Source organism: Sphingomonas oligophenolica (genome assembly GCF_039522915.1).
GTDB lineage: Bacteria > Pseudomonadota > Alphaproteobacteria > Sphingomonadales > Sphingomonadaceae > Sphingomonas > Sphingomonas oligophenolica.
In genome coordinates this window covers 1-230,686 of sequence record NZ_BAAAEH010000005.1, presented here as the reverse complement: position 1 = coordinate 230,686, position 230,686 = coordinate 1, and the positions used below count along the sequence as shown (strand labels likewise).

The following is a 230,686-nucleotide window of genomic DNA, read 5'->3' as shown; positions in this document are numbered from 1 at the left end:
GCCTCGGCGCGTATCAGCGGCAGCTCGAGCCTGAAGACAGCGCCCTCCCCCGCCTCGCTGCGGACGGTGACGTCGCCGTCCATCGCGCGCGCCAGATTGCGGCAGATCGCAAGGCCAAGCCCGGTGCCGCCAAACTTGCGCGTCGTTCCCGCATCGACCTGGCGGAAGGATTCGAAGATGATCTCATGCTTGTCGGCCGGGATGCCGATGCCCGTATCGCTGATCTCGATCGCCAGTTTCGGCTGCTCCGCACCGCCGATCGTCTTCGCACTAACGCGGATTGATCCGCTTTCAGTGAATTTGAGCGCGTTGGAGAGCAGGTTGAAGCTGATCTGGCGCAGCCGGGCGGCATCGCCCACAATATGCGTCGGGCACTCTTCGAGATCGAGCGTGAAAGTGATGCCGCGCGCGCGCGCCTGCTCCTCCCACATGCGCGAAACCTCTCGCAAGGTGGCCTTGAGATCGAACGGGAGATGCTCGATCGTCATGTTGCCGGTTTCCATCTTCGCGACATCGAGAATGTCGTCGACCAGCGCCCGCATGCTGACGCCGGCGCCGTGAACGATCTCGATCCGGTCGCGCATCGACGGGGCGAGCTTCCCGTCTGCGAGCATCACCTGGGTCATGCCGAGGATGCCGTTCAGCGGCGTACGGATCTCATGACTTGTCGTCGCGAGAAATTCGGTCTTCGCCGCCAGTGCCTTGCCCAGCGCGCTGTTGGTCGCGGCCAGGTCGATATTCGCTGCGCGAACCTCGTTGCGGCTGCGACGGATCGTGATGAGTCCGAAGGCAAGCATCGAAACGATCACGATCGTCACCACGCCGAGCCCGATGAAGATCATGCGCTGGGTCTGCGCCTTCGATCGCTCGAAATCGATATTGCGCTGCAATTCGTCGGCTCTGAGCTTTTCGATCTGAGCCTTCTGGTTGACTGAATCGAATCGCGCCGCCGCAAGCGCCGTGTTGGTCGAGGCGGCGAGCGTCGAGGTATCGTCGTCGAGCCGTTTCAGCGCTTCGAGATGAAGGAGCGCCTGTTTTGCGTTGCCGAGCTTCTTGTACAGTTCATAGGCGGTCTTGTGGGCTTCGCGGAACGAGAGCGTCGTCTCCTTGAGGTTGACGCCGCGGAAGCTGCGATCGATCAGCGCCTCGGCCTTCGCCAACTCGCCTCGCTGGAGTGCGGCCTGCGCGGCAACGCTCCAATCCTGCTCGACCGACGCTGAAACGCCGGCACGGCTCGATATCCGAGCCCCTTCGGCAATCGCGCGATCGGCCGCGTCCAGTTTTCCCATGGCAAGATCGGCACGCGCGATGTTGCGCAGCACGAGAACCTCGAGCGCCGGGCTCTGCATTGATCGACTCAGGGCCAGTGCCTGGCGGAATTGCTGCTCGGCTTCGGCGAAACGGCCGAGTTCCTTCAGGTCGGCCCCGCGATTGTTCGCGTTGGTGAAGGCGAGCGACGGGTCGCCGCGATAGACCTCTCCAGCCTGTTTGTAATAGGCCAGCGCGGTCTCGTAATCTTCGGCTTCCTGATACAGCACCGCGATGCTCTGCAGCGCCACCGCGCGGCTGCGCGTTGCACCGATATCCCGGAAGATATTGTGGGCCTGCTGATAATCGCTGAGCGCGGCCGCTACATTGGCGGTCAGGGTGTGATAGCCGCCGCGGGACAGCAGCAAGTCGCCGTTGAGCTTGGTCGGTGGCCCCCCGGTCGATACCGCGGCAAGCGCCTCGTCGATCGGGAGCTTGGCATGCTTCGTATCGTTCAAGCGGAGATAGGCTTCCCCTTGGAGCCATTTCGCGGTCGCAATGCCGATCGTGCGCTGACGGCCGGCAAGCCCCTGCGCCGCGGCCTCCGCTGCCTTCGCCTTGGCGATCGTCCTGGCAGGATCGATCAGCATCGTCGCCTTGGCATCGGCGACGATCACATCAAAGCGCGTGCCGGGGTCGACCGCGCCCGCTTGTGCTGACGCCGCCACGCCGCAGAGCGCCGCCATCGCGATCAGCATAGCCGCGAACGTCGCGCGAAAGGTGAAACTCGTCATCGCGCGCAACTGTGGCAAGAATATCTTAAGCCCTTGCTAAGGAGCAGCCCCGAGCAGATCGTCAGGCGCTCTTCCAGAAGCTTGCCGGGCGACGAAACATGGCGTGGCTCTGTTCTTCCGGCGCGCGCGCCTTGTCGTCGCGGAGGAATTGGCGAAAGGCCTCGATCGATACCGGGCGACTGATCAGATAGCCCTGCACCATGTCGCAGCCCATCACGCTGAGCAACGCCATGGCAGCCTGGGTTTCGACACCCTCCGCCGTCACCTCCATCTCGAGGGCATGCGCGAGATCGATCGTCGAGCGCACGATCAGCGGATCGCGGTTGCTGCTGGTGAGCTGGAGCACGAACATCTTGTCGATCTTCAGCTCGCGGGCCGGGAGCTGCTTCAGATAAGCGAGCGAGGAAAGGCCCGCGCCGTAATCGTCGATCGCGATGGCAATCCCGACATCAGCAAAGGCCTGAAGATTGGCGATCGCGCTTTCCGGATCACGGATCACCGATGTCTCGGTGATCTCGAGGCCGATCCGTGCGCCACTTTCGACGACCCTGGTGCACATCTGCTTCACGAAGCGCACATCAGCCAGCAACTGACCCGAGATGTTGATGAAGATGGTGAGATCATTGCCGTCGGCCGCGATCAGCTTCTGGTCGGCAATCACCTTCTCGAGTGTCCACAAGGTGAGCGCCGAGATTTCGCGCGCCTCTTCGGCAACGGTGATGAAATCGCCCGGCAGGATCAGCCCCCGCGTGGGGTGTTGCCAGCGCACCAGTGCCTCGGCGCTGGCGATCTGCTGGCGGCGAACATGGACCTTTGGCTGATATTGCAGGAACATCTCACCGTTCACGATCGCATCCGGCAGTTCGCGGGTGAGGGTGAGGCGATCGAAGGCCGGTGTGCCCGCCGAGAGATCGCGGATGACGGCGTGGGCCTCGGTACGTGCCTGATCGAGAGCGCTTTCGGCCTCCTCGGCCAGCCGCACATCCTCCGCATCGCCGGCGGGCGCGGCGGCGGCGCCGAAATGCATCTCGAGCCGATGCTGCTCGCCGTCGAGATTGAGCGGAAGATCGAAGTCAGCGGTCAGGCAACCAAGTGCAGCGGCAAGATCCGTCAGGGTGTCGCCCTCGAAAGCGATTTCGATGGTGGTGCGCCCCACCGCGGCAATCCGCGCGCCGGAAAGACTCGCATTGATTCGGGCACTGACATCGACCGGCAACCGGTTGGCGCGCGCCCGGCCGAGGCTACGCCGCAACGCCGCAAAATTGGCGATCTCGGCAAGACACAGGAAATGCCATGCTTTGGGCAAAGGCGAGGTCGTCCGGTCGTCATAGTCGGATAGCAGGTTATCACGAGCCGGTGTTTCATTTTGAAACACATCCATGCCGGTCGCAGGAGCCTCCGCGTTGGCGCAGCCGGCGCCACGGTCAGCATGCTCCGGCGAATTTGCGAGCGCCGCCGAACCCCACAACGGCACGCCGCGTGGCCTTTGCCCCTTGTCGGAGCGATATTTTCGCACGGCGCGCACCATCGGAGGCAGCGGTAGCAGGCGCGACTGAACGAACTCTTAAGCGGCCACCCCCGGACCTTACGTAGTAACCGCAAGCCCCGGGAAACGGATTGATTTATAGCTAATTTTCTCTTAACTATTTGATGCGCTCGGCTGAGCGCCACGAGGGAGAAAACAAGTGCTTCAGTTCATCATCGCGTTGATTTACGGCGAAACCGTTCGCCCCTGGTAACCCAGTCGATCGATCCGATTTCCGGCTAAAACGCTCTGTCTCAGAATGGTTTGCCCGGAGTCGGATCGATACCACCAGCCCGGATACGAGGTGACGGCGGGCCATTGCCGAAACGGCAGGTTGCGAGCCCAGCAGGCGCTCTGTGCGTGGATTTGAGATTAACGAAAAATACACAGGCGAGCCCTGCATCGGACTCGTCGGCTTACAATAAATAATAAAACCGAAACCGTCCCGGTTGATGCGGACCTTATCGTACCGCGTCGTGCAGTCGCGCCATGAAAGCGGCACCGCGCTCCAGTTGCGCGACCTCCAGAAATTCGTCCGGCTGATGGGCCTGCTCGATCGAGCCTGGGCCGCAGATGATCGTCGAGAAACCCGCACCCTGAAACTGCCCTGCCTCAGCCGCATAGGAAACCGCGCGGGTCGGCCCATTGTCGCCGGCGAGGCGCCGGGCCAGCCTCTCGGCATCGCCGCCCGGCTCCGACGCGAAAGACGGCGTTGCCGATCGCCTGACTACAATCACACCGGCGTCGGGGAAAATGCGCTTCAGCGCGGTGTCGGTCGTGCCGCACGCCTCGAGGAAGGGAGCGATGATCGCCTCGGGATCCTGGCCGGGCGGCGCACGGAGATCGAACACGAACATGCATTCGCGCGCTAGGATGTTGACCGCGGTACCGCCGTTGATCTGCCCGATCGTCACTGTCGCATGTGGCGGGTGGAAATGGGATGCCGGATCAGCGTGCCGCTCAAGGCGTTGCGCAAGCTCGAGGAGCTGATTCATCAGTCCGACCGCGACCATGTTCGCCGAGATGCCGAGGTGAGTCAGGCTTGAATGCGCCTCATGCCCGGTCACGGTGACCCGCCATGTCGAGATGCCCTTGTGCCCGCTGACTACCTCCATATTGGTCGGTTCACCGACGATCACGGCTTCGGGCGCCGGCAATTCGACGACGAGCTCGCGAATCATGGAGGGCGCGCCGAGGCAGCCCACCTCCTCGTCATAGGAAAGAGCCAGATGAATCGGCCTCGTCGTTCCACGCCGGACAAGGGCGGGCACGCTGGCCAGCGCAAGCGCGATGAAGCCCTTCATGTCGCACGTACCGCGTCCATAAAGCCGTTCGCCGCGCCGGGTCAGGGCGAAGGGATCGCTTGCCCAGTGCTGCCCGTCGACCGGCACGACATCGGTATGGCCCGACAGTATGACGCCGCCCGGCACTGAAGGCCCGACCGTCGCGTAGAGATTGGCCTTGGTCCCTTCGGGATTCGACACGCGCCGTGACGCGACACCATGCTCGCCGAGAAATGCCTCCACATAGCGGATCAAGGCCAGGTTCGAATCACGCGAGGTGGTGTCGAACGCGATCAACCGCTCGAGATGGCTGGTCGCCGCGGCAGCGAGGTCAGCGGAAGAATCGGCGCTCATCGACCGACCCTAGCCCCAAGCCCGCCCGGGCGCCAATCAGCGCGCGGGCGGCGCCTCTTCGTGCCAACCACCGCCGATCGCCTTGAACAGCGCGATGCTGTCCTGCCGCAACTGCGCGTCGCTTGCCGCAACCTGCTCGCGCGCGGTCAATATCTGGCTCTCTGCATTCAGCAGCGAATCCTGCGCGACGAAGCCGGTGCGATACTGCGACTCGACTGCATGCGCCGTCGTCTCCGCGTCCGCCACGGCGCGCTTCAGCGTGGCGTTTCGCCGCCGTTCGGCATCGATCCGGGCAAGCGGATCCTCGACGTCGCGCAATGCCCCGAGAACGGTCGCGCGATACTGGGCATAGGCCTGTTCGCGTTGCTCCTTGCGGACGCCGACCGTCGCCTTGCGCTTGCCCCAATCGAACAGCGGGAAGCTGACCGCGCCCGAGCCGCTGAGCTGCAGGCTGTCGCCGGTGAACAGATTGGCGAGCGAGGTCGACAGCAATTCAGCGACCCCGGTCAGCGAGAATTTCGGATAGAGATCGGCAACCGCCACGCCGACATCGGCGGTCGACGCGGCAAGCTGCCGCTCGGCGGCGCGAATATCAGGCCGCCGCCGCAGCAGATCGGACGGCAGGCCGGCCGGCACGACAGGCAGGACGACGGGCGTCACGCCGGGTGCGGAGAGCTGGGCATCGAGCGTCTCGGGCGGCTCACCGATCAGGATGCCAAGCGCGTGAATCCGCATCCGAGCGTCGGACCGGACCGGCTCGAGTCGCGCCTCGGTGGTGGTGATCGACCCGCGCTGGCGCACGACATCGACTTGCGGCACCAGCCCGACTTTCGCGACATTCCCGGCGATTTCCAGGGCGCGCCGCTGGCGCGTCAGCTCCTGCTCGACGATCGCGATCTGCTCCTGGTCGAGCCGAAGTGCGAAATAAGCCTGCGCCACCTCGGCCGCCAGCGTCACCGCCGCGTCGCGCTTCGTCCAGACCGCCGCATCGGTGCGCGCGACCGCTGCCTCGACACCACGCCGGTCGCCGCCGAACAGATCAGCCTCCCAGCTTGCGTCGAAGCCGACGGAATAGGTCGTGATCCCGCTGCCAGGCAGCGCGATGCCGCCGGGTGCGCTGGAGCCGCCATTTCCGCTGGATCCGCCCGAGAATAGCTGCGCGAGCGAGGCGAAGCCGGCATTCTTGCTGAATTCGACATGGCTCGCACCAGCCGTCGCATCGACGGTCGGCTTGCCCGCCGCGCGTGCGCCGATTTCCTGCAGCCGGGCCTGGCGGACACGCGATGCGGCCGCCGCAATATCCGGGTTATCCTTCAGCGCGCGGTCGACCAGCGCGTCGAGCTGCGGATCGCCAAAGGCCGACCACCAGCGCGCCGGATCGATCGTCGCGCCGGGCACCGCCGCCTGCGGCTCGCCATACGCCGCGGGCACGGCCATTTCCGGCGGATGATAATTCGGCCCGACAGTGCAGGCGCTCGCGAACAACATTGCGCCGAGCCCCGCCGATGTGCGTTTCCAGGTCAATGTGCCATGCCTCCACCGCCGGACTTGGCCGGGCTCATCAGGAAAACGAGCGGCGCCACCACCAGCACCACCACCATCAATTCGCGAAATACATCGAGAAAGGCGAGCATCGACGCCTGGCGCTGGACCTGGCTGTAGAGCACGGCGAGCGGGGTTGTCGTGTCGCCGATGCTGCCGAACGCACTCTGCGCCTTTGCCAGCCAGTCATTGTAGCGCGGGTCGAGTGGATTCAGCTGCTCCACCAGCACTGACTGATGGATCTGCAGGTTCGACGCCAGCAATGTCTGCGCAGACGAAATGCCGATCGTGCCGCCCAGATTGCGCGCCACGTTCAACAGGCTCGACGCCTGTGCCGTCTTGTTCTGGGGTATCCCGGCATAAGCGGCCGTGCTGATCGGCACGAACAGGAATGGCAGCGCCGCCGCCTGAAACAGTCGCGCGAAGGCCGCATCGGCAAAGGAAATATCGGCGGTGAGATGCGACATGTTCCAGAGCGCGAAGGCCTGCACCATCAACGCTGGGAACAAGAGCAGACGGACATCGACAACACCTGACAGGCGCCCGGCAAAAGGCACCATGACGAGAGTCGCGAGCCCCCCGGCGGTCAAAGCGAGCCCGGCATCGAACGAGCTGTATCCCATCACCTGCTGCAGCATCTGCGGGATCAGCTGCGTGGTGCCGAACAGGACCAGCCCGGTCACACCCATCACCAGAAGCGTCGTCGAGAAATTACGGCTCTTGAGCAGTTTGAGATCGACCACCGGATCGTCGTGATTGAGCTCCCAGAGGGCCAGTCCGATCAGCGACACCACCGCAATCGTCGCCGACATGATGATGAAGCCGCTCGAGAACCAGTCCTCCCGCTCGCCGCGATCAAGCGTGAGCTCGAGAAAGCCAAGCCCAAGCGCGATCAGGATGACGCCGATATAATCGATTCGCAGGCCGCGCTTGAGCAGCTTGGCGCGATCGTCCCTGATGCCCTGCGGCTCGTCGACGAAGATGCTGGCGAGGAAGAAGGACGCAATCCCGATCGGCACGTTGATCAGGAACACCCAGTGCCAGCTCCAGGTCTCGGTAATGTAGCCACCCAGCGTCGGCCCGAGCACCGGCCCCACCACCACGACGATCGCGAAGGCGGCGAAGGCCATGCCGCGTTGCCGGGGCGGAAAGGTATCGGCGAGCATCGATTGCTCGACCGGCGCAAGGCCGCCACCGCCTATCCCCTGGAACACGCGGGCGATGACCAACGTCGAGAGATTGGGCGCGAGCCCGCACATCAGCGACGACAGGGTGAACAGCGCGATCGAAATCATGAAATAGCGTTTCCGCCCGATCGCATCGGACAGCCAGCCGCTGATCGGGATGATGATCGCATTGGCAACGAGATAGCTGGTCAGCACCCAGGTCGCCTGGTCGGTCGTGATCGAAAGTCCGCCGGCGATATGGTCGAGCGAGACATTGGCGATCGAAGTGTCGAGCACCTCCATGAAGGTCGGGATACTGATGATACCGACCAGCAGCCACGGACTATAGGGCCCCGCGGCCGAGCGACTGGGGCTCCAGCCGTCTACCACTGCTGCGGTGGCCATATCAGCGGACCTTGACGGTCGGGACCACTGACATGCCCGGCCCGAGCGGATATTTGCGCGGATCCGGCCCGTCCTTGGTATCGAACTCGATCCGCACCGGCACGCGCTGCACGACCTTCACATAATTTCCGGTCGCGTTCTGCGGCGGCAGCAGCGCAAAGGCCTGGCCGGCGCCGCGCTGGACCGAATCGACATGGCCCTTGAACTGAATGTCGGGATAAGCGTCGACTTTGATCGTCACCGGCTGACCGATCCGCATGCGCCTGAGCTGGGTCTCCTTGAAGTTCGCCGTCACCCAGACATGGTCGGGCACGATTGCCATCAACTGGGTGCCCGGCCCCACATAGGAGCCGAGATTGACCTGACGATTGACCACCTGGCCCGAAACCGGCGCGACGAGGCGATTGTCGCCAAGAGTCACCTTTGCCTGCGCGACCTGCGCCCGGCGGGACTCGACCAGCGCCTGGGCAGCGCCGACCTGACGGCGTGCCACCGCGATCTGGGCGGCGGCGCTCTCGATCTGGCGCCGTGCGGCGGCCGCATCCGCGGCGGTCGATCGTGCCTGGGCGCGGGCGGCGTCGAGCTGCTGCCCGGCAATGGCAGTCGGATCGAGCCGCTGCAGCGCCTGATAGCGCGCGAGATCCTGGGCGGCCTTGGCCGCGGTTGCGATCGGTGCGCGCGCCTGGGCAGCGGCCTGGTCACGGGCCGCCTCGGCGGCGGTGACCTGAGCGCGCGATTGCTCGAACTGCGCCTCGGCCTGCTTCACATTGGCGTCCGCCTCCGAAACATGCGCCTCGGTACCCGACGCCTCGATCACCGCGAGGAGGTGGCCAGCCTCGACATGGCGATTGTCGACATCGGCGACTTCCTTGAGCGTTCCTGCCACCGTCGGCGCGATGCGGACGATATGCGCGTCGATAAAGGCGTCGTCAGTCGACTCATATTGGCGCGCATTGAGCCAGAAGAGGAGCGCGCCGATCACCAGCACGGCGACGACGCCGATCAGGATGACCCAGAACAAAGGCTTGCTGAACAGCGACGGCTTCTTCTCCACCCCACCATTCTCGGGGCCGTTCCCTGGCGGCTGATCGTCACCAGCCTGATCATTATTCGTCCTGGGCTGTTCGTCGCTCATGGGAGCTCCTGTCGCTCGGCTATCAGCCTGTCGAGAATGGCATCGGTATTGGCGGCGATCCGCGCACTGAAAATCGCAAGGGCCGAAGGGTCGATCCGGTCGCGCTCAAGGAGCTTGAGGCACGAGGCGCGCGAGGCGCGGATGACGACGACCTGCCCGAACAGCGTGATCGTCGCGATTTGCGCGACATGCGCGTCGCGTCGGCCGGTCGCGATGCAGACCAGCTCGACGAGCCGCCGCATCATCTGGCCCATCAGCCCGCCATAAATGCGTTCGAATGCCTCGGTCGGGTTCATCTGCTCGCGAACGACGAACAGCGACCAGTCCGAATTCACATCGCTTGCCATCTTCGCCGTGAACGCGTCGAGAATGCGATGAATCGATGCGCGTGCCTCCTGGGGCGTCGTCGGCATCTGGCCGAGATCGAGCGCAGCGGCCATATACTGGCCCATCTGCGCGGCAATGTGATCAGCGGCGGCGAGGTAAAGCCCTTCCTTGCCGCCATAATGATAGGTGATCGAGGACATCGCGGTATCCGCCGCGGCAGCGATCTCCCGAGTGCTCGCGCCTTCAAGGCCCTTCAGACCGAATTCGCGGATTGCGATGTCGAGAAGCCGCTGCTGAACCACGCGGCGCCGTTAATTCGTTCGAACGAACAAATCAAGCATGTCGGGAAAGTACCGTGAATTTTCAGGCTCAGCCCAAAACGCGGATCTTCCTCCGGGGTTCCCTGTCGTCAGGCCGCGATCGTCTCGCGGTCCGATCGAGCGGGTTTCCCGATCGGCGCGGGATTGGAGAATTCCATCCCGTCGTCAACCGAACCGAAGCGCAGCGACAGCACGTCGCGAGCGTAATTCTGGTAAAGCTTCCAGGGTTTCTTGTTGCCCTGCTTGGGGAATTTCTCCATCGCCCGCGTCACATAGCCCGAGCTGAAGCTGAGAAACGGCTCGGGCGTCAGCACGTCGTCGCCGATCCGCGGCGTCGCCTGGCGCAACCCGCGCTTCCGCATGGTGTTGAGCAACCGACAGACATAGGCACAGGTGAGATCGGCCTTCAGCGTCCAGGACGCATTGGTATAGCCGAAGGACGACGCCAGGTTCGGCACATCGCTGTACATCATTCCCTTATAGTTGAAGGTCTTGGACAGGTCGACCGGCATACCGTCGACGCTGAACGCGACATCGCTCAGCACCTGGAGCTCGAGCCCAGTCGCAGTGACGATCACGTCAGCGGGCAGTTCGGCACCCGATTCGAGCTTGATCCCGGTCGGCGTGAAGCGCTCGATCTTGTCGGTGACGACTGAGGCCTTGCCTGTCTTGATCGCCTCGAACAGATCGCCATCGGGCACCAGGCACAGGCGTTGATCCCAAGGATTGTAGCGCGGCGTGAAGTGGGTCGCGACGTCGTAGTCGGGGCCGAGTTGCTCGCGGACCATGTCGAGGATCCGGGCCTTGGTCTTTTCGGGCCGCTTGCGCGCAAGATTGTAGAAGAACATCTGGAACAGCACGTTGCGCCACCGCGTGATGTCATAGGCGAGCATTGCGGGCAGCTTGCGCCGCAGCCAGTTGGCGAAACCGTCCTCAGCGGGCCGCGAAACGACATAGGTTGGCGACCGCTGCAGCATCGTCACATGCGCCGCCTTTTCCGCCATTGCCGGCACCAGCGTCACCGCGGTCGCGCCGCTGCCGATCACCACGACCTGCTTGCCGGTATAATCCAGGTCTTCGGGCCAGAATTGCGGATGGACCACCCTCCCCTTGAAGCTGTCCGCATCGGGAAAGTCGGGGGTATGGCCGTGCGCGTAATTATAATAGCCGCTGCACATGAAGAGGAAATTGCAGGTGAAGCTGACCGGCCCGTCGGGACCGTCGGCCTCGACCGTCCAGCGCGCCTCAGGCGTCGACCAGGCAGCACGCTTGACGTGGTGGCCAAAGCGGATGTGCTTGTCGATGCCATAGTCGCGCGCGGTGTCGTTTACATACTTGAGAATCGACGGCCCGTCCGCGATCGCCTTTGCCTCGGTCCAGGGCCGGAACGAATAGCCGAGCGTGTACATGTCCGAATCGGAGCGGATGCCGGGATAACGAAACAGGTCCCACGTCCCCCCGATCGCCTTGCGGCCTTCGAGGATCACATAAGTACGATCGGGGCTCTGCGTCTGGAGATGCCAGCCTGCGCCGATCCCCGAGATACCCGCACCCACTACGACGACGTCAAAATGTTCCATGGCTCTATGACCCTCTCCACGATACCCGATATTCGATTTTTATCGGAGACGCAAAGATCAGTTTCGATCCGCAATGTTTTTTTCAGCCAGCCTTTTCGGCGGCCTTCGCCCTGGCACGATATGCGTGGAGCAGAGGCTCGGTATAGCCATTGGGTTGGGTCAGCCCCTCGAACACCAAAGCCCGCGCCGCCTGCCAGGCCAGACTTTCCGGATGCCCGGACATCGGTCGGTACAGCGGATCGTCGGCATTCTGGACATCGACCTTCGCCGCCATCCGCGCAAAGGCGCCTTCGATATCGGCTTCAGTCGCGACGCCGTGCAACAGCCAGTTGGCCATGTGTTGCGACGAAATGCGCAAGGTTGCCCGGTCCTCCATCAGTCCGATGTCATGGATATCGGGCACCTTGGAGCAGCCCACGCCCTGATCGATCCAGCGCACGACATAGCCCAGAATGCCCTGCGCATTATTGTCGAGCTCATCACGGGCCTCGTCAGGCGTCCAGTTACGCCCTTCCTGCGCGACCGGCACGGTCAACAAGCCGGGGAGCCCCGGAATCGCCTCACGCGCGATTTCCTCCTGTCGCTCGAACACGTCGACCTGGTGATAGTGAATCGCGTGAAGCGTCGCCGCGGTCGGGCTCGGCACCCAGGCAGTGTTGGCGCCCGAGCGGGGGTGCGCGATCTTCTGGTCCATCATGTCGGCCATCCGGTCCGGCGCTGCCCACATGCCCTTGCCGATCTGCGCACGGCCCGAAAACCCATGCGCCAGACCGATGCGGACATTGCGATCCTCATAGGCCTTGATCCACGCGCTCGACTTCATTTCAGCCTTGGGGATCATCGGCCCGGCACGCATCGCCGTGTGCATCTCGTCGCCCGTGCGATCGAGGAACCCGGTGTTGATGAAAACGATTCGGTCCTTCACCGTCTCGATACAGGCAGCGAGATTGGCCGAGGTACGGCGCTCCTCGTCCATCACCCCGACCTTGATGGTGTGGCGCGCCAGACCGAGCAGATTTTCGACCGCATCGAACAGCCGGTTGGTGAAGCCGACCTCTTCGGGCCCATGCATCTTCGGCTTGACGATATAGACCGAGCCGGCGCGGCTGTTGCGGTATGTGCCTAGCCCGCGAAGATCATAGAGAGCAATCGTGCTGGTCATGATCGCGTCGAGGATTCCCTCGGGCGCCTCATTCCCATCGGCAAGCCGCAAGGCCGGCGTCGTCATCAGATGGCCGACATTGCGCACGAAGAGCAGGCTTCGACCGGGCAGCGTCACCGTGTCGCCGTCAAGGCCCTGATAGACGCGATCGGGATTGAGCCGGCGCGTGATCGTCCTGCCGCCCTTGTCGAAGCTCTCTTCCAGGTCGCCCCGCATCAGCCCGAGCCAATTGGCATAGGCGGCAACCTTGTCCTCTGCATCGACCGCAGCGACGGAATCCTCGAGGTCGACGATCGTGGTCAGTGCGGATTCGAGAAGAACGTCCGAGATGCCGGCCAGATCGCTGCGGCCGATCGCGCTCTCGCGATCGACCACGACCTCGATATGCAGGCCGTTATGGCGGAACAGGAAGGAATCGCCCTTGCGACCGACCAGCTGGGACGGGTCGCGCAGCTCGGGCATGCCGCCGCGGCAATCAGCCCATTTCTCTCCCGCCAGCGGCACTGCCTGATCCAGGAACGCCTTCGCATAGTCGATCACCTGGGCGCCGCGCACCGCATCATAGCCGCCGGGGACGGCCATACCCGGCAGCGCGTCAGTCCCGTACAGCGCGTCATACAGGCTCCCCCAGCGCGCATTGGCTGCGTTGAGGACGAAGCGGGCATTGAGCACCGGGACGACGAGCTGCGGCCCGGCCATTGTCGCGATCTCGGCATCGACATTCGCGGTGCCGATGGTGAAGGAGGCAGGCTCGGGAACGAGATAGCCGATGTCGCGCAGGAACGCCTCGTCCACCGCACCACCGGCGACATAGCGCGAATCGATCTTCTCCTGCAGCGCGTCGCGCTTCGCCAGCAAGGCTCGGTTCTCCGGCGCGAAGCTTTTGTAGATGTCGGCCACACCCCGCCACCAGACGCCCGGGTCAATGCCGAGCGGCGGGAGCACCTGCTCTTCGACAAAAGCGGCAAGCGGGGCGGCAACCGACAGGCCGGCGCGATCGAGCATTTCGGGCATTGGACCTCCTGGGTAAGTGCGTCTGCCTGGGGAGGGCTGGGCCGCGCTTAGGCCAGTGGATGGGGGCGCATCAAGCCTGTTCAGGGTCGAGTGGCGCGGCAGACGCTTCCAGCCGCTCGAGCATTGCCCGGAATGTCGCGATCTCGTCGGCCGTGAAACCGGCAAATACCTGTGCCTCGAGCTCGAGTGCCTTGGGGGCAACGCTTTCGTAGAGAGTCTGCCCGGCCGCCGTGAGCGACAGGAGATGCGATCGCCGGTCGTCCGGGTTGGGCCGGCGCTGGACAAGCCCGCGATCGACCAGGGCGATCGCGGCGCGGCTGACCGTCACCTTGTCCATCCGCGTCGCTACCCCGAGCGCCTGCTGGGTCAGCCCCTGGGTTTCGGCGATCACCGCGATCAGCCGCCATTCGGGAATCTTGAGTGCGAACAATGCCTGATAGGCACTGGCGATCGCCGAGGACACGCGATTGGAAGCGATCGACAGGCGATAGGGCAGAAACTGATCGAGCTTGAGCGCTGACATCGGCTGTTGCTACCCCGCGCGGGCAGCTTCGTCACCCCTTCCTGGCTTGACAGAATAATATGGACGGCCATATTGTTTGTCATGGCAAAGGTCTCGAACCGCGAAAAGATCCTGACCGCAGGGTTGCAGGTCGTGCACGAGCGTGGCTTCGGCGGCGCCAGCGTGCGCGATATCGTTCAGGCGGCGGGTGTGCCGCAGGGATCGTTCACCAATCATTTCGTCTCGAAGGAAGCCTTCGGGCTCGAAATTCTCGATCTTTATTTCCAGCAAAGCCTCGCGCTGTTCGCCGAGACGCTGCGCAACGACACGCGCCCGCCCCTTGAACGGCTCGGCGCGTTCCTCGACGCCAATGTCGAACGCGTGTCGGGCGAAGGCGCCTGCAATGGCTGCATGATCGGCAATTTCGCCGCCGAGGCGAGCGATAGCGGTACGATCCGCCCGCGCCTTGCGGAAATCTTCGGTGAGGTGCGCGACGCGATCTCCTCCTGCCTGAAAGCCGCCGTGGTGGCAGGCGACGTGCGCGGGGATCTCGATTGCGACGATATCGCTGCCTTCCTGGTAACCGCGCTGCAGGGCGCAAACCTCCTCGCCAAGGTCGAGCGAAGCGCCGAGCCGATGAAACGCGTCAAGCGAATCACCCTCGACAAACTGCTCCGCTAAAGGCCTCCCCGCCTTGGCGTCTGCTGGCCATTTCCGCGAAAGCGGTAACCATCTCCCGGATCGGGCGGGATGATGAGCACGGGGCCGATCCGCGCCGTCGTGCCGATGGTGGAAAATAACACAAGTTAAACAGTAGCTTGTAAAATTAATATGGACGACCGTATTTGCACTCTTGCGCATAAATACGTACGTACATATTTGATGTGTCGCGGCGCATTCGGCGCTGCTCCAGTTATCAGGGATCATCACAATGTCAGCACCCGTCGTCCTCATTACCGGCGCCCTTACCGGCATCGGCAGCGCCACTGCCCGGGCCTTTGCCCGCGAAGGCGCGAAGCTCATCGTTTCCGGTCGTCACGACGATGCCGGCGCAAAACTGGTCACCGAGTTGAAGGAGCTGGGTGGCGAGGCTGCCTTCATCCGTGCCGACGTACGCCGTGAGGAGGATCTCCGCGCGCTTGTCGACCAGACCGTCGCGACATTCGGCCGGCTCGATATCGCGGTCAACAATGCCGGCACTGAAGGCACGCCGGGGCCAGTCACCGAGCAGACCGTCGAGAGCTATGCTGCGACCTTCGATTCCAACGTCCTCGGCACGCTGCTGAGCATGAAGCATGAACTGCGCGTGATGCAGGCGCAGGGTGGCGGCGCGATCGTCAATGTTTCGTCAGTGCTGGGTCAGGCGGCGTTCGCCAACACCTCGGTCTACACAGCGAGCAAGCACGCTGTGGAGGGCCTGACCAAGGCTGCTGCGCTTGAAGGCGCCCCCTATGGTGTCCGGGTCAATGCCGTTGCCCCCGGGCCGATCGATACCGGTATGCTCGACCGCTTCACTGGCGGATCGGCCGAGGGCAAGGCGCAGCTCGTCGCGACCATCCCGCTCCAGCGCGCCGGCGCGCCCGACGAGATTGCCCAGACGATCCTGTTCCTGGCATCGGAGAAGGCCTCGTTCATCACCGGCCACATCGTCAACGCCGATGGCGGCAAGCGCGCTGCCCTTTGATTCCAACCGGGCGGTCCTTCGAGGCCGCCCTTTTTTGCTGAAGGGGGCCTGCCGATCGGGAAATTTGGAACGGCGCGATGGCATGGCAGGCGGGAAGTGGACGGCAGCGCGAAACTGTTATATAGTTTCATCTGTTACCACTTGCCCGCACGGAGCATCCCGACATGACCGACCCGCACGATAACCCCATGGGCCTGGACGGCTTCGAGTTCGTCGAATTCACCGGCCCCGATCCTGATGCGCTGGCCGACCTGTTCGTGAAGATGGGCTTCACTCATGTCGGCACCCACCGCTCGAAGAATGTCCGCCGTTATGCGCAAGGCGATATCAATTTCCTGCTCAACATGGACGCGTCCGGCCAGGTCGCCGATTTCAGAAAAGAACACGGCCCCTCGGCCAACGCGATGGCGTTCCGTGTCGCTGATGCCGCAAAGGCACTGAAGCTGGCCGTGGAGCGCGGTGCGGTGGCGGTCGAGGGCAAGGTCGGCCCGGCCGAGCTCAACATTCCGGCGATCGAGGGCATTGGCGGCGCGAACCTCTATCTGGTCGATCGTCGCGGTGCGGCGACGATCTACGACATCGATTTCGAGCCGGTCGACGGCGCCGGCGCAGACGATCATTCGGTCGGGCTGCATACGCTCGACCATCTCACCCATAATCTCCAGCGCGGGCGGATGGATTATTGGGCGAATTATTACGAGCGCATCTTCAACTTCCGCCAGATACGCTATTTCGACATTGAGGGTCAGGCGACCGGCCTGTTCTCCAAGGCGATGACGGCACCCGACGACAAGATCCGCATTCCGCTCAACGAGAGCCAGGACGAGCATTCGCAGATCGAGGAATTCATCAAGGACTATAGGGGCGAAGGCATCCAGCATCTCGCGCTTGCGACTGATGACATCTTCGCCACAGTGGACAAGCTCCGCGCCAACGGCATCCGCTTCCAGACCACGCCGCAGACCTATTTCGACCTGATCGACAAACGGCTGCCCGGGCACAACCACGACGTCGAGGAAATGCGCAAGCGCGACATCCTGATCGACGGCGCACCCGAAACCGGCGGCGGGCTGCTGCTGCAGATCTTCACCGAGAATATGGTCGGGCCGATCTTCTTCGAAATCATCCAGCGCAAGGGCAATGACGGCTTTGGCGAGGGCAATTTCAAGGCGCTGTTCGAGTCGATCGAGCTTGACCAGATCAGGCGGGGCGTGGTGCCCGGGAAGGTCGAGGCCTGACTTCCTGCTCCCCTTGTGGGAGAAGGATACGGAGACTTGGCAGCTTGCTGCCTAGTCGGAGTTGGATGAGGGGGATGAGGCTCGAGACAATCGAGTGTCCCCCTCACCCTCCCACTGCCTGCGGCAGCGGGCCCCTCCCTCTCCCACAAGGGGAGAGGGGAAAAAGGATGCGGGAATGCCTGACTACCAAACCGGCTTCGGCAACCACTTCTCCACCGAGGCAATCCCCGGTGCTCTCCCGATCGGCCGCAACTCACCGCAAAGGCCCGCTTTCGGTTTGTACGCCGAGCAACTCAGCGGCACTGCCTTCACGGCCCCCCGCCACGAGAATCGCCGCTCCTGGCTCTATCGCCTGCGCCCTTCAGCCGCGCATCCCGCCTTTACCCGCTACCAGGGCGCGAAGCAGTTCGCTCCAGGCCTGAGCAAGGAACCCCTTGCCCCCAATCGCCTGCGCTGGGGTCCGCTCGAGATCGAGGATGCCGACTGGCTCGACAGCCTGACGACGATGGTCGTCGCCGGAGACGGCCCGAAGAGCCAGGCCGGCGTCGCGATGCACATCTATCGCGCCGAGAAGGACATGGTCGATCGCGCCTTCGTATCGGCCGATGGCGAGCTGCTGATCCTGCCCGAAATGGGCGCGCTCACCCTCTATACCGAGCTCGGCCGGATCGACGTGAAGCCCGGCGAGATCGCGCTGATCCCCCGCGGCGTCCGGTTCCGTGTTATTCTGCCGGAGGGCAAGGCACGCGGCTATGTCGCCGAGAATCACGGCGTCCCGTTCCGCCTGCCCGACCTCGGCCCGATCGGCTCGAATGGCCTTGCCAACCCGCGCGATTTCGAAACGCCGGTCGCCTGGTTCGAGGACCGCGAGGGCGATTTCGAGCTGGTCCAGAAATTCCTCGGCAAGCTCTGGACCACCAATCTCGGCCGCTCCCCGATGGATGTCGTCGCCTGGCACGGCAATTACGCGCCGTGGAAATATGATCTCGCGCGCTTCAACACGATCGGTACGGTCAGCTTCGACCATCCCGATCCCTCCATCTTCACTGTCCTCACCTCGCCGAGCGACGTGCCCGGTACGGCCAATGTCGATTTCGTGATCTTCCCGCCGCGCTGGATGGTGGCGGAAGACACGTTCCGTCCGCCCTGGTTCCACCGCAACACGATGAGCGAATGCATGGGCCTGATTTCGGGTGCCTATGACGCCAAGGCAGATGGTTTCGTCCCCGGTGCATTGTCGCTTCACAACCAGATGAGCGGGCACGGCCCCGATGTCGCGAGCTGGAAGGGCGCGAGCGAGGCTGAGCTCAAGCCGCACAAGATCGAGGGCACCATGGCCTTCATGATCGAAAGCCGCTGGGTATTCACGCCCACCGACCAGGCACTCGCAACCAGCGCGCTCGATGAAGACTATGATCAGGTGTGGTCGGGCTTCCCAAAGGCCCGATTGCCGGACTGACTTGCTTTCGATCATCCATATTTCCGGGAACGTAAAGCGGAAGGAAGCGTCTTGTTTGCGATATGACCGCACACCTGACCCCGCTTCATTCCTGGCAACACCGCGCGCAGACCGAGCTCGAGGGCATGCTCCACGACCATGTGTCCGATGCCGACTTCCCTTGCGTCGGCGCGAAGGCGGCGCTGGCGCGCGGCACGCTCGAAGTGCTCGCCTGCGACCGGATCGACAGCGCCTGGGACGATCTGCGCATCCATGATGGGCTGCTGACCTTCGCTGCCGCCTATCGCAAGGAGCCGAGCCTCTTCCGCAGCTTCGCGGTGGTGTTCGAGGGCCCCGAAGACCTTGATGAGGCGCGGTTCGAGGCTGCGCTGTGGAAGCGCGCCCAATCGCTGTCCGACAAGGATGTATGGCGCGGGCAGGACTATGACGCGTCGGTGAGCCATGATCCGGACAGCCCGCATTTCTCGCTGAGCTTCGGCGGCGAGGCGTTCTTCATTGTCGGGCTGCATCCCGATGCGAGCCGTCCGGCGCGACGTTTCTCGCGGCCGGCGATGGTGTTCAACCTGCACGATCAGTTCGAGATTCTGCGCGCCGAGGGCAAATATGAAGGCATGCGCGAGAAGATCCTGGTGCGCGACGAGGCGCTGGCTGGGTCGCGCAATCCGATGCTGGCGCGCCATGGCGAGGCGAGCGAAGCCCGGCAATATAGCGGCCGCGTTGTCGGCGATGGCTGGAAGTGCCCGTTTCACTATGCCGGTGCGCCCGAGTGAGCCGCACAATCGAGATACCCGAACGCAGCGGCACCGCCTTTCGGCTCCGCAAGGGGGAGATGCTGACGGTGATCGATCCGCGTGGGGAGCAGGTCGCCGATCTGCTCGCCTTCAACGCCGGCGATGTCGGCGAGGTGATCTCGTCGGGCCGAACGCTTGACTATGCCGGGCGGATCTATCTGACGACCGGCGACAAGCTCTATTCAAACCGCTCGACCGTGATGTTGGAGATCGTCGAGGATACGGTCGGCCGCCACGATTTTCTGTTGACGCCCTGTTCCTATGATACCTTCCATCACTTCTATCCGCGCCTCGAACCGCACCGCGGCTGCTTCGGTAATCTGGCTGAGGCGCTTGCGCCCTATGGCGTCATCCCCGATCAGATCCCGATCGCGTTCAACTGCTTCATGAATGTGCCGGTCGATGGCGAGACCGGGAGGCTCAAGGTCCTGCCTCCGATCAGCAAGGCCGGCGACCATATCTCCTTCCGCGCCGCGATCGACCTGATCATCGGCCTCACCGCCTGTTCCGCGCCCGATTCCAATGGCGGCAGCTTCAAGCCGATCCACTACCGGATCGACTCCGGGAAGTAATCCCGGACTATCCGCCGAGCCCGCGATTCGTGGTCCAGGCGACGACGAACAACACGACCGCCAGCCCAAGCGTCGCAATCGTGATCCATCGATTCCGCTGGCCGGTCGCGATCTGCCAAATGCCGTTGATCATCGTTCCGACCCCGAAAATGATCACGATCGCGAACAATCGCAGAATCATGTGCGCCTGCTCGGCGGTGCCGGTGAAATTGCTGCCAGGCGCGTAAGGGCGGAGCAGCGACGGCGCCATATTCCAGGTGATGGTGCCCATCAGCGCCACAAGGAACAGCCCGACCAGCAGCAGGAACCAGCCGAGCCTGCGCACCATTTTCGGCGTGCGCATCTTCGTGCCGCATTTCGGGCATTTCTCGACACTGCCGTCGACGATTTCACGGCACGAGAAGGAAAGGCATTGGCTGGTTTGCGGCATGATTATCCCCTTTGTGGTTCGTATCAAGGCGCCGCCTCCCTTTGCGGGAGTACGGCGCAATCGCGACCATCAATCGGCAATTCTCAAGCCGTACGGCTTACCCTTTCATCTGGCGTTTGACCGAGGCCATCGTCGCCTTGCCATAAGGCGGCTTCAGCCCGGCGAGCTTGGCCACGTCGAGCTTCGCCTGCTTGTATACGCTCTTGGCATGGCTGAACGTCCTGAAACCGTCCAGCCCGTGATAGGCGCCCATGCCCGAGGGCCCGATCCCGCCGAACGGCAGATCCTCCATGCTGATATGGAAGATCACATCGTCGAGCGTGACGCCGCCGGCGATGGTGCGGTCGAGCACCTGGCGGCGTTCTGCATCGTCGGTGCCGAAATAATAGAGACCGAGAGGACGGTCGCGGTCGTTCACCTGATCGATCGCATCGCCGATGCTCGTATAGCGGCGCACCGGGAGGATCGGGCCGAAGATTTCCTCCTGCATCACCGCCATGTCGTCAGTCACGTCAGTGACGATGTGGAGCGGCATCTTGCGCGCATTGGACGCGCCGAAATCCTCATTGGCCGGGTTCACCACCTCGATCCTGGCCCCCTTCGCGCGGGCATCGTCGAGCAGGCCGTTCAATCGCGCGAAATGGCGATCGTTGATGATCGCGGTGTAGTCGGGATTGGCGAGCACGCTCGGATACATCGCGGTCGCCGCCGCCTTGAGGCCGCTCACCACCCCCGCCTCCTGATCGGCGGTGACCAGCACGTAATCGGGCGCGAGGCAGATCTGCCCGGCGTTCATCATCTTGCCGATCGCGACCCGCTCGGTGGCCTGCGCGACATTGGCGCCCTTGCCGATGATCACCGGCGACTTGCCGCCAAGCTCGAGCGTGACCGGCGTGAGGTTGTCCGCCGCCGCGTGGAGGATGTGCTTGCCGACCGCGGTCGCACCGGTGAAGATCAGGTGGTCGAAGGGCAGCTCGGCAAAGGCCTTGCCGACATCGGGCCCGCCCGAGACGAAGGCCAGCTCGTCGAGCGCGAAATATTTGCCGACGATCTCCTCGAACAAATCAGCGACGCGCGGGGTATATTCGGACGTCTTGACCATCGCCCGGTTGCCTGCCGCGAGCACCCCGGCGAGCGGCGCCATCACGAGGTTGACCGGGAAATTCCACGGCGCGATCACGCCGACCACGCCCTTGGGCTGATATTCGATCCACGCCCTGGCGCCGAGGAGGCCGAGCGGGAACTGGACCGGGCGCTTCTCCGCCCTCGCCCATTTCTCCACTGACTTGATCGCGTGGTTGATCGGCGCGATCGAGCTGGCGATATCGGTGAGCATCGATTGCTCCCGGCTGCGATGGCCGAAATCCTCGCTCAGCGCATCGCAGAAACGGGCGGCATTGTCCGAGATCATCGCGGCGGCGCGCTTCAGCCGATCCTTGCGAACGGCGATGGAGACAGGAAGCTCAGCCATGAAGGCGCCGCGCTGTTCGGCCAGGATATCCCGCATCGTCGCCATCGTCATTCTCTCCCCAAGCATCGTGTCGAAAAGGGGAAACCGGTTTTCGACAAAATACGATGCGACCACATTATACTCGGCTTCCTTCAGGTGCAGCCGATCAATCCCACCACGGGCAGCACGACACCGTCCTGTCCCTTGCGATCCAGCCGCAATGTACCCCCCGGCACCGAGGCGCCATCCTTGATATCGCCGCGCGCGGCCACCGTCATGTCGATCGTCGCGGTGACGTCGCCCGATCCGAAATCGGTGCTGTTCGAAAAGCCGAAGCCGGCATCGCCATGCTGCGCGGTACGCGGCAGATCCGTAATCGTGCCGCCGAGCGACAAACGCAGCATTGCGGGATCGGCGGTCACCATCGCGACCAGGGTGCGCGTGCCGGTGGCGCTCCACAGAAAGGCGGCGCAGCCCTTGGCCGGCAACGCCTGTTTCGGCAGCGCGCCGAGCGGCAGTCCGTCGAGCGGAGGCGGCGCCGCCTGCGCGGTCGTGACCAGCATCGACAGGATCGCGAGCGCCTTCATCCCGGCGATCCTAACAGGAACAGCCATGCCGGGTAAGCGGCGATCGCGAGCAGCGCCCCGAACGGCACACGATCATCGAGCCTGGCCGCCTTGCCGCGAACCATGCCGACAAGGGCGAAGGCGAGCCCGGTAAGCGCCGCGAGCAGCAACACGGGCGGCAGCATCCGCCAGCCGAGCCAGAGGCCGATCGCGCCGAACAATTTGGGGTCGCCGCCACCCAGGCCCTCGCGACCGCGCAGGTGACGATAGGCGAAACCGACCAGCCAGAGCGCTGCGAAACCGACTACCCCGCCGATCGACCGATCAGCGAGCGATGGCTCGACACCCGCCAGCCCGGCACCCAGGCCGGTCAGCCCGAGGGCGAGCGTCAATCGGTCGGGCAGCCAGAATTCAGCGATGTCGAGCGCCGCGAGGGCGAGCAGGAGCCAGCCGAATACCGCCCCCGCCAATCCCGCCGGCCCGGGCACGACCAGGCCGGCGACCGCGCCGATGCCGAGCGCGGCCAGCTCGATCTGCCAGTGGCGCGGATCGATCGGCGCGGCGCAGTGGCGGCATCGCCCGCGTGACATCGCCGCACTGACGAGCGGGATCAGGTCGCGCGGATCGAGCACGATATCGCACCCATCGCAGTGCGACCTGCCCTTCAGGACCGAGCGCTCCTGCGGCCAGCGGATCACCAGCGTCGCGATGAAGCTGCCGAGCACGGCGCCCAGTACGCCCAGCCCGACCGGCCACAGCCAGGCTTCAGGCCCAACTGGCGACGCCCAGGCCTCAGCCATTAAGCTTCTTGCGGATCAGATAGCGATAGACGCCGAACAGGTTGATCGCGAACAGCACGACATTCTGAGTGCCGAGCGCCCAGTCATGCGTCAGCGCCGATCCTGTGATCCAGGCGATGCTCGAGGCGACGAAGAGGACGAAACCCCAGCCCGTGATCCTGCGGCCGGCGTCGAGCGATACCATCGCCGCCGCTATCATCCCGCTGCCTGACGCGAACCATTTGAACGCATTGATGAGGATGTCGTGCATCGCCAAGCGATACGCTGCGGTACTCCCCGCGTCATCCCGGCTTCTGCGCCAGCAAGGCAGTAAATATTGCAGTGCACCCTCGCTAAACCCTGCAATCTGGGCTATCATGAATCATGCCCAAGCCTGAATTTGCCTCGCACAGCGTTTCCATCGCGATCGATGCCGCCGACATCGATTTCATGGGGCACGTAAACAATGCCAGCTATCTGAAATGGGTGCAGGAAGCGGTGATCAATCACTGGCAGCGCTTCGCTCCCGCCGATGCGGTCGCCTCGCATCTCTGGGTCGCGTTGAAACACGAGATCACCTATCGCCGCCCGACCTTTCTCAATGACGAGGTGATCGCCACCGTCCTGCTCGAAAAGGTGCAGGGCGCCCGCGCCTTTTACGAGACGGTCATCAAGCGCGGCGAGGAGGTGCTGGCCGAGGTGAAATCGAGCTGGTGCTATCTCGACGCCGAAACGCTGCGGCCGGCGCGGATCGCGCAGAATGTGGTTGAACGCTTCTTCAAGGCTTAGGCCGCGCCTACAATGTCAGCGTATAGTAGCGGCTGAACGCCTCATCGCGATAGTCCGCAAACGGCCCGCATGACGTAAAGCCTGCCCGCTCGTACATCGCGCGGGCCGGCGCGAAGGGCGCGTTGCTCCCTGTTTCCAGGCTCAGCCGCGAATAACCGCGGCGTCGCCCTTCAGCGATCAGGTGATCGAGCATCGTCGCCGCCACGCCGCGACGGAGGTGCGCTGGGGCCGTCCGCATCGATTTCACTTCGCCATGGCCTGCATCGAGCTGCTTCAGCCCGCCCATGCCGAGCAACGCCTCGCCATCCCAGGCCGACCACAGGGTCACGGCCGGGTCGCGCAAGCCGCTCAGGTCGAGCGCGAAGACGCTGCCGGGTGGCGAATTCTCGAAGGCCGATCGCAGATGGAGCTCGATCAGGGCCACCACATCCGGGTGAGTCAGGTCGTCACGAACGATCCGCATCGCGCTCAATTCAGCGTCTCGTCAGCAGTCACGCCCCAGAGATGGTTCGCCTCGACATAGCCGCCGCGACCGCGCACGTCGAAATAACACCAGCCGCGCGCGCATTTGCTCAGGCGCCCGACGACGCCGGGCGCGGCGCGCCACAGTATCTTGCCGCCATAGCGGGGCGAATCGCGCAGCTCGGCGACCGTGCCCATCACCAGCCCGGTGCGCGTGTCGGAGATCAAGGTACCCATCATCCAGCCCTGCGTGCCGCTCGGGTCTTCGATCTTCACCCAGGCGCCGCGGTCATAGAATTCGAGTATCTTCACCGGCAGATCGGCGCGCTGATAGAGCCAGCTAGCCGGATAGGTCTTGGCCGGTCCCGTGCGCATCCGCGCCTTGCCCGCCGAGATCGACCCGAAATACGGCGTCTTTTTCTGCACGAGCCCGGCAAGCGATGGAGCCGCCAGCGCCATCATCGTCACCGCAAGCAGGATTCTCGCCCCGAAACGCATACTTGCCCAATCCCCTGATCGCGGAATCCTTACCGCGTTCGCGCGCCACGCTTCAACCCGAGTTGACGAGGCCAAACTGCTTCGCCAAGCCTGATTCATGCCCGAAATGAGACGCGCCCCGAATCCGAAGGTTCCCAATCCACGGGTGATCGTCACCCGCGAGCTGGCCGAGGCAGTGATGGTCCGGATGGAGCAGTTGTTCGACACGACGAACAATCGCGGCGACACGCCGATGAGCCAGGCGCAGCTCGCTGCGGCGATGTCCGACTGCGACGTGTTCGTGCCGACCGTGACCGACGACATCAACGCGAGCCTCATCAGCGGCGCCGGCGAGCGGCTGAGGCTGATCGCCAACTACGGCGCCGGCGTGAACCATATCGACCTGAAGGCGGCGCGGGCGCGCGGCATCATCGTCACCAACACCCCCGGCGTGCTGACCGAGGATACTGCCGACATGACGATGGCACTGATTCTCTCGGTGCCGCGCCGCCTTGCCGAGGGCGAGAAGCTGGTCCGATCGGGGCAATGGAAGGGTTGGTCACCGGGCGGGATGCTGGGCCACCGCATCGGCGGCAAGGCGCTCGGCATCATCGGCATGGGCCGGATCGGCCGGGCGGTCGCCGCCCGCGCACGCGCCTTTGGACTCACCATCCATTACCATAATCGTCACCGCCTCCCCGCCTCGGTCGAGGCAGAATTCGCGGCGACCTGGCACGAAACGCTCGATTCATTGCTCGCGATTGCTGACATCCTGACCATCCACACACCCCGCAATGCCGAGAGCGAGAACATGATCGACGCGCGGCGGATCGGGCTGATGAAGCCGGATGCCTTTCTGATCAACGCAGCGCGCGGCGGCATTGTCGACGAGGATGCGCTGATCGACGCGCTCGAGGCCGGGCGGCTCGGCGGCGCGGGGCTCGATGTGTGGAAGCACGAGCCCGAGATCGATCCCCGGCTGCTGGCACTGCCCAATGTCGTGATGCTGCCGCATATGGGATCAGCCACCTATGAAGGCCGGCTGGCGATGGGCGAGAAGGTGATCGCCAATATCCGCATGTGGGCCGACGGCCACCGGCCGCCCGATCAGGTGCTCGAGGGGTGGGTCTAGGCTCGCTTCAACAAGAACCAACGATGGGAAAGAGCGGATCGGGAGAACCCGATAGCGTCTGTTACCACAGTGCCGTCAGGGTTGAATCGACCCGAGGCGAGTCAGCCAATCCCCGATCATCCGCTCGCCGGCACGCACGGCGGATGGGCCGAGCCGGTCATGATCGTCCTGCAACGCGGCTGGGTCGACACCCGCGCCGCGGATATAATCCTCGTCCTCCATCCAGGCATGGAAGCGCGGATCTTCCCCCATCTCCGCATGAAACTGGAGCGCGAGCAGCCGCGCGCCGCGCCGGAATGCCTGATTGGGATAGGCGGAGGTGGAGGCGAGCAATTCGGTGCCGGCGGGCAGATCGAACGTATCGCCATGCCAGTGGAGAACATCCACATCGGCAACATGCCGCAACGGCGAGTCCAGAGCCGCCTCGCTCAGCGTCATCGGCGCGAAGCCAACCTCCCGCACCGGCCCGGCATAGACCCTCGCACCCAGTGCCGCCGCCAGCATCTGGCTGCCGAGGCACACCCCGAGCGTAGGGCGATCGGCCTCCAGCCGCGCGGTGATCGCCGCGATTTCATCGCGAATCCAGGGATGCGCCTCAGTCTCATAGACCCCCATCGGCCCGCCCATCACGACAAGCAGATCGGGCGAGACGAGATCGAGCGTGGCGAAGTCGGTCTGGCAGGCAGCGACGCGCTCGATTTCATAGCCGGCCTGTTCGATCGGCAAGCGATAGCCGGCAAGGCCTTCGTGGACGACATGACGGATGACGAGCGCGCGTTTCATGATCCCTAGCTAAAGGACAGACACGCACCGGCAACCCAAGGCTTTCTTGGCCGCCGCAAAAATTGTGCGCGCGCAATCCCCGAAAGCATCGGGGCTCCAGGCTGCTTTCTCAAGGGATCATGCGAGGAGGACGGCATCGACCGGTCGGCGCGGCGACCAGGGTAAAGTCGGACCATAGCCAAACCGCATCACGATATCCGGCCGCCTTCCCGCCAGGCCGATCAGGGCGGCCAGCTCCGGGCGGAGACGCGGAACCTCCACGGGCTGGTTCATGAAGGCGTGCTTCAATCCCAGCGCGGTTGCCTGAAGCGCGAAACGCTGACACGCCTGCCCGACCGCAACCCAATGCGCCGGGCCTTCCCCGGCTCCGGTGAAGACGGCGATCCCGGCTGAGGATCGAATCTGGCGGCCATAGGTCTCGTTCTCCAATCGCGCGGTCGAGAACCAGTCGAACGCATGTGGTCCGAGCCAGTCGGGCAGCGCCGGGTTGCCGCTCGCCACGCTGTAAAGGCCATCGCCGGTACGCAGTGCCTGGCGAGGATTGTAGCGCAGCCATGATTTCAATTCGCGGACGAAGGCGGGGTCAGCCATCTGGGCGCTGTTGCCCGCCAGAACCAGGTCTTGCAGCCGGTCGATCCGGTTTCGATCCGTCAGCAGGACTAGGTCGACGCCGGGCACGGCGGCAGCCCTGGCAAGCGCATCGAGATCGGCCTGCCCGACCGCGCGGCCGTCAAAATCCGCGCGGGTCGATTGCCTTTTGGGAATGGCATCGAACATCGCGGACGGCATGGCGCGCGCGCTCTCGAAATTGAAGGAGACAGAGCCTTTATCGGCTGAATCGAACCCGACGACACCGGGCGCCCCGCGTGCGGCAGAGGCCAGAGAGAGATTCTCGGCGGCGCAGCCCAAGCTGACGAAGAGGTGATGGTCGTCGGGATCGACGACCGGCGTGCGCCTCGAGAAATCGGGCAGGATGTCGATCCGCCTGACGCCGAGGCGAAACCGCCATGGCTGCGTGTTGTGGCCATTGGGGGCGAGCGTTGCATAGCGAATGAGATCTCGCGCGGATGGGGTGTCCGCCAAGCGCCTGCGGAGCGGACCGATCGCGGCCGCATAGTCTGCCGACGATCCCATGCCAGACAGCGCGGCATAGGCCCCGCCCCCGCCAACTGCGGCGACTGCTCCCGCGCCGATGAGCATTTGTCTTCGGTTCACGGGCATTTCCTTGCCGGGGTGGCATCATTGTCGGCACCTGGGCCGGCTGCTTTATGAACCCGGCGCGCCACCCGTGCAAACTCCGGAGACCGCGAAAAAAGGACCAGGGTCGATGATCGACCCGGCGTGCGCCCCTTTCACAATGGCAGCGGGCGGCGTCGCTAAACGCCGCCCGTGTCCAGGCGCTCAGCGCAACGACCGGAAGCCGGCGCGCAGATCGTCGATGATCGCCTGCGGCTGCTCCCACGCGGCGAAATGCCCGCCCTTGGGATGGCGGTTATAGAAGAGCAGGTTCGGATAGGCTTTCTCGACCCAGCTTCGCGGGGCCGGGCAGATTTCATCGGGGAACACGCTGACCGCGATCGGGACGGCAACCGGCTTCGGCGCCAGGAAGGGTGCCTTGTTCTCCCAGTAGAGACGCGCCGACGACACCCCGGTGTTGGTCAGCCAGTAGAGCGTGATGTTGTCGAGAATGTCGTCGCGCGACAGGCCCTCGCTCCCGCCGTCGAAAACCCGCGCCATCATCTCGTAGCTGCGGATGTCGTGATCGAGGATCCACGCCGCCAGGCCGATCGGCGAATCCGCGATGCCATACAGGGTCTGCGGCCGGTTCCCCATCTCCTGGGCATAAGCGAGGCCATGTCCGTAAAAGAAGGCGAGCTGCTCATAGGCCTGCTTCTCGTCGCCCGAGAGGCCCGCGGGCGGCGGCGAGCCGGCAAGCGCCGCGGCATCCACGTCCGGGGGCACCGCGCCGACCAGGTTGGAGTGAATCGCGAGCAATCCGGGCGGTGCCTGCACGCCCATGTTCGCGACGATGATCGCGCCCCAGTCGCCGCCCTGCGCGACATAGCGGGTATAGCCGAGGCGGTTCATCAGCGTCGCCCAGGCATGGGCAATGCGCTCGGGGCCCCAGCCCGTCACGGTTGGAGCGGCTGAAAAGCCATAGCCGGGGAGCGACGGGACCACGACGTGGAACGCGTCGGCCGCGGCGCCGCCATGCGCCGTCGGATTGGTCAGCGGATCGATCACCTTGAGCTGCTCGATGATCGACCCAGGCCAGCCATGGGTGATGATCAGCGGCAGCGCATCGGCGTGCTGCGAGCGGACATGGATGAAGTGGATATCGACCCCGTCGATGGTAGTGACGAACTGCGGCAGCGCGTCGAGCCGCGCTTCGACCTTGCGCCAGTCGTGATCCATCGCCCAGTAACTGGCGAGCTTCTGCATCGTTGCGAGCTGCACGCCCTGGGTTGCGTCGGTGACGACTTCCCTGCCGGGCCATCTGGTCGCGACGATCCGTCGTTTGAGGTCAATCAGCGCTTCGTCGGAGGCGTGGAATGTGAAGGGGCGGATCGGGACGTCGTCGCTGAGGATGAATGTTTCGGTAAGGTCGGCGCTGGCGGCTGCCCCCGGCGCCGGCTGGCGCGGGGCGACAGAAGGATTCGGGCGCGCGAGGTCACTTTGAGACGACGTATTTCCTTCCTGTGGCATGATCGTCCTCCTCATCCGAGGCGTGGGCGCTCAGCGTCCAGCCCGCGGACGACTGGAAATGCCGACCGACAGGGTCGGCTCTGCTGTCTCGCGAGGGGCCGAAAGGCGGGCTGTCATGGGTCCGTCGTACGTTTCGACTCAGTCGCGACGACGCAGGCTTTTTACGACGTCAGCGATCGCAGGTCGCGGGATTTGAGACGCGATGCCGCCTGTCTGCCACGAGTTGAAATGCGGTCGCGACAGGGTCGTGTCGGAGGTGGGCGTAACCCAGGGGCGGCGCAGCGCGGCGGCTCCCGAGGCGCCATCGTCTCACCGCAATTCCGGGTCAGGCATAGAGAAGCCTACGCAGCGCGTCGAAGAATACCGATCGGCCGACATGACAAGGAACATTATGAAGGTTCTTCTCATCGGCCTTGCCGCCCTCCAGCTGGGCGCGGCGCAGCCCGCCGAGAGCGTTTTCAACGGGACGTGGAAGGTCGATACCAGCTCGCTCAGCTTTCCCGCGAAGCCGGATATTATCCTGCTCGCAAATGGCCTCTACCGGCGGGGCGGGGGCGATGACCCCATGATAAAGGCGGATGGCCGCTTTCACCGGACGGCCGGAGACGGCTATATCGACGAAGTCGCCGTCGATATTCTCGATCGGCACCGTGTCCGGGAAACCGACAGGTTGCGCGGCAGGATCGTCTACCGGACCACCTACAGCATATCGGCGGACGGCGGAACGATGACCTCCCGCACGAGCGACCTCACCAAGCCCGACGGCAAGCCCAACAATAGCGAGACGATATCGAAGCGCGTCGGCCGACCCGACCGGGCGGCACATCTGATCTCCGGCAGCTGGCAGGCATTCAAGCTGAACGTCGCATCGAGCGCTTATCTGACCTGGACGCTGAAGCTCGACGGCAGGGCGTTCAGCTCCTCGTCGAGCAATGGCTGGGGATTCACCGCTATCATCGATGGCCCTCCTGCTCCGGTCAGCGGAGACGAGGGCGGGATGAAGTCAGTGACCATGCCGGCGAAGAACATCATCGTCGAAACGAGTTCCGGCGACGGCGTGGTCGGCGGCGTGATGACGCTGGAGGTGATGCCAGACGGCAAAAGCATCAAGGCGACCGCCCGCAATGTCAGCGAGGGCACGACCAGGACTTTCATGCTGTACAAGCAGTGAGCAGCCGGGCGCTTCGGCCGCCTGTTCAATCGCCGGTGAGGATCCGATCCACCAGCTGCTTCACCGTCGGCACGAAGCCGTTCGAATAGAACGGGTCCTTCTTGAAATTATAGGCGCCGTGCCCGGCGAACATGAGGTTCTGGTCGATCGGTCCGCCATGGGCGATGTCCTGGAGCGTCTTCTGGATGCAGAAGCTGCGCGGATCGGCGAGGCGGCCGGTCGAGTTGGTTTCGCTGTCGGCCCAGGACGAGAAGGCGCACTGGCTGAGGCAGCCCATGCAGTCCGACTGATCCTTGCGGATCATCGCCTTTTCCTCGGGCGTGACGAACACCAGGGTGTTGTCGGGCGTCTTCAGCGCGTCGATGAAGCCTTCGCCGAACCATTGCCGCGCGCGCAGCAGGTCGTTGCGCGTCACCCAGAAATTCTTGCCCTTCACCCCGACATCGAGCTGGAAGACATGGTCGCCGGCCGACTGGGTCGAGAAGGCGATCTGGCGCTCTGAGCGCGCTTCCAGCGCGCGGAGGAAGGGATTGCGGACAGCGCTCGAATAAAAGCCGGTCGGCGAGAAACGGTGGAGGAGGACTTCGCCTTCCTCGATATGGGTCAGTTTGGCCTTCCAGCCTTCGGGGATCGGGCTTTCCTGGGTGAGCAGGGGCCGGGTGCCGAACTGGAAGGCGATCTGGCCGAGCTCGGGATTGTCGATCCAGTTGCTCCAGTCGCGCAGATACCAGACGCCGCCGGCCATGATGATCGGCACGCTGTCCGAGATGCCGCCCTCGCGCATCGTCTCGCGGAGCGCTTTCACGCGGGGATAGGGATCCTCGGGCTTGAGCGGGTCCTCGGCGTTGGACAAGCCGTTATGGCCGCCGGCGAGCCAGGGATCCTCATAGACCACCGCCGCCAGCCATTCGGAGGCCTTGGAATAAGCCCGCTTCCACAGCGCGCGGAAGGCGCGGCCGGAGCTGATGATCGGGAGGTAATTGACGTTGTACGAGGCTGCGATCTCGGAAAGCTTGTACGGCATGCCGGCACCGCAGGTGACGCCCGCGACCATGCCGCGGGTCCGCTCGAGCACGCCGTGGAGGATTCGCTGGGCGCCGCCCATTTCCCACAATACGTTGATGTTGATCGCGCCCTTGCCGCCGGCGATGTCGAACGCGCGCTTGACCTGCTGGACTGCGCCCTCGATCGCGAAGTCGATCAGTTCCTCGTGGCGCTCGCGGCGGTTGAGCGCCTTGTAGATTTGCGGGATGATCTTGCCGTCGGGATCATAGCTGTCGGCATTGACCGCGGACACGGTGCCGATTCCGCCAGCCGCGGCCCAGGCGCCCGCCGATGCGTGGTTCGTCGCGGCGACGCCTTTCCCACCCTCCACCAGCGGCCAGACCTCCTGGCCGTTGTAGATGATGGGCTTCAGACCTTTGAACAACACGCCTCTCCAACTTAACCTACGTTTGATATACGCTCTGGGCCCCGCTTAGCGAGAAAATTACGACTCAGCGCAGAGCCCCTGGCCTGCCGATCGCCTGTTCGTAAAGCGCAATATAGTGGTCGATCATGACAGCTTCGTCATATTCCGAGACCGCCTTGGCACGATTCTGTTCGCCGACAAAGGCGCGCGCCGCGGGTTTGGAGCCGGCAAGCGCCTGGAGCGAATCCCGCAACATCACTTCGTTCGCCGACACAATATAAGGCCGGTTGGCCTCCGACACCATCTCGGCGATGTCGCCGACATTGGTTGCGACCACGGGCAGCCCGGCCGCCATCGCCTCGATCACCGAGATGGGGAATTGTTCGCTTTTCGAGGAGAGGGCGAGGATGTCGAACAGGCCGATATAGCGCCAGGGATCGGGGAGGAAGCCGGGGAGATGGACCCGGTCCGCCATCCCCATTGCCTCGGCCGCATCGAGGATATGCTGGCGCTCGGGCCCTTCACCGACGATCACGAGGCGGACCCGCGCCGAGACTCCGCCGGTGGCGCGGACGAGCGTCGGCAGATCCTTCACGGCACGCAGGCCGGCAAGCGCGCCGATCACCACCTCGCCCGGGCGGCGGCGAAAGCCGGGGATCACTTTTGGATCGGGCTTTCGGGCATAGGCGGCGGTCGCGATGCCGTTGACGATGCGGTGGACGCGCGCCGGGGGCTGTTTCCATGCGCCGAGCGCGATTGCCTCGAGCGTTTTTGACGGAACGACCAGGGCATGCGCCGCGGGAAGCGCGAAGCGGCGATAGATGTTGCGCTCGATCTTCAGGCCGTCCGCCTCATCGGCGTTGAAACCGTCCTCGTGATGGACGACCGGCGGCATTCCTTTCGGAAAGACCCGCTTCGCCATCACGCCGTCGATCGCGCCCCAATTATAGGTCAGGACGAGATCGAAGCGCCGCATATAGCGCGCGATCGCCTCATAGCGGGCGACCGAGGGACGACCGGTCAGCGGCGGCGGATTCTGTGCGATCTCGTAGCGGATGCCGGCCGCGATCGCGCCCTGCGCGCCGAGCTGGTCGGGCACGCCGGAGACGATGGTGTGGCGGGCGCGATCGCCGAACACGTTCATCAGGCGGACCGCCCGCGCCTCCTTGCCGCCTAGGCTGAAGGTCGAGTGGAGGTGGAGGATATTGACGGGGGGCGGCATCTCGGGGGGTGCGTTAGCGGGAATTCGGGCGGGCGTCATTACTCCCTTCTTCTTCCTCTCCTTCCGCAAACGCGAGGGGAATTAAGAAGAGAACACGGTCTTCGGCACATGGGTGATCCGGCAGGCCAGATCGGCCTCGCCGCTCGCCACCACATAATGATCGCCGGCGTCCGCGATGCCGGTCGTGAAGACGACATTGTCGATATACATCAGGTCCCTGAGCGGCTCGGTCAGCCCGGGAGCCGGCTCGAGCAGCGGATCGTGGCTGCTGCGGACCACGATCGAGGGGTCTTCCCGGTCGAGCAGCGACCAGTAGGTCCGGTAGATGCCGACCACGCCGAGCGGCTCGACTCCGTGCCACAGGCTCAGCCAGCCCTTGTCGGTGAGAATCGGCGGCGCGCCGCCGCCCATCCGCGCCGTCGCCATCGTGGCCGAATGCGGGCGGATACCGGGCTTGTCATAGGGTTTCCAGTGCAGGGCATCGGGGGATGAGGCGAGGTTGATCGAAGGCCCGGCGCGCCACTCGCTGCCGGGCGGATAGGCGAAATAGAGATCGCCGAGCGGCCGGGTCTGGGCCCAGTATTTGCCGCCGACCAGCCCTTCGAAGATCAGCATGTCCTTGTTCTGGTGATCGAGCACGATGCCCTGGAGAGTCCATTCGATCGCATCGTCGGAGGTGTAGAGCGTGGTCGAATGGCGTTCCGGGCTGACCGAGCAGGTCGTCATCAGATAACGGTCGCCGACCTTGCTGATCCGCGCATCCTCGACGCCGTAGCATTGATAGGAAGCGCGCGGCGCGATTGCCCGGTCATAATGAACCGCCACGACACCACGCCCGTCAGCGGAGAGTTCGACCGGCAACAGCCAGGAGAGCGAGGTCAGCGCCATCACCTTCCAGCCGCCGCCGCGCATCATGAATTTTCGCGGGTCGGCCGTGTCGACGAAATCGAGCGGCCAAGCGTCGAGCGTGTAGTCGCCGCCCTTGTCACTGGCTTCCCAGCGGATCGCATGGATATGCCCATCGACGATCGGCGTGCGCAGCGCCTCGGCGACACGCACCATCAGCAGCAGGTTGCCGTGGGGCAGCCGGGTCATGCCCGGATTGAACGCCCCCAGCACATAGGTCTCGGCGTCGATCTTGCCGGCGAGCGGCGAGCGCGAGAGTTCGACGTCGCGCGGCGAGAAAACGAGGCGGTCGAAGCGAAAACTCATGGCTGGCCCTGCGCAGTTGGTGGTGAGATGCCGGGCATGCCCGCCACGATGTCGTGCCGGAGAGACGCGTTCAGGCGGCGACAGGTTCCGCCATGACGCGCGCCAGCAAGCGATCGATCGCGCTTGCGGCCTCGGGTTCGTCGAGCGTCGGGGCGTGGCCGACATCGGGCACGGTCACGAGCTCGCCGCGATCGAGCGCCATCAGCATCCGGTCGGCGGTCGCTGCGCCGAGCACGTCCGAGCGGGCGCCGCGGACGATCAGCGTCGGCACCTGCTTCAGATGCTCGAAAGCGCGCCACATGTCCGGCCCCGCCTCGTTGCCGGGCACGCGGAAGGGCTCGGCGATCTTCATGTCGTAATCGAGCACGATCCTCCCCGAGCTGTTGAGGCGGTAGAGCCGCTTGGCCATCGCGAGCCAATCCTCGATCGCGTAGTTGGGATAGACGTGATCATTGACCTCGGCGACCGCGCGGGCGGCGTGCATCCAGGTCGGCCAGGTATAGGATTTGCCGACATAGGTGCGGATCCGGCCGAGCCCCGCCGGCTCGATCTCAGGCCCGACATCGTTGAGCAGCGCGCCGGCGATCGTCACGCGGCCGCTGGCGGCAAGCAACATGGCGACGATGCCGCCGAGAGAGGTGCCGAAGACGACACAGGAGGTGATCGCCAGCTCCGCAAGCAGCGCCCCGACGTCGCCGACATAGGTCAGCGGGACATAGCTCATCGGATCCTTGGCATAGTCGCTCTTGCCGCGGCCGCGGAAATCGACCGCGATCACCCGCCAGTCGGGCGAGAGCCGCGCCGCCAGATCCTCGAAGTCGCGCGCATTGCGGGTCAGGCCCGGCAGGCACAGGATCGGCGGGCGACCTTCAGGGCCGGGATAGTCGCGATAATGCAGCTTGAGCCCGTCGTCGGACACCCAGTAACGATCTTCATAGGTCGGCATGGTTGCGTCCCGCGGTTGGCACCCCCCATATCGCCGGATGAGCAATCGCCCGCAAGCATATCGACCCGAAACCGCAATCCTTGAATTGGGCGACCGATTCTACGATCCCGTCGAGGCGGCCGACTTTCCCGAAACCCGGCTGCGTTTCCGCAATGATCGGGCCGCGACGGGCGTCGGTCTCGACGGATTGAGCGATGACGAATGGGTCTCGCATTTCGGGCGGTTCGTGCCGCTCGAGGGTAGCCTGACCCGGCCGCTGGCACTGCGCTATCATGGCCATCAGTTCCGCGTGTACAATCCCGAGATAGGCGACGGCCGGGGCTTCCTGTTCGCCCAATTGCGCGATGGATCCGACCGGCTGATGGACCTCGGCACCAAGGGATCGGGCCAGACGCCGTGGAGCCGGTTCGGCGATGGCCGGCTGACGCTCAAAGGCGGGGTGCGCGAGGTGCTGGCGACCGAGATGCTCGAGGCGCTCGGCGTCGAGACATCCCGCAGCTTCTCGCTGATCGAGACCGGCGAGGCGCTGGAGCGCGGCGACGAGCCCTCCCCTACCCGCTCGGCGGTGCTGGTTCGGCTGAGCCACGGCCATATCCGGATCGGCACCTTCCAGCGCCTGGCCTATGAACGCAATGAGGAGGGGATGCGGCGGCTGATCGCCTATGTCCTGCGGCATTTCTACGGCGAGGAAGCGGGCGAGGATGCCCCGGCCCGCCTCCTGAACCATGTCGTCGGGCGCACCGCGACATTGGCGGCGCGCTATATGGCCGCCGGATTCGTTCACGGCGTGCTCAACAGCGACAATATCAACGTGACCGGCGAGAGCTTCGATTACGGGCCGTGGCGCTTCGCGCCGACCTGGGACCCGGGCTTTACCGCCGCCTATTTCGACCATGCCGGGCTCTATGCCTTTGGCCGGCAGCCCGAGGCGATCCATTGGGACGCGATGCAGCTCGCGGTGTCGCTCAGGCTGGTGAGCGAAGCGCCGCCGCTGATCGAGGTGCTCGAAGGGTTCGGCGCGCGCTATCAGCCGGCGGTGTCGGCGGCGATCCTGTGGCGGCTCGGCATGCGCCCGCGCGATCCGGAGAGCGACCGGGCGCTGGTGCAGGCGATCGAGAAGGCGTTGCGGGCCGAAGACGCGTCGATCGATCGCTTCTTCTTCGACGGCTATGGCGGGGTGCTGCCCGAAACCTATGGCGCCGCGTTCGACGAGGTGCGGGCCAGCCTTGGCGGCTATGAAGCGCGGGCTTCGCGCGACCATGTCTATTGGCAAGGGGAACCCTGCTCGATGCAGATCGACGAGGTCGAAGCGATCTGGTCGGCGATCGACCAGCGGGACGACTGGGCGCCGTTCAACAGCAAGGTCGCCCGCATTCGCGAGATGGGTGCTGCGCTGGCGGCGTGATTGCTGCGCAGCAGCCCAGTGGAATTCCCGAAAAAACTAAGGCAAGAGCGCTAAGATGGCGTCCGAAATCATTTCGACAGAACCCGCGACCGGCGCGATTCTATGGCAACATCCGATCGGCGATGTCGATGCCGAGGTTGCGCTTGCCCGTGCAAGCTGGGCCGAATGGGCTGCCCGGCCCCTCACCTACCGGATCGAGACGCTGCGCCGTTTCGCCAATGTAGTACGCGCGCGCGCCGACAGTTTTGCCGACCTGATCGCCCGCGAAACCGGCAAGCCGTTGTGGGAAGCGCGCACCGAGGTCGATTCGGTGATCGCCAAGGTCGATATCTCGGTGTCGGCCTATGCTGAGCGCACCTCGCAGCGCAGACTGGACGCGCCGATGGGATCGCGCATGGCGCTGCGCCACAAGCCGCACGGCGTGCTGGCGGTGCTCGGGCCGTATAATTTCCCGGCGCATCTGCCCAATGGCCATATCGTCCCCGCCCTGCTCGCGGGCAATGCGGTCGTGTTCAAGCCCTCCGAGAAGACGCCCGCGGTCGGCGCCTTCCTGGTCGAATGCTTCCATGCCGGCGGGGTGCCCGAGGGATGCGTGAGAGTGCTGATCGGCGGCCCGGCCGAGGGCAAGGCGCTCGCCGCGCATGACGGGATCGACGGGCTGCTGTTCACCGGCTCGGCGACAACCGGCCTCGCGCTCAACCGCGCCTTCGCCAGCCGGCCCGAGAAGATCCTGGCGCTCGAGATGGGGGGCAACAACCCGATTGTGGCCTGGGATACGCCCGATCTCTATTCAGCCGCGGTGGTGATCGTTCAATCTGCCTTCACCACGGCCGGGCAGCGCTGCACTGCCGCCAGGCGGCTGATCATCGACGAGAAGCTCTACGACCCGCTGGTCGCCGAGGTGAACAAGCTGATCGGCCGGATCATCGTCGGCGAGCCGCACGCGAAGCCAGCCCCCTTCATGGGCCCGGTGATCGACAATCAGTCAGCCGACATGCTGACCGAGAGCTTCCTCGAGCTGATGATGCGCGGCGGCCGCCCGATCCGGCATCTCGAACGCGCGGTGGAGGGCCTGCCCTTCCTGAAGCCGGCGCTGATCGACACGACCGAGGTGCGCGACCGCCCCGATATCGAGCTGTTCGGGCCGATCCTCCAGGTGATCCGCGCGAAGACCTTCGAGGAGGCGATCGCCGAGGCGAACAACACCCGCTACGGCCTGTCGGCATCCCTGCTCAGCCAGGATCCCGATCTTTACGACCAGTTCTGGGCGAATGCGCGCGCGGGGATCGTGAACTGGAACAAGCCGACCAATGGCGCCTCGTCGGGCGCGCCGTTCGGCGGGATCGGCTGGTCGGGCAATCACCGGCCCAGCGCCTATTATGCGGCTGACTATTGCGCCTATCCGGTGGTCTCCTCCGAGGCTGAGCAGGCACGGGCGGTGATCGGGATCGGGCTGACGGAAGAATAGCGGCGGTCGACATGCGAGGGCCGCGCTTCGTCGAGCGGTCATGATGTTCTTCGAATCGACGCGCGACGCCCTTGCGCTCGCGCTCGCGCTCGATCGAACGATGCGGGCGACGCTGCTGACATAGCCGCACTTCCCTGTTCCCGACCCGGAACAGCGAAAAAACAGCGAAAGAAATTTTTTTACGCTGTTTTCGGTCGGTTTGTTGGAAATATTATCATTTACTAACAATGGTTTATAGATCGCTTTCGCTGTTATTCGATAACAGGGAAAGTCTGGCGCGGAACAGCGAAGTCGCGTGACGGTAACAGCGAAAGGCCCGGCGCATAACAGCGAAGCCCGATTCAACAGTGCGGCAAAAACGGCTTTGGTGATGCGGTTCTTCATCATCGGAGCTCTGACATGACGGCACATAAAGTTGAATCGAGCGAGGGAATTGGCGAGATTGCTGCGGCGATTGCGCCCCATGACTGGAAGATCGGCCGGGGAAAGCCGCCCGTCGAGCACCAGTTTCCGAAAGGGCGATCGGGCAATCCGGCGGGCCGACCGCGCCGCTCCGGCGCGCCGGGCGACCGGCTGCGCGGCGCCGATGAGCCGACCCGGCAGGTGATCCTTCGCGAGGCCTATCGTACGGTCGAGGTGCGCGAGGGGGACACCGTGCTCAACCTCTCAATGAACGAGGCGGTGTTTCGCGCCATCGGCGTGGCTGCGCTGAACGGCAACCAGCGCGCGCAGGAGCGCTGGGCAGCGATGGTGCAGGCGGCGGAACATGAGCAGAAGCGGGCGCAGCTGGCGATCTTCAACGTGATCGAGCGCGAGGAGAAGGAGCGCGCCGCGAAGCGGCGGGAGTGGCTCGAGGCTGAGGACGACTATGATCCCTATGCCGAGGAGATCATCGTCGATACGCGATCGGGATCAGTGGTGATCCGGGACGTTGGGGACGGGGATGAGCGTTGAGGCGAGATCCCGGTAGGGATATCCCCCGCCCGGCTTAGCGATCATGCGACCTCGGCCTGGAATGAGCGTTGCGTATCTGGTGTTTTTTGGGCTGCTTCAGACTGAGAATATAGGCGATGACGTCATTCGCCTTTCGATCCGACACGATAAAATTCGGCATTGTCGGATGGGACGAACGCAGAAACGCGAGAAGGGAGATTCTGGTCGTGCTCGGCATCTGGGCGATATCGGCGAAATCGGGAGCCTCGCCGATTTGACGCAGAACCCCCGGACGCGGCACGACGACATGGCATTCAGCGCAAACCGTCTGCGCCAGTTCCCGGCCGGCGCGGACATCGCCGGGGTGACCCATGGTCTTCCCGTGGGCGGAAAGCGCTGCCGCCGCCGCTGCAAGGGCGATACTGGCTATGACGAAACCCGGCTTCATTCCCATTCTCCTGTCGCGTTGCCTGAACGTCGCGGATGTCGATGCGGGCGGCGCCCCCGCGGCTCGATTGCTCCCCCGGGGAGCGTCTCCGACCGTCGTGCTAGAACGGAATGTTTCGCGCCCGCATTTCGTGCTCCACCGCTTCAAGGAGAGGCGACGGGTTCTTCCTTTCCTGATCGGTAGCCGTCTCCCAGGTGTCCATCAGCTCATCGTCATTCATTTTCCTGGCCTCGGCGGCATAGGCCAGAATGTCTTGATCAGGATCGGTCATCGCAGGAACTCCCTTCAGAGGCACGCGGGTGCCCAGCGCCGTCGGTGACAAGGGCGGGCACTTCAGGGTCGAGCTTCATTCGGCTTCTCCACTATCGCCGTCACAGGACAGCACGACGCCCCTGCCGTCACTTCGTAATCCTACTGAGAGCAGCGCCATCCGGGGCTCCCAGCTGTCCGTTATGGTGCGAGGCGTGATTATCCTGCGACTAGGATCGCTGGCCGCCACCGCGACAGTGATGGCTGAGGAAGCGCTGTGTCACGCGGCGCCGTAACGCCCGTACCGCGAAAGCTGACGACGGATATTCGAGCGGCCATAGCAGGTTCAGCCTTACGCCTCGAACAGCGTCGTCACGTCTGCTTCGGTGAGCGCAGAGCCGATCTGGCCGTCGCGATCGAACAAGCTATCGGCCAGGGCGCGCTTCCGCGCTTTCAATTCGCCCATCTTCTCTTCGATAGTGCCCGCAGCCACCAGCCGGTAGACGAAGACCGACTTGTTCTGACCAATCCGATGTGCGCGATCTATGGCCTGTTCCTCGACCGCCGGATTCCACCATGGATCAAAAATGATCACCGTGTCCGCCATTGTCAGATTGAGCCCGACGCCACCCGCCTTCAAGCTGACCAGGAAAACGTCACAGGCGCCGCTCTGGAACCGATCGATCGCGCCCGGGCGGTCCCTGGTATCCCCGGTCAGCAAGCTATAGTCGATCGACGCCGCGTCGAAGCGCGCCTGGACGAGAGCAAGCATTGAGGTAAATTGCGAAAAAACGAGAATCTTGCGCCCTTCGCTCAGCAACTCGTCCACCATTTCCATCAACCGTTCCAGCTTCGCCGAAGGGCGGTCGATGCCGTCATCGAGCTTGAGCAGTTTCGGGTCACAACAGACCTGGCGCAGCTTCAGCAATGCTTCCAAAACGATGATATGGCTCTTCGCCAACCCGCGATCCTTGATCGCCTTTTGCACCTTGGCGGACATGGAAACGCGGATTGAATCATAGAGGTCGCGCTGCTTGCCCTCGAGCAGGACGGTTTCGACAATCTCGGTCTTGGGCGGCAGCTCGGTGGCGACCTCGGCCTTTGTCCGGCGCAGCAGAAACGGCTTGACCCGGCGTGTCAGCGCCATCGACCGGCCGGCATCGCCGCGCTTTTCAATCGGGGTCCGCCAGTTGCGGGCAAATGCCGCCTTGTCGCCGAGATAGCCGGGATTGACGAAACTCATCAGCGACCAGAGTTCCCCCAGATGATTCTCCATCGGCGTTCCGCTCAAACAGAAGCGGTGCCTGGCCGCGACGGTGCGCAACCATCGGGTGGTAGCAGCATTGGGGTTCTTGATCGTCTGCGCCTCGTCGAGGATCGCCATGTGCCAGGTCCGCGCGAGCAGTGTTTCATGATCGCGCGCGATCAACGGATAGGTGGTCAGGACGACATCATAATCCGCGATATCGGCAAAGCTCTGCTGGCGTGTCGCGCCGTGCAGAATCAGCACCTTCAGATCCGGCGCGAACTTCCGCGCCTCGTTGAACCAGTTCGCCATCAGGCTGGTCGGGGCGACGATGAGCGACGGATCGGCACAGGCGCCTCTCGCCTTTTCCAGCGCGAGCAAGGCAAGAATCTGCACGGTTTTGCCGAGACCCATGTCATCGGCGAGGATCCCGCCCAACCCGCTCTCGCGCAGCAGATCGAGCCACGCGACCCCGTGCGCCTGATAGGGCCGAAGCACTGCCTTGAAGGTGTCGGGCATGCCCGGCTCCGGGATCCCGCCGGTGCCGAGCAAGCTCGCCATGCGACGCAGATTGTCCGCGCCCTTGAAGGTAAAAGTCTCGTCCTCCAGCGCGAGCAGCGGCACGAGATCGGCGCGGGAGAGTTTGATCTTTCCCGAAGCGTCGATGAAGGATCCGTTCAGATTCAGCGCATGGAGCGCCAATATCAGCGGCAGGAAACGCTCGGCCGCCAGCGCGAGGTATCGTCCATCCGCCATCGGGAGGTAAAGATCGCCTCCCTCCTCGGCCATCCCCTGAAGCAGTGCCGGCGTGAAGCCCGGATTCCCGACCAGTGCGGCCAGGATCGGCGCGAGATCGCGCCTTTCACCGTCGATCTCGATGCCCAGGTCAAGCTCGAACCAATCGATACCAGTGCTTTCGAACCCGGCATCGAAGCCATCCGAGGATTTCGCCAGCCGATAGGGAAAGTCGTCATCGATCTGGATGTCGAAGCCGCGCGCCCGCAACCCATTCGCATAGTGGTTGAGAAAGTCGAGCCAATCATGCGGCTCGGCAAGCGTGAAGTCGCCATGATGAGTGCCGTCGAGATAGGGGTACACGGTGCGCGCATCGACGAAATCGCTCTCCTTCAATAGCTTGAGCGCCTCATTTTCCCGGCCGCGTTGGCGCCTGATCTCGAAGAGACGCCCGCCGTGGAAAACCTCGAGTTTCATGGCCTTTTCCAGCCTGGCGATCTCGACCGGGCCGTATCGGAAACCGAGACGCGCCACCGGCATCCGAGCCGGCGGCTCGCGACCATAATAATAGCCATATGTCGGCCGACGCCCGAGGCCGAGGCGCAACACGGGCGTCGGGTCCCCCGAGATCGTCACTGCGGGCTCCGGCTCGGACGGTAGAAGATCGGGACGGATATCGGGCAATTTCTGACCGAGGCTGCGGGCTACCAGGGCCACCTGATGCGGCGCGAGGGCGGGCGCCTCGAGGAACTGGTGTGCGAGCCGCGCCGGCAGGCCGAGCTCGACGGGCCCGATCATGCCCGCCTTCTCGTCGATATATACCGGTGGTTCGGCGTTGAGGGTGATCGCGCCATCCACGATCAGATGGGGCCGGACGCCGGCCGCGCTGGCCAGTTTCCATTCGATGCGCCCCTGTCGCGTTTCTCCCCAGCTGAGCGGCGCCCGCTTGTGATCGAGCCAGTAAGCGCGCCCCGTCTCCGTCATCTGTCGCAGGAGGTCCGTCGATCGTACCGGCTGGCCGCCATAATAAATTCCGTAGCCGGTCCGCTCGCGCGAGAGAGCGCCGATAATCTCGATATCAATGTCGCGGTAATATTTCGCCGCGCGATCCGGATCGAAACCGGACAGGCTGGGCGAGCTCACGTTATTGGACAGGCTGCCGCCCTTGAGCAGCCTCGCCGACAGCAGGGACAGCGCCGGGTGCGGTATTTGCTGCCCAAGTGCCTCGGGTTTGAGGATATAGAGCAGCCTTTGCACGACATCGGCCGGATAATCATTGCCCCGCGACGCTTTGCCGATTCGCTCCAGCCATGCGGTAATTTCGAAGGGCAGCGGCTGGTTTGCGGATTGCGTCGCCGCCGATGACATTGCGGAGATGGGCGCGGGGGAAACGGTGCCGGCGGCGCTCCACCGTCCCGACAAGGCTTCGAGCAGGGTTGCCGCGACATGCTTGCAATTATAGCCGACGGGGCAAGTACAATCGCCGATAATATCATCGAGCCCGTCATCCCCGCGCTCCAGCGTGATATCGACTGAATAGACCTCGCGACCCGAACCCCGCACTTTCGAGGTGACCTGAGTAGCGTCATCGCTGATCCTGAGCGCTGCGACCCGGCCCTGCGCTTGATAGGCGCGCCCTTTTTCGAATGCGGAGCGCGAAACAAAATCCGCGACCTCCTCCCTACTCACGATATTGGGAAGCACGGTGCCCTTTCGCTCGCAGTTCAACGCGTCGGGAAGGTCATATACCCTCTCATGACGCGGACGGGACAGCCAAATAACCCTGGGCCTCACCCGCGCCAACGCCATCGAGTCAACCGGGCGGGCATCCCTGCCGATTCTACCCCCGACACTATCATTGAGACCAGGGGCTGTCACCGCAAGTGGCGAGCTTTGCCCCGGCCTGACCCGGTAATTTCAAACTGACCCACTGCCGGAAAGGGCATGGCGCTTCCAATTCGTCCACCCCTCGCTATCCTCCTGTCCAACGATAGACAGAAGGGGAAGCCATGCTCAATCGACGGGAGCTGGTCGGCGCCGGAGTCGCGCTGACAGTCGCCACGCCCAGCCTGGCCGCGAAGGGAGCCGACCGGTTCGTCCGGCGCGCCGGCACCCATTTCACGGTCGGCGGCAAGCCCTGTCATTATGCCGGGGCGAACATGTGGTACGGGGCCTGGCTAGGCGCCGACGCGGCCTATGGCGATCGCGCGCGGTTGCGGCGCGAGCTCGATACGCTGGCGGCGATGGGCGTCACCAATTTGCGGGTGCTTGCCTCGTCCGAGGACTCGCCGCTGCTGCACGCGGTTTCGCCGGCGATGCATGACAAGCAGGGCCGTTATAACCAGGCGCTGCTCGGCGGGCTCGATTATCTGCTGGCCGAGATGGCCAAGCGGAACATGCGCGCGGTGCTCTACCTGACCAATTTCTGGGAATGGTCAGGGGGCATGATGACCTATCTCAGCTATGTGAATGGCGGCCATTACATCAACAATGGCGACCCGGCGCATCCCTGGCCTGAATTCCCCGATGCGGTCGCGGCCTTTTATCACACGCCCGCCGCGATGGCGCTGTTCCGCAAGCATGTCCATGTCATGGTCGGACGCACCAACAGCGTCACCAGGGTGGCCTATGCCGATGATCCGACGATCATGGCGTGGCAGCTCGGCAACGAGCCCCGGCCCGGCGGCAGCGACAGGGTCGGCCTGCCCAATCTGCCCGCCTTCCATGCCTGGGTGCAGAGCAGCGCGAGGCTGATCAAGACGCTTGCGCCCCACCAGCTCGTCTGCACCGGCAGCGAGGGGCTGAAGGGGTCGCTCGAACGCGAGGAGATCGTCAAGGCGACCCACGCGATCCCCGAGATCGACTATCTCACCTGCCACGTCTGGCCGCTCAACTGGGATTGGGTGAATGCCGCCGACCTGGTCTCGACCGAGGCGTCGGGCGCGGCGAAGATCACTGCCTATGTCGATGCGCATATCCGGATCGCGAACGATCTCGGCAAGCCGCTGGTGATCGAGGAATTCGGCTATCCGCGCGACGGCGGCAGCTATGATGCGCACGCGACCACGGCCTTCAAGGACCGGTTCTACCGCCAGATCTACGGCGCGGTGGAGGCGAATGTGGCCATCGGCGGGCCGATCGCCGGCACCAATTTCTGGGCGTGGAGCGGCGAAGGGCGCCCGGCCCATGCCGATTATCGCTTCGTGCCCGGCGACACCTCCTGGCTCGGCGATCCGCCGCATGAGCCGCAGGGCTGGTACAGCGTGTTCGATTCGAACCTGACGACCATTGCCGTCATTCGCGAGCACGCAGCGACGTTGGCCGGAGTCATCGGCGCGAAGGCCATGGCATAGATTCACTAAGGGCGCCCCAAGCAACCGTCGGTTGCGGTTGCGAGGTCGCGGCCGCATCTGCGCTGCATGGCAAGTCTCCTCGATCCAACCGCGCGCGGGCGCGTCATCCTGGTCGGCGCAGGGCCCGGCGACCCCGGCCTGCTCACCGTTCGCGCGGTCGAGGCGCTGAAGAGCGCCGATATCGTCGTCCATGACGGGCTGATCGATCCGCGCGTGCTCGATCTTGCGCCCGCCGCGGCGCAGCGCATCTCGGTCGCGAAACGCCGGTCGCGGCACACGCTCTCGCAGGAAGCGATCAACGCGCTGATCGTCGCGCATGTGAAGACCGGCGCGATCGTCGTGCGGCTGAAGGGCGGCGATCCCTTCATCTTCGGGCGCGGCGGCGAGGAAGTCGAGGCGGTGCGGGCGGCCGGGTTGCCGGTCGAGGTGATCCCGGGCGTATCCGCCGCGCTCGGCTGCGCCGCCGAGGCGATGCTCCCCCTCACCCACCGCGACCATTCGAGCGCGGTCAGCTTCGTGGCCGGCCAGTGCAAGGGGCTGACCGATCAGGACTGGTCGGGGCTCGCCGGCAAGGGCCGAACGCTGGTCATCTATATGGGCGTCGCGACGGCGAACGAGATTGCCGACAAGCTGATGCGCGATGGCGTCGCGCCGGACATGCCGGTCGCGGTGCTCGAGCGCGGCACGCTCTCGGGCAGCCGCGCGATCAAGACCCTGCTCGCGGATCTCGGATCGATGGTCGACCGCGAGAAGGTGGCAAGCCCGGCGATCATCGTGGTGGGCGAGGTCGTCGACCTGTCGGACGCCCAGGACAAACTCGGCCGCTGGGCCCGAATATCGGAGAGTGTTGCGTGAAATTGCTGACGGGAAACGATCTGCCGACCGGCGACGTGATCTGGTGGACCGGCGAGGGCTGGTCGCGCCATGTCGAGGACGCAGTCGATGTCGGCGACAAGGGTGAAGCGATCGCGAGCAGCGAGCAGGGCAGCCAGCGCGTGAACGGCGCCTATGTGATCGACGCGACCATGACGCCCGAAGGCCCGCGCCCCGCCCATATCAAGGATCGCATCCGCGCGCTTGGCCCGACGGTGCGGCTCGACCTGACATTGAAGCCCGCCGATCCGTCGGCCGGAAGCTGGGTGATCTGACATGTACAAATATGACCGCTATGATCAGGCGATCGTCGATGCGCGCGTCGACGAGTTCCGCGACCAGACCAAGCGCCGCCTCGCCGGCCAGCTCACCGACGACCAGTTCAAGCCGCTGCGGCTGAAGAACGGGCTCTACCTCCAGCTCCACGCCTATATGCTGCGCGTGGCGATTCCCTATGGCACGCTCGACAGCCGCCAGATGCGGATGCTCGGGCACATCGCGCGCAAATATGATCGCGGCTACGGCCATTTCACCACGCGGCAGAACATCCAGTATAACTGGATCAAGCTCGAACAGGCGCCCGATATCCTCGCTGACCTGGCGACGGTCGAGATGCACGCGATCCAGACCAGCGGCGAGAGCATCCGCAACGTCTCGTCGGATCAATATGCCGGCGCCGCGGCCGACGAAATCGCCGATCCGCGGCCCTGGGCCGAGCTGATCCGCCAGGCGACGACCTTCCACCCCGAGTTCAGCTACCTGCCGCGCAAGTTCAAGATCGCGGTGACCGCGGCTGACGAGGATCGCGCTGCGATCCGGCTGCACGACATCGGCCTGAAGCTGGTGAAGAATGCGGCCGGCGAGCTCGGCTTCGAAGTCTATATCGGCGGCGGCATGGGGCGCACGCCGTTCGTGGCACCGCTCATCCGTCCGTTCCTGCCGGTCGACAATCTGTTCAGCTATTGCGAGGCGGCGCTGCGCGTGTGGAACCGCTGGGCGCGGCGCGACAATATCCACAAGCAGCGGATCAAGATCCTCGTCCATGATCTCGGCGCCGAGGAATTCACGCGCCAGGTCGAAGAGGAATGGCAGGCGATCCTGGTCAACAAGTCGGACGTGCCCCGCGCCGAGTTCGATCGCATTGCCGCCTATTTCGTGCCGCCGCCGTTCGAAACCGGCCTGTCGGACGAGGTCGACCGCACCGACCCCGATTTCGCCGTCTGGCTCGACCAGAATGTCCATGCCCACAAGGCGCCCGGCTATGGAATCGTCAACATCAGCCTGAAGCCGATCGGCGGCATCCCCGGCGACGCGTCGGCCGAGCAGATCGACCTGATGGCCGATCTGGCCGAGCGCTATTCGTTCGACGAGCTGCGGGTGACTCATGCGCAGAACATCGTCCTGCCGCATGTCCGCAAGGCCGATCTCCATGCCGTGTGGCAGGCGCTCGACGCAGCCGGGCTCGCCAACGCCAATCTCGACCTGATCAGCGACATCATCGCCTGCCCGGGGCTCGATTATTGCAGCCTCGCCAATGCGCGCTCGATCCCGATCGCGCAGAAGATCGGCACGCGCCTCGCCGGCAAGCAGCGCGACCTGGGCGAGCTGAAGCTCAAGATCAGCGGCTGCATCAATGCCTGCGGGCATCACCATGCGGGCCATATCGGCATCCTCGGCGTCGACAAGAAAGGCACCGAAAATTACCAGCTGCTGCTCGGTGGATCGGGGGCTGAGGATGCGAGCCTCGGCCGCATCACCGGGCCGGGTTTCGACGAGGACGGAATCGTCGATGCCGTCGAGAAGGTGACCGACGTCTATCTCGGCATCCGCGAGGAGGGAGAGCGCTTCCTCGACACCTATCGCCGCGTTGGCCTCAATCCCTTCAAGGAGGCGCTTTATGGATAAGGCCCCAATGTCCGGCTCTCAAGAGAACCGGTGGCTGCGCTTCCGCGACGACGAAGCTCATGAGGAGCCGGCCGTCACGCTCGACGCCTTTCTCGACCAGGCCGATGCGAGCGCCGTGCGCCTCGAATCGGGCGACGATGCGCGGCTGCTGATCCCGCATCTCGGCCGGATCGCGCTGGTCGAAGTGAGCTTCCCCCGTTTCCGCGACGGGCGCGGTTACTCCTCGGCCCGGATCCTGCGCGAAGCAGGCTATACGGGCGAGCTGCGCGCCGAGGGCGATGTGCTGGTCGACCAGATGCTGTTCATGCGGCGCTGCGGCTTCGACAGTTTCGCGCCGCACGCCGAGATCGACCCGGCGACGCTCGATGCCGCGCTGAGCCGGTACGATTATTTCTATCAGTCCGCCGCCGATGGCGCGGTGCCGGTATGGAAGCTGCGGCATGGCTGAGGCAGCACGCAAGCTCGACATCGTCGATGTCCGGCCGGCCTTTACCCAGGCCGATGCCGATGCACTCAACGCGCGCTTTGCGGGCGTCGAGACGCTGACGATGCTCAAGGCGCTGTTCGCGGAGGGCATTCTCGGCACGACCGCCGTGGTATCCTCGTTCGGCACCGAGAGCGCGGTGCTGCTCCACCTCGTGGCGCGGGCCGACCGGAGCGTGCCGGTGATCTTCGTCGACACGCTGAAGATGTTCCCCGAAACGCTTGCCTATCGCGAGCAGTTGATCGCCGCGTTCGGAATCGAGAATAGCTGGGTTGTCGAGCCCGATGCCGCGGTGCTGGCGGCGAAGGACGACAAGGGCCTGCGCTGGTCCTATGATCCCGATGGCTGTTGCGAGATCCGCAAGGTCGAGCCGCTGAAGCGCGCCAAGGCCGGGCTCGACAGCTGGATTTCCGGGCGCAAGGCGTTCCAGTCGGTCACGCGCCAGAATCTGCCACGCTTCGAAGTCGAGGACGGCCGGCTCAAGATCAACCCGCTGGGCGACTGGGTGAAGCCCGATCTCGAGGCCTATTTCACCGAGCATGACCTGCCCCGGCATCCGCTCGAGGCGGAAGGATATCTGTCGATCGGCTGCCAGCCCTGCACCAGCAAGGTCCAGCCGGGCGAGGACCCGCGCGCGGGCCGCTGGCGTGGGTGGGAAAAGGTCGAGTGCGGGATTCACGTGGCTGAGAAGCTCGGGGAAGAGCCGGTTTTCTGAGCTTCAAGCCCCTCCCCTTCAGGGGAGGGGCTTTTTTGTTCAATACCCCACGAAATCCGAGAAGCGCGTCACGCTCGGCTCGAACTTCAGAATCACCTTGCCCGTCGCGCCGTGGCGCTGCTTGGCGATGATCAGCTCGGCCAGGCCGAACACCCGCTCCATGTCGGTCGCCCATTGCGCGTGATCTTCGAAGATCTTCGCGCTGTCCCCTTCCACCGGCCGTTTGGGCTCCTTGGCCGCGACATAATAATCCTCGCGGTACACGAACATCACGATATCGGCGTCCTGCTCGATCGAGCCCGATTCGCGCAGATCCGAGAGCTGTGGGCGCTTGTCCTCGCGCTGCTCGACCGCGCGACTGAGCTGGGAGAGCGCCATCACCGGCACGTTCATGTCCTTGGCGAGCGTCTTCAGGCCGCGGCTGATCTCCGAGATTTCCTGCACGCGCCCGTCGCTCGAGGCTCTCGCCGAACCGGTCAGCAGCTGGAGATAGTCGACCACCACCAGGCCGATCTGGTTGTTGTGCCGCCGCTGCAGCCGCCGCATCCGCGTGTGAAGCGCGCCGATGGTGAGGCCGGCCGTGTCATCGATGAAGAGCGGCAGATTCTCAAGGTCGGCCGCGGCCGCGGCGAGCTGGTTGAACTCGGCGCGGCTGATCTTGCCCATGCGCAGCGCCTCGGAGCTGATCCGCGCCTGTTCCGACAGGATACGAGTCGCGAGCTGGTCGGCCGACATTTCGAGGCTGAAAAAGGCGACCTTGGCGCCGACCGATTCCTCGGGCGCGATGCCGTCATTCATGTCGCGCATCCAGCGCTGCGCCGCGTTGAAGGCAATGTTGGTGGCGAGCGAGGTCTTGCCCATGCCGGGGCGGCCGGCGAGGATCATCAGATCCGAATGATGCATGCCGCCGATCTTGGCGTTGACGCTGTCGAGGCCCGTCGTGATGCCCGAGAGATTACCGCCCGAATTGAGCGCGCGCTGTGCCATCTTGACCGCCATGGTCGTCGCCTGGGCGAAGGTCTTGACCTGGCTCTCGGTGCCGCCGTCCGCCGCGACCTTGAACAATTCCTCCTCGGCCAGCTCGATCTGGGCGCGCGGGTTGACTTCTTCCGAGGTGTCGAGCGCGCGATCGACCAGTGTTCGCCCCACCGAAACGAGCGTGCGGAGCATCGCCAGATCGTAGATCTGCTTGGCGAACTGCCGCGCGCCGATCAGGCCCGCGCCCGAGCCGGTGAGCTGGGCGAGATAGCTCGGGCCGCCGAGCTCCTTCATCCCCTCGTCCGCCTCGAACATGGGGCGCAGGGTGACGGGCGTGGCGAGCATGTCGGCAGCCCGCGCACTCTTGATCGCGGCGAAGATGCGGCCATGGACCGGCTCGAAGAAATGATCGGGCTCGAGCGTGTCGATCAGATCGTCGGCCAGCCGGTTGTCGATCATCATCGCGCCGAGCATCGCCGCCTCTGCCTCGACATTCTGGGGCAGCGTCGTCGTCACGGGGAGAATCGGGGTCGGGATGAGTGCAGTGGCCATAGCGTCCCATTCCAGAGGTAAGCGCGCCGCTCAAGCAGGTTGCGCCGAACCGGGCCTGTGGAAAGCGTGATACACCAGACTGGGCAATTGTCGCGATACAGGCGCCGCGGCGATTGTCGCGGTGCGGCTTCCCCTTTACGGCAAGCGGATGGCCGATCCCCGGATCATCGATGTCAGTCTCGACGAACGCACCATCCTGTGGCGGTCGGCCGATATCGAGCAGGAACGGCGGATCGCGATCTTCGATCTGATCGAAGGCAATTATTTCAGGCCGGAACGCGCCTATCCCGATGGCTATGAAGGGCCGTACAAGATCGAGCTCGCGGTCGAGGAAGGCCGGCTCGCGATCGCGATCAACCGCGAGGACGGATCCCATCTCGAGACGTTCGTGCTGGCGATGGGGCGGTTGCGCCGCCCGATCAGGGATTATTTCGCGATCTGCGACAGCTATTATCAGGCGATTCGCAACGCGACACCGGCGCAGATCGAGACCGTGGACATGGCGCGGCGCGGTATTCACAATGAGGCTGCCGAGCTGCTCAAGGAAAGGCTGGAGGGCAAGATCGAGATCGATTTCGACACGGCCCGGCGCCTCTTCACGCTGATCTGCGTCCTGCATATCAAGGGCTGAGGATGGGGCTGCGTCTCTGGGGCCGTCGGATCGGGCGGGTCGGCGCGCTGGGCGTGGTTTTAGCGCTGTCCGGCGTCGTCGCCTGGACCTTCGCGCTGAGCTGGCGCCCTTCCGATACCTATCAGTTCCAGGGCCTCGATGTTTCGGAGGCACAGGGGCCGGTCGAGTGGTGGACGGTAAAAGCCGGCGGCGCCGACTTCGCCTATCTGCGCGCGACCAGCGGCGCGGACGGGCGCGATGCGCGTTTCGCGACCAACTGGGCTGACGTCTATGCCACCGGCATGCGGCGCGGCGCGATGCATGTCTATTCGCTGTGCCGGCTCGCCGCCGACCAGGCGAATAATTTCAACACGACCGTGCCGCGCACCGACGATGCGCTGCCCGCCGCGCTCGAAATCGATTTCAGCGACGATTGCCCGTCGCGCCCGGTACGCGACGTTGTGCTGGGCGAGCTTCGGCGCTTCCTGGGGATGGTCGAGGCGCATACCGCCAAGCCGGTGCTGCTCAAGATCAGCAAGCGGTTCGATGCGGCCTATCAGGTGACCGCGGCGATCCAGCGCCCGGTCTGGGCAGTGCAGGATTTCTTTCCGCCCGATTATCCGGCAAGGCCGTGGCGAATGTGGCAGGCGAACGACATGCGGCGGATCGACGGTGTGGACGGGCCAGTGAACTGGGACGTGGTGGCTCCATGATTGCCGAGGACGCATCCCGCCGGCGCCTGATCGCCGCGGCCCGCGAGGCGGCGCTGAACGCTCATGCGCCCTATTCGAACTTCGGGGTCGGCGCCGCCGTGCTGCTCGACGACGACAGCGTGGTGACGGGCACCAATTTCGAGAATGCCAGCTACGGCCTGTCGCTTTGCGCCGAGACGGTCGCGCTGGCGACGGCCAATGCACAAGGGCGGCTGCGCGATGTGGTGGCGATCGGCGTGATCGGCGGCCCGATCGGCGCTGGCGGCAGACCGACGGGCGTGCAGCCGGTCGGGCCGTGCGGCCGCTGCCGCCAGGTGATCAACGAAGCAGCGCAGATGGGCGGGCGCGATATCATCGTCTGGTGTGCGGGCGCCGAGGGTGACACCTATGAGCGGTACCTGCTTTCCGAATTGCTGCCGCACGCCTTTGGGCCGGGGGACCTCGGAATCGGTTGAATTACGGAAGGGCCGGACGACCGCGACGATTTCATTGCGGCGCCTCTTGCCCGTTTCGGCCAATCCCGCGAAAGCAGGGCTGCAGCAGGGAGAGCTCTATGTCGATCATGTCGGACCGGTGGATTCGCGAACAGGCGCTCGCCCACCGCATGATCGAGCCCTTTGTCGACGGCCAGAAGCGCGACGGGTGCATCTCTTACGGCCTGTCCTCCTACGGCTATGACGCTCGGGTTTCGGATGAGTTCAAGATCTTCACCAACATCGACAGCGTGATCGTCGACCCGAAGGATTTCGCGGCGAACAGCTTTGTCGACCGCAAGACTGACGTCTGCATCATCCCGCCGAACAGCTTCGCGCTGGCGCGCACGGTCGAATATTTCCGCGTACCGCGCGACGTGCTGGTGATCTGCCTCGGCAAATCGACCTATGCGCGGTGTGGAATCATCGTCAACGTCACCCCGCTCGAGCCCGGCTGGGAAGGCCATGTGACGCTCGAATTCTCGAACACCACACCGCTGCCGGCCAAGATCTACGCCAATGAGGGCGCCTGCCAGTTCCTGTTCCTCGAGGGCAATGAGCCCTGCGAGACAAGCTATGCCGACCGCGCCGGCAAATATATGGGCCAGCGCGGCGTCACCCTGCCCAGGCTCTGAGGCCGGCGGCCGCTGCCGGAGGCGGCGATCGACAAAAAGAAAGGGCGGCCCCGAAGGACCGCCCCGTCATGTCGACCTGATCGGTTGATCAGAAATCGTTGTAATATTGCTCGTTGCCGATGAAGCCGAGCTTGGTGACGTTCGAACGCTTGATAACCGCAAGCACCTGATCGACCACCTCATATTTCGCCTTGGGATCGGGCTGGAAGTGAAGTTCCGGCTCCGGGTTCATCGTCACCGACTGCTCCAGATATTGCTGGAGCCTGACCCGGTCGACGGGCGTGCCGTTCCAGAAGATCGCGCCCGTGGGATCGATCGAGACCTTGTTCTTCACCGGATCGATCGCCGGCTGCTTCTGGTTCGGGTCGTTGACCGGAAGGTCGACCTTCACCGCATGCGTCTGAATCGGAATGGTGATGATGAACATGATGAGGAGAACCAGCATGACGTCGATAAGCGGCGTCGTGTTGATATCCATCATCGGCTGGCCGTCGTCGCTGCCACCGCTCATTGCCATGTTGTATTACTCCTGAAGCTCTGACCGTTCACGCTCAGCCACCCGTGGGGGGCGGCTGGGAGATGAATCCGACCTTTGCGAAACCAGCCATCTGCATCGTGTAGATCGCGCCGCCAATGCACTGATACGGCGTATTCACGTCACCGCGGATATGCGCTTCAGGCAATTCGAGGCCCGGTGCGCCAACGCCGCCCTGGCGGGCGATTTCGGCTTTCAGCTTGGCAACTGCCCGATCGAGCAGTTCCTGGTGCGTGACCCGGGTCATGCCCCAGTAGATCGCGCACTTTCCGGCCTCGTCGGTATTGATCGAAAGCGAGACGTTTTCGGGCTTCGTCGTCGTCGGATCATATACGACATCGGGAAGCGTCAGCTTCACGGTCTGAAGCACGGCCGGAATCGCGATCATGAAAACGATGAGGAGAACCAGCATGACGTCCACCAAAGGCGTCGTGTTGATGTCCGACATCGGCTTTTCGGCGGAACCACCGCCAGCGCTCATTGCCATTGAAGGATTGTCCTATCTTGCAACCTCGCCGCCGGACCAAATCCCGGCGGCGTGAGACGGGGCAGCGCGTTGGCGCCGCCCCGTTCTGTCATCATGCGCGCGTCTGCGCACCACCGGCCTGGCCAGCCGTCGTGGTAGCAGCCGGCTTGGCAGGAGCACCCTTGCGGGCCGCAACCACCGGGCGAACGCCGCCGTCGGAAGCGAGATAGCCGAGCACGTCGTTCGAGAAGGCAGCGAGGTCTTCCGAGATCGACTTGTTGCGGCGCTGCAGCCAGTTGTAGGCGAGCACGGCCGGCACGGCGACCACGAGGCCGAGTGCGGTCATGATGAGCGCCTCACCGACCGGGCCGGCGACCTTGTCGATCGAAGCCTGACCGGCAGCGCTGATCGCGATCAGCGCGCGGTAAATGCCGAGCACGGTACCGAACAGACCGATGAACGGCGCGGTCGCGCCGACGGTCGCGAGGAAGGCGAGACCGCCGCCGAGCTGCGAGTTGATCGTCGCTTCCGAGCGGGCGAGCGAGCCGTGCAGCCAGTCATGCGCCTCGACCGGATCGGTCAGGCGCGAATGCTGGTCCTGGGCAGCCAGGCCGTCATCGACGATCTGCTTGTAGGCCGAGTTCTTCTCGAGCTTGGCCGAACCCTCGCGCAGGCTGTTCGAATTCCAGAAGGTGGCGCGAACGCGCTTGCCCTGGTTGATGATCTTCTGCTGCTCGAACAGTTTGGTGAACATGATGTAGAAGGAGAAGAACAGGAACAGCGTCAGGATGACAGCGACGGTCCACGAAATCACGCCGCCCTGGTTGAGCGCGTTGAAGAAACCGTACTGGTCCTTGGCATTCTGGGCGGCTGCGGCGCCGGCCGCGAGGGTGGTGGTGAGCATGCGTTATTTCCTATGTCTTGAGCGGTTTTGACTATGACCTCTTGCGCCGCCTGGCGCGGCGAGACCGAAACTATTATTCCTGAAGCTGCCAGCGCACTGGAATGGTTGCAGAAGATGTCATCGGGTTTCCGGCCTGATCAAGCGCCGGCGAGTATCTTCCGCGACGCGTGGCAACACGACAGGTCGTATTGTCGAGATCGGTATTACCGCTCGAAGTGAGAACGGTGCACCCACTGACCCTACCGCTGGTGTCGATCGTGACACGGATGACGGTGCGCCCCTGAACATTCTGGGCGCGTGCCGATGGCGGGTAATCCGTCTCAGCGTTGAACCACGAACCAGGGTTACCCTTAGGCGCGGCCTGTTTGTTGATAACCGGCGGAGGCGGCGGAGGCGGTGCCGCCTTCGGCGTGGGAATGAATACCGGCGGCGGCGTCGGCTGCGTCTGCAGCTGAACCGGCGGCGGATTCGGGTTCTGGACGATCGGCGGCGGCGACACCACGGGCGGCGGCGGCAGCGGCTGGTCTGGCGGCGGCGGGGGCGGCGGCTCGTCCGGCGGTGGGGGCGGCGGCTCCTGGACGTCGAACGCCTTGAGCTTCTCCTGCATTTTCTTCACGTAGTTATACGTGAGCCCGGTTACGAACGCGTACCCCATGGCGAACACCAGCACCGACACAACGACGATGGCGACGACGCGGCTGCCGCTTTGATTACGATCAGCATAAGCCATTCAGAAACGAAACTCCTCTATCCCGACCGGGCCACCGCCTTCGATCCGTGCGTCTGCGATCGTCGACGGGCCGCTCATGGGCTGATGTATCCTTGGACAGCGCCGATCCTATATGACCGGCAAAACCGTGACGCAAACCCTTTGTCTCAAGCAGCACTCGTACAGTCGCCAGGTGGCAGAATTATTTCTGTATAAATCCGGTACTATGCCGTAACCCACCGACGATGATTCCTGTTCCGAGACTCGTTTTTGCAGCGGCGCTGATGGCCCTCACCGGCCCTGTTTTTGCTCAGCAACGCATTCCTCCGACGCCCGAATCGGCCCCGGTTGCCCCCCCTTATGCTGAATATGCCGACCTGGTGCTAGCGGCGCCGGTGATCGTTGACGCAACGATCCACGGGGTGACGCGGCTGAAGGGTCCCGACGCAGCCGGCGTCTTGCCCGGCCAGGCGCGCCTCTATGTCGAAGCTGATGTCCTGGCGCTGATCCGCGGCGACACGCCCCTGCCGCCGCGAATCGCCTATGTGCTTGATGTACCTGTTGATTCTCAGGGGAGACTGCCCAAATTGCGCAAGGCGCGGGTCCTGCTGTTCGCGCGATCGGTCGCGAACAACGCGACCCTCCTCCAGCTGGTCCGGCCGGACGCCCAGCGAAACTGGACGCCGGGCGGCGATTCGCTGACCCGGCGAATCACCCAGGAAGCGCTCGCCCCTGACGCGCCCCCGCAGGTGACCGGGGTCGGCAACGCCTTTCATGTGGCGGGCGATCTTCCCGGAACCGGCGAAACCCAGATATTCCTGACGACCGCCGATGGCCGCCCGGTTTCGCTCGCGATTCAGCGTCGCCAGGACGAGCAGCCCCGATGGTCAGTCGCGCTGAGCGATATTGTGGGTGAGGCAGCTTCGCCGCCGGCGCGCGACACGCTCTTGTGGTATCGCCTCGCCTGTTCGCTGCCGCCCGCCCTGCCCGATTCGAGCCTCAACGCGATGGAATCGGCCGACGCGCAGATCGCGCGCGACGACTATCAACTGGTGATTCGCGCCCTCGGACCATGCGACCGGGGCGGCGCCCTCTAACTTTCGGGCGCAACGACCAGCACCTGGCCGGTTGTGGATCGAGCGACGGCAAGGAAACGGGCCGCAGCTTCGACATGATCGGGCACGGCGCCCTCCCTGATGTCGATCGCGCCGATTCGCGTGGCGGGAGCGCGCTCGATCGCGAGCGGGCCGATCGCTGCGCCGAGCAGCGCGCGGTCCAGCCCCGCGACGCCCGATTCGATCATGAGCATGACGACGGCTCCATCGGCTGCCCGCATTTCATCGACGATGTCGATGATTCCACATCCCGGTTCGGCAACCACGAATGTCGCGGCCGGAATATCCGCCAGCGCCGCGCGGACGGTGGCGGCGATCGTCATCGGCGGTGGCGCACCAGGGTCATGCCGATCGATTCGCCGGCCTCAGCGATCGCCAGCTTGACGATCTTGACCTTCACCCTTGCGACTCGCTTGTCCTGCAGGAACAGGGTCTCGGCGATGTGATCGGCAACCCCCTCGATCAGCGTGAAATGCACGCCTGCCGGCAAAGCGGTCGTCGCCGCATGCTTCAGGTCGAGATAGTTTTTCGAGCTGCGCAGCGGCGCTTCCGGCGCGAATCGCTCCGGACAATCGATATCGACCGAAACCGATATCCTGAGCGGTTGCGGCAGATGAGTCTCTTCGGAATAGATGCCGGTGAGCACCGGTACCACGAGATCATGCACTTCAAGCGTGAGACGGTCGTCCAAGCGCTGCCTTTCCATTGTTGGCGGGCGCCATAGCAGATGGCGTGGCTGACGAAAGACGGGACCGGCGAAAGCCGCCTCAGGCCGCCGCGCTCGGCCGGGACGACGCCGCTGCGTGCCAGCGCAGGATGTTCCGGCTCTCCTCGGATACGGCAAGCTTCGCTGCTTTCGCGAAATCGATCGTCACCAGCGCCGAGATGTCGGCGAAGCTGTAGGCGTCGGTGGCGATCCACTCCCGGTCCTTGAGCCAGGTATCGAGCGCCTCGGTGAACGCTTCCCACATGATGACACCCCGCGCCGAAAGCTCCGGAATCTGCGGAACCGACGGCCATTTGCCGGGAAGGCCCCGATCCTCGAAATTCGGCCTGGCGTTGCGCAGCGCATAGACAGCGGCGGCATAGCCGTCCGATTCGATTCGGCGCGTCCAGGATTCGATTCGGCCGATATCGAGCGGTGTCTCACCGAACAGCGATGGCTCGGGCTGAATTGCTTCGAAATAGCGGCAGATCGCAGCCGATTCGCAGATCACCTCGCCATCGTCCAGCTCGAGCGCGGGCACGGCGCCGCGCGGATTGACGGCGAGATAGGGGTCGCTGAGCTGTTCGTTCTGGCGCAGATCGACCATCACGCGCTCGATTTCGATCCCCTTCTCGGCGAGGAAGATCCGCACCCGGCGCGGGCTGGGTGCCCAAGCTGCGTCGTAAAGCTTCATGCGAATACTCAATTCGGCTTGCGTTCAGCCACGTCAAGGCTAAAGCGCCCGGCCCCGCGCGTCCGTGCTCGGGATGAGAAGGCCCGGGTCAGGAGGAACGAAGCAGTGATCGAGTTTGTGCCGATAGCCGAGGTTGAACCGCAAGCGGTGGAGCAATTGCTCGACCGCGCGTTCGGCACGGACCGGCACGGCCGAACCGCCTATCGGATTCGCGAGGGCATGCCCGCGATTCCGGACCTGAGCTTCGCGGCAATCGAGAACGGTGCTCTGGTCGGCACGATTCAGTGCTGGCCGATCCTGTTCGATGCCGATGACGGGCGCGACGTTCATCTGGTGATGGTCGGCCCCGTCGCGGTCGAGCCGACGCGGCAGCGTGACGGCATCGGCCACCGGCTGATGGATCACGCGCTCGAAGCGGCGCGGACATCCGGTCAGGCTGAGGCGCTGATGCTGATCGGCGACCCGGAATATTATGGCCGCTTCTTCCGCTTTACCGCCGATCGCACCGGCGCGTGGCGCGTCCCGGGCCCGGTGGAGCGACACCGTCTGCTCGCGCTCGGCGAGTCGATACCGGATGGCGCCGGCGTGCTCGGGCCGCGAGTCGCGGTCCCCGCCTGACGCTTTACGCACCGGTAGGGCTGCCCTACCGCGATACCATGCCGATGGAACCATTGCCCGATCTCGCCACCCTTTCGCTCGCTGAAATCGCGCGGCTGGCCGAGGCGCAAAAGCTCCCGCCGGTCGAGCGCTGGAATCCGACGCATTGCGGCGACAGCGAAATGCGGATCGCGCGCGACGGGACGTGGTTCCACCAGGGCTCACCGATCGGGCGTCAGGCGATGGTGCGGCTGTTCTCGACCATCCTTCGGCGCGAGGAGGATGGCGGCTATGTCCTGGTCACCCCGGTCGAGAAGCTCGACATCGCGGTCGAGGATGCGCCTTTCGTGGCGGTCGAAATGAAAACCGAGGGGCAGGGCCGCGAGACCCGCCTCGCCTTTCGCCTGAACACGGGGGACCTGGTGACCGCCGGTGCGCAGCATCCCTTGCGTTTCGAGGAACGTGAGGACGGCCCCCGCCCCTATCTGCACGTTCGGGGCGGGCTCGAGGCGCTGGTGGCGCGGCCGGTCTATTACGAGCTCGCGGCGATGGCGCTGGCCGGCGACGACATGCCGCCTGGGGTCTGGAGCGACGGTAGCTTTTTCGCGCTGGAGCCCGGCGCATGACTCTCGCCGAGCGGCTGCGCCATGCACTCGAGACCGCCCATGGCACCGATACCGTGCTGCTGACCGGCGATCACCTCGATCTCGATCAGGCCGAAGCGCCGATGCACGCCGCCGTCTTGGTCGCGGTCACCGATCGCGCTGAGCCCGGCGTGATCCTGACTCAGCGCACCGAAACGCTGTCGCGCCACCCCGGCCAGATCGCCTTTCCAGGCGGCCGGATCGACCCCGGCGACGACGGCGCGGTCGCTGCGGCGCTGCGCGAGGCCGAGGAGGAGATCGCTCTGCCGCGCGACATGGTCACGGTCATCGGCGAAGCAGACCGCTACCGGACGATCACCGGTTTCGACGTGACGCCGGTGATCGGGGTGGTGCCGCCCGACCTGGTTCTGGTGCCGAGCGCTGCCGAAGTGGCTTTGGTGTTCGAAGTCCCGCTCGCCTTTGCGCTCGACACGGCGAACCATGTCGAGGCGACGGTCGAATGGCAGGGGCGCAACCGGCATTATTACGAGATCAGCTGGGATGGCCACCGCATCTGGGGTGCGACCGCAGCAATGATCGTCAACCTCTCGCGGCGGCTGCGATGGAACGCGTGACCCTGCCGCCCGCCGCCTGGCGGACCCGCGATGGCCTGGCGCGCCTGTGCGAGGTGCTCGGCAGCGCCGAGGGCAAGGTGCGTTTCGTCGGCGGCGCCGTGCGCGATACCTTGCTCGGGCTCGATGTCGCCGATGTCGATCTGGCGACGACTCATTCGCCCGAGCAGGTGATCGCGCTGCTCAGGGAAAACGGGATCAAGCCTGTGCCGACCGGCCTCGCCCATGGCACGGTGACCGCTGTGCTGCCCGGCGGCCCGGTCGAGGTGACGACCTTGCGCTGCGATGTCGCCACCGATGGCCGCCACGCGACGATCGCCTTCACTGATGACTGGCGCGAGGACGCGGCACGGCGCGATTTCACGATCAACGCGCTTTATGCCGACCCGGCGACGGGCGCGATCTTCGATTATTTCGGCGGGCTGGACGATCTCGAGGCGCACCGGGTTCGCTTTATCGGCGACCCGCTCAAGCGAATCGCCGAGGATCATTTGCGCATCCTGCGCTTCTTTCGATTCCACGCCCGGTTCGGCGACGAGCCCGATCCAGCCGGCCTCGCCGCCTGCACCGCCCGCGCGAACGACCTGATGGCCTTGTCGCGCGAGCGGATCGCGATGGAGTTGCTCAAATTGCTGGTCGCGGTCCATGCGGTCGATGTCGTGGCGCTGATGATCGCGCATGGCATCTTCGTGCCGGTGCTCCCCGAGATCGCCAGCCCGGACCGGCTCGGGCGACTGGCAGAGCGTGAAGCGGCGGCGGGGATCGCGCCCGACCCAATCCGGCGGCTGGCGGCCTTGCTGCCGGCCGATGCCGCGATCGCCGAGGATGTCGGTGCTCGGCTCAAACTATCCAAGGCCGAGCGCAAGAGACTGGTCAGCGCCGCCGGCCCGATCGGCGACGAGCCGGCGGAGGTTGTCGGATACCGTCTCGGCGCGACGCTTGCGATTGACCGGCTGCTGCTCTGTGGCCGGCCAGTCGCCGAGGCGGCATCGCTGATCGCCTGGCAGCCCCCTGTCCTGCCGATCACCGGCGGTGCGCTGGTTGCCCGGGGCCTGCGCAAAGGCCCCGACGTCGCGAAGACGCTGCGCGAGATCGAGGAACAATGGATCGCGCTGGGCTTTCCCGGCGAAGCACAAGTGATGGCGATCGCCGATGCGGCGGTCGCTCAGCGGCTGCGCGCCTCCAGCAAGGCGTAAGCCAGGTCCGCCTCGAGCGGCTTTGCGTAGACGAAGCCCTGGCCATAGGTGCAGCCGAGCGCGGCGAGGGTCTGGGCAAGCTCGTTCGACTCGATCCCCTCGGCGGTCGTCTGCATCCCGAGCGCCTGGGCGAGCGACAGGATGGCGCGGACGATGGCGACCTTGTCGCGGTCGGCGAGCATGCCGGTGACGAAGCTGCGGTCGATCTTGAGGATGTCGATCGGCAGCTTCTGGAGATAGGCGAGGTTCGAATAGCCGGTGCCGAAATCGTCCATCGCGAGCGTCGTGCCCAGGCCTTTCAGCGCATGCATGATGCCGGCGACTCGATCAGGATCGCTGACCAGCGCGCTTTCAGTGAGCTCGAGCGTGAAGCGCGATCCCTCGAGTCCGTTGCTCGACAGCGCGCGCTCGACGATCGGCGCGATGGTGTCGCGCTGGAGCTGGATCGCCGACAGGTTGACCGCGAGCTTTACCCCGCAATCGCCGCCGGCGCGCTCATCCCAGCTTGCCAGAATCCGTGCCGCTTCCTCGATCGCCCAGCGGCCGAGCGGCACGATCAGCCCCGATTCCTCGGCGACCGGAATGAATTCATTGGGCGAATATTCGACGCCTTTTTCGTCCGCCCAGCGCGCAAGCGATTCGAAAGCGACCACCTCGCCGGTCGCGAGATCGCAGATCGGTTGGAAGGTGAGCCGCATCTGGCCGCGATCGAGCGCGCGGCGGAGCGCCGTCTCCATCCCGAACTGCTCGCGCACGATATCGAACGCCTGGGTCTGGTAGGCTTCGGGACGGCCGCTGATCTTGGATCGCTTCACCGCAAACTGGGCATGCCGGATCAGCTCCTCGGCGTCGTCGACACAGGCCGAGCCGAAGGCGATACCGATCGAACAGGCGACCCGGATCTCGAAATCCGAAAGCCGGAACGGGGTCGAGAGTGCAGCCTGGATTCGCTTGGCGACATGCTCGGCATCGCCGGGCCCCATATCGAGCGTCATCAGGATACCGAATTCGTCGCCACCGGTTCGGGCGAGCAGGTCGTGCGCCCGAAGCGCGCCCTTGAGGCGCCGCGCCACCGTGATCAGCAATTCGTCGCCGGCCATCGAGCCGAGACACGCATTCACCCGGCTGAATCGGTCGAGATCGACGACCAGCACCGCGTAATGCACTTCCTGCTGTTTGCTGTCCCCGATCAGCGATTCGAGATGGTCGCTGAAGCCGGCGCGGTTGGCGAGGCCGGTCAGGCTGTCAGTCATCATCTCGCGGCGGAGATTATGTTCGGTACGCAGCTCGGCGGTCTGGTCGACCAGGGTAATGAAGCATCGTCCGAGATCATCCTTGCTGATGCGGGCGATCGTCACCTGGAAATGGCGGCAATCGACTGCCTCTCCGAATTGCCAGGAAAACACGTCGCGCAGCGAATCGCCCTCGACAAAGCCGGAGACCCTGGCGCCGATCGACGCCAGCAAGGGCGATTTCTCGGCAGTCGCCCCGAGCCCGGCGATCCTGAAGGCACGATTGCTGGTTTCGATGGAAAAGCGACCGTCGAGGAAGCTCACCACCGCCGCCGGGATCGGCAGCAAATCGATCCCCGCCGATGCGACTTCGGGCACCGGAATGCGCAACCTCGTCTCGCCCGAAAGGTCCGGGCGTCGCGAAGCCGTGGAGGGGGCGGATTTCAAGAGCGCCATTTCATCGGGCGCTAATCCAATTTAGTTAAGGCACACTGAAACTTGAAGTCAGTAATAAACGGCCTGACGGCAAATAACGTGCGTCAATATCGTCCGATCAGAACCTGTTGTCGCGGGGAAAACCGGTCGGCGGCATCCTGCCTGCGGCGCCGCGCGCTGCGCGCCAGGGCGCGAGATCGGTCTCGGTGCGAGTCCGCCCGCTTTCACCGCCCATCGCCCAGCTGAGCCCGTTCGCGAAAACAAAGGCGATCGCGTCCGAGAGCCCGCCGTCGCGATAGCGCTGCAGCTGCACCCCCTGACCACGCGCAAGCTCGGCGAGCTCGCTGAGCGGAAAGACGAGCATGCGGCGATTGTCGCCGATCGCAGCGACATAATCGGCCTGCGGATCGACCGGCTTCACCAGCTTCAGTTTCGCGCCGAGCCTTGGCGTCACCACCGTCTTGCCCTTGCGGGTCTCGGCGATGGTATCGGCTGTGCGGACGATGAAGCCGCGTCCGTCAGTCGCCGCGACGAGCAATTTCTCCGCACTGCTCGCAGGCAGGAGGTTGACGATGCCGACATCGCCATCGAGGTCGATCATCGCCCGCACCGGCTCGCCAAAGCCGCGCCCGCCCGGCAATTTGTCGGCGGCGAGCGTGTAGAAACGGCCATTTTCCGCCGCGAGCAATATCTTGTCGGTGGTCTGCGCAGGGAAGGACAGATAGGCGGCATCGCCCTCCTTGAACTTCAGCTCCGCGGTCGCTGCCTCGTCGATATGGCCCTTCATCGCCCTGATCCAGCCGCGCTGCGACAGGATCACGGTAATCGGCTCGCGCTCGATCATCGCCTCGAGCGGAATCTCGCGCGCGGGCGCTGCTTCCTCGATGGTGGTGCGGCGCTTGCCGAGTGCCGTCTCGGGGCCGTAGCGCTCGCGAAGCCTGGCGAAATCCTTCTTGAGCCGCGTCCGCTGCCGCGCATCGCTGCCGAGCAGCGCGTCGAGCCCGGTGCGCTCGGCTTCGAGCCCTTCGCGCTCCTTGCGGATCTCCATTTCCTCGAGCTTGCGCAAGCGCCGCAGCCGCATGTCGAGGATCGCCTCGGCCTGGCGGTCAGTCAGGCCGAACTCGGCGATCATCACCGGCTTGGGCTCGTCCTCGGTGCGGATGATCTCGATCACCCGGTCGAGGTTGAGATAGGCGATCAGATAGCCGTCGAGCAGCTCGATCCGGTCGGAGATCTTGCCGAGCCGGTGCGCGGTGCGGCGCTGGAGGACGATGAACTGGTGGTCGACCCAGCCCGTCAGCGCCTCGCGCAGCGACATGACGCGCGGCGTGCGGCGATTGTCGAGCACGTTCAAATTGAGGCTGACCCGGTTCTCCAGGTCGCTCATCCTGAACAGGCTCTCCATGAGCATCGTCGCGTCGACCGTTCGGGCGCGCGGCTCGATGACGATGCGGATTTCGGAATCGGATTCGTCGCGCACATCGGCGAGGATCGGCAGCTTCTTGTCGTTGATCAGCTCGGCGATCTGCTCGATCAGCTTGCCCTTCTGCACCCCGTACGGAATCTCGGTGACGATCGCGTTCCAGGTGCCGCGCCCCAGATCCTCGATGTGCCAGCGCGCACGGACGCGGAAGCTGCCGCGGCCGGTCGCATAGGATTCAGCGATCGCCGCCGGGCTGTCGACGACGAGGCCGCCGGTCGGGAAATCCGGCCCCTTCACCAGTTCATTGACCTGCGCGTCGCTCGCATTCGGCTGCTCGATCAGCAGGATCGCCGCGTCGAACAGCTCGGCGGCATTGTGCGGCGGGATGCTCGTCGCCATGCCGACCGCGATGCCGGCCGCGCCATTGGCGAGGAGATTGGGGAACAGGCCGGGGAAAAGCTCCGGCTCCTGCTCCTCGCCATTATAGGTCGGGCGGTAGTCGACGGCGTCCTCGTCGAGGCCGTCCATCATGTCCATCGCGACCTGAGTCAGCCGCGCCTCGGTGTAGCGATAGGCGGCTGCGTTATCGCCGTCGATATTGCCGAAATTGCCCTGCCCGTCGACCAGCGGATACCGCATCGCGAAGCTCTGGGCGAGGCGGACCATCGCGTCATAGACCGACTGGTCGCCATGCGGATGATATTTGCCGATCACATCGCCGACGACGCGGGCGCATTTCTTGTAGCCCTGCGCCGGATCGAGCTTGAGCAGCCGCATCGCCCATAACAGGCGGCGATGGACCGGCTTCAGCCCGTCGCGGACATCGGGCAGCGAGCGCGCGGTGATCGTCGAGAGCGCATAGACGAGGTAGCGCTCTGACAGGGCGCTGTCGAAAGGGGCGTCAACGATTGCGTTGAAGGGATCGGGTTCGAGAATTTCGGTCGGCATCGGAAGGCGGTTAGCAGGCGGAATCGGCGGACGCTACCGGGTCGGACCAAAAGCTGATGCAGGCCGATCAAACCGGGCTGGGCAGATCGCGCGCCAGCTCGGCCAGCAGCCATTCGCGAAACCGCTTGATCTTGGGCACGCCGCGCCGCGCTTCGGGGCACACCAGCCAATAGGCATAGCCCCGGGTCGAGACCTGGTCGAATGGCCGCGCCAGCCGGCCATCGGCGAGATCGTTGCGCCAGAAAAAGGGAGTCAGCATCGCCATGCCCTGCCCGGCCATCGCGGCATGGCCTTCATGCGCCTGGGAATCGAGCCTCACCCCGGGGCGGAGCTGGCCGTCAGGCACATCGACCCCTGCCTCGCGCAGCCAGAAGGTCCACCATGGATCATGCGGGCTGATCAGCGGCAGATGGAGAAGGTCACGCGGCTCGACCGGCCCATGCCGCCGGAGGAAGCCGGGGCTGCACATCGGCGTGAAATCGATCGGCACGAGGAGATCCTGCGAGAGATCGGGCCACGGGCCGATCCCGGCGCGGATCGCAACGTCAACCTCGTCGCTGCCGAACTCGGCCAAGGCGTCGCTGGTCAGCAGCCGAACCGCCATGTCGGGATGCGCCATCTGGAAGCTGCCGAGCCGCCATGCGAGCCAGGTATTGGCGAAGGTATTCGAGGTGGAGACGGTCAGCAGCGCTTCGTCCTCGGCGCGGATTGTCGCAAAGGCCGAATCGAGCGCATCAAAGGCGCGGCCGACCTGCGGCGCGGCACGCTTGCCTGCCTCGGTGAGCATTACCCGCTTCTTCTCGCGGTGGAACAGCGGCACGCCGAGCCGCTCCTCGAGCAATTTGATCTGATAGCTGACCGCGGCCTGGGTCATGCCCAGCTCGACAGCGGCAGCGGTGAAATTCTGATGGCGCGCCGCCGCCTCGAACACCCGAACGGCAGCAAGGGGAGGAATGCGGCGCATGCCAATTCAATAAGGCAGGCTTATGATATTTGTCCAACCATTTGTTGGCGAAATACCGCCGCCGGGAGCACATTCCTGCTTGTCAGCAACGCGTGATACCGAGGAGGATGGCAATGCGCGACGACTATTACAGCGCGGCATGGGCCGACAATCGCAAGCAGCTGAGCTCGACGATCGCTGCGGCAATCCATAAGGCCGTCCGTGGAATGGACGATGTCTTTGCCTGGAAGCACGACTATGATTTCGATGCTCCATGGCGCCGGCAACCCCGGCCAGCCAAGCCGACCGACTGCCACACCGCCGCATAAATTTCGACACTGCAGACAGGGGCGCGTATCAAGGCGGGAATTTCGGACTTGCCTCGAGCGCGCTTCTCCCCTTGACCCCGGCGGTGATGACCGCTGATCGCTCTTTGCTCACCTGGCCCGATCTGGTGGGCAGGCCACGCCCGGACCCCGATGCGACGATCGCCTGTGGCGCCGACGCGCTGCAAAGGGCCGATGTCTGGATTCCGGTCGGGAAAGGGCCATTCCCGACCGTCCTCATGGTCCATGGCGGCTGCTGGACGACGAGCATCGCCGATCGCACCCTGATGAACTGGGTTGCCGACGATCTCCGCAAGGAGGGGGTCGCGGTCTGGAACATCGACTATCGCGGCGTCGACCGCCCGGGCGGCGGCTATCCCGGCACCTTTCTCGATGCCGCCATGGCGTCAGATTCGCTCGCGACCAATGCGGATCGCTTTCATCTCGATATCCGCCATGTCGTTGCGGTCGGCCATTCAGCGGGCGGCCACCTGGCGCTCTGGCTTGCCGCCCGGCCGAAGATCCCTACCGACAGCGCACTGCGGACCAGCCATCCGCTGCCGATCGCCCATGTCGTCAGCCTGGGTGGACTCCCCGATCTCGAAGCGACCGCGGCGAGCCCCGACAATGGCTGCGGCACCGCTGTCGTCGCGCAGCTCGTTGGCGCGCCCTCGCCCACCCGGCCGGACGTCTATCGCGATACGTCGGTCCCCCGCCTGCTGCCGATTGGGGTGCCGCAGGATCTGGTCAATGGCCATGAAGACGAGGTCATCCCGATCCGCCTCGGCACCGGCTATGTGGCGCAGGCAACAAGGTCCGGTGACGTGGCGGCTCTCCACATCATGCCGGCGACCGGCCATGTCGAGCTGGTCGCGCCGGAAACCGCCGCCTGGGCCGAAGCGAAGCGCCTCATCCACGCGGCGTTGAGGCAATGACACGCGACGAAGCAAGGGCCCTCGACGCCGCCGACCCGCTGCGCGGATTTCGCGACCGGTTCGTGCTTCCCGAAGGCGTGATTTATCTCGACGGAAATTCGCTCGGCCCCCTGCCCCGCGCCACCGCGCCCGCGCTGGCCGACATGATCGAGCGACAATGGGGCGAGCGGCTGATCCGCAGCTGGAACGAGGGCTGGATCGAGGCGCCCGCGCGGATCGGTGGCAAGATCGCCAGGCTGATCGGTGCCGGCGAGGAGGAAGTGATCGTCGCCGATTCGACCTCGGCCAACCTGTTCAAGCTGATCGTCGCCGCGCTCCGGCTCGACCCGGCGCGCAAGACCATCGTCAGCGAACTCGGCAATTTCCCGACCGACCTGCACATCGCCGAGGGCGCGGTCGGGTGCGTGCCGGGGGCCGTGCTCAAGGCAGTGCCCCGCGATCGGATCGGCGCCACGCTGGGCGAGGACACGGCGCTGCTGCTGCTCACCCATGTCCACTACAAGACGGCCGAGCGCTTCGACATGGCCGCCTGGACTGAGCGTGCGCACGCGGCCGGCGCGCTGATATTGTGGGATTTGAGCCATAGCGCGGGCGCGGTGCCGGTCGATCTCAACGGCACCCAGGCCGATCTGGCGGTCGGGTGCGGCTACAAATATCTGAATGGCGGCCCGGGCGCGCCGGCCTTCCTCCATGTTCATACAAAATGGCAGGAACGGCTCGCCAATCCGGTCTCGGGCTGGATGGGGCATTCAGCACCCTTCGCCTTCGAGGATGGCTATCGCCCGGCCGCCGGGGTGACCCGCTGGCTCGCCGGCACGCCGGCGATGCTCGGCCTGGCCGGCCTGGAAACGGGCGTCGACCTGCTGCTCGAGGTCGACCCCGTGCTGATCGCCGCAAAAAGCGCCGCCCTGTTCGACAGCGTTGCAGCGATCGGCGATGCGCTTGGCCTCGTCTGCGTCTCGCCACGCGACCCGGCGCTGCGCGGCAGCCATATCAGCTTCCGCCACCCCCACGCCTATGCGCTGTGCCAAGCGCTGATCGCGCAGGGCGTGATCGGCGATTTCCGCGACCCGGATGTGCTGCGCTTCGGCCTGACCCCGCTCTATCTCGGTCATGAAGATGTGGTGCGCGCAGGCGAAATATTGCGTGAGATCCTGGAAAGCCGGACCTATCTCAACCCCGAATTCTCGAAACGGAACGCAGTCACCTGATCGGCCATTTCCGCGTTAACCTTTTCTATACTATATCCGCCGGGTTCGATTGGGGGGATGGCCGATGCGAGTCGTTGCGGTAATGGCGGCGCTGTTGATGCTCGCCGGGTGCGATCAGGCGCCGGGCCAGGCCGATGGCAGCGGCGCTCGAGCCGAGCCGGCAAGCAGCGAATCGCCGCCGGCCTTCGACTATCGCTACGCCTTCCGCCTGCCCTCGGCGCAGATCCTCGCGGTCCAGGAGAGCCATGCCAAGGGCTGCGATCAGCTCGGCCCGGCACGCTGCCGGATCACCGCGGTACGCTATCACCGGGCGGACGACCAGAATCATGTCAGCGCGACGCTGACGCTGCGGCTCGATCCAACCCTCGCCCGCGCCTATGGCAGGGCGGCCACCGCGACGGTGACGGGTGCCGGCGGCGCACTGACCAATGCCGAGCTCGCCGGCCGCGATTCGGTCGCGGCGATGGGGCGCAGCGACACGGTCCTCGCCAGGCTGCGCGACGCGGTCGGCAATATCGAGGCTCAATTGCACGGCACGGTCACCACCGATCAACGCCTTCAGCTCACCGCCAGGGCGGATCGCCTGCGCGCCGCCATGGCGACGATCAACGAGCTCGATCAAAATGCGGGGGCGACCGCCGCAACGACGCCGGTGATCCTGACCTATGAATCGGGCGGCCCGGTCGCCGGCGCGCTCGGCTCCTCCGACGCGACCTTCGATACGGCGGGCGCCACCCTGATGTCGTCGCTTGCCGGGCTCGCCACGGTGCTCGCCGGCGTCGGTCCGTGGCTGCTTCTCCTGCTGGGCGGCGCGCTGATCCTTCGCCGAATCGTCCAGGGCGACCCCGACAGGACCCCGGCGCCCGAGCTTCCCCCCGCGCCCGCCGAGAGCGAGGGACGCAATGTCATCCAGCGCTGGTTCTCGCGCGACGAGCATCACGAGACGGAGCCCGCCCAATAGATGGGTCCGCATCGCGCCTGTCGTCACGCCGGCAAGGGCTGAGGGACGATTCGGGCTATCCGCCGATCGCGCCCCATGTCCCCAAGCTGATTGCGCCGCCATCGGCCTTCCGGTATAGCCCCGGTCTCCCGGCCCCGGCCCGCGCGTCCCGCGCCGCCGGGGCTGCTCATTTCTAGAAGGTATCGCCATTATGGCACGCCGCCGCCAGATCTACGAAGGCAAGGCCAAGATTCTGTACGAGGGTCCCGAGCCCGGCACGCTGATTCAGTATTTCAAGGATGACGCGACTGCGTTCAACGCCCAGAAAAAGGGCACGATCAGCGGCAAGGGCGTGCTCAACAACCGCATTTCCGAGCATGTCTTCACCCTGCTCGGCCTGATCGGCGTACCGACGCACTTCATTCGCCGTCTCAACATGCGCGAGCAACTCATTCGCCAGGTCGAGATCATCCCCATCGAAGTGGTGATCCGAAACGTCGCGGCGGGCTCCCTGTCGACTCGCCTCGGAATCGAAGAGGGCACCCAGCTGCCCCGCACCATCATCGAATATTACTACAAGGACGATGCGCTCGGCGATCCCATGATCACTGACGAGCATATCGCCGCGTTCGGCTGGGCCAGCCAGGAGGAGATGCACGACATCGCCGACCTCGCGATCCGCGTGAACGATTTCCTGTGCGGGCTGTTCGCCGGGATCGGTATCCGCCTGGTCGACTTCAAGCTCGAATTCGGCCGCATCTGGGACAATGAATATGCCCGGGTGATCCTCGCCGACGAGATCAGCCCCGATGGCTGCCGTCTATGGGACATGCAGACCAACGAGAAGCTCGACAAGGACCGGTTCCGCCGGGACCTGGGCGGTGAAGTCGAGGCCTATCAGGAAGTGGCGCGCCGGCTCGGCCTTCTCCCCGAAGGCGCAGACAACGCGGTCCTCGATCTGGAAAAGCACCGGCTGAGCAAGGGCAAATAGGCCGACCGGGCAATCGGCATTCGCGACGCTCGAATTAGCCTTTCACCCGATAGCCGCAGATGATCCCGAAGATGAAGCTGCTGGCCAGCGCCAGCTGGACATGACCTTCGGGATCGCTCCACCCGAAATATTGTCCGCCGAACGCGAACAGCGCGATGAACAGGATCATTGCCAATCCGGCCATGTCCTCAACTCCCTACCCGGCCATGCCCCAGAACATTGCGGCTTCCGAGGCTGATCTTTTTCCGCAAATTTTCCATGAAGCTTGCGAGTACCGCGGGGGCTCGCCATAGGGACGGCATTCCATTCGCAGCCAGGACAAGCTCATGAAGCTTCGCATTTTCGTCACGCTGAAAAACGGCGTGCTCGATCCGCAGGGCAAGGCGATCCACAAGGCGCTCGAGAGCCTCGGCTTCACCGGCGTCAACGATGTTCGCGCCGGCAAGCTGATCGAGCTCGACGTCGCCGACGATACGAGCGACGCCAGCATCGACGAGATGTGCCGCAAGCTGCTCGCCAATACGGTCATCGAAAATTACCGGGTGGAACGGGCATGAAGACAGCGGTCATCGTCTTTCCCGGATCGAACTGCGACCGGGACATCGCCGTCGCGCTCGAAGCGGTGACCGGCACGAAGCCGGCGATGGTCTGGCATGCCGAGACCGCCCTGCCCGGCGGTATCGGCCTCGTCGCCCTGCCTGGCGGCTTCTCCTATGGCGACTATCTCCGCTCCGGCGCGGTCGCGGCGCGGTCGCCGATCATGGCGGCGGTGATCAACGCCGCCGAGCGTGGCCTGCCGGTGCTCGGCATCTGCAACGGCTTCCAGGTATTGACCGAGGCAGGCCTTCTCCCCGGCGCGCTCATGCGCAACGAGGGGCTGAATTTCGTCTGCCGCGATGTCGCGCTGACTGTCGCCAACGCGCAATCGGCCTTCACCAGCCGTTATGGCCAGGGCGAGACGATCACCATTCCGGTCGCCCATCATGACGGCAATTATTTTGCCGATGCCGAAACGCTCGACCGGCTCGAAGGCGAAGGCCGGGTGGCGTTCCGCTATGTCGGCGAGGTCAATGGATCGGCCCGCAGGATTGCCGGCGTGCTCAATAGTGCAGGCAACGTGCTCGGCATGATGCCGCATCCGGAACGCCGCATCGAGGCGGCGCATGGCGGCGTCGACGGCCGCCGCCTGTTCGAGGGACTGCTCGAGACGGTCGGCGCCTGAGCTCCGGTCGGACTATCCAAATAGGCTCTTGTGCCACGCGCATTTCGATGGCATAGGCGGATCATGACTTTGCTCATGCCCTATACGCGTTCGCGACCCTTCAGCTGTCGACATTGACGCTCGCGTGACCGCGCCCCGGTTCGGGCGCGACTGAGGACTGCGTCTGCATCCTGGCAGCCCGTCCTCTCCCCTTCGATAAATCCCCGATTTTCTGCTGCCTTCAGGTGTGGCCGAACGCAATCCAGTGCGCGGCCGGTTTGTGATTCCGGTGTCAGCGGGTGCAAGTCCCGCCGGTCACCCCTGAGGGCAGCAGACGTCCGAGTGGCGAAATGGGAAGGCAGCGGATTTCAAATCCGTCATGACCCGGTTCGATTCCGGGCTCGGACTCCCGTTGCTTTGAAACCTATCTGGTTACTTCCCGTCAGACCCGTGCATGGAAGGGCGAGAAGTCCGTCCCACGATCGAACACATCGACACCCTCCCGCCGTTTCAGGAAGCCGACTACCGCATAGGTGACGGGCGTGAGAATCACCTCCCAGCTCACCTTCAATACGAACTGGCTGAGCATCACCTTCAGCATCGAATGCACCGACCAGTCAGCCAGGCCGTAAAATGCGAGCGGATAGAAGATCAGGCTGTCGGCCCCCTCGCCGACGATGGTGCTCCCGATCGTCCTGGTCCACAGATAGCGGCCGTCGGTCCAGATCTTCATCTTGGCCAGGACGAAGCTGTTGAGCAGATCGCCTGCCCAGAAGGCAGCGAGCGAGGCCAGGATGATCCGCCAGCCGCCGCCGAACACCCGCTCATACGCGGGCTGCCCGGTCCAGCCCTGGTCGACCGGCAGATGGACGACGGTCCATTCCATCAACCCCATGAAGGCGAGCGCGACAAAACCTGTCCAGATCACCCGCCGCGCGCGGGCATAGCCGTAAACCTCGGTCAGGATGTCGTCGATCACATAGGAGATCGGGAAAAAGAGGATGCCGGCGCCGAACGGCCAGGGCCCGATCCAGGGCAGGTCGACTACAGAGCGCTTCTCGGCGCCGATCACATTGGAGAGCAGCAGGATGACGACAAACGCCACCATGACGAAATCGAAATAGCGGAATTCGCGGCCCGCAATCTCGCGCGCGGTCACTGGCTGCGGTTTGCTCGTCATGTCGGTGCTCCCCCCTGCTCGCGTCGAATATGAAGCCGGTTTCGCTGCCGCGCAATCCGCGCTAGGCCGCATCCGGCGCGCGCCCGTAGCTCAGATGGATAGAGCACGAGACTTCTAATCTTGAGGCCGCTGGTTCGACTCCAGCCGGGCGCGCCAATATTTTCAATGAGTTACGCCAAAGCCCCCCCCTTCGCTTTGACGCCGTGGCGAAACCCGCCTTCGCACCGGGGCCAGCGCGCCCTTCAGGACCAGGCCGCGGCGCCAGGCGCATCGTTCTTCGTCAAACCTGCAACCGACCGCTTGAACCGATCATTTCTCTCTCCCTTCGAGTTCAAGGCCGCCTTTGCCTGTTCCGCTCCCTTGACCGGGAAGCTCAGCAGGATGTGGGCCCATATCAGCGATCGTCCTGAGTTGATCCCGCAGCCAGCCAAGCGCCTCGTCTTTTTCGCGCGTCGAATGATACTGCATCATTTCCCGCATCCGGGGGATCGCGAAGGGCGGCTCGGCAACGCGCAGCGACAGGCTCGGCCCGATCAACAGCGCGAGGCGTTCGTGCATCAGGGTCAGACGCATCGTGCCGGGCAGCAGCCATGGAGCCTGAATGAAGGAAGGGGCGTGAACTTCCACGCGCCGCGCAAGGCCAAGCTGCTCGAGCGTGTTCTCGATAAAGGTATTGCGGCCGTCAATCTGAACCGCGACGTGGCCGGCGCTGGCGAAGCCCTCCATCGTGAGCGGTTCGGCGAGAAGGGGATTGCGCTCCCATCCCACCACGACGTGGCGCTCCTGGAGCAGCAACTCCGTCGGATGACGAGGGTCGGTGAACTCGATCGGCGTGATCGAGAGATCAAACTCTCCATTGGCCAGGCGATCGGAGGTGTCGTCCTTGGGCAGAGTGATATCGAAACGAACCGATGGCGCTTCGCTCTCCAGCTTCCGCAGCAGGGGAACGATCACGACGGTGGTGATATAATCCGATGCGGCAAGCTGGAAACGCCGCTCGGACGTGCGCGGATCAAAGCCTCCGCTCATCGAGATCAGGCCGCGAAGCCGGGCGATGGTATCGGCGACCTCGGGCGCCAGCGCCAGTGCGTGGGGGGTCGGAACCATCGTCTTGCCGTGAAGTACCAGCAATTCGTCGTCAAAGGCCTGGCGAAGCCTCTTGAGCGACGCGCTCATCGCCGACTGAGTGACATTGAGCCGGGCGGCGGCGCGCGTGACGCTGCGTTCGACCATCAGAACATCAAGCGCGACAAGCAGGTTGAGATCGAAGTTGCCGAGCCGCATCCATCATTTCCATTTGTGATAAACTACAAAAACTAAAAGCTGGTGCGATATGCAAGGTTTTGCGACCTGTGTCCCGGCAAGTTCAAAAGAAAATCAAGGGAGGGGTGCATGCGCACAGTGTTTCTCGCGGGGACGGCGCTCGCGCTGGTCGGTGCCGCACAGACTGCATGGGCTCAGGACGTTCCGCCGCAAGCGCAGGGCAGCGCCACGGCGGAGACCCAGGGGCTGCAAGACATTGTCGTAACAGCGCAGCGTCGCGAGGAATCCGCGCAGCGCGCCGGCGTCGCGATGGACGTGGTTTCGGGCACCGAGGTGCTGAATCAGGGCGTCACCCAACCTTCCGACCTCAGCAAGATCGTGCCCGCGCTCAACGTCCAGGACGCCGGGGGTGCCAACAAGACTTTTTTCCTCCGCGGCGTCGGCAACTTTACCGTCAACGGCTATTCGGACCCGGCCATCGCGGTGAATTATGATGGCGTCTATCTCGGCCGCCCGACCTCCACCTCCGGCCTGTTCTACGACCTCGAGCGGCTCGAAGTGCTCAAGGGGCCGCAGGGCACGCTGTACGGCCGGAACGCCACGGCGGGCGCGATCAACATCCTCCCCGCCCGGCCGAAACTCGGGCAGACCTCGGGTTTCGCCAGCGGCAGCTACGGCAATTATAACGCGGTCAATGTGCAGGCCGCGCTCAATGTCCCCCTCGGGGATATCGCTGCGGTGCGCCTCGCAGGCACCATCGCGAGCCATGACGGCTATCTATCTGACGGAACGTCGGACGAGAAGACCCAGGCCGTTCGGGCACAGTTGCTGTTCCAGCCCGCCACCGATTTCACGATACGGATCGGCGGCGATTACTCACACACCGGCGGCAAGGGGGTGGGCACCTCCTATGCGGGCCAATATGCGCTGAACTTCGCGACGGGGGCCTATGGATTCGTCCCTTCGGGCCTGGGTAGCTCGGTGGGACTCTTCGATCCCGCCGCACAGGCCTATCGCCAGACGCTGTTTCTCGGCGTTTCCGGCCGCAATGCGACCGCGCTGGACGACGACATCTATCAGAAAAATGACTTTTACGGCGTCAATGGCGAGCTGACCTGGAACATGGGCGCGGGCACGCTCACCGTCATCCCGGCATGGCGCAAAGCCAAGCTGAATTACAAATTCGGCGCGCCGGCCTTTATCGGCTTCATCCAGGAGGATGACGAGCAGTTCAGCCTGGAAGCGCGCTTTGCCGGTAAACGCCTGGGAATCTTCGACTATATCCTCGGCGCCTATTATTATGACGAGACCAACGACGGCAACTACACCTTCGCCCAGCAGGCGCTGAACGCCTATCAGGAGTTTCACGCCACCACGAAGAGCTGGGCGTTGTTCGGGCGCCTGACGGCGAATCTGAGCGACCGGCTGCGGCTGGTCGGCGGCCTGCGCTATACTGACGACAAGAAGCGGTTCGACGGTCAGGCGGACGTGCTGGTCGTCGTCTGCACCGTCACCAATCCGTTCGGCGTGCCGAACTGTCCGACCGTGCCCCTGTTGCCGGTGACCGACTCGATGAGCGAACTGCCGGCACCGTTCATCGTCCCGCCGCCGGGCCAGGCGCGGCCGATCGGCGCGACCGGCGCAATTCTCACGCGCGTGACGACGCCCGTCCATTCCTCCCTGGGCAACAGCGAGGTCACATGGCGCGGCGCAGCCGAATTCGATATCGGTAAAAGGTCGCTGCTCTACGCGAGCGTCGAGCGCGGGTATCGGTCGGGTGGGTTCTCACTGGCGGCAGGCTACGAAACCTACGCACCGGAATTCATCACCGCCTATACGCTCGGACTGAAGAACCGACTGTTCGACAACAGGCTGCAGCTTAACCTCGAGGCGTTCTGGTGGGATTACACCGATCAACAGATCGGGCGGGTGGGCATCGATCGCAACGGCAATCAGGGCCAGTTCAGCCAGAATATCGGCCAGTCGACGATCAAGGGCGTGGAACTCGACACCCAGTTTCTGGCGACGCGCGACACGTTGCTCAGCGCCAATGTTCAGTATCTCAAGACGAAATATGACAGCTTCATCTTCACCGAACCGGCCGGCCCCACACCGCCGTTGACCGGATGCGCCACCGCGCTGACAGCGGGGATCTACACGATCAACTGCTCGGGCTTCCCGGCGTTCAATGCGCCGAAATGGACCATCAACCTGGCTGCCCAGCAGACGGTTCACCTCGGCAGCTTCAAGCTGGTCGGAGGTGTCGACACGCAATACCGGTCCGAGCGGTATGTCCAGGTCGAATTCCTGCCGCAGGAGCTCGTCGGGGATAGCTGGACCACGGGCGCGCAGCTCAGCTTCGGACCGGAGAATGATCGCTGGAGCATCACGGCATTCGTGCGCAACATCGAGGATAATCGCATCGTTGTGAACACCCCGCTTTACAGTCTCGGCTCGAGCCTGGAGGCGACGACGTCCGCGCCCCGGACCTATGGCGCCCGCGTCAACTTCACCTTCTGACGCCCGTGATTCGTGCCTTACCTCTTGCGATCGCACTGATCCTTGCGGCTGGACCAGCCGGTGCCCAACCCGCACCGGCTGCCGGCGGCGCTCTTGTCAGCCACTGGATCACCCTGGGGACACGCGGAGGCCCGATTGCCGAACCCGAGCGCTCGCAGCCGGCAAATGCCCTTCTGGCGGGGAACACAACCTATTTGATCGATGTCGGCGACGGCACCGTGGAGCAGCTTGCCAAGGCGGGCGTGCCGTTGGCGAGCGTGAAGGTGATCTTCCTCAGTCACCTGCATTTCGATCACACCGCGGGCTTGTTCGGCGTGTTGGGCCTGCGCTGGCAGACCAATGTCGACTCGCCGCTCACGATCTACGGCCCGCCTGGCACGCGCACGCTCGTCGACTCGCTGGTTGCGGCGATGGAGCCGACGACGCGATCGGGCTATGGCATGCCCGGCGCCCAGGCGCGGCCGGCCGGAGCCGGGATCGCGGTGGTCGAGATACGCGATGGAGCGCGGCTCGACCTGGGCGCGATCAAGGTCAGCGCGGTGAAGAACACGCATTACAGTTTCCCGGCGGGAAGTGCGGAGGATCTCGCATTCCAGTCGCTCGCGCTGCGTTTCGACATGCCGGATCGGTCCATCGTCTACACGGGCGACACCGGGCCGAGTCCAGCCGTGGAGAAGCTCGCCCAGGGCGCGGACCTGCTCGTTTCCGAAATGATCGACGTCGATCGCACCATGGCCGACGTTCGGCTCACCTCCCCCAATGCCGACCCGCGGGCGACCGCCGCTGTCGAGGCGCATCTGCGGGCCCATCACCTCGCGCCGGAGGATGTCGGCAAGCTGGCCGGGGCGGCGCATGTCAAGGCGGTGGTGGTGACTCACTTCGTCGCGCCGCGTGCCGACGCCGGCACGCTGCTCGGCTTCCTGGCGCGGATCCGCGATCATTTCTCGGGCCCCGCGACCATTGCCCGCGATCTGGAGTCATTCTGATATATGGATAATCTTCGAATCCTCGTCATCGGCGGCGGCATCGGCGGGCTCACCGCCGCGATCGCGCTTTCGGCCAAGGGCCACCGCGTGACCGTCATCGAGCGCGACCCCGACTGGTCGGTCTATGGTGTCGGCATTATCCAGCAGGGCAATGTCATCCGCGCCATGGCCGAGCTGGGCGTGATCGACGATTACCTCGCGGCCGGCGTCGGTTTCGACACCGTCGCGGTTCACGCGCCTGATGGCACCATGGTCGCCAACGTCCCCTCGCCGCGTCTCGTCGCGCGCTATCCGGCCAATCTCGGCATCGGCCGGCGTACCCTCCACAAGATATTGGGCGACCATGCTGTCGCGGCCGGTGCGGCGATACGCCTCGGCATCACGGCGGAGACGATCGAGGATGACGGCAATGAAGTGGCCGTCACCTTTTCGGATGGAAGCAGCGCGCGCTACGACATCGTGATCGGTGCCGATGGGCTATACTCGCAGACGCGGGGCATGGTGCTACCGGAAGCTCCGACGCCGGAATATACCGGGCAGGCGGTATGGCGGTATAATCTGCCACGGCCCGCCGGCATGGATGCGCTGCACGTTTACAACGGTCGGATCGGTGCCGGGCTGGTGCCGATCAGCGAGGCGCTGATGTACATCTACGTCACGACGCCCGAGCCCAAGGATCAGCGTTATCCCCAGGAGGAGCTCGCCGCCGCGATGCGTGCGAAGCTCGAGGGACACGCGCCCGCCATTCGCGCGCTGGCCGATCATATCGTCGACAATGACGCGGTCGTGTATCGCCCGCTGGAAACGCAGCTGGTGCGCGGGCCGTGGCACAAAGGCCGTATCGTCCTGCTGGGCGACGCGGTGCATGCCACGACCCCGCATCTGGGCCAGGGCGCCGGGATGGCGATCGAGGATTCGCTTGTCCTTTCGGACGAGATCGCGCGGCACGCGACCCCCGATGCCGCCTTCACCGCCTATCGCGACCGACGCTTCGATCGCTGCCGGTACATCGTCGAGAGGTCGCTGGCGATCTGCCATGGCCAACTCGGCAAGGGACCACCCGTCAATAACGCCCTGGCAACGGCCGAGATGTTCGAGCGCACCGCTCAACCGATCTGAGAAAGGCACCTGATGAGTCGCGTTACCGAAATCCGTTATGTCGGCTATGGTGTCGAGCAATTCGACAGCGAGCGGAAATTCTACGTCGAGGACTGGGGCCTTGCCGAGGTCGCCGCCGAGGACGGCATGGCGTGGTTCAAGACCCATGGCCACGACGAGCATCATGTCCTGCGCCTGCGCAAGGCCGGCACCAATCATATCGACGTGATTGCGCTCGCGACCGACACCCGCGGCGACGTGGACGCCTTGCACGCGAAGGTGGCGGCAGCCGGCTGCCGGATCATCCATCCCCCCGAGGAACTGACTGCGCCCGGCGGTGGCTACGGCTTCCGCTTCTTCTCGCCCGATGGCCTGCCGTTCGAGATTTCCAGCGACGTCGCGCGCGCCGGCATGCGGGCGATGGAGAAGTGGGAAGGCGTGCCGGTGAAGATCAGCCACATCGTTCTTCACTCGCCTGACCACAAGGCGATGGTCGCGTTCTTCACTGATGTGCTCGGCTTCCGCGTGTCGGACTGGCTGGGCGATTTCATGTGTTTCCTGCGGTGCAATTCAGCGCATCATCGCCTCGCCCTGCTGCCCGGTCCCCCCTGCCTCAATCATGTCGCCTATGACATGCTCGGCGTGGACGACATGATGCGGGGTGTGAGCCGACTGCGAAAGCGCGGCACCGACCTGCGCTGGGGGCCGGGCCGCCACACGGCGGGCAACAACACCTTCAGCTATTTTACGACGCCCAATGGCTTCGCCGTCGAATATACCTCCGAACTCGACGAGGTCGATTTCGACGCGCATCAGGATCAGGTGTTCGATCCGGGGCCGCAGGTCATGGATCAATGGGGTGTCGGCATCGGGGGGCCGCAGACCATGCCGCATCCGAAGCCGGACCCCTGCCTGTTCCAGCCGGCGGACGTCTGACGTCATGGCGCTATTCGAATATTTCCCGAATTATATCTGGAATCTGTCGGTCGCGATCGCGATGGAGAGCGGCGGCCGCATCGGCGAAATCGTCGATATGTGCCAGCCGATCCGCGACGCGGCGGCAGCCGGCGCCGACGCGGGCACGCCCCAATTCATGGCGGGCTGGGTCGAGATGGCCGACCGGCTGGTCGGACTGGCGGACGAGGATGAAGCCCTGGGTCGTGCTTTCTCCGCCTCGGACAAGCTCGAGCGCGCCGCGCTGTACCTGCTCGTCGCCGAGCGGATGCAGGCGCATGGCTCGGCGGGGCGCGAGCACACATATGCTAAGGCGCGCGCGATCTTCGACCGCTCGACACAACTGGGCGAAATCAATCGCGAACGGGTCGAAATCCAGCTCACCAAGGGCACCATGCCCGCGCTCTTCACCCGCGCGCCGGGCGCCGGCCCGAAGCCCGCCGTGGTCTATTGCAACGGTCTCGATAGCTGCAAGGAACTGCTCTATTGGTCGAGACTTCCGGAAGCGCTGGCTCGGCGCGGCATTTCCACGCTGTGCGTTGACCAGCCCGGGTCCGGGGAAGCGCTCAGGCTTCAGAATCTGCCCGTCGATCCGCACAGCGAACATTGGGCCGGCAAGGCGGTGGACTGGCTCGAAGGCCAGCCGGAGGTCGATCCGCGGCGGATCGGCATGACCGGAATCAGTCTTGGCGGTCATTTCGCCCCGCGCGCGGTCGCGCACGAACCGCGCTTCGCCTCGGGCGCGGTGTGGGGCGCGAACCACAATTGGCGCGAGGTGCAGGACAAGCGCATCAGGCGGGAGGGCGAGAATCCGGTTCCGCATTATTGGCAGCACGTGTTCTGGGCGTTCGGCGCAAGCGACATGGAGGACTTCCTGGCCAAGTCGGCCGAGATGAATCTCAACGGCCAAATGGATCGCATCGTCGTGCCCTTTCTCGTCACCCACGGCGCACGGGACCGCCAGATCTCAGTTGATTACGCGCACCAGGCCTATGACCAGCTGATCAACAGCGCGCGGCGTGAAATCAGGATTTTCACCGAGCGCGAGGGCGGCGTCGAGCATGTCGGCGCTGACAATATGGCATTTGGTCGCGATTATATCGCCGACTGGTTCGCCGACACGCTTGGCGGCCGAACCGCTCCGGCGCGCCGATGATCATCAATCGTGCGCCATGGCGCGGCTCCGCAGCCTCGCCCCGGATACGGGGCCATGAAAGGATAGTTTTATGCTGACCGCACCTTTTCGCAGAATCGTCACCGGGCATGACCCGCAGGGTAATGCGGTCATCCAGGAGGACGGCCCGCCACCCCGCGTGCAGCGTATAGGGGGCGAGATCGGCCCGATATTCTACGAAGTCTGGAACACGCGCGAAACGCCCGCCAGAATCGACCGCGCCTCCGGCGAGCCTGTCGAGGACGGCATCACGCTTGCGCCGCCGAAAAACGGTACGCGCATCCGCGTACTCGATATTCCGCCCGAGGATGCCCGCATCGCCGAGCTGACCCCGGAGGCGGCGCAGGCGCATTTCGCCGAGGTCGGCGCAGGGGCCGCCTCGTCGCATTCGTCGAGCGGGTCGCGTCACGCCTTCATGCATCGCACCGAAACGATTGACTACGGCATCGTCATCGAGGGTGAACTCACCTTGATCGTCGACACGGGCGAAACCGTCGTGCGCGCCGGCGACATCGTGATTCAGCGCGGGACCAATCACGGCTGGGCCAACCGGACCAGCAGCAACTGCCGCATCGCTTTCATTCTGATCGACGGTGCTTACGAACAGAACCTTGGTTAGAGGCATAAAAGAGGATTTCGGATGAGATTAGCGACGCGCGACAACGGCACGCCTGACGGCGAATTGCTCGTCATCTCGAGCGATGGCGTGCGCGGCGCCTCGGGCGGCGAACGGTGGCCGAACCTGTTGGCGGCGATCGCCGACTGGGCGTCGGCGGCACCGGAATTATATGCGCTGTCGCGCGAGGTTGAGGGTGGCGGCGAAGCAATCGAGCCTTCCACGCTGCGCGCTCCCCTGCCCCGCTCATGGCAGTGGCTCGACGGCTCTGCTTTTGCGACGCACGGGCGCCTCATGCAGGTCGCGTTCGGAACTGATCCGATCGATACGGCCAAGCCCCTGATGTATCAGGGCCTGTCCGATCGCTTTTACGGTCCATTGGAGCCGGTCCCCTTTCGCAGCGAGGAGGACGGTATCGATTTCGAAGGAGAGTTCGGCGTCGTGGTCGATGCGGTACCGATGGGCGTCACGCCCGAGGAGGCCCTCGGCCACATCAAGTTGATCGTCCAGATCAACGACTGGTCGTTGCGGGCGCTTGCCGTGCCGGAGATGAAGACGGGATTCGGGTGGATTCATGCAAAACCGGCCTGTTCGATGGCGCCGTTCGCGATAACGCCGGATGCGCTGGGCGACCGCTGGCGCGAAGGACGCGTTCACCTCGATCTCGCAATCGATTGGAACGGCGTACGGTTCGGCAATGCCAATGGCGGGGAGATGCAGTTCGGCTTCCACGAACTGGTTGCACACGCAGCCGCAACCCGCGACCTTGTGGCGGGCACGATCATCGGCTCCGGCACGGTGGCCAATGACAATTATCCCGAAGTGGGTTCGAGCTGCATTTCCGAGCGGCGGGCAATCGAAATCATCTCGACCAGGCAAGCGGCCACAGCCTTCCTGTCCTTCGGAGATCGGGTACGAATGGAGGCCGTCACGCCGGATGGCGAAACGCCATTCGGCGCGATCGACCAGGTCGCAGTGCGGCGGGGATGAGACGTGCTCGTCCCAGATGGGAGACACCCCGGCGCCCCTGTCATCGCAGGTCAGGCTGAATAACCCCTCTCGTCGTTCCCCTGCCCTCGGGAATGCCGTCCACATCATCGCTTAACCATCTCGCGCTACACCATCTGGGCGATTGCGGCGTGAGCCAAGGGGAGAGGGGGCATCGCGATGACTGCTTATTCAGCCACCGGCGCGGGATTTCCGGAATTTGCGTCCATACCCGATTCGCGCACCGAGGGCGTGCGCTCCTATCGCGAACCGGCCGAACCGCGCCCGCTGCAGATCGCCTTTCTCGAAGCAGCCGGCGAGGCCGCCTGGGTGGCGACCATGCGCAGCCTGCTCGCCGCCGGGCGCGCTGCCGAAGCCGATGCCTTGCTTGCCGCCGATCTTGCCGGCTTCGACGGTGCGATGGCCCGTCTGTGCAAGGCGACGTCCGCCGCCGATGTCCTCCTCTCAGGCTGGGACGATCTCCTGCCCATCCTCGCCGAATGGGAAGGTCCGCCGATCACCGCGATCACGCTCGGCCTCACCAATCAGCGGGACCTGGTTTTCGAGGCCGGAGAAGCTGGTGAGCCCGATCTGCTGCTCGGCCTTTATTCGGACGACTCCTTCCCCTTCAGCGATACGAGCAGGGCCGATCTGCTCGCCGAGTGCGACAAGGACCTGCCGGCCTGGGTCGATGCGGAGGAGGATGTCGAATTCCATTTGACCTTTTCGGGGATCGCCCAGCTCAATACCGCGCTCATCAACTGCAAGCATCGCTATTTCCTCCGCGACGGCCGCGACGGGGTCGAAGGCCGGGCACCCGGCGGCTATGTCGAATTCATCCTCGCCAGTTGGCTGTTGGCCACCCGCTTCCTGCAGGCGGCCCAGCGGGCAGTATCCGAGGAGTGCCTCCCCGCCGGCTGCCGGCTCATCGCCGGGACGATCGGGATCAACGCCGATTTCGTCGCCATCCTCGGGCCGGAACCGACCTTCACTGCCGCGTCCGCGCCCCGCGCCGCGCCGGCCCAGCCGGGCTTCGCCACCTTGAGCATGAAGCCCTGGGTCCCCCGCGAGGACCCGACCGCCGATCCCCCGGCCACTGCCCAGACGCTCCGTCAGCGCATTAACGAGCCCGTGGCTGCGGCGGAGCCGAGACCGGGCTTGCTGGCGCGCCTGTTCGCCCGGCTGCGCCGCGGCTGATCATCGGCGGGGAAACCCCATGGACAGCCGCGACCCTTCCGCCGTGGCGATTGCGAGCGCTATCGCATTCCCGCTGCCTGAGGCAGCCTCTCACCCCACCGCGAAGAACCGCAGCATGACCCGATCGGAAAAGCGGGCCGCCGAACAGACGAACACGCTCTCGCCCAGCCAGGCGTAACGGCTGCCGGCCGCGACGTCGAAGCGGGGTGTCGTCCGGAAATAGTAAAGCGCGGGATCGACATCTTCGCCCGCCGCGAGCCGCGCGATGATCTCGGCCGGGCCGCGCCGATAGCCGCTGTTCACGATCGAGACGATCGTCCCGTCGTCGGCACGCACCGTATAGCGTGCCAGCACCTCCAGAACGCCATCGGGGCGAAGCGCCTGCCAGTCGGCACCCCCCGGCAGGACTTCCCCGCTGAAGCGCTCACCCGACACCTGTCCGCCGATGATCGGCACGATGCGCTTGCGAACGCCCCCGACCATGGCCTGATCAAGCGGCGTGCCGATCAGTACACAGGCTTCGAACGCGAAATCCAGAGTCGGTACCGGTGGCCCGGACATTCCGCCTCTTAGTCCGCGAGGATCAGGGCATCGAGCGCAACCGCGCCCTGCCCTTTCGGATAGACGATGACCGGGTTGAGATCGATCTCGCGAATAGCCGGCGTGCCGCGCAACACCCGGCCGAGCGTGCCGACGATCGCCGCCACCGCATCGACATCGAGCGCGGGCGATCCTCGCCAGCCGTCGAGAAGCGCGCCGCTCTTCAGCTTGCGGAGTTCGGCAATGATCGCGTCGCGGGTTAGGTCGGCCGGCAGCAACCGCACGTCCTGCAATATCTCCGCCTGCACACCGCCAAAGCCGACCAGGATGACCGGCCCCCATTCCGGATCGTTGCGCGCGCCGACGATCAGTTCGATGCCGCGCGCGCCCATCGCCTCGACCAGCACGCCATCAAGCGTCACATTCGGTGCGTGGCGCCCCACATCCATGTGGAGCTTTTCCCATCCCGCGGCCAGCGCCGCCTCGTCGGCGAGGTTCAGCACCACGCCGCCGGCATCGCTCTTGTGCGACAGCGTGGCTGCCTGCGCCTTGAGCACGACCGGATAGCCGACCCGCGCGGCAGCCGCCTTCGCCTCGGCGAGATCGGCCGCAAAGCCTGCCCGGGGGAACGGAATGCCGAGCGGCGCGAGCAATTGCTTGGCGCGATATTCAGGGATGACGCCGCCGCCCACCGGCAGCTCGGCACTGATCGGCTGGTCCGTTGCGACGCTAAAATCGCGGGCCGCCGCCAATTTGGCAAGGGCGCGAAAGGCGCGATCGGGCGACGGAAAATAGGAAACGCCAAGCTCCCGCAGCGCCCGGACATAGGCGGGCGGAACCGGCGCACCGTCATCCAGCCCGGCGAAGATCACCGGCTTTTTGGGCTCGAGCAGTTTGACCGCCTCGATGATCGGCTCGAACTTCAGCCGCGAGGTCGTCTCATCGGTCTGGATGATGCCCAGCACGACGCTCCCGAACCGCGCATCATCGAGCAGCGGCGCGAGCGTGCGGCGATAGAGATCGGGATCGACCAGCGCCTGGGCGGTCAGGTCCATCGGATTGCTTACCGGAATGAAATCCGGGATCGCCGCGCGGAGCGCCGCAGCGGTATCCTCGCCCGGCGCGGGAAGGTCGAGCCCGATCGCCTCGCACAGATCGAGCGTCAGCGCCTTGAACGCGCCCGACTCGGTCAGCACCGCCGCCCCGCCCGCCGGGATCGCTCCGGCGCGGATCGCGAGATCGAGCACGTCGCCCAATTGCTCCAGGCCGTCGACCAGCACCACGCCGGCGCGCTCGACCAGAGTCTTCATCACCTGCCAGTCGCCGGCCATCGCGCCGGTATGGGTGGCAGCGGATTCGCGCGCGGCGCCGCTGGTGCCGGGATGAAGCAGGATGATCGGCTTGCCCGCCGCCCGCGCCTTTTCGGCAAGCGCGAGGAAGCGCTTGGGGCTGCGGAATTGCTCGACGATCATGCCGATCGCCCGGGTGTTCGGGTCACCGAGCAGATATTCGACATAATCCTCGACGCCCGACGCAGCCTCGTTGCCGGTCGAAATGGACAGCGAGATGCCGAGATCCTTCGACATCAGCGTGGTGCCCAGCACCACCGCCATCGCGCCCGATTGGGAAACGATGCCGATCCCAGGCCTTCCATCGAGCCGAAGCGGCGGCGTCTCGACAAAGGTCAGCGGGATGCCGTCGACATAATTGGTCATGCCGAGGCAGTTGGGGCCCTCGACCACCATGCCATATTCAGCCGCGATCCGGGCAACCTCCTGCTGCGCCGCCTGACCTTCCTCTCCTCCCTCCGCAAAGCCGGCGGCGAAGATCACCACCGCGCCGACGCCCCGCGCCGCCAGTGCCCGAACCGTCTCGAGCACGCCGCCGCCGGGGATCGCCAGCACAGCCGCGTCGACTCCCTCCGGCAGGTCATCGATCGACTTCAGGCAGGGTCGCCCGGCAATCATGTCGCGCTTGGGATTGATCAGGTGGATGTCACCCGAAAAACCATGCCGTTCGAGGTTGCCCAGCACTGACGCGCCCAGCGCGCCCGGCTTGTCCGAGGCACCGACGATCGCGACCGAGCGAGGGCGAAGCAGGCGTTCAAGCGACCCGGCTGCCATGGTGCGGGTCAGGCCTTCTGCTTCGAGCGATCATACGCTCCAAGGCCCGGCTTGAAGCTCTTGTCGTCGATGAACTGCCTGATGCCCTCCTTGCGACCCTCATTGTCATAGCTGTTGGCCGCCTCCTGCGCGCGGATCAGATAATCCTCGGCATCGTCATAGCTCAGCACGCCGACGCGACGGACCGCGTCCTTGGTCGCCTTCAGCGCGACCGGGTTCTTCTTGAGCAGCACATTCGCCACCTCGGTAACGCGTGCCTTGAGCTGATCGAGCGGCAGAGATTCATTGACCAGGCCCCATTCGGCAGCGGTCTTGCCGTCGACATTCTCACCCATCATCGCATGGTACATCGCCTTGCGGAACGGCAGCAGCTCGACGGCGACCTTGGTCGCGCCGCCGCCCGGCAGGATGCCCCAGTTGATCTCGCTGAGCCCGAACTGCGCCTCGTCGGCGGCAAAAGCGAGGTCGCAGGCGAACAACGGGCCATAGCCGCCGCCGAAGCACCAGCCATTGACCATCGCGATGGTCGCCTTCTGATACCAGCGCAGGCGGCGCCACCAGCCATAGGCCTCGCGCTGAACAGCGCGCGTCGCGCCAAGTCCCTTGGCTTCGGTGTCACGGAAATATTCCTTGAGATCCATGCCCGCGGACCAGGCAGTGCCTTCACCCGACAGCACCAGCACGCCGACATCGTCGCGAAATTCGAGGAGATCGAGCACCTCCATCATGTCGCGATTGAGGGTCGGCGACATGCAGTTGCGCTTGTCGGGGCGATTGAAGCGCACCCAGGCGATGCGATCGATCACGTCATAGGTGACGGTGCCGTTGGTGCTGGTCTCGGTCATGGTTTCGAATTCTCTCTTTTCTTCGTCATCCCCGCGAAATGCGGGGATCCATCTCCCTCGCAAAGCTTCGGGAGACGGCTTCCCATTTCGCGGGAATGACTGATGGTGGCGGTCGCTTGCTCGTCGTCAGATGGGATAATGTCCCGGCTGGGTCTCGATGGTGATCCAGCGCAGCTCGGTGAAGCTGTCGATGCCGGCCTTGCCGCCGAACCGGCCGTAACCCGAGGCCTTGGTGCCCCCGAACGGCATTTGCGCCTCGTCATGCACGGTCGGGCCATTGACGTGGCAGATGCCGGATTTGATCTGGCGCGCCACGCGCAGGCCGCGCGCGGTGTCCCTGGTGAATACCGCCGCCGACAAGCCATATTCAGTGTCATTGGCCAGCGCGATCGCCTCGGCCTCGTCCTTCGCGCGGATCACCGCAACGACCGGGCCGAAGCTCTCCTCACGGAACAGCTTCATCGCGGGCGTCACCTTGTCGATCACATGCGCCGGCATCAGCACGCCATCGCTGTCGCCGCCATTGACCTGAACCGCCCCCGCACCGACCGCATCGGCGATCAGGCCCGAGACATGGTCGACCGTCTTCTGGTCGACCACCGCGCCGAGCGGCGTCTTGCCCTCGCGCGGATCGCCGACCGGCATGGTGCCGACCTTCTCCCTGAACTTCGCCACGAACGCGTCGGCGACGCTCTCGACGACGATGATCCGCTCGGTCGACATGCAGATCTGGCCCGAATTCATGAATGCACCGAACGCGGCGGCCTTCACCGCCTCGTCGAGGTCCGCGTCCTCCAGCACGATCAGCGGCGCCTTGCCGCCCAGTTCGAGCAGCACCGGCTTGAGCTGCTGCGCGGCGCGCACCGCGATGATCCTGCCGACCGCGGTCGACCCGGTGAAGTTGATCCGCCGCACCGCCGGATGATCGATCAGCGCACCGACGATCTCGGCTGCGTCCTTCGGTGCGTTGGTGACGAGGTTCACCGCCCCCTTGGGCAGGCCTGCCTCCTCGAACGCCTCGACGATCAGCGCATGCGTCCGCGGGCATTGCTCGCTCGCCTTCAGCACCACCGTGTTCCCGCAGGCGAGCGGCATCGCGATCGCCCGGACGCCCAGGATGATCGGCGCGTTCCACGGCGCGATGCCGACCATGACCCCGACCGGCTCGCGCAACGCCATCGCGATGCAGCCCGGCTTGTCCGACGGGATCACCTCGCCGCCGATCTGCGTCGTCATTGCCGCCGCCTCGCGCACCATCCCGGCGGCGAGCATCAGGTTGAACCGCGCCCAGCCTTCGGTCGCGCCGATCTCGCCCATCATTGCGTCGACGAAGTGCGGCGCCTTCGCCTCGAGCGCGTCAGCCGCCTTGTTGAGCAGCGCGCGCCGCGCATTGGGCCCAAGCGCCGACCAGGCCGGAAATGCCGCCGCCGCCGCATCGCAGGCAGCATTGGCATCAGCGACATTGGCCGCTGACGCTATCGTCGCGACCTCACCCGTTATCGGGTTCAGGCGGTTGAAACGCTCATGCGCCTGACGGGGCTCGCCCCCGACGCGAAGTGAAATCGCGGTAGCCATCGGCCTCTCCTGTATATTGTTATATGTCATAACTGCACTGCCGAGCGCCCGCAAGATGAATCTGCGCGGGCCGGCAAGCTCTGCGCCATGAGGCGATGTGCGGAAGGCAGCCTTACAAGGCGAGGCGGACGGTCAGCAGCTCCGGGAAGAATATCTGGTCGATCACCCGCGCGAGATAGGGCACGCCCGCCGTCCCGCCGGTGCCCCGCTTGAAGCCGATGATCCGCTCGATCGTCTTGAGATGGCCGAAGCGCCAGAGCTGGAAATGATATTCGAGATCGACCAGCTTTTCGGCCAGCTCATAGAGATCCCACCAGGTCTCGGGGTTGCGATAGACCTCGCGCCACGCAGTCTCGACCTCGGGCGAGGCTTTATAGGGTTGCGAAAAATCGCGATCGAGCCGGTCGTCCGGAATAGCGAAACCGCGCCGCGCGAGCAGCCTCAGCGCCTCGTCATACAGGCTGGGGCGCACCAGCGCATCCGCGAGCAGCGCATGCACGCCAGGCGTCGCGACATGCAGCTCGACCATCGCCGCGCTCTTGTTGCCGAGCATGAACTCGAGCGCGCGATACTGGTGGGACTGGAAGCCCGAGCTCGAGCCAAGCCCGGCGCGCATCGCGCTGTAATCGGCGGGCGTGATCGTCGCCAGCACCTCCCAGCTCTGGATGAGCTGGGTCTGGATGCGCGCGACCCGGGACATCATCTTGAACGCGGTGCCCAGCCGATCCTCGATGATCGCGGTCCGCGCAGCTTCGAGTTCGTGCAGGCAGAGTTTCATCCACAGCTCGGATGCCTGGTGGATGACGACGAACAGCATTTCGTCATGCACGCCAGACATCGGCGCCTGGCACGCGAGCAGCTCGTCGAGCTTCAGATAGCTGCCATAGGTGACGTCGGATGCCGGTGCCTTGGGATCGGGGCGTGTTTCCATGTCGCGCGTCCTAGCGTCTCTGAGCTGCGCGGGGAACGTGTCTCACGATCCGCCCGGCTTGAACTCGGCGACAAGGTCATAGCGATCGCCGCGGAATAATTGCCTGACATGAGTCACCGGCTGGCCGGCGCGCCAGGTCGTCCGCTCGAGTTCCAGGCAGGCCGTGCGCGGCCGCACCTCGAGCGCCGTTGCCTCGGCCCGGCTCGCCTCGACCGCACGGATCCGGTGCCGCGCCGCGGTCCAGGAGACATGGCGGAGCAGCCAGGTGCCCGGCGCTTCGTCGACGAACGCGGTATCGCCCGCCTCGGGCACGGCCGCGAGCGAAATCATCCGCCGTTCGAGCGCGAAGGGCGCGCCGCCGCCGAAATGCACGCCCTCGACGCGCAAGGCGGGTGCGGCAATCTCGGTATCGCCGCCGGCATCGGCAGCCCGTCGCGTGAGGGCCCAGCGATAGGCCTCGCCCCGCGCCGCGATGATCTCGGCGAGATCGGGCACTTCGAGCACCGCCGAATGGACCTGGGGATGCGCGACGAACGACCCGGCCTTGCGCCGCCGCTCGATCAGCCCGCTGCGCGCCAGCGTGGTCAGCGCCTTGCTGACCGTGGCGCGCGAGCAGCCATAAGTGACGACGAGCTCATGCTCGAACGGGATGCGGTCGCCGGGTCGCCAGTCACCGGCATGGATTCGCGTTTCGATGTCCGAGCGGATGCGCTCCTCGACCGTCATGCGAGCAGGCCCCCGACTGTCCGGCGATAGCGTTCGGCCACCGCGTCAGCGTCGACATGCCGACCGCCCTCGACCCATTTCCGCCCGCCGCGCCACACGCAATCGATCGCGCCGTGTCGGGCCGCGAAGATCCAGCGGTCGAGCAAGGTGTCGGGGGTGGCGCCGGCCAGCGCGGGATGGTCGGGATCGAGCGACAACAGGTCGGCCGGCGCGCCGACCGCGAGCCCGCCCCTCACGCCGAGCGCCTGCGCGCCGCCTGCCTGGGCCCCGGCGAACAGCGCCTGCCCTACCGAGGGCTTATCCTCATCGGCCAGCAGCGCGCGGCGGCGATGCGCGAGCCGCTGCGCATATTCGACTGCCCGCAGCTCGCCCGCCGCGTCGATCAGGATGTTCGAATCCGTCCCCACGCCGAACCACCCGCCCGCCGCGAGATAGCGCACCGCCGGGAAAATCCCGTCGCCGAGATTGGCCTCGGTCACCGGGCACAGGCCAGCCACCGCCCCGCTCGCCGCGAGCCGGTCGCACTCGCGATCGGTCAGATGAGTCGCATGGACCAAGCACCAGCGGTCATCGACCGCCGCATGGTCGAGCAGCCACTCGACTGGCCGCGCGCCGCTCCAGGCGATACAGGCCTCGACCTCGCGGACCTGCTCGGCGGCATGGATATGAATCGGCCCATCCCCGGCGAGCGGCAGGATCGCGCTCAGCTCGTCAGGCGTCACCGCGCGCAGCGAATGCGGCGCGACGCCGAGCAGCGCGTCGGCCGGCAGCGTTGCCCGGCTCGCCTCGACCAACCTCGCAAAGCCATCCACATCCGACAGGAAACGCCGCTGGCCCGGCGCTGCGGCGGCGGCGCCGAAATCGCCATGCGCGTAGAAGACCGGCAGCAGGGTCAGCCCGATCCCGCTCGTCTCCGCCGCCGCGACAATCGCCCCCGCCGTCTCGGCGGGATCGGCATAACGCACGCCATCCACGTCATTGTGGAGATAATGAAATTCGCCGACCCGGGTGAAGCCGGATTCGAGCATCTCGACATAGGCCTGCGCCGTGATCGCTGCGATATCCTCGGGGCTGAGCCGGTCGAGGAAGCGGTACATCACCTCGCGCCAGCTCCAGAAATCGTCATCGGGGCGGCCGCGCCGTTCGGACAGGCCCGCCATGCCGCGCTGAAAGCCATGGCTGTGGACATTGCACAGCCCGGGCAGCGCCGCACCGTGCCGCTCGTCCGACGGCTGCGCGTCGACGTCGGTTTCAACCGACGCGATCGCTCCCCCGTCCACGCCGATGCGCACGCGCCTGCCCCAGCCCAGCGGCAAACAGGCAATGTCGAACCAGAGATGTCGCATCGAGCCTCCTGATATTATGTCTAGACATAATCCGGCCACCGCGCAACATGGGGGTCATGGATCGCCTATGGATCAATGCCCGACTCGCGACGATGGCCGGTGACGGCCTGGGCGTGATCGACGACGGCGCGATTGCCTGTCGCGACGGCCGGATCGCCTATGCCGGCCCGAGTGCCGCTGCGCCGCAAACGGCCGACGAGATCATCGATTGCGGCGGCCGCTGGATCACCCCGGGCCTGATCGATTGCCACACCCATCTCGTCCATGCCGGCAACCGCGCCGGCGAATGGGCGCAGCGACTCGAGGGCGTTTCCTATGAGGAAATCGCCCGCGCCGGCGGCGGCATCCTTTCCACCATGCGCGCCACCCGCGCCGCCACCGAGGCCGAGCTGGTCGCGATCGCCCTGCCCCGGCTCGATGCGCTGCTTGCCGAGGGCGTCACCACCATCGAAGTGAAATCGGGCTACGGCCTGACCGTCGAGCACGAGCTGAAAATGCTGCGCGCCGCCCGTGCCCTGGGCGTGACGCGCGACGTGCGGGTGGCGACCACACTGCTCGGCGCACACGCGGTGCCGCACGACTATGCCGGCCGCGCCGACGCCTATGTCGATCTGGTCTGCAACGAGATGATCCCCGCGGCGATCGGCCTCGCCGACGCGGTCGATGCCTTTTGCGAGGGGATCGGTTTCTCCCCCCAACAGACCGCTCGCGTCCTCGCCGCCGCCCGCGCCGCCGGCCTGCCGGTCAAGCTCCATGCCGAGCAGCTCTCCGCGCTCCACGGCGCCAGCCTCGCCGCCAGCCATGGCGCGCTTTCCGCCGATCATCTCGAACATGCCGACGAACAGGATGTGCGCGCGATGGCGGCCGCGGGCACCGTCGCGGTGCTGCTGCCCGGCGCTTATTACTTCATGCGCGAAACCCAGCTGCCGCCGATCGACCTGTTCCGCGCCCACCATGTCCCGATCGCCATCGCGACCGATTGCAACCCCGGCACCTCGCCGACAACGTCGCTGTTGCTGATGCTCAACATGGCGGCAACGCTGTTCCGCCTGACCGTGACCGAGGCGCTGCGCGGCGTCACCGTCAACGCAGCCGCTGCGCTCGGCCTCGCCGACACGATCGGCACGCTCGAACCCGGCAAGGCGTGCGACCTCGCCCTGTGGGACATCTCCGACCCCGCCGAACTGGTCTACCGGATCGGCTTCAATCCCCTCTACGCCCGAGTGAAGGACGGTCGATGCTGCTGACCCCCGGCGCAGTCCCCTATGCCGATTGGCGCGCCATCTATCTCGGCGCCAGCCCGAGCCTCGATCCTGCCTGCCGCCCCGCCATCGCCGAAAGCGCAGCGGCGGTCGGCCGCATCCTGGTGCGCGGCGAGCCGGTCTATGGGATCAACACCGGTTTCGGAAAGCTCGCCAGCGTCCGCATCGAGGCCGAGGATCTGGCCGCCCTCCAGCGCAACATCGTGCTGAGCCACGCCGCCGGCGTCGGCGAGCCGATGCCGGTGCCGGTCGCCCGGCTGATGATGGCGCTGAAGCTCGCGAGCCTGGCCCGCGGCGCCTCGGGCGTCGCCCCCGCCACCGTCGCGCTGCTCGAAGCGATGCTCGACAAGGGCCTGATCCCGGTCGTGCCCGGCAAGGGCTCGGTCGGCGCCTCGGGCGATCTCGCCCCGCTCGCGCACATGACCGCAGCGATGATCGGCGTCGGCGAGATGGTCGTCGATGGCGCCCGCGTGCCTGCGGAAAAGGCGCTGCGCGACGCCGGCCTCGCGCCGCTCGAGCTCGGCCCCAAGGAAGGCCTCGCCCTGCTCAACGGCACGCAATTCTCGTGCGCCTATGCGCTTGCCGCCATTTTCGAGGCCGAGCGCCTCTACCGCGCCGCGCTCGTCACCGGCGTGCTTTCGACCGAGGCGGCCAAGGGATCGGATACCCCCTTCGACCACCGCATCCATGTCCTGCGCGGCCATGCCGGCCAGATCGAAACCGCTGACGCGTTGCGCGGCCTGATGGCCGGATCGGCGATCCGCGCGTCGCACCGCTCTAACGATCTGCGCGTGCAGGACCCCTATTGCCTGCGCTGCCAGCCCCAGGTGATGGGTGCCGTGCTCGACCTGCTCCGCCAGGCGGCGGCGACCCTGATCACTGAGGCGAACGGCGTCTCCGACAACCCGCTGATCTTCGCCGATACCGACGAAGCGCTCTCCGGCGGCAATTTCCACGCCGAGCCGGTCGCCTTCGCCGCCGACATGATCGCGCTCGCCCTGTGCGAGATCGGCAGCCTCGCCGAGCGCCGCATCGCGATGCTGGTCGACCCGGCCCTGTCCGGCCTGCCCGCCTTCCTCACCCCCAAGCCCGGCCTCAACTCCGGCTTCATGATCCCGCAGGTCACCGCCGCCGCGCTGGTCTCGGAAAACAAGCAGCGCGCCTATCCCGCCAGCGTGGATTCGATCCCGACCTCGGCCAATCAGGAGGACCATGTCTCGATGGCCGCCCACGGCGCGCGGCGGCTGATCGAGATGGCGGCGAATGTCGATCACATCCTCGCGATCGAGCTGCTCGCCGGCGCGCAGGGCTGCGATTTCCACGCGCCGCTGCAGTCGAGCGGCCCGGTCGAGGCGGTGCGGCACCTGCTGCGGGCGCAGGTGCCGATGCTCGATGACGATCGCCACATGGCGCCCGATATCGAGGCGGCCGCCCGATTGATCCGTTCCCTGGCCCTGCTCGAGGCGGCCGGAGCCCTGCCGGGCCTCGCCGCATGAGCTGGCTTCATGTCGAGCGCAGCGACAGCCCGCTGATCCTCGCTTTCCCGCATGGCGGCGCCGACATCCCGGCCGACCTTCTCGACGGCTTCCGCTCCCGCTGGTGGGCGATCCGCGACGCCGACTGGCATATCCGCGCGCTCTACGAAGGGCTTGCCGACGCGACCCTGATCTGGACCGACATCTCGCGTAGCGTGATCGACTGCAACCGCGATCCTTCCGGCACGTCGCTCTATCCGGGCCAGGCAACCACCGGCCTCTGCCCGACCGAAACCTTCGACGGCGAGCCGCTCTATCGCGACGGCGAAGGCCCGGATGTCGCGGCGCGCCGTGCCGCCTGGTTCCTCCCCTATCACGCGGCGATCGAGGGGGAGATCGCCCGCCTGCGCGCGCTTCATCCCCGGGTCGTGCTCTACGACTGCCATTCGATCCGCAGCGTCGTTCCGCGCCTCTTCGAGGGCGAACTGCCCGAACTCAATATCGGCACCGACAATGGCACGACCTGCGACCGCGCGCTGAGCAATGCCGTCGTAGCGGCGAGTGCTATCCGCTCGCACGTCCTCAACGGCCGCTTCCGCGGCGGCTGGACGACGCGCCATTACGGTCGCCCGGCGACAGGCATCCACGCGATCCAGATGGAAATCGCGATGCGCGCCTATCTGTCCGAGCCGGTCGGCGAGCCCGACGAGACCAACTGGCCGCCAGCCTGGAACCCCGATCTCGCCGCCCCCTTGCGCGCCGATCTCGCCCAAATCCTCGCCGCCGCCCTGACCTTCGCGAAAGGCCCCGCATGACCCGCCTCGACAATCAGCGTCATATCACCGCCCCCACCGGCACCGAGCTCAGCGCCAGGAGCTGGCTGACTGAAGCCCCGCTGCGCATGCTGATGAACAATCTCGATCCGCGCGTGGCGGAGAATCCGCAGGAACTGGTCGTCTATGGCGGCATCGGCCGCGCCGCGCGCGACTGGGAGAGCTTCGATCGCATCGTCGAGGTGCTGCGCCGGCTCGGCGACGACGAGACCCTGCTCGTCCAGTCGGGCAAGCCGGTCGGCGTATTCCGCACGCATCGCGACGCGCCGCGCGTGCTGATCGCCAATTCCAACCTCGTCCCCAAATGGGCGACCTGGGAGCATTTCCACGAACTCGATCGCGCCGGGCTGATGATGTACGGCCAGATGACCGCGGGCAGCTGGATCTATATCGGCAGCCAGGGGATCGTTCAGGGCACCTATGAGACCTTCGTCGAAGCCGGCCGCCGGCATTATGGCGGCGATCTCGCGGGCCGTTGGATCCTGACCGCCGGCCTCGGCGGCATGGGCGGCGCGCAGCCACTGGCGGCGACCATGGCCGGCGCTTCCTGCCTCGCGGTCGAATGCCAGCCAAGCCGGATCGAGATGCGGCTCGAGACCGGCTATCTCGACCGCATGACCGACAGCCTCGACGAAGCGCTCGAGATCGTCGGCACCGCCACGTCGCCCGTCTCGGTCGGCCTGCTCGGCAATGCGGCCGATATCTATCCCGAGCTCGCCCGCCGCGGCGTCCGCCCCGATCTCGTAACCGACCAGACCTCGGCGCACGATCCGGTCAACGGCTATCTCCCGCAAGGCTGGACGCTCGAACGCTGGGCGGCGACCCGCGAAAGCGACCCCGCCGCAGTGGCGCGCGCCGCCAAGGCATCGATGGCGATCCATGTCCGCGCGATGCTCGATTTCTGGAAAGCGGGCGTGCCGACCGTCGATTACGGCAACAACATCCGCCAGGTCGCCTTCGACGAAGGCGTGACTGATGCCTTCGCCTTTCCCGGCTTCGTCCCCGCCTATATCCGCCCGCTCTTCTGCCGCGGCATCGGCCCGTTCCGCTGGGTCGCGCTGTCGGGCGATCCAGAGGATATCTACAGGACCGACGCCAAGGTGAAGGAGCTGCTGCCCGACAATGCCCCGCTCCACCGCTGGCTCGACATGGCGCGCGAGCGGATCCACTTCCAGGGCCTGCCGGCAAGGATCTGCTGGGTCGGCCTCGGCGACCGCGACCGCCTCGGCCTCGCCTTCAACGAGATGGTGGCGAGCGGAGAGCTCAAGGCGCCGATCGTGATCGGCCGCGACCATCTCGATTCAGGCTCGGTCGCCAGCCCCAACCGCGAGACCGAAGCGATGAAGGACGGCTCGGATGCCGTATCCGACTGGCCGTTGCTCAATGCCCTGCTCAGCACGGCCGGCGGCGCGACCTGGGTATCGCTCCACCATGGCGGCGGGGTCGGCATGGGCTATTCGCAGCACGCCGGTATGGTCATCGTCGCCGACGGCACGCCCGAGTCGGCAGCGCGGCTGAAGCGCGTGCTGTGGAATGACCCGGCAAGCGGCGTGATGCGCCACGCCGATGCGGGCTATGAGGAGGCAATCGAGTGCGCGAAGACCTTCGGGCTCGATCTGCCGAGCGTGGGTGGCTGAGACCAGCCCTCCCCATCGTCACCCCGGACTTGTTCCGGGGTCCATCGTCCCGCGTACGCAACACCTGAAACTCATGCGGAAACATGGATGCCGGAACGAGTCCAGCATGATGGCTCAAATTGATTCAAACTCAACAGACGCTGTGAAATCGAGCGGCGGATGGAGTTAAGCGGAGTGTCGCCATGACTCCCTCGGCGCCCCCTCCCGCGTTGAATCATAACGCTAGGTGTTATATATGGGCCCTGGAGCGGGAGTCCGACCATTACGCGGATTTTGAAGAATCGCTGGTTCGAGCGCTTCGCGCACAAGGAAGGACTGGGCGATTCCGCGCTGTGCGAGGCGGTGCGGCGGGCGGAAAGCGGGTTGATCGATGCCGATCTTGGCGGCGGCGTCATCAAGCAGCGGGTTGCACGGCCGGGCAAGGGCAAGTCGGGCGGCTATCGCACGCTGATCCTGTTCCGGCAGGGCGACCGTGCAATATTCGCCTTTGGTTTCGCCAAAAGTGGTCAGGCGAATATATCGAAGGCGGACTTGGCTCTGTTGAAGGACGCAGCGGCCGAGGCGCTTGGATGGAATAGCGAGGAATTGGACCGGCTGGTGGCGTCGGGCACGCTGGTGGAGATCGAAGATGAGCACGAAGACTGACAAGGGTTATCGCAGCGAGATCGCTGGCGCCGTCCATGAGATGATGAGCGACGCGCATGACGCGGGCGTGGTGTCCCGCGCAACCCTGCGCACCTTCGATGGGGCGTGCCTGGCCCCGGCGCACCCGTTGGCTGGCGATGAAATCCGCGCAATCCGCGAGCGCGAGCATGTCTCGCAGCCAGTGTTCGCCGCCTATCTCAACGTCTCGCGCAATTTGGTGTCGGATTGGGAGCGCGGCGTGAAGCGCCCCGGAGGTCCTGCGTTGCGTCTGCTGTCCATCATTCAGCGCAAGGGCCTGCGGGCGGTCGCCTGATGGGATGAATGCCTCAATTTTGATGTGCAACGGCCGGAGTGGGTTGAGTGGGAGTCACCGTTACCCGGCACCCCCGAAGCGCGGCGCGATTGAAGTGGGCGTTGTGGAATGATCACAACGTTATCCCGGACTTGTTCAGGGGTCCATCATGCGGCGCACGGTAGGTTTGAAGCGCGTGCTGAAACATTGGATGCAAAAAAATCAGAATCTCTTGACGGTCACGATAACTAACTTGGTCCACGATGGGGAGTCATCCAAGTCGGCAATCATCAGCCGTTCCGGACTCTCGCTTCTGAAAACATCACGGCATAGTTCGGAACCCCCCTCGATCGAGACGCAAAGTTGTCCGTCATATACTCTCCATTTTCCTGATAGACTGACGCCATATCGCATTTCCCGAAACGACGACCATGAGCCATCTGCACTGAACCACTCTGAAAATGGAGCACCGGTTTGGTTTACCGTCGGGTCTGGGGATATAAATCGTCCAGTTAAGCGCGCCGCAACTTCAGCCTCGGTCAGTTTCTTCAAACCTACGTAATTGAATATTTCCGTTTCTGTCGTTACCCGCCCGTCCGAAGTTGCCGGATACGATTGAGCCGAAGCATTGCCGCAGTTCACGACGATGCCAGCCACCGCCACGATGGCTAAATATCGAATATAGGTAATCTCTATATTATTCGACCTCATGCTCAACTGTAACATCCTGGGTCAAAATATTCTGGAACCGCGCCGACGAGGGATAGCCCAATTAAGTGCGTTTTCCACTGCCCAAACGCTTATAGCATCGGAGCTGGAGATATGGGCCTGCCATCGGGGATATCTCCACTCCCCTTCAGCGCGCCGTTCGCGGCGCAAAGTCTATCCGCGACCGCTCGCCGATAAGGCCATCGCTAACCCGCCCCTCAACGAGCTCATAGCCCATCAGCGCGAACACGCGGCCATTGAGAAAGATCGGTCGCGCGTTGCCGTACCAATCGACGCAGGACGCCGTGCACGCATCGTCGCGCGCGCCCTCGGCGTTGGCGACCAGTTCTCCGGCTGGCGAGAAGCGCCGAGCATCGCGGCGAAGGAAGGCGATCGCGGACCCCGATCCCAGGAAGCGAGCGGCGGCAGAATTTTCGAGGTCGCGGGTAACTGGCAACCCCAACATTCCGGAGGCGCCATCGAAACTGGTCTCGTCCGGCCGATAGAAAAACGCCTGGCTGCGACGTTCGCCTTCGTGCGCCGCGGGCAAGAAATATGTGTCTCCAAGCCGGGTCTTTCCCACCAGCTCGATCGCGCTGAAGCCAAGCCGCTCCTTCATGTCATTGCCGATCGCGATTGCGTCCGTTCCGATGATATCAATCCGGTCGACGCCATGGGGTACCGGGACCGGCGCGATCGCGCCGCCGTTCAGCGGCACCGCGTAGACCAGCTTCGTGCCGCTATGCTCATTGAACTCCCCCCCGCTGTAGATCAGATACTTACCGACGAAGCGATTGTGGAAATTCCAACTGTCCTTCTCGACGGGCAAGGAGCGATACGCCGAAGCGGGTACAATGCGCGAACCATCCCCAAAGGCTGAAATTGGGAGTGTGAGAAGTGCTGTGGCGCCTGCACTGCGCTCGGACTGCCACATGGCATCGCCTGCGCTGTCCGTCCGTACGACAACGTTGAGGCGTTGCGCGGCGCGGTTCTCCGCGAAGGAAAACTGATCGACTGGACCGCCCCAGGCTTGAAGAGCGCTCGGGGCAGAACCGTCGAGCGGAAGACGATAGACGAATGCGCCGGATCGCGTGTTTTTGGCTCGGTCCCCGTCCGTCCAGACATACACGGCCTTTGCGGAGACGTAGAATGTTCGCGAAGTGGAGCCCAGCACGGCAGTCGCCCGGCAAGTCATGCGTGGTGCGGTCAGGTCGCACTGCGTAACGGTGTGAAGTGTCGAGAGGTCCGCATCCGGCGTTCGGCGCAGCGGCTCGGGCACATAGAGCCGCGTCGCTGGTAAAGTCCGGGTAAACGTCGCGTCTTGATTTCCGGTCCAGCGCTGAAGGCCTGGCAGTGCGGCGAGCGGCTCGCGCGCGTTGATGTAGAGCGGCGTGTAGAAAATCAGCGTCGATCCAACGAGCCGTGAGGCGTAGTTGCTCGCCGAATAATAGTCATTCGATCGGAGGTGGTAGCTGTCCTCGAAGCGCAGCCTGCCGCTCGGCGAGATACGGAAGCGATTGATCTCGGTGCCGCCGCGTTCGTAGCTGTATCCGACCACGATCACGCGGTCGCCGCTTACGAGCATCTCATCGTACCAGGCGTCGCCGGACGTTTTCGGCGGGAAGGCGTCAATATGGTCGACCGGGTTCATGGAATTCCCGGCAAGCGACACTGTGAACAGTCGCCCGCGCCGCAGAATCACGAGGTGATCTCCGGCAACCTTGACGATGCCGCCTTCGTCGACATCGGCTTCCTGCGTGTTGGTGATGCTGGTGGTCTGGGCACCAGTTGCCCTGTCTTGCACTGGCTCGGCCGCCGGCGCCGCGACGGCGGGCGGCGCAGGCGCCACATCATACATTACCGTCGGAGAAGGCTGAACAGTGCGCTGGCGTGCGGCCAGCCGGCGCATGAACGCGGCCATCTCCTTGTCACTGGCAAAGGCGCGCATCGTGGACATAGCAGGCTTGCTCGGTGCGGCAGGCGCTTCGCACCCGCCAAGCCAGACCGAGAGTATCAGTGCCAGTGCGAACCCCCGCATACCGCCTCCCACTCAAATTATGCGATGTTATTATATAACATTTTCGATAATGGTCAAGTCATGGTGCTGAAGAGCTCGGCGCGGCTCCGCCTCCTGTTGCCCAGGAGATATGCAACAGACGGTGCTGCATATCTCTGCCGATTCAACATTTCCGAGACGCCGCAATCTCGTTTCGGCGCACCCTCCAGTCATCGGCGCCTTCGCCGCCGCAATCCCACCCGATCCCTGGCTCGATTCAACCTTGCCTGCTTTCATGTCAGTGTCCCGTCGATGAAGAACCCAATCATCAAAAGCGTTTTCGCCGCCATGCTGAAACAGGTTTCGCTGTTATGCGCCGAGGTTTTCGCTGTTATCGTCCGGCAGTTTCGCTGTTCCGGGGATTGTTTTCGCTGTTATCGAATAACAGCGAAAACCGGTATTATGGCACTGATAGAACAACGAAATATTTCCAACAAAACGCCCCAAAACGCACCCGAAAAAATTTCTTTCGCTGTTCTTTCGCTGTTCCGGCCCGATAACAGCGAAAATGGCGGCATCCGCAGTCCCGCCGAAATCTTCGACATTCCATCGCGGCGCCTGTCGGCAGGTAGAGTTGGTTCACGCAAAGGCACGAAGGCGCGAAGATCAAGTGCGGTCGGTACGCCCCACGAAGCTGGCGCCGCCAGTCCGTCGGCAAGAAAAGGGAAAGAAGGGCTTCCCTTCCCCTCGGAACTGAACCAGCTTGTGATGTCGCACGCTATCTCAGCGCTTCAACACGACTTCAGCCACATGCCGCCGCCCACCCGTCCGCGCCAGCTGGACGAACACATCGACCGTGCTGCGCACATAATGCAGCACATCGTCGCGGTTCAGCCGCGTGCCGGTCTGCAGCACGAGCAGCGCAATCTGCTCGATCGCCCGCTCCGCGCTGTCGGCATGCACCGTCGTCATCGATCCCGGATGGCCGGTATTGACCGCGCGCAGGAAGGCATAGGCCTCCTCGCCGCGCAGCTCGCCGAGGATGATCCGGTCGGGCCGCATCCGCAGCGAGGCGCGCAGCAGATCGTCAGCGCTCACCTGCGCTTCGCCAAGCGCGCTGCGCGCCGCGAGCAGGCCGACCGCATTGTCATGGCGCAGATGAAGCTCGGGCGTGTCCTCGATCAGGATCAGCCGCTCCTCCGCCGGAATCTCGCGGATCAGCGCGTTGAGGAAGGTCGTCTTGCCGGTCGAGGTGCCGCCCGAGACGAGGATGTTCTTCCGAGCCCTCACCGCCCCCGCAAGCATCCCCGCGACGTCGCCATCGTCGAGCATCGCCCTGAGCGCGATATCGACATCGGAAGGCCCGTCGACATCGCCGCGCTTCGTGCCCGAGAAAGCCCCGTTCGCGACATAGTCGCCAAGCGCGAGATCGGGCGAGACATGCTTGCGGATCGCCAGCGCGAGCGGCCCGCGCGTCGCCGGCGGCCCGACCACCTGGACGCGCGCGCCATCGGGCAAGGTGGCCGAGAGCAAGGGATGCTCGCGGCTGATGCCCTGGTGCGACAGCGCCGCGATCTGCCGGGCGAGCCGGGACAGGGTCGCCTCGTCGAGCCCAGGCGCGTCATGGCGTTCGATCCCGCCCGCGGTCGTCTCGACCCAGACCTCGCCCGGGCGATTGACATAGATGTCGGTCACGTCCGCCCGCGCAAGCATATCGGCTAGCGGCGCAAGATAGCTCCGCAGATAGACCGGGCGGTCGTCGCGCGCCGCCGCGCTCATCGCTGGGTCTCGACCGAGGTGAAATCCAGGTCGCGCGCGACGAACACGGTGATCGCGGTGCCCTGCTTCACCCGAAGCGTCGGCTGGACCTGGGCGCCGCTGGTGAGGGGCGACGCCGCCGAATTCACCACCGAACCCGGCAGCGAGACGATCACCGACGATCCGCCGAGCCGCGAGGCGTAGTTGCTGCCCACATCGAGCGCGGTCTGCAGGATCGCCGCGCCGAACTTCTCGAAGAAATGGGTGTTGACCTTGCCCTTGACGCCGACCCGGCCGAGCGGATCGGCGGCCGGCGAGCCGAGCGCGATGGTAACGCCGTCGGGGCGGACCAGCCTGGTCCACATGACCGTCGCGCGGTTCTGGCCGGGCTGGAGATCGGCGCGATACTCGCCGATCAGCCGGCTGCCGCGCTGGATCAGCACCCTGCTGCCGTCGAAGCCGCGGACATCGCTGCGCACCAGGGCTCGGGCAAGGCCGGGCCGGGTCGAGTCAAGCGCGGTCTCGAGCACGGCGGGAATCAGCGTCCCCTGCGGCACCGTGGTCGGGCGGTGGCGCATGACTGTCGCGCGAGCCCGCGATGCGATCGCTGCGCCGCCGCCGGTTCCGGCCGCCGCGCCCGCTGCACCCGGCGCGCCGTCGGCCTCGGCGGCCACCGGCCCGCCTGCATCGCCCGTCGTCGTATCGACGACCAGCGCCGGATCGCCCGATGCGCGCGGCCGCGGCGGCGGCTGGATCGGCTGCTGGACCGGCGGCGCGGGCTGCGGGACATAGATGATCCGCGGCTGCTCGAAGCGCGGTGGCGGCGGTGGTGGCGGCGGCGGAGGCGGCGGAGCGGCCGTCGCGGTCGGCGTGGGAACCGGCTCGGGCGGCACATAGAGCGGCGCCGGTTGCGGCGATGCGCCGCCGAGAGCATCGCCATAGCCCGGCTTGGTCGGCGGGGCCGAAAGCGAGCGCCGGCGCAGGTCGAGCACGCTGAACAGCAGGATCGCGACGATGCCGATCCCGATCGCGAAGATCCACCAGGGCACGCCGGCGGCGGGCAGCGCGACCACCGGCCGCACATCCTCCTCGGCGCCGCGACCAGCCCGGGGATCAGTGCCGCTCGAAGGAGGGAAGGTCGCCATCAGCGCTTCTTCGTCCGCACCCGCGTCGCGGTCGCGACGTCATGGTCGAGGCGGAACAGCAGCCTCGGCTTCACATCGTCGATGACATAGGTGCCGTCGCGCATCGCGCCGTCGACCAGCATCTCCTGCCCCTTCGCATCGATCGCGAAGATCGCCGGCAGCGGCTTGTCCGCTGGGAAGACAATATAGGTGTGCACGCCGTCATCATCGATCTGGCTCGGGCGCAGCGCGCGGGTGCCGCCGAGCTTGTAGCGCCCCGGCTCGGGCGCCGGCACGGCCGCGACCGTCGCGGCGGCGGGCGTGGGATAGGTGAAGCGCACCGTATAGGCCATGTCGGGCAGCGGCCCGAACATCGGCTGGAGTTCGAACACATAGCTTCGCGCGTCGGTCACCACGGTCAGGTTGGTCGCCGCGCCCTGCTGGAGCGCCTTGATGAACAGATGGTCGCCGCGCTTGTTGGGCGTCACCTGCCAGGCGCCGCTGTCGCCGACCGCGACATTCTCGATCCGCTCGTCGGGCGCGAACTCGACCGAAAGCTGATAGCCTGAAGCGACCTGGAGCTGGACGACCTGGTTCGCGTCATAGGCCACGGTCTGGATGCGCGGGTCGCCCGGGCCGGGCGTCGGGCGCACTTGGGCAATCGCACCGGCCGGCAGCAGCAGGGCAAGGAGGAACAGCGCGATCCTCAAAGCTCGACCTCGGGCTTGCTTGGCTGGCTGGTCGCGCGGCGCGGCGGTGGGAAAGTCGGTGCGGGCGTCGGGCCGGTGGCGGGCACCATTCCCGGCGCTGCCTGAGCCGCCGGGACCCCGGCCCCCGGCCCGCTCGTCCCGGGGGCGGCGGTCGAGGTCGCCTCGGGCTCGGGGATCGCCTCGGCGTCGCGGTGATAGCGAACCACCTGGAAGCCGAGCGGGTTCACGAAGCGATCCTCGCGCGTCATCGGTTCGCCCGAGAAGCGATAGCGGATCACCGCGACCCAGGCGCGCGGCGCCTGCGCCTGGCCGCCGGCATCATGCCGCTGAGTCTCGAACCGCACCAGGGCGGCATTGCCGCCGAGCGGCGATACGCTCTTCACCCGCGTATCCACCACGGTCGATCGCGGGTAGCGCGCCAGCGGGCTGCCCGGGTTCGAGACCTGCACGCTCGTCACATAGTCGGTCCGCGCCGGATCGGCCGACCAGAGCGTGGTCTTGCGGTAGTTGGATTGCAGCGCATCGGCATCGAAGCTTTCGCGCGCGATGACATATTGGACGAGGAAGGACTGGGTCAGCGCCTTGTCGGGCGCGATCGTAGCGGCATCGAGCGGCTTCAGCGCCTCGACGAAACCGGTGTGGCGATCGACCAGCAATGTATAGGGCACCACCGTCTTGAGCGGCGCGAGCGCGATCAGCGCCAATGCCTCGCACAGCGCGACCACCACCGCGGCGCCGGCGACGATCCAGGCGACCTTGCGCGAGGCGCGCAGCGCGTCCTGCTGGTCATGCGCCCAGCTTTCGGCCTGCCCGTAATAAGCGTCGAGCGAGTCTCGTGAGGTCTTGTTCATGCGTTCCTGTCCCGCCGCCCGGCGCTTGCCGATACACGGCCGCGCGTCCTGCGCCGATAACTTTGGCCGAGCGGCACCGCCGCGGCGACCGGAATGTCACGCGAGACCGCCTGGGTTCCGCCGCCGCCGCGATGGCCGAGCTGCGCTGGCGGCGGCGGTGGCGCCGCTGCCTCGCGACGCTGGCTCGCGGCAACCGCATCGGCAACGCCAAAGGCCCGCGAGCGCTGGTCGGCGATCCGGGCAGGCTCGCCGCGCGCGCCGATCGCCGGCTGCGACTGTCCACCGCGAATGGCTTCGATCATGCGATAGGGTGCCGCACGCCATACCGGCGGCAAGCTGAATCCGCGGGCGACGCGGGCGGTCGCGACCAGCGCGGCGATCAGCGTGATGACGAACACCAGCGTCATCACCAGCATCTCGATCGGCACGTCGGGCGTCGGGATGTCGGCGCGGCGCTGGACCAGGATATCGTTGAGCCAGGGCTCCATGATCGCCAGCTCGACACCAAGCACGATCGAGGTCGCGAGCGCACCGAGCGCAGCACCGCCCACCCCGCGCACCCAGCCCTCGAACAGGCCGCGTGTGCCATCGAACAGCAGGAACAGCGCGAACAAGGGCCCGAGCGCAAGCAGCAGGCCTGCAACGACGCGCACCGAGGCAAAGGCGCCGATCGCACCGGTGAGATAGAGCGTCCGCGCCTCGCCGAGCAGGGTCGCGTCGCGCGCCGGGTCCCATTTCGGCCGCTGCGACACTTGCTGCAGATGCTGCATCTGTTGCTGCTGTTGCTGCGGGGTCAGCGCCTGGGTCGGGCCGACGATCTCGTCGACATTGGGCGGCTTGCCGGTGCCGAGGATCATCAGCTCGGCAAGGCCGTTGTCGATCCCCTGCAGCCGCCCGACCAGCCCGCCGCCGCTGCCCGGCAGTCCGCTCGGCGAACCGATCGCCGAGGCCAGCTCGGCCGGCCCGCGCATCGTCACGTCATAGGCAAGCGTGCGGAAGGCCGGCCAGCTCGTCGCCAGCGCGAGCACGACGCCGAGCTTGACCACCGCGACCACGCCGTCCCGCGCATCGGGCACCTGGCCGAACAGCATCCGATAGCCGAACAGCGCGACGAAGATCGTCAGCATCGCGGTCAGTACGAGCGCGATGCTCGACCCCGGCGACGCGAGCGCCTGATAGCCCCCCTGCCCGATCGACTGCGCCTGGCAATCGACATAGCTGAGCACGCCGCTCAGGAACGCGCTGTCCGTGGTGAGCGTCGGGCACGCCATCAGGCACGCTCCAGCAGGCGCGGGATCCAGATCGCCGGATCGTCGCCCGTCTCGCCCCGGATCTCGTCGAGCAGGCGGACGGTGCGTTCGCGCCCCGAGAGGATCGTCAGCAGGTCGCGTTCGCCCGACAGATTGAGCCGCGCCACCACGCTGTCCGCGCCATGCTTGATCAGGAAGCAGTGCGAGTCATCGGGCAGCGTGCGGATCAGCTCATATTCGTGCGGCGTCAGCCCGAAGCCGTCCACATAATCCGAGGCACGCGCCTTCGGGTTGATCATGAAGATTTGCGTCGCCGCCTGCTCGATGATCGCGCTGGCAATCTTGCTCTCGAGAGCATCCTGCGCGCTCTGGGTCGCGAAGCCGACGATGCCGTTGCGTTTCCGGATCGTCTTCTCCCAGTCCTTGATGCGGCGGACGAACACTTCGTCGTCAAGCGCCTTCCAGCCTTCATCGACGACGATGATCGCCGCCGATCCATCGAGGCGCTCCTCGACCCGGTGGAACAAGTACATCATCGCCGGCGTCCGCACCGCCGGATCATCGAGGATCGCCGTCATGTCGAAGCCGACCGCCTCGGCCGAGAGATCGGTCAGATCCTCCTCGTTGTCGAACAGCCAGGCGCGCTCGCCCTCGCCCCACCAGGGCCTGAGCCGCGCCCAGAGATCGGCCGCGTGCGGACGGTGGCCGCCGCGGAACAGCTCGGCGAGATGGCGCAGGCGGCGATGCTCATGCGGCTGCGCGAAGTTGGCGTCGACCGCGTCCTTGATCTTCGCGACATCGTCGATGTCGGCGCCGCCCGCGAGTTGAGCGACCCAGTCGATCAGGAACTGGCGGTTGGCGGGGTTGTCCTCGATCTGGAGTGGGTTGAGTCCCGAAGGCGTGCCCGGCCGCAGCAGGTCATAGCGCCCGCCGATCGCCCGGATGAACAGCTCGGCGCCGCGATCCTTGTCGAAGAAGATGATCCTTGGGCGAAACTTGCGCGCCTGGGCGAGCAGGAAGTTGAGCACCACCGTCTTGCCCGAGCCCGACGGCCCGATGACGGTGAAGTTGCCGAGGTCGCCCTGATGGAAGTTGAAATAGTAAGGCCCGGCCGCGGTCGTCTCGAGCAAGGTCACCGCCTCGCCCCAGTGATTGCCGTCGGCGCTGCCGAGCGGGAAGTTGTGGCCGCTCGCCAGCCCGGCGAAATTGCCCGTGGAGATCAGGCCTCGCCGCGCGATATACTTGAAATTGCCTGGGAACTGAGCCCAGAAAGCCGGCTCGAGCGCAATATCCTCGCGCACCGCGATGATCCCGAGATCGGACAGCGACGCCTGCACCTCGGCCACCCCGGCATCGACTGCGGCCGGCGTGTCGCCGCGCACCGCCACCGTCATATGATGCTCGCCGAATCCGGCGCGGCCGGCGGCGACCTCGTCCTTCGCGCTGGAGAGTTCGCTGCGCAGGCTCACCGCCTCGTCCTCGGCCGACCGCATCCGTCTGAGCGCGAGGTTCATCTTGCCGAGTGCCGCCTGGCGATCGACGAAGCCGAACGACTGCGACACGGTCAGCTCGAACGGTAGGCGCAGCAATTCGTCGAGCATGCCGGGCGCTGTCTGCGCCGGATAATCCTTGATCGACACCAGCCCGACAAAGCCCCGCGGCGCCGCACCCGCAGCGCCGAGCTCGACAGTCTCCTGGCCGAAGCTCACCCGCCGATAGGGCAGATACTGGCCGGCATCCTGAAACGGCATGAGCACCGGCCGCATCTCGCCATTGTACAGCGTGGACAGGAATTCGAGCGGTTCGGAGCAGATGCCCTGGCGCGTCTCGTAGACACCGAGCAGCCGCGGCGCATAGGTGCCGAGCTGGGCCAGCAACGCATCGCGGGCGCCGTCGAGCTGGCGCAGTTCGTTCGCTGAGGTCGTCTCGGGCGCGGTTGTGGCGCGGCCCACCAGGCCACGCAGCCGATCGACGATGCCGACTCGCCCCTGCAGCGGCCGCCTGATCAGAGTCAGAAACAGGTCGTTGACGTAGAGCTGCTTGCCGGCAAGCCGCGCCCGCCACGCCGCATCGAGCTGGCCGGAGAAGGCGTCGGGAAACTCGGCCGGCAGTTCGACATCGGCCCGGCGGCGCACGACATGATGGTAGAGCGCAAAGCGCGACGAGCCGATCGCCTGCAGCATCGCATCGCGCAGCACCTTGCGATAGTTGATCTCGTCGGTGTCCGCGGTTTCGAACAGCATCCCGCGCAGATGGATGAACTGCATGAGCAGGCCGTCGCGCGTCTCGATCGTGTGATCGTCGACGTGCCGCGCATAGGGAAGATGGGCCCCGGCGAACTTCTCGCGGGCGATTGCCCGCGGATTTTGCGTCAGGGGCGGTAGGAGTTGCATCGCCAGATCGCGTAGTTGCGGACGCGCGGACAACGGCTGAGTTTGGTTACCCACAAATCGAAGATGCGCGGCTCGCGCACGCACAACACCACCCCGACGAGATGGACGACGAGCGCGACCGCGAGCACCCAGAAGGCGTGGAAGATCAGGAACAGCTCGGTCGCGATGACGCCGTTGAACACGAAATAGCTGTAGGTGACACCGGCGAACATCTGCGGCCGCGTCAGCGCGACGAACAGCGGGTCACGCTCGACTCCGTTCACCGATCAGTAGCCGGCGCTGGCGGTGGACTGGATGCCCGCGACGATGCTGGCCGCGCCGAACAGGATGAAGCAGCCCAGGATCACGGTTGCGCCGTAGCGCCAGTTGATCCGCCCGGTCAGCATCAGGAAACCGACCGATGCCACCGCGATCACTGCGACCACGGTCGCGACCGTACCGAGCAGCGTGCCTTGCAGCCAGCGGACCGCTGACACGATCGCCCCGGAGCCCTGCGGATCGGCCAGCGAATCCTGCGCCATCGCCACGTTCGACTGGACCAATGCCCATGCCGCGGCCAGCATCGCTGCCCAGCGAAGTTTCTTGCCCTGCAACCCGTCCATCCCCGCGTAACCGTCTGATTCGTCCCCGCGAGACATTGCGCGCTCGCTTGGCGCTTGCCAACCGCTTTCGGTGGCGGCTTTCCGGCGCCGGGACGAGCCGGCACCTGGTTTGCGCGCCGTCCTCCGCCGGTCGATCCTTATGGGCTCGGGCACCAGGGCAAATGCTTTCCGGGCAACGGCCAGCGAGTATCAGGATTGCGGCGGGGAGTTTTGATTGCGGTCGGGCCGATCATGTTCCCGGCATGATCGAGAAATGCCTGGGGGCATTTCGGCCCGATTGCAATCAAACTGGGTGGACTCACGCTCTCGAGCTGACGTAGCGCGTGTCGAGAACCACTACCCACGCCCCGGCCCCTCTCGCAATCGGGAAGAAGATGACCAATCCCTTCGAGTTTGCCGGAAAGGTGGCCATCGTCACCGGCGCGAATACCGGCATCGGCCATATCGTCGCCGTCGACGGCGGCTGGCTGGCGCGCTGATGGGCAGGTTCATTGCCTTTGGCGAGATCGTGCTGCGCCTGTCTCCGCCGGGGCGTGAGCTCCTGCTGCAGACACCGAAGCTCGACGTGTGGATCGCCGGTGCCGAGGCCAATGTCGCGAGCGGGCTGGCGCGGCTCGGCCACGAGGTCGGCATGGCAAGCACGGTGCCCGACAATGATCTCGGCCGCGCCGCGATTGCGGGGCTTCGCGCCAATGGCGTCGATTGTGCCGGCATCAGCTTCAGCGGCGCGCGAATGGGCCTCTATTTCGTGACCAGCGGCGCGGGGATGCGCGCAACCGAGGTCGTCTATGACCGCACGGGCTCGTCCTTTGCCGAGGCGCCTGCCGATATGTGGGACTGGGACGCCTTGCTCGCCGATGCCGACCGGCTCCACCTCTCCGGCATCACCCCGGCGCTCGGCCCCCGGTCCGGCCAGGGCAGCGATCGCTGCCGCCGAAGCCGCAACTGCACGCGGCGTGCCCGTCTCGTTCGACGGTAATTACCGGGCGCGGCTCTGGGAATGTTGGGATAGCGACCCGCGCGGCATCCTTTCGCAACTGGTCGCCCATGCCGATATATTGTTCGGCAATCACCGCGACATTGCGCTGATGCTCGGCGGCGATTTTGGCGGCGATGGCGAGGACCGACGCCGCAATGCTGCTGCGGCCGCCTTTGCTGCATTCCCCAGGCTCCAGTTGATCGCATCGACCGCGCGCCATGTCGAGGATGCCGATCGCCACCGCCTCGCGGCACGAATCGACGCCCGGCACGGCCATGCCCAGACCGCCGAGATCGCGCTCGCCGGGATCGTCGACCGGATCGGTGCGGGCGATGCTTTTGCGGCAGGCGTGCTTCATGGCCTGAGGTCCGGGCAGGATATCGACGCGGCGGCCATGTCGGGCCTGGCGCTGACCTGCCTCAAGCATTCTCTTCCCGGCGACGCGAGCCTGTTCGGCCCCAGCGACATCGACGCATTCGTGAAAGGCGGGTTCGACGTCCGCCGCTGAGACGCACGAAAGCAGGGCCAGGATCCACCATTTCGAAGGGGGAATGTGATCACAGCGGATGATACCGGTCTCGATTCGGTACCGGGTCGGTAGGCCGTTGGCAGCACTCGATGCCGGAAGGCGGCGGCGGGCCGAGGCCCGCCGCCCGGGATCAGAATTTCGCGCCGGCCCGTACGCCGATCGTGCGTGGCGTATTGGTCACGATATAAGGCCGCTGCGAACAGCTGCCGCATTCCTCGAACCGGGATAGCTGGGCGCGCTCATCCCAGAAATTCGAGACGAAAGCCTCGAGAGAATAATTTCCGAACTCATATCCGACGGCGACGTCGCCCGTCGTATAGGATTTGAGCCGGCCGAGGGTGGCCGCGGGGCTATAGAAGTTGGCCGGATTTGCGACCGTCGCCGGATCCGTGGGGTCGTTCAGCGCGGCGATGAATACCTTGGTGCGAATATCCGATGCCGCAGAACTCTGATGGGCCACGACCAATTGCGCATAGGCTTTGGCGGAACCGACCGGGACGGTGTAGCGCGCGGTACCATTTACCTTGAAACGCGGCGTGATCGGCAACCGTGTCCCCGCCGCCGCTGAAATATAGTTGATCTGGCCATTCGCACCAGGCGTCGTGCAGGTGAAGGTCGCATCATCATAACCGCACAGATTCCGTTTCGTCTTTGCGTCGGTATAGGAGCCAGACCCGGTCAACGTCAGGCGGCCGAGGTTCAGGTTCGCATCCATCTCGACGCCGCGAATGCGCGCATCGGGGCCATTATGGATTTCAGTGAAGCTGTTCTGGCCGAGGAACGAGAACTGGAACTTTTTCCATTCCTGCTGATAGATCGCGCCGTTGAAGCGCAGCTTGCCGTCAAGCAGCGTCGTCTTCCAGCCAATCTCATAATTGGTGAGGTAATCAGCGGCATAGGGCGGGATCGTGCCGCGCCGGTTGATGCCACCCGGCCGGAAACCGCGCGACCAGGTGCCGTACAACAACACGTCCTTGACGGGCTTCCATGTCAGGTTGAGCCTGTGCGTGAAGCCCTGCCCCTGAGTTCCCTTCGGAATAATGCCGCCATTGAAGAACGTACCAAGGTCGGTACACGGCGAACCAGCCACCGCGGCGGGCAGAAGCGTACCTCCCGGATTGTCGCGCAGGGTCGCACCGGTCGTGGTGAAGCATCCCGCCACGCCGGTCCGCGAGCTACCTGCCGCGTTATAGGGTGGGCCTGCAGGATTGCGGCCAAAACCGAAAAAGCCGATCAGCGAGTTGTCGTAGATGAAGGCGCGGCCACCGCCGGTCAGCGTGAGGTTCGGCAGGATGTCGAAGCTTGCCTCACCAAACATCGCGTAGTCCTTGTCGACGCGGTGTTGCTGGGTGAGCCAGAGCGTGCCCGGAACGCCGTTGACCGACAAGGCGGGATCGAGCCCGGCGACTTGATAATCCTGGTGGATATCGTTGCTCTGACGCTGATAGAAAGCGCCGGCCACGATCCGGAAACGCTCGTCCTGCGGCGAGGCGACACGGAACTCCTGGCTCATCTTCTTGAAGTGATCGCTGCCGATCACTTTCTGGCGCGGATCGATCGTCGTGCCGGCCGCGTTCTTGAAATAGAAATAGCCGGCAATCCCGCCAACTGACGAGTAGAGCGAGTCATACGCCTCGGCATAATCTGTGTAGTCGCTCGAGGAGAAGTCCTTGCGGTCGAGATAGGCCCCGGCATAGGTCAGGTCCCAATTGCCCAGCTTTCCCTGGATCGTCAGCGCTGCCTGGATGAAGCGATCGCGGCGATATTCCGGGAAGAAATGCTGGACCTGGAGGTCTCCGACCTTCGGATCATAGCCATAGCTGCCATGCGACCGCTCATCCTGGTAGATCACCGTCGGCATCACGGTCCAGTTATCGTCGAGATCGATTTTCAGCGCCGCACGGCCACCCCAGAGCTCCGTGTCGTTATAGTCCTTCTTGACGAAGGCACTGTTGTTGACCGCGATGCCGCCATGCGTAGCCGTGCAGGCGTTATTGGTCGGCTCGGGCATGAAGCTGCGGCAACCTGGCACATTGTCGACGAACCCGGCGTCCTTTTGGTAAAAGCCGACGACGCGCAGCGCGATATCCTGCGAGAAGGGCATGTTGACCATGCCCTCGATCTTGCCGCCGACGCCGCCCTTGTTGACCGTGTTCACCTCGCCATCGACGCGGCCGTAAAAGCCGCTGGTATCGGGCTTGTTGGTGATGATGCGGATCGTGCCCGCTTCAGACGAGGCGCCGTAGAGCGTGCCCTGCGGCCCGGCGAGGCTCTCGATACGGGCGATATCATAGATATGGACGTCGAGATTGCCGCCGATCGTGGAGACCGGCTGCTCGTCGAGATAGACGCCGACCGACGGGAGCGAGCCGGAATGGTTGCCGTCGCCGCCCGAGGCGACGCCGCGCATATAGACGACATTGGTGCCGGGCGTGCCCCCCAGCGCCTGGAACGAGACCGAGGGCAGCAGCTGGGTGTACTGCGCGAAATTGGAAATGTTGAGCTGATCGAGCTTCTTGGTGCCGATCGCCTGAATGCTGATCGGCACATTCTGCATGCTCTCTTCGCGCTTCTGCGCGGTGACCACGATGTCGTTGCTTTCATCAACGGGCGCTGCCTGGGTATCGGCCGGCGTGGACTGTGCGAAGGCGGGTGCAGCAAAGCTGGCGGATGCAAGCAGAGCTGCAATGGCGAGACGGCGATTGGAAACGAGCATCGTGAGCCCCCGATACAACATGAAGTTGCAGGAGGGTGTTCGCAGGCGCAGCACACGTCAATCTCAACCCGACCGCGAAATGATTTCGGTCGCCTATCGTGACAGTTTTGCAACGATCACCAGAGGCTCAGGCAAAGGCCGGAGCCGCTGGATAGGCCGAGACCACGTCGCCGAGCGCTGCCTTCAGAGGATCGAGCCACGGCTCGAATGCCTGCCACGCCTCGGTGCCATCCCGGAAGATCGGCTGGCGCACCTGCTCCGAGCTTGCGGTGCGCACAGCGCGCTCCGTCTTGTGGAAATCCAGACACGCCGGATCGAAGGAGAGCCCGCACGCGGCCAGCAGCGCGCGCACCTCGGCCTCGGTATCATCGACCATGTGCTCATAGATGACGCGGTGCACCAGCCCCGGCAGCACTGAGTCGACATGCGCCATCAGCCGCACATAATCGCGGTAATAGCGGCCCATGTCATCGAGCGCGTAGCTGAACGCCTGGCCGCGCGCGAAATGCTGCTTGAAGTTGGAAAAGCAGCAGCCGAGCGGATGGCGTCGCGCATCGATGATTGTCGCGTTCGGCAGAATCAGGTGGATGAAGGGCACGTGCGCCCAGTTGTTGGGCAGCTTGTCGATGAAAAAGGGCCGGTCGGTCTGCCGCTGCACCGCCGCGCGCGCGAGATATTCCTCGCCGAGCGCACGAAGCTCGCCGGGCGAGAGCGCATCCATGCCCTTCGGATAATCGGCAATCCGCCGGGCGATCGCCGGAATATCCGGCAGCTCCGACGTGCCCTCGACAAGCGGATGGCTCGACAGGATCTGCTCCACCAGCGTCGATCCGGAACGCGGCATGCCGATGACGAAGATCGGATCCGGCGCGGCGCAGCCGGTGCCGGCCCGGACGGCGAAGAACGCCGGCGTGCACAGCGCGATGCTGTCGGCGACGAACCGTTCAGTCTCGCCCGGCTCGTAAGCGATCTTCGTCCGGCGAAGCGCGTTACCGGCGGCATAGTGATCGAACGCCCGCGCTGCCTCCTTGCGATCCTCGAACGCCTTGCCGAGCGCAAAATCGAGATGAAACCGGTCCTCGTCCGAAATATCGGTGCGTGCGCGTTGGGCCAGCATCGCTGCGATGTCAGTCTCGTCGAAACGGACGGTCTTCAGGTTGGCCAGGCTCCACCAGGCATCGCCAAGCTCGGGCATGATCTCGATCGCGCGACGATAAGCGGCGATACCCTCGGCCTGGCGCCCGACCGTCTTGAGGAGATGGCCGAGGCTGGTCCACACCTTGGGTTGGGTCGGCACCTGTATCAGCACGCCCTCATACAGAGCGATCGCCTCATCGAACCGCCCGATCCGGCCGAGCGCGGCGGCCTTGAGGTTGGCGTGGCCGATATTGTCCGGATCTTCCTTCAACAGGCGATCAAGCTCGGCGATCGCCTCGACTGACTTGTTCTGCCGGTAAAGCGCGATAGCGAGATTGGCGCGCGCGGCGGCGAAATCGGGCTTCAGCTCGAGCGCGCGACCAAGCAGGGTCTCGGCGTCCCTGTAGCGCCCGATCCTGCCGGCGAGTTCGGCCAGCATCCGGATTGCCTGCACGTCGAACGGGTCTGCCTTGAGGTGCTTGCGCAGCAGCGGCTCCGCCACCGACAGCCTGTTGTCGGCAAGCGCCAGCGCAGCGTCGATCAGGTGGGGCGGCCAGCGGTTACTCTCGGGTTGCCAGTTCGGCTCATTGGGGTCGAGGATCAGCATCGCCCGATCCTTAGCGTCGATCGAGGTTGATCCACCAGTCCCGTCGCGCCGGATGGCGCCCGCGATCGAACCATGCTTATCTGCCGGGGTGAAGGGATCCGAGACATGACGACACCGCCGGACCGATCCGTCACCCCGCTCCCGTCCCGCGCCGCGCTCGGTTTCTGGACCTGCCTTGCGCTGGTGGTCGGCAACATGATCGGGTCGGGTGTGTACATGCTGCCCGCGACGCTCGCGCCGCTTGGCTGGAACGGGATGATCGGCTGGTTCGTCACGATCGGCGGCGCGCTGTGCCTCGCCTTCGTCTTCGCGCGGCTGGGCGCGAAGCTGCCGCTCGCCGGCGGCCCCTATGCCTTTACCCAGGCCGCCTTCGGCCCGGGCGTCGGATTTGCCGTCGCCTGGAGCTATTGGGTGTTGATCTGGGCCGGCAACGCAGCGATCGCAGTCGCGGTGGTGAGCGCGCTCAGCCTGATCGTGCCGGCGCTCGGCTCGACCCCGGGGCTTCCGGCGATTGCCGCGCTCGCGGTCATCTGGATCCTGATCGCAGTCAATATCCGCGGCGTCGCGCTTGCCGGGCGGGTCCAGTTCGTCACCACGATCCTGAAGCTCGTGCCGCTCGCCGGGGTGATCGGCCTGGCGGCGTGGCTGCTGTTGCGCGACGGCAGTGCCGCGATCGCCCCCAGCATGCCGGTGCCGCTCGGCATCGGCACCATCGCCGGCGCTGCGGCCATCACCTTCTGGGGCTTTCTCGGCGTCGAATCCGCCACCGTTCCCGCCGACAAGGTGGAGAACGCAGCGCGCGTCATCCCCCGCGTCACCCTGATCGGCACCGTGTTGACCGGGATTGTCTATGTGCTGGTCTCGGGCGCGACGATGTTCCTGATGCCGGCCGCGATCACCGCTGCCTCGCCCGCGCCGATCGCCGAGTTTCTCGGTCGCAGCTTCGGGCCGCGCACCGCCGAGATCGTCGCCCTGTTCGCCGCGATCAGCGCTTTCGGCACGCTCAACGGGTTCATCCTGCTGCAGGGCGAGATGCCCTGGGCGATGGCGCGCGGCGGCGTGTTTCCCGCCTGGTTCGGCAAGGAGAGCCGGCACGGCACCCCTACCCGCGCGCACATCGTCTCCGGCTTGCTCGTCACCGTCGTGACGCTGATGAACTATGCCAGTTCGATGGGCCAGCTCTTCCAGGACATCGCCTCGATCTCGCTCGCTGCCGGGATGCTCGCCTATCTCGCCTGCGCGCTCGCGGCGATCCGCCTGCTGCCGCACGATGTGCCGCTCAAGGCCGCCGCGGCGATTGCCGCAGCGTTTGTCATCTGGATGGTCTATGGCCTCGGCGTGAAGGCGGATCTCTGGGGTCTGGCACTGCTGCTTCTCGGCCTACCGGTCTATTGGTCGGCCCACCGCAACCGCAGCATTTCCAACGCCGCCACGGCGCAATAAGGCTGCCGGCTATCAGTCGGGAGGGACTGCACGACCATGAAGCGCGTTGAAGTCCGCTCAGGCTCCGATCAAGTCGCGCCGCCCGGAATAGCACCCTGGAAGTTCTTCGCCGGCCTGATGATCCACATCGCCGTTCCGACCTATCTCCTGCTTCTGACCGTCACCCTCGTCGTCTACGTCCTCGAACATGGCACGGCCGACGGCGTCTTCGCCCTGTTGCCGCGGATCAGCCTCTATTTCATCAGCTTCTACGCGACGGTCACTCTCGCCGGCACCGGCGTCGCCGCGATGTCCGGCCTGGCAGCGCGACTGCGACGCAAGCGGCAACTGGAAACTCTCGGCAAAAACCCGGCGGTGCGCTCCGAACAGGAGCTTTCCCACGCGATCGGCATGTTCGCTGCGATGACCAGCGATCCGGCGGTCGTGTCAGCGCTTCCCATGATCGCGGATGCACACTGGCACCACGACGACGAACGCTATCAGCAGGTGTCGCGTGATCTTGAGAAGGCGGCGGCGACCTATGCGAGCGCGCATGCCTCGGCACGCGGCGAGCAACGGGAGGAAGTCAGCCGCCTGACTGCCGAGACCCTCCGCCATTTCGCGCAGAAACTCGACGACCTTGCGCAGGACACCGGCATCGCCGCCACTCAAAAGGCCAAAACCATGGCCGGCTATATCGCGAGCAAATATGGCGACGATCTCGACGCCGTCCGCCAAACAGAGGCCCTTCCGAAATCGGCGGACGGCCGTCCGGATTCGCTAGACCGGGACATTTGAGAGGCGTAAATAGTACCCACGACATGTTCATGTCGGGAAGCGCTCTCGCTTCAACCTCGGGGATCAACCTCACCATGACAAATCTCTATATGCTCGGCGCCGTCGGTGTCGTGGCGCTCACTTTGCTCGTCCTGCTCATGGCGTCGCGCTGTGTGCGCTACGTCGCCAACAACCGCGTCGCCATCGTCGAGAAACTATGGGCCCGCCGCGGATCGATCGCTGGCGGCCTGATCGCGCTGAACGGCGAAGCCGGCTTCCAGCCGGACGTGCTGCGCGGCGGCTATCACTTCTTCTTCCCGTTCCAATACCGGGTCCATATCCAGTCGCTGGTCACCATTCCGCAGGGCCAGATCGGCTATGTCTTCGCGCGCGACGGCGCACCGCTGAACGCGACCCAGACGCTTGCCAGCAATGTCGGCACCGCCGACTATCTCGACGTCCGCGCCTTCCTCACCGGCGGCGGCCAGAAGGGCCCGCAGCGCACCATCCTGCGCGAGGGCACCTATGCCATCAACCTCGCCCAGTTCGTCGTCATCACCGCCGAGCGGATCTACGGGCTTGCGCTCGAGAACCACGATGCCGGGCTGTTCGAGGACATGAAGAACGTCATCGCCGAGCGCGACGGCTTCTACGCCGTCGTCATCAAGGGCGCCGACGACATGATCGGCATCGTCACCGTCCATGACGGCGCCGCGCTGACCTCCGACCATATCATCGCGCCGCAGGTCGGCGTCGACCAGACCGACAGCGCCACCTTCCACAACTCGTTCCAGGATCCCGAGAAGTTCCTGGCGGCGGGTGGCCGGCGCGGCCGCCAGCTGCAGGTGCTCGTCGAAGGCAGCTATTTCATCAACCGGCTGTTCGCGACGGTCGAGATGGTCGCCAAGACGATCGTCGAGGTCGGCCATGTCGGCGTCGTCATCTCCTATACCGGCGACAGCGGGGCCGACACGTCGGGCGACGAATATCGCCACGGCGAGCTCGTCGCGCGCGGCAGCCGCGGCGTGTGGAGCGATCCGCTGCTGCCCGGCAAATATGCCTTCAACACCTATGCCGGCAAGGTCGTGATCGTGCCGACCACCAACTTCATCCTGAAATGGGACCAGGCGACGACCGGCCAGCACAAGCTCGACGAGAACCTGTCCGAGGTCAGCCTCATCACCAAGGACGCGTTCGAGCCGACTTTGCCGCTCTCGGTGGTCGTCCATATCGACTATCGCAAGGCGCCGCTCGTCATCCAGCGCTTCGGCGACATCAAGAAGCTGGTCGAGCAGACGCTCGACCCGATGGTCTCGGCCTATTTCAAGAACGTCGCCCAGAAGAAGACGCTGATCGAGCTGCTCCAGGAGCGCAGCGAGATCCAGGAACAGGCGGGCGAGGAGATGCGCGGCAAATTCTCGCATTATAATCTCGAAATGCAGGAGGTGCTGATCGGCACGCCGCGCGCCGCCGAGGGCAACGACCAGATCGAGCAGGTCCTGAACCAGCTCCGCCAACGCCAGGTCGCGGCCGAGAAGGTCGAGACCTACAAGAAGCAGCAGACCGCCGCCGACAGCGAGCGCACCCTGCGCGAGGCCGAGGCACGGGCGCAGCAGCAGACCGGCATCACCCAGTCCGAGCTGTCGATCACCATCCAGGAGAATGAGGGCAAGGCCGAGGCCAAGCGCGCCGAGCAGGACGCCAACCGCACCCGCACCATGGCCAAGGCCGAGGCCGACCGCATCCGCCTCACCGGCGAGGGCGAGGCGGCCAAGATCGTGGCGCTGGCGAGCGCCGATGCCGAGCGCATCACCAAGACCGGCCTCGCGACGGCTGAGGCGATCGAGCGCCAGGTGACGGCGTCGGGCGGTGCCCAGTTCCAGCTCACCCGGCAGATCGTCGAGCGGGTCGCCGAGGCGCTCGAGACGTCGGGTGTCGAGATCGTCCCGCGCGTCCAGATCAACGGCGGCGGCGAAGGCGGGGGCGGCATGCTGCAGTCGCTGATCGGGATGCTGTTGTCCGAGAAGGGGCTTGCGCTGCAGGAGGCGGTGCCGGCCGCCAATGACGACAAGACGCCGGAGGCGATCGCGGCGGAATAGGGACTGCTGGCGCTGACCGTCGCCGGCGTCGGCGATGGTCAGCGGCCATCTTGTCATCCCCGGCTTGTCCCGGGAGCCAGTGTGCCGCGAGACCAACGGCCGCAGAATTGGCTGCGCGGTCGGTGCCCGAGCAAGTCCGGCATGACGGCCGGTGGGCCCGCGCTCATCACCCCCGCTTGCGGAACAACCTCCCCAACACGCTCCGATCCGCCAGTATCTCGTGCGCCGCATTGTGCCCCGGCGCGCCGGTCACGCCGCCGCCGGGATGGGTGCCGGCGCCGCACATATAGAGGCCGGCGATCGGCGCGCGATAGTCGCCGTGGCCGAGCACCGGGCGGGCCGCCCAGAGCTGGTCGAGCGACATATGGCCGTGCATGATGTCGCCGCCGATCAGCCCGAACTTGCGTTCGAGATCGAGCGGCGAATGGATCTGGCGGGCGATCACCGCGCCCTTGAAATTGGGGGCGTGCTTCGTCACCGTATCGATGATGAGGTCGGCCGCCGCCTCGCGCTCGTCGTCCCAGGAGCGGCCGTCAGGCAGCACCGGCGCGAATTGCTGGCAGAAGAGGCTGGCGATGTGCATGCCCGGCGGCGCGAGGCTGTCGTCGATCGAGGTCGGCAGCTTCATCTCGACGATCGGCTCGTCCGACCAGCCCTTGGCCCGCGCGTCGGTAAAGGCCTTGTCCATATAGTCGAGCGTCGGCGAGATGATGATGCCGCAGGTATGATGCTCGGCGACTTCCTTGCCCGGCAGCACCGAGAAATCGGGCAGTTCGGACAGCGCGACGTTCATCCGGAAGGTGCCGGAGCCCGCCTTGAAATTGTCCATCCGCCGCGCGAATTCGGGGGTCATGTCGGATCGGTCGACCAGCTGGCGATAGAGCAAGGCCGGGCCGACATTGGCCGCGACGATCTCGGCGGCGATCTCCTCGCCGCTCTCCAGTTTCACGCCGGTTACGCGGTTGCCGTCGACCAGGACCTTGGCGACCGGGGATTCGAGGCTGATCTCGACGCCGAGATCGGTGCACGCCTCGGCCATGTAGCGGGTGATTTCTCCCATGCCGCCGACCGAATGGCCCCAGGCGCCCTTCTTGCCGTTCACTTCGCCGAACACGTGATGGAGCAGGACATAGGCTGAGCCGGGCGTGTCGACGCTGGCATAATTGCCGACCACGGCATCGAAGCCGAACGCGGCCTTCACATAATCATTCTCGTACCAGCTATCGAGAAAGTCGCGCGCCGACTTGACGAACAGGTCCATCACGTCGCGCTGCGCCTCGATGTCCAGGCTGGCGAGCCGCCTGCCCTGCGCCGCCGCGGCGATCAGCGCGCGGATGCCGCCGCCGACATTGGGCGGCGTCTTGAGCGCCATGTCGCGCAGCACCTCGGCGACGCGCTCCAGCGCTTCCTCATATTTCGGGAAGGTCTCGGCATCCTTCGGCGAATAGCGCGCGAATTCGGCGCGGGTCCGCGCCTCGCCGCCGCCGAGCTTGAGATAGCCATTCTCGTTGGGGAAGAAGTTGGAGATGGTCCGCTCGATGATCCGCCAGCCGCGCTCGTGCAGCCGCATGTCGCGGATCACCTTGGGCCTGAGCAGGCTGACGGTGTAACTCGCGGTCGAGTTGCGGAAGCCGGGGTGGAACTCCTCGGTGACCGCCGCGCCGCCGACGATGTGGCGCCGCTCGAGGATGCGGACCTTGAGCCCGGCGCGGGCGAGATAGAAGGCGCAGACCAGGCCGTTGTGGCCGCCGCCGATGATGAGCGCGTCGTATTTTTGAGTCACTTCTTACTCCCCTCCCACTTGTGGGAGGGGTCGGGGGAGGGCTTGTTCCTGCCTTACCACCGACAGGCCCTCCCCTAGCCCAGTTTCAGGTGAACGATGCCCCGCATCGTTCAGGTCAGGCTGGGAGCCTGACCGACCTGAAACTCGCAAGCGGGAGGGGGATGATGTTGCGCTCCATCCCGGCGGCGGCGCTCGATGCAGCCGAGCCTCGGGAATGAGCGTCCGTATCTTCTTCGCGAAGCTGCGCAGGCACACTTCGCTCTCGCCGATCGGCCCGACCTCGTAACTCTGCGACGCCATGCCCTGCTGCACGCGGGTGATCAGCCAGGTGTCCTCGGCATTGACCGTGCGGTTGATCCGCCAGTTGGCGTAGCGCACCAGCTTCATCTCGCGGCGGCCATCGGGCAGCGCGAAGGCCATTTCGCGGAGCACGCAGGTGGTCGGCGAGAGCGGCAGCCACTGCATGAAATCGACCTGGTCGGGATAGATGTCGAACGCCATGTTCGGCCATAATTTATAATAGAGCCAGAGCCGCTGCTGCTCCTCGGGCAGGTGCGCGGCGCGCGGCAGATGCGCCTGGTACAACCGCTCCCAGCGATCGTTCGAGGGCTTGTCGGCGAGATAGCCGGACATCTTGTCGACCCAGGGCTGCGCCTCGATCGCGTAGCTCTTGCCGAACAATCGGGTCAGCCCGGCATGGGCGACCGGGATGTGGAGATTGTCCGAATAATTGTCGCCGACATTCTTCCAGTTGACCGCGCGCTCGCGCAGCCTGACCGGGCTCAGCGTGCGCATCTCCTCGAACCGGTAGGGCGCGATCTCATGGTCATAGGGCGCCATCATCGCGGCGACCGAGGGGCCGCCATCGTCTTCGAGGCGCACGAAGACGAAGCCGTTCCAGATCTCGACCTCTACGGGCGCGAGCCCGTTCCGGGCCATGTCGAGCGCGGGATAATCAGCCTTCATCGGCACGCCGGTCAGCCGGCCGTCAAGCTCATAGGCCCAGGCGTGATAGGGGCAGACGAGCTTTTTGGCGCACCCGCCCGGCCCCTCGACCAGCCGCATCGCCCGGTGGCGGCAGACATTGGCGAAGGCGCGGATCCCCTCATCCTCGCCGCGGATCGCGATCACGCTTTCGCCGATATAATCGAGCGTGTGGTAATCGCCCGGCCCGGCAATGTCGCTGACATGGCAGACGATCTGCCAGGACGGCCGGATGACGCGCGCCATCTCGACGTCGAAATATTCGGGATCGGTGTAGAGCCAGCCCGGCAGACTCCAGTCAGCATCGGGATCCGGCGCCTCGATCATGTCGGCGAAGCGATGCGCCATGCGAGTCTCCTTGTTGGACGATCGTATAACAAGATTGCGCGCCGCACAAGTTGCCGTCAGCCCGGACTTGTTCCGGGGTCCACCGTCCCGCATAGCGAGCGCCGAAGCGTTCGCGGAACAGCGGATGCCGGAACGAGCCCGGCATGACGGAGGATATGACCAGACCCGCCTTTACCCGCGCCGAACCGGACGCCCGCCGCCTCAGCCTGATCGAGGCGACCGCGCGCGTGCTGGCGCGCCAGGGCGCGGCCGGCGTTTCGGTGCGGGTGATCGCGCTCGAGGCGGGGGTGTCGCCCGGGCTGGTCAACCATTATTTCGACGGCATCGACGCGCTGATCGCCGCCACCTACGCCCATGCCGACGCGCAGGTATCCGCCGCCTTCGACGCCGCCGTCGCCGCCGCCGGCCCGGCGCCGCGCGCCCGCCTGCTCGCCCATGTCACCGCCAGCTTCGCGCCCCCGATCGCCGACCCCGGCCTGCTCGCGACCTGGATCGCCTTCTGGAGCCTGGTGAAGAGCAACGACGACATCGCCCGCCTCCATCGCGACCTCTACGCGGCCTATCGGCGCGATCTCGAAACCCTGCTCGCCGATTGCGGCATGGCGGACCACGACCGCCGCCTCGCCGCGATCGGCATCAGCGCGATCGTGGACGGCCTCTGGCTCGAACTCTGCCTCGCGCCTGAGACATTTACGCCCGCCGAAGCCAGCGCGATCGCCGAGCGCCATATCGATTCGTTGTTTGATCTCCCGCAATGAGAAGGATGCGAGGGCGGTTTTCGCCACTGCAGTGGAGGAGATAGCGGGTGTTGCGGTGGGGTTGAATCGGGGTTGGGTGCGGGTGGCGTTTGTTGGGAATGTCATGAGGGTTGCTGACATTTTGTGTTTTGCCAGCCGCTGGCTTAATATATTTCTTTTAATTTCAAATAGATAGATTGACCTCGGCGCACGGGGCGGCGGACGAAATGTCAGTGCCAGTGACATTCTGACCCGGTACAGCCGATTCTAGTGTGCTTGCGGATATGCTCTGCGCTTTGCTGGAGGGTTGATTGTGGGCCGGTGACATCGTGACGGTTCGCGCCACCTGTTTTGACTGACGGCGCGTCGAATCATTTCGGCGACTCTGGGGCGATTGCAGAAAGTCAGCCTCTTTAGCTCGCGTACGGGAAGCTACCATTCGGGTCGTTACCCGAGAGCTTCACTCTGCTCGCGTCCTTTGACTCATTTTTGACTCGATCTTGATTCAAGGGAGATGCGGACAAGGGGAAGCATCATGACCACGGTATTCACGATCGGTTATGAAGGAGCGTCCGTAGAAGACTTTGTGGTCAGCCTGACTCTGGCTGGCGTGCAACGCGTTCTGGACGTCCGAGAGATAGCGCAATCTCGGCGTAGAGGCTTCTCCAAGAATGGCCTTGCCGAGACGCTTCGCGCCAGCGGAATCGAATACTCGCACTCCCGCCAGCTGGGCGATCCAAAACCGGGAAGAGAAGCTGCGCGGCGTGGCGATCTTGACCAGTTCAAACGCATCTTTGAGGCGCACCTTTCACTGCTGGAAACCCGAGAGGCGCTCTCGGCTGCTGCGGAAATAGTTCAACGCGTCCCGACAGCATTGCTATGTTTTGAACGTAATCCACAGCACTGCCATCGCACCCTTGTCGCAAACCATCTTGCGGAGGTATGTTCGCTATCCGTTCGACACCTTGGAGTCGTTGAGAATGCGGCGCACCGATACGGAGCTGTTGCAGAGGCAGCCTGAGGGAACCTTAGAACTCGTTGCGGATGAGGCATTTATCCTCGTAAAGGCAGCTCCGCGCCGCAGCCAATCATTTGGCGAGACTGTATGCTGCGCTGGCATCGACCGAAAAGGGGCTTGGGTGCGATTGTATCCCGTCTCATTCCGCCACCTGAACGACGCGCAGAGGTTCGGCCGGTGGGATCACATTCGGTACCGCTGGTCGAAGCCGAAAGCGACAAAAGATTCCCGTACTGAATCCCGCAGGGTAGACCCGCAGTCGATCGAGATCATGCGTCCACTCAAGCAAACGGATCGCAATCCGCTAGTTGCCCGATGCGTTGTGACGAGCCTGAAGCGGGAGCGCGAAGCGAACCACAGTCTCGCACTACTCCGGCCGGAGATACTCGATTTCTGGCACGAGAAACACACGCCCGGGGAGCTGGCAGAACGGGATTCGGTCCTCAACCAGCTTCGCGCACAGAGCGATATGTTCGCCCCTGCCGCCTCACTGCTCCCCGCGCGGACGTGCCCTTATTCCTTCCATTACCGCTACCGGGACGATGACGGCGAGCATGTAGGAACTTGCCAAGACTGGGAGACCGAACAAACCTACTTTGCCCGGCACCGAGAATACGGATCGGAGCACGCGGCGTTGGATTGGATGGTCCAGAAGTTTGGCGAGGAATATCCCCGCAAGGGCATGGCGCTAGCCATGGGAACGCACCGCTATCGCTCAGACCAATGGCTAATCAACGGCATCATCCGGCTGGACCCAGAGCCGCAACTCAGCATGCTTTGAACGGCGCAGATCCACGCCCTGGCTGGATCGCAACAAGCACTGCGACGACAGCCTAGTAGTTCGGCGGCTGATGGGCCGTTTGCAGAAAGATCGGCTTTGCATTCACGCAAGGTCGAAAGCGGACGCCGGCCATGCCGAGGCTGCAACAAAATCAGCAATAGGGTTGCGTTGTGAAACGTTTATTTTCAGTCACTTAGCTTGGTTCAGCTAGATTGCTGCTGAGCGCCCGGTACCCGCCCTCACTGTCAAGTGCGTGGCTATGAATTGACCTACTTCACCACGGTGCGGCGCTTCGGCGGGCGCGCAATCAGTATTATATACATATCTTTGCGGGCACACCATTGGCCTCACACCGTTCGATGGCTTCTCTATATAGCTGCACTGCCCTGCTTTTGACGCGAAGTTGCCGTGCAATATCTTCATTTGATTTGTCAGAATTAAACCATAGAGGCTTTGGTACGTCACTCATTAGATGAAAATCGTCTACATGGAAGTCTTGGGGTTTTGGCATTATTGTCGAATTTACATTGGTCACAGAACCAGAAACTGGTTTAGATGATGTCGCATTGATAATAATACCGATATAGGAATTTTGAATCTCTTGATAATTTATAGCCTTTGTACAATCACCAGAAGTAGGAGCGGTCGCAAATTTGATAGAAAACGACGGTTTCAGCTGCGCCGCAAAGCAATACTTATTGTTATCTATGCCGCTAATGTCTATATAACCTGGAGAATCCGGGTTAGTTGCCTGATCTATTATTGCAATAGTTCCTGTCTTTTCGTCATCGCTAGAGCAATTTGCTGCATTGATATTCATTGTGATGTGATGCGTGGAAGCCTCCTTGTCAGCTATTGCCTGCTGCAAGACAGGTTCAAAAATGTTATTCACATAGTTTGTCGCGATACCAAATGCATCCGAATATGGGTTCGCCGGTAAGTTTAGAGATTTAGTAGACTGAACTGCTGACGATATTATTTGCGCAGCCTGACTCTTTCCCTTTGTCCTAACGATTCCTATCTCAATTCCTACCTGATTGAAGGTGTTATTGTTAGAATCAGTAAGATGAAATTGATTTATAAGCGGCTGCTCATCTGCAAAATAAATGTGTCCCGACCTGTAATTGGTTAATGGCTCGTTAACAACTTTAACAAAAGATGCATTATTTTGTTTAGAGGTGGAATCGCTGCCGGCTAAAGTTAATGTCAACGTCATGTTTATAGACTTATCTTCGATCAACCCCAACCATGCCGTAGTTTTTTCAAATACTACGCCCCTAATGGTGGCGGTTATCTTATCATCCTGTTGAATACACGCCCCCTTTCCGGCTCCATCATCAATCCGTATTATGCGAGAGCCATCTGGCGGCGATTGGGCGCTTGCGACCTGAGAACTCACAAAGGCCACAGCGACGAAGGCTCGAAGAGCACAAATTCGCAATCTATATGACATTGCCTCTCTCCACAAAAGTGACTATTGAAATGAATTTCAGGTACCGTCTATCGTAGCTTACGCCCGGGTGGTATATTTGTGGTGCTTACGAGATAGTAAATCCTATTTAACAGTACTGCAAAACGCGAATGAACCTTTATTGGTCACATAAGCAAAAGCTTCATGAGCGTCTGTGCTCCCCATCAGGTGTACACGGGTCCACCAGGTTAGATGATCTATCACCTTTCTCCAAGCAAGTGGCGCTCGCGTGATTGACGCGTTCCGGTGCTTCATAAAATTCTTTATCCCATATTTTTATCAGCACCAGCCCATCCTGAACCGACCCCTTGCAACTCCCGCTTTCAAACCTGAACCCCAGATCAAAATTTATGGACGCAACCCTATTGCTGATTTTGTTGCATGGTCGCGCTTCGCTCCGCGAAGGCCCACTTCCAGGATGCGCAGTCGTCGCGGTGAATGACCGGCGTCAGGCGAAAATGGGTCACACGAGCGCTGACAAGTGCCTCGGTACTGCTACCGTGCTGGTGGATCAGAGAATTGGCGCACGCATAGATTTCTTGGTCCTTAATCATGGCGATCGCCGCATGCCGCCAATTCCAAGCTCGAACTTCGCGCCCGCATCACGCAAAATATTGACCATTTCGAGCGAGGCATGATGCGCAGCAAGTGCTTCCTCGCGCGTGCACGACTCCTTGCCATAGCGAATGGCAGGCTGGCACTGGATCGCGCCGATTTGGGCACGAACATCGAATACCAATCCGGTGGCAACGAGCATCTTGTCCAATTCAGCAAGCACATGCGTAAATGTGTAGTTGCCGCCAGCCAGTTCGATCGCGGCTTTGAATATCTTCTCCGCGGCTTGCAGTGATGCCCATTTTGACTCCCCGTAGCGACCATGACGCACCATCAGGCTACCGACGGCGACGTCGACGTCGCCGCGCGCTATCCTCATAAGGTCGTGCGAAGTGTTTTCGAGCGTGTATGAAGCAGGCAGAGCCGTCTCGAAGGCTGCGGCGATCGAATCCAGCGCCATCGCGGAAAGGCGTGCTGCTTTTGCCGGCGTCATGTCCTCAAGAAGCTGGACGACGTTTCGGGTGGCAGGTCCTCGCGTGATGTCGGGTGTGTCGAGCCAGTTCCGGCCGACGACGTAGCGTGCCGATCCGAACGCGCGAGGAATCCTCATCGCGTATAAATCGCCATCGACCTCAACGATAGTGCGACCCGGACAGACATCGATCTTCTGTCGGTCACCATAGACGTTGTCGTACCACGACTTGATTGCGTTGCTGAGCGCGAGATTTTCCGCGAGTTCGCGGGGCAGGCGGGCAGGATCACCCCCCAGTGGGATCGAAAGGTTGTAGCGCAGCGAAACTTCACGCACCGCCAGCATCGAGCGGCCTGGGATATCGACCCCGTCCTGCGTAAGTTTGAAGTCGATCTGCGCCATCATCGCTTCGAATTGCGGCCCGCTTACGGGCGGTCGTTCGGTAGTCATGTCCCCCATCCGCTCGCGTCGCGCCTCTAGTGAACGACATATAGGGCTTCGACAGTTCGTTCGCACCCGCGCAACCCTCTGAGGGCAAATGCGTCCCGCCGCTTCGGCGCCATGTCCTCGCGATTCGAATGTGGGCTGACCGGTAGGATCCGAGCCTGCAACGGACGAATGGCAGCTTTTGGAGTCGATTGCGGCACTGAGGAACGACCGAGAATAGCGCGCTTAGCTACCTCTTTCGTCTTGAATCTTTTGAGGTTCACTATCCTCGACAGAGGTAATGCCCGCTTTTCTGAGCGCTTCAGCCAGGGCGGCGCTAGGCGGCGGTGGAGGCAAAGGCGGTGCCCGATCAAGATACCGTCCCACCGTGTCTCCGCTGGTAGTGCCTAAACCGGTCCGACGTGGAGGACTGATCTTATGCCCCTGTTTCTCACCCATGCGCTTGCCTCCGACTATTGCTTAAATTCTCGACCAGATTGAAGCCAATGTACAGGAAGCGATTTGAAAGATGGGCTGGCTCCGCCACACGAAGATCCTTGAAAGGGAGCCAACCACTCAATCGTCGATTATTGTCCTTCAATCCACAGAACGGCAGCTTCTGGAATTAGCATCGACCGTGCTGAACGACCGACTTTGGGCGGATTGTTTTGAAAAACACTGATGTAATTTTTGGGGCGCAACATTCAAATCCGATAGCGGCCCAACGCGTAACGAAGATTCAAGATCATCGTGCAGTTCGAATCATTGTTGCTCAAAATTGGCGCCCAAGTGGTCTCGTCAGAGTTTTTCAACACAATCGGGCGCAAACCAGCCACCACCCCAGCCCCCCGCTCACAACCATCACGCGCCCGCTACCCCGCAGTGCAGGCCATCCCCGCAAAACAGCTGACAGATGCACCCCATCCGCCAGCCCCACCCTATTTCGACAAATCCGTAAACACCGACAGATAGTAAGTAATCGCCGGCTGAATATTCGAGATCGGCGTCCGCTCGTTCAGCCCGTGGCTGAAATCCTCCGAATTCTCGATGAAGACCGGGCTCGCGCCGTAAGCCGGCACGCCGATAGCCCAGAGACCATCATGTCGCTCGCGCCCAACGCGATGCTCGGGAAACCGGCACGCCCGGGTTGATCGTCTCAATCCCCTCGGTCACGGCGGCAATGAAATCGGCGCGCATCGGCGAGGCATCAGTCGCGATCGAGCCCTCGGTCCCGTCCTTGAACGTCACCACGGGCCCGGCCGCACCCTTTTGCAGCCGGCCATGACGCCGGCCGGCTTGCCATCTCCCGAACCCCCCGCTTAATGTCCCGCCGGGAAGCGGCGACTGAGCCACACGCCCGACTATTTCGATCGACTGACACGATCCCGGACGGACGACCCAATTGCGGGAGGGGCCGTCGCGGGAGGGGGAGCATGATGACACCAGGCCGATGGATCGCAGCCGCCACCGCGGCGCTGTTAGTTACTGCCCCGCTCGCCGCCGAGGAAAAGCAGGTGACGTCGACGACCGAGAAGAAGGTCGACGACGCGATTCAGCTCCCACCGCTGTCAGCCGACAAAACGGTGAAGCAATCCGCGACGATCGGCGGGCGCACGATCAACTACGATGCCACTGTCGGCACGATCTCCGTCCGCGACGAGAAGGGCAAGGAGATCGGCCAGGTCGTCTACACCGCCTATGTCGTCCCCGGCGCTGGGGTGAACCGCCCGGTGACCTTTGCGTTCAACGGCGGACCGGGCGCGTCGTCGGTCTATCTCAACATGGGCGCGGTGGGGCCGAAGCGCATCCAGTTCGGCGCGCAGGGCAATGCACCGTCGGATTCGCCGGTGACGACCGACAACCAGAACAGCTGGCTCGATTTCACCGACCTTGTCTTCATCGATCCGATCGGCACCGGCTTCAGCCGCAGCCTGGCCGACGCCGACAAGACCAAGAAGGCGTTCTACGCCAACGATCCCGACATCAAATATCTCAGCAAGGTGGTGTTCGACTGGCTGGTGAAGGCCGGCCGGCTGCGCTCGCCCAAATATGTCATGGGCGAAAGCTATGGTGGCTATCGGGCGCCGCGCATCGCCTATGAACTGCAATCGCAGATCGGGGTCGGTGTCACCGGGCTGGTCATGGTGTCGCCCTATCTCGACCCCGCCTCGGGCGATGGCGCCACCGCGCTCTCGCCGCTGCCGTGGATGATCGATCTCCCCTCGATGGCGGCGGCGCATCTGGAGAATCAGGGGAAGCTGACCCCGGCCGCAATGGCTGAGATCGAGGCGTATGTGCGGGGGCCGTTCGCGACCGACCTGTTGCGCGGGCGTTCCGATCCGGAGGCCGTCGCGCGGCTCGTCAAGCACGTCACCGATCTCACCGGTCTCGATCCCGCGCTCGTTCAGCGGTTGGGCGGACGCGTCGATTCAGGCACCTTCCTGCGCGAGATTCATCGCAACGACGGTACGATCGGCAGCGTCTATGATTCGAACGTCACTGCGTTCGATCCTTTCCCCTGGTCGGCGCAGCGGCAGTCGAACGATCCGATCCTCGACGCGCTGATCGCGCCGACGACCAGCGCGATGGTCGATTTCGTCACCCGCGTCGTCGGCTGGAAGACCGATGCGCGCTATAATGCCCTGTCCTATGACGTGAACAAGGCGTGGGATCGCGGCAAGCCCGACGACAGCCCGGTCCAGGACCTGCGCAAGGCGATCGCCAACGATCCGCACATGGGCGTCATGATCGTGCATGGCTGGGACGACCTGTCGTGCCCGTTCTTCGCGTCGCGCCTGATCGTCGATCAGCTGCCGAGCTTCGGGATGGCCGAGCGGGTGAAGCTCAACGTCTATCCCGGCGGGCATATGTTCTACAGCCGACCCGACAGCGGGGCGGCGTTGAAGGCGGATGCGCGGGCGCTTTACGCTGCGCGTGGGTGAAGGGGGCGGGTCTTGGGCGCTCCACCCTGGCGATTGGCCTGCCGCCTTCTTCCCCTCTCCTCTTAGGAGAGGGGCAAGCTGCGTAGCAGCGCGGGGTGAGGTTGAGGGCGAGGCGCTCATTACTGGTCACCCTCACCCTTCCCACCGCTTCGCGGCGAGCCCCTTCCCTCTCCCGATGGGAGAGGGAAAAGCGGCGTTCCGCATAAGTGTATGAATGCCGTGCCCTTCAGGCAGGGCAATCGCATATGGGTCAGTCTCGCGCCGGCTGGGAAGCTATTTCGACAGATCAGCAAACACCGACAGATAATAGGTAATCGCCGGCTGGATGTTCGAAATCGGCGTGCGCTCGTTCAGCCCGTGGCTGAAATCCTCCGAATCCTTGATGAAGACCGGGCTCGCGCCGTACGCCGGAACGCCGAGCGCGCGGGAGAACATGGCGTCGCTCGCGCCCGACGCCATGCTCGGGAAGACCGGCACGCCGGGGTTGATCGTCTTCATCCCCCTGGTGATCGCGGCGATGAAATCGGCGCGCATCGGCGAGGCGTCGGTCGCGATCGAGCCTTCGGTCACGTCCTTGAAGGTGATGGCCGGGTCGGCCGCCACCGTCTTCAGCTCGGCCATGATCTCGGGCAGCTTGTGGCCGGGGAAGATGCGGCAATTGATGTTGGCGGTCGCGCGCTGCGGCAGGGCGTTGAGGGCATGGCCGCCATTGATCATGGTCGCGACGCAGGTCGTGCCGATCTTGCCGATCGTCGCCGGATTGGCGGTGAGGGTCGCGATCGCCTGCTTGTCGGTGGGATCGGCGGCGAAGGCCTTCATCGCAGCGCCGGTCTCGGGATCCTCATATTTCGCCGCTTGGACGAAATAGGCGCGGGTGAGATCGCTGAGCTCGGGCTTGAACTGGTAATTGCCGATCCGCACCAGCGCGGCCGCGAGCTGGTTGATCGCGTTCACCTTGCGCGGCGCCGAGCTGTGGCCGCCGGGATTGGTGACGGTCAGCTCGAAATCGGCATAGGTCTTCTCGGCGCCCTGCCAGGTCCAGAATTTGGGCTTGGCCGTAGCCTCGTCGAGCGTGCCGCCGCCGCCATCGATGTTGAGCACCAGATCGGCATCGGCGAGCTTCTGGGCGATGATCGCCGAGGTCTTCATCGTCGTTTCCTCGTCGCCCGAGAATTCGATGACGATGTCGCGGCGCGGCTTATAGCCTTCGCGCCTGAGCTCGATCAGCGCGGCGATCGCCAGCGTGCCGTCGAGCTTCATGTCGGTCGCGCCGCGGCCGAACAGATAGCCATTCTCGACGACGGGCGTGAAGGGATCGCGCTGCCAGTCGGACGGCTTGGCCTCGACCACGTCCATATGGCCGGAGATCACCAGCGGCTTCGCCTTGGGGTCCGAGCCGTGCCAGCGGGCGATGAGATAGGCGGTGTCGTCGACCGGGGTGACCGTCACGTCGCCGTCAGCGAATCCGCCGGCGACCAGCGCCGATTTGTAGAGGGCGGCGACCTGCGGGGTCTGGTTGCCCGGCCCGCGCACCGAGCGCAGCGCGATCGCCTGCTTGGCGAGATCGAGCGCCTGCGCCTCCGCCTGCGGGTGACTGGCCGGGCCCTTCGCCTCGGCACCGACGCCGGCGACCATGCCGGTTCCAAGAGCCAGCGTCGCCGCAATCACCCGTATATTCTTCATCGCCAGTCTCCACATGAGCAGAGCGGCAGGCGTAACGACGCACACGGGCCCGTCAAGCCGGTGGCGGCACAACGACCGCCACGCTATGGACTCGCGATACGATATCGAGGTGATGCGTGAAAATTGCTGCCCTGGCCCTGACGCTGCTTTTCATCGCGCCCTCCGCGCTCGCGCAGGAGGCAGCCCCCGCCTGCCCCGCGACCCCTGCCCCGCTTCCCCCCGGGCTGGCCGGATGGGCAAGCGTGACGCCGGTGAGCGCCGCGGCGAGCGCGGCCGGCCTGGCCAAGGCGACGGCCCCCGTCGGCAGCCGGGCGGATGTGGCGCTGCTGCCGGCGGCGCAGGTCCAGTTCGTCGCACCGGAAAAAGCTCCGGCGGCCGACAGCTATAGCGGGCTGGTCAGCTTCTCCGTCCCGGCGGCGCGGACTTATCGCGTCGCGCTCGGCGCGGGCGCGTGGATCGATGTCGTGCGGGACGGCACGCCGATCGCCTCCGCCGCGCACGGCCATGGCGTTGCCTGCACGGCGGTGCGCAAGACGGTCGATTTCGCGCTGACGCCGGGCGATTATGTGCTCCAGATTTCGGGCAACCGGGCGGCGGCGATCAGCGTCCTGATCCTGCCGCTGCTGCCGTGATCCGCGCACGCACCATGGCGAAGACGCATCCCTTCCACTCGATCCACGCCCATGAGCTGATCCGGGCGGGCGCCTGCACGCCGCACGCGACGGTCGGCGACCCGGCCGCCAATGCCGAGGCGGCGATCGCGCTGGCGAAGCAGGGCCATAAAAAGGGCGCCGACCTGCTCGTCTTCCCCGAGCTCAACATCAGCTCCTATGCGATCGACGACCTGCACCTGCAGGATGCGCTTCAGCGTGCCGTGCAGGAAGCGTTGGCTTCGGTCGTCAAGGCGAGCGCCAAGCTGCGGCCGGTGCTGCTGGTCGGTGCGGCGCTGCCCCGCAACGGGCGGCTCTATAATTGCGCGGTGGTGATCGCGCGCGGGCGGGTGCTCGGCGTGGTGCCCAAGACCTTCCTCCCCAATTACCGCGAATATTACGAGAAACGCTGGTTCGCGAGCGGCGCCGGGCTGACCGGGCTCGACATCGAGATCGCCGGCGAGACAGTGCCGTTCGGCACCGACCTGATCTTTGCGGCGAGCGACCTGCCGCACTTCATCTTCCATGCCGAGATCTGCGAGGATTTCTGGGCGCCGACCCCGCCCTCGACGATGGGCGCGCTGGCGGGGGCGCTGGTCTGCTGCAACCTCTCCGCCTCGAACATCGTCGTCGGCAAGGCGCGCGAGCGGGCCCTGCTCTGTGCGTCGCAGAGCGCGCGGGCGGTGTGCGGCTATGTCTTCTCGGCCGCCGGGCCGGGCGAAAGCACGACCGACCTCGCCTGGGACGGGCAGGGCATGATCCACGAGCTCGGCGAGCTGCTCGCCGAATCGGCGCGGTTCGCGCGCGAGCCCGGCATGGTGATCGCGGATGTGGATTGCGGCCGTATCCGCCAGGAGCGGATGCGGACCGGGACCTTCAACGATTCCGCCGTCCAGGCTGGCCATCCCGAAACCCGCTTCCGCCGCATCGCCTTCGAGCACAAACCCGATTTCGCCGATATTGGCCTGGTCCGCGATATCCGGCGCTTCCCGTTCGTGCCCAACACGCCCGAAAAGCTCGACGCCGATTGCTATGAGGCCTTCAACATCCAGGTCGAGGGGCTGCTCAAGCGCTTCGAGGCGGCGAAGGCGGAGCGGCTGGTGATCGGCGTTTCGGGCGGGCTCGACTCAACCCACGCCCTGATCGTCGCGGCCAAGGCGATGGACCGGCTCGGCCTGCCGCGCGAGCGCATCCTCGGCTTCACCATGCCCGGCTTCGCGACCAGCGACGGGACCAAGGCCAATGCCTGGGCGCTGATGCGCGCGCTCGGCGTCGATGGGGACGAGATCGACATCCGCCCGGCCGCCCGGCAGATGCTCGCCGATATGGGCCACCCCTTCGCCCAGGGCGAGCCGGCCTATGACGTGACCTTCGAGAACGTCCAGGCAGGGCTGCGCACCGATTATCTGTTCAGGCTCGCCAACCAGCGCGGCGGGCTCGTGGTCGGCACCGGCGACCTTTCCGAGCTCGCGCTCGGCTGGTGCACCTATGGCGTCGGCGACCAGATGAGCCATTATGCAGTCAATGCCGGCGTGCCCAAGACGCTGATTCAGTTCCTGATCCGCTGGTGCATCCGCACCGACCAATATGATCGCGACACCGACCAGATCCTCGAGGCGATCCTGGCCACCGAGATCTCGCCCGAGCTGGTGCCGGCGGGCGCCGACGGGGCGATGCAGAGCACCGAGGCGCGGATCGGGCCCTATGAGCTCAACGATTTCTTCCTGCACTATGTCGTGCGCCACGGTATGGCGCCGTCCAAGGTCGCCTTTCTCGCGCTCCATGCCTGGCGCGATGCGTCGTCCGGCCGCTGGCCGCGCGATTTCCCCCGCGCCGGGCGCCATGCCTATGATCTGACGACGATCCGCGGCTGGCTGGAGAAATTCCTCGTCCGCTTCTTCGTGACGAGCCAGTTCAAGCGCTCGGCGATCCCCAACGGGCCGAAGGTTTCAGCCGGCGGCGCCCTGTCCCCGCGCGGCGACTGGCGTGCGCCATCGGACGGCGTTGCGACCGCCTGGCTCGACGAACTGGCGCGCAACCTTCCCTAAGCCGTCACCGGCCCGGGGAAACGCCGGTTATTTCCGCTTCTTGCGCGCCGCATAGCGCGCATCGCGCGCTGCCTTTTTCTCGGCTTCGGTAAGTTCCGCGCGTTGCGACTGCTGCTCGAGCTCGAGCCGGGCCGCCTCGGCCTTGGCGATCTTGTCGAGCTTGGCCTGTTCGATCGCCGCCTTCTTCTCGGCGCGCTTCTGGGCCTCGGCGGCTTCCTTCGCCGCGCGCGCGGCGGCGCGTTCGGCGGCGATCGCCGGGTCAACCGGCGGCTTCGCTTTCAGTTTTTCGAGAGCAGCCTGTTTGGCCTGCGCGGAAAGCGCGGCGCGGTCCTTGAAGGAGGGTTCTTTATACGATGCCATCGGCGCCCCTTAATGTCTTTTCGCAGGATAGGAAATGCCCGGTTTCGGGTCTCGATAATCCTTTGTGGTGAATCGCCCGCGCTCGCGGCGCGCCAGGCTATTCCGGGCCGGCGCGGAGATGCGCCTCGACGGCGTCGAGCGTTGCCGGCATCCAGGCCGGGCTCCAGGGCCGTTCGAGCTCGAAGACCGGCACGGTGGCGACGAGCTCGAGGCTGGCGGCCCAATGCCGCCGCGCATCGCCCAGCTGCGCGATATAGCGGCCGCGATAGGTGTTCGCGACAAGGGCCTTGAAGGCCGCGGCACCGTGAAGGCGCCTGATTGCCACGCCGCCCCCGCCCTCCCCGGCTTTCTTCAGCACATAGATCGCGCCCAGCGGCATCGCGGCCGGTGCGTCGCCGCGACGCGCCGGAACGGTGAATTTGTCGCGCCCGCCCAGCACCGATTCGAAATCGGCCGCGCTTCGGCCCGACCGTTCGAGCGCATCGCGCCACAGCCGCATGTGCGGGATGCCGGCATGGGCGATCGGTCGCCCTGCCGGGTCGGCGCCGATCACGCAGACGTCGTCCGACAGAAGGAAGTGCCCGCGGTCGTGAAAAAGCGCGGCAAGCGTCGACTTGCCCGCCCCGGACGCGCCGGTGAACGCGATCGCACGGCCATCGATCGCGATTGCATTGGCATGAAGCGGCAGCAAACCGCGCTGGTGGAGCAAGACGCCGAACGCCGAGCCGAGGAGAAAGAGCCGGACCGTGCGCGGCGCCGCGCCCCCTGCCGGATCGACGACGATCCGCCGCCCTTGCTGGACCTGGTAGCGGCCCGCCTGCGCCACCACCAGAATCGCGCCATCGGCCGTTATCACGAGCTCACCGGTCTGCCCCGGAACAGCGACCTTGCCGTAGCTGATCTCGACGTCGGGATTGCCACCGTCCACCGGTTGCAGCTCGGGAAGCTCGATCTCCGAGCATAGGGTCAGGCCGAACACTGAATAGAGGTGGCGTGGCCGGGCGCCGGAGGCCGAGTGAGTCATCGCCTGAACAACTTCCCTCTCATTCACATCATCCCAAGCCGTCCGGTCGGCGCTGTCGCGCTTCCCGACATTGCGGGGAAGGAGTGACGGAGAGGGTGGGATTCGAACTCAGGCGGCAAGCCATTGTTCTTCCCAGCTTTCCGATCGACGAATTTTCCATGATACAACGAATTGTACCACAAAAAATTTCCGCCTGAAAACCGAGGCTTGGCGCCCCAGTTCGACTCCGTGCGCCTCTATCGAACCCACGGTACATGGTCAAGATACTGGAGCGATTTTGCGCTGTGCAAAAGGGCAATCGAATCGACTTCAGACTCGTGGTTTCTTGCCCTCGAAGCCATCCTTGATGTCGTCGATCCACGCAACAATCCCTCGCTCGCTCCATCTCGCAGCCGGCGACAGCTTATACGGCGGCGGGAATTTCCCTTCATGGATCAGTCGATAATTGTGATGATCGGCTGCACCTGCATGTTGCGCGAGGTAAGTTGGTCGCCAGCGCGCGAAGCGCTTTGCTGCGTCGACTGCCGGAGGGCCTGGACCAGGTCGCGGCAATGCCTCGTAGGACTACCGATAGCGCGGTGATCGGTGTCGTCCGTATCTCCCTCATGACACTGATCATGAGGCTGACCATGACGGCGATGATAGACGACTCGAGCCCGGTGAAGGACGTCAGGAACAGCACAGTTCTTGCGCTGGCCCGATGCGGCGATGACGGCGAATCCTTCGCTGTCTTTGCCGCCGGGCTGGCTAGGGAACTCGGTCTGACGCTGGATTTCATCGAATCCTGCAAGGAGCCACCGACAAGCCTGGCAGAATGTTTCGTGATCGGCCCCGCCGCGAGCGCCGATGTTCTCGATGCCCGGGAGGCACGGATCGAGCAGGCAACGGCGGCAGCGCGCGCAGGCTTTGACGCGGCAGTCAACGCAAGCGGGGCGGCAGCGCGCTGGACAGCTGTGACCGATCTTTTCGCGGAGGACGAAATCTGGCGCCGTGCGCGGAGCGCCGCATTCCTGCTCCTGTCCCGCCCGAGACCATCGCATGTTGCGCAAAGTCTTGCAGAGCACATCCTGCTCCGCAGCGACACGCCCGTCCTTATCGTCCCGCAAACCCCGCCGCAACGCGTCACGTTCAGCACTATCCTGTGCGCCTGGGATGGATCCCGCCAGGCCCGGCGGGCACTGCGTGCCGGCATGCCGTTCCTGCGCCGAGCGGCAAAGGTGCAACTGGTTCAAGTGGATGGGGCCGTGCCTCAAGGGTCGGGCGCGGAGACGCTGGATCATATCGCAGACGAACTCGCAGCGGACGGTATAAGGACGGAAGCGACCTTGCTCAAACCAGGAGCCGCCGGGATCGCCGTCACCCTGCTCGACTGTTGCGCGCGATCGCGTAGCGACTTGCTGGTGATGGGAGCCTATCGCCACCTGCGACTGCGCGAACTGATACTCGGCGGCGTGACCCGTATTGCCCTCGAACGGGCGGTCATCCCAATCCTGATGGCACATTGACCGCCACCGACAGACAGGCGCGGCATCACAAATATTGCAAGGCATTTGCGGCAACGCCGCAAAGGATGGGCTCGCGGCGAGACGATAATTTCAGCACAGGCCGGTCGTCAGGGCTCGGCCCCGCGTTGGCGGTCCAGCAATCGCATGCGTCGTTTCGGCATGCTCGCTGCGAGGCCACGCTGATCGGGCATCTGAAATCTCAAGGATTTCGCGCGCGGCGGAATCAGCGAAAACGGCTTTTCGACAGATTACGAATACCCATCGATTATTACGGTGGGGGCGGCTTTATATTCTGTCAGCGCGCGCGCCCGCTTGTGGCGCGACGTCGTCAGCGACCAGATGCTGCAGCACGCGTTTTTCGAGCACCAGCAGCGCGCTGGCCTCGTTGGTGCGCATGACGAGCCCATCGGCCAGCGGCCTAGCCCCTTCGCGCACGGCGCCAGCCAGACGCAGGAACTCCGGTCTTGCCCGCCCGCCGATGCCATGTAGCGCGCAGAGCTGCCGCCAATCGAGCACGAAGCTCTCCAGCAGCATGCTGAACCGCGCGGCGCGCGCCCTGCCTTCAGCGGTATCTATGGTGACCGCCAACTCGGCACGCAGGTCGTCGACCAGCAGCTGCACTTCAGCGGCAGGCATCACCGGTGAGCGCTGATCGCCCTCGGTGAGCAGTTGCTGAGCGGCCCCGGGGTCAAAGACTACCGTCCGCCATTGCCCGCGTGGCGGCGCCCGCCCGCAGGCGAACTGCCAGAACGCCGCCGTGCCGGTGGTGTCGGCTACGAGATGGATACGCGGCGCGCTCGACCTGTTCTCCACATGATGCCGTCGCCAATTGTCGAAAATCCACGCTTCGCCCGCGGCCATGTGGACGGATTGCCCGTCGCAGTGAAAGCGCACCTCCGGCCGGGTGAAGACCGGAATATGCACCCGCACCCGCGTATGCCAGTGGTAATTTATGTCGGCATGCACGGGCACGTCCGCGCCGGGCGCAAGGCGCATCAGACGCGATCGGCTCCACACCACGCCAAAGCCGGCGAGAACCTGACGCAGGTACGGCATGGCCGCGAGCCAACGCGTCGGCAGCATTTGCCCCTGGTGGGAATCCGCCTCGCCGCCATCGACGCTGATCAGCCGTGCAGCGCTGTTGCCCGGCACGCCATCCGGGTGCGGCGCCCATGCCTCGGCCGGCAACGCCGCGACCTCAGCCTGCAGACGCGCTACCTCGAAGAGAATGGGGAGCTGAAAGAAGGGACGCGACAGCCGCATGAGTCAGGCCCCGTAGCCGGTCAACGCATCGCCCAGCGCATCCCGGAGCGGCGCAAGCCAGGCCGCATAGCACTGCCATTGCGCGAGCCCCTCCCGGCCGATGGGCTGGCGTACCTGCTCGGAACTGGGCGTGCGCACGCTGCGCCGGGTCTCGTGGAAGCTGAGGCAAGCGGACTCGAAGGGCAGTCCGCAATGCTCCAGCACACGCCGCACATTGCCCTCGATATCCTCGACCACATCCTCATATTGCACCCGCAATACCCGTCCCGGCAGCGCCTCGTCCCAATGTCGCATGAGGTCGAGATACAGGCGGTAGTGGCGAGCGATGTCCTCAACGCCATAAGCGAATTCCTGGTTTGTGGTGCCGAACAGCTGCTTGAGGTTCCCGAAGCAGCAGGCCATGGGTTCGCGCCGCACATCGATGATGGTCGCGCGCGGCAATATCAGGTGGATCAAGCCGATATGCCAGAAATTGTTCGGCATCTTGTCAATGAAGAACGGCTTGCCCAGCCTGCGATAGATTCGGGTTTCAGCCAGGAAACGCTCGCCGAGCGCCCGAGCGTCCGCGGCCGTCAGCCGCTGCAACGCCTCATGATGCACGGGCAGGCCGCAATCCGGATCGCTACCGGATAGTTCGCCCGCATATCGGCTGATTTCGGTCAGTTCCTGCGTGCCCTCCACGCTGGAATGGGAGGCCAATATCTGCTCGAGCAAGGTCGAGCCCGAACGCGGGAGCCCCAGGATGAACACCGGCGCCGGATCGTCAGCGCCCCAGCCGGCGCGGGCAGCGAAGAACTCGGCGGTGAATGTCTGCTTCAATCGCAGAGCGCAGGATTCGGCGACGCCGGGGCAATAGCGGCCGGCGGCCCGCCGAAGCGCATTGCCGCGCTCGTAATAGTGCCACGAGGACGCGTACTTGCCCCGGTCCTCCAGCGCCTTGCCCAGCGCGAAACACAGATAGATGCGGTCCATGGCCTGCATCGTCGCTGACCGCGATTCCGCAGCACGTAAATGCGCGATTTCATCTTCGGTGAAGCGATAGGTCTTGAGGTTGGCGAGGCTGAACCACACGACCGCATAGTCGGGGCGAGCCGCCAGCGAGGCGCGATAGTCGGCAATGGCTTCCTGCTGCCTGCCGATGATCTTCAGGGCATTCGCCCGCCACAGTCGCAGGTCGGCGACTTCCGTCACCTGCAGGGGCGGGCTGACCAACAGCCTCTCATAGAGATCGATCACCGGCTCATAGTCGCCCAGGCCGACACAGGCCGCGCAATATTGCTTCAGATATTCGCGGTTGTCCGGGTCATGCTCGAGCAGGTGCTCGGCCTCTTGCTGCGCCTCCCGGTGCTTCTGCTGCTGCAAAAGCACCATCGCGTAGTCGAGGCGCGCCGCGTTGTAATCCGGTGCCTGCTCAAGCACCGATTTCAGCAGCGCCTCCGCTTCACCGAGCGCATCGCACTCCTGGCGGATCCGCGCCAGCAGGCGCACGGCGCCGACATTGTCGCCATCCTTGCGCAGATATTCCCGGATGACCTCCTCCGCAGGCGACAGGTCGCCATCGACGAACAGGCTGTTCGCCACCACGATCTCCTGGGGGAGTTCCCTCAAACTGGCCAGATGCTGCGCCGCCTTGGCCGCCTGAGCGGTGTCGCCCAGCATGCGATAAAGCTGTTCCAGCATGTCCCAGCTCGCCGGCAGGGTCGGGTTGAGACGCACCGCCTCCCGCAAGGCATCAATGGCCGCTGCCGCATCCTGACGCAGGATATGGCAGTGGCCGCGCTCCTGATACTGGCGACTGAATCCGGGGTGCAGCGCCTGCAGCCGGGCGAGGATAGCCAATGCGTCCGGGATGCGCTGCTGGGAGCGCAGCCGCCTGGCCTCCTGCAACAGGGCATCGCGATCGTCGGAATCCGCATCGGTGCCGGCGGCGATATTCACCGCGCCGCACCGGCCAGCAGAAATGGCTCGAGCCAGCTCGGCTCCGGCTGGTCGGCGTCGTAATATTCAAAGATCAGATGGACGCGATCCGTGTCGCCGCGGTTGTGTACCCAGTGCGGGCCAAGGTTGTTGACCTCCACAGCGCCGCCCGCCGGGAAATGATGTTCCTGGCCGCCGAAGAAGGACACCACCCCGACATTGGTCAACAGCGGCACGTGGATTTTGTGCGGCCACTTCGCCGCCGGGTTGGTATCGATGTGCGGGTGGATCACTCCGCCCCGCGGCATCCTGGCAAGCATCACCCGCGGGAATATCCCGCGCCCATAATCGAAGCCGCGGACGGCCTGCGCCAGCACCGGCTCCAGCACACCGCGCCATTGGGGCCAGGCTGGGCAATCATGCGAGCCGCGCCAATCGCGGGGATTGTCGATGAAGCGGAAGACGATGTGGCGCGTCGTATCCAGCACCTCGAACTTGTTCGGCTTGTTGGCGTTCTCCGCATCCCAGACATGCTCGGGGACCGCCAGCACGGCGGCCCGCAAGGCGGCGATGTCGACCGGGCCGAGCTTGCGGATGCTTGTCGTTTTGCGCGGGTTGGCGGCGGGGCTGAGAACGGCGTGGCTCATCGCATGCCTTCGAAGGTGTAGCCGAAGAGGTCGAGATCCTGCGCGTAACGTTCCGCGACGCCGTCGATCAGGGCCTGGTCGTAGTAGCGACGATAGTCGCCGTGCCTGCTGCCGTTGAGGCGGACAAGCCGGCGCGAGGGAATGCCGATACGCGCGCTGATCGCATCATATGACCCCTGCAAATCTTCGGCGTGGCCGATCGTGTCGGTCAACAGGGTCTTGCCATCCTCGCCCACCAGGAGGGAAGCCTGGGGCTGGAACAGGATATGGTGCCCCGGCGGCTCCCTGAAAAGAAAATGGCGCATCACTTCCCGCGGCTGTTGCTGAAAGACGTCGTTGCCCCGCAGCAAGAAGGCGCAATAGGAGACGAAGCGATCAAACGGATTCCGCACGAAGGCGAACTTGAAATAGCCGCTAAAGGCATCCTCACCGAGATAGGGACGCACCTGCTGCAGAGACAAATGGCCATGTTGGATCGCCGCCAGATCCTGCCACGGGAAGCGCTTATCCACGAATAGCCCGACCTGCTCGACGTCCTCGTCGCCCAGTTGCTCGCGCAGAGCGTGCCGCACGGAATGGGTGCCGGTCTTGGGCACCGCGGTGAAGATGAAACGGTGGCGATGGGACACAATCATGTTTCAGGGCACATTAGAAAAGCGCCCCCCTCGCAGGGAGGGGGGCATGGGTCTCAGAACTTGTAGCTGAAGCCGGCCGTGTAAGTCGTGCCGCTCTGGGTCTGGTTGTAGAGGTACCGGTTCTGGCCCCAGAACTGCGTATCCTTCTGGTTGGTCAGATTGATCGCATTCAGCGTGACCTGGAACGTCTTTGTGATGTTGTAAAAGGCTGCGGCGTCCACATAGGTCGACGCCTCGAAGCCTGCCGTGCCGGCGTTCATGACGGTGCTGTTATGCCCGGTGTACCAGCGGCTGCGGTGATTCAGCGAGCCGCGAATACCCCAGCGATTGGTTTCATAATAGAGCGTAGCGTTATAGCTGGTTTTCGATATGCCGGTGAGCGCTTCATCTGCATCCACATAAGTAAAGTTAGCAACAGCTCCCAGATTGTCGAAAGGCTTCGGCAGGAACGAGAACTGGGCCTGCGCCGCCAGCTCCACGCCGGTGAGATTTTTCGTGCCGGGGATGTTGATCGGCATGTCGAATTCTTTGACGATCGTGTTGGCCGTTGCGCCGGGAATCGTGCCGAACGGAACGCCCGTCTCGCTGAAGGGGATGTTCTCAAGGGTCTCCGATCCAATAAAGTTCGTGATCCACTTGTGGAACACGCTCGCCGAAAGCAGGCCCACCTTGCCGAAATAATATTCGACGGAGAAATCGAGCGTGGTGTCCTTATAAGGCTTGAGGTTGGGGTTGCCGCGCGACGCGCTGATATTGCAGGTGCTGTTCTGCGCATTCGCGCTGAGATCGCAGGTATCGTTCCCCAGGAAGGCGCTGCCCTTGGCCGCGATCGAGCCCAGACCCGGACGGTTCAGGTTCTGCGAGGCGGCGAAGCGCACCAGTACTTCCGGCGTCAGGTCCAGCACCGTGTTGAGGGCCGGCAGCACGCCCGAATACTCGCCTTTCACGTCGGCCGTGCCGAGATAGGCATAGCTGTCGCCCTGGATCCAGCCCATGCTGTGGGTGTTGGTGTGATAACCCCGCACGCCGACATTGCCGCGGAAGTGCTTGCCGAAGAGTTCGCCGTCCCAGTCCACCTGCGCGAACCCGGAAAAGGTCTCCTCCGTGGTCGTATACACATTCTCGATGTCCTGGATCGTACCGCCCGTTCCGTCTGGCTTGGGCCCGAGCCGGTGATACTCATTATACTTCGCGAAACCCTTGGCGTAGTCGCCGATCAGCCACGAACCGAAGCTGTTCGTGAACACATCGGTGATGCCAGCGACCGAGGTGCCCCGCGCCTCACCGTTTGTGCCATTGACGCCGCCGTCATAGAAGAGATCCGTGCCGTCTTGAGTAAAGCGGTGATATGCTCCGCCGGCGCGCAGCGCAAAAACATCGTTGACCTTGTAATGCAGGTTCAGCGCGCCCTCCCACAGCTCCGACGAATTGTGGAAGGCCCGATAGTAGAAATCGTCCATCGTATAATTGGCCGGATTGGTGAGATCCGTGCCCGGATACTGGAACGAAGCCGACCGCCCGTCGGCGCCATAATTGGCGATCTGGTTGCCCTTCGCGCGCATGTAGAACTTGTCGTCATACGGCGTTTCGTAGGTCGACTTCTCATAACCGAAATGCCCGTCGACCGAGAAGCTGTCCGATGCGTCCCACTTCGCGGTCAGCACGCCCTGCTTGAAACGATTTTCGTTCAGTTCCCGGCGATGCTCGCTCCCGAAAGTCGTGCCGGTAACGTCGGTCATGGTGACGTAATTGCTGCTGTCCCATGCGATATTGTTGATGACCGACGCCTTCTGGAAGGCGACCGGCCACGGGGCGCTGGCCGGACCGTCGAATGCGACGGAGCCGGGGCCGTGGATCGGCCGCGTCGCGAGGTGCAACTCGTCGCGATGCGTGGTGAACTGGCCATATAGTCCATCGAGTGTCAGCAGCAGGTTGTCCGCCGGCCGCCACTGCACCGCGGCCGTCAGACCGAGACGCTCCTGCTGCGCGTTCCAGGAGGAGATGCGGTTGCCATCCGCGAAATACAGGTCGCCGGACAGGAACTTGGCTTGCTGCGCGGCGCTCAGATGGGAAATGTCCAGGCCGCCAAGGTTGACCAGGTCGTTCAAGGTCGAAGCGCTTGGTTTGGTGTAGTTATAGTCGTTGTGGCCCTGCTCCGTGGTCTTGCGCCTGGAATAGGCGGCCGAGAGCGTAATGCCGAACCTGTTGTCCCAGTTTTGGCTGAGCATCGCGGCGACGCGTGGCTGCGCGTCCTTGGTGTATTGGTTGGTGCCCAGCTTGCCCGAAATGGCACCCCTGAGGCCTTCCCCGTAATCGAACGGCTTGCCGGTGAACAAGCCGACCGTACCGGCCATGCCGCCCTCGTTCTGGGCCGCCTCGAAGGTCTTCTCGACTTCTACCCGCTGAAACAATTCCGAGGCAAAGATGTTGAAGTCGAAGGCACGGTCGCGGGTCCGCTGGCCGCGGCTGTCCTGTGCCGAATCGACATTGCCCAGCACTTCCATGCCGTTGAGCTGCACGCGGGCGAAATCCGGGCCGAGGCCACGCAGAGAGATGCGCCGGCCCTCGCCAGCCTCGCGGGTGATCTGCACGCCCGGCAGGCGCTGCAGCGACTCGGCCAGGTTCAGTTCCGGGAACTTCGCCATATCTTCGGCGACGATCGCATCCTTCTGGATTACCGCGTCTTTCTTGATCTTGCGCGCGTCGCTCAGCGACTTCCGGTAGCCGGTGACGACGACGTCGTCGCCCGGGTTGCTGGAGGCCGGGGTGTCGGAGCCGGGCGTACCGGAGGCCTGCTGCGCGAAGGCGATTCGCGGACACACCGTAGCGATCACCGCAGCAACGGTGGCCAGTAAAAAGCTCTTCAGGTTCGGGCGCTTGGCCCGAACGGGATATGGTTTCGTCATGAATGCCCCCGCATCGTTGGTATGGACCAGAGCTCTAAAGCATGCTGCGGAGACACCTCTGTGACAGTTCTTCCCGAAACCGGGCCGGAACCGAGTTTTCTGCAAAAATCCGGCCGAATGCCCAAGTGAGCCAAAGGGGGGCGGACTTTGGGACCCAATTCAGCGGTGATACGGGGGCATTAACCCCCATCGGGGCCTTCCACACCGGCGGTCGATGATCGCGCCGCGACCGACGAGAGTTCATGAGCCGCCACCGGCGTACTGCAAAAAAGCTGGACTAGACCAATTAGATATATGGGTGAAAAGGAAGATCTCCGTCACCGGGTCAGATCGGGCTTCCGTCCTGTGCCCGCACTGGCCTGACGCCCGGATGTCCTGAAGATCTGAGTCGGGGCGCTGGTCCGTTGGAGGTGATTCAACATGCTCTCGAATCGGAATGGAAGCGGGTTGCGGCAGAGCCGGTTCTCCGCATTCCTTAACCCGCTCTAATAGGCTGCCCTCGCCAGGGCAGCCGCTTCGACGCGGCAGACTGCGGCGTCGGGTGCGGGAGCGCTCGCGCGCGCCGTGACCAGCTCGGCGCGCGCTGCCTCCAGATCGCCACGGAACTCGGCGGAGCCGTGCAGGGCAGCGGTCGCAGCCGCGCCCGCCAGCCATCCCGCCTCGACCGCGCTCAAGCTGTGCGCGCCGCAGACCAGCCGGCTTTCACCAAAGGCACGCCCACGCGCCAGAATCTCGGTTGCCCGGTCCGGCGCGAGTTCAGCGAGGATCAGCGCCTCCATCCACCCGCCCGCAGCATGGCCGGACGGATAGTCGCCATTGGCCGCGAGCGCGCCGGTCCTGGGCTGGCAGATCGGCGCCGTCGAGCCGATATACGGTCGCGGCACATGGTAGAATTGCTTGACAGGATCGACCACGCCTGAGGTTTCGGCCCGGTCGAAGAGACGCGTCAGGGCCGGCACCGTCTTGGGGTCCAGCTTGACGCCGAGGGCACAGGCGAAATGCTCGAAGGCCTCGGTGCCGACGTCGGATGTCGCCACCTTCCATCGCGGCGAGCCCTGCAGCCGGCGCGTCGCTGCGAACACCCGACGGTCAGCCATGGCGACCGGCCCGCCGGCCGCCGGCGGCGGCGGCAGGATGCGAAGGCCATCGGGTGTGGTCTCTGGCGACAGATAGGCGCTGTTTGCCGGGCCTGCAGTCTCGACCGCAAATCCCGCGCACCGGCGGCCGGCGCGCACCGGATTGCACAGCACCGCCGCGCCACCCGGCAGGCGCACCTGATAGTCATTGTGCAGCCGAGGTTCCGGCCAGATATAGTCCGTCGAGACGAATTGCGCACCGGACGCGAGCGCTGCGTCGCGCCGCCGCGTGTCGTTCCGTCGCGCTTCGAGCGTCCCCGAGTCGGCGCGGGTACGGACGATGAAGCCTGCCGCGACCGCATTGCGGATGCGCCCCGCCTCAGCGATTGGGTCATTGAGCGTCAGATAGGCCGCCGCCGGTGAGCTCTCGTCGGTGTTGACGAAGAACACCCTGCCCTCGAGCGATCGCCGCTTCCCGCGATAGAGCGCAACCTTTGCCGGCTCCTCATCGAGGGCGAACAGCATTTTCCCCCGAGCCTGCCCAAGCGCCGGCCAGGCGTCGTGCATCACCGCCTCGCGCAGCGTCGGATAGCTAGCCTGGACGTCATCGGGCGTGATCAGCGCCTGTGGCGGGAACACCGCGCGGACTTCCCCATCCAGAGCGTCGAAGGCGGCTGCGTCGAACGGCAAGGCGGCCATGCCGCCGGGCACCGGCGACGGGTCGGTCTTGGCGTTGATCATCAGCATGATCGGCGCATGGTCCGGATGGGCGAGCGACCAGCGCCGTACGATGCCGAGACAGGCCTTCAGGGTGACGCACGAGCTCAGGACGTCAATGTCCTGGACATGCATTACCTTGAAACCCGGTTCGGCGAGCGCCGCCCGCCGGGCCGGGTCAAGCGCGACGCCTGCGGCGCGCAGCCCGGCCGGATAGAGGAAGCGCCCGCCCTGGGGATCATAATAGACATCGATCTCGAGCTGGCGAGCGCCGGCGTCCAGCTGCTCCGACAAGGGACGATGCGCATAATCAATCTCGTCCGCGCGGTCCGGCGCCGCCTTGTGGAGCAGTGCCAGGACCGCGTCGGGCAGCGCGGTCTTGTAGCTGTTATGCGTGCCGATGGTGAGGAGATCATTGAGCTTCAGGTTGCGGTCCATCCAGGCGCGCTGGCAATCGACCCCGGCGCCGGACGCATCAGCTGCCCCGAGGTCGCAGCGAGACCCGGCCCCCTCCACGCTGGCCGACAGGACCAGACCGGCCATCAGCACCACCGCCGCCTTCCACATCCCGCTTCCCCTCACCCCACGTCCTATTGATGGTCCAGACCACAGGTGGATCTAAATCCGCATCATGCCGATCGCTGGATCGGTGCGGCCGGGTCTGCCATTCTCAACCTTGCCGGCATAGCGCCAGAGCGCCCCGTCCTTCGATCCTGTCGTGACTGAAAGATCATACCAGTTGTCGCTCTTCGACAACCGCCACAGATCAGCGGCGGCCTTGCCGGGAGGCACCGTCACAATGCGGGTTCGCGCGGCGTCAGTGGGATAGAGTTTGTCCAGCGCAATCGTGAAGGCCAGCGGCGCATCGCCGCGATTCTCGAACCGGAGCTCAACGGCGTCCATCTCGGGATGGTCGACAAGACGCACCTGGCGACCGGCGCCCTTGCCGAGACGTCCCGCGAATTGCCGCAAGAAACCATTGGGACCGCGCAGAGTCAGATCGAACATGTCGTCCTCCACGTCCCAGGCATCTTCAATACGGTCGCCCGCCCCGATCGTATAGTGGCGCGGCTCCAGGCGGTCGCGATTGTCGTGCGCGGTCAGCACAACGCCCGCGTTGCCGAGGTTGATCATGGCGATGGCAAGGCGCCCATCGGCGTCCACATGCCTGTCAGCAACGATCCGATAGGGCAGCGGCCGATGCGCGCGCTGACCGGACATCTGCGCCGTCGGCGACTGCCGCGCGGGAATCGCGTTGGCGGTCCCGGCCGTCGACCGCGCGACACGCTCGCGAAAATCGTCGGTGCCGGGCAGCGATCGCGCGCGCACCCGCTGCCCGTCCGAGAAATCGAAGGCCGACAGGAGGTCGCCGCATACCGAACGGCGCCACGGGCTGATGTTCGTCTCACGCACGCCGAAACGCTTTTCCATGAACTGCAGGACTGAAGTATGGTCGAACAGCTCCGAGCAGACATTACCGCCGCGGCTCCAGGGCGAGATGATCACCGTCGGGGTGCGGATACCGAGACCGATTGGGTGCTGCTCGTCGCCTGCCCCGCCCGAGCCCCGATAATCCTTGGTTTCGCCGTCGAGCGGGACGGTGCTTTTGCCGGGATATTTGCCGACCGGTGGCACAGGCGGCGCCATATGGTCGTAGAAGCCGCCCGCTTCGTCATAAGTGAGGATGAAGACGGTCTTCGCGAAGATATCGGGATTATCGATCAGCGCCTCGATGAGCTTCGCGGTCACATGCTCGCCCTTGGAGGGCTCGGCCTTGGGATGCTCCGACAGATCCGCGGCGGTCACGATCCAGCTGATCTGTGGCAGCTGGCCCCTCTCGATATCGCGGCGGAAGGCGGCGGCGAGCTGCTCGCCATCCGACCGCGTGCGATCCTCGCCCTCGGCATGCTCGCTGACCCAGGACCGGCCCCGACGATAGAGGTCGCTATCTCTCGCGCAGGGCCGGAACGCCGGGAAGACCGACAGGAGGTTGTCGCCGAAATTGTCATATTCCTGATAGACCTTCCAGCTGACACCCGCCGCCTGTAGCCGCTCGGCATAGGTCGTCCAGCCATAGGCTTTGGGATCGATCGGCCTGTCCATCGCCATGTCGGCGCTCGGCGTCTCGTCCTCGCCGTAATTCTGCATCTGCGGGTCGCCGCCGACCGTGCCGCCGCCGTTGCAGCCGGTGAACAGGTGCAACCGGTTCGGATAGGTCTGAGTCATGGTCGAGCAATGATAGGCGTCACAGACCGTGAAGGCGTCGGCGAGCGCATAATAAAAGGGCAGGTCGCCGGGGCCGTAGTGAAGCATCCGGTTGTGCAGCTCGTCGCTATGGCCCCAGCGATCGTAGCGGCCGCGATTGAAGATCTGCATATTCTCGACATGCGACTGGTCGGCGCCGTCGACCAGGAAGGAGCGCGTCGTCTTCGAATTGCCGTGGAACGGCAGGACATAGCCATCGGGATGCTGGCTCGACGGCTGCGACCACACGGTCCGCCCGCCCGCCAGGCGCAGCGGCCGCGGATCGCCAAAGCCACGCACGCCGTTGAGCATGCCGAAATAATGGTCGAACGATCGATTTTCCTGCATGTGGACGACGATATGCTCGACGTCCATGATCGAACCGGACCTGCGTGCCGCCGGGATCGCTAACGCGCGGTCGATGAAGCCGGACATTGCGGTCGCCGAGCCCGCGCCCGCCAGCCGCAGGAAATCCCGTCGGTCTCGGTTCATGTCAGCGCCTTCCCTCTTACCTACCCGCGATCACGACATCTCGTGTCGCGCGCCAGTCACAAAACTGGTATAGTCCAAAAAGGCTACAGATTGACGACATCTCTGCGGGCAAGGAGTGGCGAGGTTGCCTTCCTTCTCCCCAGGAGATTCATGCGGAGCGCGATGAACTGATGAACACGACCGTTATCGATAGAATTTTCTCTATATTCAATACGTTCGGAGATATTCATTATGGCGAGGACGTCAGTCAGATAGAACATATCCTGCAATCGGCGCATCTTGCCAGACAGGATGGAGCGTCCGAGGCGCTGATCGCTGCCGCCTTGCTGCACGATGTCGGTCAATTTCTGGACGACGCGGGCAAGGCCGCGGAAGAAAAAGGCATCGACGCGCGGCACGAAATATCCGGCGCCGCCTATCTCACTCCCTATTTCCCGCCATCGGTGACTGATCCGGTGCGGTTGCACGTCGAGGCCAAGCGCTATCTATGCTCGGCCGAGCCGGGGTATCGCGAGGGGCTCAGTCGCGCGTCGGAGCTGAGCCTCACGCTTCAGGGCGGGCCCCACAACCCACAGGAAATGGAAGATTTCCTGGCGAAGCCGGGCGCAGAGGACGCGATCCGGCTGCGCCGCTATGACGATCTGGGAAAGCGTCAAGACTGGCCCGTACCGGATCTTGAAAGCTACCGACCATTGCTGGAATCACTGCTTCTGCGCTGACCGCGATCACGCCAAATCGCCCGAACCATCATGTCGATTGCCATGGAGCCTTTTCTTTTTTGCGGCAGCGACACACTAAGGGGTGTTGCGCCGCGACTGGCCTGTACCAGCCTTATGGAATCACCATGAGTCCGGGCGAACCTTCCTCCCGACCGCCCGGCAGCGCTTTTCCGCATTGACCCTGTAGCAAAGGCGCTGCCAAGATGACTGGAGCGGCCAGTACGTTCGGTCATCCCATCACTCATCCTGGTTCATCGATGCGCCCCAAGACCGAGCCCCTGTCCTGGACACGCGCACCCGGAACGCCATCCGACGGCCCGCAATATCTCGCCCTGCGCGACCAGATCGCGCTCAATATCGAAATGGGTAATCAGGCGCCCGGCGCCAAACTACCGTCCGAACGGCAATTGCAGACCGATACCGGGACCGCGCGCGGCACCATCCGCGAGGCATTGTTCCAGCTGGAGGCCGAAGGGCTCATCTATCGCCGCGACCGTAGCGGCTGGTATGTCTCGCCCCCCGCCGTCACCTATGATCCGACACGCTGGGCCGGATTCATGACCTATGTGGCTGAGCAGGGGCGAACGCCGAGCACCGAAACGCTGTCGAAGGAAAGCGCGCCGGCGCCGCCGGCCGTCGCGGACATTTTCCGGGTCGCGCCCGGCACGACGCTGTACACCATTAGGCGGCGGCGCCTGATCGACGGCCGCCCGGTGCTGGTCGAACGGATCATCGTCGATCCGGCGCTGGCGCCCGGTCTGCTGTCTCACTCGCTCGACGATTCGCTGACACACATCCTGACATCACAGTACGGCGTCACTGTCGCGCGCAATCGCGTCGATATGCGCCCCTGCGCACTGGTCAAGGAGGCAGCCGACGCACTTGGCGTCAAGTCCGGCACCCCCGGCCTGTTGGTCGTGCGCACAAGCTTCGACGCGGCCGGGCGCGTGGTTGAATATGATCAGGAATATTGGCGGCACGACGCGATCCGGGTGCATGTCGACCTGAATGTGCGCCAAGCGTATCCCTGACGGAAGCGAGAGGTGACCTGGATCACACGGTGCCCTCGAACGCCTGATGCCGTGCAGCGAGACCGTCGCCGCACTCTGCTGCCTATTCATGGACGGTGTTCTGCCCGTTATTGAGGAATAGCCGCGTCCGTAGGAGAGTATGAGACGGGTTCGTACCGGCTCGGCTTCCGTTACTTTTCCTTTGGGCATTACGGCTTCTCGCACCCGGATGCTCGACGCCGGATCCTCGACATGATCTCCAGCTACTTCGAGGCATGGGCGGCTGACACGGATAAACGCATCCCGGTTGGCGCTACACGTCGGACAGGCCACGCCGCCGCGGTTCGCTTGGCGTCGTTCCAAAGCGCCTCTGAACGGCGCGCGAAAAGCTGGAGGGGTGACTATATCCAGCCGCATAAGCGACCTGGGTGATCGATATCCATTTCGGCCTGCTTCACGACGTCGAAAAGCGCAGTCCAGTAAAGCTGCCACCCTGGCGCCGACCCCGTGCAGGGCGGGCATCGCGCGGTGCGCCCCATCTTGCGCGACCCGCGACCGGTGCTGGCGGCCAGCAGCGAGCAGATCGCACTCCCGCATTCCCTAACCTCGCGCGCGCATCATTGTCCGATGACGAGGGAGGTCATGGACAACAGCAATGCTCCTTTGGCGCTCGCCAATGCGCTGACTCAACGACCTTTTTACCTCAGGCCCATAGCAGCGCTAAGGATAAAAGTTTCGATAAATAATAGTTGATTGCATATACAGTTTTAAATAACTATCTTTTTGGGAGCGCGGAGACCGTCGAAGGGAGAGTAAACTTCATGCACGGCCAAGGCTCGATGCGCGTCGCCGCCGGCATGGCCTTGTCGAGAACGACATTCCTCCCGCCCAGTGCCGTGTCGCTTGCACGGGGCGGCCGCGATCAGCGGTTGCATATGGTGCTTGCCGATGCGGACACACGCCAACGCGACATCACTGAGATCAGGGGCACGCTGCCCGAGAATGGAGGCTCTACGGCCGCTCCCTGACCTCGCGCATCTAGATTCCCTCCATCACATCGGTCAGCTTCGAGGCCGGAGCCCAATGAAACGAACACAGGAGACGATCGTGAAGAACGATTTCAAGGCTCTGGTCGCCATCGGACTCAAGTCGGGCGCTGCCGTCGCTGCCCTCGTCTGGGCAATCGCAGCCCAGGCCCAGACGACCCCGAACGGCGCAGACCAGGCGCCCGGCGCGGCGTCCGTGCAACCCGGCGATACACCGCGGGCCGCGCCTGACGTCGTCGTGACGGGTAGCCGTATCCGTGGCGCCGCGCCGGTCGGTTCGCCACTGATCGAACAGGCCCGCGCCGACCTTGTCGCATCCGGTGCGACCAATACCACCCGGCTCGTCCAGAACCTGCCCCAGGTCATCAATCAGGGCGTGACGGAGAACAGCCGAAGCACGTCGGGCGGGGCTGGCAACATCACCCTGTCCTACGAACATAGCGGCCACACCGCGCTGAACGGTGCCAACAGAGGCTTCTATGCCGCTGACCTCACCGGGCGCGGCGGCGGTGACTATCGGGGCGTCCAGTGCAATCCCGCCAACCTCGTCATCAATGGCACAAGCTGCGCCCTGCCGGGGCTCTCGGCGGGGACAGTCAACAAATGCGATACGCTTAAGGGTCAGGACCTGATGCCGTCGCAACGACGCGACAGCGTGATGGGATCGATCAGCCAGGATATCGGCTCACGGATCCACCTCTCGGCAGACCTGCTCTATACGCGACGGACATTTGAATTCACTCCGGCCCGCCCGACCGCGACACTCACCGTCCCCGTCCGCCTTTCGTGAACATCCCGCAAAGCCCGAACGGCGGCGGCGACTTCGATCCGACCGTGACCAATCCGATCGGTCGTCTCATCTCCGTTACTGCGACGATCTCGCTGTGAACCCGGCACCCTCACACGATAATGATCGTCCAAAGCATCAACCCGCTTCAACGAATGGAGGTCTCATGAAAGCTTTGGCATCGATCGTCGGCGCAGCCTGCTTGCTGGGAGCGAGCGGGGGAGCACTCGGCCAGACAGCGCCGTCGCCACAAGCGCAGGAGCAGATGCGGCTCGAGTTCGCCGCCTATGACGCAATGCCGGACACGCCCGGCAGCGGGCCCTACCCGGCGGCGAAGCTGGTCGATCCCGGCTTTGCCGATCACGTGATCTATCGTCCCGCCAATCTGAAAGCGCTCGGCAGTCGGAAGCTCGGCGTGCTGGTGTGGGGCAATGGCGGCTGCAGCGCCGACGGAGCGAGCGCGCGCCTCCATCTCGAGGAGATTGCGTCCCACGGCTATCTCGTCATTGCACCCGGACGCGTCCTTTCCGGCCCCGGAGCACCGCCCCGTACCAAGTCGCCCGGCGCACCCGGCGCGCTCGGCGCGCTCGGCGTGGACACGACCACGGCGCAGGTGGCAGCAGGGATCGATTGGGCGCTCGCTGAAAACGCGCGGCCGGCCAGCCCGCTCTATCGCCGGATCGATCCGCAGATGGTCGCCGTGTCGGGCCATAGCTGTGGGGGTCTGCAGGCACTTCAGATCGCCGGCGACCCGCGGATCCGCGCGGTCATCATCCACAACAGCGGCATCTTTGCCGATGGCACCAATCCCATCCGCGGCATCACGGTAGACAAGTCGCTGCTGCAAACCTTGCACACCCCCATCCTCTACATCATGGGCGGCCCGACCGACATCGCATGGCCCAACGGCAATGACGACTATCGCCGGATCGACAAGGTGCCGGCCGTGCTCGTGAGCCTGGGGGTTGGCCATGGCGGGACCTTTCACCAGCCAAATGGCGGCAGGGTCACGCAGGTCGATGTCGCCTGGCTGGACTGGCAGCTCCGTCACGATAACGCCGCAGCACGCTGGTTCAGCGGCGCCTCGTGCCGGCTTTGCACCAATTCCGAATGGACGGTGTTGAAGAAGAAGATCGACTGAGCGGAAGCGGGCGCGGGTCGCGGCAACTGCCATGCGGTCCGTCACCCGAACATGGCACGACACCGTCGCCGCGTTTCGCGCTTTGTTTCATCTGGTCAATTGATTAAGCAATGCTCATGTCGGTCGATGCCAAACCTGTACGCGCCGCGCGAGCGGAACACCTGAATCTTGGCCGGCTCGGCAACTTCCTTGGTTTCCGGTTGCGGCGGATACAGAACCAGCTCTCGAGCAAGTTTGCCGCGGACGCTGTCGAGCATGGGTTGCGGCCGGGCGAATTTTCTTCGCTCGCCCTGATTTCGGCCAATCCGGGGCTCTCTCAGGCGATGATGGCCCGGGAAATCGGCGTGGACAAGTCGCTGGCGGTCGCCGTGATCGATGATCTCGAGCGGCTCGGACTGGCCGAGCGGCGGCACTCGCCGACGGACCGGCGACGCCATGCCCTCCACACGACGCCCAAGGGCGAGGCTGCGCTCGATGCGATGTTCGCCCGGCTGCAATCGGTCGAGCGCGATGTCCTCAACGTGCTCGGCCCGAACGACCTTCAGGTGCTGAGCGCGCTGCTCGACCGTATCTACGATTCCTGTTTCCGGAGCTGAAGGAACCGCGCGCGATCCGACGTTCGTGCGCCTGATCGGCAACGACCGAATTGCAAACGCTTTCATAAAAGCTAGAAGCGATCCCATGGCGGCAAGGGAGAGCGTGATGCGAGGGCTGGTGACGATGGCGCTGATCGGCGCGCTCGCGGCGCTTCCCGCGAGCGGCGCGCCCACCCCGCAACCCGACGCGGCGGCCGCAAGGGCGGCCAGTGGCGTTCTCGCTGACGGCGCGAAATGGACGGCGACCGTGCCGCCCAACTGGAACGGGACCCTGCTGCTGTGGAGCCATGGCTACGCCCCCGCCCTGCCCCCGGCCGAGGACGCACCAAGGGCACATCGCGCTGCCTTGCTTGCAGCCGGTTATGCCATCGCCGGATCGAGTTTTGCCGATGCGGGGTGGGCGCTTGAGAGTGCGGTCCCCGACCAGCTTGGTACTGTTGAGGCCTTCGGCAAGGCGTTCGGCAAACCAAGACGGGTGATTGCCTGGGGCATGTCGATGGGGGCGCTTGTCTCCACCGCACTCGCCGAGCGCACGCCGAAACGGGTGGACGGCGCGCTCGCGCTGTGCGGATCGATCGGGGGCGCGGTCGGCATGATGAACATGGGGCTGGACGGGGCCTATGCCTTCCGCACCCTGCTCGCGCCGGAGTCGGACATTCGCCTCGTCGCGATCGACGACGATCGGGCCAATGCGGCACGGATCGGCAAGGTGCTGGCTGAAGCTCAGGCCAACCCCGCCGGGCGCGCCCGCGTAGCACTCGCGGCGGTGCTGGCGGGGCTGCCGGGTTGGACGACGCATGACGGCCCGCGACCCGACAGCGAGGACTATGAAGCGCAGGAAGCCGAGATGGCCAAAACCCTGACAATCGGCGTGTTCCTGCCGCGCGTCGATCAGGAGGCGCGCGCCAAGGGGATATTCTCCTGGAATACCGGCGTGGATTACGGCGCCCAACTGAAGCTGTCCGGGCGCGAGACAATGGTGCGGTCGCTATACGCCAAATCCGGCCTCGATCTCGACGCGGATCTTGCCAGGCTCAAGGTCGGCAAGCGGATCGCAGCGGATCCGGCCGCCATTCGGTACATGACCGAGCATTATACCCCCAATGCGCGGCCCCGTGCCCCGCTGCTCGCAGTGCAGATGATCGGCGACGGCGTCACATCGCCTTCGCTGCAGCGGGCTTATGCCGAGGCCGCCGCAGACAATGGCTATGGCACGTCGGTGCACGCGCTGTGGGTGGCGAATGCAGGCCATTGCGGCTTCGACACGGCGACGGTGATGGCCTCGCTGAAGATGGTCGGCGAGCGGATCGGACAGGGTCGCTGGCCGACGCCACCAGCGCTTTTCGTCGGATATACGCCGCCGCCGATGCTGCGCCCCTGCATCCGCGGAAAGGCTTGCCGCTAGACGACCGAAGCGATTTCCCCCCTGTTCCGGCCCGTTAACAGGGAGGAACAGGGAAGGATTTCAATTTTCCTTTCTCGAAAATCCATATTTCCGTTTTTTATCAATATTCTACTGAACATCATCAATGCATTAACAGGGAGCCGCTGCACAGGAACAGGGAGCGGCCCGCCTTCGCTTTTTTCCAACGATGAGAATGAGCGGTGGAGCGGAGCAAGCGCCGGCCGGCGCATAGCGTTCCGGACCGCCGAGTTGAATCGCGCGCGCCGACCACGGCGACCCGGCATGAACGGGGTCCGCCAAATGCTATTGCAAGCGCTTTCACAATTCCCTATCCGATTAGCTATGAGACATGACATCAAGTGTCCGCGGAGAGGACCCGGCATCATTGGGTCGGCACGCGCGCTTCGCGGCACGGCGCGCTCATGAGCGCGGTTATTCTTGCGACCGGGGATCTCGCCATGGACCGCGAGGCCTATGACGACTGCTTCGCGGGGTCAGCCGATGTGCTGCGCCAGGCGGACATCGTCTTCGGCCAGCTCGAGACGAGTTTCGCCGAGCGCGGCACCCGCCTGCCCCAGGCCCGCCACGCCGTCCTCGCCCGGCCTGACGGTGCCCGGGCGGTCGGCGCGGCCGGGTTCGATATACTTTCCTTTGCGGGCAATCACTGCCTCGACTGGGGCAATGAGGCGATGTTCGAGACGGTCGCCAACCTCGAGGCGGCGGGCGTCCGTGTGGTCGGCGTCGGCGCGAACATCGCCGAGGCGCGCAAGCCGGTGCGCTTCACCTTGCCGGACGGCACGACAGTGGCCTTCCTCGCTTATTCGAGCATCCTGCCGCATGCCTATTGGGCCGACGAGCGTCGCCCCGGCTGCGCACCGATGCGCGCCTTCACCCATTACGAGCAGATCGAGCACGACCAGCCCGGCACGCCGCCGCGGATCCACAGCTATCCCCACCGCGAGGACCTGGCCGCGATGGAAGCGGATATCCGAGCGGCCAAGGCTGAATCGGATGTCGTGCTCGTCTCGCACCACTGGGGAATCCACTTCGTCCGCGCGACGATCGCGGATTATCAGCGTGACGTCGCCCGCGCGACGATCGCCGCCGGTGCCGATGCGATCCTCGGCGGGCACGCGCATATCCTGAAAGGCTGCGAGCTGATCCAGGGCAAGCCGGTCTTCTATTCGCTGTGCAATTTCGCGACCGACCTCCGCATGGACCCGGTCCATGCCGCATCGAAGAGCTTCAACGAAATCCGCGTGCTGGCCGAGGAATGGGAGCCCGATTTCGACAGCCTCTACAATTTCCCCAAGGCGGCGCGCCTCTCGATGGTCGCGCGGCTCGAAATCGCCGATGGGCGGATCGTGCGCGCCGGCTTCCTGCCGCTCCACATCGGCAGCGACGCGGTGCCCCGCTTCCCAGCGCGGGGCGACGAGAATTATGCCGCTGTGGTCGACTATATGACTGCCGTCACCGAGGAAGCCGGCCTCAACGCCCGCTACCGCGCGGGTGACGACATGGTCGAGCTGGACCTGGCGGCATGAGCGCGCGCCGGATCTTTCCGCTGGAAGGCTATGTCGGCCTCTATTTCCTGTTCTATCTACCCAACGTCATCATCACCAAGCTGATCACCAGCCTGCCGCACGGCGCGCTCGGGCGACCGCTGACCGGGCTCGAGACGCTTCCCGCCTCGCTGATCATCAACACGCTGATGACCTATCTCTTCATCTGGTGGTCTGGCTGGCATCGCGACGCGAATGCAGTGAAGGTCGCGGGCCTCCGCGTGCCGATGCCGACGCGCTACACGCTGATCTCGGGGATCGGCACTGCGCTGATCGTATTCACGGTCCCCCTGTCCTTCACCTTCAAGGGTGTCAGCATCCCGTTCATTCAGCTGCTGATGCGCGGCGACATCCTGATCATCGCGCCGCTCGTCGACATCCTGTTCGGCAGGCGGGTGCGCTGGTGGAGCTGGACGGCGCTGGTTATGGTCGCGATCGCGCTGTTCATCACGCTCAACGCACGTGGCGGGCTCGATCTGCCGCCGCTCGCGATCGCGACGGTCGCGCTCTACACGCTCGGCTATTTCCTGCGCCTAACGATGATGACCAGGGTGTCGAAGACCGGCGACCCTGCCTCGGTGCGGCGCTATTTCGTCGAGGAGAAAGTGGTCGCGCTGCCTGCCTCGGTGGCTATCCTCGCCGTCATCTCGGCCGCCGGCATGGGTGATCAGGCAGGCGAGCTCGGCTTCGGCTTCATCCAGGTCTGGGGCGATCCGGTCATCCTGTGGCTCGCGGTGATCGCGCTCACCCTGACGATCGTCTCGATCTTCTCGGTGATCATCCTGCTCGACGCCCGCGAGAACGCCTATTGCGTGCCGCTCGAGCGCGCGTCGAGCCTGCTCGCCGGCGTCACCGCTGCGTTCATCCTGGCCTGGGGCTGGGGGCTGCGCCCGCCGACAGCCGCCGAGACGCTCGGCGCCGCCATCCTGATTGCCGCGATCGTCCTGCTGTCGATCGCGCCAAGGCTGGGGGCATCGCTCACGCCGGCACGCGCCGAGACTCAGTAATTCGACAATCACCCGCGACGGCACGGAGATGCGCGAGCGGCACTTAGGGGAGAGGGATCATGACTGCTTCATCTACACACCGCCGGACCATGTTTGCCTCGGGGGCAGCACTTGCGACGATCGCGATCGTCATCGCAGCACCCGCCCGGGCCCAGACAGCCGAACCGGTCAGTCAGGCGGCGCAGCCGCCCGCTGACGACGGCGTCGAGGCCGGCGCGAAGGAAATCGTCGTCACCGGCAGCCGGATCCGTGGCGTCGCCCCGGTTGGCTCTAACGTCATCGCGATCGACCAGGCCAAGATCGCCCAGGAGCCAGTCACCTCGGTCAGCGATCTGCTGCGCCGCGTGCCGCAGGTCGTGTCGCTGGGCGCGAACCGCAATGGCGGCTCGGCGCAGAACGGCGCGGCCAACGCGACCCGTGGCGCCGGGATCAACCTGCGCGGCATCGGCACCGGCGCCACGCTGCTCCTCTATGACGGCAAGCGCTTTCCGCCGCAGGGCACGCAAGGACAATATACCGACCCCTCAGTGCTGCCGAGCATCGCGCTCGGCCGGGTCGAGGTCGTGGCCGACGGTGCGTCAGCGATCTACGGGTCGGACGCGATCGCCGGCGTGGTGAACTTCATCCTCCGCAAGGATTTCGACGGCGTCGAGGCGCGTGCGCGCTACGGCTTCACAGACGGCAATTACAACGAGGCGCAATTCTCGGCGATCATCGGCCATAAATGGGAGGGCGGATCGGCGATGCTGGCGGGTGAATATACCCGCAACAACGCGCTGCTCGGCAAGGATCTGAGCTGGTACCAGGACGATAACCGCTATCGCGGCGGCCGCGACCTGCGCACCACCAATTGCAGGCCCGGCACGATCACGGTCGGCGGCAGCACCTATGCCATTCCGGCCGGCGGCGTGACATCGGCCAATGTCGGATCGCTCGTCGCGGGCACGTCGAACAAATGCTTCTACAACGGGCAGGACGCAGTCATTCCCGAGCAGCAGCGCGTCAGCGTGGTCGGCGCGCTGTCGCAGGAGATCGGCAGCGGCATCCGCTTTTATGCAGACGGATTCTATTCTTATCGCGACGGCATCATCCCGGGCACTGCGGACACCTTCAACGCCACGGTGAAGAACACCAATCCCTTCTTCGTGTCGCCGGTCGCCGGCGCGACCCAGGAGACAGTCACCTATTCGCTCCTGCCCGAGCTCGGGCCCGACCAGAACGCCTATCATTCCTATTCCTGGAATCTGACCGGCGGCATCGAGGCGAAGCTGTTCAGCGACTGGTCGGCCAAGGCCTATTATGCGCATGGCCAGTCGCGCGACGTCGCGGATCGCCGCAAGGGCGTGAACACCGCGGCGCTCAACGCGGCGCTTGCCGACACCAATGCGGCGACCGCGCTCAACGTGTTCGGCGGGCCCAACAATCCCGCGACGCTGGCGAAGATCAACGACAATTATTTCGTCATCACCGGCGCGACCCGGCTCGATGTCGCCAACCTCCAGTTCGACGGATCGCTGTTCCACTTCTGGGGCGGCAATGTCCGGCTCGCGGTGGGCGGCGAGTATCGCAAGGAATATACCTTCACCGATCTCGCGACCGGCACCAGCGCGGCGCAAGTCCATATCGCCGATTCCGGCAGCCGCGACGTGAAGGCTGTGTTCGCCGAGCTTTTCGTGCCGATCGTGGGCGCGGACAACGCCATGCCGGGGATCGAGCAGCTCACCCTGTCGGCCGCCGGTCGCTACGAGGATTACAGCAATTTCGGCAGCACCTCGAACCCGAAGATCGGCCTGACCTACAAGCCAGTCGCCGGCGTCACCTTCCGCGGCAGCTATGGCACCTCGTTCCGCGCGCCGACCTTCACCGAGGTCTCGACGATCGCCGGCGGTGCCGGGCTTTATTACGACACGCTGCCGGGACCGAGCGGGAACCTGACCGGGATCGGCATTGCCGGCGGCAATCCCGGCCTGAAGCCCGAGACCGCGACGACCTGGTCGGGCGGAGTCGAGGTGGCGCCGCGCGGTGTGCCGGGGCTGGTCGCCTCGCTGACCTATTTCCACATCAACTACACCAACCAGATCCAGGCGCTGCGCGGCACCGCCGGGTTGCTCACCAACCCGATCTACGCCTCGTTCGTGAACCTGAATCCGACCCCGGCGCAGGTGACCGCGCTGATCAATTCGGGGTTGCCGATCAACAATGCGATCAACACCTCGGCCGTGGCGTTCATTGCTGACGGGCGGCGCCAGAATCTGGGGACGTCTTTGGTCGGCGGCCTCGATTTCGGACTGAACTATGACTGGCGCTGGGGCGACTTCAAGATCGACGCCGGCGTGCAGGGTACGCTCTATACCGAGTACAAGTTCGAGGCAGTGCCCGACGCCGGCCTCGTCAATGTCCTCAACACGATCGGCTTTACCCAGAAATTCCGCACGCAGGCCGATACCGGGATCAGCTGGAACGGCTTTCGCGGCCGACTGACGCTCAACCATCTGTCCGGCTATCGCAACACCACCCTGGTACCGAACCAGCATGTCAGCGCCTATAACACGGTCGATCTGTCGCTGGGCTATGACGTCACGCCGCACATCACCGTCTCGGTCGATGCGCGGAACCTGTTCGACCGCGATCCGCCGTTCGTGGACACGACCCGTGGCTATGATCCGCAATCGGCCAATCCGATCCCGCGGCTGATCTCCTTCACCGCAGGCGTCAAGTTCTGATCCGGTGAAGCGCGCGCTCGCCATCGCCACCGCGTCGGCGCTGTCCATCTGGGCAGCGCCGGCCCAGGCAAGGGATTGCGCGACGATGGCGGGCGCCTGGCCCGGATCAGTGCTGGTCCGCCAGGCGACGATGATCGACCCGGGCCCGGGCTGGGCGCCCACGACCGACAGCTTCTACAAGCCCCTCCCCGTCCATGTGCCGCTGTGCAGGATCGAAGGGACGATCGAGGGCAATATCGGCTTCGAGCTATGGCTGCCCGCGACCTGGAATGGCCGGTTGCTCGGCGCCGGGGTCGGCGGCGATGCCGGCGTCCTCAACTACAACGACATGAGCCGCCGGATCGGCGAGGGCTTCGCGACCGTCACGACCGACAGCGGACACAGGTCGAGCCAGGCGCATTGGATGATGCAAGCCAAGGCGCGGGTGGATTACGAACACCGCGCGATCCACCTGACCGCGGCAGCCGCCAAGGCGCTGGTCGCAAGCTTCTACGGCAAGCCCGCCGACCGGAGCTATTTTCTCGGCTGCTCAGGCGGCGGTCGCCAGGCGCTGAAGGAAATGCAGGACTATCCGGCCGATTATGACGGCGTGATCGCGGGGGCGCCGGGCCCCTATATGCCGCTGATCTCGGTGCGGATGATGTGGTTCTCGCTCGCCCAGAAGCGCGACCCCGCAGGCGCCCTGAGCGATGCCGATTGGGCCCTGTACGAAGCGGCCTCGAACAAGGCATGCGACGGAAATGACGGAGTGCGCGACGGGATCGTCGAGAATCCGCTCGCCTGCAGGTTCGATCCGGCGGTGCTGCTCTGCAAACCGGGCGAGGCGAAACACTGCCTCCCGGCGCCAAAGCTGGCGATGCTGAAGAGCATTATCGCGCCGATGCCCGACGAACATGGCCGGCCGATGGACAAGGGGTTGCTCCCCGGCGTCCGCACTCGCCCCGGCCCGCCCTCCCCGCTGCTCCGCGCAATGTGGGCCGATGCAGTCTATCGCAACCCCGACTGGGATGAAGGCAGCTTCCAGCGCACCCGTGACCTGGCCCTGGTCAACAAGGCGATGCCCGAATTGCGCGCCGACAGCACGCGCATCGCGCCGTTCCTCGCGCACGGCGGCAAGGCGATCCTCTATCAGGGCTGGCAGGACCCCTCCGTCATCGCCGGGCCGACGATCGACTATTATGCGGCGCTGGCGCGGGCCAATGGCGGCGCGGCACGGCTGTCGCACTCCGTGCGGCTGTTCATGGTGCCGGGCATGTATCATTGCGGCGGCGGCCCCGGCGCGGCGCAGTTCGGCGGCTCAGGGCAGAATACAGCGCCTGGCGACGGGTCTCGCGACATCCTCTGGTCGCTGATCGACTGGGTTGAGCGGGCTCGCCCGGCGGACATGCTGGTCGCGGCGCGGACCGATGGGCCGAAGACTTTGCTGACTCGGGCGCTGTGCGCTTTTCCGAAGCGGGCGCGTTATAACGGCAAGGGCGATCCCAATGTGGCGGCTTCGTTCAGATGCGTGGCCGATCCGGTGCTGGCGGCGCGGCTGGCGAGGTAGCCCCTCTTCTTCCCTGTTTCCCCGGCCTCCGCCGGGGAAGGAAAGGCTCAGGCGCTCTCGCGCACCATGAGCCTGAACCCGACATCGATATGACGCTGCTCGATCTTCTCGCCCGCCGCGCGGCGGCGCAGGACATTGACCGCTTCGCGCCCGATCCTTGCGCCGTCGATATCGACCGTGGTGATCGTCGGCCGCATCTCGGCCGCCATGGTGAGGTTGCCGAAGCCGACCACCGCAAGCTCGTCGGGCACGCGTACGCCGGCCGCCATCGCCTCGACCAGAAGCCCCTGGGCGAGCCAGTCCGAACTGCACACCACCACATCGGGCCGCTCGTCCAATTCGCGCAGGCTGCGAAAGGCGGCGCGGCCATGGCCGAAACGGGTCTGGCTGGTGAAGACCTGTTCAGTCGGTGTCGCCCCGCCGGCCGACGCCCAGTCATCGAGAAACCCCTGGCGCCGCTCCATCGCCCTTGTGCCGGACGCACTGAGGAGGTGCGGCCGGCGATAGCCGCGGCCATGGACGAAGCGCGCGATATCCTGGCCGACAGCCCGGTGCGAGAAGCCGACCGCGATATCGATCGGGTCCTCGGGCAGGCCCCAGGTCTCGATCACGGTCGTCTCGCGCCGGCGGATCAGGTCGCGCGTCGCCTGATCGGTGAGAAGGCCGGTGAGGATGATGGCATCCGCCCGCCGGGCGAGCGCGGCCGAGATCAGATGCGGCATCCGCGCATTGTCGATTCCGGTCAGCCCAAGCATGACGATGTCGCCGCCGACCGAGAGCTCGTCGACCATTGCCTCGACGGTCGCGTTGAAGATCGACTGGGCGATGTCCGGCACCATTACCGCCACAAGCCGGCTCCGACTCGAGGCGAGACCGCCCGCCATCAGGTTCGGGACATAATGGCTCTGGGCGACCGCGGCGCGGATGCGCTCGGCGGTCGCCGCAGCGACCATGCCCGGATTGTTGAAGAAGCGGGAAACGGTTGCAGACGATACGCCGGCAATCTCTGCGACGTCTTCGAGCTTCGGTATCTTGCTGTCTTCGCCCATGCGGCACGCTAGCCCGGAAAAAGCGCCGCCGAAAGCCGTTGCAAGCGCTTGCATGATACCATAAGCGGAACCCATGCAAGACTTTGATCCTCTCCTCCCCGAGACCTTCGACAGCGCCAATGCGGAATATGCCGAGCTGCGGCAGCGCTGCCCGGTCGCGCACAGCGACGCCTGGGGCGGTTTCTGGGCACTGATGAAACATGCCGATGTCGCCGCGGCTGCCACCGACAGCGCCACCTTCATCACGTCGAAGCAGAATGTCGTGCCCGCCGTCGCCTTTACCGGGCGCCGACCGCCGCTCCACCTCGATCCGCCCGAGCATACGCCCTATCGGCGCGCGCTCAGCCCGCTTCTCACCGAGCGTCGGGTCGCGCGCTACGAGCCGGTGATCCGCGAGATCTGCGCCGGGCTGCTCGACGCCATGGTGGCGAAGGGCGGCGGCGACATCTGCGAGGAGTTTTCCGCGCGCATGCCGATCCGCGTCTTCGCGCACTGGATGAACCTGCCCCAGGCGCAGATCGATTCGCTCGCCGAGGTGGGCCGGCGCTATAATATCGCAGTCCAGTCGAACGATATGGCGGCCACCAAGGAAACCAGCCTGCTGCTCTACGAGATGGCGCGCAAGCTGGTCGCGGACCGCAAGGCGGCGCCGCTCGACCCGGCCGAGGACGCGACCAGCGCGCTGCTCGCGACCCGGGTCGATGGCGCGCCGTTGCCCGACGAGATGATCGTCGGCACGATCCGGCAGGTGCTCGTGGTCGGCATCATCGCGCCGACGGTGATGATCGGCTCGATCGCGGTCCATCTGTCACGCGACCAGGCGCTGCAGGCGCGGCTGCGCGCCGAGCCGGCGCTGGTACCGGCGGCGGTCGACGAATTCCTGCGCCTTTACACCCCCTATCGCGGCTTCGCCCGCACCGCGACGCGGGACGTGACCCTTCGCGGCCGGACGATCCCAGCCGGCGAGCCGATCGCCCTGGTCTATGCCTCGGCCAATCGCGACGAGGATGTGTTCGAGGATGCGTCGAGCTTCAGGCTCGACCGGCCGAACATGAAGGATTCGCTCCATTTCGGGCGCGGCACGCATATGTGCGTGGGCGCTGCGCTGGCGCGGCTCGAGCTGGTGGTTGCGCTCGAGGAGATGCTGGCGCGGCTGCCGGCGTTCGAGCTAGCCGGCGAGATCATTCCCACACGCTTTCCCGAAATCGGCGCGCTCAGCGTGCCGCTGCGCTTCGCCTGATCAGCCGGGCAGCAGCACCAGCTCGTCGCCGTCCCTCTCGATCCGGGTAGCGAGGCCTTCAGCGGCAGTGACCTCGACGAGATACGCGCATACCCTGGCGAAGCGGGGATCGGCGCTGGCGAGCAGGCGCGGCGCACTGTCGTCCTCGATCCAGGCCGGGAGGAAGCGCGTCTCCGCGATCCCGCCCTCACGCACAGCCAGCTTGGCGACCCCGGTGATCCGCGTCTCCTCGGGCAGCATATAGGCTGAATCCAGGCTCCAGCTCGGGTTGAGGCTGACGAGGTGGCGGAAGCTGTCGGTCTCGACGATCGCCGGATCCCAGACATGCGGCTGCTCGATCGCGAAATTGCCGAGGCTGTAGAAGATCGGCTTGCCGCGGTGGAAACCGATGCCCTTCATCAGATGCGGATGGTGCCCGAGGATCGCGTCCGCCCCGGCGTCGATCGCGGCATGGGCGACTTCGATCTGATAGTCGGCGAGGCTGCCGCGCACCATGTGGATTCCCCAGTGAAGCGAGACGAGCACGATCTGCGCCACGGCTTTCGCCTCGACGATCGCGGCGAGCAGGCTCGCGAGATCGGTTCGGTCGGGATAGCTTCGGATGCGGGCGGGCGTGCGGGGCTGATCATGCTCGACCTGCTCGTAGAATGTGTGCGCCCGCAAGGGTGCGCAGCCGGCGCTGTCGCGGGTCGCGGCATAGCCGTCCGGCAGGATCGAGCTCGCCGCGATCAGCGCGATCCGCGTGTCGCCGACCTGCTGATAGACCGGCCGATATGCCTGCGCGCGGTTCTCGCCCGCGCCGGCGATCGCCACCTTGGCGGATGCCATATGCGCCAGCGTGTCCCTGAACGCGTCAAAACCCCAATCGAGGCAGTGATTGCCGGCGAACGACATCATCGTGAAGCCGCTATCGGCCAGAACCGGGGCAAGACCGGACGGCGCCCGCATCGCCAGCTTCGCATTGGGCACGATCGCACCGCGATCCGACACCACCGTCTCGAGCTGGCCCATGACGACCGGCGCCGATCGCAATATCGGGCGGACCGCAGCGAACATCGAAGCGAGATCCGCCCGCTTCGCGCCGACATCGCCGACGCCGAGGATCGCGAAGTCGCCGGTCATGCGGCCCGATCCCTGATCACCGCACGCAGGGCCAGCACGATCAGCGCCGCCGCCAGCAGGAAGCCGGCGACCAGCAGGGTCGGCCCGCCAAAGCCGCCGCTGCGTTCACGCGCCAGCCCGACGACCCAGGGCACGACCAAGCCGCCCGAGCTGCCGGTGATATTGATCGCAACCGCGCCGACCGCGAAGGTCGCGGGGGTGAACATCCGGGTGGGAAGCGCCCAGAACGCGCCCTGTGCCGCGCCGAGGCTAAAGCCGGCGACGAGCAACAGGGCAAGCCCCGCCACGCTCGCACCGGCCGCCGCGGCGCCGAGGATCGCGAGTGCCGTGACGAAGGCCGGCACAGCGATATGCCAGAAGCGTTCGCCGCGCCGGTCAGAGCTGGTAGCGCCGATATAGATGCCGACCGCATTGCCCGCCCAGGGCAAGGCATTGACCAGGCCGATCTCGAACGGGCTGAGACTGGTGAGCTGCTTCACCATCTGCGGCAGCCAGAAGATGATCCCGTAGGAGCCGGCGAGCAGGCAGAACCACAAGGCTGCCGAAGCCCAGACCAGCGGCTGGAGCAGCACGCTCCAGTCATTGCCGCGCGCTGTCTCGGCGCGGTTGGCTGCGTTGGCCGAGAGCCAGGTCTTTTCGCGCTCGTCGAGCCAGCCGGCATCGCGCGGCGCATCCGGGAACCAGAACCAGGCAACCAGCGCGAACACCAGGGTCGGCAGCGCTTCGCCGAGGAACATCCAGCGCCAGCCGGCAAGGCCGAAAGGCGGCGCCATGCCGAGCAGCCAGCCCGAGATCGGCCCCCCGATCACGATCGAGATCGGAATGGCCAGCATCGGCATCGCAAAAGTGGTCGCCCGCTCTCGCTCGGTCGCGAACTGGCTGAGGTAAAGGACGATGCCCGGCGCCAGCCCGCCCTCGGCGAACCCGAGCAGCACGCGCAAGCCGTAGAATTGCCAGTGACTGTCGATCAGCGCCATCGCCCCGGCGCAGCCGCCCCATAGCAGGGCGCAGGCGGCGAGCCAGCGCGAGAAGCCGATCCGCTGGAGCAGCAACACGCTCGGATATTGGCCGGCGAGAAAGCCGGCGAAGAGGATGCCAGCGCCGAAGCCATATTCGCTCGGGGTGAATCCGAGGTCCTTGTTCATCTGCAACGAGGCGAAGCTGACATTCACCCGATCGACTGAGCTGAGCAGCATGAACAACACGGTCGGCACGATCAGCCGCCACCGGATTTTCGCTGCCATGGCCGTTGATCCGGTCTCCATCACTGTTCCTTATCCGTGCAGATTATCCTCGACACGTCCATTGCCGATGCCGCAGGAGGCCGCAAGCGAAAGCGCTTTCATGGAGGATGGTAATGGTCGGAACATCGGGGCTGAGCACGGCAATCGCCCGCCATGTCGCCGACTTTTCCGCTGACGATCTTCCCGCATCGGCCGTCCACGCGGCGAAGCGGGCGCTGCTCGATGGTGTCGGCGTAATGCTCGGCGCAAGCGGCGCCAGCCCGGACATAGCGCCGTTCGTCGACTATGCGGTGCGCGAGGGCCGGGGCGATGCGGCGATCCTCGGGCACGGCCTGCGCACCTCGGCGGCGATGGCTGCCTTCGCCAATGGCGCGATGGCGCATGCGCTCGATTTCGAGGACGCCTTCGACGCGGCGCCCTGCCACCCCAATGCGTCGCTGCTGCCCGCCGCGCTGGCGATCGCGCAGAGCGGGCCGCCGGTCAGCGGGCGCGAGCTGCTCGCCGCGATCGCGATCGGCTGCGATCTGGTCTGCCGGATCGGGCTGAGCCTCCGCCGCGAGATGGAGGCGGGCGGCTGGTATCCGCCCCCCATTCTCGGCGCGTTCGGCGCCGTCGCCGCGGCGGGGCGATTGCGGCGGCTGCCGGCCGAGCAGATGCTCGACGCCTTTTCGCTGACCCTCTGCCAGGTAACGATGCCCGGGGAGATCAAATATAGCCGGGACACCGTGATCCGCGCCGTGCGCGAGGCCTTTCCCGCCCAGGCAGCGGTGCAGGCGAGCGCATTGGCGCAGGCCGGAATACGGGGCTTCGAGGCGCCCTTCGAAGGCAAGGCCGGGTTCTTCCGGCTCTACGCCGAGGGCGATTATGATCCAGCCATCATCCTCGACGGGCTCGGGGAGCGCTTCCTCATCGAGCAACTGAGCTTCAAGCGCTGGCCCGCCTGCCGCGGTACCCATGCCTATATCGAGGCGGCGCAGATCCTGCGGGCGCAGCATGCGATCGATCCGGCATCGATCGTCGCGATCGTCGCTACCGGGGGCGACGTGCAGCAGATGCTGGTCGAGCCGGCTGATCGCAAGCAGGCGCCGGCCAACGCGATCGACGCGAAATTCTCGATCCCCTTCACCATCGGCACCGCCCTGATCGATGACGAGGTGACGCTCGAAAGCTTCGAAGGTGAAGCGCTCGCCGATCCGCGCAAGCGCGCCCTCGCCCGCCTCGTACGGTTCGAGCAACGCCCCGATTGGGGCCGCGACCGCGCCGCGTCGGGCGGCCTGTCGATCGAGCTGGCGGGCGGCGAACGATATGAGCAGTGGATCGACATCGCGGCCGGCGACGTCTCGCGGCCGATCGACGATGCGGGGCTGACCGCGAAGTTCAGGCGCTGCGCGGCGCGCGCCAGACAGGCTCTCCCTTCCGACCAGACAGACCGCCTTGCCGGCGCGATCTGGGCGCTGGACGGTGCAGGTGATGCAGCAAAGTCACTCTCGGCAATATAGTTATACGATATAATGAAAACGCTTGCAGTGCCGATAGTGAATGCTAGGGGGCGGTGATCAGGGACGGTGGCGTGAGAGCACCGGATTGCACGAGAGGAGACACTCGATGTCGCATACCATCAACTTCCGTTCCGGTCTGTTCGCCGGCGTCGCCGGCCTCGCCGCGGCACTCGTGCTCCCCGCCGCCGCACAGGCGCAGGACACCGCCGCGCAGGACAAGGTGGCAAGCCCGTCCGCGCCGGCTGCCGTGCAGGCGGACGACGCGTCGGGCCTTCCCGATATCGTCGTCACCGCCGAACGCCGCACCCAGAGCCTGCAGGACGTGCCGATCTCGGCAACCGTGCTCAACGCAGCCGACATCTCGCGCAAGGGCGTCACCAATGTCGCCGACCTCCAGCAGATCGCGCCGTCGGTCGCGATCAACACCTTCAATCGCTCGACCTTCATCAACATCCGCGGCGTCGGCATCGCCCAGTCGGCGCCGACATCGAACCCCGGCGTCGCCTTCTATGTCGACGGCGTGCTGATCCCGCACGAGCAGTTCATCGGACAGAGCTTCTACGACCTCGCCGGCATCGAGGTGCTGCGCGGCCCGCAAGGCACGCTGACCGGCCAGAATTCGACCGGCGGCGCAGTCTATGTGCGCACCCAGGATCCGGAATTCGATCGTGTCTCGGGCTATGTCGACGGCACCTATGGCAGCTATAATGCCTTCAAGATCGTCGGCGCGCTGAACGTGCCGATCAGCGACGAAGCGGCGATCCGCGTCGCCGCCACTCACGACCAGCGCGACAGCTTCACTGACAATATCGGGCCGAGCGCGAGCACGCCGGGCAACAGCGATCTCTATGCCGGCCGCTTCAGCCTCGCCGTCCGCTCGCCCGACGACGTCCTGCGCGCCAGCCTGCACGTCGATTATTTCGACAGCCATTCTGACAATAATGCCGTCAAGCGGCGTGGCGACACCGTCTCGACCAATCCCTTCGTGATCGAGGAGGACGCTCGCTCCTTCCAGAACTCGCATGGCGGCAAATTGTCGGGCGAGGCCAAGATCAAGATCCTCGACGGCGTCGACCTGCGCACCGTGGTCGGCTATCAGAATCTCCACGAAATCGACCAGACCGACGGCGATCGCACCGCCACCGCGCTGCCCCGTCCGCCCGCCGGCAATGTCGGCCGGGTGAGCCTGGTGTCGACCGATATCGACACCTTCATCAGCGAAGTGAACCTGCTCTCGACCGGCAAGGGGAGCTTCAACTGGGTGGTCGGCGGCTTCTATCTCGACGAGACGGTCAACGTGCTGTCACAGCGCGACAACAACCACACGACCGATTTCGTCTCCTCGACCTCGACCTTCAAGACGAGCGCGAACAACATCACGAAATCGGTGTTCGGCCAGGTCAACTGGTTCGTTGCCAGCCCGTTCGAGATCGTCGCCGGCCTGCGATATTCCGACGATACCCAGATCTACAATCGCATCATCCCGGCAGGACCGGCCCCTGTTGGGGTAAGCCTGGTCGGAACCCAGCATTCGACCAAAGTCACCGGCAAGATCGGCCTCAATTTCCACTTCGGCCATGATCTGCTCTATGTCACCGCGTCGCAGGGCTACAAGGCGGGCGGCGTCAATCTGACGCTCGGCACCCCCAATTTCGGGCCCGAGACCAACCGCGTTTACGAGGCGGGCTTCAAGACCCAGTTCCTCGACAATCATCTGCGCGTGAACGGCGACGTCTTCTATTCCAACTATAGCGACATCCAGCTGTCGAGCCTGTTGGGCGGGCTTCCGATCACCCAGAATGCGGCGGCGGGCAAATCCTATGGCGGGGAGATTGAGGTTACCGGCCAGTTCGGGGGCCTCAGCTTCAACGGCGGCGCCGGGTATCTGCATGCGCGCTTCGATGGCAGCACCTGCATTACCGACACCAACTCGGCCGGCACCGACCCGGGCTGCACGACCAACCTGCGCCTGGTGCCCGATGGCCGCGTGCTGCCCTTCTCGCCCGAATGGACGATCAACGCCGGCGTGCAATATGAAGTGCCGCTGGGTGGCCACGGCATGTCGCTCACTCCGCGCATGCAATGGTCGCATCTGTCGCAACAGGTCGCGACGCCTTTCCCGAGCGTCAACACCATCGTCCCCGGGCATGACGTGTTCGACGCGCGCCTGACCTTCCAGATCAGCGAGAAGTACAAGCTGGAGGGGTTCGTCCAGAACTTCACCGACGCGCGCTATATCGCCTCGCAGATCCAGAATTCGTCGAGCGCTGACGGCGGCAGCATCTATGGCGCGCCGCGCACCTGGGGCATCCGGGCGGTGGCGAAGTTCTGATCGGGCGACCGGCAATGGCATGGGGAAAAGCTCGATCGAAGCGCCTCGCGGCACCCCTTGCCGTCGCCGCATCGGCATTGCTGCTGACCGTCAGCATCGCCGCCAATGCCCAATATGCCGACGACTGGTGGGCGCCGGGCAGTGGCCGCGCCTTCCCGGCCAGTGCCGATTACCCGAATGGCGCCGGGTCGCTTCGCGTCCTGCTCACCGGCGGGCCGATGGAGACGAAGGACCATCCCTTCTTCACCGCGACCGGCCCGAACGGACGCGCCTGCGTCACCTGCCATCAGCCAGCCGACGCGATGAGCCTCTCGGCCGCCCGGGCACAGGAACGCTGGGACGCGACGGCTGGAAAGGACCCGCTATTCGCCGCGTATGACGGATCGAACTGCCCTGCCCTGCCCCAGGCGGATCGCGCCTCGCACTCGCTGCTGCTCGAGCACGGCCTGTTTCGAATCCAGCGTCACTGGCCACCACGCGATTCCGCGGGCAAGCCGATCACCCCCGATTTCGATCTCGAGGTCGTGCGTGATCCAACCGGCTGCGAGTCAGGCGCTTATGGCCCCGCCAAAGGCAATGTCTCGGTCTATCGCCGGCCGCGCCCGGTCGCGAACCTCAAATATCTGCTGGCGATCGGCTTCGCCTACGATCCCAAGCAAGGCATGCCGCTGCCGCTCGACCCGGAAAGCGGCAAGCCGATGTCGGGCAATCTGATGGCCGATGGCCGCGCAGGCACGCTCAATGCACAGATGCGCGACGCGTCGGCCACGCATCTCGAAGTGCTCAAGCATATAGACTCCGCCGACATGGCGCGAATCACCGACTTCGAGGGCCGGGTCTTCACCGCGCAGCAAAGCGACGCGAAGGGCGGACCACTCGATGCCGGCGGGGCAGAGGGCGGCCCGGACAAGCTCGCGCGCTCACAGGCCGGCCAGCTGGGCTCCTATGGCCATCCGGTCTGGAGCGAATTCGAGGCATGGGAAAAGCCGGTGCCGGGGCTGACGCCCGAGCAAGCCGCCTGGCGCGCCTCGGTCGCGCGCGGCGCCAAGATCTTCCGCGACAAGACCTTCCTGATCTCCGACAGCGCCGGCATCAACTCGCCGATCGGCTTCGGCAATCCGGTGCGCAACGCCTGCGTGTTCTGCCACAATATGTCGCAGATGGGGAATGACGTCGCGCCGGGTCAGGTCGATCTCGGCACCACCAACCAGCCTTTTGCCGACCCGATGCCGTGGCTGCCCCTGTTCCGCATCACCTGCAAGGGCGCCGCCCATCCGCATTATGGCAAAGTGATCTATACAAGCGACCCCGGCTATGCGCTCACCACGGGGCGCTGCGCCGATGTCGGCAAGATCACGCTTCAGTCGCTGCGCGGGCTTGCCTCGCGCGCGCCGTATTTCTCCAACGGCAGCGCCAAGGATATCCGCGGCATCATCGATTTCTACGAGCGGCGCTACAAGATCGGCTATACCGAGCAGGAGAAGCAGGATCTCGTCAACCTGATGAGCGCGCTGTGAAGGTCCTCGCCGCCCTCGCGCTGCTCGCAGCCGCCGGACAGCCGGCGTCGGACGATGTCCGTTTCATCACCTGCCCGATCTATCGCGACACCGATGCGGGCAAGAAATCGGGGTGCTGGCTGGCCGAGGACCGCGCCACCGGCCGCCGCTACGACGTCAGCCTGTCGATCTCGAAGCCCGACTGGAACCATGAGGTCCTGGTCGAGGGCAAGCCGTCGACGACGGGAGACGATCCCTGTGGCGGCATCGTTCTCGATCCGGTGCGTACGTCGGTCCTGCCGGGGCCGTGCACGCGCCAGATGCTGCCGGCAGAGACCTATACCGGCCGCAAGTTCGTGCTTCCCAGGCGCAACGTCCGGCCGCTCTACGACCCGGCCCCGGCGCCGACCGGTCCCTATGGCGCGAAGAGCTTCCACCTGCTCTTCGACTTCGATCAGGCCTTCCTGATCTATCAATATGACGATTATTATCTCGACGCGGCTATCAGCTGGATCCGCGCGGCCAAGCCAAGGGCGATCACCGTGACCGGCCATGCCGCGACCAGCCCCTCCACGGTCTCCGGCCGCACCATCGCGGAAACACCGGCAATCGCGCGCATCCGCGCCGAGAAGGTTGCCGACGCCCTGGTCCGGCTCGGCGTCGACCGCACCATCATCACCGTGCGCTGGCTGGGCTCGGCAAATCCGCTCGTCATGCCCGAAGCGGACGGCCTGATCGAGCCGTCGCGGCGGCGGGTTGATATCGACGTGACACCCTGACGCTGCGGGGTACGTCATCGGGCGTCCGGCGGCGCAGCCCTATTCTGCTGCTCGGCGCGATCACCGCGCTCGGATCGCTCGCGGTCCATATGTTCATCCCCGCCATGCCGCGCGCGGCCGCTGCGCTGGGCGTGGCGCCCGCGGTCATGCAGCTGACCCTGACCATCTATCTCGCGGGGATCGGCGCCGGGCAGATCATCAGCGGGCCACTATCGGACCGGTTCGGCCGGCGCCCGGTGCTGCTCGGCGGGATCGCCCTGTTCACCCTCGGATCGACGATCTGCTGGGTTGCCGGCTCGATCGGTCCGTTGCTGGGCGGGCGCCTCATCCAGGCGTTGGGCGCCTCGGCCGGGGTCGTGGTCGGCCGCAGCATGGCGGGCGACGCGGGGGAGCAGCACGGATCGCGCGACATGGCGGCGCTCACGGCAATCGTGCTGCTCTCCCCAATGCTCGCGCCGGTATTCGGCAGCCTGGTACTCCGGCTGGCCGGCTGGCGCGCGATCTTCGCCGCCCTCACCCTCTTTGCCGGCCTGTGCGGACTGCTCGTGCTGTGGCGCCTGCCCGAGACGCTCGACCGCAGCCAGCATGGTGATCATACCCTGCTGGTCGGCTGGGCCAGGATCGTGACGAAGCCGGTCTTCCTCCGCAATCTCGTGCTCGGCACGTCGCTGACGGGTGGCCTGTACATCTTCCTGACCGCATCGCCGTTTCTGCTCGTCGAAAGCTATGGCACCGATCCGCGCCATCTCGGCAGCTATTACGGCCTAATCGCCCTTGGCGCCGGCTGCGGCGCCCTGATGTCGAGCAGGCTGGCGCGTCGGCTCCCGGCGCGCACCCTGATGCGCGCCGGAACATCGCTTGCTGTTCTGGGCTCGAGCGGCTTCCTGCTCACCGCGGCGCTGGGCATGCACCAGGCCAGCGCGCTGCTGGTCACGATGGTGATCTTCTCGATTGGCGGCGGGCTGGCGATCCCCAACGCAATGGTGGCGGCGCTTGCCGCGAGCCCCGCGCGGGTCGGCACTGCAGTCAGCGCCTATGGTGCCCTGCAGATGCTCGGAAACGCACTTGCGACGTCGATGATCGCCTCCGCCTCGCCGCATGATCCGGTCGTCGTCGCGGCGGCGATCACCGCATTCTCGATCCTGGCCGCGATTTTGGCGTCCATGCGGGAGAAAGGTGAAATGATCTAACGTTCTTATTTAAAACAGTTGCGTAATTCCACTAAAAATGCTTTTTGGCGGGGAAAGCTTGCGACCGCCTTCGTCAGACAAGGCGGCCGAGCTCGGAGGAGGATTGCCCGGCATGAGCTTCACGTCAGCGTCGCAACGGCTTCGGGCATATCCGCGCGGAATTGCGTCTGTGTCGGCCATCGCTGCCCTTCTTTCTTCCTCGATCGCGCCAGCCATCGCCCAGTCAGGGGACGACCCGACGATCGCGCGCAGCTCGATCTATGTGCCCGTCCGCGACGGCACCCGCCTTGCGGTCAACATCTATCGCCCGGCGGTCGACGGCCATCCGGTCGAGACGAAACAGCCGGTCGTCTTCGCCTTCACCCCTTATCGCGCGCGCTATTTCGACAAGGATCACAAGCCGGTCGACATGCTTGATTCGCCGATCTTCGGCCTGCGCACCCTCGTGAAATCGGGCTATGTCGTCGCCACCGCCGATGTCCGCGGCAAGGGCGCCTCGTTCGGGGCGCGGCGCGGCTTCCTCGACCAGACCGAAGCGCATGACGGCTATGACCTGATCGAATGGCTCGCTCGCCAGCCCTGGGCCAACGGCAAGGTCGGCATGGTCGGCTGCTCCTATCTCGGCGGCACGACGATGCTGGTCGCCGGCGCTTCGCCGCCCTCGCTGAGCGCCGTCTTCACCGGCGCGACCGACATCGACAAATACAGCTTCGTCCGCAACGGCGGCATCACCGCGCAGTTCAACACCAGGCCCGACGAACCGCTCGAGGTCGATCTCGCCAGCGTGCCGGTGGACGCCGATACCGACGGCGCGATGCTGAAGGCGGCCGTCGCCCAGCATGCCGCCAATACGCCGATGGCGAAGCTGTGGCAGACAATGCCGTGGCGCGACAGCGTCTCGCCCTACACCCATAACCGCTTCTGGGAGGAAGTCGGGCCCTATACGCATCTTGCCGCCCTGCGCAGCCCGAAGCTCGCCTGGTATCTGTGGGACAATTGGGAGGACGAGCCGACCGAGCAGATGATCCTCAACGCGGCCAACCTCCCGGGTTCGCGGCTGATCATCGGGCCCGGCAGCCATTGCGTGCCGCCCGGCGTGTTCGACATCGCCGCCATCGAGAAGCGCTTCCTCGACCACCGGCTGAAGGGCGTCGCCAACGGCATCGATCGCGAGCCGCTCTATGCCTGGTATCATGAGGGCCCGGGCGACACCGGCCATATGGTCACGTCGAACAGCCTGCCCGGGGTCGGCATATCCCGCTCACCCCTTTATATCGCCACGACGGGGGCGCCCGCCGCGAGCGACAACGGCGGCATCGCCCTTACCCGCCCCGCCCCCGGCACCCTGTCGTTCAAGGTCGATTACGATGTCGGCAAGGGCGAATATTTCGCTTTCTGGCCGCCATCGCTCGACGGCAAGGGCCTGACCTTCACCAGCGCGCCCCTCGCCGCCGACGCTGCCATGACCGGCTATCCGATCGCGCGCATCACCACCGCGATCGACCGCAAGGACGGCAATCTCTTCGCCTATCTCGAAGACGTGGCGCCCGACGGCAAGGTCCATATGGTCTCGTTCGGCCGGCTCGCCGCCTCGCACCGCAAGCTGGGCAAGGCGCCCTATGACCGGCTGGACCTGCCTTATCATTCGGGGCTCGAGGCCGATGTCGCGCCCATGGTTCCCGGCAAGCCGGCGCTGCTCGAATTCTCGATGGTGCCACGCGCCTGGACGTTCCCCGCCGGCCACCGGCTGCGCGTCACGCTCACCGGCGCAGATCCGCGCCAGCGCAACCTCGCCGATATCCGCCAGGATCCGCCGCCCGTCTTCACCATCACCAGCGGCGGCGCCTCGCGCATCGACATTCCATTCACGACGAAACCGACGTTCCGCTGATCAAGGCGGGCGCGCGAAAAAGGGAGGATTATCATGAACATTCGCAAGGCTCGCATCGCCGCCCGCTCAGGCGTCGCACTGCTCGCACTGGTCTGGGCCGGCGTCGTGTCGGCTCAGGAGACGTCGACCCCCGCGGACCAGACAGCGGCGGCGAGCGGCCCGACCACGACGACTGACGAGGATGTCGCCGGCAAGGACGTGGTCGTCACCGGCAGCCGGATCCGCGGTGCGGCACCGGTCGGCTCCTCGGTTATCGCGATCGACCGCAAGGCAATCGAGGCCTCGGGCGCCGTCACCACTGACCGGCTGATCAAGGAAATCCCCCAGGTCTTCGATCTCGGCACGTCCGAGAATTCGCGCGGCCAGTCGGGCGGCAGCAACAATATCAGCTTCGGCAACGCCATCAACATCCGCGGCATCGGTCCCTATGCGACGCTGACCATCCTCGACGGCCACCGCGCCGTCGACAACAGCCGCTCGGTCGATCCCTCGATCGTGCCGTCGCTCGGGCTCGAGCGGGTCGAGGTCGTCGCTGACGGCGCCTCGGCGGTGTATGGCTCGGACGCGGTCGCCGGCGTGGTCAACCTGATCCCGCGCCGCTCGCTCAACGGCATCGAGGCGATGGCGCGCGGCGGCCTCGCCCGCGATTTCTATGAGGAGCAATATGGCATCGCCGCCGGCAAGACCGGCGACTGGGGCCAGGTGATGGTCGCCTATGAGCATGTCTATCGCAGCAATCTGAGCGGCGACAAACGCGACTTCTTCCGCTCGAACCAGACTGGGTCCGGTGGCCATGATTACCGCACCACCTTGTGCGACCCGGGCACCATCACCGTCGGCGGGGTGACCTATCCGATTCCGGCGGGCGGCGTAAGCGCGGCCAATGCCGGCACGCTTGCGGCAGGGCCGGCCAACAAATGCGAGGGCTTTACCGGCCAGGACCTGATCCCCGAGACCAAATATGACAGCGTCAACGCGACCGCGACGGTGCATATCGCCGACTGGCTCGATTTCGTCGCTGACGGCTATTGGTCGAAGCGCAGTTTCGCGCATCTGAACGGCTATAGCGGCACCACCGTGACCGTGCCCACCACCAACGCCTTTTTCGTGCGGCCGACCGGCACCGTCGGCGCCGAGACGGTCAGCGTGCGCTTCGACGACCTGCCCAACAATCTCTCTACCGGTTTCACCCGGACCTGGGAGGCCACCGGCGGGCTGCGCGCGAAACTCGGCGGCTGGCAGCTGACCGGCCAGGTCAGCTATGGCCGCGGCCATGACGAGTCCGATACCTATCACGGCCTCAACACCCCGGCGCTGAACGCGGCGCTGGCGAGCAGCAACCCCGCCACCGCGTTCGATCCCTATGGCCTCCACCGCACCTCGCCCGCGGTGCTCGCCGCGATCAACGACCAGATCTTCCTCGCGCCGACCCTGACCCGGCTGACCGATGCCACCGCCAGCATCAACGGCACCTTGTTCACGCTGCCGGGCGGCGGCGTGAAGCTGGCGGCCGGCTATGAACGCTATGAAGAGGAGGTTGCGCTCGGCACCGCTCGCGGCGGCCCGACCACGCCGACCACCTATCGCAATTTCTCGCGCCAGGTCGATTCAGCCTATGCCGAATTGCTGGTCCCGGTGTTCGGCGCCGGCAACGCAACCCCGGGCCTCGAGCGGCTCGAGCTCAGCGCCGCGGTGCGCTATGACAATTACAGCGACGTCGGCCACACCACCAACCCGAAATTCGGAATCAACTGGTCGCCCGTGCAGCATCTCATGCTGCGCGGCAGCTACGGCACCTCGTTCCGCGCGCCGCTTTTCTCGCAGATCTACGGCAACAGCTCGAACTTCTTCATCCAGCCCTATGCCGATCCCACTGCCGGCGGCGCCATCGTCCAGGGCGTCGCGCTCTCGGGCGGGAATCTCGCATTGAAGCCCGAAACGGCGAAGACCTGGTCGGTCGGCGCCGACTGGGATCCCGTACCCGGCGCGCGCTTCAGCATCACCTATTGGAACGTCGACTATAAAGGCCAGGTCAACACCTATCTCGCCGATCTCGCCATCCTCAGCAAGGAGAGCCAGCTGGCAGGCACCGGCGTCATCCTGCGAGGCGCCGCAGCGGCGGCGCGTGTCGCCCAGCTCACCGCGGCCGGCATCACCGTCGCGCGCGGCGTGATGCCGAACCCCGTGACCTTGTTCGTCGACGGCCGGACCCAGAATCTCGATCGTTCGCTCACCAGCGGCCTCGATTTCGTCGCGACCTATGGCTTCGAGACGGGCCGGATGGGTCATCTCACCCTCAACGCCAACGCCACCTACATCCTCAGCTACAAGACCGCGCTGAGCAGCGGGGCCACGCCGACCGACAAGCTCAACACGATCTTCAACCCGCTCCGCTTCAAGGGCCGCGCCGGCATCTTCTGGGATCCATCGCAGGTGATCTCCGGCCGGCTCGTCGTCAATTACGTCAACGGCTATGACAACAACACGCTGCCGGCCGGCGCCGTCCAGCATGTCGGCGCGTACACGACGGCCGATCTCGGCGTGACCTTCAATATCGGCGGCAGCTCGGACGACCCGCTGGCAAAGGGCCTGTCGCTCAGCCTGGACGTGCTGAACGCCTTCGACAAGGATCCACCCTATGTCGATTTCGCGCCGACGGTGAATGGCAGCGGCGGCTATGACGCGACCGCGGCCAACCCGGTCGGTCGCGAATTCGCGGTGACGCTGCGGAAGAAGTTCTGACCCTCAGGGTCGGATAAAAGGGGGGTGGGGCGCGCATCCGAAAGGGTGCGCGTCCTTTTTTTGCTATTACGTGGCTTACAAAACGTACAAACCCGATGTGATATGGTAGAGATACCGGCATGCCGGGCAGGCCGATCATTCACAACAAATGGCTGCTCGTTGCGGCGGTCGTTTGGGCGTGCGTTGCGGTCCTGAACTTCAAACCTCCCGCTGGCTCGACCACCCCTGGATATTTGTGGGTCGTAAACCTGCTCACTGCGGTCTGCTTGGCTCTTGTGTCGATCAGGCGTCCTAAAGACGAAGACCTCAAGGGTTAAACATGCCTAAAGGCCGCGCCGCCTCGCGCTCGCGGCAGCCACGGGGCCTTCGAGGAACGCGATCACCCGCCGGTCGAGATCAGCTTCCACCGCGGGATCGGGCACGTAATTGTCCATGCCGAGCTCGAGCACCGGCACCCCCGCCTCGCGCAATGCGCGCAGGACAAGCGGGTCCGCGTCGGAGAGCGCCATTGCGCCATCGACCTGGTGCCACTCGGCTTCCTTGACATGCCAGGCGCCTGCCCAGGTCGGCATGCGCAGTTCGTCGCCCATGGTGACGAAGCGGGCAGCGAGCGCCCGCAGCGGATCGCGGCCGCGATCATGGTGGCGAATATAGCCGTCGGCGGCTAGGCTCAGATACATCGAACAGATGAAGACGGCGCCATGGCTTTCCTCCCAGCGCTGGTAGAAACCCATATCGCCCCAGACACCGCGCCCGACGAACATCAGCCTGAGTTGCTCGTTCCGGCACGCAGCCTCGCCGGCCGCGACTCTTGCTGCGACCTCGTCGTGAAATTCCCGGGCCGCGTCGCGCGCCCAGACCGTGCCGCGATGCCATTGCGGTACCATCGTCGCGGGCATGGAATCGACCACGCTGATCGGCGCGGGCACCGTGCGCGCGACGAGATCGCGGGTCTCGCGATAAAGACCCTCCTGCTCGTTCACGAGGTCCATGACCTCGGCGAAGCGCGCCGCGTCGAAACTGGTGCCGGACAGGGTTTCCAACTCGGCGATTGCGTCAGCGAGTTCTGCCGCGAAAAGGTCGAGCCGCTCCGGTTCGATGAAATTGTCCCAGTCGTCGGCGAGCCCGTCCCACCAGGAGACCGGGATCTCCCAGCGGCTTTCGATGCTCCGCTGGAAACGCTGCAGCCGGGCGCCGGTGATATCCGCCCATGTTTCGAAGAGCCGGGGAGTCGCGTCGGTCGAGAGGACCGCGCCGAGAATATCGGGCCGGGGCAGGCCACCCCAGGGCGCACGCTCGGGATCATGGTCGAACGCAGCGGCGACGCCCTGCGCGCTATAGGCCTCGACATCGGCCGGCAGGCCATGCGCCGCCAGCAGGCCGGCATAACGAGCGCTTTGCTGCTTGGCGGCAGCGATCGACGCCCACCATTGATTGACGACGAACGGAATGCCAAGCGCGCGCAGCATCTCCTGCGGCGCGTTGGCGTTGACCACGGCGAACAGCTTGCCGGCTGCTGCCTCGGCCCGGACCCCGGCGAACCAGTCGCGCTGATAGGCACCGAAACGCGAGATCGCCGCGAGCGACTTCCGGCTTCGCGTCGGGCGCGGCGGTGGTGGAGCCGCCTTGTCCGGCACGGGCGGCGGCGCGGCCTCTGGCGGCGGCGTGCCGCTGCGCAGGAAGGCGATCACGCCGTCGAGATCTTCGGGCAAGGTCGCGGCATGAAAAGGCGTGGACGCGGGAACCGAGCGGCGCAGCGCCTCGACCTCCCATGCCGCAGCCTCGTCTCCCTGCAACCGCAGATGGAGCACGCGATCCGGCGCGAGCCCGGCGATACGGTCGGCGAGCCGTGCGGCGCGCGTGTCAAGCGCAGCGAAGGCGCCGGCGGTCGGGTCGAGCGCGGACGCGGCGATGGCGTCGACCGGGTCACCGGTTTCAGGGAGCATCGCCGCGGCGCGATCGGCGCCCCAGCCATGATCCTCGGCGATGACGGTGACAGCCGATTCCTCAAGCGTTGCGAGCAAATCGATGGACTCGATCTCGCTCCCGCTGAGCAGCAGGCGAATCGTATCGCGGGGCGGCCTGCCCGCCAGCTCCTTTGCGGCGGCGGGAAGCAATTCGGCCAGTTCCATCGGCGACAGGATTGCGGATGCAGCCAGGAGCTGATGGGCTTCGACGCCGCTGAGGCGGCCGTCGGCACGGAGCGCCATGATCTTCTGCAACGATCGGCGGATGGTATTGCCGCCACGGATTGCCGTCGGCAGATCGGGCTGGCGCGCACCCTCCAGCGCCGCGAGCCACGCCATCAGCTGCTCGACCCGCACGCGGTTGTAACGCCTTGTGGCGGGGCGATGGATCGTCAGCAGATCGAGGAAGCGGATCGGCGGCGGCGTCATCGCCCCACACCGCGCCAGCTCGCGAAGCGTCGCAAACAATTGCGGCTGCTCGGCATCCGCATGGGAGATCAGGACAGCATCCTCCGCAGGCAGCGCGGCGATGGTGGCGATCAGTGCCCTGCCCCGCGCGCTCAGCGTCTCGGCGCCGATCAACGAGACGATATCGTGATCAGCGCGGTGCGCAGGCACGAGGCGAACTGGATGGAGCCCGAACGCATCGACCAGCTCGCGAGGCAGATCCCAGCCCAGGGTCCAGACGACGCGCTCGCCTCCGGCGCGGAACTCGGCGGCGATCGCTTCGGGCGCTTGCGCCGCCGCGACCAGGCGGGCGAGCGCGCCCCTATCGCTCACGCGACAACCCCGTCACGCACCAATGCGGCGAGCTTCGCCTCGTCATAGCCGAGCAGATCGCGGTAAATATCCTGATTATGCTCGCCGATCGCGACCGGCATGACCGGATCGAACCCGGCGCGGGCGGCCGAAAAGCGGATCGGGATACCGGCCGTGCGGAGCGCGTCTCCCGACGGATAATCGGGATGGGAGACGGCGAGGGTTTCCTCGCGTGCGACCACGCGGGGATCCACCAGCGCATCCTCGGGGTGGCGCACTTCGGCAACCGGCACGCCCTCGGCCTCGAGCTTTGCCACGACCTCGGCGACAGGCAAGGTGCGCGACCAGGCGTTGATCCTCGCCTCGAGCTCGACTGAATTGGCGACGCGGACATCGCGGGTGGCAAAACGCGGATCGTCGATCAGCTCAGGCTCGCCCATCGCCCTGAACAGGCCGGCGGCGAGCTTGTGGTGCACCGCGACCACCGCGACATAGCCATCGGCACATTCGAACACGCCGAACGGGGACAGGCGCTGCACGGTCAGCCCGGTGCGCGCCGGCATGTCGACCGCGCGCATCGCCGCCCAATTCTCGATCGCGACGAAGGAGGTGAGCGCGCCGAGCATCGACACGTCGATATGCTGGCCGAGCCCGGTGCGATGCCGCTGTTCGAGCGCTGACAGGATGCCGATCACGGCGAAGACGGGCGCAAGCATATCGGCCATGGGTATGCCGATACGGACCGGTGGATGATCGGTCTCCCCGCTGGTGTACATCGCCCCCGAGAGCGCCTGGATGACGATATCCATCGCCTTGCCGCCCTCGGGCGCGTCAGCGCCGAAACCGCTGAGCGAGCAATAGATGATGCGCGGGTTGACGGATTGGGCGAAGCCATAGCCGACGCCGAGCCGATCGGCCGTGCCGGCGGTGAAATTCTCGACCACGATGTCGGCGGTGCGAACGAGGTCGGCGAAAATGCCCCGCGCCGCGGGATGTTTGAGGTTGAGCGCCACGCCTTTCTTGCCGCGAGCACGGGTGAGATGCGAGATCGAGACATCGTCATCGTAGCGGCGCTCGATACCGACGCCGTCGCGGCCGACATAGGGGCTGTTCTCGCGGGCGAGATCGCCGCCCTTGGGATCCTCGACCTTGATCACCTCGGCGCCGAGGCCGGCGAGCAGCAGGGTCGCATAGGGGCCGGCGAGCGCGCGGGTCAGATCGATGACGCGGAGGCCCTCGAGCGGGCGGGGCATCGTGATATCGGTCATCGGTTGAATCCAAGCTCCTCTAGGATGTCGTCATTGTCGGCGCCGGCGATGCGTGCCGCGCGCGGGCTGACCGCCGGTGTGTCGGAAAGGCGGATCGGCGAGCCGATCTGGCGGACGGTGCCGCCCGAGACCGGCACGTCGACCACCATGCCGCGCGCCTTGTTGTGCGGATCGGCCAGCGCCTCCTCGATCGAGCTGACGGGCGCGAACTGAGTGTCGGCCTCGGCGAGGACGGTCAGCCATTCGGCGAGCGGCCTGGTCGCGAAAATGCGTTCGAGCTCGGCGCGGATTTCGGCGCGGCGCGAGGCGTCGTTCTGGAGCGGTGCATAATCGGGGCGGCCGACTGCCGCGCAGAAACGCTGCCAGTAGCGCGGCTCCATGTCGGTCGCGACCAGGAAGCGATGATCAGCCGTTTCGTAGATACCGATATCGGCACGGTGTCGGCCGCGCGGCGGCACTTTCGACAGATCGGGATTGCGCGACACAGTCGAGGCGATCAGCGCCATTGCCGCATCCGACATCGCGATATCGACCTGCTGGCCGCGCCCGGTGGTGCCGCGCGCGATCAGCGCCGAGAGGATGCCGATCACTGCGTTCGACCCGCTCAACAGATCGGCCACAGGCACGCCGGGGAATCCCGGCCTTACCGGATCCTCGCCGATCCGCGACAAGGCGCCGGCGACCGCGAGCGCGATCGGATCATGGCCGGGCTTGTCGCGGTTTGGGCCGGTCTGCCCGCACAGGGTGACCGAGCAATAGACCAAAGCCGGGTTGATCGCGGCCACCGCCTCATAGCCATAGCCCATGCTCGCAAGCACGCCCGGGCGGTAATCCTCGACCAGCACGTCGGCGCGGCGGACCAGTTCCTCGATGACCGGGCGCGAGGTATCGGCGCCGGGATCGATCAACAGGCTGCGCTTGTTGCGCGCAAAGATGTCATGGGCACGAATCCGTTCGCGCTCGACGTCGGAGAGCTTGTCCCACCCGAATACCTGCGCCTGTTTGGCGATCTCGCGCGGATGCTCGATCCGGATCACCTCGGCGCCGAGATCGGCGAGCAGCCAGGTGCAATAGGGCCCGGGCAGGAACTTCGAGAAATCGACGACGCGGATGCCCGCCAGCGGCCCCCCACTCATGACGTCGTCTCCCGGAATATCGGCCCGGGGACGCGCACCGTCTTGCCGGCGACGTCGGCGTCCTGCCACAGAGAGCGCGCCGCGAGGTGCTCGCTCGCGAGCACGTCCTCGACCGAGGAGATGGCGGACAGGCCGATGCCGTGGCGGTTTGACAGCTCGGTCAGCTCGGCCTTGGTCTTGGTTGCGAGCCAGGCCAGGACCAGTTCCTCCCAGCCGATCAGCGTCTCGCGCGGTGTGTCCGCGACCAGGATCGCGTCCCAATCGACCTCGCCCAGTGCGCCCGCCATGCCGTCTGCGGCCATGCGCGCCACGACCGCGCGCATCATCGGCTGGTTGTCGACAAACGCCCAGGTGACATAGCCGTCAGCGCATTCCCAGACCTGCCGCACGCCGGACTTGCCACGCACGAGCAGGTTGCCGGTGCGGTTGCCGACTCGGCCGGCCCAGTCCCACATCAACGGTTCGCGATAATTGGCGAGCACCGCTGACCGATAGGCCGAGACCGAGGCCATTTGCCCGAGCCCGTCCGCCGCGCGCGCGTTGAGCGCGGTGAGTGCAGCGATGGCACCCTGGATGCCGGCAAGCGCCCAGGCCTGGCGACCGGGCAAGGTCAGCGGCGGCCGGTCGGGATCGCCGATGATCGTCATCAGGCCGGAGCGCGCCATCAGCGTCAGATCGGTGGCAGGCCGGTCGGCATTGGGGCCGTCGCTATCGAAGGGCAGGATCGCGACGTCGATCAGCGCCGGATTGAGCGCTGCGAGCGCCTCGGGCGCGAGCGCGACGGGAAGGCGCTCGTCGCCCCGGAACAGGATATCGACGTCGGCGATCAGCGCGATCAGCGCCGGATCGTCGAGCGCCATGTCGAGCACGCGCTTGCCGTGCGTCGCCATTTCGATCTCGCCCGGATCGAGAGTGGTCGGAGACCGCCCGATATGCACGACATCGGCGCCAAGTCGCGCGAGCAAGGCCCCGGCATAGCCGCCGAGATCGCTGGTCAGGTCGATGACCCGGAGATGCTGAAGCATCATGCCAGCACTCCTTGGGCGGCAAGGGTTTCGAGCAGGCCGGGATCGAGGCCGAGATAGTCCTCGAACACCAGCCGGTTGTGCTCGCCGAGGCGCGGCGCGGGGCCGATCTTCACCTCGGACCTGGAGAAATGGGCCGGCGGCGCGGGCATGTCGCGCAGGCCGAGCACGGGATGGTCGGTCGCGACATAATGGGCTTTCAACTCGGGATCAGTGAAGACGTCGCGGCCGTCATTGACTGCCTCGGCGGGCACGCCCGCCGCCGCCAGCAGATCGGCGGCGCGGTGCTTGTCGCGGGTGATGGTCCAGGCCGAGATGAGCGCGTCGATCGCCGCCATGCTCTCGCGTCGCGCCTCGATCGTGGGATACAGCGCTGCATCGGCACCGATCGCGCGCGCCAATGCCTGCCAGTCATGATCGTCGCGTACCGCGATCGCCACCCATTGATCGTGACCACGCGTGGGATAGACGCCATGCGGCGCCATCATCCGCGCTGCATTGCCGGTGCGGGGATCGGCAGTGTCGAGCTGGGCGCGGACGAAGACATCCTCGAGCACATGGACGAGCGGTTCCACCTGCGACACGTCGATATGGCTGCCCTTGCCGGTCTGCCGGCGCTGCTCGAGCGCCGCCAGCACGCCGATCGTCGCGAACATCGGGGCGACGACATCGCCATAGGCGAAAGGCGGCATATGCGGCATCCGATCGGGCCAGCCCGACAACGCCGCCATGCCGGACAGGGCAGCGGCTGAATTGCCATAGCCGCGCAGATCCGACATCGGCCCGGTCCGCCCGGCGACGCTGACCGAGAGCATGATGAGCTCGGGCCGGCTGGCGCTGAGCGTCGCGTAATCGAGGCCGAGCCGCTCCATGAAGCCCTTGCCGAAATTCTCGACCACCACATCGGCCCAGTCGACCAGCTTGCGCGCAATCTCCACGCCGCGCGGATCGCCGAGGTTGATCGTCACACCGAGCTTGCTCGTGTTGGTGATCGCGAAAAAAGCGGAAGCGTCGTGATGCCGCTTGCCGTCCCGGAAGGGCGGACTCATCCGGCCGAGATCGAGCCGTTTGGCGCTTTCCACCTTCACGACGGTCGCGCCGTGATCGGCCAGATCCTTGGTCGCGCGCGGGCCGGCGCCGACCCAGCTGAAATCCGCGATCTTCACGCCTGCCAGCGCCTGAGTCATGATGGCCTTCCTGTTTCGCATGTCATGGTACCGCCACCCTTGCGGGCAGCGATCAGTTCAGCCGCGCGCCGGGCAATTGCCTCGCCATCAATGCCATAGGCCTTCAGGCCCCGCCCCAGGCGGAAGGCATTGGCGCTGTAGAGCGCGTCGAACCGCGCCTGATCGGCCGCCGGCAGCGGGACGATCTCGATCTTCTCGCTGCGCGCATATCGTTCGCCCGCGGTCAGCGCCGCATCGAGCTCGCTATTCATCGCCTGTTCCCAGACCAGTTCGCCGCGCGTGAAGATGTCCCTGTCCACCGGACTCAGCCGCTCCCACAGGGCCTGCGACATCGCCCGGCCGGGATAGGCGCCGCGCGGCACCTTGAGCGTCGAGAAATAACGGCCGACGTCAGCGAGATGGACCGCCTTCAGCGAATCCGCGGGAGCGACGACGCCGTCGATCACACCCTTCGCCATCGCTGGATAGACCTCGGCCATCGACATGTTGACCGGATCGGCCCCGAAGGCGCGCAGTACGTCGGCCGTGTCTTCCTGCGCGCGCAACCGCAGCCCCTTGAGATCGGCAAGGGTACGGATCGGTCGCTTGCGGGTGAGAATGCCCGGGACGTTGCCGCCCTGAATCGCAAGCAGGTGCAGGCCGTTCGCTTCGGCATTCATCGCCGGGAAGGCAGCGGCAAGGCATTTATAGACAGCGACCTGATCGGGAATCGAGCGGATGCCGCTGTAGAAGCTCGGCTGGATGCGCTGGAGATGTGCACTACGCGCATACATCGGGGTGATCATGCCGATATCCGCCACGCCGTGGCGGATCTCGAGCATATTCTCGTTCGACGAGAGCAGCACACCGCCCCAATAGGGCTTGATGCGGATATGGCCGTGCGATTCAGCCTCGATCCATTTCATCCACGTGATGTCGGCGCGGCTGAAGGTGTGGGTGGCCGCATAAGGGCTGGCATAGGTCAGCTCGATCGTGCCCGGCGGCAGGGGTTTGCTGCACCCGCCCAGCATCAGCCCGAGCACGGCCAGCAGGAGAGCGGCTGCCCGCATCATCTCAATGTCCCTGAATCATGGGCAGCCACAGGACGATCGCCGGAAAGGCGATGATCAGGGCGAGGTGGACGAAATCGCTCAGCAAGAAGGGCACGACGCCGCGGAAGATGGCACCGAGCGGAATGTCGCGCGCGCCGGCCTGGATGACATAGACGTTGAAGCCAAGCGGCGGGTGGATGAAGCCGATCTCCATGGTCCGGACCAGGAAGATACCGAACCAGATCGGGCTCAGGCCAAGGCCGAGGATCACCGGCAGGAAGATCGGCGTCATCAGCAGCATCAGTGCGAGGCCGTCGAGGAACGAGCCCAGCGCGAGGAGGATCAGCGCCATGACGATGACCGCGAGGATCGGCGACGCGCCCGTAGCCCGGACCATACCGACTAGGTCGCCGGTGATTCCCGTCACGCCGACAAAGGTGCTGAACAGCAACGCGCCGATGACGATGGTGTAGATCATCCCGGTCGTCTTGAGCGTTTCCGTCAGCGCCCGGCCGAGCGCGGCGCGGCTGAACCTGCGGCGGAACGCGAGGAGCAACAGTGCACCGACACAGCCGACCGAGGCAGCCTCGGTCGGCGTGAACCAGCCCAGGATCAATCCGCCGACGACGAACAGGATAAGCAGCGACAGATCAGTGACGCGCAGGAGCGCCCTCCCGCGCTCAGCCCAGGTCGCGCGCGGGCCGACCGGCCCGAGCTCCGGGCGCCAGCGGCACAGCAGCGCGATCACCGCGACGTAGAAGATCGCCTGACTGATCACCGGGATGACCGCGGCGCCGAACAGCTTGCCGATCGATTGCTCGGCGATGATGCCATAGACGATCAGGGCGCCGCTCGGCGGTGTCAGCGATCCAAGCGTGCCGCCAGCCGCCAGCGCCGCAGCGGCGAAGCCGGGCTGATAGCCCTGCCGCCGCATCTCGGGCAGCGCGACCGCGCTGACGGTCGCGACCGTGGCGAGGCTCGAGCCGCTGATCGCACCGAAGCCGGCGCTGCCGCCGATCGAGGCCATCGCGAGGCCGCCACGGCGATGGCCGACGAACTTCGCTGCCATCTCGAAGAAATCGGCGCTCGCGCCCGCTGCGAAACACAGCTGCGCCATCAGCATGAAGAGCGGCAATACGCCGAGCTCGTAGCGCGAGACGGTATCGAACGCGATCACGCCTGACTTGATCAGCGCAGCCTCGGGCGAGATGATGATGGCGAGGCCGACCATGCCGACCAGCGCGAGCGCGGCGCCGATCGGAATGCCGCCGAGCAGGATCAGCAGCAGCACGACAAAGGCGATGACACCGATGAACTCGGGCATCATCGCCGCGACGCCTTCACGAATTGGGCCCTCGCGAACTGGATCGCGAAATGCACAGCCGCAACACCGCTGCACAGGATCCAGAACAAGCGGAACGGGCGCACCGGGATGGCGAGTACCTCGGTCATCTCGCCTGTATCCCAGAGATCGGCCGAAACCCAGATCGACCCGGCGCACAGGAGGGCGAAGGTCAGCGCCAGTGCCAGCCGCCCACCCAGGAACAAGCTGCGCTGCAGCTGTGGCGAGGCTCGATTGATCATCAGGTCGACCGCGGCATGGCGATCATTGAGGCTGGCGAGGAGGATCGCGACAGACAGCGCGACCACCGCCGCGACCTGAAAAACCTCAATCGATCCCGGCAGGGTGAAGCCGACATGCCTGCCGAATACAGCGACGGCGTCGGCGGCCATTGCCGTCAGCAACCCCGCCGAGCCGAGGACCAGCAGGACCGTGCGGGCCGCCCCGGCCTCGCGCGGCGCGCTCGCTTCTTCGCCGGGATCGGGTTCTTCAGACACAATGCCTCTCTCCGGCCGTCATGATCGCGACCGCTGAAACTCGTTGTCATATATAATTGTAGTTGTCATCAACTATATTGCGGCATTTGCTCCTTACAGGCGGCTACGCTAGCGCTCGCCGGGCAACAGGAGTGCACCTTTGATAGCCAACGCCACACCGAAGGACGAATCCGGAGACCCCTCGCTCGGTCGGCTCGGGCGCTATCTGGGTTTCCGGCTGCGGCGGCTGCAAAACCAGTTTTCGCGCGACTTTCACGCGAAGACGAAGAAATGGGAATTGCGCGCTGGAATGTTCAGCGCACTGGAGCTGATCGCCGCCAATCCGGGCATTTCGCAGGCGCGGGTAAGCGCCGAGATCGGCCTCGACAAATCGGCGCTGGTGCCGATCATCGATTTGCTGGAGGCGCGGGGATGGGTCGAGCGGACGCGATCCACCAGCGACCGCCGCCGCAACCATCTATCGACCACTGCCGCCGGCGAGAAGGAACTCGACGCCCTGTTCGCCGAACTGGCGGTGACCGAGGCGGCAGGTCTGGCAGCACTTTCCGACGAGGAGCGCGAGATGGTGAGCAGCGCTCTCGACAAGGTCTATCATGCCTATGTCAGGCCCGCACGCGACGGCTGAGCGCTCCACCGCGGCATGTAGGCCGCGCGATTATAAGCGCCCTCAACCTTCCCCTTTTGGACCATGGGCCAGCATCAGATCGATGATCGCCCGGCCGCCCGCCTTTCCGTGGCGCTCCGCCCATTCGTTCATGATGGTCGAGAATGCCGCGCGGAACCCGTGCGGGACGTCAGCGAAGCCCTGCGGGCGGGTAATAGTCGGCCCCCGCGCCTAACAGGCCGCATTGCCCTAGGTGCCTGTCGTTACCCCGCCCTGCGAGCCAGCGACGGCAGCTTTTCGGGCGCACGCAAATTTCGAAAATGGACAGCTCTGGGGCGAAGGCTGTCGCTCCGATTCTCCCGGCCGGCCGCGTCGCCACCTCGCCAGTACAGTCTTCGAATCGCCCCTCAACGCAATTCGCAATTCGCAATTAATCACGGCGTCGAGTGGGGAAATTCACACCGATTGCGTCTCCGTGATGCAGCCGAATGAGCAAAACCGAAAATCATCGCTGCAATCCACAACATCAAATGGGGGTTTGAAATGGTTGGGTCGAACGTTTCGATGAGGATCGGCGCGCTGGCGGCGGTTTCGATGCTGAGCATCGTGATTGCACAGCAAGCCTCCGCGCAGCAGGCCGCGCAAGGGGCCGAACAGGCTGCCCCCGAAGCCAAGGAGGCAGGTCCCGACATCGTCGTGACGGGCAGCCGGATCGCCGGCACGAAGATTACCGCGGCGCTGCCGGTCACGGTATTAAGCGAAAACGACATTGCCGCGACCGGCGCCGTGTCGGGCGACGAATTGTTCCGATCGATCCCGCAAATGGGTGACGTTCCGTTCAACAGCACCAACGGCGCCGTCAGCAGCAATTTTGCGCGCGGCGACGTCGGATCGGTCAACCTGCGCAATCTCGGCATCGGCAACACGCTGGTCTTGCTGAACGGTCGCCGAGTCGTCCAGAATCCGGGAAGCCAGGCGAACTCCGACCTGGTCCCGGTAATTACCTACAACACCAATGCCATCCCAACCAGCGGTCTGGCGCGGCTCGAGGTGCTGCGTGACGGCGCAGCCGCCCTTTACGGCACCGATGCGGTTGCGGGCGTGGTCAACACCGTGTTGCGGGACAATATCGACGGTGGAACGCTCGACGTTCAATATGGAGGCGCCGAGGGCACGGGCCTGCGCGAGTTCAGCACCAATGGGGATCTGGGCCGGAATTTCGCGGGTGGCCGCGGCAATATCTCGCTGTTCTTCGAGTATACGAACCGTACTGCGTTGAGCTCGCAGGATCAGGACTTCACGAGAAGCGCCGACCGGCGGCCCGACTATGTCGGCACGGCCTTTGAGGGCCTCAACACGCTCGACCGTCGCAGCACGCTCAGTTCCTGGGGCGACTTCCTGACCCAGAATTTTGCCGGCGCGGTCAAACAGGGCACAACCGCTCTCACCACCGCTGGCGGCGCCTTTTCGACCCAGCCTTCGGCAAATGGCGGGTGCCAGGTCCAGCTTTCAGGCGGCATCTGCCTCGATGACGGCAACCGAGCGACGTCGGGTGCCGATCGCAATACCAGGTCGGATGCGACGGCGAACTATCCGATTTCGCTCATCCCGAAACTTGATCGGCTCAATCTGTACGCGACCAGCCATTTTGACATCAACGACGATCTGACGGTCTTCGGCGAATTCGGCTATTATTATGCCAAGACCCGCAGTGTGCAGGATGGTGTCTTCAGCATCGGATCGATTCCGATGACCATTCCGGCATCGAACTACTGGAATCCCTTCGGGCCGGTGACATTCGCCAACGGAACCACCAACCCCAACCGCCTCCCCGGGCTCAATATCCCCGCGGCCGGCATACCGATCCGCCTGGTGAACTATCGCTTCGACGATCTGGGGCCGACCGTCGTGGACGTGACGACCCAGCAGTTCCGCGCACTGGCCGGCCTGCGTGGCAACGCCTTGGGATTCCATTGGGAAAGCGCCCTGCTCTATTCCGAGGCAAGGTCGCGGGATGTCCAGGACGGGATCAGCGCGACGCTGCTTCAGCAACAACTCGCGCTGTCGACGCCCGATGCCTACAACCCGTTCAATGGCGGCAATCCTGCCAATCCGACCGGCCCCGACAGCTCGCCGAGCAGCCAGGCGGCGCTGAACGCGATCCGCGTCAAGGCCGTCCGCTTCGACAAGACAACCCTCGCGCAATGGGATTTCAGGGCTTCAAAGGCCGATTTGTTCGCACTTCCGGGCGGGAATGTCGGCATGGCCTTCGGCGCGGAGGTCCGGCGCGATACGCAGCTCGACGATCGTGATCCCCGCGTCGACGGTACCATCACCTGGACCGATAGCGTCACCGGAACCGTGCAGCCTTCGGATCTCTATGGGGTCAGCCCAACGCCGGACACCCGCGGCTCTCGCACGGTCGCCGCGGCCTATACGGAATTCGCGGTACCGCTGATTTCGCCGAAAATGGGGGTGCCGCTCATCCGCAACCTCGAATTGCAGCTGGCGGGTCGATATGAACATTATTCTGACTTCGGCAGCGTGGCGAAGCCCAAGGTCGCCGCAGCCTGGGATATCTTCGACGGGCTGCGCATCCGCGGGTCCTGGGCGCAGGGCTTCAGAGCGCCCAACCTCGAACAGGTCAACGCGACTTTGGTCACGCGCGGCAACACGCGGACGGACTATGTGCGTTGCGAAGCGGATCTGCGTGCGGGTCGTATCACGAACTTCACCCAGTGCGGGCGAACCGTCGTCGCAACGGCCCAGCGCGCGGGCAATCCGTCGCTCGAGCCGGAGACGTCGGATAGCTGGACCGTTGGTGCGGTGCTGCAACCCAAGCTCCTTCCGGAAAGTCTCGGTCGCATCACCTTCACGGTCGATTATTGGACCGTCAAACAAAAGGGCATTGTCGGCGTGTTCGGCGAAGGCAATGCCCTGATCCGCGACTATCTGCTCCGCACCCAGGGTTCAAGCGATCCTAACGTGATCCGATTGGCCCCGACGGCGGATGACGTCGCCGCCTTCGCGGGCACCGGCCTCGCGCCGGTCGGCCAGGTTCTTTACGTCAAGGATATCTACCAGAATCTGTTGCCGCAGACGGTCCGCGGGCTCGATTTCGGTTTCAACGCCAGCCTTCACGACACCGGCATCGGCAATTTCAGCCTCAGTACCAATGTCGCCTATATGATCGAATTCTATCGCAGTCCTTCGCCCGGCATCCAGGCGCTGCTCGACGCTCGGGCGGCGGGACAGATCAATGCTGGCACAATCATCACCGGCGGTGGCGACCAGCTTCGGCAGAGCGGGCTCCCGAAATGGAAATGGTCAACATCACTGACCTGGTCGCTGGCGCGCTTCCAGGCCGGTTTGTTCACGCAATATACCGGCAGCGTGCTCGATACGGGCGTGGTGGACGCGAACGGAAACTATCCGGTCGTCGATGGCCAGATGACCGCCAATCTCTATGTGCAGTATGAATTGGGCGGCAGTCTTCTGAACAAGACCCGCATTCGTCTGGGCGTGCGCAATCTCACCAACGCCCGTCCGCCCATCTCGTCCGGGTCGAACGGCTATCTCGGGGCATTGTACGAACCGTATCGCCGCTACTGGTACGCCAGCGTCCGCAAGGAATTCTGACAGGAAGCGCGCCCGTCTCCACTGCAGGGACGGGCCTAGTCAGCCAAGGACATCAACCACTCTGACCCCGGGACAGTCGCCGCCGTGAGCTATTCAATCCTTATCGTCCACAATCGCCAGCGGCCGCGAGTCCGCCGCGCTTCGCTCCTCGTCTCGACCTTAGCGGCACTGGCAGCGCTTGCCGCCTGTACGACGCCGGCGGCAGGCCCCCCGCAGGTTGCGGCCCAGCCGGTCGAACCGGTGAAGGAAGTGGCAGAGCCCTATGCCAGCACCTATCGGCCGCGACCCTCATCGCCGACCGCGATCGTGAACGCCTCGATCTTTACGGCGACGGGTGACTTGATCGAACACGGAACGGTCGTGATGGCCGACGGCAAGATCCAGGCGGTCGGCAAGGATGTTCCGGTCCCGTCAGGCGCAACGGTTATCGATGGGACCGGGAAATGGGTGACGCCGGGCGTAATCGATTCACACTCTCATCTTGGCGTGTTTGCCGCACCCGGCGTTCAGGGCCAGGCCGACGGCAATGAGAATGTCGATCCGAACACAGCGCAGGTCTGGGCGGAACATTCGATCTGGCCGCAGGATCCGGACTTCGACCTTGCCCGCGAGGGTGGCGTGACCAGCCTGTTGATCCTTCCCGGATCAGCAAATCTCTTTGGCGGGCGCGGCGTTGCCGTCAAGAATGTCCCAGCGGTGACGATGCAGGGCATGAAGTTCCCCGGCGCACCTTATGACCTGAAAATGGCCTGTGGCGAGAATCCCAAGGGCCGGTACGGAAGCCGCGGGCGATCACCTGCAACGCGCATGGGCAATGTCGCGGGCTATCGCAAGGCGTGGATCGACGCCGCCGAATATGCCCATAAATGGGAGAGTTATGAACGGAAGCGCGCGCGCGGCGAAGCTGGCGAAGCGCCGAAGCGCGATCTACAGCTGGAGACGCTGGCCGGCGTTCTGCAGGGCAAGATTCTCGTGCAGAATCACTGCTACCGCGCCGACGAAATGGCCGTCATGATCGATGTCGCCAAGGAATTCGGCTACAAGATCGCAGCCTTCCATCACGCGGTCGAAGCCTACAAGATCGCTGATCTGCTCGCCGCAAACAACATCTGCGTGGCAACCTGGGCGACGCGGTGGGGCTTCAAGATGGAAGCCTATGACGCAATCGAAGAAAACGCGGCCATGCTCACCAGGCGTGGCGTGTGCGTCGCCATCCATTCCGACGATGCCCGTATCGGCCAGCGGCTCAATATCGAGAGCGCAGTCGCCCTGGCGGCGGGGCGCCGTGCCGGTATCGACATCTCCGAGGCCGAAGCCGTCAAATGGTTCACCCTGAACCCCGCCAGACTGATGGGGATCGCCGACAAAACAGGGTCGCTTGAGCCGGGGAAGATGGCGGACGTCGTGCTCTGGAGCCGCGATCCGTTCAGTATCTATTCCATCGCTGAAAAGGTCTTCGTCGACGGTGCGCTGATCCAGGATGCGAATAATCCGGCGCTCCGGCACCGGTCCGATTTCGAGCTCGGCCAGCCCGATGGAGGTCTATGAGATGATTAGGAAGCTTGTATGCGGCTGGCCCCTGGTCGTCGCCGGGTTGATGACGTGCCCGCCGGCTCACGCCCAGACTTTTGCCATCGTCAACGCCCATATCCTGTCGCCCGGCCCGGTCGGTGAGGTGGCGCATGGGACCATCGTGGTGCGGGACGGCGTGATCATCGCGGCCGGTGCCAATGTTGCGGCTCCGCCTTCTACCAGGGTGATTGATGCAAAGGGCGCGCGCGTTACGCCCGGCTTCGTCGCCGTCAATACAGCGCTAGGTCTGATGGAAGTGAGTTCCGTGGACGGCACCATGGATGGCCGCTCACGCAGCCCCCAGATCAGCGCCGCCTTCGATGTCAGATATGGTCTGAATCCGGAGTCTACCCTGTTGCCGGTTGCGCGCCTCGGTGGGGTCACCCGTGCGGTCGTGATGCCGGACTTCGATGACAGCGACAAGCAGCGCGAACTGCCCTTTGCCGGACAGGCAGCGATGATCACGCTCGACGGTGGTTCGAACATCCTGTTCAAACCCAGCATCGGGATGGTGATCGAGCTGGGCGAGGACGGCGGTGCCCGGGCGGGCGGCTCGCGGGCAGCCGAGTTCGTACAATTGCGAACCATCTTCGACAATGTCCGCCTCTACCGGACCCGCAAGCAAGCCTATGACAACGCAGCGCTCAGGGAGCTCGGCCTTTCCCGCGCCGATCTCGAGGCACTCATTCCGGTCGTTGAAGGGCGAATGCCGCTGATCGCGACCGTGCATCGCGCAGCCGACATACGGCAGACGCTGCAACTCGCACGCGACTATCATCTCAAACTCATCCTCAACGGCGCAGAGGAAGGATGGCGCGTGGCGCGGGAGATCGCGGGGCAAAAGGTTCCGGTATTGCTGAACCCAACGGCCAACATACCAAGGAGCTTCGATCTGCTGGGCGCGACCCTCCGCAACGCCGCGCTGCTCAACGCCGCCGGCGTGGACATCGCGATCAGCGGGAACGATTCCGGTCATGCCGTCCGCGACATGCGATACAATGCCGGGCTCGCGGTCTCGCACGGCCTCCCCTATGACGCGGCGATCCGGGCGATCACATTAGGGCCGTCATGCATCTTCGGCACCGACGATCATATCGGCTCGATTGCGCCAGGCAAGGAGGCCGATCTGGTGATCTGGGACGGCGACCCGCTCGAGCCGCTCACGCAGCCCGTTGCGATTTTCGTCGACGGCAAGGAAGTGCCGCTGACGTCACGGGCGCTTGAACTGCGCGACCGCTATCTCGGGGCATCGCACTAGCGTCGCGCCGCATTGCTGAGCGCCATGGGCGCCTTCGAGCGCCCGCTATTGCGGAACGGCGCCGCTTCGCCGTGAAAGGTGCTGTATCGGAGATGACTCTCGCTGTCGCGCGGCAGGCCGTCCCGCCCCGGTGAGGCCATGCCCGGCCCGGTTCGCGGCCCCAGGCAACCTCACGGCCAATCATCGCGTCCCCTGCCCTCCTGCATGCGTTGCGGACACTTTCCGAACAGCCGGATGAAGATGTGACTATGGCCCGTTCAATCCGGCGCGTTCGTGACGGGGTCATGCTGCGAGCCTGCCCGGTGCCGGACCGATCGGGCGATCGCGGCGGTCGCTGCGATGTCCATCGTCACATTGCCCACAGTCCGCACAAGGTCGGGAACCATCTCGACGGCAATGAGCAGGGCGAGCGGCTCGATCGGAACTCCCATCGATACGGCAATCGGCGTGATTGAAGTCAGGAAGCTGACCTGACCCGGCAGGCTCACCGATCCAATCGTCGTGATGGCGGCGACGACGGCACCGGTCGCAATCGTCGCTGGCGCCAGGGGAATCCCGAACCAGTGGGCTATATAGATTACGACCGCGAGGTTCATCGCGGGGCTGGTCACACGGAAGATCGCGACCGCGATCGGCAACGAAACACTGGCGACACCGGCCGGGACGCCGAGCAGCTCAGTACCCTTCAGCATCGAAGGCAGCGAAGCGAGTGAGGATTGCGTGCTCAGCGCGACGGCCTGGGCGGGGATGGCTGCCCGCGCGAAACGCGGCAAGGACAGGCCTCCGCCGAAGACCGCGACCGGATAGGCAAGCCCCCAGGCGGCGAGGCCCGCTGCGGACACGATCATGATATAATGGAGAAGCGCTCCGATCGCCGAGGTGCCGGCATGGACGCCAACTGTGAACGCGAGGGCGAAGACCCCGATTGGCGCGAGCCACAAGACCCAGCCGACGATGACAAGCATCGCATCGGCGATCGCGCCGAAAAAGCCGGTGAGCATCTCTCGATGGCCGGCCGGCAGGCGTGTGACGGCAAGGGCGAAGACGGTGGTGAAGACGATCAGCGGCAGCAGTGCGTCGTTGGCCGCCGCGGCAACCGGATTGGTGGGCACGATCGACCGGAGAAACGCCAGGACACCGGGCGCTGCCGTCACCTTGTCATGCGATCTGGCCAGCCCTTCGCGCAAGGCCGCCGCAGCCTCGGTCGGGATGGGCGAGAGGGCAAGAAGGCCAGGGATCAGAACCGCCGCGATCGCGGTGGAAAGCCAGAGCAGGCAGACAAAGACCAGCACCGAGCGCAGCGCCAGGTTGCCCTCGCGCGCGCTGTCCGCGGTTCGAGCAATCCCGGTCACGAGCAGCGCGACGACGAGTGGAATGATGGTCATGCGAAGGCCATCGAGCCAGAGGCCGCCGGTCAGTTCCGCAATCGGGACCGTCGAATCAAGGCCTGGTCCCCGGACCCATCCCCAGCCTGTGCCGAGTGCGATACCCAATATGAGCGCCGTCAAGATGCGCCAGGTCTGCCCCATATTGTCCCCCCTTTTGTGTCCAACATTGCCAGCGCGTCCGACGCTGCCCGATCCCTAGACGCGGCGTCGGGTTCCATCCCCATCTCGGACTCGATCTATTGGCGTGCAGAGCCGTGCATGGGATGATCGCGAGCCCGGGCGAGACCCGGCGGATCGGACGGCCGGAACGGCAGGTTCCGGGCAGGCCGTTGCAGCGACGAGAGGCGTGCAAACAGCGCACCACCATATTCCCGGAAATCTGGGATGATCATCCCAGATATCGTGAATTCCGGCCGAATCCCGGTGAAGATTTCTCACGCAACCCCGTGTCACAGTCATGGCCGAAACGGGGGTTCCAGCATGTCATTTCCCGCACCGAACATATCAAGAGCGCGCCGATGACGTTCGACGCCGGCGAGTCCGTCTCCTGTGACGACGAAGTCCCCTCAGAAGATCGGGAGGGTCGCGCCGCAGAACCTGCCGGCGACCTCTTTGACAGACTATGGCCCTATCTTCCGGAACTCCAGCGGTACCTGGCGCGGCGTTTTCCCGCGGTCGAGACCGAAGACCTGATCCAGGACATCCTGCTGCGAATTTGCCGTCGGGCCGATGTCGGCGCGGTTACCTATCCCAAGCGCTACCTGTTCCAGGTGGCGCATGCCACGATCGTCGACCGCCACCGCTGGGAGACCAGCCGATGCGCGTCGCTGCATTGCGAACTCACCAGCGATCATCACCCGGTCGACGAGCATTCACCGCTGAGAATCCTCCTGGGGCGGGAACATGTCGGAGCAACCGAGGCGGCGCTTCGCGCCCTCCCCGATCGAACCCGCGAAATCCTCATTGCCATGCGGGTGGAAGGCTGGAGCCTCAAGTCGCTGGCAATCCGATATGAGATTTCGACGGGCGCGGTCGAAAAGCACGTTACCCGGGCGGTAAAGGCCTTGTCGGCCCACCGCGCCACCATCGAGCATGCGATGCCTCCGGCCGGGGCAATGTCGGTCGAGTGCCGCGCCTGACCGGCGCGTTGGCGCCGATCGCGGCTGCTGAAGCCATCGGATCGGGTTCCGCGACGTCACGTTGAAACCGGGGCCGGCGCCGAACTGTCCGGCGCTTCGTCGGTGGCGCTGATGCGGGCTCCTTCCCATTTGTCGATCACCGCGGCGGCGACCGAATTGCCGATGACGTTGGTCGCCGACCGCCCCATGTCCAGCAGATGGTCGACGGCCAGGATCAGCAACAGGCCGGATTCAGGCAGGTGGAAATAGGCAAGGGTCGCCGAAATGACGACCAGCGATGCGCGCGGGACGCCTGCCATGCCCTTTGACGTCACCATGAGCAGGAGCAGCATGGTGATCTGCTGCACCATGCTGAGTTCGATCCCGTAAACCTGCGCGATGAACAGGGTGGCGAACGTGCAGTACATCATCGATCCGTCGAGATTGAACGAATAGCCCAGCGGCAGCACGAATGAGACAATCCGGCGGTTGAGACCCTGGCGCTGCAGTTCCTCCAGGGTGCGGGGATAGGCCGCCTCGGAACTGGCGGTGGAGAAGGCAAGCAGCACGGGTGCGCGAATTACCTTGAACAAGGGGATGGCTCGGCTGCCGACAACGAGAAACGCAGCGCCGAACAGGACCGCCCAGAGCACGCCCAGCGAAAGATAGAAGCCGCCAACGAAGCTGGCATAAGTCGCAAGCACACCCGGCCCCTGAACCGCGATGGTGGAGGCGAGTGCCGCGAAGATCGCGATCGGCGCGGTCTTCATCACGAAGCCCGTCACCTTGAGCATGATGGAGGCGACCTGTTCGACCAGCGCCAGCACCGCCGGCGCCCTGTCGTCGAGCGCGGCTACCGCTGAGCCGACCAGTATCGAAAAGACCACGATCTGGAGGATTTCGTTTTCGGCCATGGCCTGGACCGCCGATTGCGGGATCAGGTGGATCACGAACTGGCGCAAGGTCAGGCCTGCCGGATGGATCCCGCTCGCGGCATCGATCGGCGGAATGTGCAGGGCGAGGCCGGTGCCCGGGTGGAGCAGATGGACCATGGCGAGACCGATCGAGAGCGACACCACGGAGGCGCAGATAAACCAGCCCATCGTCTTGGCGCCGATACGCCCGATAGCGGCTGAATCTTCCATATGGGCGATGCCTGCCACCAGCGTCGAAAAGACCAGCGGAGCGATGATCATCTTGATCAGCCGCAGGAACAGGTCGGTCAGGATCGACAATGTGTCGGCGACACTAGCCGCCTGATCAGCGGGCAGCCAGGCATTGCATAGCCATCCGGTCGCCACGCCGAGAATCATCGCCGAGACAAGTATCACTGCAAAAACACGGTTCATGCGAATTTCCGCTCCCGAGAGATTCCGGCACGCGCCCGAAAAGGGCATTGCCGGTCGCAACCGGCGCGCGCCGCCGGAAGGATCCGCTGCAAAGACGCAAGCGCATCGCATTTCCGTACCGAAGCCGAAAACATCTGCCCGGCGGGCCGGATCGGGTGGGGATTCCTTGCGGTGTTGCGTCATGGGCATGGGGACGGATCGGACATCGGCCGCCGGGTCCATCGGTATGTCATTGCATCAACTTCGAAAGGTATGGCGGCAATGGGCGTGACGCGGAAAATGGCAGCGATCCCAATCCACGCCGCCACCGCCCTGCTCGCGTTCGCCGTGGCGCACCCCGCCACGGCCGGCGAGGTCACCGCGCCCAGTGCCTTTTTCGCGCAACCGCCGGGGAGCGACTATTTCCTAGCCGACTACACCGCCTATGAAGCCTATCTGAAGCGGCTGGCGAGCCAGTCGGACCGGATGAAGCTGGTCGATATCGGCAAGACCAGCGAGGGGCGCACGCAATGGATGGCGATCGTCTCCTCGCCCGCCAATCTCGCAAAGCTCGAATATTATCGCGACATCGCGCGACGGCTGGCCAAGGCCGAGGGACTGACTGGGGATCAGGCGCATGCACTCGCCGCCGAGGGCAAGGCGATCGTGTGGATCGACGCCGGCCTTCACGCCAACGAGACCGTGACTTCGCAGGGGCAGATCCAGGTCCTTTACCGGATGCTGACCCAGACCGACGCCGAGACCCGGCGCATGCTCGATGACACGATCATCCTGTTCGCGCACGACAATCCGGACGGCATGGAGTTCGTGTCCGACTGGTACATGCGCAATGTCGACCCGAAGAAACGCGAGTTCGGAACGCTGCCGCGCCTCTTCCAGAAATATGCCGGCCATGACAACAACCGTGACAGCTTCATGGCCCAACTCGCCGAGACCGAGAACATCAACCGGCAGATGTTTCGCGTCTGGTACCCGCAGATCATCTACAACCAGCACCAGACCGGGCCCGCGGGCATGGTGGTGTTCGTCCCGCCGTTTCGCGACCCGTTCAACTTTCACTATGATCCGATCGTGATGACCGAACTCGACGAGCTCGGCTCGGCGATGCACTCGCGGTTGATCGAGGAGGGCAAGGCGGGTTCGGGCATGCGCTCGGCCGCGGCCTATTCGACCTGGCACAACGGCATGGTGCGGTCGGTCTCCTATTTCCACAATTCGATCGGATTGCTGACCGAGATCATCGGCGGCCCGACACCGGCGACGATCCCGCTTATCCCCTCGACCCAGCTGGCGCGTGGCGACGAACCGCTGCCCGTCGCGCCGCAGGCCTGGCACCTTCAGCAATCGCTTGACTATCAATGGACGCTGAACCGCGCGGTAATCGACTATGCGTCGCGCAATCGCGAGCGTCTGCTGTTCAACATCTACCGGATGGGTGCAAACAGCATCGCGCGCGGCAGCGAGGACAGCTGGACCATCACGCCCGCAACGGTCGCCGCCCTACAGGCTGCTCCAGCGCTCAAGGAGAGCAGCGTCGATGAATATGGCCGTCCGCGGACCGGACCCAAAAGGGTTGACCCCGCGCTCTACGGGACCATCGCGCATGCGCCCGACAAGCGTGATCCGCGTGGCTATATCCTTTCCGCCGACCAGCCGGACATGCCGACGACGATCGCGTTCCTCAATGCGCTCATCAAGAACGGTGTCGATGTCGAGCGCGCCACGGCGTCGTTCGCCGTCGCGGGCAAGACCTATCCGGCCGGCTCTTTCATCGTGAAGACGGCCCAGGCCTATCGCCCGCACATCCTCGACATGTTCGAGCCGCAGGACCATCCCCACGACCTCGAATATCCCGGCGGGCCGCCAAAGGCACCCTATGACATTACCGGCTATACCCTCGCTTTCCAGATGGGGGTGAAGTTCGATCGCATACTCGACGGGTTCGACGGACCGTTCGATCCTGTGCCCGATCTGCTCGCGCCGCCGCCGGGTCATGTTGTCGGCCAGGGCACCGCCGGCTGGCTGATCAGCCACCGCACGAACAATGGCTTCATCCTCACCAACCGGCTGCTCAAGGCTGGGATTCGCCCGGCCTGGCTGACCGATCCGGTCGCGCTCGGAACCGAACCCGCAAGCGCCGGCGCGGTGTGGATCCCGGCCTCCAGCAGGGCAGCGGCGATCGTGACGCAGGCGACCCGCGAACTCGGGATCGACGCCTTTGCGCAGGCGAGCACCCCGGCGGGCCCGCAGATCGCGCTGAAGCCCGTCCGCATCGGGCTGGTGGATCGCTATGGCGGACTGATCTCGTCGGGCTGGACGCGCTGGATCCTCGAGCATTTCGAGTTTCCCTATGCGCTGGTCTTCCCGAAGCGGCTCGATGCTGGCCGGCTGCGGCGCAACTTTGACGTGCTGGTCTTCACCGACGGCGCGATCCCTGCGCCGACCGGCAGTCCATGGAAAACCGACCGGTCGGCACCCCCGCCCAAGCCCGAGACCATCCCGGCGCAGGATCGCCCATTGCTCGGCGTGATCACCGAGGCAAAGACGGTACCGGCGGTGAAGCACTTCGTCGAGGACGGCGGCGCGGTCGTCGCGGTCGGCGGCTCGACCCGGCTGGCCGAACTGATCGGCGCGCACCTGGCCCCCGCCCTCTCGCAGGACAAGGGTGCCAAGGCGCTCGACACCAAGCAATTCTACATCCCGGGGTCGCTGTTGCAGGCACGCATCGATAACCGCGAACCACTCGCCTATGGCTTGCCCGATCATGTCGATGTGTTTTTCGACAAGGATCAGAGCTTCACGCCGGCGGCCAGCGCGACGGGCGTGCACAAGGTCGGCTGGTTCGACGGCCCGACGCCGCTGCGCAGCGGCTGGGCGATCGGGCAGGAGCGGCTGGTGGGCACGATCGCGCTTGCCGAGGTCGATCTGGGCAAGGGCAAGCTGTTCGTCCTCAGCCCCGAGGTGACGCAGCGCGCCCAATCCTATGCTACCTTCAAGCTCTTCTTCAACGGCCTGCTTTTTGGCGGCGCGCAAGCGCCCGCTCCCGTTCCGGCCCCCTAACCCATGCGAGGTTCCCTCATGTCAAAGCCGTTGCTCGCGGTCATCGTCGCCGCCGTCTCGCTCGGTGCCGCGCCGGCATCGAACAGGACCGCGATCGTCGGCGCGATGGTGTTCGACGGCACGGGCGCCGCGCCAAGGGTCGAGACCGTGCTGATCGAAGGCGACCGGATCGTCGCGGTCGGCGCCGACGTGAAGGTGCCGGCCGGCACCCGTATCATCGATGCGCACGGCAAGGCCCTGACGCCCGGTTTCTACGATCTTCACACCCACTGGACACCCGGCGGCGACCCGGCAACGATACCGCAGATCGCGACCGCCTATGTGAAAGCGGGCGTTACCACGGTGAACGACTTCAACGAGGCGCCCGAGGCTTTTCAACCGATCCGCGCGTGGCTCTCGCAGCTTGCGGCGCCGCACGTCAATTTCGCCGCACGGATCAGTACGCCGGGTGGGCACGGTGCCGACTGGGCCGACCAGGCGACGACCAAATGGGTCAACACACCCGAGGGAGCCCGGGCTGCGATCGACAGCCTGGTCCCTTATCGGCCGGACCTCATCAAGGCGTTCACCGATGGCTGGCGCTATGGCGCGTCGCCCGACAATACCAGCATGGACGGCTGGACCCTGTCCGCGCTGACCGACGAGGCGCACAAGCAGCATTGGAAGGTGCTGACCCACACCGTCACCGTTGATCGCGGCGTGCTCGCAGCAAGATCGGGCGTCGATTCCCTCGCGCACGGCATGCAAGACCGGCTGCTGACGCCGCAGGAAGTCGCCGCGATCAAGGCGACCGGCATGGCCGACGTGCCGACGCTCGCGGTCTATGATCCCGGCAAGGAACCCGCAGCCCAACCCAATCCGGCCGACCCGAAAGATGCCCAGCGGCTGCGCAAGTTCGGTTACGCGTTGGGCAATGTGAAGCTACTCTTCGATGCCGGTGTGCGCATCGGCGTGGGCACCGATGCCGGCATGCCGATGACGTCGCATGGCGGTTCGACCCTGCATGAACTGGAACTGCTGGTTCGCGCCGGGCTGACGCCTGCGCAGGCGCTCACCGCAGCGACCTCCGAAAGCGCGAAGCTGATCGGCCAGGATGGCGACCGCGGCACCATCGCTGTCGGCCGGCGCGCCGACATCGTTCTGTTCGACGGCAGACCGTGGGAGGACATCGCCGCGATCCACCGGCTCGCCATGACGATGATCGACGGCAAGCCGGTCTATGGCCTTGGCGCGCGGCCGCTGCCCGCAGCCAACACGGACACGCACCTCCCTGCGACCCGCGCCACGGCGCTGATCGACGATTTCGAGCGGGATGACGGCCGGTCACCGCTCGATACGCTGCGCATCGACACGCCCGACGGCGGAATGGACCGAACGACCGAGATATCCGAGATCGTATCCCGCGAGGATGGCGGCCACGCCCTTTCGATCGCTGCGCGGATGGCGATGAAGAAGGGAGCTTATGCCGGTGTCGCCGTACCGCTCTCGCGAGGCTCGATCCGGCCGGTCGACGTCAGCGGTTTTCAGGGGGTCCGCCTCGATGTCCGCGGTGGTGCGTGCACGGACCGGCTGACGATCGAGGGCTTGATGAGTGCCAGCTGGGTGGCGCCGATTGCGGTCACCCAACAGTGGAGCACCGTCGAGATTCCCTTTTCGGCGCTGGCCCCCGAGAATGAGCGTCACCCCTTGCCCTGGGCGGCCGGCCTCGTGACGCAGGTCGAGGTGGGCGGTAGCTGCGCGGCGGGCAAGAAACTCTGGCTGCAGGTCGACAATATCCGCTTCTACTGAGCGGGGTGGGGCGGAAGTCAGCGGCCGGAACAGGAGAGCCTCTCAAGCCCGCTGCGAACGGGAAAGCAGGATCACGCCGGCCCCGCCAAAAGCCGCTCAAAGCGTCTCGAACATCGCCCTGAGCAACGCGACGCGTGGCGCCACGGAACTGACCAGGCAATATTCCTCGAGTGTGTGCGCGCCGCTGCCCTCGACACCAAGCCCGTCGAGCGTCGGCAAGCCCAGCGCGGCAGTGAAGTTGCCGTCCGACCCGCCGCCGACCATGGGGACTTCCGATAGCGTCTGCCCGAGTCGCTCGGCGATCTGCTGCACATGCCGGTATAGCGCCGCAGTGCCTTCGCTCCTGGCATAGGGCGGCCGGTTGAGTCCGCCCGAAATGTTGAGAACCGCATCCGGATCCTGCGCGCGGAGACCCTCGATCGCCGCCGTCAGGCGCTCGCCTTCCTGCGGGGTGGTCACGCGGATGTCGGCAACGAGGCAGCAGTGCCCAGGCACGACATTGGCCGACGTGCCGCCGGAGATCTGCCCGACGCTTACCGTGGTTCCAGCGGCATAGTCGGTCATCCCCTCGAGGCGCAGTATCTGGTGGGCGGCTTCGCGGATCGCGCTGCGCCCATCGGCATGGTGGGTTCCGGCATGGGAGGGGCGGCCCTCGATGTCCAGGTTGAACCAGCCCACGCCCTTGCGTGCGGTGACGAACGCACCGCCGGCACGGGCCGGCTCGACGACCAGGGCATAGGCCGATGTGCGGGCGATGGCCTCGATAAGGTCGCGCGTCGTCGGACTGCCGATCTCCTCGTCGGGCGACAACAACATGGTGATCGGCCGGGGTGATTCGCCGCGCAGGGCGACATCGACCATCGCACGGACCGCCGCATAGACGCCGCCCTTCATGTCATAAAGGCCAGGACCGTAGAGCCGGTCGCCGTCGCGCCGCACCGGCAGCCCGCCGTCCGCCGTACCGATCGGATGGACGGTATCGACATGGCCGATGACGAGCAGCCGCTCCCGCGCGGTCGTCGGCCCGGCATGCAGCAGGACGGTGTCGCCCAGCCCCTCACGGCCAGGAATCCGTTCGACCCGCACCACCGACACGGGCAGGTCCTGTATGATCAGATCCTGCATCGCGTTGACCGCCGCCGCGTCATGGCTTGGGCTTTCGCACAAGGCCCAGCGCGTCAGCGTTTCGACCGTCTGGATTTCGTTCGGCAAGGACAATCCCTCATCTGCGGTGCCGGCTTGACCAAGGCCCCGTCACGGCGTTACGTGTTCAGTATGATGAACATTCGAATTCTCATACATGAACAATGACGTCAAGTCGGCGTCACGGGTTCTAGACCTGCTCGAACTGCTCGCGCTCGAGCAGGAGACACGGTCGCTGACCTCGATCGCGGAACGACTCGGGTTACCGAAGAGCAGCACGCTGGGCCTGCTGCGCACGCTGGTCGGGCGAGGCTATGTGGCGCGCGAGCCGGACGATCGGTACCGGCTGTGCAATGCCTTTCGCGCCGAGGGCTTCGCGCGTCACGGGCGCCTCCTCGGCGTAGCGCCGGCGATCATGCGGAAGCTGGCCGACGAGCTCGGAGAGACGGTCATTATCGGGGCGCTGGCCGGCACCGGTACCGTGCGCCTGCTCGCCAAGGAGGTGGCCGGCCAGGATATCCGCTTCGACATCGAGCTGTCCCGACAACTGCCGGCTTATTGCACCGCGATCGGGCGCGTCCTGATCGCCCAGCTCGGCGATGACGAAGCGCGCGAAATTCTCGCATCGGCGCCGCGCAAGGGGCCGACGCCACACACGATCACCGCCAGGGCCGCGCTGTGGGAACGGATCGAGGCGGCGCGCGCCACCGGCGTCGCGATCGTCGAGGAAGAGTTCGCGCTGGGCGGGACCGGCGTCGCCACCCTCATTCCGGGCAGTGCGGGCAACCCGAAGGCAGCGCTCAATATCGGCTGCATCACTGCGCGCTTCCACGAGCGGCAGGACGAGATCGTCGCCGCGTTGCGTCGTGGGGCTGCGGAAATCGGCGCCGCGCTGAAGGCCCCGGCGACATGACGGACCGGATCCTGGTGTGGGGCGCGGGTGCGATCGGCGCCAGCATCGGGGCGTCGCTGATCAGCGACGGGATCGACGTTACCTTCGTCGACAGCGCGATTGCCCATGTCGAGGCGATGCGCGATCCTGCGCGCGGATTGTGGGTGAAGGGTGATGACCGCGCCTTTGGTCGGGCGGTCCGTGCCTGTGCGCCGTTTGAACTGGAAGGCAGCTGGGCGTGCGTCCTGCTGTGCGTGAAGGCGCACCACACTGCGGAAGCGTGCCGCGCGCTGGCACCGCATCTTGCGCGAGACGGCTATGTGGTATCGCTCCAGAATGGCCTGACCGAGAAGACGGTAGCCGAAATCCTCGGTCCCGGGCGGACGATCGGCGCCTTCGTCAATTTCGGCGCTGATGTGACGGGGCCGGGCCAGATCGCCTTCGGCAACCGGGGCACTGTCGCGCTGGGCGAGCTTGACGGCGCGATCACGCCACGTCTCGAGGCGCTGACGCGAATGATCCGGCTGTTCGAGCCCGATGCCTTCGCGACCGAGGATATCTGGTCCTTTTTGTGGGGCAAGCTCGCTTATGCCTCGCTGCTGTTCGCGCAGGCTGCCGGCGCGGCCGGAATCGTCGAGTGCCTGGAACGGCCTGAGCTGCTCCCGTTGTGGCGGGCTCTTGCCGGCGAGGTGATCGCGGTAGCGGCGGCCGAGGGGGTCTCCCCGCGCGGCTTCAACGGCTTCGATCCGTCGGCGTTCGAGCCTGGGGCGGACCCGTCCGCTGCGGCTACCAGTGTGACCGCGATGGCGACCTTCAACCGCGCCAGCGCCAAGACCCATTCCGGCGTCTGGCGCGATCTCGCGGTCCACCGGCGCATGACCGAAGTCGACGCGCAGTTCGGGCCGGTCGTCGCGGCCGGCGCTCGCCACGGCGTGGCGTGCCCATCGCTTCGCAGGCTGATCGCGCTGATCCACGACATCGAGACCAGTCGCCGGCCACAGGACGACGATAATCTCCTCGCGCTGCTGGAGGTCACCCATGCCTGACGTCCGGGGCAGGACGATCGCGGTCAGCGGTGGCGCGACCGGCTTCGGTCGTGCGATCGCCGGGGCTTTCCACGCGACGGGCGCGCACGTCTTCGCCTTTGATGTGCGGGAGCCCGAGCTGGCTGCACTACAGGCATCTGGGATCGCTGCCCGGCATGTCGATCTTATCGACCGTGCTGCCGCGCGCGACTGGATCGCGCGCGTCGAGGACGAAGCGGGTGGCCCAGTCGATGTCCTGGTCAACAATGCCGGCGGCGTGGCCGGCCAGGCTTACCAGGCGTTCGACGCGGTGAGCGATGCGGACTGGGACACTGTGCTCGCGATCAATCTCGGTGCCGCCTTCGCGCTCAGCCAGGCCTGCATGCCGGGCATGGTTCGCGCCGGTCGTGGCGCGATCGTCAACATCGGCTCGGGTGCCTCGTTGCGCGCGTCGATGACCGGGGTACAGGCTTATTGCGCGGCGAAACACGCCTTGCTGGGGCTGACCCGTCAGCTGGCGCATGAGCTCGGACCGCACGGCATCCGCGTGAACGCGGTCGCGCCGGGCTTCGTCGTTACCGGCGGCGCCACGGCGCATCAATGGGCGTCCTATGGCGAAGCCGGCCAGCAGGCCGTCATCGAGCGCATTGCGCTCCGCCGGCTCGGCACGCCTGAGGACATCGCCGGTGTGGTGCTCTTTCTCGCCTCTGACAGCGCGGCTTTCGTCAACGGCGAGATCATCGCGGTGGATGGCGGGCGATGAGCGCCGCGCTGAACCCGGGGGAGACGCTGGCCCCCTGGCAATGGCCGGAGGAAGAATGGCGCCGACTGACCGCGCAGGTGCGGGCGGGCCGGCCGCTGCGTCCGGCAGAATGGCCCAATGGCGCGCGCTGCGCGGTCGCTCTGTCGTTCGACAGCGATCATGAGACCAATGAGCTGCGCGACGGCGGGCGTTCGATCAGTCGCCTGAGCTGGGGGGAATATGGCGCCCGCGTGGGCGTCCCCCGGATCGCCGCCGTGCTGGCGCGCCACGATGTGCGGGCAAGCTTTTTCGTGCCCGCGGTCGCCGCCCTGCTGCACGAGGACGAGCAGCGCGGCCTGGTCGCGGCGGGGCACGAGATCGCACTCCACGGCTGGATCCATGAGCTGAATGCCGCCCTGCCCTATGAGGCTGAGCGCGATCTGCTTTTTCGCGCGGTGGACACGCTGGAACGGATCACCTGCATCCGGCCGGTCGGCATGCGGACCCCGTCCTGGGACTTCAGCCCCCACACCCTCCGCATCGCGGTCGAATTGGGGCTCCGGTACGACAGTTCGCTGATGGCCGACGAGGATTGTTACGAGCTGCTGCTCGACGGCGCGCTAACCGGGATCGTCGAGATTCCCGTCGAGTGGATCCGGGACGACGCCGCCTATCTGCTGATGAACCGTTTCGGTGGGCAGCGGCCCTACACGCCGCCCGCCGACGTCTTCGACATCTTCCGCCGCGAATTCGACGGCGCCTATGCCGATGGCGGCGTCTTCCAGCTCACCATGCATCCCCATGTCATCGGCGCGCGCTCGCGGATCTGGATATTGGACGAGCTGATCCGCCACGCCGCTGCGCATGACGTGTGGTTCGCGACCCATGCCGAGCTTGCCGCTCATGTCGGCGCAGCCGCGATGGTCGAAAATCTGGAGCAAGCTTGATGCGGATTCGTCGCGCCCTTCCGTCTTGGTTGCAGAGCGCCCGCGATCGGACGGCAATCGCGGCGGACCCGTCGATGAAATTCGCTCATATCAGGATGGAACGGGCATGAAGCACGAAGAGACCCTCGCGCCGAAACGCAGCTTCGGGCGCGCGCCCGGCATGATCGCCGCGTCAATCGCGCTGGCGACAGCCGTGGCCGGCCCGGCAGCGGCACAGTCGAACGATCGCCGCCAATGGATCGCACCGGGCGCGCGCACGACGGAGGATCCGCGCCGTATCCCACTGAAGCCGGAACATGCCGCCGGCCGTGACATCGTACTGCACGGTGGCCGCTTCTTCGACGCGGTCTCCGCCCGTGTCCGTCCCGCGACCATCGTGCTTCGGGGCAACCGCGTGCTCGCGGTCCTGCCGCCCGAGGCCCATGAATGGGCCGCCGACGCCGAGGTCATCGAACTCGGCGGCAAGACGGTGATGCCGGGCCTGATCGACATGCATGTCCACCTCACCTATCCGGACGGCGATACGCCGATCGACGAGCAGGCGAGCGAGGGCGCGGGTGTGCTGCGCGGGGTGCGCAACCTGCGTTGGATGCTGGAATCCGGCTTCACCTCGGTCCGCGACCTGAACGGCGTATCGAACGCGCCCTATCTGCTGGCTGAGTGGAGCGCGGAGGACAGCATCGCCGCGCCGCGCGTCTTCACCGCGGGCCACATCATCACCGGTACCGGCGGCCACGCCACGGAGCGGCCGGTCAGCCCAAGCCATGGTCCCGATTATGCCTGGGAGCGCGACGGGGCGGATGCGTGGCGCGGCGCGGTGCGCCAGACCTTCAAGCAGGGCGCCAGCGTGATCAAGCTGGCCAGCCATTTCTCCCCCGATGAGGTCGCGGCCGCGATCGACGAGGCGCATCGGCTGGGTCTCAAGGTTACCTGCGACTGCGAGACTATCTACATCAAGATGGCGGTCGATGCCGGCATCGACATGATCGAACATCCGCTGCCGCGCACCGATGCGACGATCGCCGACATGGCGCGCCGCAAGGTGGCATCGGTGCCGACGCTTCAGGTCTATCAGAATGTGCTCGATCGCAGCGGTGGCTTTTACGGATCGACCTCGCGCCGCTTCACCATGACCGCGCAAGGTGACTTCGACATGTTCAAGAAGATGAAGGCCGCCGGGATCGTGATGGGGGTCGGCACTGACACCATCGGCGACGCCAACAAGATGGTGCCGAACGTTTACATCGCCGAGCTGAAATGGTTCGTGAAGGGCGGCTATTCGATCCCGCAGGCGCTGCAGGCGGCGACCCTGACCAACGCCAATCTGCTCGACATGGGCGACAAGCTCGGAAGCATCGAGCCTGGCAAGCTTGCCGACATCGTCGTCGTCGACGGGCAGCCGGACATGAACCTCGACGATCTTGGCCATATCGACATGGTGATCAAGGACGGCGTGCCGATGGTGCGCGGCGGACAGATCGTCACGCCGCGCCATGTGCCGGCGCCACTGCTGAAGCCCTCGCCGCCGGCCGATGTGCGATGAGCGGCGCAACCGTCCTCGGGGCCATGACATGAGCCAGCAGGTCAACGCTGCCGGCACCGCCTCGCCCGCCCGGCCGATACCGACCGGCAAGGAGATCGCCCGCGCGCTCGGATCGGCGATGATCGGCAACTGGTTCGAGCTCTTCGACTTCATCATCTACGGCTATTTCGCCGCGCAGATCGGCAAGGCGATGTTTCCGGCGGCCGACCCGGTCACCATCATTCTCTCCAGTTTCGCAACCTATGGCGTCGGCTTTGTCATGCGCCCGATCGGCTCCATGGTGCTTGGCAGCCTGGGAGACCGGCATGGGCGCAAGGCGGCCCTTGTCTTCACGATGTTCCTGATGGCCTTCTCCACCTGCGCCACCGGCCTCATTCCGCCCTATAGCGCGATCGGCGTCGCGGCACCGGTGATCCTGGTCCTGTGCCGGCTGCTCCAAGGGTTCGCGGCAGGCGGCGAATGGGGTGGCGCGACCACCTTCCTCGTCGAATATGCGCCGCCGCATCGCCGCGGACTGTTCGGCGCGCTCCAGCAGCTGAGCACCAGCCTCGCCATCGTGTCGGCGGTGTCGATCGCGCTGCTGCTCAACGTCATGCTGACCCCGGCGGCACTGGAAAGCTGGGGCTGGCGGGTGCCGTTCATCGCCGGCTTGCTGGTCGCGCCCCTGGGCCTCTATTTGCGCGCCAAGGTACCCGAGACCCCGAGCTTCCGCGCGGAGGGTGAAGATCGCCCGACGCGTCCGCTGCGCGAGGCGCTGACGATCCACCGCCGCGCGGTCCTCACCATCTTCGGTCTCGTAATCATCTGGACCGTCGCCGGCTACACCTATGGCGCCTTCCTGGTGAACTTCGCGACGCAGGTGCTCAAGGTTGATCCGTCCTGGGCGCTGACCGGCACGCTCGTCGGCGCGATCGTCAACATCGTCGTCATCCCGCTGACCGGCTGGGCGTCCGACCATGTCGGACGCAAGCCGTTCCTGGTCGCCAGCGCGCTAGGCTTCCTCCTTGTCTCAATTCCGCTGTTCCAGTTGATGGCGACCGAGCGGACCGGCCTCTCGGTGGTGGTGACTACGGCCTGCGCCGGTGTTCTTTCCGGGCTGTTCAGCGGGGTCGCACCAACCTTTCTATGCGAATTGCTGCCGACCCGGGTGCGCTACACCGCGCTCTCGGTCGGCTACAACATGGCGGTGATGCTGTTCGGCGGCTTCGCCCCGTTCATTGCCACGCTGCTGGTGAAGGAGACCGGGCTGCTGATTTCGCCCGCTTTCTACATCACCGCCTGCGCGGCGGTGTCGCTCACCGTGATCCTTACCCTGCGCGCGCCGGACCCGGCGACCGCGCTCGACCGCTGACCGGAGCCCCCGCGCTGATGAACAGGATTCGATTGGCCCTTCTCCTGGCTCTTGCCGCGGCGTCGCCGGCGGTGGCGGATGTCAGCACGCCCAAGCAGGTGCTCGGCCATGAGATGGGCGAGGACCGCTATGTGCCCAGCTACAGCGATCTCGTGCGCTACTGGCGGCAGCTCGCGGCAGAGAGCGACCGGATCAAGCTGATCGATATCGGCCCGACCACAGAGGGTCGTCGCCAGATCATGGCTGCGGTCTCTTCGCCCGAGAATCTCGCAAAGCTCGAGGAGTATCGCGGCATCTCCGAGCGGATGGGCCGGGCCGAGGGGCTCGACGAGGCGGCCGCGCGCGCGCTTGCCGTGAACGGCAAGACGGTGGTGTGGGTCGATGGCGGGCTGCACGCAAGCGAGGTCGAGGCACAGACCGCGCTGATCCAGCAGGTCTATGACCTGGTCTCAAGCGACGATCCCGAGGCCCGGCGCATCCGCGACAATGTCATCATCCTGTTCGCTGGCGACAATCCCGACGGACAGGAGTTGGTCGCTGACTGGTACATGCGCATCAAGGATCCGGCGAAGCGGGAAGTCGATTTCCAGAGCCTGCCGAAACTCTACCACCCCTATATCGGCCACGATAACAATCGCGACTTCTACATGGCCGAGATGCCCGAGACGCAGAACATTGCGCGGGTGCTCTATCATGACTGGCGGCCGCAGATCATCTTGAACCAGCATCAGACCGGCCCCGCCGGCACGGTGCTGTTCATGCCGCCGTTCCGCGATCCCTTCAATTACCACTACGACCCACTGGTCATCACCAGCCTCGAGGAGGTCGGTGCGACGCTGGAGAGCCGGCTGCTGTCCGAGAACAAGCCCGGCGGGACAACGCGAAGCGGCGCCAGCTATGACACCTGGTACAACGGCAATCTGCGGACCTCGGCCTATTTCCACAATGCGGTCGGCATCCTGATCGAAATCATCGGCATGCCGGTGCCGATCGAGATCCCCTTCGTCCCCGAACGGCAGATCGCGAAGAACGATCAGCCCTTGCCGGTCCCGCCGCAGATGTGGTCGATGCGACAGTCGGTTTCCTACAGTCTGTCGATCAACCGGGCGCTGCTCTCCTATGCCGCGGCCAATCGCGAGAAGCTGCTGTTCAACATCTGGCGAATGGGCGCCAACGGCATCGAGAAGGGCAATCGCGACAGCTGGACGGTGACGCCCGACCGGATCGCCGCCGCGCACGCCGCATCGGCCGCGACTGGCGCCAAGCCCGTTCCGACGCGCACGACCGGGAGCAGCGCGATCGGCACGCATTTCTACGGCGACGTGCTGCGCGATCCCGCCGCGCGCGATGCGCGCGCCTATGTCATCCCGCCCGAGCAGCGCGATTTCCCGACCGCAGTTCGCTTCCTGAATGCGTTGATCAAGCTGGGCGTGTCGGTCGACCGCGCCACCGCGCCGTTCACCGCCAACGGCCAAAGCTGGCCCGCCGGCAGCTATGTCGTGCGCGCCGGCCAGGCTTACCGGGCGCACGTCCTCGACATGTTCGAGCCGCAGAAATATCCGAACAATTTCCAGTATCCCGGCGGGCCTCCGATCCCGCCCGCCGATGCCTCGGGCTATACGCCCGCCTTCCAGATGGGCGTGAAGTTCGAGCGCGTGCTGGACGCGCTGGACGCGCCGACCGAGCCCGTCGCCGGCTTGATCAAGCCCTATCCGGGTCGTGTCGAGGGAAGCGGCGGCCGAGGCTATCTGATTGGTCACGGCACCAACAACGTCTTCATCCTGTCGAACCGGCTGCTCAAGGCGCGACAGCCCCTGTTCTGGCTGACCGCGCCCGTCTCCGTCGCCGGCGCGCCGCCCGAGGCTGGGGCGCTTTGGGTGCCCGCGACAGCGCGCTCAAGCGCGATCGTTCGCGGAGCCGCGGTCGAGCTGGGTCTCGTCGCGCAAGCCATGGATGCCGCACCGACCGGCAAGATGATGGCGATCCAAGCGCCCCGCGTCGCGATGGTCGATCTCTATGGCGGGTTGCTGCCGACCGGCTGGCTGCGCTGGATCCTCGATCAATATGAGTTTCCCTATACGATCGTTTTCCCGCAGCGGCTCGACAAGGGTCAGCTGAAGCGCGACTTTGACGTTCTGATCGTCCCCGACAGTGCGATCCCGAACGACCGGTCGGGCACCGATGGCGGCATGTTCCGCGGCCGGTTCGACATCAAGCAGCCCGCACCCGCCTCGATCCCCGCGCAGTACCGGCCGTGGCTCGGCGACATCTCGCCCGAAAAGACGCTGCCGGCACTCAAGGCGTTCACGGCGGACGGTGGCACGATCCTCGGCATGGGCAGTTCGGCAAGCGGCCTGATCGCCGGCTTTTCGCTACCGGTCGTCGACCCGATGCGTGAGATGATCGACGGGAAGTCGCAGCCCCTGCCACGCACCAAATTCTATGTGCCCGGTGCCTTGCTTACGGCGACCGCCGATCCGGGTGAGCCGCTCGCCTATGGTCTGCCTGACAAGGTCGACTTGTTCTTCGATTCCAGCCCTGTCTTTCGCCTTACCGACGCTGCGGCGGGCAGTGAGGCGCCGGTACGATTTGTCGGCCCCAACGTGCTGCATAGCGGCTGGGCATGGCATCAGGAGCGGCTGGACGGCGCCGCGGCGGTGGTCGACCTGCCGGTCAGCAAGGGTCGTATCATCCTGTTCGGCCCCGAGATCGCGCTGCGCGCGCAGACCCAGGGCGCGTTCAAGCTGCTGTTCAACGCGATCTATTACGGCGCTGCGCGCAGCGACGCACGGCACGCACGATGAGATTGGAACCTGCTCGATGCTGAAGGCCTCCGTCATCCAGATGAACTCGCAGGGCGACAAGGCGGCGAACCTGCAGTCGATTGCGACGCTCGTCGACGACGTCGTGGCGCGCGAACGGCCGGACTGGATCCTGCTGCCCGAGCATTGCGAATGGCTGGGCGGATCGTCCGGCGCCCCGGGCGTGGCCGAACCCGCTATGGGGGGAGAGACCTGGACGCTGCTGAGCGGGCTTGCTCGGCGGCACCAGGTCTGGCTGCACGGCGGTTCCTTCTATGAGAAGGCGGCCGAACCGGGCAAGGCGTACAATAGCAGCGTCGTGTTCGATCGCGACGGCCGTGAAGCGGCGCGCTACCGCAAGATCCACCTGTTCGACGTCACCACCACTGACGGTGCGCGCTATTTCGAATCGCAGACGATCGTGCCGGGTGACGACATCGTGCTGTATGATTGCGAGGGCGTCACGGTGGGCTGCGCGATCTGCTATGATCTGCGCTTTCCCGAACTCTTCCAGGCGCTGGTCGCGCGCGGCGCGCAACTCATAGCGCTGCCAGCCGCCTTCACGCTGCTGACCGGCAAGGATCATTGGGAACCGCTGATCCGCGCCCGCGCGATCGAGACCCAGACATGGTTCGCCGCCGCCGCCCAATGGGGCAGCTATGCGACGCCAGCCGGCGCGCGCCAGTCATTCGGGCAGTCGATGATCGTCGATCCCTGGGGCGCCGTCGTCGCGCGCGTGTCCGACGGCATCGGCCATGCTTCCGCATACACCGATATCGATCTCCTCGACCGGGTTCGCAACCAGATTCCGGTCGGCAGGAACAAGGCCCTAGGCCGGCGGATCGCGGCATGACCAAGCGCCAACACGCCCTGCAGGACCTGACCTGGGTCGAATTCGAGGAACGCCGCGCCGGACAGCCCGTCATCGTCCTGCCGCTGGGCAGCCAGGAGGAACAGGGGCCGCACGCGCCGATGGGAGACTTCGTCGTCGCCGAGCGCATCGCCCTCGCCGCGGCCGAGCGCGCGGGCGCGATTTGCGCACCGGTACTGCCGTTCGGTTACGCCGAATTCTTTCGCGGCGTGCCGGGTGGGATCCAGCTTCGCGCCGACACCTTCACGCGGGTGCTGGAGGACATGATCGGCGCCTTTCTCGATCACGGCCTGAACCGGGTGGTGATCGTCAACGGCCATACAACCAATGCCAGCCTGATCGCTCAGGTTGCGCACAAGATCAGGCGCGAGCGCGGCATCATGGTGCCGAACCTCAACCTCTGGCGTCTCATGCCCGACGCACTGTGGGACGACCTGCACGGTCCCGATGCGCAGGGCGCACGCGGCCACGGTGCCGACCCGCTCACCTCTGTCACCCTGCACCTGACGCCAGACCTGATCCGGCACGATCTCATGGCCCAATCGGAGCGACTGATGGCCTTTGGGCTTGCGACCTCGGGTCAGTTCGCCAGCGTCAGTTACAAGGGCGCGCCGGTGGACCTGCCGCTGGACGTTACCGATGTGGCGCCCAACGGTATCGGTAGCGGCAATCCTTCGCGCGCGTCGGCGCCGATCGGCGCGGCGATGACCGACTGGCTGACTCGTCACGTCGCCGATTTCCTCGGCTATTTCCGCACCTGTGATCCTGCCGACTGGAACGCGGCGCCGGTGCCGCCGGCATGACCAACGCGCTGGACATCCGGCCGATGCCGGCCCCGGTCGACACCGGCCTGCTGGTGAGGATCGCACAGGTGCCGACCTCGACGATCGGCCATTGGCGGCTCTGGGGCTTTTGCCGCAGCGATCTGCATCCGCTCGTGCGCGGGCCTGCGGTCGCCGGCACCGCTGTGACACTTGCGCTGCCGGGTCCTGACGGGGCGTTGCTCCACCATGCCCTGGGGCTGCTTCGGCCGGGGGACATTCTCGCGATCGATCGCCTTGGAGACGATGTTCATGCCTGTGTCGGCGGCATCGTCGCCCGCGCGGCGAAGGCACGCGGCGCGGCCGCCATCCTGGTCGACGGCCCGGTGACCGACACCGCCGAGCTTCGGGACATCGACCTGCCAATCTGGTGCCGCGGAACCAGTGCCCGGACCACGCGGCGTCTGGGGCTGGGAGGTCGTCTCAACGCGCCGATCTCGGTTGGCGGGGCGGTGATCGCGCCCGGCGATATCCTGCTCTGCGACGCCGACGGCATACTCTGCCTGCCGGCCGGCGAGGCAGAGGCCGAGATCGCCCGGGCTGCTGCTCATGAGGCGCGGGAGACCGCGATTGTCGTTGCTCTCGGCAAAGGCCAGGCCCTGGAGAACATCCTCGCGCCACCGCCGCTCGGCCAGAACCGTTGAGGAGGCGCGTTATGACGACTCAAGTCAATCTCGACGAAGCCGATATCCGCATCCTCTCGGCGCTGCAGAAGGACGGCACCTTGTCGATCGCGGCGCTGTCCGAAGCCGTCAACCTGTCGCACAATAGTTGCTGGCGGCGTCTCCGGCGCCTTGAGGACGCCAAGGTGATTACGGGTCGGGTCGCCTTGCTCGATCCCGGCGCGCTGGGTCTCAACCTCACTGTGTTCGTCAGCATCCGGACGAGCGAGCACTCGGAAGAATGGCTCAAGGCCTTTGCGGAGTCGGCGACGGCCATGCCCGAGGTGGTCGAACTCTACCGGATGGCGGGCGATGTCGATTATCTGATGAAGCTGAAGGTCGGCAGCATCGCCGCCTATGACGCCGTGTACAAAAGGCTCATCGCCGCGGTGAAACTCACCGATGTCAGCTCAGCTTTCGCAATGGAGGAGATGAAGCACACGACCGCTCTCCCGCTGCCCATGCCGCAGCGGAAATAGCAATGTCGACAGTTCATCCCCTTTTTGGGCCGATAGCGGGATGTTCATCCCGCCATTCCCCGAAACACGACTTCGAATGGGTGAGACCCTCACCCGCTTGCCGACATAATATCCCGTCCATGACAAGAGGCGGGGCAGCATCGGCGAAGGCGGCGGGAAACCGGCGCCGGAATGCGATGCGCCTGCGGGAATGCCATCTCGGCCAACCGCGGCGTCGCTCGCGCTCCGACGTCTATCCTCCCACTTTCGATGGCGGACGACCATGACCCTTTCTCCCGATCTGAACGAGACGACCCGGATGGTGCATGGCGGCGCCTGCGACGGCGGCCTGGTGCGTACGCCGGGGCCGCCTGTCCAGCGCGGTTCGACGATCCTGCTCAAGCACAGCCGGCACATCTACGACAAATCGCTCGTCACCTACGGCCGCGGCGGCCTGGCCACCCAGGCGACATTGCGCGCGGCGCTGGAGGATCTCGAACGCGCTGATCAGGTTCAGCTATATCCATCCGGGCTGGCGGCGATCACCGGAACGATCCAGGCCCTGACCCGGTCGGGCGACGAAGTGCTGGTGGCGGACAGCGTCTACAATCCGACCCGTCGATTCCTTGAAGGCACGATGCGGCGCTTCGGGGTCACCGCCCGCTACTTCCATCCCGCTTCCGACGCCGACGCGGTGGCCGCGCTGATAACGCCGGCCACGCGGCTGATCTATCTGGAGAGTCCGGGCTCGCTGACCCTCGACATTCAGGACGTGCCGGCGATAGCCGCAATGGCGCGGACGCGCGGGGTGCTGACCGCGATCGACAATACCTATGCGGCCGGCGTTCTGTTCAAGCCGCTCGATCACGGGGTCGATGTCAGCATACAGTCGCTGACCAAATATGTCTGCGGTCATTCCGACGTGTTCATGGGCATGGCGGCGGCGCGCGGCGAGGCGGCGGCAATGCTGGCCGAAAGCAGCCACGAGGTCGGCTGGGCGGTGTCGCCGGACGACGCCTATATGGCGCTTCGCGGCCTGCGGACTCTGCACATGCGCCTAGCCCAGCATGGTGCCGCCACGCTCAGGATCGCGCATTGGCTGACAGCGCAGGCGGAGGTCGGCGCAGTGCTCTGCCCGGCACTGCCGTCGGATCCGAACCATGCCTTGTGGTCGCGGGACTTCACCGGGCTGTGCGGCGTCATCAGCATCATCCTCGACGGGGCTTCCGATGCCGCCGTGAACGAGATGCTGGATTCGTTGCAGTTGTTCGGGCTGGGCTATTCCTGGGGCGGCTTCGAGAGCCTGGTCATCCCTTGCGACCCGCAGCTCGCTGCGCGGCGCTTTCCCGTCGTCAAGGCTGGCCCGATGCTGCGCCTGCATATCGGCCTGGAGGATCCCGACGATCTGATCCGCGACCTGCGCCAGGCGCTCGACAGGCTTGGCTCGGGCGCGACCTCGCGGGGACCCGTGCTCGCGGCGGCAGGGTCGCATTGAATGACATTATACGTGGGAGAAACAGGGTCGAGGAGCGGTCGCCAAAAGACGGCCTTTGGTCAGGTTGAAATCGGCTCGGCAGCCACTGCGCTCGCCGGGCGGTCATACAAAGGGACGAAAAGATGTTGAAGCAGCGATATCTCCTGGCGAGCGCGCTTGGCGCGCTCGCGATCGGCACACCCGCGCTGGCGCAGGAAGCTCCGGGTGCGACCCCGGATGCCGCGGCGGGCCAGGCCGATTCGGCCGGTCAGAACGACATTGTCGTCACCGGCTCACGCGGCAAGCCGCGCACCATCACCTCGAGCCCGACCCCGATCGACGTGATCGGTGGCGACCAGCTCGGCCGTCTCGCCGGCAGCATGCCCCTCCGCGATGTGCTCTCCCAGCTGGTGCCGTCGTTCCAGGCGCAGCAGGTCGGCAGCTCGTCCTTCGACAGCGTGGCGCGGCCTGCCGGTTTGCGCGGGCTTTCGGGCGTGCATGTCCTGGTGCTGGTGAACGGGAAGCGTCGGCACAACAGCTCGCTGATCAACCTCAATTCGGGTAATGTCTCGGCCGGCGCCAATCCCGTCGATCTCGACCTGATCCCGGCGAGCGCGATCGACCATATCGAAGTGCTGCGTGACGGTGCCGCGGCCCAATATGGCTCGGACGCAATTGCCGGCGTCATCAACGTCATCTTGAAGTCCAACACTTCCGGCGGCAATGCCAGCATCGAGGCGGGCCAGCGCTACGGCCAGGACGGCAGTGGCAGCGACGGCGAGACCATCCAGGCGGCCATCTCGCACGGCTTCAAGCTTGGCGAGGAGGGCTCGCTCGCCATCTCGGTAGAGGCCAAGCGTCAGCAGGCCACCATTCGCAACAGCGACGCGACCGGCGCCTTCTATTTCCCCGTGAACGGTGCGGCCGATCCGCGCGAACTGACGGTGAATCGTCGGACCTATCAGGGCGGCCTGCCGCAGCTGCGGTCGATCTACGGATCCGAGAGCAGCAAGCTGCCGATCGGCAATGTCGAATTCTACACGACCGTGACCGCAGGCTATCGCGAGGCGCGCGTCGGCCAGGCGGGGCGCCGACCCAATTCCACCAGCGACATCATCGCCGTCTATCCGGACGGTTTCACCCCCTATTACACGCTCCACGAGTTCGATTTCCAGGCAACAGGCGGGCTCCGCGGCAAGCTCGCCGGCTGGGATGTCGATCTCAGCTCGACCTATGGTCGCAACTATGCGCGCAACGGTGCCGACAATTCGCTCAACGCATCGCTGGGCGCGGCAAGCCCGACCAAGTTCAATACGTTCAGTTCGGCCTTCGACCAGTGGACCAACAATCTCGACTTCACCCGGCACTATGAGGTGTTCGGCAGTCGGCCGCTCCAGGTCTCCGCCGGGCTCGAATATCGCTACGAATCCTATGTCACCAGGACGCTGGACACAGCCGCTTATATCAATGGCGGCTATGTCTATCCCGCCGGCACGCCGCTCGCCGGACAGCCCGGCGCGGTCGGCGCGCAGGGCGCGATCGTGGTCAATCCCGAGGATCAGGCTCGCATCAAGCGCAACAATGTGGCCGCCTATGTCGACCTCGCGCTCGACGTGACCGACCGCCTCCTGCTCACGGCAGCCGGCCGCTATGAGGATTATGACGACAGCTCGGGTCATGTCTGGAGCGGCAAGGTCGCGGCGCGCTACAAGGTCGCCAACTGGCTCTCGCTGCGCGGTGCCTTCAGCAACGGCTTCCGCGCGCCGTCGCTCGCGCAACAGGGCTTCGCGCAGACCTCGACCCAGTTCAATCTCGTCGGCGGCGTCTACCAGCTGATCCAGTCAAAGGTCGTCCAGACCGGATCTCCCGTCGCGCTTGCGCTCGGCGCCCAGCCGCTCAGGCCGGAAAGATCGCGCAACTATAGCCTGGGCTTTGCCTTCACACCGGTATCCGCGCTGTCGGTCACTGTCGACGCCTATCAGATCGACCTCGACAACCGCATCACCATGACCGGCCTGCTCTCCAGTGCCGGCGTTCGCGCCATCCTGAAGGCGAACGGCTTTTCGGGCGACCAGTTCGTGCGGTTCTTCACAAATGCCCTCGACACCCGCACACGCGGCGTCGATGTGGTCGGGTCCTACGTCCACAGCATCGATGACCTCGGCCGCTTCCGGGGAACCGTCGGGTTCAACTATAACCAGACCGACATTCGCCGGATCGCTCCGACACCGACTCAGCTCAGCGGGCTCGGCCTGACATTGTTCGACCGCCAGACCCAGGGCTATTTCACGGTCGGGACCCCCAACACCAAGCTCATCCTCGGGCTGGACTGGAACCTGGGCAAGTTCGGCGTGAACGCGAAGGAAACGCGGTACGGCGGGTTCAAGCTGCTCAACAACACGCCGAGCCTGGATCAGAGCTATGGTGCGAAGTGGATCACGGATCTGGAGGTGTCCTACCAGATCCTGGAACGCGCGCAGCTGTCGGTGGGTGCCTATAACATCTTCGACGTCTATCCGGACAAGAACACCGTCCCGAGCACGATCGGCGGCTCGATCTATGGCTCCAACTCGCCGTTCGGCGCCTATGGCGGCTATTATTATGCGCGGCTCAGCCTGAAGCTCTGAGGCAGGCGCGTTGCCTAAGCCGGTGGTGGCGGCGCCACCACCGGATCCGCCAGGGCGGCGCAGAGGCCGGCGACCGAACTACATCGTACGAATTCCCTTGAATCCCGCCGCCCCGCCGGTGGCGACCTATGTCTCGTTCAAGCGCGACGGGATGATCGTCCACATCTCCGGGCAGCTGTCGAACGCGGCCGATGGCGGCATCAAGGGTCTCGTGGGCGAGGATGTGACGCCCGAGCGGGGCGCCGAGGCAGCACGACTCTGCGCCATCAACCTCCTGTCGCAGATGCGTGCCGCCGCCGAGGGCGATCTCGAACAGGTCGAGGTGATGGGGCTCGGCGTCTTCGTGCAGGCCGGACCCGCCTTCTGGCAAATCCCGGCGGTCGCGAACGGCTGCTCCGACCTGATCAGCGCGGCGCTCGGTGCGCGCGGCACCCATGTCCGCTCAGCAGTCGGTGTTCTTCACGGGCAAGGGAGGGGTGGGCAAGACGTCAGTCGCGTGCGCGGCGGCCCTATCGCTTGCCGACCGCGGCAAGTCGGTCCTGCTGGTCAGCACCGATCCGGCCTCCAATCTCGACGAGATACTGGATGTGCCGCTGACGAATCACCCGGTCGCGGTGCCACAGGCTGCCCGTCTGGACGTCCTGAATATCGATCCGACGGCGGCAGCCGAAGCCTATCGCGCGCGGGTACTGGAGCAGATGGGCGCCGAGGCAAGCGCGCAGGAACTCGACACTGTTCGCGAACAGCTTTCCGGGGCGTGTACCACCGAGATCGCTGCGTTCGATGAATTCGTCGGACGGCTCGCCGATGAAGACGGCGCCTATGATCACATCGTCTTCGATACGGCGCCGATGGGGCATACGCTGCGGCTGCTCAGCCTGCCCAAAGCCTGGAGCGGCTTCCTGGCGGACAATGACCAGGGTGCCTCATGCCTGGGGCCGCATTCAGGGCTCAAGACGCAGGAAGAGCGGTTCAAAACGGCAATGCGGGCGCTACGCGATCCGTCGACCACCACCGTCATCCTCGTGACCCGGCCGGAACGCGGGGCGATCGCCGAAGCGGGCCGGACCTCGGACGAATTGCGCGTGCTGGGGCTCGGCAATCAGCACCTGGTCGTGAACGGCCTGTTCCATGCCAGCGACCCGTCAGATGCGACAGCCGAGTCACTGGAGACCCAGGGGCAGCAAGCGCTGGCCGAGATGCCGGCCGTGCTTCGAGCGCTTCCGCGCGACGACATCCCGCTGCGGCCCTTCGAGATGATGGGGCTGGATGCGCTGCGTGCGCTGCTGCGACCTGGCCCCTTCGCGGCGCCCCATGCCGGATCCGCTATCGCTGCGCCATGGGTCGGCGACCTGCCCGGCCTCGATCGACTGGTCGACCTGCTCGCGGCGGACGGCAAGGGGCTGATCATGGTCATGGGGAAAGGCGGGGTGGGCAAGACCACCATCGCCACCGCGATCGCGCTCGGGCTGGTCGAGCGCGGCCATGGCGTCCATCTCAGCACCACCGATCCCGCCGCTCACCTGGAGATGACGCTGGCCGGGAATGTCCCGGGCCTCCTTGTAGACCGCATCGATCCGAAGGCGGAAACCGAGCGCTACATCGCCAAGGTCATGGAGCAGCGCGGCAGCTCGCTCGATGCTCAAGGGCAAGCCCTGCTGCGCGAGGACCTGGCCTCGCCCTGCACGGAGGAAGTCGCCGTCTTCCACGCCTTTTCGCACATTGTCGCCGAAGCGCGCAGCGCCTTCGTCGTGCTGGACACGGCACCCACCGGACACAGTCTGCTGCTGATGGACGCCACCGGTGCCTATCACCGACAGATGACGCGCCAATCGGCTTTGCACGCGCCCGCCGGCCGCATCACCACGCCGCTGATGCGGCTCCAGGATCGCCGCAACTCTCCGAGGTCATTTAGCAGAGTAAATTTATTCGATGCCGGCCAGCCGGGGGAAGCCGGCCGGCACCGAGCGCTGGCTCACTGGGGGGACAGTTTGGCCAGCGCAGCCTTGTAGGCGTCAAAATGCGTGCCCTCGTCGATGGCGATCTGGCGGAACATTGCCGCGACCTTGGTGTCGCCATCTGCCTCGGCCTGCCGGGCGAATTCGATATACATGGTGACGTTCTCGTAATGCTCGCCGGCCATGGCGTCCTCGAGGTTGGCGCCGTTCGTGCCGCCGAGATTCAGCGCCTGGGCTTCGCGATCGAAATGCTCGTTTGCCTCGATATTCGCTGAGTCGCGGAACAGCCTGGCGAGTTCGGGCCGGCCCGCAGCCTCGGCTTGGTCGGCGTACCGCAGATATTTGAGGTTGGCATAGGCCTCGCCGTGCATCGCGGCTTCGAGATTGGCGCGGGTCTGCGGCGCGAGGGGCTTCGCGTCGGGCTGCGCAGCAATCGCGCTGGTTGACAGAAAAGCGGCAACACCAGCCGCAGTCGAGAGCAGGATTCGGTTCATGATGAAATCTCCGGTGCGCCGTGGGAGGGGCGACGACCGGTTTGTCGGCCGGGCTCCTGACACAATCCTGACGCGGGCCAAAGAAAGCCGGATTTTTGAATCGACCGAAAAATGTCGCTGGCTGTCAGCTTTCCGTCAGGCCCGCGCCGCAAATCGATCGAGCCGGGCAAGCATGCCCGACCTGTTGATCAAGGATACCTGCCATGAAGCATTCCGCCCCGTTCAAGATCCTCTTTGCCACCGCCGCGCTGTCGATCGCGTCGCTGGCCGCCGCCGGGCCCGTCTGTACCAGGCTGCCCCAGGCCAAATGGCTGACCCCGGCGCAGATGAAGGCGAAGATCGCGACGATGGGTTATCGCGACATCAAGGTCTTCCAGGTTTCGGGCAGCTGCTACGAGATCTATGCGCATACCAAGGACGGCAAGCGCGCCGAGGTCTATTTCAACCCGGTGACCGGCGCCGTCGTCCAGAACAATATCGATTGATCATGGACAGGGCCGCCATCCCCGTCGTTCCTCCCGATCCGGGCGCGTCCCGGATCAGGGTTTGGGATCCGTTAGTCCGTCTGTTCCACTGGACGGTTGCGGCCGGCGTCATCGCCAACATGACTTTTCTCCGCCACGAGGAGGAGACGCATATCTATGTTGGCTATGCCGTGGTCGCGGCATTGCTGGCCCGGCTCACCTGGGGCTTCTTGGCGCGCGGGCATGCCCGGTTCGCCAGCTTCGTGCCAAGCCCGCGCGGGCTGATCGCCTATTTTCGCGCGATGCTGGCGCGGCGCGAGCCGCGCTATGTCGGGCACAATCCGGCCGGGGCGGCAATGATCGTGCTGCTGATGGCGCTGCTCGCGATCATCGGCACGACCGGATGGATGATGGGACTTGATGCCTTCTGGGGCGTCGCCTGGGTCGAGGCGGTGCATGAGGCGACCGCAAACATCCTGATCGGGGCCGTCGCGCTGCACGTGACCGGCGCGATCGCCGAGAGCGTGCGCCATCGCGAGAACCTGCCGCTCGCGATGATTACCGGCTACAAGCGAGCCGCCAAGGGGACTGATATCGATCATGCGCCTGTTGCTCGTTGAAGATAATGCCCGGCTGGCGAGCCTGATCCGCGAGGGCCTCGATCGCCAGGGTTTCGCGGTCGACTGGTGCGAAACCGTGGACGGGGCAGAACATGCGCTCAAGACCAACGATTATGATCTGATGCTGCTGGATCTCGGCCTGCCCGATGGCGAGGGGCTCGACCTCGTCCGCGGGCTCCGACGGCGGCAGGAGATGATGCCGATCCTGATCCTGACCGCGCGCGGCGGACTCGACGACCGGGTGAAAGGCCTCGATGCCGGCGCCGACGACTATCTGGTCAAGCCTTTCCAGATTCCCGAACTGGCCGCACGCTGCCGCGCCTTGCTGCGGCGGCCCGGCGCCTCGCTCGGCACCCATCTGGCTGTCGGCAATGTCATCCTCGATTCGGCCGAGCGCCTGGTGATGGTCGGCGGAACGCCGATTGACGCGACGCCGCGCGAGGTCGACCTGCTTGAATGCCTGCTGCGGCGTGCCGGGCGCGTCGTCGCCAAGCCGGCGCTCGAGGGCGCCCTCTATTCGATGGATGCCGAAGTCACTCCGAACGCTCTGGAGGCCTGCGTGTCGCGGCTGCGCAAGCGTCTGACCGCAGCCGTTGCCGATGTGCAGATCCGCACGGTCCACGGCGTGGGCTATGCCCTGTTCGCTCCCGTCGCCGCCGATGGATAATGCCGCCAATCGCAGCAGGAACGTGACGGGTCCGACCCTGTTTCGTCAGATCGCGACCAGGCTCATCGGATTCACGCTGTTGTTCGCCCTGCTCGACGTGGCGATCGTCGTGTTCACCTACAGCCGCCAGCCGGAATCGCTGGCACAGGAGTTGCTCAATCTGGAAGCGCGCAAGGCGCAATCGGCGACCGCCCTGGCCCCCGATCTTCTCGCGGGACCTCCGGGGGCGGACCATTGGTCGGCTCGCTATGTCGACCGGTTGGAGGAAACCGCGGTCTTGCCGCAGACCAGGTCGGCCGCCGGCCCCGGCACGTTGATGGACTGGACCCGGCGCGAGCGCGTGCCCGGCGGCTATCGGATTTCGGGCGTACGCTCGGTCGTGCAGGATGGCCGTCAGCGCTGGTTGTTCATGCAGTTCGAAGGCGACGGCATCCGGCCCTATGTCCCAGTCATCGTCAACGAGATCGTCCAGCATGTCGCGCTGCCGCTGATCCCGCTATCGGCCCTGCTCCTGCTGTTCAATATCGTCGCGGTCCGGCGGGTACTCACTCCGCTCAAGCGCGCGGAGGCGGAGGTCGATGCGCTCGACCCCGAGCACGGCCTGTCGCGCCTGTCGGAAGCGCCCGCGCCGCGCGAGGTGAATACGCTGGTACGTGCGGTCAACCGCGCGCTGGCCCGCCTTGATGAATCGATGGCGATCCTGCGCGGCTTCACCGCCAATGCTGCCCATGAGCTGCGTACGCCGCTGTCGATCATGCAATTGTCGCTCGACCGGCTGCCGCCGAGCGAGGTGCGCGACGAACTGCAGGCTGATACCCAGCATATGACCCGGCTGGTCGGCCAGATGCTCGATCTGGCCCAGGCCGATGCGCTTGCGGTCGAACCGCGCGTGCTGGTCGATCTCGCCGAAATCGGACGCGATGTCGTCGCGGCGATGGCGCCAAAGGCGTTCGCTTCAAATCGCGACCTTCGATTCGAGGCGATCGGCGAGACCAGGGTGCTGGGCCATGCCGAGGCGATCACTCGCATCTACCGCAACCTGATCGACAACGCGCTCGCCCATGCACCCGGCGACACCCCGATCGACGTGACCGCGGGTCCCGGCCCCCAGCTCAGCGTGCGCGATTATGGTCACGGCATCGCTGACGAGGACCTGCCGCACATCTTCGAACGATTCTGGCGCAAGGACCGCCGCAAGACCGATGGTGCCGGGCTGGGTCTTGGTATCGTCCAACGGCTCGCGCAGGCGCATGGCGGCGAGATCACCGTCAAGAACGCGCCCGGCGGCGGAGCGCTGTTCCGCGTCTTCTTTGCGGCGCCCGCGACGCCAGGCCGGGTCTGATCGGTCAGGCCTTCGTCAGAAGTCCGGCCCAGGGTCACCGCGCAATGGAGGTGACCATGCCTGACCTGTCGACTGCCAGTCCGCCGTCTTCCGCAACCGTTCGCGTATGGGATCTGCCGGTGCGGCTGTTCCACTGGCTGCTCGCGGCCACGATCCTGGCGGCATTCCTGTCCTCGGAAGAGGAGAGCCTGCTCGCGCCCTGGCACGTCCCTGCCGGTTGGGTCGCCGCCATCCTCATTCTGTTCCGCCTCGTCTGGGGCTTTGTCGGCGGCGAGCACGCCCGCTTCGTCAATTTCCTTAAGCCCGGACAGATCGCGCATCATCTTCACGGTCTGCTCGCCGGCAAACCCGAGCGGTCGATCGGGCACAATGCGCTCGGCGGCCTGGCGATCGTCGCGTTGCTCGGCACGATCGGCGGCATCGTCTATACCGGCGCGATGATGCAGGGGGACGGCGGGGAACGACTCCACGAGACGCTGGCGAACATCCTGCTCGGCCTGGTCGCGCTCCACGTCGTCGCGGTCGTCGCCATGTCGCTCATCACGCACGACAACCTGATCCGCGCGTTCATTATCGGCCGCAAGCGCGCGGCACTGCATCCGGGCGTGCCGGACGCCCAGCCGCCCGCAACGCTTGCCGTCCCGCTCGCTATGGTCGCCATCGGTGCTTCTACTTATGGAGCGCTGGCGCTCGACCCTCTAGCCTTTACTCCCGGCGCGCATGCCGAGGCGGGCGAGCGGAGCGGTGGCGAGGCTGCACGGGGCGAGCATGACGATGACTAGACTTCACCTCCATCCAGAGCGCCACCTCGTCTCGCGGGTCGGATGGCTGCGCGCCGCGGTGCTCGGCGCCAATGACGGTATCGTCTCGACCGCTAGCTTGATCATCGGTGTCGCGGCCGCGGCAGCGAAGCCGGCCGACATATTGGTGGCGGGCGTTGCCGGCCTCGTCGCCGGGGCCATGTCCATGGCGGCCGGCGAATATGTCT

General features: G+C 65.1%; 198 protein-coding genes, 1 tRNA gene and 1 pseudogene (1 of these 200 cut by a window edge). 107 read left to right on the top strand and 93 right to left on the bottom strand.

The features are described 5' to 3' along the window. From ABD050_RS03565 to ABD050_RS03520, 10 genes are all read right to left on the bottom strand, one after another. Positions 1-2,042, bottom strand: the 5' portion of a protein-coding gene (locus ABD050_RS03565; protein ID WP_343887763.1) for a sensor histidine kinase. Its footprint begins 442 nt before the window's first position; only the first 2,042 of its 2,484 coding nucleotides appear in the window; its start codon is at positions 2,040-2,042; its stop codon lies off the left edge, out of view. 61 nt (positions 2,043-2,103) lie between these two features. Next, complete coding sequence (locus ABD050_RS03560) at positions 2,104-3,423, bottom strand: EAL domain-containing protein (protein ID WP_343887762.1); 1,320 nt, start codon at positions 3,421-3,423, stop codon at positions 2,104-2,106. Between the two features lie 605 nt (positions 3,424-4,028). After that, positions 4,029-5,204, bottom strand: coding sequence for an acetylornithine deacetylase (argE, locus tag ABD050_RS03555; protein WP_343887761.1), 1,176 nt, complete (start codon positions 5,202-5,204; stop codon positions 4,029-4,031). Positions 5,205-5,240: 36 nt separating this feature from the next. Next, positions 5,241-6,692, bottom strand: a complete 1,452-nt coding sequence (locus ABD050_RS03550) for an efflux transporter outer membrane subunit (RefSeq protein WP_343887760.1) — start codon at positions 6,690-6,692, stop codon at positions 5,241-5,243. Positions 6,693-6,724: 32 nt separating this feature from the next. Beyond that, positions 6,725-8,317, bottom strand: a complete 1,593-nt coding sequence (locus tag ABD050_RS03545) for a DHA2 family efflux MFS transporter permease subunit (protein WP_343887759.1) — start codon at positions 8,315-8,317, stop codon at positions 6,725-6,727. A 1-nt stretch (position 8,318) separates the two neighbouring features. Further along, positions 8,319-9,452, bottom strand: a complete 1,134-nt coding sequence (locus tag ABD050_RS03540) for an HlyD family secretion protein (RefSeq protein ID WP_343887758.1) — start codon at positions 9,450-9,452, stop codon at positions 8,319-8,321. After that, positions 9,449-10,081 carry a CerR family C-terminal domain-containing protein gene (locus ABD050_RS03535; protein ID WP_343887757.1) on the bottom strand — a complete coding sequence of 211 codons (633 nt, stop codon included), beginning with the start codon at positions 10,079-10,081 and terminating at the stop codon, positions 9,449-9,451. Before ABD050_RS03535 ends, ABD050_RS03540 begins: the two co-directional genes overlap by 4 nt. Before the next feature lie 107 nt (positions 10,082-10,188). Next, positions 10,189-11,679: a flavin-containing monooxygenase gene (locus ABD050_RS03530; RefSeq protein ID WP_343887756.1), complete on the bottom strand. Its 1,491-nt coding sequence runs from the start codon at positions 11,677-11,679 to the stop codon at positions 10,189-10,191. Between the two features lie 82 nt (positions 11,680-11,761). After that, a complete protein-coding gene (locus ABD050_RS03525) occupies positions 11,762-13,855 on the bottom strand; it encodes a malate synthase G (protein WP_343887755.1) in 2,094 nt (697 codons plus the stop codon). Between the two features lie 70 nt (positions 13,856-13,925). After that, complete coding sequence (locus tag ABD050_RS03520; RefSeq protein WP_343887754.1) at positions 13,926-14,378, bottom strand: MarR family winged helix-turn-helix transcriptional regulator; 453 nt, start codon at positions 14,376-14,378, stop codon at positions 13,926-13,928. Positions 14,379-14,459: 81 nt separating this feature from the next. Here ABD050_RS03520 and ABD050_RS03515 point away from each other — a divergent pair, with 81 nt between their 5' ends. The 6 genes from ABD050_RS03515 to ABD050_RS03490 all read left to right on the top strand — a co-directional run bounded on the left by ABD050_RS03515 (position 14,460) and on the right by ABD050_RS03490 (position 20,101). Then, positions 14,460-15,038, top strand: a complete 579-nt coding sequence (locus ABD050_RS03515) for a TetR/AcrR family transcriptional regulator (protein WP_343887753.1) — start codon at positions 14,460-14,462, stop codon at positions 15,036-15,038. 250 nt (positions 15,039-15,288) lie between these two features. Then, on the top strand, positions 15,289-16,041 hold the full coding sequence (locus tag ABD050_RS03510) for an SDR family NAD(P)-dependent oxidoreductase (RefSeq protein ID WP_343887752.1): 753 nt from the start codon (positions 15,289-15,291) through the stop codon (positions 16,039-16,041). A gap of 164 nt (positions 16,042-16,205) precedes the next feature. Further along, a complete protein-coding gene (gene hppD / locus ABD050_RS03505; RefSeq protein WP_343887751.1) occupies positions 16,206-17,279 on the top strand; it encodes a 4-hydroxyphenylpyruvate dioxygenase in 1,074 nt (357 codons plus the stop codon). 175 nt (positions 17,280-17,454) lie between these two features. Next, positions 17,455-18,738 carry a homogentisate 1,2-dioxygenase gene (gene hmgA, locus ABD050_RS03500; RefSeq protein WP_343887750.1) on the top strand — a complete coding sequence of 428 codons (1,284 nt, stop codon included), beginning with the start codon at positions 17,455-17,457 and terminating at the stop codon, positions 18,736-18,738. Positions 18,739-18,800: 62 nt separating this feature from the next. Then, positions 18,801-19,508, top strand: a complete 708-nt coding sequence (gntA, locus tag ABD050_RS03495) for a guanitoxin biosynthesis heme-dependent pre-guanitoxin N-hydroxylase GntA (protein WP_343887749.1) — start codon at positions 18,801-18,803, stop codon at positions 19,506-19,508. Next, positions 19,505-20,101 (top strand): DUF1989 domain-containing protein, encoded by a 597-nt coding sequence (locus ABD050_RS03490; protein WP_343887748.1) that lies wholly within the window; start codon positions 19,505-19,507, stop codon positions 20,099-20,101. Before gntA ends, ABD050_RS03490 begins: the two co-directional genes overlap by 4 nt. A 7-nt stretch (positions 20,102-20,108) precedes the next feature. Here the strand turns inward: ABD050_RS03490 and ABD050_RS03485 are convergent, their stop codons facing one another. From ABD050_RS03485 to ABD050_RS03465, 5 genes are all read right to left on the bottom strand, one after another. Further along, the gene (locus tag ABD050_RS03485) at positions 20,109-20,531 is read right to left on the bottom strand and encodes a hypothetical protein (protein WP_343887747.1); all 423 of its coding nucleotides are present in this window, start codon (positions 20,529-20,531) and stop codon (positions 20,109-20,111) included. A 97-nt stretch (positions 20,532-20,628) separates the two neighbouring features. Continuing rightward, complete coding sequence (locus ABD050_RS03480; RefSeq protein WP_425542404.1) at positions 20,629-22,047, bottom strand: coniferyl aldehyde dehydrogenase; 1,419 nt, start codon at positions 22,045-22,047, stop codon at positions 20,629-20,631. 86 nt (positions 22,048-22,133) lie between these two features. Then, positions 22,134-22,595: a hypothetical protein gene (locus ABD050_RS03475; protein ID WP_343887745.1), complete on the bottom strand. Its 462-nt coding sequence runs from the start codon at positions 22,593-22,595 to the stop codon at positions 22,134-22,136. Then, positions 22,565-23,347 (bottom strand): prepilin peptidase, encoded by a 783-nt coding sequence (locus tag ABD050_RS03470; RefSeq protein ID WP_343887744.1) that lies wholly within the window; start codon positions 23,345-23,347, stop codon positions 22,565-22,567. Before ABD050_RS03470 ends, ABD050_RS03475 begins: the two co-directional genes overlap by 31 nt. Then, entirely contained in the window at positions 23,340-23,597 is a 258-nt protein-coding gene (locus ABD050_RS03465; RefSeq protein WP_343887743.1) for a hypothetical protein, read from the bottom strand. The genes ABD050_RS03470 and ABD050_RS03465 overlap by 8 nt, the downstream gene beginning before the upstream one ends. A gap of 113 nt (positions 23,598-23,710) precedes the next feature. On the opposite strand from ABD050_RS03465, the gene ABD050_RS03460 reads away from it, so the two are divergent. Then, positions 23,711-24,115, top strand: a complete 405-nt coding sequence (locus tag ABD050_RS03460; RefSeq protein ID WP_343887742.1) for an acyl-CoA thioesterase — start codon at positions 23,711-23,713, stop codon at positions 24,113-24,115. Between the two features lie 7 nt (positions 24,116-24,122). On the opposite strand, the gene ABD050_RS03455 is transcribed toward ABD050_RS03460, so the two are convergent. Together ABD050_RS03455 and ABD050_RS03450 are read right to left on the bottom strand one after the other, a co-directional pair. Beyond that, complete coding sequence (locus tag ABD050_RS03455) at positions 24,123-24,578, bottom strand: GNAT family N-acetyltransferase (protein WP_343887741.1); 456 nt, start codon at positions 24,576-24,578, stop codon at positions 24,123-24,125. Positions 24,579-24,583: 5 nt separating this feature from the next. Further along, complete coding sequence (locus ABD050_RS03450) at positions 24,584-25,075, bottom strand: SH3 domain-containing protein (RefSeq protein WP_343887740.1); 492 nt, start codon at positions 25,073-25,075, stop codon at positions 24,584-24,586. A gap of 97 nt (positions 25,076-25,172) precedes the next feature. Here ABD050_RS03450 and ABD050_RS03445 point away from each other — a divergent pair, with 97 nt between their 5' ends. Beyond that, on the top strand, positions 25,173-26,186 hold the full coding sequence (locus ABD050_RS03445; RefSeq protein ID WP_343887739.1) for a 2-hydroxyacid dehydrogenase: 1,014 nt from the start codon (positions 25,173-25,175) through the stop codon (positions 26,184-26,186). 75 nt (positions 26,187-26,261) lie between these two features. Here ABD050_RS03445 and ABD050_RS03440 read toward each other — a convergent pair whose 3' ends face one another. From ABD050_RS03440 to ABD050_RS03430, 3 genes are all read right to left on the bottom strand, one after another. After that, positions 26,262-26,969 (bottom strand): glutamine amidotransferase, encoded by a 708-nt coding sequence (locus ABD050_RS03440; protein ID WP_343887738.1) that lies wholly within the window; start codon positions 26,967-26,969, stop codon positions 26,262-26,264. 117 nt (positions 26,970-27,086) lie between these two features. Next, the gene (locus ABD050_RS03435; protein ID WP_425542403.1) at positions 27,087-28,190 is read right to left on the bottom strand and encodes an Acg family FMN-binding oxidoreductase; all 1,104 of its coding nucleotides are present in this window, start codon (positions 28,188-28,190) and stop codon (positions 27,087-27,089) included. Positions 28,191-28,370: 180 nt separating this feature from the next. Next, entirely contained in the window at positions 28,371-29,675 is a 1,305-nt protein-coding gene (locus ABD050_RS03430) for an epoxide hydrolase family protein (protein WP_343887736.1), read from the bottom strand. Between the two features lie 391 nt (positions 29,676-30,066). Here ABD050_RS03430 and ABD050_RS03425 point away from each other — a divergent pair, with 391 nt between their 5' ends. Further along, positions 30,067-30,846, top strand: coding sequence for a hypothetical protein (locus tag ABD050_RS03425; protein WP_343887735.1), 780 nt, complete (start codon positions 30,067-30,069; stop codon positions 30,844-30,846). Between the two features lie 25 nt (positions 30,847-30,871). Here ABD050_RS03425 and ABD050_RS03420 read toward each other — a convergent pair whose 3' ends face one another. The 4 genes from ABD050_RS03420 to ABD050_RS03405 form a co-directional block, all read right to left on the bottom strand. Further along, the gene (locus ABD050_RS03420; protein ID WP_343888072.1) at positions 30,872-32,275 is read right to left on the bottom strand and encodes an NAD(P)H-dependent flavin oxidoreductase; all 1,404 of its coding nucleotides are present in this window, start codon (positions 32,273-32,275) and stop codon (positions 30,872-30,874) included. 67 nt (positions 32,276-32,342) lie between these two features. Beyond that, positions 32,343-33,479 carry a glycosyltransferase gene (locus ABD050_RS03415; RefSeq protein WP_343887733.1) on the bottom strand — a complete coding sequence of 379 codons (1,137 nt, stop codon included), beginning with the start codon at positions 33,477-33,479 and terminating at the stop codon, positions 32,343-32,345. An 81-nt stretch (positions 33,480-33,560) separates the two neighbouring features. Next, complete coding sequence (locus tag ABD050_RS03410; protein ID WP_343887732.1) at positions 33,561-34,691, bottom strand: glycoside hydrolase family 130 protein; 1,131 nt, start codon at positions 34,689-34,691, stop codon at positions 33,561-33,563. 70 nt (positions 34,692-34,761) lie between these two features. Continuing rightward, positions 34,762-35,637, bottom strand: a complete 876-nt coding sequence (locus ABD050_RS03405) for an alpha/beta fold hydrolase (protein ID WP_343887731.1) — start codon at positions 35,635-35,637, stop codon at positions 34,762-34,764. A 37-nt stretch (positions 35,638-35,674) separates the two neighbouring features. Between ABD050_RS03405 and ABD050_RS03400 the strand changes: the two genes are divergently transcribed. From ABD050_RS03400 to ABD050_RS03390, 3 genes are all read left to right on the top strand, one after another. Next, positions 35,675-37,042: a protein adenylyltransferase SelO gene (locus ABD050_RS03400; protein WP_343887730.1), complete on the top strand. Its 1,368-nt coding sequence runs from the start codon at positions 35,675-35,677 to the stop codon at positions 37,040-37,042. A 55-nt stretch (positions 37,043-37,097) separates the two neighbouring features. Next, entirely contained in the window at positions 37,098-38,510 is a 1,413-nt protein-coding gene (astD, locus tag ABD050_RS03395) for a succinylglutamate-semialdehyde dehydrogenase (RefSeq protein WP_343887729.1), read from the top strand. A 399-nt stretch (positions 38,511-38,909) separates the two neighbouring features. After that, positions 38,910-39,464, top strand: coding sequence for a DUF5681 domain-containing protein (locus tag ABD050_RS03390; protein WP_343887728.1), 555 nt, complete (start codon positions 38,910-38,912; stop codon positions 39,462-39,464). A 34-nt stretch (positions 39,465-39,498) separates the two neighbouring features. Here the strand turns inward: ABD050_RS03390 and ABD050_RS03385 are convergent, their stop codons facing one another. The 3 genes from ABD050_RS03385 to ABD050_RS03375 all read right to left on the bottom strand — a co-directional run bounded on the left by ABD050_RS03385 (position 39,499) and on the right by ABD050_RS03375 (position 43,810). Beyond that, complete coding sequence (locus ABD050_RS03385) at positions 39,499-39,891, bottom strand: c-type cytochrome (protein ID WP_343887727.1); 393 nt, start codon at positions 39,889-39,891, stop codon at positions 39,499-39,501. Positions 39,892-39,991: 100 nt separating this feature from the next. Next, complete coding sequence (locus ABD050_RS03380) at positions 39,992-40,162, bottom strand: hypothetical protein (RefSeq protein WP_343887726.1); 171 nt, start codon at positions 40,160-40,162, stop codon at positions 39,992-39,994. A 330-nt stretch (positions 40,163-40,492) separates the two neighbouring features. Then, on the bottom strand, positions 40,493-43,810 hold the full coding sequence (locus ABD050_RS03375) for a DEAD/DEAH box helicase (protein WP_343887725.1): 3,318 nt from the start codon (positions 43,808-43,810) through the stop codon (positions 40,493-40,495). 320 nt (positions 43,811-44,130) lie between these two features. On the opposite strand from ABD050_RS03375, the gene ABD050_RS03370 reads away from it, so the two are divergent. The 6 genes from ABD050_RS03370 (at position 44,131) to ABD050_RS03345 (ending at position 49,451) form a co-directional block, all read left to right on the top strand. Then, a complete protein-coding gene (locus tag ABD050_RS03370; RefSeq protein ID WP_343887724.1) occupies positions 44,131-45,474 on the top strand; it encodes a glycoside hydrolase 5 family protein in 1,344 nt (447 codons plus the stop codon). 66 nt (positions 45,475-45,540) lie between these two features. Beyond that, complete coding sequence (cobA, locus tag ABD050_RS03365) at positions 45,541-46,329, top strand: uroporphyrinogen-III C-methyltransferase (protein WP_343887723.1); 789 nt, start codon at positions 45,541-45,543, stop codon at positions 46,327-46,329. Beyond that, a complete protein-coding gene (locus tag ABD050_RS03360; RefSeq protein WP_343887722.1) occupies positions 46,326-46,622 on the top strand; it encodes a DUF2849 domain-containing protein in 297 nt (98 codons plus the stop codon). Before cobA ends, ABD050_RS03360 begins: the two co-directional genes overlap by 4 nt. Before the next feature lies 1 nt (position 46,623). Further along, positions 46,624-48,252, top strand: coding sequence for a nitrite/sulfite reductase (locus tag ABD050_RS03355; protein WP_343887721.1), 1,629 nt, complete (start codon positions 46,624-46,626; stop codon positions 48,250-48,252). 7 nt (positions 48,253-48,259) lie between these two features. After that, positions 48,260-48,700 carry a DUF934 domain-containing protein gene (locus ABD050_RS03350; protein ID WP_343888071.1) on the top strand — a complete coding sequence of 147 codons (441 nt, stop codon included), beginning with the start codon at positions 48,260-48,262 and terminating at the stop codon, positions 48,698-48,700. Further along, positions 48,693-49,451: a phosphoadenylyl-sulfate reductase gene (locus ABD050_RS03345; protein ID WP_343887720.1), complete on the top strand. Its 759-nt coding sequence runs from the start codon at positions 48,693-48,695 to the stop codon at positions 49,449-49,451. Before ABD050_RS03350 ends, ABD050_RS03345 begins: the two co-directional genes overlap by 8 nt. A gap of 39 nt (positions 49,452-49,490) precedes the next feature. Here ABD050_RS03345 and ABD050_RS03340 read toward each other — a convergent pair whose 3' ends face one another. Then, entirely contained in the window at positions 49,491-50,981 is a 1,491-nt protein-coding gene (locus ABD050_RS03340; protein ID WP_343887719.1) for a replicative DNA helicase, read from the bottom strand. Between the two features lie 148 nt (positions 50,982-51,129). Here ABD050_RS03340 and ABD050_RS03335 point away from each other — a divergent pair, with 148 nt between their 5' ends. The 4 genes from ABD050_RS03335 to dcd all read left to right on the top strand — a co-directional run bounded on the left by ABD050_RS03335 (position 51,130) and on the right by dcd (position 53,412). Further along, the gene (locus tag ABD050_RS03335) at positions 51,130-51,612 is read left to right on the top strand and encodes a UPF0262 family protein (protein ID WP_343887718.1); all 483 of its coding nucleotides are present in this window, start codon (positions 51,130-51,132) and stop codon (positions 51,610-51,612) included. Between the two features lie 2 nt (positions 51,613-51,614). Further along, positions 51,615-52,304 (top strand): GH25 family lysozyme, encoded by a 690-nt coding sequence (locus ABD050_RS03330; protein ID WP_343887717.1) that lies wholly within the window; start codon positions 51,615-51,617, stop codon positions 52,302-52,304. Beyond that, positions 52,301-52,759, top strand: a complete 459-nt coding sequence (locus tag ABD050_RS03325; RefSeq protein WP_343887716.1) for a cytidine deaminase — start codon at positions 52,301-52,303, stop codon at positions 52,757-52,759. Before ABD050_RS03330 ends, ABD050_RS03325 begins: the two co-directional genes overlap by 4 nt. A gap of 98 nt (positions 52,760-52,857) precedes the next feature. Then, a complete protein-coding gene (gene dcd, locus ABD050_RS03320; RefSeq protein WP_343887715.1) occupies positions 52,858-53,412 on the top strand; it encodes a dCTP deaminase in 555 nt (184 codons plus the stop codon). An 88-nt stretch (positions 53,413-53,500) separates the two neighbouring features. Here dcd and ABD050_RS03315 read toward each other — a convergent pair whose 3' ends face one another. Both ABD050_RS03315 and ABD050_RS03310 read right to left on the bottom strand, forming a co-directional pair. Beyond that, positions 53,501-53,929: an ExbD/TolR family protein gene (locus ABD050_RS03315; protein WP_343887714.1), complete on the bottom strand. Its 429-nt coding sequence runs from the start codon at positions 53,927-53,929 to the stop codon at positions 53,501-53,503. A 34-nt stretch (positions 53,930-53,963) separates the two neighbouring features. Beyond that, positions 53,964-54,395: an ExbD/TolR family protein gene (locus ABD050_RS03310; RefSeq protein WP_343888070.1), complete on the bottom strand. Its 432-nt coding sequence runs from the start codon at positions 54,393-54,395 to the stop codon at positions 53,964-53,966. Here ABD050_RS03310 and ABD050_RS03305 point away from each other — a divergent pair. Continuing rightward, the gene (locus ABD050_RS03305; RefSeq protein ID WP_343888092.1) at positions 54,358-54,489 is read left to right on the top strand and encodes a hypothetical protein; all 132 of its coding nucleotides are present in this window, start codon (positions 54,358-54,360) and stop codon (positions 54,487-54,489) included. The two genes, ABD050_RS03310 and ABD050_RS03305, sit on opposite strands and share 38 nt — an antisense overlap. A 36-nt stretch (positions 54,490-54,525) precedes the next feature. Here ABD050_RS03305 and ABD050_RS03300 read toward each other — a convergent pair whose 3' ends face one another. Next, the gene (locus ABD050_RS03300) at positions 54,526-55,317 is read right to left on the bottom strand and encodes a MotA/TolQ/ExbB proton channel family protein (protein WP_343887713.1); all 792 of its coding nucleotides are present in this window, start codon (positions 55,315-55,317) and stop codon (positions 54,526-54,528) included. A 73-nt stretch (positions 55,318-55,390) separates the two neighbouring features. Then, positions 55,391-56,047, bottom strand: coding sequence for an energy transducer TonB (locus tag ABD050_RS03295; RefSeq protein WP_343887712.1), 657 nt, complete (start codon positions 56,045-56,047; stop codon positions 55,391-55,393). Positions 56,048-56,310: 263 nt separating this feature from the next. Between ABD050_RS03295 and ABD050_RS03290 the strand changes: the two genes are divergently transcribed. Then, complete coding sequence (locus ABD050_RS03290; protein WP_343887710.1) at positions 56,311-57,123, top strand: hypothetical protein; 813 nt, start codon at positions 56,311-56,313, stop codon at positions 57,121-57,123. On the opposite strand, the gene ABD050_RS03285 is transcribed toward ABD050_RS03290, so the two are convergent. The 3 genes from ABD050_RS03285 to ABD050_RS03275 all read right to left on the bottom strand — a co-directional run bounded on the left by ABD050_RS03285 (position 57,120) and on the right by ABD050_RS03275 (position 58,541). Continuing rightward, positions 57,120-57,464, bottom strand: coding sequence for a Rossmann fold domain-containing protein (locus tag ABD050_RS03285; protein ID WP_343887709.1), 345 nt, complete (start codon positions 57,462-57,464; stop codon positions 57,120-57,122). The two genes, ABD050_RS03290 and ABD050_RS03285, sit on opposite strands and share 4 nt — an antisense overlap. Beyond that, on the bottom strand, positions 57,461-57,832 hold the full coding sequence (locus ABD050_RS03280) for a dihydroneopterin aldolase (protein ID WP_343887708.1): 372 nt from the start codon (positions 57,830-57,832) through the stop codon (positions 57,461-57,463). The genes ABD050_RS03285 and ABD050_RS03280 overlap by 4 nt, the downstream gene beginning before the upstream one ends. 76 nt (positions 57,833-57,908) lie before the next feature. Next, positions 57,909-58,541, bottom strand: coding sequence for a glutathione S-transferase family protein (locus tag ABD050_RS03275; protein ID WP_343887707.1), 633 nt, complete (start codon positions 58,539-58,541; stop codon positions 57,909-57,911). Between the two features lie 105 nt (positions 58,542-58,646). Here ABD050_RS03275 and ABD050_RS03270 point away from each other — a divergent pair, with 105 nt between their 5' ends. Genes ABD050_RS03270 through ABD050_RS03255 form a run of 4 tightly spaced genes read left to right on the top strand, consistent with a single transcriptional unit; the run spans position 58,647 to position 61,550 of the window. Then, positions 58,647-59,159, top strand: coding sequence for a GNAT family N-acetyltransferase (locus tag ABD050_RS03270; protein WP_343887706.1), 513 nt, complete (start codon positions 58,647-58,649; stop codon positions 59,157-59,159). Positions 59,160-59,197: 38 nt separating this feature from the next. Further along, the gene (locus ABD050_RS03265) at positions 59,198-59,764 is read left to right on the top strand and encodes a DUF1285 domain-containing protein (protein WP_343887705.1); all 567 of its coding nucleotides are present in this window, start codon (positions 59,198-59,200) and stop codon (positions 59,762-59,764) included. Then, positions 59,761-60,357 (top strand): CoA pyrophosphatase, encoded by a 597-nt coding sequence (locus tag ABD050_RS03260; RefSeq protein WP_343887704.1) that lies wholly within the window; start codon positions 59,761-59,763, stop codon positions 60,355-60,357. Before ABD050_RS03265 ends, ABD050_RS03260 begins: the two co-directional genes overlap by 4 nt. Continuing rightward, positions 60,345-61,550, top strand: coding sequence for a CCA tRNA nucleotidyltransferase (locus ABD050_RS03255; RefSeq protein WP_343887703.1), 1,206 nt, complete (start codon positions 60,345-60,347; stop codon positions 61,548-61,550). Before ABD050_RS03260 ends, ABD050_RS03255 begins: the two co-directional genes overlap by 13 nt. Here the strand turns inward: ABD050_RS03255 and ABD050_RS03250 are convergent. The 3 genes from ABD050_RS03250 to gcvA form a co-directional block, all read right to left on the bottom strand. Then, complete coding sequence (locus ABD050_RS03250; protein WP_425542402.1) at positions 61,520-63,238, bottom strand: putative bifunctional diguanylate cyclase/phosphodiesterase; 1,719 nt, start codon at positions 63,236-63,238, stop codon at positions 61,520-61,522. The two genes, ABD050_RS03255 and ABD050_RS03250, sit on opposite strands and share 31 nt — an antisense overlap. 97 nt (positions 63,239-63,335) lie before the next feature. Then, positions 63,336-65,588, bottom strand: coding sequence for a DNA topoisomerase IV subunit A (gene parC, locus ABD050_RS03245; protein ID WP_343887701.1), 2,253 nt, complete (start codon positions 65,586-65,588; stop codon positions 63,336-63,338). Positions 65,589-65,655: 67 nt separating this feature from the next. Beyond that, positions 65,656-66,552, bottom strand: a complete 897-nt coding sequence (gene gcvA, locus ABD050_RS03240) for a transcriptional regulator GcvA (RefSeq protein ID WP_343887700.1) — start codon at positions 66,550-66,552, stop codon at positions 65,656-65,658. 113 nt (positions 66,553-66,665) lie between these two features. Between gcvA and ABD050_RS03235 the strand changes: the two genes are divergently transcribed. From ABD050_RS03235 to purC, 5 genes are all read left to right on the top strand, one after another. Further along, the gene (locus tag ABD050_RS03235; protein ID WP_343887699.1) at positions 66,666-66,860 is read left to right on the top strand and encodes a hypothetical protein; all 195 of its coding nucleotides are present in this window, start codon (positions 66,666-66,668) and stop codon (positions 66,858-66,860) included. A gap of 86 nt (positions 66,861-66,946) precedes the next feature. Next, a complete protein-coding gene (locus tag ABD050_RS03230; RefSeq protein ID WP_343887698.1) occupies positions 66,947-67,792 on the top strand; it encodes an alpha/beta hydrolase in 846 nt (281 codons plus the stop codon). Then, complete coding sequence (locus tag ABD050_RS03225; RefSeq protein ID WP_343887697.1) at positions 67,789-69,003, top strand: kynureninase; 1,215 nt, start codon at positions 67,789-67,791, stop codon at positions 69,001-69,003. The genes ABD050_RS03230 and ABD050_RS03225 overlap by 4 nt, the downstream gene beginning before the upstream one ends. 64 nt (positions 69,004-69,067) lie before the next feature. Then, positions 69,068-69,964: a hypothetical protein gene (locus ABD050_RS03220; RefSeq protein WP_343887696.1), complete on the top strand. Its 897-nt coding sequence runs from the start codon at positions 69,068-69,070 to the stop codon at positions 69,962-69,964. A gap of 190 nt (positions 69,965-70,154) precedes the next feature. Next, positions 70,155-70,934, top strand: coding sequence for a phosphoribosylaminoimidazolesuccinocarboxamide synthase (gene purC / locus ABD050_RS03215; protein WP_343887695.1), 780 nt, complete (start codon positions 70,155-70,157; stop codon positions 70,932-70,934). A gap of 34 nt (positions 70,935-70,968) precedes the next feature. On the opposite strand, the gene ABD050_RS03210 is transcribed toward purC, so the two are convergent. After that, a complete protein-coding gene (locus tag ABD050_RS03210; RefSeq protein WP_343887694.1) occupies positions 70,969-71,118 on the bottom strand; it encodes a hypothetical protein in 150 nt (49 codons plus the stop codon). 142 nt (positions 71,119-71,260) lie between these two features. On the opposite strand from ABD050_RS03210, the gene purS reads away from it, so the two are divergent. After that, positions 71,261-71,491, top strand: a complete 231-nt coding sequence (gene purS / locus ABD050_RS03205; RefSeq protein ID WP_343887693.1) for a phosphoribosylformylglycinamidine synthase subunit PurS — start codon at positions 71,261-71,263, stop codon at positions 71,489-71,491. Further along, positions 71,488-72,156: a phosphoribosylformylglycinamidine synthase subunit PurQ gene (purQ, locus tag ABD050_RS03200; RefSeq protein WP_343887692.1), complete on the top strand. Its 669-nt coding sequence runs from the start codon at positions 71,488-71,490 to the stop codon at positions 72,154-72,156. The genes purS and purQ overlap by 4 nt, the downstream gene beginning before the upstream one ends. A 421-nt stretch (positions 72,157-72,577) precedes the next feature. Here purQ and ABD050_RS03195 read toward each other — a convergent pair whose 3' ends face one another. After that, positions 72,578-73,315, bottom strand: coding sequence for a queuosine precursor transporter (locus ABD050_RS03195; RefSeq protein WP_343887691.1), 738 nt, complete (start codon positions 73,313-73,315; stop codon positions 72,578-72,580). A gap of 79 nt (positions 73,316-73,394) precedes the next feature. Here ABD050_RS03195 and ABD050_RS03190 point away from each other — a divergent pair. Further along, positions 73,395-73,471 (top strand) — tRNA-Arg (locus tag ABD050_RS03190). Positions 73,472-73,624: 153 nt separating this feature from the next. On the opposite strand, the gene ABD050_RS03185 is transcribed toward ABD050_RS03190, so the two are convergent. Then, entirely contained in the window at positions 73,625-74,599 is a 975-nt protein-coding gene (locus ABD050_RS03185; RefSeq protein ID WP_343887690.1) for a LysR family transcriptional regulator, read from the bottom strand. 108 nt (positions 74,600-74,707) lie between these two features. On the opposite strand from ABD050_RS03185, the gene ABD050_RS03180 reads away from it, so the two are divergent. From ABD050_RS03180 to ABD050_RS03145, 8 genes are all read left to right on the top strand, one after another. After that, positions 74,708-77,098: a TonB-dependent receptor gene (locus tag ABD050_RS03180; RefSeq protein WP_343887689.1), complete on the top strand. Its 2,391-nt coding sequence runs from the start codon at positions 74,708-74,710 to the stop codon at positions 77,096-77,098. Between the two features lie 5 nt (positions 77,099-77,103). After that, on the top strand, positions 77,104-78,084 hold the full coding sequence (locus tag ABD050_RS03175; RefSeq protein WP_343887688.1) for an MBL fold metallo-hydrolase: 981 nt from the start codon (positions 77,104-77,106) through the stop codon (positions 78,082-78,084). 3 nt (positions 78,085-78,087) lie between these two features. Next, positions 78,088-79,203, top strand: a complete 1,116-nt coding sequence (locus tag ABD050_RS03170; protein ID WP_343887687.1) for an FAD-dependent oxidoreductase — start codon at positions 78,088-78,090, stop codon at positions 79,201-79,203. A gap of 12 nt (positions 79,204-79,215) precedes the next feature. Continuing rightward, complete coding sequence (locus tag ABD050_RS03165) at positions 79,216-80,118, top strand: VOC family protein (RefSeq protein ID WP_343887686.1); 903 nt, start codon at positions 79,216-79,218, stop codon at positions 80,116-80,118. A 4-nt stretch (positions 80,119-80,122) separates the two neighbouring features. Beyond that, positions 80,123-81,292: an alpha/beta hydrolase family protein gene (locus ABD050_RS03160; RefSeq protein WP_343887685.1), complete on the top strand. Its 1,170-nt coding sequence runs from the start codon at positions 80,123-80,125 to the stop codon at positions 81,290-81,292. A 70-nt stretch (positions 81,293-81,362) separates the two neighbouring features. After that, positions 81,363-81,929 (top strand): cupin domain-containing protein, encoded by a 567-nt coding sequence (locus ABD050_RS03155; RefSeq protein ID WP_343887684.1) that lies wholly within the window; start codon positions 81,363-81,365, stop codon positions 81,927-81,929. A 21-nt stretch (positions 81,930-81,950) separates the two neighbouring features. After that, entirely contained in the window at positions 81,951-82,916 is a 966-nt protein-coding gene (locus tag ABD050_RS03150; RefSeq protein ID WP_343887683.1) for a fumarylacetoacetate hydrolase family protein, read from the top strand. Between the two features lie 177 nt (positions 82,917-83,093). Further along, positions 83,094-84,110, top strand: coding sequence for a hypothetical protein (locus ABD050_RS03145; protein ID WP_343887682.1), 1,017 nt, complete (start codon positions 83,094-83,096; stop codon positions 84,108-84,110). Between the two features lie 90 nt (positions 84,111-84,200). Here the strand turns inward: ABD050_RS03145 and ABD050_RS03140 are convergent, their stop codons facing one another. The 7 genes from ABD050_RS03140 to ABD050_RS03110 form a co-directional block, all read right to left on the bottom strand. Beyond that, positions 84,201-84,671, bottom strand: coding sequence for a DUF3237 domain-containing protein (locus ABD050_RS03140; protein ID WP_343887681.1), 471 nt, complete (start codon positions 84,669-84,671; stop codon positions 84,201-84,203). Between the two features lie 8 nt (positions 84,672-84,679). Beyond that, positions 84,680-86,773, bottom strand: coding sequence for an acetate--CoA ligase family protein (locus ABD050_RS03135; protein ID WP_343887680.1), 2,094 nt, complete (start codon positions 86,771-86,773; stop codon positions 84,680-84,682). 8 nt (positions 86,774-86,781) lie between these two features. Continuing rightward, positions 86,782-87,618 (bottom strand): p-hydroxycinnamoyl CoA hydratase/lyase, encoded by an 837-nt coding sequence (locus tag ABD050_RS03130; protein ID WP_343887679.1) that lies wholly within the window; start codon positions 87,616-87,618, stop codon positions 86,782-86,784. Between the two features lie 126 nt (positions 87,619-87,744). Beyond that, positions 87,745-89,193, bottom strand: coding sequence for an aldehyde dehydrogenase (locus ABD050_RS03125; RefSeq protein WP_343887678.1), 1,449 nt, complete (start codon positions 89,191-89,193; stop codon positions 87,745-87,747). 112 nt (positions 89,194-89,305) lie between these two features. Further along, a complete protein-coding gene (locus tag ABD050_RS03120) occupies positions 89,306-90,124 on the bottom strand; it encodes a tryptophan 2,3-dioxygenase (RefSeq protein WP_343887676.1) in 819 nt (272 codons plus the stop codon). Between the two features lie 42 nt (positions 90,125-90,166). Next, positions 90,167-90,850 (bottom strand): histidine utilization transcriptional repressor HutC, encoded by a 684-nt coding sequence (locus ABD050_RS03115; protein ID WP_343887675.1) that lies wholly within the window; start codon positions 90,848-90,850, stop codon positions 90,167-90,169. Further along, positions 90,847-92,196 (bottom strand): formimidoylglutamate deiminase, encoded by a 1,350-nt coding sequence (locus ABD050_RS03110; protein ID WP_343887674.1) that lies wholly within the window; start codon positions 92,194-92,196, stop codon positions 90,847-90,849. The genes ABD050_RS03115 and ABD050_RS03110 overlap by 4 nt, the downstream gene beginning before the upstream one ends. 56 nt (positions 92,197-92,252) lie before the next feature. Here ABD050_RS03110 and hutI point away from each other — a divergent pair, with 56 nt between their 5' ends. From hutI to ABD050_RS03080, 6 genes are all read left to right on the top strand, one after another. After that, positions 92,253-93,443, top strand: a complete 1,191-nt coding sequence (gene hutI, locus ABD050_RS03105) for an imidazolonepropionase (RefSeq protein WP_343887673.1) — start codon at positions 92,253-92,255, stop codon at positions 93,441-93,443. Beyond that, positions 93,434-94,954, top strand: a complete 1,521-nt coding sequence (gene hutH / locus ABD050_RS03100) for a histidine ammonia-lyase (RefSeq protein ID WP_343887672.1) — start codon at positions 93,434-93,436, stop codon at positions 94,952-94,954. The genes hutI and hutH overlap by 10 nt, the downstream gene beginning before the upstream one ends. Further along, positions 94,951-95,748 (top strand): N-formylglutamate deformylase, encoded by a 798-nt coding sequence (gene hutG, locus ABD050_RS03095; RefSeq protein ID WP_343887671.1) that lies wholly within the window; start codon positions 94,951-94,953, stop codon positions 95,746-95,748. The genes hutH and hutG overlap by 4 nt, the downstream gene beginning before the upstream one ends. Continuing rightward, on the top strand, positions 95,745-97,403 hold the full coding sequence (gene hutU / locus ABD050_RS03090; protein ID WP_343887670.1) for a urocanate hydratase: 1,659 nt from the start codon (positions 95,745-95,747) through the stop codon (positions 97,401-97,403). The genes hutG and hutU overlap by 4 nt, the downstream gene beginning before the upstream one ends. Positions 97,404-97,676: 273 nt before the next feature. Beyond that, positions 97,677-98,048, top strand: coding sequence for a type II toxin-antitoxin system RelE/ParE family toxin (locus tag ABD050_RS03085; protein WP_343887669.1), 372 nt, complete (start codon positions 97,677-97,679; stop codon positions 98,046-98,048). After that, positions 98,032-98,361 carry a helix-turn-helix domain-containing protein gene (locus ABD050_RS03080; protein WP_343887668.1) on the top strand — a complete coding sequence of 110 codons (330 nt, stop codon included), beginning with the start codon at positions 98,032-98,034 and terminating at the stop codon, positions 98,359-98,361. The genes ABD050_RS03085 and ABD050_RS03080 overlap by 17 nt, the downstream gene beginning before the upstream one ends. A 201-nt stretch (positions 98,362-98,562) precedes the next feature. Here ABD050_RS03080 and ABD050_RS03075 read toward each other — a convergent pair whose 3' ends face one another. The 10 genes from ABD050_RS03075 to ABD050_RS03030 form a co-directional block, all read right to left on the bottom strand. After that, positions 98,563-99,051: a hypothetical protein gene (locus ABD050_RS03075; protein ID WP_343887667.1), complete on the bottom strand. Its 489-nt coding sequence runs from the start codon at positions 99,049-99,051 to the stop codon at positions 98,563-98,565. Between the two features lie 145 nt (positions 99,052-99,196). Further along, positions 99,197-101,005, bottom strand: a complete 1,809-nt coding sequence (locus tag ABD050_RS03070) for a beta-propeller domain-containing protein (RefSeq protein ID WP_343887666.1) — start codon at positions 101,003-101,005, stop codon at positions 99,197-99,199. Between the two features lie 822 nt (positions 101,006-101,827). Then, positions 101,828-102,823 carry a P-type DNA transfer ATPase VirB11 gene (virB11, locus tag ABD050_RS03065; RefSeq protein WP_343887665.1) on the bottom strand — a complete coding sequence of 332 codons (996 nt, stop codon included), beginning with the start codon at positions 102,821-102,823 and terminating at the stop codon, positions 101,828-101,830. Beyond that, complete coding sequence (locus ABD050_RS03060) at positions 102,820-103,947, bottom strand: TrbI/VirB10 family protein (RefSeq protein ID WP_343887664.1); 1,128 nt, start codon at positions 103,945-103,947, stop codon at positions 102,820-102,822. Before ABD050_RS03060 ends, virB11 begins: the two co-directional genes overlap by 4 nt. Continuing rightward, positions 103,947-104,636 carry a TrbG/VirB9 family P-type conjugative transfer protein gene (locus tag ABD050_RS03055; RefSeq protein WP_343887663.1) on the bottom strand — a complete coding sequence of 230 codons (690 nt, stop codon included), beginning with the start codon at positions 104,634-104,636 and terminating at the stop codon, positions 103,947-103,949. The genes ABD050_RS03060 and ABD050_RS03055 overlap by 1 nt, the downstream gene beginning before the upstream one ends. After that, on the bottom strand, positions 104,633-105,487 hold the full coding sequence (locus ABD050_RS03050; protein WP_343887662.1) for a VirB8 family type IV secretion system protein: 855 nt from the start codon (positions 105,485-105,487) through the stop codon (positions 104,633-104,635). Before ABD050_RS03050 ends, ABD050_RS03055 begins: the two co-directional genes overlap by 4 nt. Then, on the bottom strand, positions 105,484-106,758 hold the full coding sequence (locus ABD050_RS03045) for a type IV secretion system protein (RefSeq protein ID WP_343887661.1): 1,275 nt from the start codon (positions 106,756-106,758) through the stop codon (positions 105,484-105,486). Before ABD050_RS03045 ends, ABD050_RS03050 begins: the two co-directional genes overlap by 4 nt. Continuing rightward, a complete protein-coding gene (locus tag ABD050_RS03040) occupies positions 106,758-109,130 on the bottom strand; it encodes a VirB4 family type IV secretion/conjugal transfer ATPase (protein WP_343887660.1) in 2,373 nt (790 codons plus the stop codon). Before ABD050_RS03040 ends, ABD050_RS03045 begins: the two co-directional genes overlap by 1 nt. Next, a complete protein-coding gene (locus tag ABD050_RS03035; RefSeq protein ID WP_343887659.1) occupies positions 109,109-109,393 on the bottom strand; it encodes a VirB3 family type IV secretion system protein in 285 nt (94 codons plus the stop codon). Before ABD050_RS03035 ends, ABD050_RS03040 begins: the two co-directional genes overlap by 22 nt. 3 nt (positions 109,394-109,396) lie before the next feature. Beyond that, positions 109,397-109,768: a TrbC/VirB2 family protein gene (locus tag ABD050_RS03030; protein WP_425542401.1), complete on the bottom strand. Its 372-nt coding sequence runs from the start codon at positions 109,766-109,768 to the stop codon at positions 109,397-109,399. A gap of 442 nt (positions 109,769-110,210) precedes the next feature. Here ABD050_RS03030 and ABD050_RS03025 point away from each other — a divergent pair. Beyond that, a pseudogene (locus tag ABD050_RS03025) lies at positions 110,211-111,219 on the top strand (sugar kinase). Positions 111,220-111,370: 151 nt separating this feature from the next. Here ABD050_RS03025 and ABD050_RS03020 read toward each other — a convergent pair. Both ABD050_RS03020 and ABD050_RS03015 read right to left on the bottom strand, forming a co-directional pair. After that, positions 111,371-113,956, bottom strand: a complete 2,586-nt coding sequence (locus ABD050_RS03020) for a TonB-dependent receptor (RefSeq protein ID WP_343887658.1) — start codon at positions 113,954-113,956, stop codon at positions 111,371-111,373. A 127-nt stretch (positions 113,957-114,083) separates the two neighbouring features. Then, positions 114,084-115,700 carry a tetratricopeptide repeat-containing sulfotransferase family protein gene (locus ABD050_RS03015; RefSeq protein ID WP_343887657.1) on the bottom strand — a complete coding sequence of 539 codons (1,617 nt, stop codon included), beginning with the start codon at positions 115,698-115,700 and terminating at the stop codon, positions 114,084-114,086. A gap of 105 nt (positions 115,701-115,805) precedes the next feature. Between ABD050_RS03015 and ABD050_RS03010 the strand changes: the two genes are divergently transcribed. The 3 genes from ABD050_RS03010 (at position 115,806) to ABD050_RS03000 (ending at position 119,998) form a co-directional block, all read left to right on the top strand. Next, on the top strand, positions 115,806-117,143 hold the full coding sequence (locus ABD050_RS03010) for an amino acid permease (protein ID WP_343887656.1): 1,338 nt from the start codon (positions 115,806-115,808) through the stop codon (positions 117,141-117,143). 36 nt (positions 117,144-117,179) lie between these two features. Beyond that, complete coding sequence (locus ABD050_RS03005) at positions 117,180-117,920, top strand: hypothetical protein (protein WP_343887655.1); 741 nt, start codon at positions 117,180-117,182, stop codon at positions 117,918-117,920. A gap of 74 nt (positions 117,921-117,994) precedes the next feature. After that, positions 117,995-119,998, top strand: a complete 2,004-nt coding sequence (locus ABD050_RS03000) for an SPFH domain-containing protein (protein ID WP_343887654.1) — start codon at positions 117,995-117,997, stop codon at positions 119,996-119,998. A 166-nt stretch (positions 119,999-120,164) separates the two neighbouring features. On the opposite strand, the gene ABD050_RS02995 is transcribed toward ABD050_RS03000, so the two are convergent. Both ABD050_RS02995 and ABD050_RS02990 read right to left on the bottom strand, forming a co-directional pair. After that, positions 120,165-121,781 carry a phytoene desaturase family protein gene (locus ABD050_RS02995; RefSeq protein WP_343887653.1) on the bottom strand — a complete coding sequence of 539 codons (1,617 nt, stop codon included), beginning with the start codon at positions 121,779-121,781 and terminating at the stop codon, positions 120,165-120,167. Positions 121,782-121,784: 3 nt separating this feature from the next. After that, entirely contained in the window at positions 121,785-123,113 is a 1,329-nt protein-coding gene (locus tag ABD050_RS02990) for an aromatic ring-hydroxylating oxygenase subunit alpha (protein ID WP_343887652.1), read from the bottom strand. 143 nt (positions 123,114-123,256) lie between these two features. Between ABD050_RS02990 and ABD050_RS02985 the strand changes: the two genes are divergently transcribed. The 3 genes from ABD050_RS02985 (at position 123,257) to ABD050_RS02975 (ending at position 125,649) form a co-directional block, all read left to right on the top strand. Then, positions 123,257-123,871: a TetR family transcriptional regulator C-terminal domain-containing protein gene (locus ABD050_RS02985; RefSeq protein WP_343887651.1), complete on the top strand. Its 615-nt coding sequence runs from the start codon at positions 123,257-123,259 to the stop codon at positions 123,869-123,871. 514 nt (positions 123,872-124,385) lie between these two features. Then, on the top strand, positions 124,386-124,871 hold the full coding sequence (locus ABD050_RS02980) for a DUF488 domain-containing protein (protein WP_343887650.1): 486 nt from the start codon (positions 124,386-124,388) through the stop codon (positions 124,869-124,871). Then, positions 124,831-125,649, top strand: a complete 819-nt coding sequence (locus ABD050_RS02975; protein ID WP_343887649.1) for a hypothetical protein — start codon at positions 124,831-124,833, stop codon at positions 125,647-125,649. The genes ABD050_RS02980 and ABD050_RS02975 overlap by 41 nt, the downstream gene beginning before the upstream one ends. Positions 125,650-125,962: 313 nt before the next feature. Here ABD050_RS02975 and ABD050_RS02970 read toward each other — a convergent pair whose 3' ends face one another. The 3 genes from ABD050_RS02970 to ABD050_RS02960 form a co-directional block, all read right to left on the bottom strand. Beyond that, entirely contained in the window at positions 125,963-127,102 is a 1,140-nt protein-coding gene (locus ABD050_RS02970; protein WP_343887648.1) for a hypothetical protein, read from the bottom strand. Between the two features lie 568 nt (positions 127,103-127,670). Further along, positions 127,671-128,597, bottom strand: a complete 927-nt coding sequence (locus ABD050_RS02965; RefSeq protein WP_343887647.1) for a HEPN domain-containing protein — start codon at positions 128,595-128,597, stop codon at positions 127,671-127,673. 1,074 nt (positions 128,598-129,671) lie between these two features. After that, the gene (locus tag ABD050_RS02960) at positions 129,672-129,821 is read right to left on the bottom strand and encodes a hypothetical protein (protein ID WP_343887646.1); all 150 of its coding nucleotides are present in this window, start codon (positions 129,819-129,821) and stop codon (positions 129,672-129,674) included. Positions 129,822-130,006: 185 nt separating this feature from the next. Between ABD050_RS02960 and ABD050_RS02955 the strand changes: the two genes are divergently transcribed. Then, positions 130,007-131,515, top strand: a complete 1,509-nt coding sequence (locus ABD050_RS02955) for a S10 family peptidase (protein ID WP_343887645.1) — start codon at positions 130,007-130,009, stop codon at positions 131,513-131,515. A 273-nt stretch (positions 131,516-131,788) separates the two neighbouring features. On the opposite strand, the gene ABD050_RS02950 is transcribed toward ABD050_RS02955, so the two are convergent. Beyond that, positions 131,789-133,198, bottom strand: coding sequence for a M20/M25/M40 family metallo-hydrolase (locus ABD050_RS02950; RefSeq protein ID WP_343887644.1), 1,410 nt, complete (start codon positions 133,196-133,198; stop codon positions 131,789-131,791). A gap of 116 nt (positions 133,199-133,314) precedes the next feature. Between ABD050_RS02950 and ABD050_RS02945 the strand changes: the two genes are divergently transcribed. Both ABD050_RS02945 and ABD050_RS02940 read left to right on the top strand, forming a co-directional pair. Next, on the top strand, positions 133,315-133,830 hold the full coding sequence (locus tag ABD050_RS02945; RefSeq protein WP_343887643.1) for a homogentisate 1,2-dioxygenase: 516 nt from the start codon (positions 133,315-133,317) through the stop codon (positions 133,828-133,830). Positions 133,831-133,844: 14 nt separating this feature from the next. Next, positions 133,845-135,896 (top strand): NAD(+) synthase, encoded by a 2,052-nt coding sequence (locus ABD050_RS02940; protein WP_343887642.1) that lies wholly within the window; start codon positions 133,845-133,847, stop codon positions 135,894-135,896. A 27-nt stretch (positions 135,897-135,923) separates the two neighbouring features. On the opposite strand, the gene ABD050_RS02935 is transcribed toward ABD050_RS02940, so the two are convergent. Together ABD050_RS02935 and ABD050_RS02930 are read right to left on the bottom strand one after the other, a co-directional pair. Then, positions 135,924-136,256 carry a DUF6481 family protein gene (locus ABD050_RS02935; RefSeq protein ID WP_343887641.1) on the bottom strand — a complete coding sequence of 111 codons (333 nt, stop codon included), beginning with the start codon at positions 136,254-136,256 and terminating at the stop codon, positions 135,924-135,926. Between the two features lie 97 nt (positions 136,257-136,353). Then, positions 136,354-137,280, bottom strand: coding sequence for a hypothetical protein (locus ABD050_RS02930; RefSeq protein ID WP_343887640.1), 927 nt, complete (start codon positions 137,278-137,280; stop codon positions 136,354-136,356). Positions 137,281-137,858: 578 nt separating this feature from the next. Here ABD050_RS02930 and ABD050_RS02925 point away from each other — a divergent pair. Next, positions 137,859-138,785 (top strand): universal stress protein, encoded by a 927-nt coding sequence (locus ABD050_RS02925; RefSeq protein ID WP_343887639.1) that lies wholly within the window; start codon positions 137,859-137,861, stop codon positions 138,783-138,785. Between the two features lie 285 nt (positions 138,786-139,070). Here ABD050_RS02925 and ABD050_RS02920 read toward each other — a convergent pair whose 3' ends face one another. From ABD050_RS02920 to ABD050_RS02890, 7 genes are all read right to left on the bottom strand, one after another. Then, positions 139,071-140,048 carry an aspartyl/asparaginyl beta-hydroxylase domain-containing protein gene (locus ABD050_RS02920; RefSeq protein ID WP_343887638.1) on the bottom strand — a complete coding sequence of 326 codons (978 nt, stop codon included), beginning with the start codon at positions 140,046-140,048 and terminating at the stop codon, positions 139,071-139,073. A gap of 3 nt (positions 140,049-140,051) precedes the next feature. Further along, the gene (locus ABD050_RS02915; protein WP_343887637.1) at positions 140,052-141,986 is read right to left on the bottom strand and encodes a tetratricopeptide repeat-containing sulfotransferase family protein; all 1,935 of its coding nucleotides are present in this window, start codon (positions 141,984-141,986) and stop codon (positions 140,052-140,054) included. Continuing rightward, positions 141,983-142,612 carry an aspartyl/asparaginyl beta-hydroxylase domain-containing protein gene (locus tag ABD050_RS02910; RefSeq protein WP_343887636.1) on the bottom strand — a complete coding sequence of 210 codons (630 nt, stop codon included), beginning with the start codon at positions 142,610-142,612 and terminating at the stop codon, positions 141,983-141,985. Before ABD050_RS02910 ends, ABD050_RS02915 begins: the two co-directional genes overlap by 4 nt. Further along, complete coding sequence (locus ABD050_RS02905) at positions 142,609-143,247, bottom strand: sulfotransferase family 2 domain-containing protein (RefSeq protein ID WP_343887635.1); 639 nt, start codon at positions 143,245-143,247, stop codon at positions 142,609-142,611. Before ABD050_RS02905 ends, ABD050_RS02910 begins: the two co-directional genes overlap by 4 nt. A 53-nt stretch (positions 143,248-143,300) precedes the next feature. Then, complete coding sequence (locus ABD050_RS02900) at positions 143,301-146,153, bottom strand: TonB-dependent receptor (RefSeq protein WP_343887634.1); 2,853 nt, start codon at positions 146,151-146,153, stop codon at positions 143,301-143,303. Positions 146,154-146,638: 485 nt separating this feature from the next. Beyond that, the gene (locus ABD050_RS02895) at positions 146,639-148,513 is read right to left on the bottom strand and encodes a Ca2+-dependent phosphoinositide-specific phospholipase C (protein WP_343887633.1); all 1,875 of its coding nucleotides are present in this window, start codon (positions 148,511-148,513) and stop codon (positions 146,639-146,641) included. 51 nt (positions 148,514-148,564) lie between these two features. Beyond that, positions 148,565-150,682: a phosphocholine-specific phospholipase C gene (locus tag ABD050_RS02890; RefSeq protein ID WP_343887632.1), complete on the bottom strand. Its 2,118-nt coding sequence runs from the start codon at positions 150,680-150,682 to the stop codon at positions 148,565-148,567. 170 nt (positions 150,683-150,852) lie between these two features. Here ABD050_RS02890 and ABD050_RS02885 point away from each other — a divergent pair, with 170 nt between their 5' ends. Both ABD050_RS02885 and ABD050_RS02880 read left to right on the top strand, forming a co-directional pair. Further along, positions 150,853-151,401: a phosphonate degradation HD-domain oxygenase gene (locus ABD050_RS02885; RefSeq protein ID WP_343887631.1), complete on the top strand. Its 549-nt coding sequence runs from the start codon at positions 150,853-150,855 to the stop codon at positions 151,399-151,401. A gap of 203 nt (positions 151,402-151,604) precedes the next feature. Then, positions 151,605-152,432 (top strand): UTRA domain-containing protein, encoded by an 828-nt coding sequence (locus ABD050_RS02880; RefSeq protein ID WP_343887630.1) that lies wholly within the window; start codon positions 151,605-151,607, stop codon positions 152,430-152,432. A gap of 292 nt (positions 152,433-152,724) precedes the next feature. Here ABD050_RS02880 and ABD050_RS02875 read toward each other — a convergent pair whose 3' ends face one another. After that, positions 152,725-152,844: a helix-turn-helix domain-containing protein gene (locus tag ABD050_RS02875; protein WP_343888068.1), complete on the bottom strand. Its 120-nt coding sequence runs from the start codon at positions 152,842-152,844 to the stop codon at positions 152,725-152,727. Between the two features lie 388 nt (positions 152,845-153,232). Here ABD050_RS02875 and ABD050_RS02870 point away from each other — a divergent pair, with 388 nt between their 5' ends. The 3 genes from ABD050_RS02870 (at position 153,233) to ABD050_RS02860 (ending at position 155,385) form a co-directional block, all read left to right on the top strand. Beyond that, a complete protein-coding gene (locus ABD050_RS02870; RefSeq protein ID WP_343887629.1) occupies positions 153,233-153,439 on the top strand; it encodes a hypothetical protein in 207 nt (68 codons plus the stop codon). Between the two features lie 55 nt (positions 153,440-153,494). After that, on the top strand, positions 153,495-154,247 hold the full coding sequence (locus ABD050_RS02865; protein ID WP_343887628.1) for a hypothetical protein: 753 nt from the start codon (positions 153,495-153,497) through the stop codon (positions 154,245-154,247). A 163-nt stretch (positions 154,248-154,410) separates the two neighbouring features. After that, positions 154,411-155,385, top strand: coding sequence for an alpha/beta hydrolase (locus ABD050_RS02860; protein WP_343887627.1), 975 nt, complete (start codon positions 154,411-154,413; stop codon positions 155,383-155,385). A 95-nt stretch (positions 155,386-155,480) separates the two neighbouring features. Here ABD050_RS02860 and ABD050_RS02855 read toward each other — a convergent pair whose 3' ends face one another. Next, complete coding sequence (locus tag ABD050_RS02855; RefSeq protein WP_343888091.1) at positions 155,481-155,642, bottom strand: hypothetical protein; 162 nt, start codon at positions 155,640-155,642, stop codon at positions 155,481-155,483. Here ABD050_RS02855 and ABD050_RS02850 point away from each other — a divergent pair. The 6 genes from ABD050_RS02850 to ABD050_RS02825 all read left to right on the top strand — a co-directional run bounded on the left by ABD050_RS02850 (position 155,586) and on the right by ABD050_RS02825 (position 164,224). Further along, on the top strand, positions 155,586-155,981 hold the full coding sequence (locus ABD050_RS02850) for a MarR family winged helix-turn-helix transcriptional regulator (RefSeq protein ID WP_343888067.1): 396 nt from the start codon (positions 155,586-155,588) through the stop codon (positions 155,979-155,981). The genes ABD050_RS02855 and ABD050_RS02850 overlap by 57 nt on opposite strands. Positions 155,982-156,066: 85 nt before the next feature. Beyond that, positions 156,067-157,386 carry an alpha/beta fold hydrolase gene (locus ABD050_RS02845; protein WP_343887626.1) on the top strand — a complete coding sequence of 440 codons (1,320 nt, stop codon included), beginning with the start codon at positions 156,067-156,069 and terminating at the stop codon, positions 157,384-157,386. A gap of 422 nt (positions 157,387-157,808) precedes the next feature. Further along, positions 157,809-158,930 carry a CapA family protein gene (locus tag ABD050_RS02840; protein WP_343887625.1) on the top strand — a complete coding sequence of 374 codons (1,122 nt, stop codon included), beginning with the start codon at positions 157,809-157,811 and terminating at the stop codon, positions 158,928-158,930. Beyond that, positions 158,927-159,955, top strand: coding sequence for a hypothetical protein (locus ABD050_RS02835; protein ID WP_343887624.1), 1,029 nt, complete (start codon positions 158,927-158,929; stop codon positions 159,953-159,955). Before ABD050_RS02840 ends, ABD050_RS02835 begins: the two co-directional genes overlap by 4 nt. Positions 159,956-160,014: 59 nt before the next feature. Then, positions 160,015-162,678, top strand: coding sequence for a TonB-dependent receptor plug domain-containing protein (locus ABD050_RS02830; RefSeq protein ID WP_343887623.1), 2,664 nt, complete (start codon positions 160,015-160,017; stop codon positions 162,676-162,678). Positions 162,679-162,682: 4 nt separating this feature from the next. After that, a complete protein-coding gene (locus ABD050_RS02825) occupies positions 162,683-164,224 on the top strand; it encodes a tannase/feruloyl esterase family alpha/beta hydrolase (protein ID WP_343887622.1) in 1,542 nt (513 codons plus the stop codon). 47 nt (positions 164,225-164,271) lie between these two features. On the opposite strand, the gene ABD050_RS02820 is transcribed toward ABD050_RS02825, so the two are convergent. Next, positions 164,272-165,273, bottom strand: a complete 1,002-nt coding sequence (locus ABD050_RS02820; RefSeq protein WP_343887621.1) for a LacI family DNA-binding transcriptional regulator — start codon at positions 165,271-165,273, stop codon at positions 164,272-164,274. Positions 165,274-165,346: 73 nt separating this feature from the next. Between ABD050_RS02820 and ABD050_RS02815 the strand changes: the two genes are divergently transcribed. Continuing rightward, positions 165,347-166,513 carry a cytochrome P450 gene (locus ABD050_RS02815; RefSeq protein ID WP_343887620.1) on the top strand — a complete coding sequence of 389 codons (1,167 nt, stop codon included), beginning with the start codon at positions 165,347-165,349 and terminating at the stop codon, positions 166,511-166,513. Here the strand turns inward: ABD050_RS02815 and ABD050_RS02810 are convergent, their stop codons facing one another. Next, a complete protein-coding gene (locus tag ABD050_RS02810) occupies positions 166,514-167,635 on the bottom strand; it encodes a CapA family protein (RefSeq protein WP_343887619.1) in 1,122 nt (373 codons plus the stop codon). Next, positions 167,632-168,879 carry an MFS transporter gene (locus tag ABD050_RS02805; RefSeq protein ID WP_343887618.1) on the bottom strand — a complete coding sequence of 416 codons (1,248 nt, stop codon included), beginning with the start codon at positions 168,877-168,879 and terminating at the stop codon, positions 167,632-167,634. Before ABD050_RS02805 ends, ABD050_RS02810 begins: the two co-directional genes overlap by 4 nt. 113 nt (positions 168,880-168,992) lie before the next feature. Between ABD050_RS02805 and ABD050_RS02800 the strand changes: the two genes are divergently transcribed. From ABD050_RS02800 to ABD050_RS02770, 7 genes are all read left to right on the top strand, one after another. Further along, positions 168,993-170,378: an MmgE/PrpD family protein gene (locus tag ABD050_RS02800; protein ID WP_343887616.1), complete on the top strand. Its 1,386-nt coding sequence runs from the start codon at positions 168,993-168,995 to the stop codon at positions 170,376-170,378. 106 nt (positions 170,379-170,484) lie between these two features. Beyond that, the gene (locus tag ABD050_RS02795) at positions 170,485-172,710 is read left to right on the top strand and encodes a TonB-dependent receptor (protein ID WP_343887615.1); all 2,226 of its coding nucleotides are present in this window, start codon (positions 170,485-170,487) and stop codon (positions 172,708-172,710) included. Positions 172,711-172,724: 14 nt separating this feature from the next. Next, positions 172,725-174,227 carry a hypothetical protein gene (locus ABD050_RS02790; protein ID WP_343887614.1) on the top strand — a complete coding sequence of 501 codons (1,503 nt, stop codon included), beginning with the start codon at positions 172,725-172,727 and terminating at the stop codon, positions 174,225-174,227. Then, the gene (locus ABD050_RS02785) at positions 174,224-174,985 is read left to right on the top strand and encodes an OmpA family protein (protein ID WP_343887613.1); all 762 of its coding nucleotides are present in this window, start codon (positions 174,224-174,226) and stop codon (positions 174,983-174,985) included. Before ABD050_RS02790 ends, ABD050_RS02785 begins: the two co-directional genes overlap by 4 nt. Beyond that, on the top strand, positions 174,982-176,175 hold the full coding sequence (locus ABD050_RS02780; RefSeq protein WP_343888066.1) for a multidrug effflux MFS transporter: 1,194 nt from the start codon (positions 174,982-174,984) through the stop codon (positions 176,173-176,175). The genes ABD050_RS02785 and ABD050_RS02780 overlap by 4 nt, the downstream gene beginning before the upstream one ends. Before the next feature lie 112 nt (positions 176,176-176,287). Beyond that, positions 176,288-178,066 carry a CocE/NonD family hydrolase gene (locus ABD050_RS02775; protein WP_343887612.1) on the top strand — a complete coding sequence of 593 codons (1,779 nt, stop codon included), beginning with the start codon at positions 176,288-176,290 and terminating at the stop codon, positions 178,064-178,066. Between the two features lie 33 nt (positions 178,067-178,099). Beyond that, positions 178,100-180,808, top strand: coding sequence for a TonB-dependent receptor domain-containing protein (locus ABD050_RS02770; RefSeq protein WP_343887611.1), 2,709 nt, complete (start codon positions 178,100-178,102; stop codon positions 180,806-180,808). 323 nt (positions 180,809-181,131) lie between these two features. Here ABD050_RS02770 and ABD050_RS02765 read toward each other — a convergent pair whose 3' ends face one another. The 8 genes from ABD050_RS02765 to ABD050_RS02730 are packed head-to-tail and all read right to left on the bottom strand — an operon-like array spanning position 181,132 to position 191,020. After that, positions 181,132-183,555, bottom strand: a complete 2,424-nt coding sequence (locus ABD050_RS02765) for a 2-hydroxyacyl-CoA dehydratase (protein ID WP_343887610.1) — start codon at positions 183,553-183,555, stop codon at positions 181,132-181,134. Beyond that, the gene (locus ABD050_RS02760) at positions 183,552-184,802 is read right to left on the bottom strand and encodes a CaiB/BaiF CoA transferase family protein (RefSeq protein ID WP_343887609.1); all 1,251 of its coding nucleotides are present in this window, start codon (positions 184,800-184,802) and stop codon (positions 183,552-183,554) included. Before ABD050_RS02760 ends, ABD050_RS02765 begins: the two co-directional genes overlap by 4 nt. Then, entirely contained in the window at positions 184,799-185,938 is a 1,140-nt protein-coding gene (locus ABD050_RS02755; RefSeq protein ID WP_343887608.1) for a CaiB/BaiF CoA transferase family protein, read from the bottom strand. Before ABD050_RS02755 ends, ABD050_RS02760 begins: the two co-directional genes overlap by 4 nt. Then, entirely contained in the window at positions 185,935-186,966 is a 1,032-nt protein-coding gene (locus tag ABD050_RS02750) for a CoA transferase (protein ID WP_343887607.1), read from the bottom strand. The genes ABD050_RS02755 and ABD050_RS02750 overlap by 4 nt, the downstream gene beginning before the upstream one ends. After that, entirely contained in the window at positions 186,963-188,150 is a 1,188-nt protein-coding gene (locus ABD050_RS02745) for a CaiB/BaiF CoA transferase family protein (RefSeq protein WP_343887606.1), read from the bottom strand. The genes ABD050_RS02750 and ABD050_RS02745 overlap by 4 nt, the downstream gene beginning before the upstream one ends. Further along, complete coding sequence (gene dctP, locus ABD050_RS02740) at positions 188,147-189,202, bottom strand: TRAP transporter substrate-binding protein DctP (protein WP_343887605.1); 1,056 nt, start codon at positions 189,200-189,202, stop codon at positions 188,147-188,149. Before dctP ends, ABD050_RS02745 begins: the two co-directional genes overlap by 4 nt. A 1-nt stretch (position 189,203) precedes the next feature. Beyond that, entirely contained in the window at positions 189,204-190,508 is a 1,305-nt protein-coding gene (locus tag ABD050_RS02735) for a TRAP transporter large permease (RefSeq protein WP_343887604.1), read from the bottom strand. Beyond that, a complete protein-coding gene (locus ABD050_RS02730; RefSeq protein ID WP_343887603.1) occupies positions 190,505-191,020 on the bottom strand; it encodes a TRAP transporter small permease subunit in 516 nt (171 codons plus the stop codon). The genes ABD050_RS02735 and ABD050_RS02730 overlap by 4 nt, the downstream gene beginning before the upstream one ends. 139 nt (positions 191,021-191,159) lie before the next feature. On the opposite strand from ABD050_RS02730, the gene ABD050_RS02725 reads away from it, so the two are divergent. Then, on the top strand, positions 191,160-191,645 hold the full coding sequence (locus ABD050_RS02725; RefSeq protein WP_343887602.1) for a MarR family winged helix-turn-helix transcriptional regulator: 486 nt from the start codon (positions 191,160-191,162) through the stop codon (positions 191,643-191,645). A 413-nt stretch (positions 191,646-192,058) separates the two neighbouring features. Here ABD050_RS02725 and ABD050_RS02715 read toward each other — a convergent pair whose 3' ends face one another. Further along, on the bottom strand, positions 192,059-192,229 hold the full coding sequence (locus ABD050_RS02715) for a hypothetical protein (RefSeq protein WP_343887601.1): 171 nt from the start codon (positions 192,227-192,229) through the stop codon (positions 192,059-192,061). On the opposite strand from ABD050_RS02715, the gene ABD050_RS02710 reads away from it, so the two are divergent. The 3 genes from ABD050_RS02710 (at position 192,219) to ABD050_RS02700 (ending at position 198,093) form a co-directional block, all read left to right on the top strand. After that, positions 192,219-195,263 (top strand): TonB-dependent receptor domain-containing protein, encoded by a 3,045-nt coding sequence (locus tag ABD050_RS02710; RefSeq protein WP_343887600.1) that lies wholly within the window; start codon positions 192,219-192,221, stop codon positions 195,261-195,263. The genes ABD050_RS02715 and ABD050_RS02710 overlap by 11 nt on opposite strands. A gap of 84 nt (positions 195,264-195,347) precedes the next feature. Then, on the top strand, positions 195,348-196,811 hold the full coding sequence (locus tag ABD050_RS02705) for an amidohydrolase (RefSeq protein WP_343887599.1): 1,464 nt from the start codon (positions 195,348-195,350) through the stop codon (positions 196,809-196,811). Position 196,812: 1 nt separating this feature from the next. Next, positions 196,813-198,093, top strand: coding sequence for an amidohydrolase family protein (locus ABD050_RS02700; protein WP_343887598.1), 1,281 nt, complete (start codon positions 196,813-196,815; stop codon positions 198,091-198,093). Between the two features lie 257 nt (positions 198,094-198,350). Here the strand turns inward: ABD050_RS02700 and ABD050_RS02695 are convergent, their stop codons facing one another. Continuing rightward, complete coding sequence (locus tag ABD050_RS02695) at positions 198,351-199,622, bottom strand: dicarboxylate/amino acid:cation symporter (RefSeq protein WP_343887597.1); 1,272 nt, start codon at positions 199,620-199,622, stop codon at positions 198,351-198,353. Between the two features lie 122 nt (positions 199,623-199,744). Between ABD050_RS02695 and ABD050_RS02690 the strand changes: the two genes are divergently transcribed. Beyond that, the gene (locus tag ABD050_RS02690; RefSeq protein WP_343887596.1) at positions 199,745-200,620 is read left to right on the top strand and encodes an RNA polymerase sigma factor; all 876 of its coding nucleotides are present in this window, start codon (positions 199,745-199,747) and stop codon (positions 200,618-200,620) included. 56 nt (positions 200,621-200,676) lie between these two features. Here the strand turns inward: ABD050_RS02690 and ABD050_RS02685 are convergent, their stop codons facing one another. Continuing rightward, positions 200,677-201,948, bottom strand: a complete 1,272-nt coding sequence (locus tag ABD050_RS02685; protein WP_343887595.1) for a dicarboxylate/amino acid:cation symporter — start codon at positions 201,946-201,948, stop codon at positions 200,677-200,679. Between the two features lie 267 nt (positions 201,949-202,215). Here ABD050_RS02685 and ABD050_RS02680 point away from each other — a divergent pair, with 267 nt between their 5' ends. Both ABD050_RS02680 and ABD050_RS02675 read left to right on the top strand, forming a co-directional pair. Further along, a complete protein-coding gene (locus ABD050_RS02680) occupies positions 202,216-205,008 on the top strand; it encodes a M14 family metallopeptidase (RefSeq protein ID WP_343887594.1) in 2,793 nt (930 codons plus the stop codon). Positions 205,009-205,026: 18 nt separating this feature from the next. Further along, on the top strand, positions 205,027-206,796 hold the full coding sequence (locus ABD050_RS02675) for an amidohydrolase family protein (RefSeq protein WP_343887593.1): 1,770 nt from the start codon (positions 205,027-205,029) through the stop codon (positions 206,794-206,796). A gap of 96 nt (positions 206,797-206,892) precedes the next feature. Here ABD050_RS02675 and ABD050_RS02670 read toward each other — a convergent pair whose 3' ends face one another. Next, positions 206,893-208,008, bottom strand: coding sequence for a M20 family metallopeptidase (locus ABD050_RS02670; protein ID WP_343887592.1), 1,116 nt, complete (start codon positions 208,006-208,008; stop codon positions 206,893-206,895). 88 nt (positions 208,009-208,096) lie between these two features. On the opposite strand from ABD050_RS02670, the gene ABD050_RS02665 reads away from it, so the two are divergent. From ABD050_RS02665 to ABD050_RS02595, 14 genes are all read left to right on the top strand, one after another. Further along, entirely contained in the window at positions 208,097-208,852 is a 756-nt protein-coding gene (locus ABD050_RS02665; protein WP_343887591.1) for an IclR family transcriptional regulator, read from the top strand. Further along, complete coding sequence (locus tag ABD050_RS02660) at positions 208,849-209,877, top strand: ketopantoate reductase family protein (protein WP_343887590.1); 1,029 nt, start codon at positions 208,849-208,851, stop codon at positions 209,875-209,877. The genes ABD050_RS02665 and ABD050_RS02660 overlap by 4 nt, the downstream gene beginning before the upstream one ends. After that, complete coding sequence (locus ABD050_RS02655) at positions 209,870-210,619, top strand: SDR family NAD(P)-dependent oxidoreductase (protein WP_343887589.1); 750 nt, start codon at positions 209,870-209,872, stop codon at positions 210,617-210,619. The genes ABD050_RS02660 and ABD050_RS02655 overlap by 8 nt, the downstream gene beginning before the upstream one ends. Next, positions 210,616-211,545 (top strand): polysaccharide deacetylase family protein, encoded by a 930-nt coding sequence (locus tag ABD050_RS02650; RefSeq protein ID WP_343887588.1) that lies wholly within the window; start codon positions 210,616-210,618, stop codon positions 211,543-211,545. Before ABD050_RS02655 ends, ABD050_RS02650 begins: the two co-directional genes overlap by 4 nt. Before the next feature lie 106 nt (positions 211,546-211,651). Then, on the top strand, positions 211,652-213,088 hold the full coding sequence (locus ABD050_RS02645) for an amidohydrolase family protein (RefSeq protein ID WP_343887587.1): 1,437 nt from the start codon (positions 211,652-211,654) through the stop codon (positions 213,086-213,088). 28 nt (positions 213,089-213,116) lie between these two features. After that, positions 213,117-214,439 (top strand): MFS transporter, encoded by a 1,323-nt coding sequence (locus ABD050_RS02640; protein WP_343887586.1) that lies wholly within the window; start codon positions 213,117-213,119, stop codon positions 214,437-214,439. Between the two features lie 32 nt (positions 214,440-214,471). Then, positions 214,472-217,243 (top strand): M14 family metallopeptidase, encoded by a 2,772-nt coding sequence (locus ABD050_RS02635; protein ID WP_343887585.1) that lies wholly within the window; start codon positions 214,472-214,474, stop codon positions 217,241-217,243. A 16-nt stretch (positions 217,244-217,259) separates the two neighbouring features. After that, positions 217,260-218,093, top strand: a complete 834-nt coding sequence (locus tag ABD050_RS02630) for a carbon-nitrogen hydrolase family protein (protein ID WP_343887584.1) — start codon at positions 217,260-217,262, stop codon at positions 218,091-218,093. Continuing rightward, positions 218,090-218,914: a creatininase family protein gene (locus tag ABD050_RS02625; RefSeq protein ID WP_343887583.1), complete on the top strand. Its 825-nt coding sequence runs from the start codon at positions 218,090-218,092 to the stop codon at positions 218,912-218,914. The genes ABD050_RS02630 and ABD050_RS02625 overlap by 4 nt, the downstream gene beginning before the upstream one ends. After that, positions 218,911-219,576, top strand: a complete 666-nt coding sequence (locus ABD050_RS02620; protein WP_343887582.1) for an RraA family protein — start codon at positions 218,911-218,913, stop codon at positions 219,574-219,576. The genes ABD050_RS02625 and ABD050_RS02620 overlap by 4 nt, the downstream gene beginning before the upstream one ends. 11 nt (positions 219,577-219,587) lie before the next feature. Continuing rightward, positions 219,588-220,073 (top strand): Lrp/AsnC family transcriptional regulator, encoded by a 486-nt coding sequence (locus ABD050_RS02615; RefSeq protein ID WP_343887581.1) that lies wholly within the window; start codon positions 219,588-219,590, stop codon positions 220,071-220,073. A gap of 262 nt (positions 220,074-220,335) precedes the next feature. Then, positions 220,336-221,547 (top strand): cystathionine beta-lyase, encoded by a 1,212-nt coding sequence (gene metC, locus ABD050_RS02610; protein WP_343887580.1) that lies wholly within the window; start codon positions 220,336-220,338, stop codon positions 221,545-221,547. A gap of 122 nt (positions 221,548-221,669) precedes the next feature. Next, positions 221,670-224,153 carry a TonB-dependent receptor plug domain-containing protein gene (locus ABD050_RS02605; protein ID WP_343887579.1) on the top strand — a complete coding sequence of 828 codons (2,484 nt, stop codon included), beginning with the start codon at positions 221,670-221,672 and terminating at the stop codon, positions 224,151-224,153. Positions 224,154-224,572: 419 nt separating this feature from the next. Continuing rightward, a complete protein-coding gene (locus ABD050_RS02595) occupies positions 224,573-226,165 on the top strand; it encodes a TRC40/GET3/ArsA family transport-energizing ATPase (protein WP_343887578.1) in 1,593 nt (530 codons plus the stop codon). Here the strand turns inward: ABD050_RS02595 and ABD050_RS02590 are convergent. Further along, positions 226,129-226,605: a rubrerythrin family protein gene (locus ABD050_RS02590; RefSeq protein ID WP_343887577.1), complete on the bottom strand. Its 477-nt coding sequence runs from the start codon at positions 226,603-226,605 to the stop codon at positions 226,129-226,131. The two genes, ABD050_RS02595 and ABD050_RS02590, sit on opposite strands and share 37 nt — an antisense overlap. Before the next feature lie 203 nt (positions 226,606-226,808). Between ABD050_RS02590 and ABD050_RS02585 the strand changes: the two genes are divergently transcribed. From ABD050_RS02585 to ABD050_RS02560, 6 genes are all read left to right on the top strand, one after another. After that, positions 226,809-227,090 carry a PepSY domain-containing protein gene (locus tag ABD050_RS02585; RefSeq protein ID WP_343887576.1) on the top strand — a complete coding sequence of 94 codons (282 nt, stop codon included), beginning with the start codon at positions 226,809-226,811 and terminating at the stop codon, positions 227,088-227,090. A 2-nt stretch (positions 227,091-227,092) separates the two neighbouring features. After that, the gene (locus ABD050_RS02580; protein ID WP_343887575.1) at positions 227,093-227,689 is read left to right on the top strand and encodes a cytochrome b/b6 domain-containing protein; all 597 of its coding nucleotides are present in this window, start codon (positions 227,093-227,095) and stop codon (positions 227,687-227,689) included. After that, a complete protein-coding gene (locus ABD050_RS02575) occupies positions 227,670-228,356 on the top strand; it encodes a response regulator (RefSeq protein ID WP_343887574.1) in 687 nt (228 codons plus the stop codon). Before ABD050_RS02580 ends, ABD050_RS02575 begins: the two co-directional genes overlap by 20 nt. Beyond that, positions 228,322-229,698, top strand: coding sequence for a sensor histidine kinase (locus ABD050_RS02570; RefSeq protein WP_343887573.1), 1,377 nt, complete (start codon positions 228,322-228,324; stop codon positions 229,696-229,698). The genes ABD050_RS02575 and ABD050_RS02570 overlap by 35 nt, the downstream gene beginning before the upstream one ends. A 56-nt stretch (positions 229,699-229,754) precedes the next feature. Next, entirely contained in the window at positions 229,755-230,480 is a 726-nt protein-coding gene (locus tag ABD050_RS02565; protein WP_343887572.1) for a cytochrome b/b6 domain-containing protein, read from the top strand. After that, a partial coding sequence (locus ABD050_RS02560; protein ID WP_343887571.1) for a VIT1/CCC1 transporter family protein occupies positions 230,473-230,686 on the top strand: 214 nt, incomplete at its 3' end. The genes ABD050_RS02565 and ABD050_RS02560, both read left to right, overlap by 8 nt.

What these genes read in the sequence shown, in the direction of transcription:
- ABD050_RS03405 (WP_343887731.1), bottom strand. Translation starts at nt 35,637, where the DNA reads ATGCCGACCTATGAAGATCGTTACTGGGTGTCCGACGACGGGCTCAAG.
- ABD050_RS02630 (WP_343887584.1), top strand. Translation starts at nt 217,260, where the DNA reads ATGCTGAAGGCCTCCGTCATCCAGATGAACTCGCAGGGCGACAAGGCG.
- ABD050_RS02575 (WP_343887574.1), top strand. Translation starts at nt 227,670, where the DNA reads ATGCGCCTGTTGCTCGTTGAAGATAATGCCCGGCTGGCGAGCCTGATC.
- ABD050_RS03020 (WP_343887658.1), bottom strand. Translation starts at nt 113,956, where the DNA reads ATGCTCGTTTCCAATCGCCGTCTCGCCATTGCAGCTCTGCTTGCATCC.
- ABD050_RS03430 (WP_343887736.1), bottom strand. Translation starts at nt 29,675, where the DNA reads ATGCCACAGGAAGGAAATACGTCGTCTCAAAGTGACCTCGCGCGCCCG.
- ABD050_RS03115 (WP_343887675.1), bottom strand. Translation starts at nt 90,850, where the DNA reads ATGACGGTCGAGGAGCGCATCCGCTCGGACATCGAAACGCGAATCCAT.
- ABD050_RS02905 (WP_343887635.1), bottom strand. Translation starts at nt 143,247, where the DNA reads ATGATTGTGTCCCATCGCCACCGTTTCATCTTCACCGCGGTGCCCAAG.
- ABD050_RS03425 (WP_343887735.1), top strand. Translation starts at nt 30,067, where the DNA reads ATGAAGGTTCTTCTCATCGGCCTTGCCGCCCTCCAGCTGGGCGCGGCG.
- ABD050_RS03520 (WP_343887754.1), bottom strand. Translation starts at nt 14,378, where the DNA reads ATGTCAGCGCTCAAGCTCGATCAGTTTCTGCCCTATCGCCTGTCGATC.
- ABD050_RS02665 (WP_343887591.1), top strand. Translation starts at nt 208,097, where the DNA reads ATGAACAATGACGTCAAGTCGGCGTCACGGGTTCTAGACCTGCTCGAA.
- ABD050_RS02760 (WP_343887609.1), bottom strand. Translation starts at nt 184,802, where the DNA reads ATGACCGATATCACGATGCCCCGCCCGCTCGAGGGCCTCCGCGTCATC.
- ABD050_RS03470 (WP_343887744.1), bottom strand. Translation starts at nt 23,347, where the DNA reads ATGGCTGAGGCCTGGGCGTCGCCAGTTGGGCCTGAAGCCTGGCTGTGG.
- ABD050_RS03545 (WP_343887759.1), bottom strand. Translation starts at nt 8,317, where the DNA reads ATGGCCACCGCAGCAGTGGTAGACGGCTGGAGCCCCAGTCGCTCGGCC.
- hutU (WP_343887670.1), top strand. Translation starts at nt 95,745, where the DNA reads ATGACCCGCCTCGACAATCAGCGTCATATCACCGCCCCCACCGGCACC.
- ABD050_RS03510 (WP_343887752.1), top strand. Translation starts at nt 15,289, where the DNA reads ATGTCAGCACCCGTCGTCCTCATTACCGGCGCCCTTACCGGCATCGGC.
- ABD050_RS03185 (WP_343887690.1), bottom strand. Translation starts at nt 74,599, where the DNA reads ATGCGGCTCGGCAACTTCGATCTCAACCTGCTTGTCGCGCTTGATGTT.
- ABD050_RS02845 (WP_343887626.1), top strand. Translation starts at nt 156,067, where the DNA reads ATGGCGGCAAGGGAGAGCGTGATGCGAGGGCTGGTGACGATGGCGCTG.
- ABD050_RS02870 (WP_343887629.1), top strand. Translation starts at nt 153,233, where the DNA reads ATGCACGGCCAAGGCTCGATGCGCGTCGCCGCCGGCATGGCCTTGTCG.
- ABD050_RS02795 (WP_343887615.1), top strand. Translation starts at nt 170,485, where the DNA reads ATGTCGCATACCATCAACTTCCGTTCCGGTCTGTTCGCCGGCGTCGCC.
- ABD050_RS02970 (WP_343887648.1), bottom strand. Translation starts at nt 127,102, where the DNA reads ATGTCATATAGATTGCGAATTTGTGCTCTTCGAGCCTTCGTCGCTGTG.
- ABD050_RS03525 (WP_343887755.1), bottom strand. Translation starts at nt 13,855, where the DNA reads ATGCCCGAAATGCTCGATCGCGCCGGCCTGTCGGTTGCCGCCCCGCTT.
- cobA (WP_343887723.1), top strand. Translation starts at nt 45,541, where the DNA reads ATGGCAAGTCTCCTCGATCCAACCGCGCGCGGGCGCGTCATCCTGGTC.
- ABD050_RS02980 (WP_343887650.1), top strand. Translation starts at nt 124,386, where the DNA reads ATGACCACGGTATTCACGATCGGTTATGAAGGAGCGTCCGTAGAAGAC.
- gcvA (WP_343887700.1), bottom strand. Translation starts at nt 66,552, where the DNA reads ATGCGCCGCATTCCTCCCCTTGCTGCCGTTCGGGTGTTCGAGGCGGCG.
- ABD050_RS02890 (WP_343887632.1), bottom strand. Translation starts at nt 150,682, where the DNA reads ATGAACCGAGACCGACGGGATTTCCTGCGGCTGGCGGGCGCGGGCTCG.
- ABD050_RS02930 (WP_343887640.1), bottom strand. Translation starts at nt 137,280, where the DNA reads ATGACTCACTCGGCCTCCGGCGCCCGGCCACGCCACCTCTATTCAGTG.
- ABD050_RS03060 (WP_343887664.1), bottom strand. Translation starts at nt 103,947, where the DNA reads ATGGCGACCTTCCCTCCTTCGAGCGGCACTGATCCCCGGGCTGGTCGC.
- purS (WP_343887693.1), top strand. Translation starts at nt 71,261, where the DNA reads ATGAAGCTTCGCATTTTCGTCACGCTGAAAAACGGCGTGCTCGATCCG.
- ABD050_RS03145 (WP_343887682.1), top strand. Translation starts at nt 83,094, where the DNA reads ATGACTGCTTATTCAGCCACCGGCGCGGGATTTCCGGAATTTGCGTCC.
- ABD050_RS03130 (WP_343887679.1), bottom strand. Translation starts at nt 87,618, where the DNA reads ATGACCGAGACCAGCACCAACGGCACCGTCACCTATGACGTGATCGAT.
- ABD050_RS03330 (WP_343887717.1), top strand. Translation starts at nt 51,615, where the DNA reads ATGGGGCTGCGTCTCTGGGGCCGTCGGATCGGGCGGGTCGGCGCGCTG.
- ABD050_RS02585 (WP_343887576.1), top strand. Translation starts at nt 226,809, where the DNA reads ATGAAGCATTCCGCCCCGTTCAAGATCCTCTTTGCCACCGCCGCGCTG.
- ABD050_RS03475 (WP_343887745.1), bottom strand. Translation starts at nt 22,595, where the DNA reads ATGGCTGTTCCTGTTAGGATCGCCGGGATGAAGGCGCTCGCGATCCTG.
- ABD050_RS02910 (WP_343887636.1), bottom strand. Translation starts at nt 142,612, where the DNA reads ATGAGCCACGCCGTTCTCAGCCCCGCCGCCAACCCGCGCAAAACGACA.
- ABD050_RS03295 (WP_343887712.1), bottom strand. Translation starts at nt 56,047, where the DNA reads ATGGCTTATGCTGATCGTAATCAAAGCGGCAGCCGCGTCGTCGCCATC.
- ABD050_RS02935 (WP_343887641.1), bottom strand. Translation starts at nt 136,256, where the DNA reads ATGGCATCGTATAAAGAACCCTCCTTCAAGGACCGCGCCGCGCTTTCC.
- ABD050_RS03195 (WP_343887691.1), bottom strand. Translation starts at nt 73,315, where the DNA reads ATGACGAGCAAACCGCAGCCAGTGACCGCGCGCGAGATTGCGGGCCGC.
- ABD050_RS02615 (WP_343887581.1), top strand. Translation starts at nt 219,588, where the DNA reads ATGACGACTCAAGTCAATCTCGACGAAGCCGATATCCGCATCCTCTCG.
- ABD050_RS03325 (WP_343887716.1), top strand. Translation starts at nt 52,301, where the DNA reads ATGATTGCCGAGGACGCATCCCGCCGGCGCCTGATCGCCGCGGCCCGC.
- ABD050_RS02565 (WP_343887572.1), top strand. Translation starts at nt 229,755, where the DNA reads ATGCCTGACCTGTCGACTGCCAGTCCGCCGTCTTCCGCAACCGTTCGC.
- ABD050_RS02755 (WP_343887608.1), bottom strand. Translation starts at nt 185,938, where the DNA reads ATGAGTGGGGGGCCGCTGGCGGGCATCCGCGTCGTCGATTTCTCGAAG.
- hmgA (WP_343887750.1), top strand. Translation starts at nt 17,455, where the DNA reads ATGCCTGACTACCAAACCGGCTTCGGCAACCACTTCTCCACCGAGGCA.
- ABD050_RS02820 (WP_343887621.1), bottom strand. Translation starts at nt 165,273, where the DNA reads ATGGGCGAAGACAGCAAGATACCGAAGCTCGAAGACGTCGCAGAGATT.
- ABD050_RS03310 (WP_343888070.1), bottom strand. Translation starts at nt 54,395, where the DNA reads ATGTCGGACATCAACACGACGCCTTTGGTGGACGTCATGCTGGTTCTC.
- ABD050_RS03160 (WP_343887685.1), top strand. Translation starts at nt 80,123, where the DNA reads ATGGCGCTATTCGAATATTTCCCGAATTATATCTGGAATCTGTCGGTC.
- ABD050_RS03385 (WP_343887727.1), bottom strand. Translation starts at nt 39,891, where the DNA reads ATGAAGCCGGGTTTCGTCATAGCCAGTATCGCCCTTGCAGCGGCGGCG.
- ABD050_RS02810 (WP_343887619.1), bottom strand. Translation starts at nt 167,635, where the DNA reads ATGACCGGCGACTTCGCGATCCTCGGCGTCGGCGATGTCGGCGCGAAG.
- ABD050_RS03040 (WP_343887660.1), bottom strand. Translation starts at nt 109,130, where the DNA reads ATGCAACTCCTACCGCCCCTGACGCAAAATCCGCGGGCAATCGCCCGC.
- ABD050_RS02650 (WP_343887588.1), top strand. Translation starts at nt 210,616, where the DNA reads ATGAGCGCCGCGCTGAACCCGGGGGAGACGCTGGCCCCCTGGCAATGG.
- virB11 (WP_343887665.1), bottom strand. Translation starts at nt 102,823, where the DNA reads ATGAGCGCGGCGGCGCGCGACGACCGCCCGGTCTATCTGCGGAGCTAT.
- ABD050_RS02865 (WP_343887628.1), top strand. Translation starts at nt 153,495, where the DNA reads ATGAAACGAACACAGGAGACGATCGTGAAGAACGATTTCAAGGCTCTG.
- ABD050_RS03460 (WP_343887742.1), top strand. Translation starts at nt 23,711, where the DNA reads ATGCCCAAGCCTGAATTTGCCTCGCACAGCGTTTCCATCGCGATCGAT.
- ABD050_RS02955 (WP_343887645.1), top strand. Translation starts at nt 130,007, where the DNA reads ATGATGACACCAGGCCGATGGATCGCAGCCGCCACCGCGGCGCTGTTA.
- ABD050_RS02685 (WP_343887595.1), bottom strand. Translation starts at nt 201,948, where the DNA reads ATGAACCGTGTTTTTGCAGTGATACTTGTCTCGGCGATGATTCTCGGC.
- ABD050_RS03370 (WP_343887724.1), top strand. Translation starts at nt 44,131, where the DNA reads ATGCTCAATCGACGGGAGCTGGTCGGCGCCGGAGTCGCGCTGACAGTC.
- ABD050_RS02660 (WP_343887590.1), top strand. Translation starts at nt 208,849, where the DNA reads ATGACGGACCGGATCCTGGTGTGGGGCGCGGGTGCGATCGGCGCCAGC.
- ABD050_RS03230 (WP_343887698.1), top strand. Translation starts at nt 66,947, where the DNA reads ATGACCGCTGATCGCTCTTTGCTCACCTGGCCCGATCTGGTGGGCAGG.
- ABD050_RS02800 (WP_343887616.1), top strand. Translation starts at nt 168,993, where the DNA reads ATGGTCGGAACATCGGGGCTGAGCACGGCAATCGCCCGCCATGTCGCC.
- purC (WP_343887695.1), top strand. Translation starts at nt 70,155, where the DNA reads ATGGCACGCCGCCGCCAGATCTACGAAGGCAAGGCCAAGATTCTGTAC.
- ABD050_RS03110 (WP_343887674.1), bottom strand. Translation starts at nt 92,196, where the DNA reads ATGCGACATCTCTGGTTCGACATTGCCTGTTTGCCGCTGGGCTGGGGC.
- ABD050_RS03540 (WP_343887758.1), bottom strand. Translation starts at nt 9,452, where the DNA reads ATGAGCGACGAACAGCCCAGGACGAATAATGATCAGGCTGGTGACGAT.
- ABD050_RS02895 (WP_343887633.1), bottom strand. Translation starts at nt 148,513, where the DNA reads ATGTGGAAGGCGGCGGTGGTGCTGATGGCCGGTCTGGTCCTGTCGGCC.
- ABD050_RS03530 (WP_343887756.1), bottom strand. Translation starts at nt 11,679, where the DNA reads ATGGAACATTTTGACGTCGTCGTAGTGGGTGCGGGTATCTCGGGGATC.
- ABD050_RS03300 (WP_343887713.1), bottom strand. Translation starts at nt 55,317, where the DNA reads ATGCTCACCACCACCCTCGCGGCCGGCGCCGCAGCCGCCCAGAATGCC.
- ABD050_RS02900 (WP_343887634.1), bottom strand. Translation starts at nt 146,153, where the DNA reads ATGACGAAACCATATCCCGTTCGGGCCAAGCGCCCGAACCTGAAGAGC.
- ABD050_RS03010 (WP_343887656.1), top strand. Translation starts at nt 115,806, where the DNA reads ATGACGACACCGCCGGACCGATCCGTCACCCCGCTCCCGTCCCGCGCC.
- ABD050_RS02775 (WP_343887612.1), top strand. Translation starts at nt 176,288, where the DNA reads ATGAGCTTCACGTCAGCGTCGCAACGGCTTCGGGCATATCCGCGCGGA.
- ABD050_RS02645 (WP_343887587.1), top strand. Translation starts at nt 211,652, where the DNA reads ATGAAGCACGAAGAGACCCTCGCGCCGAAACGCAGCTTCGGGCGCGCG.
- dctP (WP_343887605.1), bottom strand. Translation starts at nt 189,202, where the DNA reads ATGATGCGGGCAGCCGCTCTCCTGCTGGCCGTGCTCGGGCTGATGCTG.
- ABD050_RS03435 (WP_425542403.1), bottom strand. Translation starts at nt 28,190, where the DNA reads ATGCCCGTGAACCGAAGACAAATGCTCATCGGCGCGGGAGCAGTCGCC.
- ABD050_RS03180 (WP_343887689.1), top strand. Translation starts at nt 74,708, where the DNA reads ATGCGCACAGTGTTTCTCGCGGGGACGGCGCTCGCGCTGGTCGGTGCC.
- ABD050_RS03005 (WP_343887655.1), top strand. Translation starts at nt 117,180, where the DNA reads ATGAAGCGCGTTGAAGTCCGCTCAGGCTCCGATCAAGTCGCGCCGCCC.
- ABD050_RS02975 (WP_343887649.1), top strand. Translation starts at nt 124,831, where the DNA reads ATGCGGCGCACCGATACGGAGCTGTTGCAGAGGCAGCCTGAGGGAACC.
- ABD050_RS03120 (WP_343887676.1), bottom strand. Translation starts at nt 90,124, where the DNA reads ATGGAAACACGCCCCGATCCCAAGGCACCGGCATCCGACGTCACCTAT.
- ABD050_RS03170 (WP_343887687.1), top strand. Translation starts at nt 78,088, where the DNA reads ATGGATAATCTTCGAATCCTCGTCATCGGCGGCGGCATCGGCGGGCTC.
- argE (WP_343887761.1), bottom strand. Translation starts at nt 5,204, where the DNA reads ATGAGCGCCGATTCTTCCGCTGACCTCGCTGCCGCGGCGACCAGCCAT.
- ABD050_RS03485 (WP_343887747.1), bottom strand. Translation starts at nt 20,531, where the DNA reads ATGCCGCAAACCAGCCAATGCCTTTCCTTCTCGTGCCGTGAAATCGTC.
- ABD050_RS03140 (WP_343887681.1), bottom strand. Translation starts at nt 84,671, where the DNA reads ATGTCCGGGCCACCGGTACCGACTCTGGATTTCGCGTTCGAAGCCTGT.
- ABD050_RS03075 (WP_343887667.1), bottom strand. Translation starts at nt 99,051, where the DNA reads ATGAGGTCGAATAATATAGAGATTACCTATATTCGATATTTAGCCATC.
- ABD050_RS03220 (WP_343887696.1), top strand. Translation starts at nt 69,068, where the DNA reads ATGCGAGTCGTTGCGGTAATGGCGGCGCTGTTGATGCTCGCCGGGTGC.
- ABD050_RS02695 (WP_343887597.1), bottom strand. Translation starts at nt 199,622, where the DNA reads ATGGGGCAGACCTGGCGCATCTTGACGGCGCTCATATTGGGTATCGCA.
- gntA (WP_343887749.1), top strand. Translation starts at nt 18,801, where the DNA reads ATGACCGCACACCTGACCCCGCTTCATTCCTGGCAACACCGCGCGCAG.
- ABD050_RS02835 (WP_343887624.1), top strand. Translation starts at nt 158,927, where the DNA reads ATGAGCGCGCGCCGGATCTTTCCGCTGGAAGGCTATGTCGGCCTCTAT.
- metC (WP_343887580.1), top strand. Translation starts at nt 220,336, where the DNA reads ATGACCCTTTCTCCCGATCTGAACGAGACGACCCGGATGGTGCATGGC.
- ABD050_RS02580 (WP_343887575.1), top strand. Translation starts at nt 227,093, where the DNA reads ATGGACAGGGCCGCCATCCCCGTCGTTCCTCCCGATCCGGGCGCGTCC.
- ABD050_RS02965 (WP_343887647.1), bottom strand. Translation starts at nt 128,597, where the DNA reads ATGACTACCGAACGACCGCCCGTAAGCGGGCCGCAATTCGAAGCGATG.
- ABD050_RS03315 (WP_343887714.1), bottom strand. Translation starts at nt 53,929, where the DNA reads ATGGCAATGAGCGGTGGCAGCGACGACGGCCAGCCGATGATGGATATC.
- ABD050_RS02940 (WP_343887642.1), top strand. Translation starts at nt 133,845, where the DNA reads ATGGCGAAGACGCATCCCTTCCACTCGATCCACGCCCATGAGCTGATC.
- ABD050_RS03415 (WP_343887733.1), bottom strand. Translation starts at nt 33,479, where the DNA reads ATGCCGCCCCCCGTCAATATCCTCCACCTCCACTCGACCTTCAGCCTA.
- ABD050_RS03070 (WP_343887666.1), bottom strand. Translation starts at nt 101,005, where the DNA reads ATGTCCACGATGCGCGCCTTTGCCAGTGACAAGGAGATGGCCGCGTTC.
- ABD050_RS03030 (WP_425542401.1), bottom strand. Translation starts at nt 109,768, where the DNA reads ATGTCTCGCGGGGACGAATCAGACGGTTACGCGGGGATGGACGGGTTG.
- ABD050_RS03285 (WP_343887709.1), bottom strand. Translation starts at nt 57,464, where the DNA reads ATGACGATCGCCGCCACCGTCCGCGCGGCGCTGGCGGATATTCCGGCC.
- ABD050_RS02750 (WP_343887607.1), bottom strand. Translation starts at nt 186,966, where the DNA reads ATGATGCTTCAGCATCTCCGGGTCATCGACCTGACCAGCGATCTCGGC.
- ABD050_RS02655 (WP_343887589.1), top strand. Translation starts at nt 209,870, where the DNA reads ATGCCTGACGTCCGGGGCAGGACGATCGCGGTCAGCGGTGGCGCGACC.
- hppD (WP_343887751.1), top strand. Translation starts at nt 16,206, where the DNA reads ATGACCGACCCGCACGATAACCCCATGGGCCTGGACGGCTTCGAGTTC.
- ABD050_RS03380 (WP_343887726.1), bottom strand. Translation starts at nt 40,162, where the DNA reads ATGACCGATCCTGATCAAGACATTCTGGCCTATGCCGCCGAGGCCAGG.
- purQ (WP_343887692.1), top strand. Translation starts at nt 71,488, where the DNA reads ATGAAGACAGCGGTCATCGTCTTTCCCGGATCGAACTGCGACCGGGAC.
- ABD050_RS02950 (WP_343887644.1), bottom strand. Translation starts at nt 133,198, where the DNA reads ATGAAGAATATACGGGTGATTGCGGCGACGCTGGCTCTTGGAACCGGC.
- ABD050_RS03305 (WP_343888092.1), top strand. Translation starts at nt 54,358, where the DNA reads ATGACGTCCACCAAAGGCGTCGTGTTGATGTCCGACATCGGCTTTTCG.
- ABD050_RS03515 (WP_343887753.1), top strand. Translation starts at nt 14,460, where the DNA reads ATGGCAAAGGTCTCGAACCGCGAAAAGATCCTGACCGCAGGGTTGCAG.
- ABD050_RS03455 (WP_343887741.1), bottom strand. Translation starts at nt 24,578, where the DNA reads ATGCGGATCGTTCGTGACGACCTGACTCACCCGGATGTGGTGGCCCTG.
- ABD050_RS03150 (WP_343887683.1), top strand. Translation starts at nt 81,951, where the DNA reads ATGAGATTAGCGACGCGCGACAACGGCACGCCTGACGGCGAATTGCTC.
- ABD050_RS02885 (WP_343887631.1), top strand. Translation starts at nt 150,853, where the DNA reads ATGAACACGACCGTTATCGATAGAATTTTCTCTATATTCAATACGTTC.
- ABD050_RS02805 (WP_343887618.1), bottom strand. Translation starts at nt 168,879, where the DNA reads ATGGCAGCGAAAATCCGGTGGCGGCTGATCGTGCCGACCGTGTTGTTC.
- ABD050_RS03450 (WP_343887740.1), bottom strand. Translation starts at nt 25,075, where the DNA reads ATGCGTTTCGGGGCGAGAATCCTGCTTGCGGTGACGATGATGGCGCTG.
- parC (WP_343887701.1), bottom strand. Translation starts at nt 65,588, where the DNA reads ATGCCGACCGAAATTCTCGAACCCGATCCCTTCAACGCAATCGTTGAC.
- ABD050_RS02570 (WP_343887573.1), top strand. Translation starts at nt 228,322, where the DNA reads ATGCCCTGTTCGCTCCCGTCGCCGCCGATGGATAATGCCGCCAATCGC.
- hutG (WP_343887671.1), top strand. Translation starts at nt 94,951, where the DNA reads ATGAGCTGGCTTCATGTCGAGCGCAGCGACAGCCCGCTGATCCTCGCT.
- ABD050_RS03410 (WP_343887732.1), bottom strand. Translation starts at nt 34,691, where the DNA reads ATGAGTTTTCGCTTCGACCGCCTCGTTTTCTCGCCGCGCGACGTCGAA.
- ABD050_RS03400 (WP_343887730.1), top strand. Translation starts at nt 35,675, where the DNA reads ATGAGCAATCGCCCGCAAGCATATCGACCCGAAACCGCAATCCTTGAA.
- ABD050_RS03445 (WP_343887739.1), top strand. Translation starts at nt 25,173, where the DNA reads ATGCCCGAAATGAGACGCGCCCCGAATCCGAAGGTTCCCAATCCACGG.
- ABD050_RS03045 (WP_343887661.1), bottom strand. Translation starts at nt 106,758, where the DNA reads ATGGCGTGCCCGACGCTCACCACGGACAGCGCGTTCCTGAGCGGCGTG.
- ABD050_RS02625 (WP_343887583.1), top strand. Translation starts at nt 218,090, where the DNA reads ATGACCAAGCGCCAACACGCCCTGCAGGACCTGACCTGGGTCGAATTC.
- ABD050_RS03350 (WP_343888071.1), top strand. Translation starts at nt 48,260, where the DNA reads ATGTCCGGCTCTCAAGAGAACCGGTGGCTGCGCTTCCGCGACGACGAA.
- ABD050_RS02830 (WP_343887623.1), top strand. Translation starts at nt 160,015, where the DNA reads ATGACTGCTTCATCTACACACCGCCGGACCATGTTTGCCTCGGGGGCA.
- ABD050_RS02590 (WP_343887577.1), bottom strand. Translation starts at nt 226,605, where the DNA reads ATGAACCGAATCCTGCTCTCGACTGCGGCTGGTGTTGCCGCTTTTCTG.
- ABD050_RS03465 (WP_343887743.1), bottom strand. Translation starts at nt 23,597, where the DNA reads ATGCACGACATCCTCATCAATGCGTTCAAATGGTTCGCGTCAGGCAGC.
- ABD050_RS03135 (WP_343887680.1), bottom strand. Translation starts at nt 86,773, where the DNA reads ATGGCAGCCGGGTCGCTTGAACGCCTGCTTCGCCCTCGCTCGGTCGCG.
- ABD050_RS03275 (WP_343887707.1), bottom strand. Translation starts at nt 58,541, where the DNA reads ATGAAGCTTTACGACGCAGCTTGGGCACCCAGCCCGCGCCGGGTGCGG.
- ABD050_RS02640 (WP_343887586.1), top strand. Translation starts at nt 213,117, where the DNA reads ATGAGCCAGCAGGTCAACGCTGCCGGCACCGCCTCGCCCGCCCGGCCG.
- ABD050_RS03550 (WP_343887760.1), bottom strand. Translation starts at nt 6,692, where the DNA reads ATGTTGTTCGCGAGCGCCTGCACTGTCGGGCCGAATTATCATCCGCCG.
- ABD050_RS02710 (WP_343887600.1), top strand. Translation starts at nt 192,219, where the DNA reads ATGCTGAGCATCGTGATTGCACAGCAAGCCTCCGCGCAGCAGGCCGCG.
- ABD050_RS02790 (WP_343887614.1), top strand. Translation starts at nt 172,725, where the DNA reads ATGGCATGGGGAAAAGCTCGATCGAAGCGCCTCGCGGCACCCCTTGCC.
- ABD050_RS03355 (WP_343887721.1), top strand. Translation starts at nt 46,624, where the DNA reads ATGTACAAATATGACCGCTATGATCAGGCGATCGTCGATGCGCGCGTC.
- ABD050_RS03080 (WP_343887668.1), top strand. Translation starts at nt 98,032, where the DNA reads ATGAGCACGAAGACTGACAAGGGTTATCGCAGCGAGATCGCTGGCGCC.
- ABD050_RS03255 (WP_343887703.1), top strand. Translation starts at nt 60,345, where the DNA reads ATGGAACGCGTGACCCTGCCGCCCGCCGCCTGGCGGACCCGCGATGGC.
- ABD050_RS03235 (WP_343887699.1), top strand. Translation starts at nt 66,666, where the DNA reads ATGCGCGACGACTATTACAGCGCGGCATGGGCCGACAATCGCAAGCAG.
- ABD050_RS03290 (WP_343887710.1), top strand. Translation starts at nt 56,311, where the DNA reads ATGGCCCTCACCGGCCCTGTTTTTGCTCAGCAACGCATTCCTCCGACG.
- ABD050_RS02840 (WP_343887625.1), top strand. Translation starts at nt 157,809, where the DNA reads ATGAGCGCGGTTATTCTTGCGACCGGGGATCTCGCCATGGACCGCGAG.
- ABD050_RS03000 (WP_343887654.1), top strand. Translation starts at nt 117,995, where the DNA reads ATGACAAATCTCTATATGCTCGGCGCCGTCGGTGTCGTGGCGCTCACT.
- ABD050_RS03390 (WP_343887728.1), top strand. Translation starts at nt 38,910, where the DNA reads ATGACGGCACATAAAGTTGAATCGAGCGAGGGAATTGGCGAGATTGCT.
- ABD050_RS02715 (WP_343887601.1), bottom strand. Translation starts at nt 192,229, where the DNA reads ATGCTCAGCATCGAAACCGCCGCCAGCGCGCCGATCCTCATCGAAACG.
- ABD050_RS02985 (WP_343887651.1), top strand. Translation starts at nt 123,257, where the DNA reads ATGACGGAGGATATGACCAGACCCGCCTTTACCCGCGCCGAACCGGAC.
- ABD050_RS03125 (WP_343887678.1), bottom strand. Translation starts at nt 89,193, where the DNA reads ATGGCTACCGCGATTTCACTTCGCGTCGGGGGCGAGCCCCGTCAGGCG.
- dcd (WP_343887715.1), top strand. Translation starts at nt 52,858, where the DNA reads ATGTCGATCATGTCGGACCGGTGGATTCGCGAACAGGCGCTCGCCCAC.
- ABD050_RS02605 (WP_343887579.1), top strand. Translation starts at nt 221,670, where the DNA reads ATGTTGAAGCAGCGATATCTCCTGGCGAGCGCGCTTGGCGCGCTCGCG.
- ABD050_RS03155 (WP_343887684.1), top strand. Translation starts at nt 81,363, where the DNA reads ATGCTGACCGCACCTTTTCGCAGAATCGTCACCGGGCATGACCCGCAG.
- ABD050_RS03050 (WP_343887662.1), bottom strand. Translation starts at nt 105,487, where the DNA reads ATGAACAAGACCTCACGAGACTCGCTCGACGCTTATTACGGGCAGGCC.
- ABD050_RS03250 (WP_425542402.1), bottom strand. Translation starts at nt 63,238, where the DNA reads ATGGCGCTCTTGAAATCCGCCCCCTCCACGGCTTCGCGACGCCCGGAC.
- ABD050_RS02620 (WP_343887582.1), top strand. Translation starts at nt 218,911, where the DNA reads ATGACCAACGCGCTGGACATCCGGCCGATGCCGGCCCCGGTCGACACC.
- ABD050_RS02675 (WP_343887593.1), top strand. Translation starts at nt 205,027, where the DNA reads ATGTCAAAGCCGTTGCTCGCGGTCATCGTCGCCGCCGTCTCGCTCGGT.
- ABD050_RS03260 (WP_343887704.1), top strand. Translation starts at nt 59,761, where the DNA reads ATGACTCTCGCCGAGCGGCTGCGCCATGCACTCGAGACCGCCCATGGC.
- ABD050_RS02745 (WP_343887606.1), bottom strand. Translation starts at nt 188,150, where the DNA reads ATGACTCAGGCGCTGGCAGGCGTGAAGATCGCGGATTTCAGCTGGGTC.
- ABD050_RS02815 (WP_343887620.1), top strand. Translation starts at nt 165,347, where the DNA reads ATGCAAGACTTTGATCCTCTCCTCCCCGAGACCTTCGACAGCGCCAAT.
- ABD050_RS03015 (WP_343887657.1), bottom strand. Translation starts at nt 115,700, where the DNA reads ATGCTGATCCTCGACCCCAATGAGCCGAACTGGCAACCCGAGAGTAAC.
- ABD050_RS02860 (WP_343887627.1), top strand. Translation starts at nt 154,411, where the DNA reads ATGAAAGCTTTGGCATCGATCGTCGGCGCAGCCTGCTTGCTGGGAGCG.
- ABD050_RS03340 (WP_343887719.1), bottom strand. Translation starts at nt 50,981, where the DNA reads ATGGCCACTGCACTCATCCCGACCCCGATTCTCCCCGTGACGACGACG.
- ABD050_RS02690 (WP_343887596.1), top strand. Translation starts at nt 199,745, where the DNA reads ATGATCGCGAGCCCGGGCGAGACCCGGCGGATCGGACGGCCGGAACGG.
- ABD050_RS02880 (WP_343887630.1), top strand. Translation starts at nt 151,605, where the DNA reads ATGACTGGAGCGGCCAGTACGTTCGGTCATCCCATCACTCATCCTGGT.
- ABD050_RS02855 (WP_343888091.1), bottom strand. Translation starts at nt 155,642, where the DNA reads ATGCTCGACAGCGTCCGCGGCAAACTTGCTCGAGAGCTGGTTCTGTAT.
- ABD050_RS03335 (WP_343887718.1), top strand. Translation starts at nt 51,130, where the DNA reads ATGGCCGATCCCCGGATCATCGATGTCAGTCTCGACGAACGCACCATC.
- hutH (WP_343887672.1), top strand. Translation starts at nt 93,434, where the DNA reads ATGCTGCTGACCCCCGGCGCAGTCCCCTATGCCGATTGGCGCGCCATC.
- ABD050_RS03345 (WP_343887720.1), top strand. Translation starts at nt 48,693, where the DNA reads ATGGCTGAGGCAGCACGCAAGCTCGACATCGTCGATGTCCGGCCGGCC.
- ABD050_RS03480 (WP_425542404.1), bottom strand. Translation starts at nt 22,047, where the DNA reads ATGGCGACGATGCGGGATATCCTGGCCGAACAGCGCGGCGCCTTCATG.
- ABD050_RS03265 (WP_343887705.1), top strand. Translation starts at nt 59,198, where the DNA reads ATGCCGATGGAACCATTGCCCGATCTCGCCACCCTTTCGCTCGCTGAA.
- ABD050_RS02735 (WP_343887604.1), bottom strand. Translation starts at nt 190,508, where the DNA reads ATGATGCCCGAGTTCATCGGTGTCATCGCCTTTGTCGTGCTGCTGCTG.
- ABD050_RS02920 (WP_343887638.1), bottom strand. Translation starts at nt 140,048, where the DNA reads ATGCGGCTGTCGCGTCCCTTCTTTCAGCTCCCCATTCTCTTCGAGGTA.
- ABD050_RS03210 (WP_343887694.1), bottom strand. Translation starts at nt 71,118, where the DNA reads ATGGCCGGATTGGCAATGATCCTGTTCATCGCGCTGTTCGCGTTCGGC.
- ABD050_RS02990 (WP_343887652.1), bottom strand. Translation starts at nt 123,113, where the DNA reads ATGGCGCATCGCTTCGCCGACATGATCGAGGCGCCGGATCCCGATGCT.
- ABD050_RS03165 (WP_343887686.1), top strand. Translation starts at nt 79,216, where the DNA reads ATGAGTCGCGTTACCGAAATCCGTTATGTCGGCTATGGTGTCGAGCAA.
- ABD050_RS02700 (WP_343887598.1), top strand. Translation starts at nt 196,813, where the DNA reads ATGATTAGGAAGCTTGTATGCGGCTGGCCCCTGGTCGTCGCCGGGTTG.
- astD (WP_343887729.1), top strand. Translation starts at nt 37,098, where the DNA reads ATGGCGTCCGAAATCATTTCGACAGAACCCGCGACCGGCGCGATTCTA.
- ABD050_RS03225 (WP_343887697.1), top strand. Translation starts at nt 67,789, where the DNA reads ATGACACGCGACGAAGCAAGGGCCCTCGACGCCGCCGACCCGCTGCGC.
- ABD050_RS03560 (WP_343887762.1), bottom strand. Translation starts at nt 3,423, where the DNA reads ATGGATGTGTTTCAAAATGAAACACCGGCTCGTGATAACCTGCTATCC.
- hutI (WP_343887673.1), top strand. Translation starts at nt 92,253, where the DNA reads ATGGATCGCCTATGGATCAATGCCCGACTCGCGACGATGGCCGGTGAC.
- ABD050_RS02770 (WP_343887611.1), top strand. Translation starts at nt 178,100, where the DNA reads ATGAACATTCGCAAGGCTCGCATCGCCGCCCGCTCAGGCGTCGCACTG.
- ABD050_RS03440 (WP_343887738.1), bottom strand. Translation starts at nt 26,969, where the DNA reads ATGAAACGCGCGCTCGTCATCCGTCATGTCGTCCACGAAGGCCTTGCC.